General features: G+C 57.1%; 196 protein-coding genes, 2 tRNA genes and 6 pseudogenes (2 of these 204 only partly in view). 123 read left to right on the top strand and 81 right to left on the bottom strand.

Annotated features, from left to right (window positions below):
• The 3 genes in view from OGM81_04150 to OGM81_04160 are tightly spaced (each overlapping or abutting the next) and all read left to right on the top strand, a layout consistent with a single transcriptional unit that may run on beyond the window.
• Positions 1–154: the 3' portion of a radical SAM mobile pair system MarR family transcriptional regulator gene (locus tag OGM81_04150; GenBank protein ID UYJ44335.1), read on the top strand. It extends 284 nt beyond the left edge of the window; 154 of the gene's 438 nt are visible here — the last part of the coding sequence; its start codon lies off the left edge, out of view; its stop codon occupies positions 152–154.
• Entirely contained in the window at positions 151–840 is a 690-nt protein-coding gene (locus OGM81_04155) for a radical SAM mobile pair protein A (protein UYJ44967.1), read from the top strand. Before OGM81_04150 ends, OGM81_04155 begins: the two co-directional genes overlap by 4 nt.
• Complete coding sequence (locus OGM81_04160) at positions 828–1,736, top strand: radical SAM mobile pair protein B (protein UYJ44336.1); 909 nt, start codon at positions 828–830, stop codon at positions 1,734–1,736. The genes OGM81_04155 and OGM81_04160 overlap by 13 nt, the downstream gene beginning before the upstream one ends.
• A 358-nt stretch (positions 1,737–2,094) precedes the next feature.
• On the opposite strand, the gene OGM81_04165 is transcribed toward OGM81_04160, so the two are convergent.
• Positions 2,095–2,985: an N-acetylmuramoyl-L-alanine amidase gene (locus OGM81_04165; protein ID UYJ44337.1), complete on the bottom strand. Its 891-nt coding sequence runs from the start codon at positions 2,983–2,985 to the stop codon at positions 2,095–2,097.
• 280 nt (positions 2,986–3,265) lie between these two features.
• Here OGM81_04165 and OGM81_04170 point away from each other — a divergent pair, with 280 nt between their 5' ends.
• Positions 3,266–3,526 carry an AbrB/MazE/SpoVT family DNA-binding domain-containing protein gene (locus OGM81_04170; protein UYJ44338.1) on the top strand — a complete coding sequence of 87 codons (261 nt, stop codon included), beginning with the start codon at positions 3,266–3,268 and terminating at the stop codon, positions 3,524–3,526.
• A gap of 247 nt (positions 3,527–3,773) precedes the next feature.
• Here the strand turns inward: OGM81_04170 and OGM81_04175 are convergent, their stop codons facing one another.
• Positions 3,774–4,472: a helix-turn-helix transcriptional regulator gene (locus OGM81_04175; protein UYJ44339.1), complete on the bottom strand. Its 699-nt coding sequence runs from the start codon at positions 4,470–4,472 to the stop codon at positions 3,774–3,776.
• Positions 4,473–4,775: 303 nt separating this feature from the next.
• Here OGM81_04175 and OGM81_04180 point away from each other — a divergent pair, with 303 nt between their 5' ends.
• Positions 4,776–5,429, top strand: coding sequence for a histidine phosphatase family protein (locus tag OGM81_04180; GenBank protein UYJ44340.1), 654 nt, complete (start codon positions 4,776–4,778; stop codon positions 5,427–5,429).
• A gap of 148 nt (positions 5,430–5,577) precedes the next feature.
• On the opposite strand, the gene OGM81_04185 is transcribed toward OGM81_04180, so the two are convergent.
• The 3 genes from OGM81_04185 to OGM81_04195 form a co-directional block, all read right to left on the bottom strand.
• On the bottom strand, positions 5,578–6,960 hold the full coding sequence (locus tag OGM81_04185; protein UYJ44341.1) for a DUF3048 domain-containing protein: 1,383 nt from the start codon (positions 6,958–6,960) through the stop codon (positions 5,578–5,580).
• 149 nt (positions 6,961–7,109) lie between these two features.
• Entirely contained in the window at positions 7,110–8,570 is a 1,461-nt protein-coding gene (locus OGM81_04190) for a DUF3048 domain-containing protein (protein UYJ44342.1), read from the bottom strand.
• A 96-nt stretch (positions 8,571–8,666) separates the two neighbouring features.
• Positions 8,667–9,164, bottom strand: coding sequence for a hypothetical protein (locus tag OGM81_04195; protein UYJ44343.1), 498 nt, complete (start codon positions 9,162–9,164; stop codon positions 8,667–8,669).
• Positions 9,165–9,387: 223 nt separating this feature from the next.
• Between OGM81_04195 and OGM81_04200 the strand changes: the two genes are divergently transcribed.
• The 3 genes from OGM81_04200 to OGM81_04210 all read left to right on the top strand — a co-directional run bounded on the left by OGM81_04200 (position 9,388) and on the right by OGM81_04210 (position 13,623).
• On the top strand, positions 9,388–11,478 hold the full coding sequence (locus OGM81_04200; protein ID UYJ44344.1) for a glutamine synthetase III: 2,091 nt from the start codon (positions 9,388–9,390) through the stop codon (positions 11,476–11,478).
• A 230-nt stretch (positions 11,479–11,708) separates the two neighbouring features.
• Complete coding sequence (locus OGM81_04205; protein UYJ44345.1) at positions 11,709–13,019, top strand: glutamine synthetase family protein; 1,311 nt, start codon at positions 11,709–11,711, stop codon at positions 13,017–13,019.
• A 31-nt stretch (positions 13,020–13,050) separates the two neighbouring features.
• A complete protein-coding gene (locus tag OGM81_04210; GenBank protein UYJ44346.1) occupies positions 13,051–13,623 on the top strand; it encodes an ANTAR domain-containing protein in 573 nt (190 codons plus the stop codon).
• A gap of 171 nt (positions 13,624–13,794) precedes the next feature.
• On the opposite strand, the gene pulA is transcribed toward OGM81_04210, so the two are convergent.
• From pulA to OGM81_04225, 3 genes are all read right to left on the bottom strand, one after another.
• Positions 13,795–15,723: a type I pullulanase gene (gene pulA, locus OGM81_04215; GenBank protein UYJ44347.1), complete on the bottom strand. Its 1,929-nt coding sequence runs from the start codon at positions 15,721–15,723 to the stop codon at positions 13,795–13,797.
• Positions 15,724–16,199: 476 nt separating this feature from the next.
• Positions 16,200–17,513, bottom strand: a complete 1,314-nt coding sequence (locus OGM81_04220; protein UYJ44348.1) for an AAA family ATPase — start codon at positions 17,511–17,513, stop codon at positions 16,200–16,202.
• A gap of 173 nt (positions 17,514–17,686) precedes the next feature.
• Positions 17,687–18,544 carry an AraC family transcriptional regulator gene (locus OGM81_04225; protein ID UYJ44349.1) on the bottom strand — a complete coding sequence of 286 codons (858 nt, stop codon included), beginning with the start codon at positions 18,542–18,544 and terminating at the stop codon, positions 17,687–17,689.
• A 134-nt stretch (positions 18,545–18,678) separates the two neighbouring features.
• On the opposite strand from OGM81_04225, the gene glgP reads away from it, so the two are divergent.
• Positions 18,679–20,940: a glycogen/starch/alpha-glucan family phosphorylase gene (gene glgP / locus OGM81_04230; GenBank protein UYJ44350.1), complete on the top strand. Its 2,262-nt coding sequence runs from the start codon at positions 18,679–18,681 to the stop codon at positions 20,938–20,940.
• A gap of 731 nt (positions 20,941–21,671) precedes the next feature.
• Here the strand turns inward: glgP and OGM81_04235 are convergent.
• Positions 21,672–22,904 (bottom strand): DNA polymerase IV, encoded by a 1,233-nt coding sequence (locus OGM81_04235; protein ID UYJ44351.1) that lies wholly within the window; start codon positions 22,902–22,904, stop codon positions 21,672–21,674.
• A gap of 305 nt (positions 22,905–23,209) precedes the next feature.
• Here OGM81_04235 and argF (OGM81_04240) point away from each other — a divergent pair, with 305 nt between their 5' ends.
• The 13 genes and pseudogenes from argF (OGM81_04240) (at position 23,210) to OGM81_04300 (ending at position 37,149) form a co-directional block, all read left to right on the top strand.
• On the top strand, positions 23,210–24,196 hold the full coding sequence (argF, locus tag OGM81_04240; GenBank protein ID UYJ44352.1) for an ornithine carbamoyltransferase: 987 nt from the start codon (positions 23,210–23,212) through the stop codon (positions 24,194–24,196).
• A gap of 124 nt (positions 24,197–24,320) precedes the next feature.
• Entirely contained in the window at positions 24,321–24,671 is a 351-nt protein-coding gene (locus OGM81_04245; GenBank protein ID UYJ44353.1) for a helix-turn-helix domain containing protein, read from the top strand.
• A gap of 26 nt (positions 24,672–24,697) precedes the next feature.
• Positions 24,698–25,510 (top strand): IS3 family transposase, encoded by an 813-nt coding sequence (locus OGM81_04250; protein UYJ44968.1) that lies wholly within the window; start codon positions 24,698–24,700, stop codon positions 25,508–25,510.
• A 278-nt stretch (positions 25,511–25,788) separates the two neighbouring features.
• Complete coding sequence (locus OGM81_04255; protein UYJ44354.1) at positions 25,789–26,679, top strand: ribonuclease Z; 891 nt, start codon at positions 25,789–25,791, stop codon at positions 26,677–26,679.
• A gap of 1 nt (position 26,680) precedes the next feature.
• Positions 26,681–27,022, top strand: coding sequence for a NusG domain II-containing protein (locus OGM81_04260; GenBank protein ID UYJ44355.1), 342 nt, complete (start codon positions 26,681–26,683; stop codon positions 27,020–27,022).
• Positions 27,023–27,031: 9 nt separating this feature from the next.
• Positions 27,032–27,532: a GNAT family N-acetyltransferase gene (locus OGM81_04265; protein ID UYJ44356.1), complete on the top strand. Its 501-nt coding sequence runs from the start codon at positions 27,032–27,034 to the stop codon at positions 27,530–27,532.
• 656 nt (positions 27,533–28,188) lie between these two features.
• Complete coding sequence (locus OGM81_04270; GenBank protein ID UYJ44357.1) at positions 28,189–29,316, top strand: exonuclease SbcCD subunit D; 1,128 nt, start codon at positions 28,189–28,191, stop codon at positions 29,314–29,316.
• Positions 29,313–31,808: an SMC family ATPase gene (locus tag OGM81_04275; GenBank protein ID UYJ44358.1), complete on the top strand. Its 2,496-nt coding sequence runs from the start codon at positions 29,313–29,315 to the stop codon at positions 31,806–31,808. Before OGM81_04270 ends, OGM81_04275 begins: the two co-directional genes overlap by 4 nt.
• A gap of 1 nt (position 31,809) precedes the next feature.
• Positions 31,810–33,231, top strand: a complete 1,422-nt coding sequence (locus OGM81_04280; protein ID UYJ44359.1) for an aminotransferase class I/II-fold pyridoxal phosphate-dependent enzyme — start codon at positions 31,810–31,812, stop codon at positions 33,229–33,231.
• A gap of 133 nt (positions 33,232–33,364) precedes the next feature.
• Entirely contained in the window at positions 33,365–33,511 is a 147-nt protein-coding gene (gene scfA / locus OGM81_04285; GenBank protein ID UYJ44360.1) for a six-cysteine ranthipeptide SCIFF, read from the top strand.
• 241 nt (positions 33,512–33,752) lie between these two features.
• Positions 33,753–35,213 (top strand): thioether cross-link-forming SCIFF peptide maturase, encoded by a 1,461-nt coding sequence (gene scfB / locus OGM81_04290; protein ID UYJ44361.1) that lies wholly within the window; start codon positions 33,753–33,755, stop codon positions 35,211–35,213.
• 315 nt (positions 35,214–35,528) lie between these two features.
• Positions 35,529–35,807: pseudogene (locus OGM81_04295) on the top strand (aspartate aminotransferase).
• Between the two features lie 4 nt (positions 35,808–35,811).
• Positions 35,812–37,149, top strand: coding sequence for a sodium-dependent transporter (locus OGM81_04300; protein ID UYJ44362.1), 1,338 nt, complete (start codon positions 35,812–35,814; stop codon positions 37,147–37,149).
• A gap of 527 nt (positions 37,150–37,676) precedes the next feature.
• Here the strand turns inward: OGM81_04300 and galE are convergent.
• The 15 genes from galE to ruvC form a co-directional block, all read right to left on the bottom strand.
• The gene (galE, locus tag OGM81_04305; GenBank protein UYJ44363.1) at positions 37,677–38,702 is read right to left on the bottom strand and encodes a UDP-glucose 4-epimerase GalE; all 1,026 of its coding nucleotides are present in this window, start codon (positions 38,700–38,702) and stop codon (positions 37,677–37,679) included.
• A gap of 238 nt (positions 38,703–38,940) precedes the next feature.
• Positions 38,941–39,873: a helix-turn-helix transcriptional regulator gene (locus OGM81_04310; protein UYJ44364.1), complete on the bottom strand. Its 933-nt coding sequence runs from the start codon at positions 39,871–39,873 to the stop codon at positions 38,941–38,943.
• A gap of 22 nt (positions 39,874–39,895) precedes the next feature.
• On the bottom strand, positions 39,896–40,957 hold the full coding sequence (locus tag OGM81_04315) for a hypothetical protein (protein ID UYJ44365.1): 1,062 nt from the start codon (positions 40,955–40,957) through the stop codon (positions 39,896–39,898).
• A complete protein-coding gene (locus OGM81_04320; protein UYJ44366.1) occupies positions 40,957–43,266 on the bottom strand; it encodes an ATP-dependent Clp protease ATP-binding subunit in 2,310 nt (769 codons plus the stop codon). The genes OGM81_04315 and OGM81_04320 overlap by 1 nt, the downstream gene beginning before the upstream one ends.
• A gap of 124 nt (positions 43,267–43,390) precedes the next feature.
• Positions 43,391–44,053, bottom strand: a complete 663-nt coding sequence (locus OGM81_04325; protein ID UYJ44367.1) for a CvpA family protein — start codon at positions 44,051–44,053, stop codon at positions 43,391–43,393.
• A gap of 23 nt (positions 44,054–44,076) precedes the next feature.
• Entirely contained in the window at positions 44,077–45,438 is a 1,362-nt protein-coding gene (locus OGM81_04330) for a DUF5711 family protein (protein UYJ44368.1), read from the bottom strand.
• 263 nt (positions 45,439–45,701) lie between these two features.
• On the bottom strand, positions 45,702–46,460 hold the full coding sequence (gene truA, locus OGM81_04335; GenBank protein ID UYJ44369.1) for a tRNA pseudouridine(38-40) synthase TruA: 759 nt from the start codon (positions 46,458–46,460) through the stop codon (positions 45,702–45,704).
• A 113-nt stretch (positions 46,461–46,573) separates the two neighbouring features.
• On the bottom strand, positions 46,574–47,392 hold the full coding sequence (locus OGM81_04340; GenBank protein ID UYJ44370.1) for an energy-coupling factor transporter transmembrane protein EcfT: 819 nt from the start codon (positions 47,390–47,392) through the stop codon (positions 46,574–46,576).
• On the bottom strand, positions 47,393–48,268 hold the full coding sequence (locus OGM81_04345; GenBank protein UYJ44371.1) for an energy-coupling factor transporter ATPase: 876 nt from the start codon (positions 48,266–48,268) through the stop codon (positions 47,393–47,395).
• 77 nt (positions 48,269–48,345) lie between these two features.
• The gene (locus OGM81_04350) at positions 48,346–49,188 is read right to left on the bottom strand and encodes an energy-coupling factor transporter ATPase (GenBank protein ID UYJ44372.1); all 843 of its coding nucleotides are present in this window, start codon (positions 49,186–49,188) and stop codon (positions 48,346–48,348) included.
• Between the two features lie 3 nt (positions 49,189–49,191).
• Positions 49,192–50,055: a class I SAM-dependent methyltransferase gene (locus OGM81_04355; GenBank protein ID UYJ44373.1), complete on the bottom strand. Its 864-nt coding sequence runs from the start codon at positions 50,053–50,055 to the stop codon at positions 49,192–49,194.
• Between the two features lie 36 nt (positions 50,056–50,091).
• The gene (gene glmM, locus OGM81_04360) at positions 50,092–51,459 is read right to left on the bottom strand and encodes a phosphoglucosamine mutase (protein UYJ44374.1); all 1,368 of its coding nucleotides are present in this window, start codon (positions 51,457–51,459) and stop codon (positions 50,092–50,094) included.
• A 94-nt stretch (positions 51,460–51,553) separates the two neighbouring features.
• Positions 51,554–52,606, bottom strand: a complete 1,053-nt coding sequence (gene ruvB / locus OGM81_04365) for a Holliday junction branch migration DNA helicase RuvB (protein UYJ44375.1) — start codon at positions 52,604–52,606, stop codon at positions 51,554–51,556.
• 12 nt (positions 52,607–52,618) lie between these two features.
• Positions 52,619–53,221, bottom strand: a complete 603-nt coding sequence (ruvA, locus tag OGM81_04370; protein UYJ44376.1) for a Holliday junction branch migration protein RuvA — start codon at positions 53,219–53,221, stop codon at positions 52,619–52,621.
• 316 nt (positions 53,222–53,537) lie between these two features.
• Positions 53,538–54,035, bottom strand: coding sequence for a crossover junction endodeoxyribonuclease RuvC (gene ruvC / locus OGM81_04375; GenBank protein ID UYJ44377.1), 498 nt, complete (start codon positions 54,033–54,035; stop codon positions 53,538–53,540).
• Positions 54,036–54,246: 211 nt separating this feature from the next.
• On the opposite strand from ruvC, the gene OGM81_04380 reads away from it, so the two are divergent.
• A tRNA-Val gene (locus tag OGM81_04380) sits at positions 54,247–54,322 on the top strand.
• 193 nt (positions 54,323–54,515) lie between these two features.
• Here OGM81_04380 and OGM81_04385 read toward each other — a convergent pair.
• The 3 genes from OGM81_04385 to OGM81_04395 all read right to left on the bottom strand — a co-directional run bounded on the left by OGM81_04385 (position 54,516) and on the right by OGM81_04395 (position 60,069).
• Positions 54,516–56,864 carry a hypothetical protein gene (locus OGM81_04385; protein UYJ44378.1) on the bottom strand — a complete coding sequence of 783 codons (2,349 nt, stop codon included), beginning with the start codon at positions 56,862–56,864 and terminating at the stop codon, positions 54,516–54,518.
• Between the two features lie 14 nt (positions 56,865–56,878).
• Positions 56,879–58,621 (bottom strand): hypothetical protein, encoded by a 1,743-nt coding sequence (locus tag OGM81_04390; GenBank protein ID UYJ44379.1) that lies wholly within the window; start codon positions 58,619–58,621, stop codon positions 56,879–56,881.
• Between the two features lie 404 nt (positions 58,622–59,025).
• On the bottom strand, positions 59,026–60,069 hold the full coding sequence (locus tag OGM81_04395) for a PTS sugar transporter subunit IIC (protein UYJ44380.1): 1,044 nt from the start codon (positions 60,067–60,069) through the stop codon (positions 59,026–59,028).
• A gap of 167 nt (positions 60,070–60,236) precedes the next feature.
• Here OGM81_04395 and OGM81_04400 point away from each other — a divergent pair, with 167 nt between their 5' ends.
• Both OGM81_04400 and OGM81_04405 read left to right on the top strand, forming a co-directional pair.
• Positions 60,237–60,995 (top strand): esterase family protein, encoded by a 759-nt coding sequence (locus OGM81_04400; protein ID UYJ44381.1) that lies wholly within the window; start codon positions 60,237–60,239, stop codon positions 60,993–60,995.
• Positions 60,996–61,059: 64 nt separating this feature from the next.
• Positions 61,060–61,614, top strand: coding sequence for a DJ-1/PfpI family protein (locus OGM81_04405; GenBank protein UYJ44382.1), 555 nt, complete (start codon positions 61,060–61,062; stop codon positions 61,612–61,614).
• Between the two features lie 81 nt (positions 61,615–61,695).
• Here the strand turns inward: OGM81_04405 and OGM81_04410 are convergent.
• Both OGM81_04410 and OGM81_04415 read right to left on the bottom strand, forming a co-directional pair.
• Positions 61,696–62,645, bottom strand: a pseudogene (locus OGM81_04410) (IS3 family transposase).
• Positions 62,646–62,977: 332 nt separating this feature from the next.
• Positions 62,978–63,382: a methylglyoxal synthase gene (locus tag OGM81_04415; protein ID UYJ44383.1), complete on the bottom strand. Its 405-nt coding sequence runs from the start codon at positions 63,380–63,382 to the stop codon at positions 62,978–62,980.
• Between the two features lie 253 nt (positions 63,383–63,635).
• On the opposite strand from OGM81_04415, the gene OGM81_04420 reads away from it, so the two are divergent.
• The 6 genes from OGM81_04420 to OGM81_04445 all read left to right on the top strand — a co-directional run bounded on the left by OGM81_04420 (position 63,636) and on the right by OGM81_04445 (position 68,297).
• The gene (locus tag OGM81_04420; GenBank protein UYJ44384.1) at positions 63,636–64,229 is read left to right on the top strand and encodes an RICIN domain-containing protein; all 594 of its coding nucleotides are present in this window, start codon (positions 63,636–63,638) and stop codon (positions 64,227–64,229) included.
• Positions 64,230–65,106: 877 nt separating this feature from the next.
• A complete protein-coding gene (locus tag OGM81_04425) occupies positions 65,107–65,754 on the top strand; it encodes a Rhomboid family protein (protein UYJ44385.1) in 648 nt (215 codons plus the stop codon).
• Between the two features lie 45 nt (positions 65,755–65,799).
• Positions 65,800–66,123, top strand: a complete 324-nt coding sequence (locus OGM81_04430; protein UYJ44386.1) for a cyclic-di-AMP receptor — start codon at positions 65,800–65,802, stop codon at positions 66,121–66,123.
• Entirely contained in the window at positions 66,123–67,043 is a 921-nt protein-coding gene (locus OGM81_04435) for an AAA family ATPase (protein ID UYJ44969.1), read from the top strand. The genes OGM81_04430 and OGM81_04435 overlap by 1 nt, the downstream gene beginning before the upstream one ends.
• Before the next feature lie 51 nt (positions 67,044–67,094).
• Positions 67,095–67,934, top strand: coding sequence for a stage 0 sporulation family protein (locus OGM81_04440; GenBank protein ID UYJ44387.1), 840 nt, complete (start codon positions 67,095–67,097; stop codon positions 67,932–67,934).
• Positions 67,935–68,129: 195 nt separating this feature from the next.
• A complete protein-coding gene (locus OGM81_04445; GenBank protein UYJ44388.1) occupies positions 68,130–68,297 on the top strand; it encodes a 4Fe-4S binding protein in 168 nt (55 codons plus the stop codon).
• Positions 68,298–68,527: 230 nt separating this feature from the next.
• Here the strand turns inward: OGM81_04445 and OGM81_04450 are convergent, their stop codons facing one another.
• Positions 68,528–69,706 (bottom strand): AI-2E family transporter, encoded by a 1,179-nt coding sequence (locus OGM81_04450; protein ID UYJ44389.1) that lies wholly within the window; start codon positions 69,704–69,706, stop codon positions 68,528–68,530.
• An 87-nt stretch (positions 69,707–69,793) separates the two neighbouring features.
• Positions 69,794–70,960, bottom strand: coding sequence for an AI-2E family transporter (locus OGM81_04455; GenBank protein ID UYJ44390.1), 1,167 nt, complete (start codon positions 70,958–70,960; stop codon positions 69,794–69,796).
• A 150-nt stretch (positions 70,961–71,110) separates the two neighbouring features.
• Here OGM81_04455 and OGM81_04460 point away from each other — a divergent pair, with 150 nt between their 5' ends.
• The 3 genes from OGM81_04460 to OGM81_04470 all read left to right on the top strand — a co-directional run bounded on the left by OGM81_04460 (position 71,111) and on the right by OGM81_04470 (position 72,613).
• On the top strand, positions 71,111–71,764 hold the full coding sequence (locus tag OGM81_04460; GenBank protein ID UYJ44391.1) for an NAD(P)H-hydrate epimerase: 654 nt from the start codon (positions 71,111–71,113) through the stop codon (positions 71,762–71,764).
• Positions 71,765–71,770: 6 nt separating this feature from the next.
• Positions 71,771–72,283, top strand: coding sequence for a helix-turn-helix domain-containing protein (locus tag OGM81_04465; GenBank protein ID UYJ44392.1), 513 nt, complete (start codon positions 71,771–71,773; stop codon positions 72,281–72,283).
• Between the two features lie 105 nt (positions 72,284–72,388).
• A complete protein-coding gene (locus OGM81_04470) occupies positions 72,389–72,613 on the top strand; it encodes a hypothetical protein (protein UYJ44393.1) in 225 nt (74 codons plus the stop codon).
• Positions 72,614–72,868: 255 nt separating this feature from the next.
• Here the strand turns inward: OGM81_04470 and OGM81_04475 are convergent, their stop codons facing one another.
• Together OGM81_04475 and OGM81_04480 are read right to left on the bottom strand one after the other, a co-directional pair.
• Positions 72,869–73,801, bottom strand: coding sequence for a PfkB family carbohydrate kinase (locus OGM81_04475; GenBank protein UYJ44394.1), 933 nt, complete (start codon positions 73,799–73,801; stop codon positions 72,869–72,871).
• A 71-nt stretch (positions 73,802–73,872) separates the two neighbouring features.
• Complete coding sequence (locus OGM81_04480) at positions 73,873–75,027, bottom strand: aminotransferase class I/II-fold pyridoxal phosphate-dependent enzyme (GenBank protein UYJ44395.1); 1,155 nt, start codon at positions 75,025–75,027, stop codon at positions 73,873–73,875.
• Positions 75,028–75,421: 394 nt separating this feature from the next.
• Here OGM81_04480 and OGM81_04485 point away from each other — a divergent pair, with 394 nt between their 5' ends.
• The 4 genes from OGM81_04485 (at position 75,422) to OGM81_04500 (ending at position 79,933) form a co-directional block, all read left to right on the top strand.
• Positions 75,422–76,891, top strand: coding sequence for a PTS transporter subunit EIIC (locus tag OGM81_04485; GenBank protein ID UYJ44970.1), 1,470 nt, complete (start codon positions 75,422–75,424; stop codon positions 76,889–76,891).
• Positions 76,892–77,154: 263 nt separating this feature from the next.
• The gene (gene nagB, locus OGM81_04490) at positions 77,155–77,883 is read left to right on the top strand and encodes a glucosamine-6-phosphate deaminase (protein UYJ44396.1); all 729 of its coding nucleotides are present in this window, start codon (positions 77,155–77,157) and stop codon (positions 77,881–77,883) included.
• Positions 77,884–77,902: 19 nt separating this feature from the next.
• A complete protein-coding gene (gene nagA, locus OGM81_04495; protein ID UYJ44397.1) occupies positions 77,903–79,027 on the top strand; it encodes an N-acetylglucosamine-6-phosphate deacetylase in 1,125 nt (374 codons plus the stop codon).
• 111 nt (positions 79,028–79,138) lie between these two features.
• Positions 79,139–79,933 carry a DUF108 domain-containing protein gene (locus OGM81_04500; protein UYJ44398.1) on the top strand — a complete coding sequence of 265 codons (795 nt, stop codon included), beginning with the start codon at positions 79,139–79,141 and terminating at the stop codon, positions 79,931–79,933.
• A 274-nt stretch (positions 79,934–80,207) separates the two neighbouring features.
• Here the strand turns inward: OGM81_04500 and OGM81_04505 are convergent, their stop codons facing one another.
• Positions 80,208–80,657: an FAD-dependent oxidoreductase gene (locus tag OGM81_04505; protein UYJ44399.1), complete on the bottom strand. Its 450-nt coding sequence runs from the start codon at positions 80,655–80,657 to the stop codon at positions 80,208–80,210.
• 108 nt (positions 80,658–80,765) lie between these two features.
• Here OGM81_04505 and OGM81_04510 point away from each other — a divergent pair, with 108 nt between their 5' ends.
• The 3 genes from OGM81_04510 to OGM81_04520 all read left to right on the top strand — a co-directional run bounded on the left by OGM81_04510 (position 80,766) and on the right by OGM81_04520 (position 82,764).
• The gene (locus tag OGM81_04510) at positions 80,766–80,963 is read left to right on the top strand and encodes a hypothetical protein (protein ID UYJ44400.1); all 198 of its coding nucleotides are present in this window, start codon (positions 80,766–80,768) and stop codon (positions 80,961–80,963) included.
• Positions 80,964–81,057: 94 nt separating this feature from the next.
• Positions 81,058–81,519, top strand: coding sequence for a dihydrodipicolinate synthase family protein (locus OGM81_04515; protein UYJ44401.1), 462 nt, complete (start codon positions 81,058–81,060; stop codon positions 81,517–81,519).
• A 15-nt stretch (positions 81,520–81,534) separates the two neighbouring features.
• Positions 81,535–82,764: a glycerate kinase gene (locus OGM81_04520; GenBank protein UYJ44402.1), complete on the top strand. Its 1,230-nt coding sequence runs from the start codon at positions 81,535–81,537 to the stop codon at positions 82,762–82,764.
• A gap of 71 nt (positions 82,765–82,835) precedes the next feature.
• On the opposite strand, the gene OGM81_04525 is transcribed toward OGM81_04520, so the two are convergent.
• From OGM81_04525 to OGM81_04545, 5 genes are all read right to left on the bottom strand, one after another.
• Positions 82,836–83,702 carry an NAD(P)/FAD-dependent oxidoreductase gene (locus OGM81_04525; protein UYJ44403.1) on the bottom strand — a complete coding sequence of 289 codons (867 nt, stop codon included), beginning with the start codon at positions 83,700–83,702 and terminating at the stop codon, positions 82,836–82,838.
• Between the two features lie 58 nt (positions 83,703–83,760).
• Positions 83,761–84,132 carry a DUF1667 domain-containing protein gene (locus tag OGM81_04530; protein UYJ44404.1) on the bottom strand — a complete coding sequence of 124 codons (372 nt, stop codon included), beginning with the start codon at positions 84,130–84,132 and terminating at the stop codon, positions 83,761–83,763.
• 2 nt (positions 84,133–84,134) lie between these two features.
• Positions 84,135–85,391, bottom strand: a complete 1,257-nt coding sequence (locus tag OGM81_04535) for an FAD-dependent oxidoreductase (GenBank protein UYJ44405.1) — start codon at positions 85,389–85,391, stop codon at positions 84,135–84,137.
• A gap of 15 nt (positions 85,392–85,406) precedes the next feature.
• Positions 85,407–86,840, bottom strand: a complete 1,434-nt coding sequence (locus tag OGM81_04540) for an NAD(P)/FAD-dependent oxidoreductase (GenBank protein UYJ44406.1) — start codon at positions 86,838–86,840, stop codon at positions 85,407–85,409.
• 380 nt (positions 86,841–87,220) lie between these two features.
• Complete coding sequence (locus OGM81_04545) at positions 87,221–88,213, bottom strand: LacI family transcriptional regulator (GenBank protein ID UYJ44407.1); 993 nt, start codon at positions 88,211–88,213, stop codon at positions 87,221–87,223.
• A 373-nt stretch (positions 88,214–88,586) separates the two neighbouring features.
• On the opposite strand from OGM81_04545, the gene OGM81_04550 reads away from it, so the two are divergent.
• The 11 genes from OGM81_04550 (at position 88,587) to OGM81_04600 (ending at position 103,979) form a co-directional block, all read left to right on the top strand.
• A complete protein-coding gene (locus OGM81_04550) occupies positions 88,587–89,939 on the top strand; it encodes an MATE family efflux transporter (protein UYJ44408.1) in 1,353 nt (450 codons plus the stop codon).
• A 393-nt stretch (positions 89,940–90,332) separates the two neighbouring features.
• Positions 90,333–92,105, top strand: coding sequence for a hypothetical protein (locus OGM81_04555; protein UYJ44409.1), 1,773 nt, complete (start codon positions 90,333–90,335; stop codon positions 92,103–92,105).
• Between the two features lie 126 nt (positions 92,106–92,231).
• Positions 92,232–93,074 carry a sulfide/dihydroorotate dehydrogenase-like FAD/NAD-binding protein gene (locus tag OGM81_04560; protein UYJ44410.1) on the top strand — a complete coding sequence of 281 codons (843 nt, stop codon included), beginning with the start codon at positions 92,232–92,234 and terminating at the stop codon, positions 93,072–93,074.
• A gap of 2 nt (positions 93,075–93,076) precedes the next feature.
• Complete coding sequence (gltA, locus tag OGM81_04565; GenBank protein ID UYJ44411.1) at positions 93,077–94,474, top strand: NADPH-dependent glutamate synthase; 1,398 nt, start codon at positions 93,077–93,079, stop codon at positions 94,472–94,474.
• Between the two features lie 283 nt (positions 94,475–94,757).
• The gene (locus tag OGM81_04570) at positions 94,758–95,882 is read left to right on the top strand and encodes a metallophosphoesterase (protein UYJ44412.1); all 1,125 of its coding nucleotides are present in this window, start codon (positions 94,758–94,760) and stop codon (positions 95,880–95,882) included.
• A gap of 170 nt (positions 95,883–96,052) precedes the next feature.
• The gene (locus tag OGM81_04575; protein UYJ44413.1) at positions 96,053–97,045 is read left to right on the top strand and encodes a 2-hydroxyacid dehydrogenase; all 993 of its coding nucleotides are present in this window, start codon (positions 96,053–96,055) and stop codon (positions 97,043–97,045) included.
• Between the two features lie 92 nt (positions 97,046–97,137).
• Positions 97,138–97,629 carry a MarR family transcriptional regulator gene (locus tag OGM81_04580; GenBank protein UYJ44414.1) on the top strand — a complete coding sequence of 164 codons (492 nt, stop codon included), beginning with the start codon at positions 97,138–97,140 and terminating at the stop codon, positions 97,627–97,629.
• Positions 97,626–98,969 carry an MATE family efflux transporter gene (locus tag OGM81_04585; protein UYJ44415.1) on the top strand — a complete coding sequence of 448 codons (1,344 nt, stop codon included), beginning with the start codon at positions 97,626–97,628 and terminating at the stop codon, positions 98,967–98,969. Before OGM81_04580 ends, OGM81_04585 begins: the two co-directional genes overlap by 4 nt.
• Positions 98,970–99,148: 179 nt before the next feature.
• Entirely contained in the window at positions 99,149–99,847 is a 699-nt protein-coding gene (locus OGM81_04590) for an ABC transporter ATP-binding protein (protein UYJ44416.1), read from the top strand.
• 13 nt (positions 99,848–99,860) lie between these two features.
• Positions 99,861–102,188 carry an ABC transporter permease gene (locus OGM81_04595; GenBank protein UYJ44417.1) on the top strand — a complete coding sequence of 776 codons (2,328 nt, stop codon included), beginning with the start codon at positions 99,861–99,863 and terminating at the stop codon, positions 102,186–102,188.
• 6 nt (positions 102,189–102,194) lie between these two features.
• Positions 102,195–103,979: a hypothetical protein gene (locus OGM81_04600; GenBank protein UYJ44418.1), complete on the top strand. Its 1,785-nt coding sequence runs from the start codon at positions 102,195–102,197 to the stop codon at positions 103,977–103,979.
• Between the two features lie 216 nt (positions 103,980–104,195).
• On the opposite strand, the gene OGM81_04605 is transcribed toward OGM81_04600, so the two are convergent.
• The 8 genes from OGM81_04605 to OGM81_04640 form a co-directional block, all read right to left on the bottom strand.
• Positions 104,196–105,473 (bottom strand): L-serine ammonia-lyase, iron-sulfur-dependent, subunit alpha, encoded by a 1,278-nt coding sequence (locus tag OGM81_04605; protein ID UYJ44419.1) that lies wholly within the window; start codon positions 105,471–105,473, stop codon positions 104,196–104,198.
• Between the two features lie 6 nt (positions 105,474–105,479).
• Entirely contained in the window at positions 105,480–106,781 is a 1,302-nt protein-coding gene (locus OGM81_04610) for an amidohydrolase (protein ID UYJ44420.1), read from the bottom strand.
• Between the two features lie 8 nt (positions 106,782–106,789).
• On the bottom strand, positions 106,790–108,100 hold the full coding sequence (locus tag OGM81_04615) for an amidohydrolase (GenBank protein ID UYJ44421.1): 1,311 nt from the start codon (positions 108,098–108,100) through the stop codon (positions 106,790–106,792).
• A gap of 15 nt (positions 108,101–108,115) precedes the next feature.
• Positions 108,116–108,838, bottom strand: a complete 723-nt coding sequence (locus OGM81_04620) for an ABC transporter ATP-binding protein (protein ID UYJ44422.1) — start codon at positions 108,836–108,838, stop codon at positions 108,116–108,118.
• A 17-nt stretch (positions 108,839–108,855) separates the two neighbouring features.
• Complete coding sequence (locus tag OGM81_04625; GenBank protein ID UYJ44423.1) at positions 108,856–109,641, bottom strand: ABC transporter ATP-binding protein; 786 nt, start codon at positions 109,639–109,641, stop codon at positions 108,856–108,858.
• Between the two features lies 1 nt (position 109,642).
• Complete coding sequence (locus OGM81_04630; GenBank protein ID UYJ44424.1) at positions 109,643–110,671, bottom strand: branched-chain amino acid ABC transporter permease; 1,029 nt, start codon at positions 110,669–110,671, stop codon at positions 109,643–109,645.
• 3 nt (positions 110,672–110,674) lie between these two features.
• Entirely contained in the window at positions 110,675–111,574 is a 900-nt protein-coding gene (locus tag OGM81_04635; GenBank protein UYJ44425.1) for a branched-chain amino acid ABC transporter permease, read from the bottom strand.
• Between the two features lie 108 nt (positions 111,575–111,682).
• Complete coding sequence (locus OGM81_04640) at positions 111,683–112,939, bottom strand: ABC transporter substrate-binding protein (GenBank protein UYJ44426.1); 1,257 nt, start codon at positions 112,937–112,939, stop codon at positions 111,683–111,685.
• A 291-nt stretch (positions 112,940–113,230) separates the two neighbouring features.
• Between OGM81_04640 and OGM81_04645 the strand changes: the two genes are divergently transcribed.
• The 5 genes and pseudogenes from OGM81_04645 to OGM81_04665 all read left to right on the top strand — a co-directional run bounded on the left by OGM81_04645 (position 113,231) and on the right by OGM81_04665 (position 119,835).
• Positions 113,231–115,009, top strand: coding sequence for a histidine kinase (locus OGM81_04645; GenBank protein UYJ44427.1), 1,779 nt, complete (start codon positions 113,231–113,233; stop codon positions 115,007–115,009).
• Positions 115,010–115,015: 6 nt separating this feature from the next.
• A complete protein-coding gene (locus OGM81_04650; GenBank protein ID UYJ44428.1) occupies positions 115,016–116,116 on the top strand; it encodes a helix-turn-helix domain-containing protein in 1,101 nt (366 codons plus the stop codon).
• Between the two features lie 141 nt (positions 116,117–116,257).
• Positions 116,258–118,117 carry a sensor histidine kinase gene (locus OGM81_04655; GenBank protein ID UYJ44429.1) on the top strand — a complete coding sequence of 620 codons (1,860 nt, stop codon included), beginning with the start codon at positions 116,258–116,260 and terminating at the stop codon, positions 118,115–118,117.
• Positions 118,092–119,519, top strand: a complete 1,428-nt coding sequence (locus tag OGM81_04660) for a response regulator (GenBank protein UYJ44430.1) — start codon at positions 118,092–118,094, stop codon at positions 119,517–119,519. The genes OGM81_04655 and OGM81_04660 overlap by 26 nt, the downstream gene beginning before the upstream one ends.
• Positions 119,520–119,676: 157 nt before the next feature.
• Positions 119,677–119,835: pseudogene (locus tag OGM81_04665) on the top strand (XRE family transcriptional regulator).
• A gap of 43 nt (positions 119,836–119,878) precedes the next feature.
• On the opposite strand, the pseudogene OGM81_04670 reads toward OGM81_04665, so the two are convergent.
• Positions 119,879–120,655: pseudogene (locus OGM81_04670) on the bottom strand (PDDEXK nuclease domain-containing protein).
• 85 nt (positions 120,656–120,740) lie between these two features.
• On the opposite strand from OGM81_04670, the gene OGM81_04675 reads away from it, so the two are divergent.
• Complete coding sequence (locus tag OGM81_04675; GenBank protein ID UYJ44431.1) at positions 120,741–121,352, top strand: helix-turn-helix domain-containing protein; 612 nt, start codon at positions 120,741–120,743, stop codon at positions 121,350–121,352.
• A 251-nt stretch (positions 121,353–121,603) separates the two neighbouring features.
• On the opposite strand, the gene OGM81_04680 is transcribed toward OGM81_04675, so the two are convergent.
• The 3 genes from OGM81_04680 to OGM81_04690 form a co-directional block, all read right to left on the bottom strand.
• Complete coding sequence (locus tag OGM81_04680) at positions 121,604–122,173, bottom strand: hypothetical protein (protein UYJ44432.1); 570 nt, start codon at positions 122,171–122,173, stop codon at positions 121,604–121,606.
• A gap of 13 nt (positions 122,174–122,186) precedes the next feature.
• Entirely contained in the window at positions 122,187–123,161 is a 975-nt protein-coding gene (locus OGM81_04685) for a hypothetical protein (GenBank protein ID UYJ44433.1), read from the bottom strand.
• Positions 123,162–123,249: 88 nt separating this feature from the next.
• Complete coding sequence (locus OGM81_04690; protein ID UYJ44434.1) at positions 123,250–123,759, bottom strand: helix-turn-helix domain-containing protein; 510 nt, start codon at positions 123,757–123,759, stop codon at positions 123,250–123,252.
• Positions 123,760–123,927: 168 nt separating this feature from the next.
• Here OGM81_04690 and OGM81_04695 point away from each other — a divergent pair, with 168 nt between their 5' ends.
• From OGM81_04695 to OGM81_04720, 6 genes are all read left to right on the top strand, one after another.
• The gene (locus OGM81_04695) at positions 123,928–124,164 is read left to right on the top strand and encodes a helix-turn-helix domain-containing protein (GenBank protein UYJ44435.1); all 237 of its coding nucleotides are present in this window, start codon (positions 123,928–123,930) and stop codon (positions 124,162–124,164) included.
• A gap of 751 nt (positions 124,165–124,915) precedes the next feature.
• A complete protein-coding gene (locus OGM81_04700) occupies positions 124,916–126,100 on the top strand; it encodes a helicase RepA family protein (GenBank protein UYJ44436.1) in 1,185 nt (394 codons plus the stop codon).
• A complete protein-coding gene (locus OGM81_04705; GenBank protein ID UYJ44437.1) occupies positions 126,097–126,366 on the top strand; it encodes a hypothetical protein in 270 nt (89 codons plus the stop codon). The genes OGM81_04700 and OGM81_04705 overlap by 4 nt, the downstream gene beginning before the upstream one ends.
• Entirely contained in the window at positions 126,353–127,705 is a 1,353-nt protein-coding gene (locus OGM81_04710) for a relaxase/mobilization nuclease domain-containing protein (GenBank protein ID UYJ44438.1), read from the top strand. Before OGM81_04705 ends, OGM81_04710 begins: the two co-directional genes overlap by 14 nt.
• A 124-nt stretch (positions 127,706–127,829) precedes the next feature.
• A complete protein-coding gene (locus OGM81_04715) occupies positions 127,830–129,014 on the top strand; it encodes a site-specific integrase (GenBank protein UYJ44439.1) in 1,185 nt (394 codons plus the stop codon).
• Between the two features lie 784 nt (positions 129,015–129,798).
• Entirely contained in the window at positions 129,799–130,425 is a 627-nt protein-coding gene (locus OGM81_04720; protein ID UYJ44440.1) for a helix-turn-helix domain-containing protein, read from the top strand.
• Positions 130,426–130,626: 201 nt separating this feature from the next.
• On the opposite strand, the gene OGM81_04725 is transcribed toward OGM81_04720, so the two are convergent.
• Positions 130,627–131,772, bottom strand: a complete 1,146-nt coding sequence (locus OGM81_04725) for a HipA domain-containing protein (protein ID UYJ44441.1) — start codon at positions 131,770–131,772, stop codon at positions 130,627–130,629.
• 273 nt (positions 131,773–132,045) lie between these two features.
• On the opposite strand from OGM81_04725, the gene OGM81_04730 reads away from it, so the two are divergent.
• From OGM81_04730 to OGM81_04850, 25 genes are all read left to right on the top strand, one after another.
• The gene (locus tag OGM81_04730) at positions 132,046–132,993 is read left to right on the top strand and encodes a toprim domain-containing protein (GenBank protein ID UYJ44442.1); all 948 of its coding nucleotides are present in this window, start codon (positions 132,046–132,048) and stop codon (positions 132,991–132,993) included.
• Entirely contained in the window at positions 132,990–133,796 is an 807-nt protein-coding gene (locus OGM81_04735) for an AAA family ATPase (protein ID UYJ44443.1), read from the top strand. The genes OGM81_04730 and OGM81_04735 overlap by 4 nt, the downstream gene beginning before the upstream one ends.
• Positions 133,753–134,697, top strand: a complete 945-nt coding sequence (locus OGM81_04740; GenBank protein ID UYJ44444.1) for a ParB/RepB/Spo0J family partition protein — start codon at positions 133,753–133,755, stop codon at positions 134,695–134,697. The genes OGM81_04735 and OGM81_04740 overlap by 44 nt, the downstream gene beginning before the upstream one ends.
• Before the next feature lie 9 nt (positions 134,698–134,706).
• Positions 134,707–135,108, top strand: coding sequence for a DUF3846 domain-containing protein (locus tag OGM81_04745; GenBank protein UYJ44445.1), 402 nt, complete (start codon positions 134,707–134,709; stop codon positions 135,106–135,108).
• Positions 135,108–135,686: a YodL domain-containing protein gene (locus OGM81_04750; protein ID UYJ44446.1), complete on the top strand. Its 579-nt coding sequence runs from the start codon at positions 135,108–135,110 to the stop codon at positions 135,684–135,686. The genes OGM81_04745 and OGM81_04750 overlap by 1 nt, the downstream gene beginning before the upstream one ends.
• Before the next feature lie 815 nt (positions 135,687–136,501).
• Entirely contained in the window at positions 136,502–136,840 is a 339-nt protein-coding gene (locus OGM81_04755; GenBank protein UYJ44447.1) for a TnpV protein, read from the top strand.
• Complete coding sequence (locus OGM81_04760; protein UYJ44448.1) at positions 136,777–143,250, top strand: N-6 DNA methylase; 6,474 nt, start codon at positions 136,777–136,779, stop codon at positions 143,248–143,250. Before OGM81_04755 ends, OGM81_04760 begins: the two co-directional genes overlap by 64 nt.
• Positions 143,251–143,319: 69 nt before the next feature.
• A complete protein-coding gene (locus tag OGM81_04765) occupies positions 143,320–144,051 on the top strand; it encodes a CAP domain-containing protein (protein UYJ44449.1) in 732 nt (243 codons plus the stop codon).
• A gap of 64 nt (positions 144,052–144,115) precedes the next feature.
• Complete coding sequence (locus OGM81_04770) at positions 144,116–144,382, top strand: type II toxin-antitoxin system prevent-host-death family antitoxin (GenBank protein ID UYJ44450.1); 267 nt, start codon at positions 144,116–144,118, stop codon at positions 144,380–144,382.
• Positions 144,379–144,729: a type II toxin-antitoxin system RelE/ParE family toxin gene (locus tag OGM81_04775; protein UYJ44451.1), complete on the top strand. Its 351-nt coding sequence runs from the start codon at positions 144,379–144,381 to the stop codon at positions 144,727–144,729. The genes OGM81_04770 and OGM81_04775 overlap by 4 nt, the downstream gene beginning before the upstream one ends.
• Before the next feature lie 58 nt (positions 144,730–144,787).
• Entirely contained in the window at positions 144,788–145,201 is a 414-nt protein-coding gene (locus tag OGM81_04780) for a hypothetical protein (GenBank protein ID UYJ44452.1), read from the top strand.
• Entirely contained in the window at positions 145,198–145,944 is a 747-nt protein-coding gene (locus OGM81_04785) for a DUF3849 domain-containing protein (GenBank protein ID UYJ44453.1), read from the top strand. The genes OGM81_04780 and OGM81_04785 overlap by 4 nt, the downstream gene beginning before the upstream one ends.
• A gap of 67 nt (positions 145,945–146,011) precedes the next feature.
• Entirely contained in the window at positions 146,012–152,272 is a 6,261-nt protein-coding gene (locus OGM81_04790; GenBank protein ID UYJ44454.1) for a SpaA isopeptide-forming pilin-related protein, read from the top strand.
• 78 nt (positions 152,273–152,350) lie between these two features.
• Positions 152,351–153,109, top strand: coding sequence for a class B sortase (gene srtB / locus OGM81_04795; protein ID UYJ44455.1), 759 nt, complete (start codon positions 152,351–152,353; stop codon positions 153,107–153,109).
• A gap of 15 nt (positions 153,110–153,124) precedes the next feature.
• Positions 153,125–153,628 carry a recombinase family protein gene (locus OGM81_04800; GenBank protein UYJ44456.1) on the top strand — a complete coding sequence of 168 codons (504 nt, stop codon included), beginning with the start codon at positions 153,125–153,127 and terminating at the stop codon, positions 153,626–153,628.
• Between the two features lie 273 nt (positions 153,629–153,901).
• Positions 153,902–154,177: a MobC family plasmid mobilization relaxosome protein gene (locus OGM81_04805; protein UYJ44457.1), complete on the top strand. Its 276-nt coding sequence runs from the start codon at positions 153,902–153,904 to the stop codon at positions 154,175–154,177.
• Positions 154,177–155,574, top strand: coding sequence for a relaxase/mobilization nuclease domain-containing protein (locus OGM81_04810; protein UYJ44458.1), 1,398 nt, complete (start codon positions 154,177–154,179; stop codon positions 155,572–155,574). The genes OGM81_04805 and OGM81_04810 overlap by 1 nt, the downstream gene beginning before the upstream one ends.
• Positions 155,549–156,112, top strand: a complete 564-nt coding sequence (locus tag OGM81_04815) for a PcfB family protein (protein UYJ44459.1) — start codon at positions 155,549–155,551, stop codon at positions 156,110–156,112. Before OGM81_04810 ends, OGM81_04815 begins: the two co-directional genes overlap by 26 nt.
• The gene (locus OGM81_04820) at positions 156,113–156,934 is read left to right on the top strand and encodes a hypothetical protein (protein UYJ44460.1); all 822 of its coding nucleotides are present in this window, start codon (positions 156,113–156,115) and stop codon (positions 156,932–156,934) included.
• A 5-nt stretch (positions 156,935–156,939) separates the two neighbouring features.
• A complete protein-coding gene (locus OGM81_04825; GenBank protein ID UYJ44461.1) occupies positions 156,940–158,775 on the top strand; it encodes a type IV secretory system conjugative DNA transfer family protein in 1,836 nt (611 codons plus the stop codon).
• Positions 158,772–159,098 carry a TrbC/VirB2 family protein gene (locus OGM81_04830; GenBank protein UYJ44462.1) on the top strand — a complete coding sequence of 109 codons (327 nt, stop codon included), beginning with the start codon at positions 158,772–158,774 and terminating at the stop codon, positions 159,096–159,098. The genes OGM81_04825 and OGM81_04830 overlap by 4 nt, the downstream gene beginning before the upstream one ends.
• 103 nt (positions 159,099–159,201) lie before the next feature.
• Positions 159,202–160,665, top strand: a complete 1,464-nt coding sequence (locus OGM81_04835; GenBank protein ID UYJ44463.1) for an ATP-binding protein — start codon at positions 159,202–159,204, stop codon at positions 160,663–160,665.
• 116 nt (positions 160,666–160,781) lie between these two features.
• Positions 160,782–161,612, top strand: coding sequence for a hypothetical protein (locus OGM81_04840; protein UYJ44464.1), 831 nt, complete (start codon positions 160,782–160,784; stop codon positions 161,610–161,612).
• A 4-nt stretch (positions 161,613–161,616) separates the two neighbouring features.
• Positions 161,617–161,958, top strand: coding sequence for a PrgI family protein (locus OGM81_04845; GenBank protein UYJ44465.1), 342 nt, complete (start codon positions 161,617–161,619; stop codon positions 161,956–161,958).
• Positions 161,945–164,293 carry an ATP-binding protein gene (locus OGM81_04850; GenBank protein UYJ44466.1) on the top strand — a complete coding sequence of 783 codons (2,349 nt, stop codon included), beginning with the start codon at positions 161,945–161,947 and terminating at the stop codon, positions 164,291–164,293. The genes OGM81_04845 and OGM81_04850 overlap by 14 nt, the downstream gene beginning before the upstream one ends.
• 68 nt (positions 164,294–164,361) lie before the next feature.
• Here OGM81_04850 and OGM81_04855 read toward each other — a convergent pair whose 3' ends face one another.
• The 5 genes from OGM81_04855 to OGM81_04875 all read right to left on the bottom strand — a co-directional run bounded on the left by OGM81_04855 (position 164,362) and on the right by OGM81_04875 (position 166,888).
• Entirely contained in the window at positions 164,362–164,568 is a 207-nt protein-coding gene (locus OGM81_04855; GenBank protein UYJ44467.1) for a hypothetical protein, read from the bottom strand.
• Positions 164,569–164,651: 83 nt separating this feature from the next.
• On the bottom strand, positions 164,652–165,104 hold the full coding sequence (locus OGM81_04860) for a VOC family protein (protein UYJ44468.1): 453 nt from the start codon (positions 165,102–165,104) through the stop codon (positions 164,652–164,654).
• A gap of 31 nt (positions 165,105–165,135) precedes the next feature.
• On the bottom strand, positions 165,136–165,573 hold the full coding sequence (locus OGM81_04865) for an ASCH domain-containing protein (GenBank protein UYJ44469.1): 438 nt from the start codon (positions 165,571–165,573) through the stop codon (positions 165,136–165,138).
• A gap of 9 nt (positions 165,574–165,582) precedes the next feature.
• Positions 165,583–166,185, bottom strand: a complete 603-nt coding sequence (locus OGM81_04870) for an SOS response-associated peptidase (GenBank protein ID UYJ44470.1) — start codon at positions 166,183–166,185, stop codon at positions 165,583–165,585.
• 16 nt (positions 166,186–166,201) lie between these two features.
• A complete protein-coding gene (locus OGM81_04875) occupies positions 166,202–166,888 on the bottom strand; it encodes a helix-turn-helix domain-containing protein (protein ID UYJ44471.1) in 687 nt (228 codons plus the stop codon).
• Between the two features lie 146 nt (positions 166,889–167,034).
• On the opposite strand from OGM81_04875, the gene dinB reads away from it, so the two are divergent.
• From dinB to OGM81_04895, 4 genes are all read left to right on the top strand, one after another.
• Positions 167,035–168,288 carry a DNA polymerase IV gene (gene dinB, locus OGM81_04880; protein UYJ44472.1) on the top strand — a complete coding sequence of 418 codons (1,254 nt, stop codon included), beginning with the start codon at positions 167,035–167,037 and terminating at the stop codon, positions 168,286–168,288.
• 12 nt (positions 168,289–168,300) lie between these two features.
• Positions 168,301–168,573 (top strand): hypothetical protein, encoded by a 273-nt coding sequence (locus OGM81_04885; protein ID UYJ44473.1) that lies wholly within the window; start codon positions 168,301–168,303, stop codon positions 168,571–168,573.
• Between the two features lie 82 nt (positions 168,574–168,655).
• The gene (locus OGM81_04890) at positions 168,656–169,081 is read left to right on the top strand and encodes a DUF3846 domain-containing protein (protein UYJ44474.1); all 426 of its coding nucleotides are present in this window, start codon (positions 168,656–168,658) and stop codon (positions 169,079–169,081) included.
• 2 nt (positions 169,082–169,083) lie between these two features.
• A complete protein-coding gene (locus OGM81_04895; GenBank protein ID UYJ44475.1) occupies positions 169,084–170,715 on the top strand; it encodes a peptidoglycan DD-metalloendopeptidase family protein in 1,632 nt (543 codons plus the stop codon).
• 562 nt (positions 170,716–171,277) lie between these two features.
• On the opposite strand, the gene OGM81_04900 is transcribed toward OGM81_04895, so the two are convergent.
• The 3 genes from OGM81_04900 to OGM81_04910 all read right to left on the bottom strand — a co-directional run bounded on the left by OGM81_04900 (position 171,278) and on the right by OGM81_04910 (position 173,939).
• On the bottom strand, positions 171,278–171,649 hold the full coding sequence (locus OGM81_04900) for a hypothetical protein (GenBank protein UYJ44476.1): 372 nt from the start codon (positions 171,647–171,649) through the stop codon (positions 171,278–171,280).
• A 165-nt stretch (positions 171,650–171,814) separates the two neighbouring features.
• The gene (locus OGM81_04905) at positions 171,815–173,035 is read right to left on the bottom strand and encodes an NAD(P)-dependent oxidoreductase (GenBank protein ID UYJ44477.1); all 1,221 of its coding nucleotides are present in this window, start codon (positions 173,033–173,035) and stop codon (positions 171,815–171,817) included.
• 151 nt (positions 173,036–173,186) lie between these two features.
• The gene (locus OGM81_04910) at positions 173,187–173,939 is read right to left on the bottom strand and encodes an IclR family transcriptional regulator (GenBank protein ID UYJ44478.1); all 753 of its coding nucleotides are present in this window, start codon (positions 173,937–173,939) and stop codon (positions 173,187–173,189) included.
• A gap of 372 nt (positions 173,940–174,311) precedes the next feature.
• Between OGM81_04910 and OGM81_04915 the strand changes: the two genes are divergently transcribed.
• The 15 genes from OGM81_04915 (at position 174,312) to OGM81_04985 (ending at position 192,803) form a co-directional block, all read left to right on the top strand.
• Positions 174,312–175,706: an MATE family efflux transporter gene (locus OGM81_04915; GenBank protein ID UYJ44479.1), complete on the top strand. Its 1,395-nt coding sequence runs from the start codon at positions 174,312–174,314 to the stop codon at positions 175,704–175,706.
• Between the two features lie 213 nt (positions 175,707–175,919).
• Positions 175,920–176,885: an ABC transporter permease subunit gene (locus tag OGM81_04920; protein ID UYJ44480.1), complete on the top strand. Its 966-nt coding sequence runs from the start codon at positions 175,920–175,922 to the stop codon at positions 176,883–176,885.
• A 16-nt stretch (positions 176,886–176,901) separates the two neighbouring features.
• The gene (locus tag OGM81_04925) at positions 176,902–177,765 is read left to right on the top strand and encodes a carbohydrate ABC transporter permease (GenBank protein ID UYJ44481.1); all 864 of its coding nucleotides are present in this window, start codon (positions 176,902–176,904) and stop codon (positions 177,763–177,765) included.
• Positions 177,766–177,785: 20 nt separating this feature from the next.
• Positions 177,786–179,897 carry a hypothetical protein gene (locus tag OGM81_04930; GenBank protein ID UYJ44482.1) on the top strand — a complete coding sequence of 704 codons (2,112 nt, stop codon included), beginning with the start codon at positions 177,786–177,788 and terminating at the stop codon, positions 179,895–179,897.
• A 63-nt stretch (positions 179,898–179,960) separates the two neighbouring features.
• Positions 179,961–180,497, top strand: coding sequence for a hypothetical protein (locus tag OGM81_04935; GenBank protein UYJ44483.1), 537 nt, complete (start codon positions 179,961–179,963; stop codon positions 180,495–180,497).
• Position 180,498: 1 nt separating this feature from the next.
• Entirely contained in the window at positions 180,499–180,945 is a 447-nt protein-coding gene (locus OGM81_04940) for a hypothetical protein (GenBank protein ID UYJ44484.1), read from the top strand.
• Between the two features lie 17 nt (positions 180,946–180,962).
• Entirely contained in the window at positions 180,963–182,066 is a 1,104-nt protein-coding gene (locus OGM81_04945) for an ATP-binding cassette domain-containing protein (GenBank protein ID UYJ44485.1), read from the top strand.
• Positions 182,059–182,484 carry a hypothetical protein gene (locus OGM81_04950; GenBank protein UYJ44486.1) on the top strand — a complete coding sequence of 142 codons (426 nt, stop codon included), beginning with the start codon at positions 182,059–182,061 and terminating at the stop codon, positions 182,482–182,484. The genes OGM81_04945 and OGM81_04950 overlap by 8 nt, the downstream gene beginning before the upstream one ends.
• A 6-nt stretch (positions 182,485–182,490) precedes the next feature.
• The gene (locus tag OGM81_04955) at positions 182,491–183,006 is read left to right on the top strand and encodes a hypothetical protein (GenBank protein ID UYJ44487.1); all 516 of its coding nucleotides are present in this window, start codon (positions 182,491–182,493) and stop codon (positions 183,004–183,006) included.
• A gap of 16 nt (positions 183,007–183,022) precedes the next feature.
• Positions 183,023–184,999 carry a DUF4962 domain-containing protein gene (locus OGM81_04960; GenBank protein UYJ44488.1) on the top strand — a complete coding sequence of 659 codons (1,977 nt, stop codon included), beginning with the start codon at positions 183,023–183,025 and terminating at the stop codon, positions 184,997–184,999.
• A gap of 28 nt (positions 185,000–185,027) precedes the next feature.
• Entirely contained in the window at positions 185,028–186,914 is a 1,887-nt protein-coding gene (locus tag OGM81_04965; protein UYJ44489.1) for a heparinase II/III-family protein, read from the top strand.
• A gap of 28 nt (positions 186,915–186,942) precedes the next feature.
• Positions 186,943–187,680: an SDR family oxidoreductase gene (locus tag OGM81_04970; GenBank protein UYJ44490.1), complete on the top strand. Its 738-nt coding sequence runs from the start codon at positions 186,943–186,945 to the stop codon at positions 187,678–187,680.
• Positions 187,681–187,709: 29 nt separating this feature from the next.
• Positions 187,710–188,030 carry a cupin domain-containing protein gene (locus OGM81_04975; GenBank protein ID UYJ44491.1) on the top strand — a complete coding sequence of 107 codons (321 nt, stop codon included), beginning with the start codon at positions 187,710–187,712 and terminating at the stop codon, positions 188,028–188,030.
• 43 nt (positions 188,031–188,073) lie between these two features.
• Positions 188,074–188,811 carry an SDR family oxidoreductase gene (locus OGM81_04980; protein UYJ44492.1) on the top strand — a complete coding sequence of 246 codons (738 nt, stop codon included), beginning with the start codon at positions 188,074–188,076 and terminating at the stop codon, positions 188,809–188,811.
• A gap of 26 nt (positions 188,812–188,837) precedes the next feature.
• Positions 188,838–192,803, top strand: coding sequence for a polysaccharide lyase family 7 protein (locus OGM81_04985; GenBank protein UYJ44493.1), 3,966 nt, complete (start codon positions 188,838–188,840; stop codon positions 192,801–192,803).
• Positions 192,804–193,142: 339 nt separating this feature from the next.
• On the opposite strand, the gene OGM81_04990 is transcribed toward OGM81_04985, so the two are convergent.
• Both OGM81_04990 and OGM81_04995 read right to left on the bottom strand, forming a co-directional pair.
• Positions 193,143–193,403 (bottom strand): hypothetical protein, encoded by a 261-nt coding sequence (locus OGM81_04990; GenBank protein UYJ44494.1) that lies wholly within the window; start codon positions 193,401–193,403, stop codon positions 193,143–193,145.
• On the bottom strand, positions 193,400–193,747 hold the full coding sequence (locus OGM81_04995; protein ID UYJ44495.1) for a transposase: 348 nt from the start codon (positions 193,745–193,747) through the stop codon (positions 193,400–193,402). The genes OGM81_04990 and OGM81_04995 overlap by 4 nt, the downstream gene beginning before the upstream one ends.
• Before the next feature lie 175 nt (positions 193,748–193,922).
• Between OGM81_04995 and OGM81_05000 the strand changes: the two genes are divergently transcribed.
• The 4 genes from OGM81_05000 (at position 193,923) to OGM81_05015 (ending at position 196,659) form a co-directional block, all read left to right on the top strand.
• On the top strand, positions 193,923–194,348 hold the full coding sequence (locus OGM81_05000) for a sigma-70 family RNA polymerase sigma factor (protein UYJ44496.1): 426 nt from the start codon (positions 193,923–193,925) through the stop codon (positions 194,346–194,348).
• A 1-nt stretch (position 194,349) separates the two neighbouring features.
• Complete coding sequence (locus OGM81_05005; GenBank protein UYJ44497.1) at positions 194,350–194,535, top strand: helix-turn-helix domain-containing protein; 186 nt, start codon at positions 194,350–194,352, stop codon at positions 194,533–194,535.
• Positions 194,536–195,070: 535 nt separating this feature from the next.
• Positions 195,071–195,400, top strand: coding sequence for a helix-turn-helix domain-containing protein (locus OGM81_05010; protein UYJ44498.1), 330 nt, complete (start codon positions 195,071–195,073; stop codon positions 195,398–195,400).
• 77 nt (positions 195,401–195,477) lie between these two features.
• A complete protein-coding gene (locus tag OGM81_05015) occupies positions 195,478–196,659 on the top strand; it encodes a site-specific integrase (GenBank protein ID UYJ44499.1) in 1,182 nt (393 codons plus the stop codon).
• Between the two features lie 127 nt (positions 196,660–196,786).
• On the opposite strand, the gene OGM81_05020 is transcribed toward OGM81_05015, so the two are convergent.
• Both OGM81_05020 and OGM81_05025 read right to left on the bottom strand, forming a co-directional pair.
• Positions 196,787–196,878: transfer RNA gene (locus OGM81_05020), tRNA-Ser, on the bottom strand.
• 482 nt (positions 196,879–197,360) lie between these two features.
• Entirely contained in the window at positions 197,361–197,879 is a 519-nt protein-coding gene (locus OGM81_05025; protein ID UYJ44500.1) for a hypothetical protein, read from the bottom strand.
• A 165-nt stretch (positions 197,880–198,044) separates the two neighbouring features.
• Between OGM81_05025 and recQ the strand changes: the two genes are divergently transcribed.
• Entirely contained in the window at positions 198,045–199,913 is a 1,869-nt protein-coding gene (gene recQ / locus OGM81_05030) for a DNA helicase RecQ (GenBank protein ID UYJ44501.1), read from the top strand.
• Between the two features lie 420 nt (positions 199,914–200,333).
• On the opposite strand, the gene OGM81_05035 is transcribed toward recQ, so the two are convergent.
• The 3 genes from OGM81_05035 to hisB all read right to left on the bottom strand — a co-directional run bounded on the left by OGM81_05035 (position 200,334) and on the right by hisB (position 203,143).
• Positions 200,334–200,825, bottom strand: a complete 492-nt coding sequence (locus tag OGM81_05035) for a hypothetical protein (GenBank protein UYJ44502.1) — start codon at positions 200,823–200,825, stop codon at positions 200,334–200,336.
• Between the two features lie 399 nt (positions 200,826–201,224).
• The gene (locus tag OGM81_05040; GenBank protein ID UYJ44971.1) at positions 201,225–202,457 is read right to left on the bottom strand and encodes a serine hydroxymethyltransferase; all 1,233 of its coding nucleotides are present in this window, start codon (positions 202,455–202,457) and stop codon (positions 201,225–201,227) included.
• A gap of 98 nt (positions 202,458–202,555) precedes the next feature.
• Positions 202,556–203,143, bottom strand: coding sequence for an imidazoleglycerol-phosphate dehydratase HisB (hisB, locus tag OGM81_05045; GenBank protein UYJ44503.1), 588 nt, complete (start codon positions 203,141–203,143; stop codon positions 202,556–202,558).
• A 751-nt stretch (positions 203,144–203,894) separates the two neighbouring features.
• On the opposite strand from hisB, the pseudogene dnaK reads away from it, so the two are divergent.
• Positions 203,895–205,622: pseudogene (gene dnaK / locus OGM81_05050) on the top strand (molecular chaperone DnaK).
• A 117-nt stretch (positions 205,623–205,739) separates the two neighbouring features.
• Positions 205,740–206,702 (top strand): DUF1835 domain-containing protein, encoded by a 963-nt coding sequence (locus OGM81_05055; GenBank protein ID UYJ44504.1) that lies wholly within the window; start codon positions 205,740–205,742, stop codon positions 206,700–206,702.
• A gap of 192 nt (positions 206,703–206,894) precedes the next feature.
• On the opposite strand, the gene OGM81_05060 is transcribed toward OGM81_05055, so the two are convergent.
• Both OGM81_05060 and OGM81_05065 read right to left on the bottom strand, forming a co-directional pair.
• Entirely contained in the window at positions 206,895–207,251 is a 357-nt protein-coding gene (locus OGM81_05060) for an endonuclease domain-containing protein (protein ID UYJ44505.1), read from the bottom strand.
• Between the two features lie 125 nt (positions 207,252–207,376).
• Positions 207,377–207,694: a hypothetical protein gene (locus tag OGM81_05065; GenBank protein ID UYJ44506.1), complete on the bottom strand. Its 318-nt coding sequence runs from the start codon at positions 207,692–207,694 to the stop codon at positions 207,377–207,379.
• 248 nt (positions 207,695–207,942) lie between these two features.
• Here OGM81_05065 and OGM81_05070 point away from each other — a divergent pair, with 248 nt between their 5' ends.
• Positions 207,943–209,124, top strand: a complete 1,182-nt coding sequence (locus OGM81_05070) for an IS110 family transposase (protein UYJ44507.1) — start codon at positions 207,943–207,945, stop codon at positions 209,122–209,124.
• Between the two features lie 265 nt (positions 209,125–209,389).
• Here the strand turns inward: OGM81_05070 and OGM81_05075 are convergent, their stop codons facing one another.
• Entirely contained in the window at positions 209,390–211,636 is a 2,247-nt protein-coding gene (locus OGM81_05075; protein ID UYJ44508.1) for a hydratase, read from the bottom strand.
• Between the two features lie 32 nt (positions 211,637–211,668).
• Complete coding sequence (locus OGM81_05080) at positions 211,669–212,661, bottom strand: isocitrate/isopropylmalate dehydrogenase family protein (GenBank protein UYJ44509.1); 993 nt, start codon at positions 212,659–212,661, stop codon at positions 211,669–211,671.
• A 327-nt stretch (positions 212,662–212,988) separates the two neighbouring features.
• Here OGM81_05080 and OGM81_05085 point away from each other — a divergent pair, with 327 nt between their 5' ends.
• The gene (locus OGM81_05085; protein ID UYJ44510.1) at positions 212,989–214,362 is read left to right on the top strand and encodes a citrate synthase; all 1,374 of its coding nucleotides are present in this window, start codon (positions 212,989–212,991) and stop codon (positions 214,360–214,362) included.
• Positions 214,363–214,466: 104 nt separating this feature from the next.
• Here the strand turns inward: OGM81_05085 and OGM81_05090 are convergent.
• Both OGM81_05090 and OGM81_05095 read right to left on the bottom strand, forming a co-directional pair.
• Positions 214,467–214,616 (bottom strand): annotated as a pseudogene (locus OGM81_05090) (AzlD domain-containing protein).
• Between the two features lie 220 nt (positions 214,617–214,836).
• On the bottom strand, positions 214,837–215,739 hold the full coding sequence (locus OGM81_05095) for an AraC family transcriptional regulator (GenBank protein ID UYJ44511.1): 903 nt from the start codon (positions 215,737–215,739) through the stop codon (positions 214,837–214,839).
• Positions 215,740–215,859: 120 nt separating this feature from the next.
• Here OGM81_05095 and OGM81_05100 point away from each other — a divergent pair, with 120 nt between their 5' ends.
• The 4 genes from OGM81_05100 (at position 215,860) to OGM81_05115 (ending at position 220,952) form a co-directional block, all read left to right on the top strand.
• Positions 215,860–217,035 carry an MFS transporter gene (locus OGM81_05100; GenBank protein ID UYJ44512.1) on the top strand — a complete coding sequence of 392 codons (1,176 nt, stop codon included), beginning with the start codon at positions 215,860–215,862 and terminating at the stop codon, positions 217,033–217,035.
• A 125-nt stretch (positions 217,036–217,160) separates the two neighbouring features.
• Positions 217,161–218,273, top strand: coding sequence for a hypothetical protein (locus tag OGM81_05105; GenBank protein UYJ44513.1), 1,113 nt, complete (start codon positions 217,161–217,163; stop codon positions 218,271–218,273).
• A 231-nt stretch (positions 218,274–218,504) separates the two neighbouring features.
• The gene (locus OGM81_05110) at positions 218,505–219,962 is read left to right on the top strand and encodes an MBOAT family protein (protein ID UYJ44514.1); all 1,458 of its coding nucleotides are present in this window, start codon (positions 218,505–218,507) and stop codon (positions 219,960–219,962) included.
• A gap of 18 nt (positions 219,963–219,980) precedes the next feature.
• Positions 219,981–220,952, top strand: coding sequence for a hypothetical protein (locus tag OGM81_05115; protein ID UYJ44515.1), 972 nt, complete (start codon positions 219,981–219,983; stop codon positions 220,950–220,952).
• Positions 220,953–221,101: 149 nt separating this feature from the next.
• On the opposite strand, the gene OGM81_05120 is transcribed toward OGM81_05115, so the two are convergent.
• The 3 genes from OGM81_05120 to OGM81_05130 all read right to left on the bottom strand — a co-directional run bounded on the left by OGM81_05120 (position 221,102) and on the right by OGM81_05130 (position 224,329).
• On the bottom strand, positions 221,102–222,289 hold the full coding sequence (locus OGM81_05120; protein UYJ44516.1) for a DEAD/DEAH box helicase: 1,188 nt from the start codon (positions 222,287–222,289) through the stop codon (positions 221,102–221,104).
• 359 nt (positions 222,290–222,648) lie between these two features.
• Positions 222,649–223,638: an aldo/keto reductase gene (locus OGM81_05125; GenBank protein ID UYJ44517.1), complete on the bottom strand. Its 990-nt coding sequence runs from the start codon at positions 223,636–223,638 to the stop codon at positions 222,649–222,651.
• A 37-nt stretch (positions 223,639–223,675) separates the two neighbouring features.
• Positions 223,676–224,329: a YitT family protein gene (locus OGM81_05130; GenBank protein UYJ44518.1), complete on the bottom strand. Its 654-nt coding sequence runs from the start codon at positions 224,327–224,329 to the stop codon at positions 223,676–223,678.
• 203 nt (positions 224,330–224,532) lie between these two features.
• Between OGM81_05130 and OGM81_05135 the strand changes: the two genes are divergently transcribed.
• Positions 224,533–225,144, top strand: coding sequence for an ECF transporter S component (locus OGM81_05135; protein ID UYJ44519.1), 612 nt, complete (start codon positions 224,533–224,535; stop codon positions 225,142–225,144).
• A 156-nt stretch (positions 225,145–225,300) separates the two neighbouring features.
• The gene (locus tag OGM81_05140) at positions 225,301–225,825 is read left to right on the top strand and encodes an ECF transporter S component (protein UYJ44520.1); all 525 of its coding nucleotides are present in this window, start codon (positions 225,301–225,303) and stop codon (positions 225,823–225,825) included.
• A 358-nt stretch (positions 225,826–226,183) separates the two neighbouring features.
• Here the strand turns inward: OGM81_05140 and argF (OGM81_05145) are convergent, their stop codons facing one another.
• The 5 genes in view from argF (OGM81_05145) to argC are tightly spaced (at most 51 nt apart) and all read right to left on the bottom strand, a layout consistent with a single transcriptional unit that may run on beyond the window.
• Positions 226,184–227,095, bottom strand: coding sequence for an ornithine carbamoyltransferase (gene argF / locus OGM81_05145; GenBank protein UYJ44521.1), 912 nt, complete (start codon positions 227,093–227,095; stop codon positions 226,184–226,186).
• Positions 227,095–228,273, bottom strand: a complete 1,179-nt coding sequence (locus OGM81_05150) for an aspartate aminotransferase family protein (protein ID UYJ44522.1) — start codon at positions 228,271–228,273, stop codon at positions 227,095–227,097. Before OGM81_05150 ends, argF (OGM81_05145) begins: the two co-directional genes overlap by 1 nt.
• Positions 228,274–228,285: 12 nt before the next feature.
• On the bottom strand, positions 228,286–229,140 hold the full coding sequence (argB, locus tag OGM81_05155; GenBank protein ID UYJ44523.1) for an acetylglutamate kinase: 855 nt from the start codon (positions 229,138–229,140) through the stop codon (positions 228,286–228,288).
• A gap of 29 nt (positions 229,141–229,169) precedes the next feature.
• The gene (gene argJ, locus OGM81_05160) at positions 229,170–230,396 is read right to left on the bottom strand and encodes a bifunctional glutamate N-acetyltransferase/amino-acid acetyltransferase ArgJ (protein ID UYJ44524.1); all 1,227 of its coding nucleotides are present in this window, start codon (positions 230,394–230,396) and stop codon (positions 229,170–229,172) included.
• Between the two features lie 51 nt (positions 230,397–230,447).
• Positions 230,448–230,686 carry the 3' portion of an N-acetyl-gamma-glutamyl-phosphate reductase gene (argC, locus tag OGM81_05165; protein ID UYJ44525.1) on the bottom strand. Its footprint extends 703 nt past the window's final position, so 239 of the gene's 942 nt are visible here — the last part of the coding sequence; its start codon lies beyond the right edge, outside the window; it ends in the stop codon at positions 230,448–230,450.

Consider the following 230,686-nt stretch of genomic DNA (forward strand, 5'->3'; position numbering starts at 1 on the left):
TGAAAAAGCACATGCCTTAAAGGGCGAATACGATTCTGTATCTGATAAAATGGGCAGTATTTACTACAAAGGTTTTTCGGAGGAAGAAATTACCCAGTTTGAGGAATGCCTCGACCGCATCAGAAAGAATCTTGAGGAGTGGCAGAAATCATGAGTATTTGTATCAAAGATCAGATTCAAAACATGAATATCGTCATCGGATGTACAGTGGGGTGTGCATATTGCTATGCCCGCAATAATGTGAAACGCTGGCATATGATTGATGACTTTGCTGACCCTGAATTCTTTCCGGGTAAGCTCAAGATGATGGAAAAGAAACGTCCGCAGAACTTTCTTCTTACCGGTATGAGCGATCTTTCCGGCTGGAAGTCAGAATGGAGAGACGAGGTATTTGAAAAAATCCGTGAAAATCCACAGCATCAGTTCCTGTTCCTTACAAAGCGACCAGATCTGCTGGATTTTGATACAGATTTGGAAAACGCATGGTTTGGTGTTACGGTGACGAGGAAAGCCGAACTGTGGCGTATCGACGCCCTTCGGAAAAACATCAGAGCAAAACACTATCATGTTACCTTTGAGCCGCTATTCGACAATCCAGGTTCAGTTGATCTTTCCGGGATCAACTGGATCGTTGTCGGCACTATGACCGGGGCTCAGAGCAGGAAGATTCATACGGAGCCGGAATGGGCATGGTCTCTGACGGATCAGGCTCATATGCTTGACATTCCGGTATTTATGAAGGAAGATCTTGTCCCTATCATAGGGAATGAAAATATGATTCAGGAAATGCCGGATGAATTCAATAAAGTGTTGGAGGTACAGAGTTCATGGCAGAAGTAATAAATGGAATCCTCATTAATGAGGCGGAAACAAAGAACATCATGACCAAGTCCAGTCTGCCGGTAGGCGGTTACTCGGTCAATCCATATGTAGGCTGTACACACGCCTGCAAGTATTGCTATGCTTCTTTTATGAAGCGCTTTACCGGACACAAGGAGGAATGGGGCACTTTCCTTGATGTGAAGCATTGGCCGGAAATTAAGAATCCGAAGAAATATGCCGGACAGCGGGTGGTCATCGGTTCTGTGACAGATGGCTACAATCCACAGGAGGAGCAATTCGGGAATACCAGAAAACTTCTGGAGCAGCTGATCGGCAGTGACGCAGATATTCTGATCTGCACAAAGTCGGATCTTGTGGTACGAGATATTGATCTGCTGAAGAAGCTTGGACGAGTAACCGTTTCATGGTCGATCAACACACTAGATGAAAATTTCAAGAACGATATGGACTCTGCTTCTAGCATTGAGTGCCGTATTGCTGCTATGAAGCAGGTATATGAAGCAGGTATCCGTACAGTCTGTTTCGTATCCCCGGTATTCCCCGGTATCACGGACTTTGAAGCCATCTTTGAGCGGGTAAAGGATCAGTGCGATCTGTTCTGGCTCGAAAATCTCAATCTTCGAGGCGGTTTCAAAAAGACAATTATGGATTATATCGCCGAAAAATATCCTGATCTTGTACCGCTTTACGATGAGATCTATAACAAGCATAACCGCAGCTACTTTGAAGTGCTTGAAGTAAAAGCTGCGGAAATGGCTAAGAAGTATGATTGTCCCTTTGTGGATAATGAAATGCCTTATGGCAGAGTCCCGCAGGGACATCCGGTGATCGTAGATTATTTCTATCATGAGGAAATCCGAGGGACAGAGAATACAGGGAAAAGAAATCGTTAAACAGAAATTTTGTAAGAACTTTGAACGAGGGAGACTCCTTGTCCGAAGGGCAAGAAGGTGCAACCGCGAAGATTTAGAACAATTCCAGTTTGTATGGGTGACTGACCGTTTGAGATTTGGCGGTTGTTTGTGTTGGTTTGTAGGGAGGGGTCTTGATCCCTCCACGGGCGATAACGCAAGGCCCGTCCGGGGCGTCGAGGACGCCGTCCCCTACATCTAAATTTTATGTTTGCAACAAAAGACGCAACGTGTTGTAATGAAAAGTGCTTAGGAGGGGTCAAGCCCCCTCCCTACAGTGCCGATTTGCAAGGGCATTATAAAAGGGTGTCACCGCATGGTGGTGACACCCTTTTGCTGTTTATTCAAAAAAATCAATGATACACTGGTAATACAGTTCCGCCGCCTGTTCACAGGCGGAGTCGGTGCATAGGGCGGCGCGGTCGGATGCGTTGGTGATGAAGCCCTCCTCCACCAGCACGGCGGGGCAGCCGCAGTCCTCCAAAACCGTAAAGGTCGGGTCGGAACGCACTGTCGTGTCCGACGATTCCGCGACTACGCGGGTGTTGTTGGCGTCAAAATATAAGTACCGCACGCCGTCCCAGCCCCGCAGGGTCAGGCCCAGCTGGTCCCGGAAAGCCGCTGTCACAAGCCGGCCGAACCGCACGCTCTCGGCGTTGGCGGCCAGGGCGGGCGGCGCGGCGTAACATTCCAGCCCGTTGGTTGCGGCGCTGGCATCGCTGTTTAAATGGATGGACAGCAGCAGGTCGGCCCCGGCTGCTTTGGCTGCGGCGGCACGCTCGCTGGGCTTCAGGTAGGTGCTGCCGTCGGCGGTCAGCAGGGGCGCAAAGCGGCCATCCGCCGCCAGTTTCTCGTACAGCAGTTGGGCGGTGCACAGTGTGACGTCGCTCTCCCGCACGCCGTCGGCCTCACTGCCCCAGTCCTCGGCCCCGATGTTGGGGTTGATACCCCCGTGCCCGGGGTCGATGGCCACCACATACTGCCCCGGCGCGGCGGGCTGGGCGGTCGGCTCCGCTTGCGCGGGCGTATCAGCGGGCGCCGCAACGGGCTGCGGCTCGGCGCTGGCGTGCAGGGGGCTGCCGCCGTACAGCACTATCGCCACGGCCCCGGACACCAGCAGCACAGCCGCCGCATACAGCAGCCGCCGCACCATTTTGGCCCGGCGTTTGCGGCGGCAGCGGCGCTGCATTTCCCGCGTGGGCTGCCTGGTTCGTGCGGTTTTGGTTACCATACCGGATTCCCCCTTTTGCGTATAGGTGCATTGTACAGGGGGGATGTTACAGGGTTGTGTCAGTTTTGTAACAAGGCTGGCCCTTTTTGCGGAAACCGGCGGGAAATTGTCAGCCTGTGTCGAGCGATTGCCGGGAAAATTAAAATGGCAAATATTGACAGTTTTACCAATGTCTCGTATAATAACTACAGATTGTTGGGCCAGCCGTCACAGACCACCAGCAATGCCAAATATAATGCAAATTTTTTGGGGAATGTAAGAAAATAGAGGAGGAATCTTTATGATTTCTACAGGAATTATTCGCAGTATCGACAGTTTGGGACGCGTTGTGCTGCCTAAGGAACTGCGCCGCACCTTTGAGATCACCACCGATACGCCGCTGGAGATCATGACCGAGGGCGATGCCATCCTGCTGCGCAAGTACCGCCCCGCCGATGCCTGCGTCCTGTGCGGCCAGGTATCCCCCGGCTCGGTACAGCTGTACGGAAAAACCGTCTGCCCCGCCTGCCAGAGAGCATTGGCCGAAAAGGAGCAGGGATGACCTACTTTCTTTGCAAAGAAAGTAGGCAAAGAAACTTTCAATAGTTTTACACGCAAAGGGGATATAAGGAAAAGCCATTCACTCTTTTGTAGGGGGTGCTGCTTGCATCGCCCCGCAAGTGCTGCCATACCGGCGGGCCGATGACGAGCATCGGCCCCTACAATTTTCTTCCTGGCATAATACGTACAAAAACCGGGCAGGCCCTTTTGGTGTTGGGGTCTGCCCGGCTGCGTTTCTTATGGATGGCTCACTCCGCCGGGTGCAGCGCACGCATGGATTCCTCGGCGTTTTTCACCAGGTTCAACAGGCTTGTCGCGTGGCGGGGGTAGTCCTGGGTCAGGCGCTCGGTGCTTAACGAGAGCGTCGCCGGGTCCAGGCTGTCCTTGCCTCCGTCCTCGCCGGTCAGGGCGGCAGCCAGCTCGGCTTCGGCCACGTGCATGGCGGCGTCGGCATTGCCCTGCCACCGCGCCGCGCCGACACGGAACATGCCAACCGCATTTTTTGGCGATGCATCGTACAAGCGTCGGAACACTTTGTACACAGCCAGCATCAAATACTGGCTGATCTGGATGACCAGCTGCTTATCCTTGCTTTCCTGCAGCTTGTCGTACAAAATATCCAGCGAATTTTCGATGAGCTTTTTGTACATTGTGGGCAGCACACTGCCGCGGTAGACGCTGCCACTGGTGCTGGCGCCGGTTTCCGGCAGGTCGGCCACGCTGATGGTCTGGCCGCTGCGGTCGGCACTGCGGCCCAGCAGGTAATCGCAGCTGACGCCGTAATAATCAGCTACCTGTACCACAAATGCCAGGCTGCACTCCCGGATGCCTTTCTCGTAATGGGACAGCTGCGCCTGGCTGATGCCCAGGTCCGCCGCCGCCTGCTTTTGGGTGATGCCGCGTTCTTTGCGCAGCAGCGCAAGAATACGGTTGAACTCGCTTGCCATATAATTCCTCTTTCACACCGTCATTTCTCGGTGTACATACTACGTGATGTATATTATATCCGCAAAAAAACGCTTTGTAAACCCGTGTTTCGACGGTGTTTTCGGCCCGAAAACAGAGCAGGATTTTTATGTCCCCATAATTTGGGCCAGCCCCGCCCCGCCGGGTATAAATATTGTGGGCGAAAAAATACAGCCCGTTATATTCCGCCTATTTTGTAACTGAATTGTAACCATTTATCGTTGTCAAAAGCGCTATTTTGCGGTATCCTTTTATAATACAGATACAGAAAGTGAGATATTGCTTTGAAATATTACAAACTGCATTTAATCCGGCACGGCCTGACGGAGGGAAACCTGAAAGGCCTGTATATTGGCAGCGGCAGCGACCTGCCCCTGTGTGCGGAGGGCCGCGCCCAGCTGAAAACGCTGAAAAAGGATTTTGACTACCCGCAGGTGCCGCTGGTGTTTACCAGCCCGATGCTGCGCGCCACCCAGACGGCGGAGATCTTATTCCCCGGTGTGCGGCAGATCGAGCTGCACGATTTGCGGGAGATGGCCTTTGGCAAGTTTGAGGGCAAGCCCCTGCAGCAGTTGGTGAAGGACCCGGAGTTCGCCCAGTGGATGGACCCGACCAGCCGCACGGTGCCCCAGGGTGCCGAGGACCGGCAGATGTTCTTTAACCGCACCTCGGCCATGCTGATGAAGATGTTCGAGTACATGCTCAAGACCCACACCGAGGAGGCCGCCTGCGTGACCCACGGCGGTGTCATCATGAACATGCTGTCTCAGCACGCCCTGCCCTTCCGCAAGCCGGAGGAGTGGATGACCGACCCGGGCGCAGGTTACAGTGTGCGTCTGGACGCCGAAATGTGGATGCGCGACCACCTCGCTGAAGCCTACGACGTCGTCCCCCACGGCTATCTGGATGCGTTTGAGCAGCAAGAAGAGCAGGGCTAAGCAGCGAGAGCTCTCGTCCTTTTCTTATAAGAAAAGGACCAAAAGAATTTTTAATTAAAAATGCGTGGTACGGTCGCAGACCGTACCACGCATTTTTGTTTAGAATTTCTTTGGTTCTTTCTTTGTAAAGAAAGAACAAGAACCCCCGTTATTCAGCCTGTCCATCCTGTTGTTCACCCGCCGCCAGAATGGCGTTGAGGGCGTCGACGTTGGCCTGGGCGTTGTCGCGGGCGGTGATGAGGTCCTGGTTTTCCGGGTCGGCATCCAGGGCGGCCTGGGCTTCTTCCAGGGCAGCCTGGGCGTCCGGCAGTTCTGCCTGGGCGCGGGCCAGTTCGGTTTCAGCGCTGGCGGCTTCCTGGGCGGCGTTGTAGTCAGCCTCGGCGGCGGCAGCGGCTTCATCCGAGATGCCGCTTTCCAGCAGGGCCGGTTTGTCCGGCAGGGTCTGGGCGGAGCCATCGGCGGCGGTCAGGGAGATGCTCTGGCCGTAGTAGCCGCCCCAGATGGCGATGAAGCTCTTGCCCGGGCTGACCACCAGGGTCTCGCCCGCCTCGTTGGTGATGGCAAAGGGGCCGGTGGCATCCTCCTTGGTCCAGTTGATGCGCTCCCACGCGCCGCCGTGGAGGTACAGGCCGGTGCCTGCGGTCATATCGTACTGGCGGGTATAGCCGTCGTCCTTAATGCCGCTGGAGGCATAGAACACGAACACGTTGGTGAATCCCACCTGCTGGCCGTTGTCGGCATCCTGCACCGGGCTGCCGTCGCCGTTGGAGAGCGCGTACAGGCCCGTGCCGGTGTCATAGTTCAGGCAATCGGTGTCGTCCGGCGAGAAAGTGATGGTCAGGTTCATGCCGCTGCGGTCGGCAGGATCCACCGCCGGGCGCTCGCCAAACTGGAAAAGCGGCGTGTTATCGCCGTTCAGCGAAACACCGTAGCTGGCCAGGCCGCTGTTGATGAGCTCGGCGGTGGTGTACCAGCAGTTTTCCTCGGCGTAGCCAGCGTTCTGGCGGTCCTGGTCAAAGGCGAAGGCCGTCTTGCCGATGTGGTAGCCGTCCAGGTCCTGGTAGGCCAGGGTGTTGAGCAGGTTGCTGGCGTAGATGTTTTTATCGATGTGCACCGGCACGGCGTTGAGGGGCAGGGCCACCTGCAGCAGCAGGTCGCGGGCCGGGCCGACGGGGCCTGCTTTGGCGATGCTGTCCGGGTTGGCGTACAGCGCCATCAGGCTGGCTGTGGTGCCCTCGGTCACGCCCTCCACCAGCACGTCGGCAGAGGCAATGCCCCACTGCGGGGTGCTGCCGGTCATGTTGCGCAGGGTGACGGCCACCGGACGCTTGCCGGTATAGTCAGCGTCGGCCGCACCGGTAAGCGGGTTGGCCGCCGGGGGCGCGGGGGTCGGCTCCGGGGTAGCTTCCGGTTCGGAAGCAGCCGAATCCGACGATGCAGCGTCGGAAGATGCAGCATTATTGGCACAGCCGCCCAGCAGCAGCGATGCCAGCAGGGCAGCAGACAGGCTGAGTGCCTGGAATTTTCTCATATACTTTCCTCTCTGATGGTTTTAGTTTGTAGATGCTGAGAAAGCCTCCCTCCCAGAGGGGGCCTTTCGCAGCGTGCCTACAATACTTCAAAAAGGGACAGCGCTTCCCCGCCGCCTGGGCGGGCTGCGCTGTCCCTGGAGTGCGTGGGTTATTCGGCAGGGGTCTCTTCGCCGTCGGCGGAAGGCTCAACGTGCTCCTCGCCGCCGGTGGTATCCCCGGTGGTTTCTTCGCTGCCGGTGGTGTCCTCGGTGTTGCTCTCGCCGGAGGTGGTGTCCTCGGCCTCGCCGGCGCCGGTGGCGTTGTTGGTCAGGTCGTCGGTGGACATGCCCAGGGTGTCGCCGGCCTTGGCGTCATCCTCCACATAGCTGCGCTCGTAGGTCACGGTGGTGGCGCTGCTCAGGTCAACGCCGTCCAGCTTGCTGTGCACGAAGTTGCCGGCAAAGTCCACATCGGTCACGGCCACGTAGCTCTTGCCGGTGTTGATCTCCACAGGGGTGTCGCTGCACTGGCCGTCCTCGGTCAGGTAGTACAGGCGCAGGGCCTCCAGCGGGGTGCCCTTCTGCCAGTAGATCTTCTCGCACTTGCCGCCGTAGCAGTAGTAGCCGATGCCGCCCCAGGCGTACTCCGCATACTGCAGGTCCTTGGCCTCGTGGCCGGGGTAGGTGTGGATGTCGGTGTACAGCACGATGACGTTGGGGAAGGTCAGCACCTTGTTATCGGCGGCTTCATCCACGGTATCGCGCCACTGGCCGTCGGAGTAGTTCTGCTGCATCTTGTAGGTGTTGGAAGCAGAATCATAGATGAAGCGGGTCTTGTAGGACTGGCTGTGGACGATCTCGACATACTCGCCGTCACCGACCACGGGGCCGTACTTATCGCTGTAAGCGCTGTCGATGCTGTTGGACAGGTCGCGGGTGGTGCCCAGGCGGTAGTCCACAAAGTTGAAGAAGGTGGAGTTGTAGGTCTTGTTCATGTCCACCTTGTTGTTGTCGATGTACTCCTGGATGTTGTCGGAGTTGGTGTACATCGTGTGCTCCAGCGCCAGGGTGCCGTTGTTGTAGCTCTTGCCGGCCCAGTTGACGCGGCCGTAGTCGCGGTAGCCGTTGGCGCCGTCGTTGTTGTTCAGGTTGCCGTAGCTGAAGTCGATGGCATACTGCTGCATGACAACGGACTGGCCCTCGTGGATATACAGGGCCTGCCAGGGCAGGATGAGGCGGAAGAACTGGTCACGGCCGGAGCGGACAGGGCCGATCTCACCGATGGTCTTGTAGTCGGTGAACACAGGCATAAAGCGGGTGATGCCGCCCTCGACCTTGATCTCGAAGAGGATGTCCGCCTTGGACAGGCCGCGCTGGGGGCGGGCTGCCACGATGTTGTTGACCATCACGGAGGTGATGCGCTGGCCTTCGGGGTAATCAGCACCCTTGGGCTCGCCGGTCAGCACGTTGGCTTCGTAGGGCGGCAGGGTCGGCTCCGGGGTAGCCTCCGGCCCGGCAGAGGATGTTGCCGTGGAGGCGGGGGTGGAGATGGTGTCATCCGATTTTTTGCAGGCCGCCAGCAGCACGCACAGCGACAGCAGCGCCGTCAGGACTAAGAGCTTGCGTTTCATTCACAGTTCCCCTTTTCGGTTTTTTAGTTACTTATTATTGTATCCGTTTTGTTACCGTTTGTAAAGCCGGGCGGCAAGATTTTACAAATATAAGGTTCAACCGCCAAGCCGGGTCTGCTGCCAGTAGTCGCCCATGCTGCTGCCGGGCTTGCCAGTGCACTCGTCGCTGAGGTAGTCCCCCAGGCCGACGGCGGCGGGGTCCCAGGCGAGGGCCTGGGCCTCGGTCTTGTACTCCACCTCGGCATACCAGAACGCCGTGGGCAGGCCCTTGTCCACGCAGTTGACTTCCAGGGTCAGGCCGTCGGGCAGCCGATAGCTGCGGCGTTCCTTTTTAATAAGGGGCTTGCCGATGAGGTGCTCCAGTCTGGCGAACAGGTCTGCATCGATTTCGGTTTCAATTTCCTCGCGGCTTAAAGTGCCCGCACCCTTAAAGCAAAGCACCAGCGCGGTGCGGCCGCCCTGCAATGCCTCGCGGCGGATGCGCACCGTGGGGCGCACACTGATATAGCCCTGGTCCATCTGATAAGTCTCGGTCAGCGGGAAGCTTTTCTCATCCGGCCAGTTTGTGACCATCCATTTGCGTTCGATTTCCATGGGGACCCCTCCTTATTATAGTAAAAGTATACCACAATTCGTCCCCCGCGCACAGTTCACAAAACATCCAGTTTTCCACTTAAAGTCGTTCCTGTTTTCGTCACATCGCCAGTTGCAATTTAGCGATGCACAACGTATAATAAAGGCATAACAGCAAGGGCGCTGCGAATGTGTTTTCGCAGCGTCCTTTTTCTGTAATTAGGTACATAAAGGAGTAAGAAGTATGGCAGCAACCGTTATGGAACTTTACGGCAGCAAAGTTTTCAACGAGCATGAGATGCGTGAGCGTCTGCCCAGCTCTACCTACAAAAGCCTGAAGGCGACGATCGAGAAGGGCCAGCCCCTCGACCTGGAGGTCGCCAACGTCGTGGCCAGCGTGATGAAGCGCTGGGCGATCGAGCAGGGCGCCACCCATTACACCCACTGGTTCCAGCCGTTGACCGGCATCACCAGTGAGAAACACGACGGCTTTGTCAGCCCCCAGCCGGATGGCACCGCCATCATGGAGTTCTCCGGTAAGGAGCTCATCAAGGGCGAGCCGGATGCTTCCTCCTTCCCCTCCGGCGGCCTGCGCGCCACCGCTGAGGCCCGCGGCTACACCGCCTGGGACCCCACCAGCTACGCTTTCGTAAAGGACGACACGCTGTGCATCCCCACCGCGTTCTGCTCCTACACCGGCGAGGCACTGGACAAGAAGACCCCGCTGCTGCGCTCGATGCAGGCCATCTCCGACCAGGCCTGCCAGGTGCTGCATCTGTTCGGCAAGGACGTGCCCCGCGTGGCTACCACCGTCGGCCCCGAGCAGGAGTACTTCCTCATCAAGAAAGAGGACTACGACAAGCGCCTTGACCTGGTGCTGACCGGCCGCACGCTGTTCGGCTCTGCCCCGTCCAAGGGCCAGGAGCTGGAGGAGCACTACTTCGGCACCATCCGCCCCATCGTTTCCGAGTTCATGAAGGACCTGGACCAGGAGCTGTGGAAGCTGGGCGTGCCCGCCAAGACCAAGCACAACGAGGTCGCCCCCTGCCAGCATGAGCTGGCCCCCATCTACGACACCACCAATGTCGCCATCGACCACAACCTGCTGACGATGGAGATGATGAAGAAGATCGCCAGCAAGCACGGCCTGGTCTGCCTGCAGCACGAGAAGCCTTTTGAGGGCGTGAACGGCAGCGGCAAGCACAACAACTGGTCCATCAGCACCAAGAGCGAGAACCTGCTGGACCCCGGCGATACCCCGATGGAGAACCTGCAGTTCATGGTGTTCCTGTCCGCCGTTATCAAGGCGGTTGACGAGTACGCCGACCTGCTGCGCACCTCCGTCGCCACCCCGGGCAACGACCACCGCCTGGGCGCCAACGAGGCACCCCCGGCCATCATTTCCATCTTCGTGGGCGAGGAGCTGGAGGCTGTCATCGACGCCGTCTGCACCGATTCTCCCTACGCCGGTCCCGTCAAGATGAAGATGGACCTGGGCGTCGACGTCCTGCCCAAGTTCAGCAAGGACACCACCGACCGCAACCGTACCTCCCCCTTCGCCTTCACCGGCAACAAGTTTGAGTTCCGTATGCCCGGCTCGGCCGAGAACCTGTCCGACGCCAACACCATCCTGAACACCGCCGTTGCCAAGGCGCTGAAGGAGTTCGTGGCCGAGACTTCCGGCGCTGCCGACTTTGAGTGCGCAGCCGCTGCCTGGGTCAAGAAGACGCTGAACGCCCACCGCCGTGTGATCTTCAACGGCAACGGCTACAGCGAAGCCTGGGAAGCCGAGGCCGAGCGCCGCGGCCTGCCCAACCGCAAGTGCACCCCGGACGCCATGATCGCCCTGAAGGACGAGAAGAACATCGAACTGATGGAGGAATTCGGCGTCCTGACCAAGACCGAGATGCTCAGCCGCTACGAGGTTGAGATGGAGCACTACTCCAAGATCCTCAACATCGAGGCCCGCACCATGCTGAAGATCGCCAACAAGCAGCTGATCCCCGCCGCTTCCGCCTACATGGGCGAGCTGGCCAGCTCTGCCGCCGCCAAGGCCGCCGCTGTGGAGGGCATCTCCACCAAGGCCGAGAGCAAGGTGCTGGTCGCGCTTAGCAAATACACCGATGAGATGTCCGATGCCGCCGACGACCTGAAGGCCGTGACCGACAAGGTCAGCGACATGGACAACGAAGCCGCCAAGGCCCACGCCTTCCACGACGAGGTCATCCCCGCCATGGACCGTCTGCGTGCCGCCGCCGACCAGGCCGAAGAACTGGTCGACGAGGACTTCTGGCCGCTGCCGTGCTACTCTCGTATGTTGTTTTATACCGAGTAATACCTCGGTATAAAACAACAGGCCGGAGCGAAGAGCGAAGGCCGCTTCCTCTGCTGTCGGCCCGCGAACGCGGGTTTGCGGCGAAGCAGAGGATTCCTTAATCACGCCATTCTCCTTTTCCTATTTCTTACACCAGCTCGAAAGGCCCGCCCCAACCCGGTGGGCCTTTCGAGTATGTCCGCCTCTAATTGGCTCCCCTGGAGGGGAGCCTTTATCCAAGGAGGTTCCCCATGAAACGTACCGCACAAGACATCCTCAATTTTGTCGAGGATAACGACGTCAAGTTCGTCAAGCTGACGTTCTGCGACATCTTCGGCAACCAGAAAAACGTCTCGCTGTTTGCCAGCGAGCTGCCCCGCGCGTTCGAGCAGGGCATCAGCTTCGACGGCTCGTCCATCGCCGGGTTCATGAACATCGAGGAGAGCGACCTCATCCTCTGGCCCGACCCGGACACCGCCACCGTGCTGCCCTGGCGCCCCGCCGAGGGCCGCGTCATGCGCATGTACTGCGACATCACCCTGCCCGACGGCAAGCCCTTTGAGGGCAACTGCCGTGGCTACCTGCAAAGCGTGGTCAAGCGCGCCCGCGCCATGGGCCTGACCGTCAACGTGGGCTGCGAGTGCGAGTTTTATCTGTTCGAGACGGACGAAAACGGCAATCCTACGCATATTCCGCTGGACCACGGCGGCTATTTTGACATCCCGCCGCTGGACAAGGGCGAGAACCTGCGCCGCGACATCTGCCTGTCCATCGAGGAGATGGGCCTGCAGCCCGAGCACAGCCACCACGAAAGCGGTCCGGGCCAGAACGAGGTCTGCTTCCGCTATGCCCCGGCGCTGAAATCCGCCGATAATTTAAACACTTTTAAAAGTGCTGTCAAAGCCATTGCCGCCCGCAACGGCCTGTATGCCAGCTTTATGCCAAAGCCCCTGCACGACCAGAGCGGCAACGGCCTGCATGTAAATATGTCTCTTGTCCGGGACGGCAAAAACCTGTTTGAGGGCGACCTAACCCCCGACAGCGAGGCCGGGTATTTCGTGGCGGGCATCCTGGCCCACGCCCGGGAGCTGACAGCTTTCTGCAATCCGGTGCCCAATTCCTACGCCCGGCTGGGCGCCAACGAAGCCCCGCTGTATGTGAGCTGGAGCCGCCAGAACCGCAGCCAGCTGGTGCGCCTGCCCAGCGCCAGCGGCGACCTGTGCCGTGTGGAGCTGCGCGGGCCTGACCCTGCCGGCAACCCCTATCTCGTTATAGGGTTGATTTTGGCTGCCGGGTTGGACGGCATTGCGAACAAACTGCCCCTGCCGGAGCCGGTGAACCGCAACCTGTTCCACCCCAGCGCAGCCGTTGGTTTGGAGAGCCTGCCCCACAGTTTGCGGGAGGCCATCACCGTGGCGGCCCAGAGCGACTTTATCGCCGCCGAGCTGCCGCTGGCCCTGCAGAACAAATATTTTGAGTACCAGACCCAGCTTTGCCACGGCTACGAGAACGCCCCCGACCCCGCCGTTTGGGAACGCACCCATGGATTTTTGGTGATTTGACACCTATTTACACGGAAAGGGGGGCGTACCCATGCCACGAGCGCTGATCGTATCAGCGGGCAACAATGCTAACGAATACCTGGCCCGGCACATGGCTGATTTGGGCTACACCCGCCCCGCGATGGTTGCCAGCGGCGGCGAGGCGCGCCGCCAGATGGACGCCAAGGACTTTGAGGTCATCGTCATCAACACGCCATTGCCGGATGAGTTCGGCCATGAGCTGGGCACCGATGCCGTGACCAAGACCGACGCGGGCGTCATCCTGCTGACCAAGACCGCCACCGCCGACCAGATCGCCGACAAATTGCAGGAGTTCGGCGTGCTGGTGCTGGGTAAACCGTTCACCGGGGCGCAGTTCCGGCAGGCCGTGCAGCTGGCCGCCAGCAACTACAAGCGCCTGGCTGTGCTGCGGGCCGAAAACGCCAAGCTGCTGGATAAGATCGCGCAGCTGCGCCTGGTGGACCGTGCCAAGTGCTACCTGATTGAGAAAAAGCACTACACCGAGACCGAGGCCCATCGTCTGATCGAAAAAATGGCCATGGACACCCGCCGCCCCCGCGGCGAGATCGCCCAGGAAATTTTGGAAGAGGACGACGAGGAATAATTTCAAATAAAAAGGCTCCCCTGGAGGGGAGCTGTCACCGATAGGTGACTGAGGGGTGGCCCTTGTGCGGAGTAATTGCATCCACACAGCGTTGGCCAAAGTAGCCACCCCTCACCCGCTGGCGCGGGAGCTCCCCTCAAGGGGAGCCTTTATTTGCTGCTATTTTTTATGTCACTGTTCCAGCCTCAGCACCGTCACGCTCACCGGCGGCAGCTCCATGGCATCGCGATAGATCGGGCCAAAGGGGTTCGTACCGGCGTGCACGCCGTCGGCCAGCTTGCGCCAGCTGCCGATGGGCAGGCTGACCCACTGGTGGGTGCGCTCGGGGTTGTAGTAGACGACCACCACATCCTTGGGGTCGGGGCTTTCGGGGATGAACCCGATGAGCCACCCCTGCAGTGCCAGCACAAAGGGCTGCGGCTCGCCGTAGGCCCCGGCAATGCGGGCGCAGGTGCGGCGGATGGCCAGCATACCGCGATAAAATGCCGTTAATGCGGCAAATTCCGGGCGGTGCGCCCGCGTCCAGTCCAGCTTGTTGGTCTCCAGCGGGCCTTTGTAGCTGTTGTGGTCGCCGTGCTTGGTGCGGCCCCACTCCTCGCCCGCCTGCATAAAGGGCAGGCCCTGGCAGGTCAGGTAGATGCCCGCCGCCAGACGGTTCTGCGCCAGCAGCTCGGCATCGGGGGCGTCGTAGTCCCTGCGGCGGCCCACCGCCGCCAGCTTGTCCCACAGGGTCAGGTTGTCGTGGGCGGAGATGTACTGCACCACCTGCCCGGCCTGGCGGGGCCAGTAGCCGTGCTGGCCGCCGCGCCACGCGCCGATGCTGTGCAGCACCTCGTAACCGTGTTGGAGTGCGCCGTTCACGTAGCCGGCGTTGCCCGCGTCAAAGACATTGCCCTTGATGGAATCCCGCGTGTCATCGCAGAAAAAGCCGATGCGGTCGCTCAGCACGTCCAGGGCGCGCTTGTCCGCCGGGCGGGCGCCGCCCTCAAAGTTGGTACTGCCGCCCTGCCACGGCTCGCCGTAAAGCAAGATGTCCTGCCCGCCGGGCAAAGCATCCAGCGCGGCGCGGATGGCGTTCATCGTGCCGGCGTCTTCCAGCGCCATCAAATCAAAGCGGAAGCCGTCGATGTGGTAGGTCTGCGCCCAATAAAGTATCGAATCCACGATGTATTTCCGCACCATGGGCCGCTCGCTGGCCAGGTCGCAGCCGCAGCCGGAACCGTTGGTCATCTGGTCGTTGGGCCAGCGGCGGTTCCAGTAACCGGGCACGGTGCGCTCCAGGTTGCTGTCGCTGTGGTAGGTGTGGTTGTACACCACGTCCATCACCACGCCCAGCCCGGCGCGGTGCAGCGCGGCCACCATGGCGCGGCACTCCCGCACGCGCACCTCGCCGTGGAACGGGTCGGTGGCGAAGCTGCCCTCGGGCACATTGTAGTTTTGGGGGTCGTAGCCCCAGTTGTAGCCGCCGTCGGGGCGGGATTCGTCCACGGTCTCGTAGTCGAAAATGGGCTGCAGCTGCACGTGGCTGACGCCCAGATCTTTCAGGTAGTTCAGGCAGGTGGGGTGCATGCCGTCGCCGTCCAGCGTGGTGTCCCCGGGTACGAAGCCCATGAATTTGCCGCGGTATTCGGCGGGCACACCGCTGTGTTCGTCGGCGGAAAAGTCCGCCACGTGTACCTCCCACACGCTGCGGGCGTGGGGCGGGATGACCGGGCGCTTGTCCTCGGCCCAGCCCTCGGGGGCTGCGGCGTCCAGGTCCAGCACCATGGCGCGCTGCCCGTTGGCCCCGGCCGTGCGGGCGTAGGGGTCAACGGCATCGGCGGTGCGGCCGTCGTGGAATTGCAGGTGGTAGAGGTAGTAGGTGTTTTTCCAGTCGCCGGAAAGCGTCAGGCTCCACACGCCGTCCCGCTCCCACTGCAAATGATGTGCGCCCAGGTGGTGGGCGTTTGGCTCGGCGTCGGTGCCGGTGGCAAACAGCTCCACCGTGACGGCCGCCGCCGTGGGGGCCCACAGCTTAAAGGTGGTAGCCGCAGGCGTGTAGTTGGCACCCAGGTCGGTGCCGTTATAGTAAGGCAGTTCGCAGGCTTGCTGCCAATTCATGTGCAATCGCTCCTTAAGCTTGTGCAAGATGCTTTCATTATACCTGATTCCCCGCCCGTGCGCAACCGTTTCCGAGCGAAAGCGCTTACTTTTTGCCGTGTTTTGGGTGGCCTGGCGGTGGAAAGCGGAAAGCACTTTTACAGTTACAAGGTATTACCCTATACCTTGTAACTGTAAAAGTGCTTTCCGGCCTGCCCTTATATGTATCATTTCGTATTGCTGGATAGAGTGAGAAATGAGACATGAGAATTATACGCATCTATGTATTTATTATGTCTCAACTAAAATAAAGTGAGACATATTGCCAATAGAGAAACGACCGTATCTGCTATTTTTTACATAGCTGCAGGGGCGCACAAAGCGCCCGCCAAGTGCGCGGCTACGCAAACGCCCCTGCAAAATAAGTCTCATCTTATAAGCCATGAGACTTATTTATTTGTAATAAACATCATACCAACGTATTATATCAATATGTCTCATGTCTCAGCTTTCCCCTGCACCGGGGGTTGAGACATTTGAGACGCATCGGACAGGCTCCAATATTTTTCCCTGCCGCTGCGTTCTTCCTGTATCGGCAGGCCCTTGCGCGCACGGTAGACCGTTGCGCGGCTGATCCCCTGTTTCTCACAGGCCGCCAGCACATCGCTGCTTTGCATCGTTTTGTTCTCCATCAGCATCCGGCGCATCACCGCCTGGGCCCGCTCGCTGGGGCGGGCGGCGTGCTGGCGCTTTTCGTTGCTGTAGGTCAAAATCTGCGCGGCGGTCAGCTCACATTCCTCGTCGCTCCAATGCACCGCGCCGTCCTCACCGATGGTAAAAGCCAGGCTGGCCCCCGGCAGCCCCAGCGAGTTCTTCTCCTGGGCTACCACGCAGACGTCCGGCCGGGCGGGGTCGCGCCCCAAAAAGCAGACGCTGCGGGCCGCGTTGACGAAATCGCTGGAGCCGTTGATCAGCTCGCAGGGCCGCCCGTTAAAGCCCATCGGGGCTTTTTTGGTGTGGCAAATCAGCACCACGGCGGCGTTGGTGGCGTGCAGCAGCTTGTTCAGGTTATCCATCATGAAGCGCACATCGTCGGTACGGTTCATGTCCAGCTTTTTGCCCACGTAGCTTTGCACAGGGTCAAATACGATGAGGTCCGGCTTGCCATCGAAAATTTTGTGCATCTCAAACAGCCGCGGGTCGGTCAGGGTCAGCTGGCGGGCATCGGACCGCATGACCATGACCCTGTCCAGCCGGGCGTCCATGGCTTCTAGGCGGGGGCGCAGCACGATGCTTTCGTCGTTTTCGGTAGTGAAATAGTAGACGTTGCCGGGCTTGCCGCCGGGCATCAGGTCGCCGTTGGACACGTGACTGGCCAGCCAGAGTGCCAGCGTGGTTTTGCCCTGGCCCGCGTGCCCGGCCAGAATGGTGATCATGCCGCGGGGCAGGTAGGGTTCCGCGAGATACTCGGCCTCGCGGGGCTGCACGCTGGCGATGGTTTGCAGCGGGCTGCCCTGCAGTGCCACCCAGCGCGCCTTGTTGCGCACCGAGTCGCGGTTGAGCATCCACTCGACGTCCAACTCGCGGTTTCGCAGCATGTGCCAGTCCTCCATCTGCGCCGGCGTCGCGCCGCGCTGACGGGCCGTGACTTCCAGGCGCTCCAGGCGTTTCACGCGGATGTCGGCGTCCTGGCCCTCGGCGCAATAGGCATACCCCAGCGGCGACAACAGCGTCTCCACCTTCTCCCCCTCCAGAAACGCCGCAAAATCCCCCTCGGGAATCATTGCCGGGACAGTTTGGTTTTCTTCCATGTGATTTTTCCTTTCACTGCAGTTTTGGTGTGTACAACTTATAGTGGTATTATAGCGCAGCGCAACCGAAAAATCAAGGTGTATTTACAACTTTATATAGTTGTTTGGCAGTTGTTAAGATAAAAAAGGAGAGGGGCGAACGGTGGCAACCGCCGGGCGGCGCACGATTCCTATTATCTCCCGCGGTACTCCCGGGGTGTCAACCCAAACTTCCTCTTAAACATTCTATTAAAATAGGAAAGGTTTTCAAACCCGCAGCTTTCCGCAATCGCCAACACGGTATCATCCCCCGCGCGTAAGGCCGCCGCCGCCGCATTGAGCCGGTGCTCATTCAAAAACGCGGTAAAGCTCTGAGCCGTCATGGCCTTGAACCACCGCATAAAGTGGCTGGCACTGCACCCGCAGGCGGCGGCCGCGCGGTCGATGGAAATATCTTCCATGTAGTGCTCCTCCACCAGCTGCAAAGCCGCCTTTAACCGCCGGGTGTCGGCGTTGTCGACGGGGGGCAGGTCGCCTTCGCGGCCCACTAAAGCCGCCAAAAACAACAGCAGTTCGCCCTTTATGCACAGCTCGTAGCCAATGTCCTTTATCTTATTAAATTCCTCGGCTGCGCGCAGACAGTTTGCCGCCCAGTCATAACTCCAATCATCGGGCGTTAAACGCATGGGCAGGGCCAGGCGGCCGCTTTGCAGGGGCAGCAGATATTTTTCCGCCGCCACGTCGCCGCTGCCGCCCAGCAGCTCCAAATCGAAAATGATATTTTCGTACTCCATCCGCTCATTGTCCAGCTGGCGCAGGGCGTGCAGTACGCCGGGGGCAAACACATAGATGTCCCCCGCCGCGGCGGTGTAGCTGGTCAGACCCGCCTGCACGATGCCGCGTCCTTTTTTTACGAACACCAGCTCCATGCTGTCCTGCCAGTGCAGGGCCACCTGGGTAAAATCCTGCGGGATGGCGCAGGGATAGATGTTGAACGGGAACCACGCTGCGCCGTGCTTTTTGGTCTCCCGCAAAGTTGGTTGATTTTCCATATTTTCGCCCTCCATGATAGGATTGTACCATAAGTTGCAGGGATAACGCAAGAATCCGACCCTAAAAATGTGGTATACCTTAAGCATAGCAAACAAACAGAAAGCCAAACGCAAACCACATGGAGGGATACGTTATGAATATGACCGCTGCCATCGAAGCCCTGACCGGCAAAGCCCTGGCCGAAAGCACCGACCAGGAGATCTACCTCGCCCTGCTGGACATCGTCCGCGAGCAGAGCGCCGAAAAGGTCCGGCCCGTCACCGGCCGCAAGCTCTACTACATCAGCGCCGAGTTCCTGATCGGCAAGCTGCTGTCCAACAACCTGATCAACTTAGGGCTGTACGACGACGTCCGCGACGCTTTGGCCGCTGCGGGCAAGAATCTGTCCGACATTGAGGAGGTTGAGCCGGAGCCGAGCCTTGGCAACGGCGGTCTGGGCCGCCTGGCCGCCTGCTTCCTGGATTCGCTGGCCACCCTCAACCTGCCCGGCGACGGCGTGGGCCTGCGTTACCACTTCGGCCTGTTCCACCAGTCCTTCGCGAAGGGCGTGCAGAACGAGCTGCCCGACCCCTGGCTGACCAACCACAGCTGGGCCGAAAAGACCGACGTTACCTACCCGGTCGAGCTGGCCGGCAAGGAGTACACCGCCCGCCTGTACAAGCTGGCCGTCACCGGCTACCAGGGCCGCACCAACACCCTGAACCTGTTCGACCTGGACACCATCGATGAGACGATTGTCCATGACGGCATCCAGTTTGACAAGACCGACATCGACAAGAACCTGACGCTGTTCCTGTACCCCGATGACAGCGACGAGGCCGGCCGCCGCCTGCGCGTTTACCAGCAATACCTGATGGTCAGTGCCGGTGCCCAGCTCATCCTGGCCGAGTGCGCTGCCCGCGGCTGCAACTACCACGACCTGGCCGACTACGCCGCCATCCAGATCAACGACACCCATCCCAGCATGGTCATTCCCGAGCTGATCCGCCTGCTGGGCGAGAAGGGCATCGAATTTGACGAAGCTGTGGAAATTGTCACCAAGACCTGCGCCTACACCAACCACACCATCCTGGCCGAAGCCCTGGAGAAGTGGCCCCGCGCCTACCTGGATGCCGTGGTCCCGCAGCTAATGCCCATCATCGAGAAGCTGGACGAGCTGGCCCGCACCCGCACCGAGGACGAGAGCCTGGCCATCATCGACAAGGACGACCGCGTCCACATGGCCCACATGGACATCCACTTCACCCACTCCACCAACGGCGTGGCCTACCTGCACACCGAGATCCTGAAGAACTCCGAGCTGCACGGTTTCTACGAGCTGTACCCCGAGAAATTCAACAATAAGACAAACGGCATCACCTTCCGCCGCTGGCTGCTGGAGTGCGACCCCGCCCTGACCAGCCTGATCGAGGAGCTCATCGGCTCCGGCTTCCGCAAGGATGCCACTGAGCTGGAAAAGCTGCTGGCCTGCAAGGACGACGTGGACATGCTGCAGCGCTTCTCCAAGGTGAAGGCTGACAACAAGAAGGCGCTGGCCGACTGGCTGCAGCGCACCCAGGGCGTGACCGTCAACACCGACGCCATGTTCGACATCCAGTCCAAGCGCCTGCATGAGTACAAGCGCCAGCAGCTCAACCTGCTCTACCTCATCCACCAGTATTACGAGATCAAGGCCGGCCACACCCCGGCTACCCCGCTGGTCAGCATCTTCGGCGCCAAGGCCGCCCCGGCGTACATCATCGCCAAGGACATCATCCACGCCCTGCTGACCCTGTCCAAGGTCATCGCCGCTGACCCCGAGGTCAGCCCCTGGCTGCAGGTGGTGTTTGTGGAGAACTACAACGTCACCGCCGCCGAGAAGCTCATCCCCGCCTGTGACTTGTCCGAGCAGATCTCCCTGGCCTCCAAGGAGGCTTCCGGCACCGGCAACATGAAGTTCATGCTGAACGGCGCCCTGACCCTGGGCACCATGGACGGCGCCAACGTCGAGATCAGCCAGCAGGTGGGCAACGACAATATCTACATCTTCGGCCAGACCTCCGACCAGGTCATCCACCGTTACGAGGCCGCCGATTACTGCGCCGCCCAGTGGTACGAGGGCGACCCCAACATCCGCCGCGCCATCGACTTCCTGACCGGCCCCGAAATGCTGGCCGCCGGCAATGCCGAGAACCTGCAGCGCCTGCACGACGAGCTGATCCACAAGGATTGGTTCCAGACCCTGCCGGACTTCAACGCCTACGTGGTGCGCAAGGGCCAGGCACTGGCCGACTACGCCTACGACCCGCTGGGCTGGCGCCGCAAGTGCCTGATCAACATCGCCAAGGCGGGCATGTTCAGCAGCGACCGTACCATTGCCGAGTACGATGCCGACATCTGGCACCTGGGCAAGTAACTTAACCAATCTCCTCCTACTTTTTTCCTTATTCGGGGCACCCTGCCGGGAACGGCGGGGTGTTTCTTTTTTTGCTTTTTATTTTATGTTGCGGCTTGGTCAGGGCCACCACCCTGCGGTGGCCCTTCTTTATAACAGCATCCTGCTTTTTATGTGTTCCTTTTGGAGACCCAAAAGGAACCGAAAAAGTCCCCGCTACTTCCGATAGCGCGGGAGGCCCGGCCTAGGGGCTACTCGCCCCTAGGAACCCCAAAGCGGGGGTCGAGTGACGGAAAAGCTAAAACGTGCAGGAGTGCTGCACGTTTCTTAACGCTTTTCCGCCCCTCTCCGTCTGGCCCCTCCGGGGCCAATTTTACGGAAGTAGAGTGATTTAGGCCCCGGAGGGGTCAATGCGGGAAGAGGAAAAAATCCGTTAAGAAAAATGCAGCACTCCTGCACTTTTTAGGATTTTTTTCTCTGACCCTCCTCTTTGGGGTTCCAAGGGGCGAGTAGCCCCTTGGCCGGGGTTGCGGGGTCGCGCAGCGATCAAAGCCCCAGTGGGGCTTTGATCCGCACGAGCGGGCCAGCTCTGCTGGATGGCGGCCATCGTTTTGGCCGCCAAGCGCGCTGCCTCGGAACAGCGAGACTTTTTTCGTTTCCTTTTTTGGTCACAAAAAAGGAAAGTCTTGCGGGAGAATCCCATGATAAAAGGCCCTGCCGCAAGGTAGGCAGGGCCGGTCAGGCACAAACTATCAATCTTTATTTTTCGCCGCGCCAAGCGCTTTCGGCTTCTCTGCGTCGTCCATCAAAAGCTTGGCCCGGGTCACCACGGCGCCGCCAAATTTTTTCCGCAGGGCATCGGCGGTGCGGTCCAGCTTTTCCTGTTTGTCCAGCCGGGCGGTGTCGGTAAATAGATCCATCTGCTCAAAGTTGTCGGTGCTGGTTTTTTCGGCGCTGACGCCCACCAGCCGCACCGGCCGGGCAGGCCACATCTGGCGCATCAGCTCGACGGCCACGTGGTACAGCCGGTCGGTGGAGTTGGTCGGATTGGGCAGCGTGGTCTGGTGGCTGGTGCGGCGGAACGCGTTGTCCACCAGCTGCACCGTCACCACGCGGGCGGTCTTGCCGTCCCGCCGCAGCCGCCGCCCTACCGAGTCACACAACGCCAGCATCGTAGCGTCGGCCTGTTCGGGCTTCTCCAGATCTTTCGGCATCGTCACGCTGTTGCCGTAGCTGTTGTCCCTGGCGCGCTGCTTGGTCAGCGGGTCGGCCTCACGGCCGTTGGCGTAGTTCCACAGCGTGTCGCCCCGGGTGCCAAACAGCCGCACCGCCGTGTCGCGGTCCATGGCCGCCAGCTCACCGATGGTATACACGCCCCAGGCGTTCAGCCGCCGCGCTGCGCTGGGTCCCACGCCGAACAAATCCCCCACCGGCAGCGGCCACATCTTGGCGGGCACTTCCTCGGGGAAGAGCGTATGCACCTTGTCGGGCTTTTCAAAGTCTGAGGCCATCTTGGCCAGCAGGCGGTTGGGCGCTACGCCCACATTGACGGTGAACCCCAGCTCCCTATAAATGCGCTGGCGGATGGCGTGGGCCACAGTCAGCGGCGGGCCGAAGAGCTGCTCGGTGCCGGTCATGTCCAGGAAGGCTTCGTCGATGCTGTACTGCTCCACATCGGGCGTATAATCTTGCAAAATCGCGATCATCGCCTTGCTCTTCTGCACGTAAAAGTCGAAGTCCGGCGGCACCACCTTGATGCCCGGGTACTTGGTGCGGGCGGCAAACAGGCTTTCGCCGGTTTTGATGCCGTATTTCTTGGCGGGGCCGCTCTTGGCCAGCACGACGCCATGGCGCTGGGCTTCGTCGCCGCCCACCACCGCCGGGATGGTGCGCAGGTCCACGTCCTCGCCGTCCCGCAGATGCTTGATGGCCGACCACGACAAAAACGCCGAGTTGACATCCACATGGAAAAAGATTTTGGACATGGGCACCTCCTTTCCCGGTTATAAAAGGCTCCCCTTGAGGGGTAACTCCCCGCAGTGCGGGGAGATGTCGCGCAGCGACAGAGGGGCCCGGCCGCGTAAGCGGTGGCGGCGCAGCCGACTGAGGGGTGGCCCACGTGCCGCTCGTTGCTAAAGTAGCCACCCCTCACCCGCTTCGCGGGAGCTCCCCTCTAGGGGAGCCATCCTTTACTTTTTATTATACCACTTGCAACCCCACACGGAAAGTGGTATAATAGCATGTATAATTATTCAGTTATGCAGTATATATTTAAAGGAGGTTCCCCACCATGGACCTGATCGGACGCGACTTTTTAACGCTGCTGGACTTTACCCCGGCCGAGATCGGCAGCCTGCTGGACCTGGCTGCTGAGCTGAAAGCCAAAAAGAAGGCCGGCATCCCCCACGATACGCTGCGCGGCAAAAACGTGGCGCTCATTTTTGAGAAAACTTCCACCCGCACCCGCTGCAGCTTTGAGGTCGCCGCTCACGATCTGGGCATGGGCACCACCTACCTGGACCCCACCGGCAGCCAGATCGGCAAAAAGGAGTCCATCGCCGACACCGCCCAGGTGCTTTCCGGCATGTTTGAGGGCATCGAGTACCGCGGCTACGGCCAGGCCATCGTGGAGGAGCTGGCCAGGTATGCCAGCGTGCCCGTCTGGAACGGCCTGACCAACGAGTACCACCCCACCCAGATCCTGGCCGACTTCCTTACCCTGCGGGAGCATTTCGGCAAGCTGCAGGGCCTCAAGTTTGCCTACATGGGCGACGCCCGCTACAACATGGGCAACAGCCTGATGATCGGCTGCGCCAAGATGGGCCTGGATTTCGTGGCCTGCGCCCCCAAGGCTTACTGGCCTGACCCCGCCCTGGTGGAAAAGTGCAAAGAGTTTGCCGAGCGCAGCGGCGCCTCCATCACCCTGTCCGAGGACACCAACGCTGTGGCTGGTGCGGATGTCATCTACACCGACGTGTGGGTCAGCATGGGCGAGCCGGTGGAAGTCTGGGCCGAGCGCATCGAGGCCCTGTCCCCCTACCAGGTCAACGCCGAACTGATGGCCAAGGCCAAGCCCAGAGCCGTGTTCATGCACTGCCTGCCCGCCTACCACGACCACAAGACCGCCGTGGGCAAGGAGATGGGCGAGAAGTTCAACCGCGACGCCATGGAAGTGACCGACGAGGTCTTCAACGGCCCGCAGTCCATCGTCTTCCAGGAAGCCGAGAACCGCATGCACACCATCAAGGCCGTGATGGCGGCCACCCTGGGCGCGTAAGTTTTATATGTACAAATGGCTCCCCTCCAGGGGAGCCTTTTACAGCAAAATCCCCCTCACCAATGAACTGCACCCCATTTGTTAGACAGTATGGTATACTGTTTAGGAAATGGGGTGTTTTTGTATGCCAAAAGGAGTACCAAACAAACGATATACGCCGGAATTCAAGAGAATGGTTGTAGAAACCATGGAAAAAGAACATCTGAGTATCCATGCAACGATGCAGGAATTCGGAATTAACGACCATAAAATTATAGAGCGTTGGGAACGCATTTATCTGGAAGAAGGGCCGGAAGGCTTGACGGTTGAGCGACGGGGCCGCGGCAGCACTGGTCGGCCAAAGAAGCTGCCAAAAGAGGTAGAAGAAGAGCTGCTGGCCGAAGTGCAGCGACTGCGTGCGGAGAATGATTACCTAAAAAACTTGCAAGCCTTGGTTTTGGAAGACGAGCGACGCCAGCGCAGAAAACGCAGGTAGTTCAAAAGCTGAGGCAAAGACATTCTCTGGATATTCTTCTCTCAATCGCTCAACTACCCCGTGCCACTTTCTACTACCATCTGAAGCGGATGAACAGTGCAGATAAGTATAAAGCTGTCAAAGCGGAGATCACGGCCATCTACCACGAAAACAAAGGAAGATACGGCTATCGCCGCATTACAGCAGAACTTCACAAGCGCAATTTCCTCCTGAACCACAAGACTGTCCAGCGGCTTATGAAGGAGCTGGGCTTAGTTTGCCGTGTCAGGATGAAGAAGTATCGTTCTTACAAGGGTGAAGTTGGCAAAATCGCACCAAATCTGTTAAGCCGGGACTTCCGCGCCGAAAAGCCAAACCAGAAGTGGGTCACCGATGTGACAGAGTTCAGTTTGTTTGGAGAGAAACTGTATCTGTCTCCAATTCTGGATCTGCACAGCAGCGATCTGGTCAGCTATACCATATCGGATCGCCCTGTGCTCAGCATGGTGACAACCATGCTGAACGAGGCATTTGCAAAAATTCCAGACGGAACAAACCTCATTCTCCATTCTGATCAGGGCTGGCAGTACCAACATAAACAGTATCAACGGATGCTCCGAGAGAAAGGCATCCGGCAGAGCATGAGCCGGAAAGGCAACTGTCTGGACAACGCTGTGATAGAGAATTTCTTTGGCTTACTCAAAAGTGAACTGTTGTACTTACAAGAGTTTCAGTCCATGGAACACTTCAAGCAGGAACTCGTTGAATATCTGGATTACTACAACAACCGCAGGATCAAGGCAAAGCTAAAGGGCTTGCCGCCTGCAATTCACAGACAGCAAGCCCTTTCGGCTGCTTGAACAATTTTTGCTTCAAATTATTGTCTAACTTTTTGGGGGCACTTCATTTTTACGATTGTGCCTTTTTACCTTATTATAAATATAGTAAGTTTTGCCAAGATTTCGCCCAGCCACTTTGCAGCGCCCATTTTTGTGCTATAATAAGATGTTAAATTGTGTGGAATTGGCGATTGGACGGCTGCTCTTTTCTGTAGGGGCCGATGCTTGCATCGGCCCGCCGGGCCACGCAAACATTTGTAGGGGCGAGCATTGCTCGCCTGCAGAAAGGCGGTGCGAATATGATGCAGCTTACCCTATTGGGCACGGGCGGCACACAACCCCTGCCGGACCGGGCGCTGGCGTCCCTGGCTGTGACGGTGCAGGGCCATACCCTGCTGCTGGATTGCGGCGAGGGCACCCAGGTCAGCCTGCGGAAATACGGCGTGAGCTCCTACCGCATCGATGCCGTACTGCTGACCCATTACCACGGCGACCACATTTTGGGCCTGCCGGGCCTGCTGCAAACACTGGCCAGCCTGAACCGCACCGCACCGCTGACGATCTACGGCCCGCCGGGGCAGGAGAGTATTGCGGCGGCCATCATGGCCTTAGCCGGGCCGCTGCCCTACCCTGTCGCGTGGAAGATCGCCGAGGGCACATGCAAAGAAGCAGGCCTGACGGTCACGCCGTTCCCCCTCAAGCACCGCGTGCCCTGCTGCGGCTACCGGCTGCACCTGCCCCGGGCCGGGCGGTTCGACGCCGCACGGGCCAAGGCCGCGGGTATCCCGCTGAAATACTGGCGGGTGCTGCAGGCCGGGCAGAGCATCGGCGGCTTTGCGCCGGGCGACGTATTAGGCCCGCCCCGCCGGGGGCTGACCGTGGTGTACGCCACCGATACCCGCCCCTGCCCCGCCGTGCTGGAAGCTGCCCGGGGCGCGGACCTGCTGTGCATGGACTCGACCTACGCCGACGACACCGACCTGCCCAAGGCGAAACTCTACGGCCACGCTACCTGTCGGGAGACCGGTGCGCTGGCCGCCGAAGCCAAGGTCCGCCGCCTGTGGCTGACCCACTACAGCGCCGCTGTCACCGACCCTGCCCCCGGCCTGGCCGCCGCCCGGACCCAATACCCCGCAGCAGCAGCCGGGTATGACGGCCTGCAATTGGAACTGGAATTTGACGAGGGGTAATATGGGCAAATACAAAAAGGAACTGCTGTTCACCCTCGCCGTGCTGGCAGCGGCCGCGGGACTTTGGCTGGGCACTCACGCCGGGCGCGGTACCGGCAATGTTGCCGTGGTGCGCTACGGCGACCCCCAGGTGGAGCAGCGCATCGACTTATCCCAAAACGGCGATTACGACATCGATACCGGCACCTACACCGTCCACCTGCATGTGGAAAACGGCGGCATCGCCTTTGTGAACAGCCCCTGCCCCGACCACCTGTGCGAGGGGTTCGGCATTTTGCAAAACGCCGGTGACTGGGCGGCCTGCATGCCCGCCCGCACCAGCATCACCATAGAAGAAAAATAAGGAGCGTTTATGAATCCTACTTTTAAACAGGTCACCAAGACCCGCTACGTCCAACTGGTCGCCGAGCTGGCCCAGGAAATTTTTGTGCAGCACTACACCAAGCTGACCCCCAAGGTCGCCGCCGCCCTGGCCGATAAGTACCAGAGCGACATCCTGACCGATGACGAGATCCACAGCGGCGTCATCAACTATTTTCTCATCTACCTGGGCACCGAGCCGGTGGGCTACTTTGCCCTGGACCTGGGCCCCGCCGGCGCCATGTGCCTGAGCCGCCTGTTTATAAAAGAGAAAGCCCGCGGACAGGGCATCGGCCGCAGCATTGTAGCCTACGCCCAAAAGCTGGCCGAGGGCGACGGCCGCAGCCGCCTGTACCTGCGCATCTGGGCCCGTGACCTGAAAGCCGAGGGCTTCGCCAAAAAATGCCGCTTCCGCAAGGCCGAGACCGTGCCGATGGAGGTTTTGCCGGGCACAACGCTGGATATTACCACTTGGGAGAAGCTGTGGCGCTAACGCGCTCAAAGAAGGGGTTCGTCGCTTGTGGCTGCGCCACGCTCCTGCCGCTTGGCGGCCAAAACAATGGCCGCCAGCCAGCAGAGCTGGCACCGCTCGTTCGGTTGCAAGCCCCACTGGGGCTTGCATCGCTGACGCGACCCCGAACCCCTCCTTTGGATTCACCCCGTCGCAAAAAAGCACATTTTCGCGCCTAACGACACAAAAATGCACTTTTTTGCTCTAGGGCAATACCGCATAATTCTAAGTGCCGATACGGCGAGCGAGGTGCGGCAGATGCTAAGCCAAAAGCGCAGATAATACTTTGTGCTGCAAAGGTGAGCGCCGCCAGTGGCGGATGCAGCGAACCGAAGCAGGGGCAGCGGTCGCAGAGTGCGAGGGGCTTTTGCCCCGAAGCACGATGCGGGTACCGCAACCCGACATTATCGAGCATTTTGGCAACGCAGTTGCCGTGCCGCACACCGAGCCGCAGCGAGGCGCTTCGGAGCGCAACCGCCGCTTGCGGCGGCTCTTGGCGCGGAGATCCGCCGAAGCGGTGCTTAAGCCGGAAGGCGGGAATTGTGCGGTGTTGCCCTAAAGGTGTCAGCATCGTCGGCGCATGTTCGCCGATGCTGACGGTTTTCAAATTTTGCACCTACTACCTTGGAGACTTACCCATGAAATTTCTGCATCTGGCCGATCTGCACCTGGGCAAACGGGTCAACGGGTTCGACCTTCTGGAAGATCAGCGCTACATCCTGGAACAAATTTTAGCGCTGTGTGACAGCAATAAGGTGGACGCCGTGGTGCTGGCGGGCGATATTTACGACGCCCCCGTGCCCCCCGCCGCCGCCTGCACCCTGCTGGACTGGTTCCTGACCCAGCTGGCCGCCCGGCGCATCGCCGTGCTGACCGTGTCCGGCAACCATGACAGCGCCGAGCGGCTGGACTACGCCGCCGGGCTGCTGGCCAACCAGAACGTATACATCGCCGGGCAGTTCCGGGGCGCACCGCGGCAAATCGTCCTCAACGACCGCTTCGGCCCCGTGGAGTTCACGCTGCTGCCCTTCGTGCGCGCCGCCACCGTGCGCCATTACATGCCCGAGGCCGACCTGCCCGATTACGACAGCGCCGTCGCCGCCGCCCTGTCCGCCTGTGCGCCCAGCGCCGAGCGCCGCGTGCTGGTGGCCCATCAGATGGTAGTGGCCGGGCTTTGCCCGCCCCAGCTTTCCGGCAGCGAGACCGCGCCCCTCACCGTGGGAACCGTGGATTCCGTCGATGCTGCGCACTTTGCCGGGTTCAGCTATACCGCGCTGGGCCACATCCACCGCGCCCAGCGGGTGGGCAGTGACACCGTGCGCTACGCCGGTGCGCCGCTGTGCTACCATCTGGACGAGTGCGGCATGGAGAAATCCGCCACGCTGGTCCGCCTGGGCCGCCGGGGCGTGGACGGCATCGACACGCTGCCCCTGCACCCCCGCCGCGCCATGCGGCATATCGTCGGCCCGCTGGCCAAACTGGTGGAGCATCCCGCCGACACCGGCGATTACATCTGGGCCACCCTGACCGACCCCACGCCCCAGCCCGACGCCATGGCCATGCTGCGCGCCGCCTACCCCAACGCCATGCGGCTGGACTACCGCCCCCAGGGGGCCGAGATTTTGCCCGCCGACACTGCGCAATCGGTGCGGGGCAAGCCCTTTGCCTCGCTGTTTGAGGACTTTTTCACCCAGATGAACGGCCGCCCGCTGACCGTGGAGGAAGCCCGTGCCGTGAAAGCCCTGCGAGAGGAGGCCTCCAAATGAAACCCCTGCACCTGACCCTGAACGCCTTTGGCCCCTACGCCGGGCGCACCGACCTGGACCTGTCGGTCTTTGGCGGCAGCGGCCTGTTTCTGATCGGCGGCGACACCGGCGCGGGCAAGACCGCCCTGTTTGACGCAATCACCTTTGCCCTGTACGGCGAGACCACCGGCGAGAACCGCAAAACCACGATGCTGCGCAGTGATTTTGCCGCGCCCGAAGCCGAAACCTACGTGGAGCTGACCTTTACCCACCGGGGCCGCAGCTACACCGTGCGCCGCTGGCCGGACCAGCAGCGGGCCGCCAAGCGTGGCAGCGGCTTTGTGAAAAGCCCCGCCAAGGCGGAACTCATCCGTGAGCCGGACGAGCCGGTGAGCGGTGCCTCCGCCGTGACCGCCGCCATCACCAAGCTGCTGGGCATTGACGCCAGGCAGTTTGCCCAGGTGTCCATGCTGGCGCAGAACGACTTTACCAGGCTGCTCAATGCGCCATCCGCCGACCGCGCCGCCATTCTGCGCCAGATTTTTGACACTGCCGACCACCAGCGTTTAGGCCAGGCCGCCGTGCAGCATGCCCGCGAAGCCGAGGATGCCTGCCGCCGTCTGGATGACACCCTGCTTATGCAGATCGGCAGCCTGATGGGCAGCGGCGCCGACGAGGACACCGCCAGCCAGCTGGAAAAATTGCAGGCCGACCGCGACCCCTACGCCGCCGGTGCGGCCGCCGATCTGGGCAAGAGCCTGCTGGAATTTGACGAGGCCAACGAGAAGCGCCAGCAGAACATCGTGAACGACCTGGACGAGAAGATTGCCCGGGGCGACGCCGGTGTAAAAATTGCCGAGGAACGCGCTGCCCGCCGCCAGAAGCTGGCCGGGCTGATCGAAGAAGAAAAGCGCGCCGCCGAGGTGGAGCGCCAGATCAACGCCATGCTGGCCGAGCTGCAGACCCGCAGCGACGCACTGAAAAAGACCATCGCCGACACCGAGGCCACCCGCGCCGCCCTGGGCCAGAGCGACGCCGAGCAGCTGAAGATCGAGCACCGTATCGAGCTGGCCGAGGGTCTGACCGCCACCTGCGCCACCCTGCTGCAGGATCTGGACAAAGCCAAAGCTGCCAAGGCCGACGCCGAAGAAAAACAGCATGCCTACGCCGAAGCCCAGGCTGCTTTGGATGAGTTGGAGACCGCCCACATCGCCATGCAGCGCCAGCTGAACGCCAACCGCGCGGGTCTGCTGGCCCAAGAGCTGGTGGACGGCCAGCCCTGCCCGGTGTGCGGTGCAGTGCATCACCCGCACCCCGCCGCCCTGCCCCAGGACCACGTAACCGAAAAAGCGCTGGAGGACCACGAAAAGACCCTGACCGCCCAGCGCCGCAAAACCGCCGACGCCAGCCGCGCCGCCGGTGACGCTGCCGCCCATGCGGCGGAGTTGCGGGCCACCCTGCTGCGGGAGGCCGATGCCTTTTTTGCCCGCCGGGGTGCCCGATATGAGGGCAAGCCCGCCGCCGAGCTGACCCCCGACGAACTGTGGGACACCCTGCTGGCCCAGCAGAAGAGCCTGGCCGACGGCCTGGCCGGATTGCAGGCCGACCACAAAAAGTTCAAGCAGCAGGCCGACAAGGCCCGCGCCCTGGCGGACCAGCTGGACAACCTGAACCGCCAGCTGGCGGGCCTGGAAAAGCAGGCCTTTGCCGCCACCCGCAAGAGCGCCAACGCCAAGGCGGGCCACGCCGCTGCCGCCGCCCGCGTGCAGCAGATGCAGGAGACGATGCCCAAGCGGGAGGACCCCGACACCCTGCCCAAGCTGCAGGCCGCACTCTCCCGCCTGCGGGCGGACCGTGCCACCGCCATGGCTGCCCGGGACGCCGCCGTGCACCGCCTGCACACCAACCGCGCCGCGCTGGCCGGGCTGGACAAGACGATGCGCCAGAGCGCTGCCGCCCGGGACAAGCGCGCCATGTGGGACAACCTTTCCAAAACCATCAACGGCAATCTGGCCGGCAAGGTCAAGCTGCCCTTCGAACAGTACGTACAAGCGTTCTATTTTGACGGTGTTGTCGAGGCCGCCAACCTGCGCTTTACCCGCATGACCGACGGCCAGTACCGCCTGCTGCGCCGCAAAAGCGAGGCCGTGGGCGGCAAGACCGCCCTGGACCTGGACGTGTTCGACGCTTACACGGGCAAGACCCGCCCCGTGGGCAGCCTGTCCGGCGGCGAAAGCTTTATGGCCGCCCTCTGCCTGGCGCTGGGCATCAGCGATACCATCCAGCAGAACGCGGGCGGCGTGACCATTGAAACGCTTTTTATCGACGAGGGCTTCGGCTCGCTGGACGCCGACGCGCTGGAGAAAGCCGTGGATACGCTGGCCGGGCTGGCGGGCGGCGACAAGCTGATCGGTGTCATCTCCCATGTGGAAGCCTTACAGGACCGCCTGACCCGCCAGGTGCGCGTGACCAAGACCCGCGCCGGCAGCAAGGCCGAGATCGTGGTGGAGTGAGATGGCAGATTCGATTTTACAGCACCAGCTGGAAAAGCTGGCGGCGGACCGCTACCCCCTGCACATGCCGGGGCATAAGCGCCACCTGGCCCCCGCCCCCGGCCTGAGCTGCTATGCCTGGGACATAACCGAGATCGACGGGGCCGACGACCTGCACGAGGCCGACGGCATTTTAGCCGACGCCATGGCCCGCACAGCCGCGCTGTACGGTGCCCGCCGGTGCTGGTATCTGGTGGGCGGCAGCACCGTGGGCCTGCTGGCGGGCATCCGCACGCTGGCTCCCTTCGGCAGCGAGGTCATCGCGGCCCGCAACTGCCACAAGGCCGTGTACCATGCCATCGAGCTGGGGCGCCTGACTGCCCACTATCTGCCCCCGCCGGTGGATACCGCCTTTGGCGTGTACGGCAGTGTGCCGCCCGCCGCGGTGGAAGCGGCGCTGACCGCCCATCCGCAGGCAAAATGCGTAATTTTGACCAGCCCGACTTACGAGGGCGTTTTGAGCGATATTGCGTCCATTGCCGCCATTTGCCATGCTCACAATGTGCCGCTTTTGGTGGACGAAGCCCACGGGGCACACTACCTGCCCTTTGCCGCCCGGTACGGCTGGCAGGGCGGCGCGGTAGCCGCCGGAGCAGATTTGGTGGTGCAGAGCGCCCACAAAACCCTGCCCAGTCTGACCCAGACGGCCTTTTTGCAGCTGAACGGCGGCCTGGCCGACCCCGACGAGGTGGAGCGGCAGCTGGATGTGTTTGAGACAAGCTCCCCCAGCTACCCGCTGCTGGTCAGCCTGGACGGCTGCACCGACTGGCTGGCCGCCGACGGCCCCGCCGCCTTTGCCCGCTGGCGGGACCGGCTGGAGCGGTTTTCTGCCGCCGTGGCCGATCTGCACAATATAAAAGTCATGTGCTTTGGGCAGGATGCGCTGGCTGACCACCCGGATTTTTTTGCCCATGACAGCGGCAAAATTTTGCTGCAGATCGGGGCCGAGGGCGCGGCGTTTTTGCGGGCCAGCGGCTTTGAGCCGGAGATGGTCTGCGGCCCGAACGTGCTGGCCATGACCAGCCCCTGCGACAACACCCACGCGCTGGACCGCCTGGCCGAGGTGCTGCACCACTGGGATGATTCTCCATCCCGGATCGCCCCTGCGCCCCCCGCGCACCTGCTGCCCGCCCCGGGAAACACCGCGTGTACAATTGCCGAAGCCCTGCTGCGGCCTGCGCGGCAAATTCCAATGACGATCGCTGATGCCTGCGGGGAGACGGCGGCGGAGTATATCTGGGCCTACCCCCCGGGTGTGCCGCTGGTAGCCCCGGGCGAGACGATTACCCCGGAGTTTTTGGCGTCCTGCCGCGAGTTGGAGGCTGCCGGGACGAGGTTACACCACAGCAGATGCAAAGATGCAACGTGCATTGCTGTTTTGTAGGGGTCGATGCGAGCATTCGCCCCTACAATGCTACTGTAACTACTGTAACCATCCACCATTTTACCCTTGACAATCCATCCATTCCCGTGTACAATAAATATAATTCTAAAATGTATAAAGGGGTGACTGTTTTATGAAGCACATCCAGACTCTCGAGACCCGCGACATGGCTAAGAGCCTGCTGAACGGCGGCTGCGGCGAATGCCAGACTTCCTGCCAGAGCGCTTGCAAGACCAGCTGCGGCATTGCCAACCAGCCTTGCGAGAAGACCGACAAGTAATTGTATTGCTGGCTTTGATGCCGGGGTGCCAGATATGGCAGCCCGGCATTTTCTATGTACAGCGCGGCCGAAAAACGATGCACGGTGCAGGCATTTTATAGTACCCCTTTTCCCGTACTTCCCCCTCACCTCCCCCATCCCTTATTCTCGACCGCTTTTCTATACACTCTCGCTATTCGATTAAAAAATCTTTTGGTTACTTTTCTTATAAGAAAAGTAACATAACTTAAAGGAGCAGACAATGATTCATCAGTATAAACTCAGCGGCTACAACATTGTTTTGGACGTGTACAGCGGCAGCGTGCATGCCGTAGACGATGTTGCCTACGATGCCATCGCCCTGATCGACCAGGGGTTGACCCGCGAAGCCGCCACCGCCCAGCTGGAGCAGAAATACCGTGACCGCGCTGATGTCACCCCCGCCGACATCAGCGATTGCTTTGACGACATTGAGGAGCTGACCGCTGCCGGGCAGCTGTTTGCCCCCGACGCCTATGCCGACCATGCGTTCGACTTCAAGAACCGCTCCAACGTCGTCAAGGCGCTGTGCCTGCATGTGGCCCACACTTGCAACCTGAACTGCAGTTATTGCTTCGCCGCCCAGGGCAAGTTCCACGGTGAGGCCGGCCTGATGAGCTTTGAGACCGGCAAACGTGCGCTGGATTTCCTGATCGAGCACAGCGGCACCCGCCGCAACCTGGAAGTCGACTTCTTCGGCGGCGAACCGCTGATGAACTTTGAGGTGTGCAAGCAGCTGGTCGCCTATGCCCGCAGCATCGAGAAAGAGCACAACAAAAACTTCCGCTTTACCATGACCACCAACGGCATCGGCATCACCGATGAGGTCATCGACTGGTGCAACAAGGAATGTCACAACGTGGTGCTGTCTCTGGACGGCCGCAAGGAAGTCAACGACCGGTTCCGCGTGGACCTGGCCGGCAACGGCAGCTACGACCGCATCGTGCCCAAGTTCCAAAAACTGGTCAAGGCACGCGGCGGCCAGGGCTACTATATGCGCGGCACCTTTACGCATCACAACGTTGATTTTACCAAGGACCTGTTCCACATGGCCGACGACCTCGGCTTTACCGAGCTGTCCATGGAGCCGGTCGTAGCCGCGCCGGATTCCCCCGAGGCCCTGACCGAGGAGGATCTGCCCAAGCTGTTTGACCAGTACGAGCTGCTGGCCAACGACATGCTGCGCCGCCAGAAGGCCGGCAAGCCCATCACGTTCTACCATTATATCCTGGACCTGAAGCACGGCCCCTGCATCTACAAGCGCATCTCCGGCTGCGGTTCCGGCACCGAGTACATGGCCGTGACCCCCTGGGGCGACCTGTACCCCTGCCACCAGTTCGTGGGCGACCCCAACTACAAACTGGGCAACGTGTGGGACGGCGTGACCAACACCGCACTGCGGGATGAGTTCAAGCTATGCAACGTGTATGCCCGCCCGGATTGCAAGGATTGCTGGGCCCGCCTGTACTGCGCAGGCGGCTGCGCGGCCAACGCCCTGCACGCCACCGGCGACATCCACGGCACCTATGAGTACGGATGCAAGGTGTTCCGCAAGCGCATGGAGTGCGCCCTGATGATGCAGGTCGCCCAGCGCCTGGACCCCGAACTTGCCAAGAACGCCGTGAAATTTGAGAGCGACTGCGACGGCTGCGGTGAGGGAAATGACGGGGCCTGCGAGAAGTAATGTCGCTTTCTTGAAAGAAAGCGACGCAAAGAACTTTAAATAAAATCACACATACGTGTGATTTTGGAAAAAGCATTTATATATCCTGCCTTTAATGGCTACCCTTGAGGGGAGCCTTTCGGTATAGAACACCTCTACAAGTATATTTTCAACAATCTAACCGATTCTTGAGGTATCACTATGAAATACGATTTTACCACTGTGTACGACCGCCGCGGGATGGATGCGCTGGCGGTGGATGCCCTGGGCCAGCCGGGCGGCTTTGCGCCGGGCAAGCCTAAGGACGGCTTTTCCGTCATCCCCATGTGGGTCGCGGACATGAACTTTGCCTGCGACTTCATCACCCGGCATTTTCCGGGTGTGCAGGTTGCCAAACCTGAGGGCACCTACATGCTGTTTTTGGACTGCACCGACTGGTGCGCTGCCCATGACAAAACGCTGGAGGACGTGCTACACGCCGGCTGGGATGTGGGCGTGGCCTGGCAGGACGGCCGGATGTTCCACCACCCCTGCGCCATCCGCATGAATCTGGCCCTGATCCGCGCCCTGGTGGAGGAAGCTTTCAACCGCCTGAGCGCCTACGTATTTGTGTGAGACTATGGAAAATCGTGAACGTCTTGGCAGCCGCTTAGGCTTTATCATGCTGTCGGCCGGGTGTGCCATCGGCTGCGGCAATGTATGGAAGTTCCCCTGGATGTGCGGGCGCAACGGCGGCGGCAGCTTTATGCTGCTGTACATCCTCTGCCTGCTGGTGCTGGGCCTGCCCGTTATGGTGATGGAGTTTTCCGTGGGCCGCGCCGCCCAGGCTAGCCCCATCTATATGTACCAGCGGCTGGAAAAGCCCGGCCACAAGTGGGGCGTGTTCGGCGTGTTCAGCCTCATCGGCAACATTGCGTTGATGGCCTTTTACACGGTGGTCACGGGGTGGATCTTCTACTATTTTGTAAAATTTCTCACCGGCAGCAACGCCGATTTTGGCTTTGCCCAAATGATCGCAGACCCAAAGGTCAACGTAACCTATCTTTTTATCACAGTGCTGGTGGCATTTTTGATTTTAAGCTGCAACCTGCAGGGCGGGCTGGAGCAGGTGACCAAGGGCATGATGATCGCCCTGCTGGTGCTGATGCTGGTGCTGGCAGTCCACAGCCTGACCTTTGCCGGTGCGGCCGAAGGGCTGCGCTTTTACCTGGTGCCGGACTTTTCTGCTATCGACGGCTCGGTGGTGGTAGCCGCCATGAACCAGGCGTTTTTCTCGCTGTCCGTCGGCATGGGCGGCATGGCCATCTTCGGCAGTTACATCGGCAAAGACCACAGCCTGGTGGGCGAATCGCTGCATGTCATCTTTCTGGACACCTTTGTAGCAGTGCTGGCAGGCATCATCATCTTCCCGGCCTGCTTCACCTACGATCTGGAAGTCACTGCCGGGCCAAGCCTGCTGTTTGACACGATGGCCAGTGTTTTTACCCACATACCGGGCGGGCGCTGGTGGGGCGCACTGTTCTTTCTGTTTATGGTATTTGCGGCGCTTTCTACCGTGCTGGGCGTCTGCGAGAATATTTTAGCCATGATCCGGGAGCTGACCGGCTGGTCCCGCCCCAAGGGCTGCGCCGTCTGCGGCGTGGGTATTTTTGCCCTGGCGCTGACGACGGCCCTGGGCTACAGCGTACTGCACTTCCAGCCTTTCGCCCCCGGCACCGCCTGGCTGGACTTTTGGGATTTTGTTGTATCCAACAATGTGCTGCCGCTGGGCAGCCTGGTACTGGCATTGTTCTGCTGCAACCGTTTTGGTTGGGGATGGGACAATTTTGTTGCCGAAGCCAACACCGGCAAGGGCCTGAAAGTGCGCCCCTGGATGAAGCCCATCTTCCGCTATTTTGTACCTGCGGCGATCCTGTTCATCTATCTGTATGGGATGTTCACCTTTACCTGGCGGTAAAAACAGGGCAAATTGGCGCCGAATTTGCGGGGTCAAAATTGTGGCTCACTGCACCCGCGCAGAACACAATTCAGCACATTTTGAAATTTAAATCGCATTTTTCAGTTACTGTATAACAAATTAAGCTATAACAAAATTCAAAAACAGCGAACCTGCGCGTTTTATGTTCCTTCTGTTGTTGAGAGAACACATTTAGCACAGTTTTCGCTGTTTTTTGTTTTTTATGGGCATATCACCCACTAGATGTGGTAGTTATGGCACAAAAAAGTAAGGCTGAACAAAAGCATATAAACAAAAAGGACGCGCCTTTTTACGGGCGCGTCCTTGCGTGTTTTTTAAGGCAATACCGCACAATTCTAAGTGCCGATACGGCGAGCGAGGTGCGGCAGATGCTAAGCCAAAAGCGCAGATAATACTTTGTGTATTATCGAGCATTTTGGCAACGCAGATGCCGTGCCGCAGTCGCCGAAGCGGTGCTTAAGCCGTAAGGCGGGAATTGTGCGGTGTTGCCTTAAGTGCTGCCTGGGTTATTTGGCGGTCTTGTAGCCGTCGGGGTTGTGGCTCTGCCAGTTCCAGCTGTGGGCGCACATCTCCTCGATGCCGTACTGGGCCTCCCAGCCCAGCTCACGCTTGGCCTTGCTGGGATCACACCAGCACTCGGCAATGTCGCCGGGGCGGCGCGGGTCGATGACGTAGGGGAGTTCCTTGCCGCAGGCCTTGCTGAAGGCATGGATGACGTCCAGCACGCTGTAGCCGTGACCGGTGCCCAGGTTGCAGATGAACAGGCCGGGCTTTTCCTCCAGCTTCTTGATGGCAGCCACATGGCCGCGGGCCAGGTCGACAACGTGAATGTAGTCACGCACGCCGGTGCCGTCCGGGGTGGGATAATCGTTGCCAAAGACGTGGACCTTCTCCAGCTTGCCGACCGCCACCTTGGCAATGTAGGGCACCAGGTTGTTGGGGATGCCGTTGGGGTCCTCGCCGATGAGGCCCGACGGATGGGCGCCGATGGGGTTAAAGTAACGCAGCAGCGCAACATTCAGTTCAGGGTCAGCCTTGCAGCAGTCGGTCAGGATGCGCTCGGTAAAGACCTTAGTGGTGCCGTAGGGGTTGGTGGTGCCGCCCACGGGGAAATCCTCGCGGATGGGCACGCTGGCGGGGTCGCCGTAGACGGTAGCGGAGGAGGAGAAGATGATGTTATGGCAGTTGTGGCGGCGCATAACATCCAGAATATTCAGCGTGCAGGCCAGGTTGTTGGAATAGTACTCGATGGGCTTGGAGACGCTCTCGCCCACTGCCTTGTAAGCGGCAAACTGGATGACGCAGTCGATGTCCTCGTTCTCGGCGAAGATCTTTTCGACGGCGGCCTTGTCGGTCATGTCGGCCTCGACAAAGCGGAAGTCCTTGCCGGCGATCTTTTTCACGCGGGCCAGGGCCTCGGGGCAGGAGTTGTAGTAGTTATCGGCCACGACGATATCATACCCGGCGGCCAGAAGTTCCACGCAGGTGTGGCTGCCGATGTAACCGGCGCCACCGCTTACCAAAATTGCCATAACGATCGTCTCCTTATCACTTATGTTAGTGGGCAGTTCCGCATAATCGCAGCACCGCTCCGGCGGCTGCGGCGCACCATCTGCGGCGCAAAAATGCTCGGTAATACACAAAGTATTACCTGCGCTTTTTGCTTAGCAGCTGGCACGCCTCGCTCGCCGTATCGGCACTCCGAATTATGCGTCGCTGCCCATCTTGTTGCTTTTATGCGGGGCATGTTCCCCGCTTGTTACCCCTATTTTACTTTTTTGGCGGTGTTTCTGCAATAGAGGTTTTCGATTCGTCTTTGTCTTTTTGTTGCCTGTTTAGGCGGCGGGCCGGCAAACCCTGCTGCAGGCGGCGGTAGGCGCTGGGGGTGTTGCCGGTGGCCTCCTTGAATTTTTGGCTGAAGTAGGCCCCGCTGCGGTAGCCCATGCGCTCGGCCACCTCGCCGGGGGTATCGCCCCGGGCCAGCAGCTGAGCGGCGTAGTCCAGCCGCATGGCGGAGAATTCCTCCATAGCCGTATGCCGCAGCCGGGTGCGGAAGGCCGCCTGCAATTGCGGCCTGGTGCAGCCGATGGCCTCGCACACCTCGTCCACCCGCAGCTCCCGCTCCAGGTTTTTGGCAAAGTAGGTGCGGGCAGCGTCCACCAGGGCGGTCTGGCGGCGCTCCCGCCGCAGGCGCACGCCGGGCTTGCGGGCACGCTTGTACCGCCGGGCCAGCAAGATCAGCAGGTTTTCCAAATGGATGGCCAGCTGCTGCTGGGCTCCGTAGGGCTGTTCCTCTTTGGGGACCGTGGCCTGGCCCAGGGTGTCGGGTGGCTCAAAATATTCCGTTACAGCGTCCATCAACCAGTTTAAATCATGCTGTTCCTGGGGTTCGGCATGGAAAACGGCACCGCGAAAGCGGTCCATCCCGGCCTGGGTACACAAAAAATCCAGGCGCAGCACATCGGGCGGCACCTCGCCCACCGGGCGCATGCCAAAGGTCTCTGCCGGCTGGTGGAACAAAAGCCCGCCGGCCCGCAGCAGCACACGGCGGTCGTCGCAGCGTTCCTCAATGGTGCCGCTGCGCACGTAGACCAGCTGCCAGGCGTCGGTCCGGGCGGCGGGGATCACATCCTCGGGGCGGCGTTCTGCCGCCCAACCGGCGGTCACGCCGTCCACCCGCAGCGGAAAATCCTCGTTCGGCAAGGTATGCGCCCCCTTTCGCTGCTTACACCGCCACGGCGCCGGGCCATGCCTGGGCGCTGTCGGGTTCATCCCCGACTTCGCCCCCACCGTCAGCATCATTCCCGGTATCGGGTGTGCTGCCGCTGTCGGCCGGGTAGCGGAACACTCCCGGCGTTATGTTGGCCAACTTGGGGAACTGCTCCAGTTCGGGGCAGGTGTCGGTCAGGCCCAGGCAGTAGGCGGTCAGCGGGCTGATGGCCTTATGCACGCTGTCAAAGCTGCTGGTGCCGTCGTCATTGTAGGTGCTGTTCATGATCTCGTCGGGGTAAGTCTCCTCGACGTAGGCAATAAGCGCATCGTCCACAAAGTCATCGCTGCTGCCCTCGTACAGGTCCGGCGCGCCGAATAAATGCAAAATTTCGTGGGCATAGGTCGCCGGGGATTCGCTCTCGCCCTCCCCCGCATAGACATCGTACCGGTAGAGGCAGCTGTACTCGTGGTAAAAATTGCTGCCGTCGTCGGCGTAGTGGACCATCGTAAAGGACGCCCCGCTGACCGGCAGGAAATAGAGAAACGCCACCCGGTCGGTGCCGTAGGTCTTTTGCAGCGCGGCGGTGTCCAACGTGGCGCTGACGGCGTCCAGCTCGGTCAGCAGCGCGTCGCTCTCCTCGGAGCTCCGCCCGCCGCGGATGGCCGATTTGGGCGTGTAGGTGCGGCACAGCGGGCTGTTGACGGTGCCGTCGTCATAGTACAATTGCAACGTCCGGCCGTAGGTTTCGGCCTGTTCGTTCAGCCATTGCACGGCGGTGGCCAGGTATTGGCGTGTCTCGGCCTTGGCATCCTCGGTCCAGACACGACCGCCGGCGGCATCGTTTAAGTAAACGCTGACCAGCACGGTCGGCTCAGTCAGCAGCCCGGCGCTGCCGTACACCATCTGGCGGCGGCTCAAGCCGGAATCCGGCTGGGGCATGGCCGTGGGGGCCGGGGTCGGCGCGGGCATCTGCTGGGTCTGGGGGATGTTGGTCGTGATCTGCCACCGCACATAGGGCACACAGCCCGTCAGCAGCAGCACGGCCAGCAGCAGTGCAGCAAGTTTTGTACGCATCACAGCTCCAGTACGGGCTTGCCGTCCTTAGCCGTCAGCGTGACGGCGGCGAGCTGGCTGCCCAGGCGGCCGTCCACCAGTGCCTCGGAGATGGGGTCCTCCACTGCCTTGCGGATGGTGCGGCGCAGCTCGCGGGCGCCATAGCGGGTGGTGCTCTCGGCCACGATGGCGGCCAGCGCCTCAGGCGTGGTGTTCAGCGTGATGCTATGGGTGGCCAGGCCGGGCTTGTATTCATCCAGCATCAGCTGGGCGATGCGCTCCAGGTCGGACCCGGACAGCGGGCGGAAGGTGATGACCTCGTCCACGCGGCCCAGGAACTCGGGGCGCAGGAACTCCTGCAAAGCCTTCATGCACTTGTCGGCGCTGGCGGTCTCAGTGCGCTTGCCAAAGCCGGTAGCACCGCTCTGATCGGTGGAGCCAGCGTTGGAGGTCATGCAGATGACGGTGTTGGAGAAATCTACCACGCGGCCCTGGGCGTCGTTGATCTTGCCCTCGTCCAAAATCTGCAGCAGGATATTCATGACGTCAGGATGTGCTTTTTCAATTTCATCAAACAGCACAACGCTGTAGGGGTGGCGGCGGACCTTCTCGGTCAGCTGGCCAGCCTCATCGTATCCCACATAGCCCGGGGGCGAACCGATGAGGCGGGACACCGCGTACTTCTCCATATACTCGCTCATGTCGATGGAGATGAGCGGGTCGACGGTATCGAACAGCTGGTTGGCCAGCTGCTTGACCAGCTCGGTCTTGCCGACACCGGTAGGGCCGACGAAGATGAAGCTGGCGGGGCGGTGGCGACCGGACAGATCAGCCCGGGCGCGCTTGATGGCGCCGGCCACGGCGTGTACGGCCTGATCCTGGCCGATGATATGCTCTTTCAGGGCTTCTTCCAGGCCCTGCAGGCGGCCGTACTCGGTCTCTTTAATTTTGACGGCGGGGATACCGGTCCACAGCTCGATGACCTGGGCCACATCGTCCATCGTGACCTCAATTTCGGCCACCTTCAGCTGCAAGGCGGGCAGTTTTTGGCGCTGCTGGGCCAGCTCCGTCTTAACCGAAGCCAGGGCCTCGTAGTCGATGGCGGCATCCTGGCCGTTCTCCGGCTCGGGGTTCTCCAGCTCATGTTCGCGGCTTTCCAGCTCGGCTACACTGCGCTGGGTCTCCACCAACTCGGTAATTTCGGGGTGGCGCAGGTTGCAGCAGGCGCAGGCCTCGTCCAGCAGGTCGATGGCCTTATCAGGCAGGAAGCGGTCGGTGATGTACCGCTCCGACAGTTTGACCACGTTGGTGACCACGGGGTCCGGCACGCGGACGCAGTGGTGCTTCTCGTAGTAGATGCGGATGCCTTTCAGCACCTCGATGGTATCGGAGATGGAAGGCTCCTCGACTTTAACGGGTTGGAAACGGCGCTCCAGCGCAGTATCTTTCTCGATATACTTGCGGTACTCGGCAAAAGTGGTCGCACCGATGACCTGCACCTGCCCGCGGGAGAGGGCGGGCTTCATGATGTTGGCAGCGTTCATGGCGCCGTCAGAATCGCCCGCGCCCACGATGGAATGAATTTCATCGATGAACAGGATGATGTTGCCGGCGGCCTTGACCTCGCTGATAAGGCCCTTGACCCGCTGCTCGAACTGACCACGGAACTGGGTGCCCGCAATGAGGGCGGTCATATCCAGCAGGAAGATCTCCTTGTCCCGCAGGCGGGCGGGCACCTGGCCCTCGGCAATGCGCTGGGCGATGCCCTCGGCGATGGCAGTCTTGCCGACACCGGCCTCACCGATCAGGCAGGGGTTGTTCTTCTGGCGGCGGCACAAGATCTGGATGGTGCGGTAAATTTCGCGGTCGCGGCCGATGATGCGGTCCACCTTGCCGTCCCGGGCCTTCTGGGTCAGGTTCTCACAGTAGGTATCCAGGAACTTGCGCTTGGGGGCTTTGTCCTTTTTACCGTTTTTGCCTTTGGTCTTGTCGTCGCCGCTCTGGCGGGCTGCACCAAAGCCAAACGGGAACACCGGCGAACCACCGGGCACAAAATCGTCCTGACTGTCGCCCTCCTCGGGGGCGTCCTCACCTGCTGCGGTGGGCAGCATACCGGACTCGGCAGCCTCCTGCAGGAAGCTGCTCATGCGTTCTTCCATGTTCTCCAGATCCTGATCGGACATGCCGAACTGTTTCATCAGATCATCCACGGGTTGGATGTGCATCTCGCGGGCGCAGGTCAGGCAGTAGCCCTCCTGCACCGGCTTGCCGTTGTCCATCCGCTGGATGAACACCACGGCCGTGCGTTTTTTGCAGCGTACACAAACCATAATTTCTTCACCTCTATAGAAAACGCCCGGTATAGGCGCATAGTCTTGCAAATATTATGAAACGAAATGGGCTGTTTTGCAAGTTTTCGGGCGGAATGTTCAGAATTTATTCATTACATGCCCATCAAACAAAGGGGTTGATGCTGCCGAAAATGCCGTAGCCCACGCTTTGGCTGAGTATGTAGCCGTTCAGCCAGGAGAGCTTGCCCCCGGTAACGCCCACCAAAAACCACAGCGCCAGCGCCAGCAGCCAGCAATCCACCGCGCCGTTGGCCAGGCCCAGCACCAGACCCAGCAGGCGGTTGACGCTGCCCAGCAGCGGCACGCCGTTGAACCAGCGCAGCGCGCCCACCAGCAGGCGGAACACCCACCGCACCAGTACGCAGAGCACCACAAACAGCAGCACCTGCACAAAGGGCAGGATCAACGGCTGCAAAGCCTCGGCGATCTTGGCAGGCACGTCGCTGCCCGCATCGTTCAGCAGGTTCAGCAGGCTTTGCTGCATGGATTCCGGCAAAAAGCTGATGCCCTGCAAAGCCTCGGCAATGTTGCCGTTGGATTCACGCAGGGCCAGCTCTACCCGGTTGGCCACCGAAGCGCTTAAAAACTTTTCGTAGATCTGCGGGGCGGCGGTCTGGCTGGCCCAGACGGCGATGCCGACGCCAAACACAGCACCGATCAGCTCAGCCAAACTGGCCAGGAAGCCCTTATGCCAGCTGCACACAGCCACCACGGCAAACACGATGAGAAAGAGAAGGTCATAAACCAGAGAAATATTTTGCTGCATAGGAGATTTCGGGTCCTTTCGTATCAGGAATCATTTGTGTTATTGGCGTTATCCGGCGGGGTCAGCACCTCGGCGCGGCTGCCGGTAAACACCAGCAGTTCCGAGGCTTTGAGCACCTGGATGGGCCGGGCGGAGAAGTTATCCTGCACCCAGTTCTGCACGCCGTCAAAGCCGTAGCACTCGACAGCGTTGGGACACAGCAGGTAGACCGACGTGTCCGTGGCCTTGATGCCGTAGGCCTGGCGGGCGGGGATCTCGGCCAGAGGGGTCAGGTCGTTGTCCAGCGTGACCAGGCTGTTGCCGCCGCGGATGTTTAGCAGCAGGGCGGTCTGGCGCTGGCCGGGCGCAGCACTTTGCAGCGTAGCACCGCCGAAATCATAGCGAGCGGTCTCGGTGGCCGTGCGGGGGTCCAGCACCGCGATGTAGGTATCGAACACCGCCACCACCCGGCTCTCGCTTTGCCAATCCAGCGAGAGGAGCATGCTGCCCTGGCTGGCGGTGTAGGCCGGACCTTCGGAGTTGGAGGAGGTGCTCATAAAATACACCTTGCACCCCAGCTGGCCCTGCCGCGCCGCCAGCGTACCGGCGGCGAACTGGCGGTTATCCGGCGAGAAAGCTACGGCAATGGGGGTCCCCTCGTTCTGGGTCATCTCCCAGCTGTAGGTCTGGCGGAAAGAGGGGTCAAAAATTTGCAGCTGCGCGGCATACCGGCCCGACTCAGTGACAACGGCCAGCGTGTTATTGTTGGACATGGCACAGAGCAGGATGCTGTTATCAAAGGTTTTGGTGTACAGCGCCTTGGTGCGGCTGGAGACCTGCAGGTCGCTGCCCGCGCGGTTGTACACCACAAAGTGGGTGCCGCCCACGGCCATAACGGGCCGGGCATATCCGGGCTGAAAGCTGCGTACCTTAGCCCCGTAGGCCGAGTAGACGACCACGTCTTCGCTGTCCAGCTCCACAAAGCCGCCCGCCAGTTCGGCAATTTGGATCGGCTCACTGATGCCGGTATTGACCGGCCAGCCGCCGTCGCTGCGGTTGAAGTAGAGGGACAGGCTGTCCGCCGCATCGCCCAGCAGAGCGATGGACGCCGACATGGCACCGGTAAACACAAAGACGGCCGCTGCAATGCACAGGATCAGCACCGCCAGAACGGTATAGTGGCGGCGCTGACGCTGCTGGATCAGCGGCGTGAAGGACTTCACGTTGTCGGGTTGTTTTTCCGGCGTTGGGGGCGGGGTGGTACCGCGGCTGCGGCGCATCGGCTGGGGGGTGCGCAGGCCGATGTCCCCGCTGGTACCGGGGATGGGATAGGTGGAGGTATGCCCCCGCTCCCGCGCCAGCATCCGCTGGCGGCGCGCCTGGCGTTCCTTATCCGCTTTGCTCATGAGTGGGGGTCACCTTCTTTCGCTTATGGCAACACCGCACAATTCCCGCCTAACGGCTTAAGCACCGCTCCAGCGGATCTCCGCGCCAAGAGCCGCCGCAAGCGGCGGTTGCGCTCCGAAGCGCCTCGCTGCGGCTCGGTGTGCGGCACGGCATCTGCGTTGCCAAAATGCTCGATAATACACAAAGTATTATCTGCGCTTTTGGCTTAGCATCTGCCGCACCTCGCTCGCCGTATCGGCACTTAGAATTATGCGGTATTGCCTTATGATTTGGTCAGTTCCGGGTACGCCACATCCTCCAAAAACAGGCCTTTGGCGGGCAGGGTCTGCCCAGCCCGGCGGCGGTCGCGGCTGGCCAGCAGGGCGGGGATACTCTCCGGCGTGCGCTTGTGCAGGCCTGCTTCCACCAGTGTCCCGGCCAGAATACGCACCATGTTATACAGGTACCCATCCGCCGTGACGGTGATGGTCACCCTGTCCCCTGCCCGCTCCACAGTGCAGCGGGTAATGGTCCGCACTGTGTCACCATGGGCGGCCACGCTGGAGCCTGACGCACACAGCGCCAAAAAGTCGTGCGTGCCGACGAACCGTTCCGCCGCCGCCTGCATGGCGGCTACGTCCAGTTCCGGGCCGATCCGGCAGCAGGTATCAAAGGTAAAGGGGTCATCCACCCGGGCATTTAAAATATAGTAGCGGTAGGTCTTGGCGTGGGCGGCGTAGCGGGCGTGGAAGTTCTCGGCCACGGGCCAAATTTCCAGTGCGCGGATGTCCGGCGGCAGGTGGGCGTTGAACGCCTGCACCATCTTTTCCGCCGGGACCTTGCCAGTATAGCAGAAACTAAGCGCGAAACGCCGCGCATGAACGCCGGCATCGGTGCGGGAGCAGCCCTTTACATCGGGGCGGCAGCCCAGCACCCGCTGCATGGCGTCCTGCACAGCGGCGCAGACGGTCGGCGCATTGGGCTGCACCTGAAACCCGCCGTAATTCGTGCCTTTATAGGCGATCCATAAAAGGTAGGTCATACATTTACAAAACACATAGTAGGGGCAGGCATTGCTCGCCCGCAAAGTTTTTGACCGGATGAACGGCCACGGGCGAACCATGTCCGCCCCTACAGGGACTCTTCAAAAAATTATTACGCCAACCCCGGCACAAAGAAGCGGGTGGCGCAGATCACCAGCAGCGCTGCCGTGATGATAACGGCGCAGCGGGTATCCTCGGCCGTGAACTTCAGCTGCTTTAACCGGGTGCGGCCCTCGCCGCCGTGGTAGCAGCGGCACTCCATGGCCATGGCCAGCTCGTCCGCGCGGCGGAAGGCCGAGATGAACAGCGGGATCAGCACCGGCACCAGCGCCTTGATGCGCTGGGTGAAAGTGCCATTGTCGATCATGGCACCGCGGGCTTTCTGGGCGTTCATGATCTTCTCGGTCTCTTCGATCAAAGTCGGGATGAACCGCAGCGCAATGGTCATCATCATGGCCAGCTCATGCACCGGGAAATGAATTTTCGCCAGCGGGCGCAGCAGATTCTCAATCGCGTCCGTCAGCACGATGGGGCTGGTGGTGTAGGTCAAAAGGCTCGTACCTGCGATCAATGCGCAGACGCGCACCGTCAGCAGGATGGCATAGCGGATGCCCTCCCCGTAAATTTTCAACACCCAAATGTGGACAAGCGGTTCGCCCTCGCCGGTGACAAAAAACAGGTTGAGCACCGCCGTGAAAAGCACGATGGGCACAATAGGCTTTAGGCTCTTTAAAATCAGCTTGCCGGGGATTTTGGCCACCTTGTACAGCGCCGCCAGCAGGGCAATAGACAGCGCCAGGCCCAGGGGGTTAGGCGCCACAAACAGCACCACGATGTAGGCGATGGTGGCCACCAGCTTTAAGCGCGGGTCGCAGCGGTGCAGCACCGAGTTGCCCGGGAAATGCTGGCCGATGGTAATATCACGCAGCATTTACTGCACCCCCTTTGCCTGCCTGGCCGCCAGCGCCTTCTGGATGGTCTTGACAGCGTAGGGCATCGTGTAAACATCGGTGGGGATGTCCAGCCCCATCTGGCGCAGCTTGAGGAAGATCTGCGTGACCTGCGGCACCGAAAGCCCCAGCTCCAGCAGCTCCTGCGCGTGGCCGAACACTTTTTCCACCGTGTCGTACATGGCCAGCTTGGCGTGGCTCATTACCAGCACGCGGTTGGCGTACTTGGCGATATCCTCCATCGAGTGGCTGACCAGCAGTACCGTGATGCCGGTCTTTCCGTGGTAGTCGCGGATCTGGCTTAAAATCGTGTCGCGGCCCTCGGGGTCCAGACCGGCGGCGGGTTCATCCAGCACCAGCACGCGGGGGTGCATGGCCATAACGCCCGCAATCGCCACGCGGCGCTTCTGCCCGCCGGAAAGTTCAAACGGGCTTTTCTGCAGCAGCTCGTCCGACAGGCCGACGAAAGCAGCGGCCTCCTTCACGCGGCGGTCGATCTCGGCTTCGTCCAGCCCCATGTTGCGCGGGCCGTAGGCGATGTCCTTGGCGCAGGTCTCCTCAAACAGCTGGTACTCCGGGTACTGCATGACCAGGCCCACCTGGAAGCGGAACGCCCGCAGGTCGGCCCCCTGCTCCCACATATCCTTGCCGTCGATGAGGATACGGCCGGAGGTGGGGCGGTTCAGGCCATTGAAATGGCTGATGAGAGTGGATTTACCGCTGCCGGTGGAGCCGATGATGCCGACAAAGTCACCCTCCTCCACGCTGAACGATACGTCATCCAGCGCGGTGGTTTCGTCCGGCATGCCGGGATTGTAGACGTATTTCAGATGTTCTACATGAATGATCTCTGACACTGTTTATTCCTTTCCCGCAGAATACCGCCCGCGATGGGTGCCGTTTCTGCCTATGATGGGATTTTTCCTTGCGCAGCTTACTGCAGCAGCTTATACAGTTCCTCGGCGCAGCGGTCGGGGGTGATGACATTTTCCGGCATTGGAATACCGATTTTTACCAACTCGTCCCGCAGTTCTGCCGCCTGGGGCACATCCAGGTGGTAGCTGTGCAGCCGTTGGGTCTGGCTGAACACCTGCTCTGGCGTGCCTTCCATCACGATACGGCCCCGGCTCATGACCAGCACGCGGTTGGCCTGGGCGGCTTCCTCCATATAATGGGTGATGGAGACGATGGAGATGCCGGCTTCCCGCAGCTGATGAATGGTGCGCATGACCTGGCTGCGGCCGTGGGGGTCCAGCATGGCGGTGGCTTCGTCCAGCACCAGGCAGTCCGGCCGCATGGCGATCACGCCTGCAATGGCAACGCGCTGCTTCTGGCCGCCGGAAAGCTTGTAGGGGGCCGCCTCACGCTTTTCATAGATGCCTGCCAGTTTCATGGCTTCATCGATGCGGGTGCGGATCTCCTCGGCCGGAACGCCCAGGTTCTCCGGCGCAAAGGCCACATCTTCTTCCACAATGGTCGCCACGATCTGGTTGTCCGGGTTCTGGAACACCATGCCCACCTTCTGGCGGATGTCATAGAGGTGGTCCTCGCCCCGGGTATCCATGTTTTCCACCAGCACAGTGCCGGTCTCCGGCAGCAGGATGGCGTTGAAATGCTTGGCCAGTGTGCTTTTTCCGCAGCCGTTGGCACCCAGCACGGCTACAAACTCACCGCGGCGGACGTTCAGGCTCACGCCGTCCACAGCGTAGGTGGGTTGTTCGGGGTCATAGCGGAACTTGACGTCCTGTACGCGGATCATCGGTTCTTCCTTTGGCATAGTTTACTTCTCCCAAATAGCGGTGGCGCCGCAGGGCACCACACCGCCGGTAGCCGAGACCGGCAGGCCGATCTCATCGCAGTGAGTGTGCCCGCCCGCAGTGGGGCAAAGCGTCGTTTTAACGATGTATTCCATCACCGCAGGGCTGAGACCCTCGGTGTAGGAGTTGATGGCAAAGAACAGTGGATCGTCGCTGAGGACCTGCTCGGTCAGGGTGATGAGGTCGTAGACGTTGTCCTCCAGCTTCCAGATCTCACCGCCGGGGCCGCGGCCATAGCTGGGCGGGTCCATGATGACGGCGTCGTACTTGCTGCCGCGGCGGATCTCCCGCTGCACGAACTTGACACAGTCGTCCACGATCCAGCGGCAGGGGCGGTCGGCCAGATCACTGGCGGCGGCGTTTTCCCGCGCCCAGGCCACCATGCCTTTGCTGGCGTCCACATGGGTGACGCTGGCCCCTGCGGCCAGGCAGGCCAGCGTAGCGCCGCCGGTGTAGCCAAAGAGGTTCAGGACCCGGATGGGACGGCCGGCAGCCTTAATTTTTTCCTGATACCAGGCCCAGTTGACGGCCTGCTCCGGGAAAACGCCGGTGTGCTTAAAGCCGGTGGGGCTGACGATAAGGGTCAGCTCGCCCCAGTTGATCTGCCATTTCTGGGGCAGGCGCTTGTGGTAGTTCCACTGCCCGCCGCCCTTGGTCGAGCGGTAGTACACGGCATCGGCCCTGGCCCACAGGGGGCTGGTCTCGTCGTTTTTCCAGATGACCTGCGGGTCGGGGCGGATCAGCAAAGTCTGCCCCCACCGCTCCAGGCGGTTGTGGTTGGTGGCGTCCAACAGTTCATAATCCCGCCAGCTGTCGGCAGGGCGCATAGGCAATTCTCCTTTTATTCTATACGGTACAACGTCTTATTTATTCAAAATACGCTGTTTGATCATGTCGGCGATGCGGTCGGCGCTGGACTTGATGGCCTCCTGGTCCTCGCCCTCGACCATAACGCGGATCTTCGGCTCGGTGCCGGAAACACGGACGAGGACGCGGCCCATGCCCATCAGGTTCTGCTGCTGGCTCTCGATGAAGCCGGCGATATACTCATCCTCTTTGTAGGCTTCTTTCTGGGCCTTGTCGGCAGTCAGGTTGATGAGCACCTGGGGGAACTTGGTGTACACGGCGTTCAGGTCGCTCATCTTGGCGCCGTTTTCGGCCTTCTTGCGGGCCAGCACCTTCAGCAGCTTGCCGGCAGTCAGTTCGCCGTCGCCGGTGGTGGAGTGATGCAGAAAGATCACGTGACCGCTCTGCTCGCCGCCGATGGCATAGCCGCGGGCGCGCATCTCTTCCAGCACGTAGCGGTCGCCCACGGCAGTGCGGGCGGTCTCAATGCCTAAAGACTGCATGTATTTCATGAAGCCCAGGTTGGACATGACGGTGACGACGACGGTGTTGCCATCCAGGCGGCCGCGCTCCTTCATATCGGTGCCGACCAGTGCGATGATCTTGTCGCCGTCGATCTCGGCGCCGTTTTCGTCGCAGGCCAGGCAGCGGTCCGCGTCACCGTCAAAGGCGATGCCGCAATCGTAGCCGCCCTGCTTGACGGCCGCTTCCAGCGTTTCCAGATGGGTGGAGCCGCAGCCGTCGTTGACGGAAACGCCGTCCTGCTGGGTGCCGATGAAGCCGCACTCGCAGCCAAGGCGCGGGAACAATTCCTGCGCGACCCTGGCGGAGGCGCCGTTGGCGCAGTCGAACAGCACTTTCAGACCGGTGAGGTCGGCGTCGATATGCTCCTGCAGGAAGTCGACGTAATCCTTTACGCCGGTGCGGCACATCTTGATGCGGCCGATGTCCGCGCCCTCGGCCAGACGAATGTCCGTGCAGTTGTTGAAGACATGGGCTTCGATCTGGTTCTCGACCTCATCGGGCAGTTTGTAGCCGTCGCCCTTGAAGATCTTGATGCCGTTGAACTCCATCGGGTTGTGGGAGGCGGAGATCATGATGCCGGCGTCGGCATTGTATTTGCGGACCAGGTAGGCCACGCCGGGGGTGGGGATAACGCCCAGCAGCTCTACGTCAGCGCCGACACTGCACAGGCCGGCGGCCAGGGTGGATTCCAGCATATCGCCGGACACACGGGTATCTTTGCCGATCAGGATTTTGGGACGGTGGCCGTCCAGGCTGGTAAGCACGGCAGCGGTACCGCGGCCGATCTGAAGCGCCAGTTCGCAGGTGAGGTCCTTGCCCGCCACACCGCGGACACCATCAGTACCAAACAATTTACCCATTCTCGTCAGATCCTTTCCTATTGGTTGATTCGGTTGATTTATCATTCTATGCCGCTTGTCGGCATGGGGTCAGTGATTTTTCGCCCGAAGCACGTCAGAACATGCTCTGCTGTCCGTCATCCTCATCAAAACGGCGCGGTACAGCCATGTGCAGATGCTCATAGGCCAGGCGGGTCACGCAGCGGCCGCGGGGGGTGCGGGTCAGCATGCCCATCTGCATCAGGTACGGCTCACAGATATCTTCCAGCGTGACGCTCTCCTCACCCAATGCAGCGGCCAGCGTTTCGAGACCGACCGGGCCGCCGTTGTACATCTCGATGATGGCGCGCAGCAGGCTGCGATCGAGTTCGTCCAGACCCAGCTCGTCGATGTCCATCCACTTGCGGGCCGCAATGGCGGTCTCTTCGTCGATGGTGCCCTCGCTCTCCACCATGGCAAAGTCGCGGGCGCGTTTCAGCAGGCGGTTGGCGATACGCGGCGTGCCGCGGGCGCAGCGGGCCAGTTCCAGCGCACCTTCGTCGGTGATGGGCACGCCCAAAATACCCGCACTGCGGGTGATGATGCGCCCCAACTCCTGGGGGCTGTACAGCTCCAGCTTGAGCAGGATGCCGAAGCGATCACGCAGGGGGCCTGTCAGCTGACCGGCGCGGGTAGTCGCGCCCACCAGCGTGAACTTGGGCAGGTTGATGCGGATGCTTTGTGCGCTCGGCCCTTTGCCGATCATGATGTCCAGCGCGAAATCTTCCAGCGCCGGGTAAAGTACTTCCTCCACCTGGCGGGACAGACGGTGGATCTCATCGATAAAGAGGATGTCGCCCTCCTGCAAATTGGTCAGCAGTGCTGCCAGGTCGCCGGGCTTCTCGATGGCCGGGCCGGAGGTGATGCGGATCTGCACGCCCATCTCCTGCGCCACAATGCCTGCTAGCGTGGTTTTGCCCAGGCCGGGCGGGCCGTAGAGCAGGATGTGGTCCATCGGCTCGCCGCGCTGCTGCGCCGCCCGCAGATAGACTTTCAGGTTGCCTTTGGCTTTCTCCTGGCCGACGTAGTCATCCAGCGTTTTGGGACGCAGGCTGATCTCCTCGGCATCGGCGGGCATGGCGTCCGGGCTGACAAGGCGGGCGGGGTCTACCATATATTCCTGATTCATTGTTTACCCCTTTCAGCGTGCGCGGGACAGGCTGCGCAGCGCCACCTTGATAATATCCTGTACGGGCAGTGTCTCGTCCACGCGGGCCACCGCGGCGGCGGCATCGCTGGGGGTGTAGCCCAGGCTGACCAGCGCCGCCACAGCCTGCGCCGGGGCCGAGCTGGGCGCGGGCGTACCCATATCGCCGGAGAAGCCGTTGCCATTGGCCAGGCCCTTGCCCACTTTGTCTTTCAGTTCCAGGGCAATGCGCTGGGCCAGCTTTGGGCCAACGCCGCTGGCCTTGGTAAACGCCTTGTAGTCGCCGCTGGAGGCCGCCAGCGCGACCTTTTCCGGGGACATAATGGACAAGATGGACAGGCCCGCTTTGGGGCCGACGCCGGTAACGGCCGTCAGCATCTTGAAGCAGTCGCGCTGTTCCTCGTTGGCAAAGCCATAGAGGGAAACATCGTTCTCGGTCACGTTCATGATGGTATAGACCGTGCCCTCCTGCCCCGGGGCAGGCAGGGCCTCGCCGGTGGTAGCCGGGACCTGCACATAGTACCCCACACCCGCGCAGCTGATGACGACAGAATCCAGGGATTTTTTCAAAATTTTGCCAGTCAGACAATAGATCATGGTTGGCTTCCTTTTTTATAGTAATAATAACTTTAGGGCAATACCGCATAATTCTAAGTGCCGATACGGCGAGCGAGGTACGGCAGCTGCTAAGCCAAAAGCGCAGATAATACTTTGTGTATTATCGAGCATTTTGGCAACGCAGATGCCGTGCCGCGGCCGCCGGAACGGTGCTTAAGCCGTCAGGCGGGAATTGTGCGGTGTTGCCTTAGCTAAATGGTCGGTGTTTTTTTTGCAGGGACTATGCCCTGCCGCCCACCTTACGGTTTGCTATATTAAAAGTTTCTTTGCCTACTTTCTTTTCAAAGAAAGTAGGTTATCGTACCGGCGTACCCATCAGGCGGCTGCGGCTGCAATGGCAATGGGCGATGGCCATACCCAGGGCGTCGGCGGTGTCGTCGGGCTTGGGTATGGTCTCCAGGTGCAGCATCATGCGGGTCATCTCCTGGATCTGCTTTTTTACGGCCTTGCCGTAGCCGGTGATGGCCTGCTTGACCTGCATGGGCGTGTATTCATAGATCGGCACACCGCACTGGGCCGCCGCCAGCAGGATGACCCCGCGTGCCTCGGCCACGCCGATAACGGTGGTCTGGTTGTGCTGGTAGTAAAGCTTCTCGATGGAGAGGGCTTCGGGCTTGTAGCGTTTGCAGATGTCCAGCACGCCCTCGTAGATCTCGACCAGGCGCTGCTCAAAGGGGGTGTCTTTCTCGGTAACGACCGCCCCGTAGCCCACCGGCGCGAACCGGTTGCCCACATATTCCACAACGCCCCAGCCTACAATTGCGTAGCCGGGATCAATACCAAGGACTCGCAAGTCTCTACACCTCCCCACTTTAACTGGTATAGTATACCACAAAAAGGTGTGTGCGTCCACAGCGGCGGGGCGGTTTTTGGCCGCTTGAGGGGACGTTTTCGACTTTTTTCAGAAAAATTTCAAATTTCTTGAAAAAAGTGCTTGACTTTTCTCTTTGTGTCTGGTATTATAGCATACGTCGCCGGGAGACACGGCGCCGACAACAAAATATGGACGGTTAGCTCAGCTGGTAGAGCATCTGCTTGACGTGCAGGAGGTCACAGGTTCGAGTCCTGTACCGTCCACCAAAGAAAATACCGTAGATTCGTTAGAATCTACGGTATTTTCTTTTTCAAGTACACACTTTAGTACACACTTGCCTATTTTCTCTGCAAGCTATGTACCAAATCATTATACACTTCCGGCCGTGCTTCTTTCAGCGCATCCATAAAGGCACCCCCGCACATGGTGTATCCTTCCATGCGCGGGGGTACCTTGTATTTACTGTTTCTTTTTCCTCCGGCTTACGCCCCAGGCGATGCTGCCCAGGAGCGCCAGGGCGGAGACAAGTTCGAAGCCGCGCCAGTAGGCGGGGGCCTGGTAGGCGATCATGATCGTACCGGTGTAGCCCGCCGGGATGTTCAGGGTGATGCGGGCGTTCTCGCCGGTGCCGAGGGGGTATTCCTCGCCGGTAGCTTCGTCCACGGCATGGTAGTGGCCGTAGTTGAAAATAGGCACCGAGATGTCGGCGGCCTCGCCGTCATTTTCCACTTCCAGATAGGCCTTGCCGCCCCTCTTCTCGTAGGAGAGAAGCTGCATCTTATCGCTGCCCGGCTTGGGCTGTGCCCAGATGGTCTCGTAGGCGCTGGTACCGTCGATGAGGTACTCGCCCACACCGGTGGTAGGTGTCGGGTCCATCTTGCGGTAAGTATTATAGGCAACCTCCTGCTGGCCGGTCAGCATCTGGGTCTGCATTACGCCGGTCATCAACAGGGTGCATCCCACCAGCGACAGGGCCACACCCTTTGCCAGGCGGAGGTTCTTTTCCTTCAACAGCTGAACCGCCAGCACAACCGCCAGGCAAAGCAGTACCGTTGCCAGAGAAAGGAACCGCCACGGGTACTGGAACAGGCCAATCAGCTTGCCCACCGTGCGGCCCAGCCAGTTGTGGAAGCTGTCCCACGGGAACACATGCATGGACAGTACCGTTGCCAGCACCGCAAAGCCAAATGCTGCCTGCATGCGGTGCAGGGTATCTCTGTCGTGCCAGCTTTCCCGCCGCAGCAGGCAGTAAAGCACCAGCAGCAGCCCCACCACCAGTGGCAGGCCGAACGACAGCGTCATATCCGGGTTTGTGCCCGAATCCGCCCCACCGAATCCCGGCCCAAACGGGCTGAACAGCTGCACCAGATACGTTCCCTGGTTCTGGATCTTGCCGATCAGCGGGCCGTTGACCATCAAATTGATCTCGTGCGTCGAGATCAGGAACGGGAAGAAATACCAGGCGCTCAGCGCCACAGCCAGCAGCGCCGCCTTGACCCAGGCCAGCAGGCGGGCAGGGCGCAGGGTATCCCGCAGGCGCAGCAGGCAGAACACCACCAGCAGCAGCGCGATCAGCTCACAGCTGAGCAGATGGCACTGCACCAGCGCCGCCATGCCAAAGGCCATGGGCGCCCACTGGGCAAAGCGGGGCTTCTCGGTGGTATATATATTATACAGGCCCACCAGCACCAATGGCAGGAAAGTGATGGCCGTGTACTCGCCCACCGAGGCGCGGATGTAGGTGCAGACCAGGCGGTAGCAGGACAGCGTGTACAGGGCCGCGCCCAGCAGGCCCAGCTTGCGGCTGGCGGTAATTTTGCCAAAGCTGTAATAGGCAATGATGGCGGTGGACAGTGTCACCGCAAAGATGTACACCTGATAGCAGGTGCGCAGCGGTAGCCAGGCATTATACAGCAGGGCGGGCAGTGTCAGGAACAGTTCACAATAGCACAGCGAGTTGGCATAGCCGTAGCCGTTCAGGCTGTCAGTGGTCATGCGCACCGGGAACTGCCCGTAGGACAGCTCCGCCGCCATGGCCGTAATACGCTGCAGATGGTAGTCTATATCGTGCCCGAAGTAGAGATAGTTGCTGAACAGCGGCAGGCAGGCGGCCACCGTGATGCCCGCCAGGATCAGCGGCACCGCGTACTTGCGGCGGCGTGCCGGGGCGTTTTCATCCCTGCGGGCAAACAGTAGCAGCAGCACAAAATTCAGCACTGCCGCCAGCAGCACGAAGATGACCAGCCGGGTCAGGCGGTAGATGGGCTGCTCGGTCAGGGTAATGCCGTACAGGTAAAGCTGCCCTTCGCCGTAAGTCAGGGTCGCGGTCAGGTCCTGCATTCTGGCGCCGTAACCCACCCACAGGCGGGTGGTCACCGTTCGATGGCAGTCGTCCAGCGTTACGGTATCAGCTCTGACAGCCGATGGATTGCCCTTGCTGGAAAAAGACAGCGAGCCCGCACTGTGCAGTGCATTAAAGGTCGGTGTGTCCGGTGTCTCACAGGAGAAATACTGCACCGTCACCTCATACGCGCCGGAGCGCATCGCGCTGCCTGCCGTAGAAAAGCTGATGGCCTTATCCTCCGGCGGGGTGAAGTCCTCGCTGTTGTTCCAGATTTGCAGCGCCGTCCCGTCCTCGTTCACAGCGGCGATCTGCGGGTAGTCGTTGCTAAAATCCGCCGAGGTCAGCTGCAGTTTGTAGGGTGCGCCGAACAGCGATGCTGCCAGCGAGGCCAGCACAGCAGCCTCCAGCAGGAGCACCACGGCAAACCAGCGGTTGGCACGCAGCAGTTCATGCAGTTTTTTCATACAAAGGGGCCTCCTCAGCCGTCCCAGATCATGACTTTGGCGTTCAGGATGGAGGTGTCCTCCACCGTGGCGATGTACTCGCCCTTCTCATTGCGGGGGGTGCGGTCGCAGTCCAGCAGGCAGATCTGGCGGGGTTCCTCGGTGCCGTCGGCCAGGCGCACCTTGTACTTGATGACCGCATTGTCCGGCACCAGCGCACCCTGCACGTAGACCCGCATGCCGTCCATCACCTCGCCGGTGTCGTCGGTCAGGCGACCGCACCAGGCCAGGTCATAGCCGCCGTAGTTACGGTAGGTCTGGTAGGCGTAAAGCGTGCCGTGGCCGGAGGGCAGCTCGATGCCCGGCATCTGGGCGTGGAGTTCCCGCCCGGCAAAACGGCAGAAGAAATTCGTCTCGGCCTGGGTATTGGTGTCCCAGACGTTCTCATTGCAAAGGATCAGATCGTCGGCCGTGACCTCATCGGCCAGACCGGCGCGGATGGTATCGGCAAAGAAGTTGTAGGCTTTCAGGTTCTCAGCGTGGTGGGTGCGCAGGCAGCCGCGGGTAAACGCGCCGTTGGCGGCAATACCCGCCGCCAGCACCACTGCCAGCAAAGCGCGCAGCACGGCCGAGGGAACTTTCGGCAGACGGCAGCACAGTTTGGCCAGCGCCGCCACGCCTACCGCCAGCAGCAGGCCCAGGCCCACCGAACTGGCCGCCGCGGGGATGTAGCCCCACTTCCAGGTGATGGCCTCTGGCTGCTGGTAGCGGGCCGACAGGGCCAGCAGCGCCGCCGGGGCAGCCCACAGCCCCAGGCCCAGCAGGGCCAGGCCGCCCAGGGACTTGCCGCTGACCTTTTCCCTGGGAACGGCAAACAGCAGCGCCGCTACAGCCAGCAGCCCCAGCACAAAGGGCCAGAGCATGTCGCCCTTGCTGATGGTGCCGCAATCCTGCCCCTGCAGCCAGGGACCCAGAAACGGGATGGACGCGGCCATCTGCTGCACGGTCACACGGGCCACGTTGGGGATGTCCAGCGAAAGTTCATTGCCGGTGCCGCCGTGGCGGGAACTGGCAAAGTGGAAGCAAAACGCCACCGCCATGCCGCCCAGCACCGGGGCCGAGGCCCGCAGGCCGCCCCGCACACTGCGGGTGTACACCACCCACAGCAGCAGCGCCAGCACGGCGTAGACATAGCCGGTCTCGTAAGTGCCGCAGGCGATAAACGCCAGCACGGCCGCCGCCACGCCCCAGGCGCGATGGTGGGACTCGTGCAGGTAAAACAGGCACAGCCAACTGGCCGCCGCCCAAAGCAGCGTGCGCTGGGGCACGGCGTAGTAACTGTACATGCCCTCGTTAAAAATAGGAGCCGCCGCCAGCGCCAGACCAAAGGCGCCCAGAGCCAGGGCATTGCTGCGGCTGAGCTTTGCCGCCACGCGGCTAACCAGGAAAGCCGCCGCGCCCGTCATGGCAATGATGTACAACCGGTAGCTGGCCAGCGTGCGGTAAAACAGCAGCGCCACCGCGTTGGGGTAGTGGAACGGGAAGAACCGCACCTGCTTTAATAAAAAGAAGCTCAGCCGCTCCTTTAGATCCTGCAAGGCATACTGCCAGAAGGACATGCGGCCCATATCGTACAGCCATCCGTTCAGGGTCAGCTTGTCGTCGCCCTCGGCCGGTACGCTGATGGTCACCCGCAGGTACATAACAGCCGCCGCAAATACGGCCAGATACAGCACCGCCAGCGCCGCCCGCCGGACCGCTGTGTTTTGCTTTTTCATATCGTTCCTCCCCTTGCCGGGATATAGTCGTAGATAAGGGTATTATAGCATAGCCGGGCATTGCGTGCAATCTGCACGGATATAAAAAGCCCCGCACGCAGGCGGCGGGCCTGTATGCGGGGTTGGTATGCTTTTGTATGTATGGTAAACGCCGCCACACGCGGCGGGGGATTGGTTTGGCTGCGCCGGGCTGCTGCGGCGTGACCGGCGGGCGCAGGCAGGCGGCCGTACCAGTGGGCAGGTAGATTTTCTCCTTGTGTTTGCAAAAAGTATTTTACCACATTTTTTCGCGTTTTTTCATAGGCAGTTTTCCACAAAAACACCACGCCGCATGCATGGGCAAAATGCCTATACAAAGCAAAAAGAGGAGCACCGAAGTGCTCCCCGTTGCGAGTTATTGCAGTTTAGTCCAGCTTCATGTCGCCGTCTTTGATCCAGCCCCACTTGCGCAGGACCTCGCAGAAAACAACGCTCAGCACGGCGGGCAGGACGAAGCAGATCAGCACCAGGCCCACCCAATCAAAGGCGGTAACGGCCTTGCCGGCCTCGATCCAGCCGGTGTAGACGCCGATCTGGCCCACCAGGCCGCAGGTGCCCATGCCGCTGGAGACCGCCGGGCCGTTCATTTCCAGGCGGAACAGGCAGGTGGCGATGGGGCCGGTGATAGCCGCCGCCAGCGTCGGGGGGATCCAGATGCGGGGATTGCGCAGGATGTTGGGCATCTGCAGCATGCTGGTGCCCAGGCCCTGGCTGACCAGGCCGCCGACGCCGTTCTCGCGGTAGCTCATAAAGGCGAAGCCGATCATCTGGGCGCAGCAGCCAGCCACAGCCGCACCGCCTGCCAGGCCTGTCAGGCCCAGGGCCGCGCAGATGGCCGCACTGGAGATGGGCAGCGTCAGGGCCACGCCTACCAGCACGGAAACGACAATGCCCATCAGCAGGGGTTGCAACTCGGTGGCCCACATGATGACGTTGCCCACAGCGCTGGCGGCCGCACCGATGCTGGGGGCGCAGAAGGCGCTCAGGCCCACACCCACCAAAATGGTGACCGCCGGGGTGACGAGGATGTCGACCTTGGTCTCTTTGCTGACCAGCTTGCCGACCTCGGTGGCGATGATGGCGATGAGGTAGACGGCCAGGGGGCCGCCTGCACCGCCCAGTTCATTGGCCGCGCCGCCGACAGCGATCAGGCTGAACAGCACCAGCTGCGGGGCGTGCAGTGCGTAACCGATGGACGCCGCCATGGCCGGGCCAGCGATAGCCGCCGCATAGCCGCCCGCCGTGACCAGGAACGCAAGCCCCAGCTGCTGGCCCAGCGTCTTGATGATGGTGCCGATCAGCAGGCTGGCGAACAAGCCCTGGGCCATGGCGCCCATGGCGTCGATGCCGTAACGATGCGCCGAGATGACAACATCTTTGCGCTTAAAAAATGTGCTTACTGCCTCCATAGATACTTTTCCTCTTTCTGCTTGTTAAATTTTTGTACAAGGGTCAAGGTGATTATAATACAGCCGCCCCACAATTGCAACTCAAAGCGGGAAAAACGTTGACAATGATTGAAAACGCGGGGAAAATGCGATACAATGGCAACAATGACCTAAAAGGAGGTCCCATCATGGTTGAGACTTTTACCGTCCACATCACACCCTATGACCTGGACCGCAACACCTTTATCTATCTGCCGGATAATTGGCAGACCAGCGGCAGGCGCTATCCCGTCATCTACATGTTTGACGGCCACAACCTGTTTTTTGATTCCACCGCCACCTTTGGCACCTGCTGGGGGCTGAAAGACTATCTGGACGCCCACCCCAACGCCATTGTGGTCGCGCCCGAGTGCAACCACGAGGGAAACAAGCGCCTGGAAGAATACTGCCCCTACGACAGCGATTGGTTCGACGGCATCCACGGCACCGGCAAACAGTACATGGATTGGCTGGTGAACGAGCTGAAGCCCGCCATTGACGCCAAGTATCCCACCCTGCCCGACCGCGGGAACACAGCCATCGGAGGCTCCAGCATGGGCGGCCTGATGAGCCTGTACGCGATCACTGCTTATAATAAGGTATTCAGCAAAGCGGCATGCCTGTCGCCGTCGGTACGCATCTGCCTGCCGCAGGTCAAGGCCGAGCTGAAAAAGGCCAAGCTTGCCCCGGACACGCGGGTGTACCTCAGCTGGGGCGAAAAAGAGGGCAAAGGCAAGCACCAGCTGGCCCAGTACACCGCCAACGCCCTGGCCGTTACCCGCGGGTTAAGCGGCAAGGGTGCCGAGGTGTACCCTTATTTGCAGATGAATGGAAAGCATTGTGAAGCTGATTGGCGGAAACAACTGGGACGGTGCTTTAAGTTTTTGTTCGGATGGAAGGAGAGGTAAAGTTTTATTATTTCTGACGAGGCGGCAAACGAAAGCCGCAAACACAAAAAAGGAGGAACCCAAAATGTCAAAAGCCGTAATCTTCTTTGCCCAGGGGTTAGAGGAATGTGAAGCCCTGCTTTGCGTTGATATTCTCCGCCGTGCGGGGGTCGAAGTCACCATCGCCGCCGTGGGCGGGGAGCGCATCGTTACCAGCGCCCGCCAGGTCAACGTCGTGGCCGACGCCCTGGCTGAGGAGCTGGACTACGCCCAGTTCGACGCCTGCATCCTGCCGGGCGGCATCCCCGGCGTGCCCAACCTGAAAGCCGACGCCACCGTGCGTCAGGTCTGCACGGATTTCGCTGCCGCGGGCAAAAAGGTCTGTGCCATCTGCGCCGCGCCCACCGCGCTGGCCGCCTTCGGCGTGCTGCAGGGCAAAAAAGCCACCGTCTACCCCGGCATGGACGCCGACCTGACCGCCGCCGGGGCCGCCTACACCGGCCTGCCGCTGACCATCGACGGCAACATCATCACCGGCGAGGCCCTGGGCGCTGCCATCCCCTTTGCCTTGGCTATCGCCCGTGAGCTGGCCGGTGCTGACGCCGCCGCCCGCGTCAAGAAAGCCATCGTCTACCAATAATTCCACGACTATACGCAAAAAGTCCCCGGCGCATCTGAAGTGCCCCCAAAAAGTTAGACAATAATTTGAAGCAAAAATTGTTCAAGCAGCCGAAAGGGCTTGCTGTCTGTGAATTGCAGGCGGCAAGCCCTTTAGCTTTGCCTTGATCCTGCGGTTGTTGTAGTAATCCAGATATTCAACGAGTTCCTGCTTGAAGTGTTCCATGGACTGAAACTCTTGTAAGTACAACAGTTCACTTTTGAGTAAGCCAAAGAAATTCTCTATCACAGCGTTGTCCAGACAGTTGCCTTTCCGGCTCATGCTCTGCTGAACACCTTTCTTCTGGAGCATTCGCTGGTACTGCTTGTGCTGGTATTGCCAGCCCTGGTCAGAATGAAGGATCAACCCGGTTCCATCCGGTATCTTCTCAAAAGCCTTATTCAGCATAGTCGTAACCATACTCAGAACAGGACGGTCGGAGATGGTATAGCTGACCAGATCGCTGCTGCACAGATCAAGGATGGGCGAGAGATAGAGCTTCTCTCCAAACAAACTGAACTCTGTCACATCGGTGACCCACTTCTGGTTTGGCTTTTCGGCGCGGAAGTCCCGGTTTAACAGATTTGGCGCAATTTTGCCAACTTCACCCTTGTAAGAACGATACTTCTTCATCCTGACACGGCAAACCAAACCCAGCTCCTTCATAAGCCGCTGGACAGTCTTGTGGTTCAGGAGGAAATTGCGCTTGTGAAGTTCTGCTGTAATGCGGCGATAGCCGTATCTTCCTTTGTTTTCATGGTAAATGGCCGTGATCTCCGCTTTGACAGCTTTATACTTATCTGCACTGTTCATCCGCTTCAGATGGTAGTAGAAAGTGGCACGGGGAAGTTGAGCGATTGAGAGAAGAATATCCAGAGAATGTCTTTGCCTCAGCTTTTGAACTACCTGCGTTTTCTGCGCTGGCGTCGCTCGTCTTCCAAAACCAAGGCTTGCAAGTTTTTTAGGTAATCGTTCTCCGCACGCAGTCGCTGCACTTCGGCCAGCAGATCTTCTTCCGCCTCTTTTGGCAGCTTCTTTGGCCGGCCAGTGCTGCCGCGGCCCCGTCGCTCAACCGACAAGCCTTCCGGCCCTTCTTCCAAATAAATGCGTTCCCAACGCTCTATAATTTTATGGTCGTTAATTCCGAATTCCTGCATCGTTGCATGGATACTCAGATGTTTTTTTTCCATGGTTTCTACAACCATTCTCTTGAATTCCGGCGTATATCGTTTGTTTGGTACTCCTTTTGGCATACAAAAACACCCCATTTCCTAAACAGTATACCATACTGTCTAACAAATGGGGTGCTGTTCAATCACGCACCGGGGACTTACTTTTTATCAGCTTATTTGCGGCCGCGCTGGAGTTCGATCCAGGCAAGGTCGCCGCGCTCCAGGCCATGGATCAGCACCTCGGCCGTGGCGATGTTGGTCGCCACCGGGATGGTGTGCATGTCGCACAGGCGCAGCAGGGTCACATCGTTGGGCTCGCCGGGTTTGGCGCCCACAGGATCGCGGAAAAACAGCAGCATATCCACTTCGCCGCAGCCGATCATGGCCGCGATCTGCTCCGAGCCGCCGCGCCCGCCCGGATACAGGCAGCGCACCGGCAGGCCGGTGGCGTCGTGAACGATCTTACCGGTGACACCGGTGGCCACCAGCTCATTTTCCGACAGGATTCGGACATATGCAGTACAGAACTGCGCCATCAATTCCTTGCGGGAATCGTGGGCGATCAAGGCGATCCTCATTGCTGTTCCCTCCCTGGGAGTATGTAAGCGTTTACTATACGCTACGGCGTGTACGAATTATTTATTATAATAAGATACCTGTGCAAAAAAAGCAAGTCCCGCAGCCTAAAACCTGTTAAAAATTTGCACATCTTTTACCCAATCCGGCAATTTTCACAAACCAAGTTGTGAAAGTTTAGCTAAACCGCGCGGCGTAACCATGCTATAATGAGAAAAAGAAGCTGCACCCGCAGCTTGCAAAGGAGGAATCCCCATGAAGAAATCCGCCCAAACTGTCATCCGCCCGGATGCCTGCTATACCATCGCTGCTGCCAACGGCCGCGTGCTGGAGGTGGCTGATTTCAACACCGAGAACGGCGCTTCGGTGCGCCTGTGGAGCTACGAGGGCCAGCCCTGGCAGCAATGGTTTTTTGTAGAGGCCGGGGAAAATGAATATCGCATCAAGAACCGCTTTACCGGCAAGGTCATGGACCTGGCGCTTTCCGGCGTCGAGAACGGCACCTGGGTACACCAGTGGTCGGCCACGTCTGGCGCAGGCCAGCGCTGGCAAATCGTGGATGCCGGCGGCGGCAAGGTAAAACTGCGCAATGTGCTGGCCGATAAGGTCATCGACCTGGTGGGCATGCGCGTGGAAAACGGCACCCAGGCCCAGATCTGGCAGGATGTTTACGGTGAGAACCAGCTGTGGAAGCTGGATCCCGTGCCGGATCGTCTGCTGGAGCGCACCGCTGAGCCACCCAAGCCGACCCGTTCCGCCCCCAAGAAGGCCGTCGCCAAGACCACCCGCACCCAAACCGGCAAAAAGGCCGCCGGCAAGAGCGCACGACGCGGGAGTAAGAATAAGTAACGCCTTATTGGCTCTCTCCGGGAGAGCGCTGTCACCGCAGGCGACCGAGGGAAGGCGCATATAAAATAGCTGTCTCTCCCCCACCCACTCCGCGGGGGTCTCTCCCAGAGGTAATGTCACTTAGTCAGCACCAAAAAGAAATAGAAACCAGCCCGCAGGATTCCCCATCAAAGATTCCGCGGGCTGATTTATTTGTGTTTTCAAGAAAAATGACACTGGGAGAGATGAACCTCATAAGCAAGGCTTCAGCAATAGGTAAACTGATTTTACTTCGGAAGAATTCCATACAATGCGTCTATTGTCAAGTATTTAGGGCAATACCGCACAATTCTAAGTGCCGATGCGGCGAGCGAGAAGTACAAGCTGCTAAGCAAAAAGCGCAGATAATACTGGATGTATTATCGAGCATTTTTGCGACGCAGATTGTGCTTCGCAGCCGCAGCAGCGGTGCTTAAGCTGTAAAGCGGGAATTGTGCGGTGTTGCCTTAGAAGAAAAAATCCCTCTGCACTACTTCTTGCGTTGGTATAGAGGGATTCGTTTGTTTAACTAGGTGACCTTGGCCATTTTCGCTCCTCTTTTTTTATTTTACACTCTGTTCATGCCCTGTTCACGAAGTGTATATTCAGGGGCAGTTATCCACAGTGTATACGGGTTATCCACGTTGAAATTGTTGAAAACCCTGTTGAAAGTGTGGAAAACTTTCCCCCATTGCACGTGCCTATGGTCGAAAACCTTTGGAAAACCCCGTGGAAACACGAAACACCGCTGCGGAAAACTTTCGCCCCCGCCACCTTCCGACAAGAGAACTGTTGCACTTCCCCGTGGAAAATGCTACAATAAATTGGTATATCTTTAACTAACAGGAGGGCTTTGCCCATGAACAATTGGATCGACCGGCTGGAGCGCCGCTACAGCCGCTTTGCCATCCCCTATCTTGTCAATGGCCTTATGGTCGGCCAGCTGGCCGCGGGCCTCATCGTGCTGCTCATCAACTGGCAGTTCAGCGGGTTCATCTCCCTCAGCCGCAGCGCCGTGCTGCACGGGCAGATCTGGCGGCTCATCACGTTTTTGTTCCAGCCGGTGTGGCTGGGCGGCGCGCTGGGCATCCTGAATCTGGTGTTCTACTTCTGGATCGGCAACTCGCTCACCCGTGCCTGGGGCGATTTCCGCATGACGCTCTTCATCGCACTGGGCGTGCTGGGCGCCTGGATCAGCTGCTTTTTGGCGGGCGGCGCCTCGCCGGACGGCATCTTCCTGAGTATGATGTTCGCCTACACCTGGATGTGGCCGGAGCAGGGCGTGCTGCTGTTCGGCATCATCCCCTTTAAAATGAAGTACCTGGGCTGGTACGAGCTGTTCGTCTGGGTCGTGCAGTTCCTGATGGGCAGCCTGACCACCAAGATCAGCCTGGTGCTGAGCCTGCTGGGCTTCCTGGTGTTCTTTGGCCGCGAGGTGTTTGACTGGTGCCGCGATACCCTGACCGGCTACAAGCGCCGCCGCGACTGGGAAAACCGCAACCGTTGACCGTTTACGCACCCCGAGCGCAAAAAGATAAAAGGAGTAATTACCATGAAACTGATCACTGCGATCGTCAATAAAGAGGATTCCAAAAACGTCTGCAACCAGCTATTGAAAAACAAGTTCTACGTCACCCGCCTGGCCACCACCGGCGGTTTCCTGATGGCAGGCAACATGACCCTTCTCATCTGCACCGAGGATGAGAAGGTCGACGACTGCATCGGCATCATCTCCCAGTGCTGCAAGCAGCGCACCGAGATCGTGCCCGGCACCGCCACACTGGGTCTGGGCATCGAGAGCGCCCTGCCCATGGAAGTGACCGTGGGCGGCGCTACCGTCATGGTCACCAACGTGGAGCGTTTTGAAAAGCTGTGATGCTGGAACGCCTGGCCGGTAACACGGCCTTAAAGTCAGAGCTGGGCGCGGCCCTGGGCGCCGGGCGGCTGCCTCACGCCATTTTGCTGGTGGGCGAGCCGGGCTGCGGCGCGGGCTTTGCGGCCCGCTGCCTGGCGGCGGATTACCTCTACCCCCAGGGCGGCCCCCATGCCGAGGCCGTGCTGAAAAAAGAGGATACCGAGTGCCTGGTCCTGCAGGGCGAGGGCGCCAGCGGGCAGATTGCCGTTAAGCGGGTGCGGGAGATGCGCGAAGCCATTCAGCGCTCGGCGCTGTCCACCGATGCGGCGGGCCGCGTGCTGTTCATTTACGGTGCGCAGAACCTAAACGGTTCCTCGGCCAACGCGATGCTGAAAATTATTGAGGAACCGCCCGAGGGCGTGCTGTTTGTACTGACCGCCACCAGCGCTGCCACCGTGCTGCCCACCATCCGCAGCCGGTGTGCCGCCTATACCATCGCTCCGGTGCCCACCGACGAATGCGCCGCCCTACTGACCCGCGAGGGCCTGCCCGCCCGGCTGGCCCAGGAGCTGGCTTTTTTGTACGAGGGGCACATCGGCACGGCACTGCAGGCCTTCCGCAACGATACGTTCAAAGCCGCCCTGGGCCTTGCCAAGGAGCTGTGCAGCTACGCGGCCCAGAACGACACCTACCGCACCCTGGTGCTGGTGACCAAGTACGAGCGTGACCGCGAGAGCTTTCTGGCCTTGCTGTGGCAGCTGGATCAGCTGTGCAGTGCGGTGCTGCGCCGCCCCGCCTATGGGGCTGAGCAGTGCGGCGGCCTGACGCCGGACCGCGCCGCGCGGATCTTACAAGTCAGCGCTGCAACGCGCAAAACCGCAACAGGCAACGGCAACCTGCGCCTGGCGGTGGCGGTATTTGCCGCTGAGGCTGCCCGGTAAAACCATGTACCAACGGCATTTTTGCCTTACAAATAGATAAAGGAACTTCCCATGAAAGTAATTTCTGTAAAATTCAAGGAAAACGGCCGCTCCTATTATTTTGATCCCTGCGATTTCGAGATCAAAGAGGGCGACTACGTCATCGTTACCACGGCCCGCGGCACCGAGTGCGGCGAGGTCGTGCGCGCCTCCCACGAGGTGCCGGGCTTCTCCCGCGAGGTCAAGCCGGTCATCCGCGTGGCCGATGCGGTGGACATCCGCCGCATGCGCCAGAACCGCGCCGACGTGCAGCAGGCCTACACCATCTGCGAGCAGCGCATCGCCGCCCACGGCCTGAAAATGAAGCTGGTGGACGCAGAATATACGCTGGACCGCAGCAAACTGGTGTTCTACTTCACCGCTGACAACCGCGTGGACTTCCGCGAGCTGGTCAAGGACCTGGCCTCCCAGTTCCATACCCGCATCGAGCTGCGCCAGATCGGCGTGCGCGACGAAAGCAAAATGCTGGGCGGTTTGGGCCTGTGCGGCCAGCCGTTCTGCTGCAGCCGCTTTTTGAAAAACTTCCAGCCGGTGTCCATCAAGATGGCCAAGGAGCAGGGCCTGAGCCTGAACCCCTCCAAGATCAGTGGGTCGTGCGGACGCCTGATGTGCTGTTTGGCTTATGAACAAAAAAGCTACGAGTACCTGAATTCCATCACGCCGCAGGCGGGCAGCATTGTGCGCACGCCGGACGGTGAGGGAACGGTTATTGAAGTGAACGTTGTGGCGGGCACGCTGAAGGTTCGCTCCAACGTGGAAATCCTGGCACCGCGCATCTATAAACGGGAAGAATGCGTCTACCTGCGTGGCGGAAAACGGCCCCCCAAAGCCCCCGATAAAGAGGACGAATAAGGGACTATAAGCCTAGTTAGTTGCGACTTACCGTCGAAAATTTTCAATATATGGCACTTGCTAATTTTTTTGCAATGTGATACACTATGTATAACGCAGTAGGCAGAGCAAACCCGCTGTGTGCCATACCGGGGAGCAGCCGTGCAGGGCCGGTAAGGGTACAATACCATTCAGCACGGAGATAAGGAGTTCACGATGGCTCATACCGTTTCCAGCGAGTGCGTTGCTTGCGGTGCATGTGTTGATACCTGCCCCGTTGGTGCAATCAGCATGGAGGACAAGGCTGTTGTCGATGCAGCTTCCTGCGTCGATTGCGGTGCTTGCGAGGGCGTTTGCCCCACCGGCGCTATCCAGGCTGAATAAGCTATTTTGCGCTTAAAGCGTGACCTGTATCCGCAGGTTGCGCTTTTTTTGTTTGCTTTTTTATGTGGCGGCTTTCGTTCCGCGCCACCCTGCGGCGCTTCACACGTTTTAACGGCTTTCTTCCGTTATGTGTTCCTTTTGGAGACCCAAAAGGCAGGCCCAGGTAAGCCTGCCATTATAAAAGGCCCTGCCGCAAGGTAGGCAGGGCCGATAGGGCACATAATTAAAATTTATTCAAACACATTATCTTCCTCAGGAATTTCTTCGGCAACAGCGTTGCCCTCGGCATCGATTCCTCGGCGGTCCAGCATGGCGTGGATGAACTCCTGCGCCAAACCGTACAACGTGGCAAACACCGGCACGCCGATGACCATGCCGGGGATGCCCAGCAGATCCCCGCCCACTACGATGGAGAACAGCACCCACAAAGCCGAAATGCCGATGGACTGGCCCAGGATCTTCGGGCCGATAAAATTGCCGTCAAACTGCTGGATGATCAAAATCAGGATGCAGAAGATCAGCGCCTGGATGGGGTTGACCAGCAGCAGGATGAAGATGCTGGGCACCGCGCCAATGAACGGGCCGAACACCGGGATAATGTTGGTGATGCCGATGAACACGCTGATCAGCACAGCAAAGTCCAGCCGCAGCACCGTCATGCAGACAAAGGTAATAACGCCGATGATGGCGGAGTCGATGATCTTGCCGATGAAGAAACCGGTGAAGTTATCGTTGGCATAGTGGCAGATGCGCAGCGTCTGCTCGGCCGCACGGCGGGGCAGCAGCGCGTGGGTCACGGTGCGCAGCTGGTGCAGCAGGTGCTCCTTGTCTGCCAGCATGTAGATGCTGGATGCAATCGCCGTAAAGACATTGACGAAGTTGCCCGCCACATTGCCCATGGTGGACATGATCTGCGGCAGGGCCGTTTTGCCTAGGTTGTAGACCTCGTTGAGCATGGCCTCGGAATCATCCAGCATTTTAATGGCGCGGTCCAGATCCACACCGTAGCGCCCCTGGACGAACAGCAGCATTTCCTGAATGCCGTTGATATACTGCGGCACATTATTAAACAGCGTCATAATGCTGTTTACGATCTGCGGAATGACCAGCCAGGCCAGCAGCACGATCAACAGCACCGCCACCAGGTACGCCAGCAAAATGGCTACCCACCGCCAGCGCTTGGAATTTTTCAACAGTTTGGCGTGGAAAAACCGCACCATGGGGTCTAAAATGTAGGCGATTACGATACCCCCGAAGAAGGGGGACAAGATGCCCATCAGTGCGCCGAACCCGCCCAGGAAATAGCCCAGGTTGTTCAGCAGCAGGTAAAATGCAATACCGGCGCATACGATGGCTACCCAATCCAAGATGCTTTCCGGCTTTTTGTCAATAAAACGCTTTCCGCTCACAATTCCTTGCCTCTCTCAATCATTGCCCGTTTGGCTTATTCATTTTATTGTACTTGCATATAGGGGCATGGTGCAAGAGGCAAATTGTTAATTTTTTGCCTTTTTTGTAACAGTTTTTTCCTGCGGGGCGGGCGGTGGTTCCTCGGGCAGGCCGCGGGCCGTCAGCCCGGCGCCCACCGCCTGCCGTGCCAGCGCTGCCAAAACGGCCAGCGTGGGCACACCGGCTACCATGCCGGGGATGCCAAACAGCTCGCCGCCCACCACGATGGCCAGCAGCACCCCCAGTCCGGATAGCCCCGTGGCCCCGCCCAAAATGCGCGGCGCGATGAAGTTGCCGTCGATCTGCTGCACGGCCAGGATAATAATCAGGAACTCTGCCGCCTGCAGGGGCGACTCCAGCAGCAACAGCAGCACCCCCGGCACTGCGCCCAAAAACGGCCCCAGCACCGGCACGATGTTGGTCGCGCCCACCATCACGGCGATCAGCGGCGCGTAGTCCAGCCGCAAAAGCAGCATCAGGGCAAAGGTCTCGGTGCCCACCAGCAGTGCGTCCACCAGCTGCCCGCCGATGTACCCACTAAAAGTTCGGTCCGCCAGCTGAAACACCGCGACCAGCTGTCCCACCGTCCGGGACGGCAGGGCGGCCCGCAGGCAAAGGCGGACGCTGTGCAGCAGCTTTTCCTTACCCAGCAGCAGGTAGATGCTGGCGGCCAGCGCAATGCCCGCATCGGCCGCCGCCCCGGCCGTGTTGGAGGCTGCTTTGGCTGCAGCCTGCGCTGCCCGGCCCGACCACGCCGCGAACTCGCTTTGCAGCCGGGCGGTCAACTGCTGCAAAATCGCGTCCATCGTGGCGGTATCCACGCCAAAGGTGGCCTGTACCCAGGCCAGCAGACGGCGCAGTGTTTCCTCGTAGGCGGCCAGTTTGCCGAACAGCGAGGTCACGCTCTGCGCCAATTGCGGCAAGATCAGCCACAGCAGCAGCCCCGCCGCGCCAAACAACAGCGCGTAACTCACCGCCGCTCCGGCCCCGCGCCGCCCGCCAAACCACTTGGCCGCCAGCCATCGGGTGGGGATATCCAGCACGTAGGCCAGCACCAGCCCCCACAAAAACGGCCGCAGCATCGCGGCCAGCCGCCCCAGCGCCGCCGCCAGCGCGGGCAGCTGTGCTACCCCGCCAAAAATCAGTGCCGTACCAAGCGCCAGCCCCAGCCAATCCCCCACCGTGCGGGGCGTGCGGCCCAGCCAATGCTTCATAGTGTATCCTCCTGTGTTTTTCTTCTATCTGTTTTTCTTCTATCCTACCCGACCCGCCCCGTGGGAAAGCGCGAAACCAGGCCGGAATCCATTGAAACACCGCCCTTTTTATGCTATGATACAGGTACGACCCAAAAGGGAGGCATCACCATGACCCATACGACCGTGACCGCCGCCGAAATGAAGGCGCTGGAAAAAGCCGCTAACGACAACGGCCTTTTGTACATACAGATGATGGAAAACGCCGGCCGCGCCGCCTTTGCCCAGCTGCGCCGCCGCTTGCCCGGCCCCGCCCGGCTGCTGGTGGCGGCGGGCAGGGGCAACAATGGCGGGGACGGCTTCGTCATGGCCCGGGTGGCCGCCAAACAGGGCTGGCAGGTGCAGGTGCTGCTGGCTGAGGGCGAGCCGAAAACGCCCGATGCTATCACTAATTTTGGATCATTACGCGATCTGCCCGTAGAAATTCTGCACGATGCGGCATCTGCCGCCCCGGCGGATGCGGTGGTGGATGCGCTGTACGGCACGGGCTTCCATGGCACTTTGCGCCCGGCGGGCCGCACAGCCTGCGATTTAATGAATCGGCAGCACCAAAACGGTGCACTGCTGCTGGCGGTGGACCTGCCCAGCGGCATCAACGCCGATACCGGCGCGGTAGCCGAGGGTGCCGTGCGTGCAGACCTGACCGTGACCTTCCACCGCGCCAAACCGCTGCATTACATGCCGGGATCTGCCCATTATTGCGGCGAGGTGGTGGTGGCGGACATCGGCATCGGCGCTTACGCCGACGGCCAAAAAGAGGAGTAAAGCAACATGGGACGTTCATCCACGCGGGAAAACAAGACCCGCTACCAGTTGGCCCGGGAGGAACTGGGCCTTTCCCGCGAGAAAGCCAGCGAACTGCTGGAGACCATCGCGCCCGAGCGCATCGAAAAAATCGAGAGCGAGCGCAGCCTGCCCCGGCCGGACGAAGTGCTCATCATGGCGGAAAAGTATAAAACACCGTCGCTTTGCAACTATTTTTGCGCGCGGCAGTGCCCTATCGGCCAGCAGTACGTGCCCGAGATCCGCAGCAGTGAGCTTTCGGACATCGTGCTGAAAATGCTGGCCTCCCTCAACGCTATGGACCGCAAAAAGGAGCGGTTAATTGAAATTGCCGCCGACGGCACCATCAGCAAGGATGAGATCGACGACTTTGTGCGCATCCAGAAAGAGCTGGAGCGCATCTCGGTCACGGTGGAAACGCTGCAGCTTTGGGTGGAAAAGATGCTGGCCAACGGCAGGATCGACACTGAGGCCTATAATAAGGAGTCGGAAGCGCCGTAATTTCTCTCCACAGGGAAAAATAGCGCCGTTATTTTGCTGATTTTATCCTGTTTGTGCAATAAATAAGCGTGTATAATCGTATTCACAACAAAGGAGTGAATACATATGATTTCGTTAGCTGCCTTATTTCTGTTCGGTTGGTTCTTCTTCAAAAGCGTGGGGCTGGCGTTCCGGGTAGCCTGGTGCGCCGCCAAGGTGGTCGCAGCTGTGCTGTTCATGGTGGCTCTGCCGCTGATGGTGGTGGGCCTGCTCATTGGGAGCATCATCAAGCTGGCGCTGCCGCTGCTGCTCATCGCCGCCGCATTCTATTTGCTGAAAAGCTGCGCATAACCGCACAAAAGACACCGCTGTGTGGTCGTAAATGGCATACACGGCGGTATTTTTGCTTATACTGTATTAAGGCAACACCGCACAATTCCCGCCTGACGGCTTAAGCACCGCTCCGGCGGCTGCGGCACGGCATCTGCGTTGCCAAAATGCTCGATAATACACAAAGTATTATCTGCGCTTTTGGCTTAGCAGCTGCCGCACCTCGCTCGCCGTATCGGCACTTAGAATTATGCGGTATTGCCTTAAATTTTAGTTTTAGTCCACCACGGGGATGTTCAGCCCAAACTCCAGCGGGCGGAACCGGGGGCAGACATTCTCGGCCGTGCAGATGACCGAGGCCGCCAAACGGCTGCCGATCTCGCAGGCTTCCGGCAGTGTCTTGCCGTAGGTCAGGCCTATGACCGTACCGGCGAAGAAGGCGTCCCCCGCGCCGGTGGTGTCGATGACATCCACCTTTTTGGCGGGCACAACGCCGCTTTCGCCGTTGGATCGCGCATATACAGCGCCCTCGCCGCCCATGGTCACCACCATGCAGGGAATGTTGGCGCTGTGTACGTTAGCGGCCAGCGTGCGGCACATCTCCTCGGGGGCCATGTGGTCGTACTCGTCGGAGAAGAGCAGCCCGGCCTCCTGCTGGTTGCAGACGAAGCAGTCGATCTCCTGCAAAAAGGCGCGGCGTTCCATGGCGATGCTCATGTTGGAGATGGCGGCGTAGACCTTTTTGTTGTACTTTTTGGCGCAGCGCAAAATCTGCTTGACGGTGTCCTTTTCCAGATCCAGTTCAAAGGCGATGCCGTCGCAGTCGGCAAAAATTTCGTCGCCTTTTTCCTCCAGCAGCCTGGTCAGCGGGGTGGTGTCCGGCCGCTTGGAGATGGCGGCGCAGACGTCGCCGTCGTTGTCAAACACGGCCAGCCAGGTGCCCATGCCGTCGGGCACTTTCTCGATGTATTTGGTGTTCACCTTATGTTTGGCCAGCTTGTCGATAACGTCCTGGCCGGAGCCGGTGTCATCCACCAGGCTGACGAAAGTGGGGCGCAGCTCCACATTGGCAATATCCTCGGCCACATTGCGGCAGACGCCGCCGTGGACCTGCTCGACCCGGCCGGCGTTGCGCCCGCCCGGGATGTAGGTGGATAGCGGATAGCCTTTAATATCCACAAACACCGCACCGATGACTACGATACCCATACGAAAAAATCCTTTCCTATACCAAAAGATTGCCCATATTGTACCATGGTTCGGCAGGATGCGCAATTGTGTTACAACTTCTTCAACTTTTCCAGCCGATTCAGCGCTTCATGCAGCGTCTCATCCTTCTTCGCAAAATGGAAGCGGATCAAGTGGTTCACATCCTCGCGGAAGAAGCTGGAGCCGGGCACTGCGCCTACGCCCACATCCCGGGCCAGCATCTCGCAGAATTCCAGGTCGCTCTTGTAGCCGTAGCGGGAAATGTCCATCAGCACGTAGTACGCGCCCTGGGGCGTGGTGTGTTCCAGCCCGATGGCATCCAGGCCCTGCACAAACAAATCCCGCTTGTGGGTGTAGGTTTTCAGCAGTTCATCGTAATAGTCCCGGCCAAAGCGCAGGCCGGGGATGACAGCCTCCTGCAGGGGCGCGGCGGCGCCTACGGTCAAAAAGTCGTGGACCTTTTTGATGCGGTCGGTGATCTCGGCCGGGGCGATGGTGTAGCCCAGCCGCCAGCCGGTGATGGAGTAGGTTTTGGACAGCGACGAGCAGGAGATCGTGCGCTCCCACATACCGGGCAGGCTGGCAAAGTAGGTGTGGGTGTAAGGTGCGTAGACGATATGCTCATACACTTCGTCGGTGATGACGTAGGCGTCGTACTTTTTGGCCAGGTCCGCGATGGTTTCCAGCTCAGCACGAGTGAACACCTTGCCGCAGGGGTTGGACGGGTTGCACAGGATCAAAGCCTTGGGGTGCTGCTTGAAAGCAGCTTCCAGCTCGTCCACGTTAAAATCAAACGTGGGCGGGTGCAGCGGCACATAAATAGGCTCGGCCCCGGAAAGGATCGTGTCAGCACCGTAATTCTCGTAAAAAGGCGAAAACACGATGACCTTGTCGCCGGGGTTGGCCACCGCCATCATGGCGGCCATCATGGCCTCGGTGCTGCCACAGGTGGTCACGATCTCGCTGTTGGGGTCGATTTCACGGCCCATCAGGCGGCTTTGCTTTTCGGCCAGCGCCTCGCGGAAGTTCTGCGCGCCCCAGGTGATGGAATACTGGTGGAAATCCTCGTGGGCGACCTCGGCCAGGCGGTTCAAAATAGCCTGGGGCGGGTCAAAGTCCGGGAATCCCTGGGACAGGTTGACCGCGCCGTATTGGTTGGAGATGCGGGTCATCCGCCGGATGACCGAATCCGTAAAATGCGCTGTGCGCGTGGATAGTGGCTGCATAGGCTGCTCCTCCCTCTATACTCTACAAAATATATACCCATTATTATAGTAATCACGCGTCTTTATTGCAACCTGCCCCTCATCAACACCCCCGGCGGCCCTGCAAAATGCTTTAAAGAAATTTTCTCTTCGTCGCTTCGTCGCTGTAAAGCGAAAGAAATTTTCGCAAGCCGCGGGAATACGGCAATAAAAAGTTAAATATCTTACGATTTTTGGGCAATAATCCTCTCTTTGTTAACAAATTATCCAAATATGGTGTGAGTTTTTCGTCTTTTCGGCAATTTTAACAAAAGGGGTTTTCTTTTTTGTAAAAATGTGTTAACATATATTTAACAAAGTGGTCGGCTGGCGGAACCAGATCAGCCCCACTTAAATATTTTGGAGGAATGCTTTTATTATGAAGTATCTGCAAAAGCTCGGCAAAGCGTTAATGCTTCCCGTAGCTGCGTTGCCCGTCTGTGGTATCCTGATGGGCATTGGTTACGCACTCGCTCCCGCCGTTATGGGCGCTGAGGGTGCTACCTCCGGTGCTGCGTACACCGTTGGTTTCCTGCTGATCAAGGCCGGTGGCGCTTTGATCGACAACATGGCTTGGCTGTTCGCCATCGGCGCTGCTGTGGGTCTGTCTGATGACCACGACGGCACGGCCGGTCTGGCTGGCCTGGTCAGCTTCCTGATGATGCAGCAGCTGCTCAGCCCCGGCGTTGTCGGCGCTGTCCGTACCCTGGAAGAAGGCTCTGTCGATTACATTGCTTTCAGCAAGATCGCCGGCAACTCCTTCATCGGTATCCTGGCCGCCATCATCGGTGCTGCCTGCTACAACAAGTTCAAGAACACCCAGCTGCCTGACTGGCTGGCGTTCTTCAGCGGCAAGCGCAGCGTTGCTATCGTAACTGCCGTTGTTTCCATCGTCGTTTCTGTCATTCTGCTGTTCGTCTGGCCTGTCATCTTCGGCGTTCTGGTTGCTCTGGGCAACGGCATTGCCAAGATGGGCGGCGTTGGCGCCGGCATCTATGCTTTCCTGAACCGTCTGCTGATCCCCACCGGCCTGCATCACGCCCTGAACAACGTGTTCTGGTTTGATACCATCGGCCTGGGCGACCTGAGCCACTACTGGGCTGGCGACACCTCCGCTGATGTGGGCTGGAGCCTCGGCATGTACATGTCCGGCTTCTTCCCCTGCATGATGTTCGGTATTGCCGGTGCTGCTCTGGCCATGGTCCAGACTGCTAAGAACAAGAAGGCTGCTATCGGCCTGGTCGTTTCCGCTGCTATCTGCGCATTCGTCTGCGGCGTTACCGAGCCCTTCGAGTTCGGCTTCATGTTCCTCTGCTTCCCCCTGTACATCGTCTACGCCGTTCTGTACGGCATCTTCACCATCATCACCTACTACTCCGGCTTCCGCGCAGGCTTCTGCTTCTACGCCGGTGCTACTGACCTGGTCTTCTCCGCCAGCCTGCCCGCTGCCGCCAAGACTTGGATGATCATTCCTCTGGGCATTGCTGCCTTCGTCGTGTTCTATCTGGTGTTCCGCTTCGCCATCACCAAGTTCGACCTGAAGACCCCCGGCCGTGAGGACGAGGACGAGGAAGCCGCTGAGGCCAACATCACCCTGGCCAACAACGACTACACTGCCATCGCCAAGGGCGTTCTGGCTGCTGTCGGCGGCAAGGGCAACGTTGCCAACGTTGACTACTGCGCTACCCGCCTGCGCTTCGAAATCAAGGACCACACCGCCGTTGATGAGAAGGCTGTTAAGAAGGCTGGTGCCGCTGGTGTCATCCGTCCCAGCAAGACTGCCTGCCAGGTCGTTATCGGCCCCAAGGTTCAGTTTGTGTACGACGAACTGAAGAAAATGCTGTAAGCCTTGCGTGATCGCTTACGGTGCCCCTTGGTAAAGGTTCTGGTTCCCTTTATCTAAACCGCATATCTTCCGCCGGGGGCGGGCTGAACGCCTGCCCCCGGCGCTTTTTATGAAATGTTGCCTGGAGCTTGCACAAAATTGCTCGGATTTTGATATAAAATTCACATTTATCTGCTTTTTCTAAAACGGTATTGTGGTATAATACAAGGTAAGGAGAAACGGCGGCCCCACCGGCCCGCCCCAATAATTAGGAGGAAATCTCTATGAAAATCATCCGCGCGAAAGACTACTATGACATGTCCCGCAAGGCTGCCAACATCATCTCGGCTCAGGTCATCATGAAACCCAACTGCGTGCTGGGCCTGGCCACCGGCGGTACCCCCGTGGGTACCTATAAACAGCTGGTCGAGTGGTACAACAAGGGCGACCTGGACTTTTCCGAGGTCACCAGCGTCAACCTGGACGAGTACCGCGGCCTGCCCAAGGAGCATCCCGAAAGCTACTGGAGCTTCATGCACCGCAACCTGTTCGACCTGGTCAACATCCGCACCGAAGCCATCAACCTGCCCAACGGTACCAACATGGATGCCGAGGGCGAGTGCGCCCGCTATGACGCTGTCATCAAGAGCGTCGGCGGCGTCGACCTGCAGCTGCTGGGCATCGGCCACGACGGCCACATCGGTTTCAACGAGCCGGGCGAGGCCTTCGAGCTGGGCACCCACTGCGTCGACCTGAAGCCCGAGACCATCGAGGCCAACAAGCGCTTCTTTGACGGCAACGAGGACCTGGTCCCCAAACAGGCCTACACCATGGGCATCAAGACCATCATGCAGGCCCGCAAGGTGCTGATGGTCGTCAACGGCAAGGGCAAGGCTGAAATCGTGAAGAAAGCCTTCTTCGGCCCTGTCACTCCCGAAGTGCCCGCCAGCATCCTGCAGATGCACCCCGACTTTATCCTGGTCGGCGATGAGGAAGCATTCAGCCTGATCTGATGGCAGGAGGTTTTCCGCTATGATTATCAAAAATGCCAAAGTTTTTACGGATGGCTGCCGTTTTGTGGAAAAAGACCTGGTGATCCGCGATGGCCGCATCGTCTTCGGTGCCGCCCCGCAGGAGAACGAGGAAGTGCTGGACGCCAAGGGCAGCTACGCCCTGCCCGGCCTTGTGGATATCCACTTCCACGGTGCTGTCGGCCATGACTTCTGCGATGCCGACGAAGCAGGTCTGCAGGCCATTGCCGATTTCGAGGCCAGCAAAGGTGTGCTGGCCATCTGCCCCGCCACGATGACCTTCAGCGAAGAGATCCTGAACGGCATCATGGATGTGGCTGCGGCCCATAAAAATGAGCACGGCGCGGATCTGGTCGGCATCAACATGGAAGGTCCCTACATCAGCCCCAAAAAGGTGGGCGCCCAGAACCCCAAGTACGTGATGGCCGCCAACGCCGATATGTTCCGCCGACTGCAGGCCCGCAGCGGTGGGCTGATCAAGCTGGTGGACGTCGCCCCCGAGGAGCCGGGCAACATGGACTTCATCAAGGAATGTCACGATGAGGTGCGTATTTCCATTGCCCACACCTGCACCGACTATGACACCGCCAAAGAAGCCTTTGCCGCCGGTGCCACCCACATGACCCACCTGTACAACGCCATGCCGGGCATCACCCACCGCGCCCCCGGCCCCATTATCGCCGCGCTGGAGGAGGGTGCCGAGGTCGAGCTGATCACCGACAACGTGCACATCCACCCCGCCGTGGTGCGCTTTACCTTCAACACCTTCGGCGACGACCACGTGATTCTGATCGCTGATAGCATGATGGCCTGCGGTCTGCCCGACGGCCAGTACAGCCTGGGTGGTCAGGCCGTCACCGTGCACGGCCGCCGCGCCACCCTGACCGAGCAGGAGGGCACCATCGCCGGCAGCGCCACCTGCCTGTTTGACTGCATGAAGCGTGCGGTGCAGGAGATGGGCGTGCCGCTGGAAAGCGCCGTCCGCGCCGCCACCCTCAACCCCGCCCGCAGCATCGGTGTCGATGCCGACTATGGCAGCCTGGAAGCAGGCCGCTGGGGCAACGTGGTACTGGTGGACGACCAGCTGAACATCCAGACCGTGGTGCGCCACGGCCAGATTCTGTAACCGCTGTAAAAGCCGCAAAAAATAAACCGGGACGTTTTGCCGCGTCCCGGTTTTCTTTTTGCGCACCGTATGCTACAATGGGGGGCAACAAGCAAGAAGGAGTGTGCCCCTATGAAGAAAATTGCGATTTTGGGCTGCGGCCAGCTGGGCAGCATCGTGGCCGATGCCATTGCCAGCGGCCTGCTGCCGGATTATACCCTCTGTGCAGCGATGAGCCGCAAGCTGCCGGACGCCGAGGCCCTGTGCGCCAAAGCGGGCGGCGCGGCCTGCGTCACCTTGGACGAGGTGCTGGCCCAGAAACCGGATTACGTGGTGGAGACCGCTGCCGTGCAGGTGGCCAAAGAAAGCTGCCTGCCGGTGCTGGAAGCCGGGCTGGGCTTTATCCCCATCAGCATCGGCGCTTTTGCGGATGCCGATTTTTACGCCAAGGCCTGCGCCGCGGCCAAGGCCCACGGCGGGCGCATCTACCTGCCCCACGGCGCAGTGGGTGGCTTTGATGTGCTGCACACGGTGGCCCTGATGGCCAAGGCGAAGAACCAGCCCATCACCGCCGAGATCCACACCCACAAAGGCCCGGCGTCGCTGAAAAACACGCCGCTGTTCACCGAAGAGCTGATGACCACGCCAGAAAAGACGGTGCTGGCAGGCACCGCTGCCGAGGCCATCCAGGTATTGCCCACGAAGGTGAACGTGGCGGTCGCCGCCGCCCTGGCCAGCATCGGCCCCGACGCCATGGGTGCAAAAATTACCAGCGTGGAAGGCTTTGCCGGTGACGACCACTGCATCACCATGGAGACCGACGGCCTGAAAGTGACCTCCGACGTCTACAGCCGCACCGCCGAGATCGCCGGCTGGAGCATCGTCTCCCTTCTGCAAAACCTCGCCAGCCCTGTGGTGCTGTTTTGACCTACTTTCTTTGGAAAAGAAAGTAGGCAAAGAAACTTTCCATATAACACAACACAAAAGGGCGATGCCGGAGAACTGCATCGCCCTTTTGTAATGTCGTATTGAGGATAAACCGTAGAGCATTTTGGCCCCGAAGGGGCCAATAGGGAGAACGGGCTAAAGGCGTTAAGAAAATTGCAGCACTCCTACAATTTTTAGCTTTTAGCCCATTCGACCACCTCATATCGAGGTGTCCGCCGCAGGGCGGCGGAACACCGAAAGCGCAAACAAAAAATTATTTCTCGCGGCGTTTCGTCAAATATCCATCCATTTCTTCGGCAACCTGCTTGGAGTATTTAACAGCTTCCACAACGGTCCGGGCACCCAGCACCACATCACCGCTGGCAAAAATCCCCTCACGGGTGGTGTGGCCGTGCTCGTCGGTGGCAAGCAGACCGTGGCTGCTCATCTCCAGGCCGGTGGTGGTGCTGACGATGCGGTTCTGCGCGCCCTGGCTGATGGCAATGATGACGCTGGAGCAGGGGAAGAACTGCTCCTCGCTGGTGGAGGTAATGTTGCCTTCCTCGTCCATCTCCACTTTCTTGTAGTAAACGCCGTTGTCGGTAATGCGGGTGGGGCGCATGCCGTAGTAGAACTCCACGCCGTCGGCCTTGGCGTAGTCCACTTCACGCACGCTGGCGGCGGTCTGGTAGCGGCGGGCTTCGTTTACAACATGGATCGCCATTTCTTTTTCTCCTTCTTATCTCTTCCTATTTCCTCGCACATAAAAATCGACATTCCAGCGCGGGCTGTGCTATAATTTTGGTAAATAGACCGTTAGGGGGTACCCGTTATGGCAAAGGCCGCGGTGCTGCTGCCCCGGCAGGAAATGCAGCAAATGGCAGCAGGCTTGATTGCACAGTATCCGAATCTATCACCTTTCTGTATCGAGTATACCCATACCGACGCAGCTTGTCAACGCGCGATAAGGTTACAAAATGATGGCTGCGAGCTGATTTTGGCCCGCGGCCTGCAGGCGGCGCTGGTGTAGTCCGCACCAGGGCTGAAACGCTGGGCCGCTGAAAAGAGGGAACCGCTATGAACGCCGATTCATCAAGGGCGTCGTCGTCCCGATCCTGACCATTGTGGATGAGGACGAGAAAATCGATGAAGAAAAACAGCGTGCCCAGGTAGATTACGTCATCGTGGGCGGCGTCACCGGCATCCTGGCCTTTGGCTCCAACGGCGAGTTCTACATGCTGGAGGAGGATGAGATGGAGCACGGCCTGCGCATCATAGTGGACCGGACCGCCGGGCGTGTGCCGGTCTACTTCGGCATCGGGGCCACCAACGCCAAAAAATGCTGCCGCCTGGCCAAAATGGCCGTGGCAAACGGCACGGCGGCGGTCAGCGTGCTGCAGCCCATGTTCTTAAAGCCAACCCACGATGAGCTGTTTCTCCACTTTAAAACCATTGCCGGGAGTATTCCCGATACACCGGTATTGCTGTATAATAATCCCGGACAGGTCGGCTACACGCTGACTACCCCGGCGGGTGCCGCCCGGGACGGGTTTGTGCGTACCATGACCGCCGCCGGACTTTTATAAAAAGGAGTCTTTGCCATGAATACCACCCTGCGTGCCCAAGCTGAAACGATTGTAACTGCCAGCATTCACGCCGTGCTGCCGGATGAAGCGGTGCGCCGCGCACTGCAGGGCTTTGCCCCGGCGGGGCGGGTGTTTTTGGCAGCCGCGGGCAAGGCTGCCTGGCAGATGGCCCATGCCGCCGTAGAAGTGCTGGGCCGGCCGGACGGCGGCGTGGTCATTACCAAATACGGCCACGTGAAAGGCGAGATTCCCGGCGTGACTTGCTATGAAGCCGCCCACCCGGTGCCCGACGAAGCAGGCTTTGCCGCTACCGAAAAGGCGCTGGCGCTGGTGCATGGGCTGACCGCGCAGGATGCTGTGCTGTTTTTGCTCTCCGGCGGCGGCAGTGCCCTATTGGAAAAGCCGCTGATCCCTGGCGCGGAATTGCAGGACATCACGTCCCAGCTGCTGGCCAGCGGCGCGGATATTGTGGAGATGAACACCATCCGCAAGCGCCTGTCCGGCGTCAAGGGCGGGCGGTTCGCGCTGGCCTGCGCCCCTGCGCAGGTGTACAGCATCGTGCTCAGCGATATTTTGGGCGACCCGCTGGATATGATCGCCAGCGGCCCCGCCTGCCCGGACAGCTCCACCTGCGCCGAGGCCAAGGCTATCGCCGCACGGTATGGGTTAAAACTTTCCCCGGCGGCTGCGGCGCTTCTGGAGCAGGAAACACCCAAAGCGCTGGACAATGTGACCACCAAAATCACCGGCAGCGTGCGGGAACTGTGCGCCGCTGCGGCGGATGCCTGCCGCAAAGCGGGCTACACCCCCGTGCTGCTGACCGACCGGCTGAACTGCGAAGCCCGAGAGGCAGGGCGCTTTTTGGGCAGCATCGCCCAAAGCCACGCCGGGCAGGGGCAAAAGCTGGCCTTTCTGGCGGGCGGCGAAACCGTGGTACACCTGACGGGTCACGGCCTGGGCGGCCGCAACCAGGAATTGGCGCTGGCCGCCGCCCCTGCGCTGGCAGGGCTGAATGCCTGCGTTTTCTCGGTGGGCAGTGATGGCACCGACGGCCCCACCGATGCGGCGGGCGGCTACACGGACGGCGATACGGATGCCGCCCTGACAGCCCACGGCCTGACTGTACCCGCCGTGCTGGCAGATAACGACGCCTACCACGCCTTGCAGGCAGTGGGCGGGCTGCTAGTCACCGGCCCCACCGGCACCAATGTAAATGATGTAAGTGTGGTGCTGGTGCAGGGATAACCACACAAAACAAAACGTCCCCGGCGGTCCCATCGCGGACCACTGGGGGCGTTTTGCATTGTTTTGTAAGGTTACTTCTGCTCGGCCAGCCATTCCACCGCCGACAGGGCGGCAATGTTGCCCTGCCCGGCAGCCTTGATATACTGGTAGGGCTTGCCTGCCAGATCGCCGCAGGCGAAGCAGCCCGGCAGGTTGGTGCGCATCTGGGCGTCGACGGCTACATGGGGGCCGTCGGTGGCAAGGCCCGGTACCAGTTTGTCCGGCGCTACGGCATCCCGCAGCACAAACACACCGTCCACGGGGTGCAGATCTTTGTCGGTCTGCACGCCCTCGGCCCTCATCGTGCCGGGGATGGATAGCACCCTCTCCCGCACCACCGTTACGTTGGTGCCGACATTGACCTCGTGGGGTACGACCGGGAAATACAATACCCGGGCGCAGGTCTCGGCCAAAAAGTCGGCCTCGCGGCAGCTCTCGGCGTTGTAGCCCAGCACGGCCACTGCCTTGCCCTTGTAAAAGTGGGCGTCGCAGGTGGCGCAGTAGCTTACGCCGCGGCCCAGCAGCTCGTCCTCACCGGGGAAAGGTTTGCCCATCACGACGCCGCCCGCCAGAATGACTGACGAGGCCTCATACATAATATCCGGCGTCTGGATGCCGAAGTAGCTGCCCATGGCGTAGACGGTCGTGACCTGCTTCTCGGTGATCTCCACGCCCATCACGTCCAGATGATGCTTGAGTTTGTCGGCCAGGTCGGTACCGGTAATGTCCGGCAGACCGGGGTAGTTGCGGATGGTATGGGCCTTGGTCATCTTGGTCGTCAGCCCTTCGCTGCCAAACAGCAGCACCTGCTTGCCGCGCACGCGGGCGGTGATGGCCGCCGATACGCCGGCAGGCCCAGTACCGATAATGGCAATATCAGCGCGGGTGGTTTCGTTCATGGCAGTTCTCCTCTATGCTTTCTGTATACGCTTATACTTTCCCTATTCTACCACAAAATCAGGCGTGCGCAATATTTTTTGTAGCGATGATGTCCACGCCTGTGCCCGCCACATTTTCGGCCAAAACCTGACCAATGGTTATGGGGGCGGGGACTTCCACGTCTTTCAGCGCGCGGACCACATCAAAAATCTTGCCTTTGGGGATGTCACTGCGGGTCTTGCAGCTGACCATGGCCAGGGTGCCGCCGGTCACGCGGACGGTGCTGGTCACGATGCGGGTGGGGGCCGTGACCTCCTTGCGGGCGTAGGCATCGCCCCGGGGGCAGGTGTTGCCGGTGACGGAGACGACCGCGCCGTCCTCCATCGTAACGATCAGCGGGCAGCCCATGGGGCAGCCGATGCAGGTAAGTTCGATTTTTTTCGTTTCCATAATCAGGCCTCCTCCAGCGTAACAGTCAGGCACGAGGCGTCAGGATGGGCGCGCAGGTCGGCCCCTTTCAGGCGGACGGTCTCCATCTCGCCGGGGGCCAGCACGGGCCGCTTGCGGCTGAAAATGCAGGTATCGCCCAGATATACGGCGATCTTTTTGTTCTTGAACACACCGCCCACGCGGAAGCGGATGGTCACGGTATCGCCGACGCAGGCCGGGCGCACCGTGGCGGGCACGGTGTAGCGCACGCCGTTCTCGCAATGTACCGGGATGGCCGGGGCGTCCTGCTCGCCATTTTGCAAATAAGCGGCGGCCTGGGCACCGGCAGCGCCGGCTTCCTCGGAAACATAGTCCACCAGATCATGCACATGCAGCACATTGCCTGCGGCAAACACGCCGGGGATGCTGGTCTCCAGGCTTTCGTTGACCAGCGGCCCGCTGGTGATGGGACTTAACGCCACACCGGCGGCGCGGCTCAGCTCGTTTTCAGGCAGCAAACCGCAGGAGAGCAGCAGCGTGTCGCAATCGTAGTGTTCCTCGGTGCCGGGGACGGGCTTGCCGTTCTCCACGCGGGCCAGCGTGATGCCCTCGACCCGCTCCTTACCCTGGATGTCCACGACGGTGTGGCTCAGCTTCAGCGGGATGCCGAAGTCATCGAGACACTGCACGATGTTGCGCTTTAAGCCGCCGGAGTAGGGCATCAGTTCAGCCACCACCTGCACCTGGGCGCCTTCCAGCGTCATGCGGCGGGCCATGATCAGGCCGATATCACCGGAGCCAAGGATGACCACCTTGCGGCCGGGGAGATAGCCCTCCATGTTTACCAGCCGTTGGGCCGTACCGGCGGTGTAGATGCCGGCAGGACGGTAGCCGGGGATGTTTAAGGCGCCACGGGGACGCTCCCGGCAGCCCATGGCCAGAATGACGGCTTTCGGGTGCAGCTGGAACAGGCCGTCCGTTTTGTTCATGGCGGTCACGGTCTTGTCCGCTGCCAGGTCCAGCACCATGGTGTCGAGCTTGTAGGGAATCTGCAATTCCTCAGCCTGGGCGATGAACCGGGCCGCATACTCGGGACCGGTCAGTTCCTCTTTAAAGGTGTGCAGGCCAAAGCCGTTGTGGATGCACTGGTTCAAAATACCGCCCAGTTCGCTGTCGCGCTCTAAAATCAGCAGGTTTTCTACACCGGCCTTGCGGGCAGCCACAGCTGCCGCCAGCCCCGCGGGGCCGCCGCCGATGATGACGAGATCTACGTTGTTCATATCCAGCCCCTCCCTTTAAAACGTATCCTTGTTGGTGCCGACGATGATTTTAGATTTGCCGCCGGCCTTGGTAATTTCACTCTGAGGCACACCCAGCTCGCGGGCCAGAATTTCCATCACGCGGGGGCTGCAGAAGCCCGCCTGACAGCGGCCCATACCGGCACGGGTGCGGCGCTTTACGCCGTCCAGACTGCGGGCACCGGGCACGCGGTGGATGGCATCAATAATTTCGCCCTCGGTCACGCTCTCACAGCGGCAGATAATCTGCCCGTAGGCGGGGTTCTCTTTGATAAGGGCGGCGCGTTCTTCAAAAGGCAGCGTCTTGGGGTCCAGGATACCCTTGCGGGTGGGGTCAAACGTCGGATCGTCCTCCAGATGCAGGCTGTTTTTCACGATGTCGGCCACCATAGCGCCCACGGCGGGGGCGCTGGACAGGCCGGGGGACTCGATGGCAGCGCAATCCACAAAGCCGGAGGCAATCTCGCCAATGAAGAAATCGTGCCGCGGCTCGTGGGCGCGCAGGCCTGCAAAGCTGGTGATAGTCTGGCGCATGGGCAGGTCCTTCACCGCCAGGCCGGACTTCTCCCGCACTTCGTTCAGGCCTGCCGCCGTGGTGGCGGTGGCCTCTTTGTCATCCACATCAATGGCCGTGGGGCCGACCAGCAGGTTGCCGTGCACGGTGGGGGTGACCAGCACGCCCTTACCGTACTTGCCCGGCAGCTGGAAGATGGTGTGGTGCACATGCCCTGCCGCCGCGTGATCCAGCAGGAAGTAATCGCCGCGCCGGGCAATGATCTGCATCGGGTGGGCGGCATCCACGGCGTTGTGCAGCTCGTCCGCATGCACACCGGCGGCGTTCACCACCAGGCGCGTCTCAAAGCTGCCCTTGTCGGTCTCCACGCGCCAGCCGCCCTCGATGGGGGCAAAGCCGGTGACGGTGGTATCAAACTGGAACTTTACGCCATTTTTTGCGGCGTTCTCGGCAAAAGCATAGGTCAGGCCAAAGGGGCAGACGATGCCGCCGGTGGGTGCCCACAGGGCGGCCACCGCGTTATCGGAAACGTTCGGCTCCATCTTGACCAGCTCGTCGCGTTCGATAATGCGCAGGCCCTCTACGCCGTTGGCCACGCCGTTTTCGTACAGCTTTACCAGATTCGGGCGGTCCTGCTCGCTCAAACACACCACCAGGCTGCCGCACTGGTCGTAGGCAAAATCCAATTCTTTGGCAAGGGCAGGCATACGGCGGCTGCCCTCCACATTCAATTTGGCCATCAGGCTGCCGTGGGTGGCATCGTAGCCTGCATGGACAATGGCGCTGTTGGCCTTGGAGGTGCCGCAGCAGACATCCTCCTCCTTATCCAGCACCAGAATATCTGCTTTACAGCGCGATAATTCCCGCGCTGCGGCGCAGCCGGAAACGCCTGCACCTATAATCAGAACGTCCAACATACTTATTCTCTCCTTCTGGCGAAATCCATCCGGAAAATCACCTATAATACCAGTATAGCGTGCAGAAGTTTTGCCGTCAATAGCCTGTTTTTTGTTGTTTTTGTACAAAGAATACCCCATAAACCACACAAAGCAGCACCTGGTAGATCAGGCGCTGCCTTGCGGCTTTGAAGTAATAAAGGCAATACCGCATAATTCTAAGTGCCGATACGGCGAGCGAGGTGCGGCAGCTGCTAAGCCAAAAGCGCAGATAATACTTTGTGTATTATCGAGCATTTTGGCAACGCAGATGCCGTGCCGCAGCCGCCGGAGCGGTGCTTAAGCCGCTAGGCGGGAATTGTGCGGTGTTGCCTAAAGAAAATGTCTGCTTCGCCTGCGGCCTACAGCATCGGCGGGGTGGTATCCCGCAGAACCAACCGGCAGGGCAGGCAGATGGTCTTTTCCACATCGGATTCGTGGTTTAAAAGGCGGATCATCTGCTTGGCGGCCGCGCGGCCGGTCTCGTGCAGACTGTTGTCGATGGAGGTCAGCTGCGGGTAGCAGATGGTGCAGTAGACGCTGTTGTTGCAGCCAATGACGGCGACTTCGTCTGGGATGCGCTTGCCGGTGACCTGCAGCGCGTGCAGGCAGCCCACGGCGGTGGTATCCTCGGAAAAGACGATAGCATCGGTGTTTGGGTCCTGCTGCAGGATGCGTGTGGTCACGAACTGACCGCCCTCGATGGAACGTTCGGCCCGGTAGCAGCGCTCCGTCAAACCGTATTCCCGGATGGCACGGCGGTAGCCGTTCAGCTTGTGCTCCTCACTCTCGGTCTCGTCATCATTGACAAAGGCAATGTTGCGCCGCCCGGCCTGGGCCAGCCGCTTGACGGCGTGGTAGGTGCCGTCTTCCTCATCGGAAAGGACACCGTAGGCGTTGGGCAGCGGCAGAACCGCGTTGGCAAACAAAATCGGAATATTGGGAACATATTTGGCAATGTACTCGCGGCACTGTGGTGTCACGAATATGGAACCGACGAAGAATACGCCAATGATCTGCTGGGCGTTCAGCGTACGCAGATACTCGCCGGTGCGGGCGGGGGTGCCGCCCAGGTTGCACAGGATGGTGCTGTACCCGGCGGTGGCCATCGTGCGCTCGATCTCATAGGCGATGGCGGCGTGGTGTACATCACGGATGTCCATCGTCATAACGGCTACGCAGCGGCTTTGCCGGGTGGCCAGGCCTTTCGCTACCTGGCTGGGCTGGTAATCGCAGCTGTCCAGCACGGCCTGTACCTTGATGCGGGTGGCTTTGCCCACCTTGCCGCCGTTCATCACCCGGGAGACTGTGGCAATCGAGACCCCGGCTTCCCGGGCTATATCATAAATAGTCAAGAAATACCTCCTGTGGGATGCAACACTTTGTAAGTGCTTTCAACATATTCATCATAGCACGCCCCAAAAACCGATGCAATTCTCGGATTTGACAAGATAATAACAGGGTTTTCTAACAAAATGACGAGAATTTACGGCATCTGTTATTTCCTACACAAAATTTCGGCCAGGCTTGTGTCTTTTCTGCACAATTGCCCGCAAGCGATTACAATTTCCTTGAATCGTTAAATTTGGGAACAAGAGAGGGTAAAAAGCATTTTGGCGGGATATTTGTCTAAACCGGGCGCTTTTTTCTCTTGTATGGGCTGTGGCGGCGTGATACAATAAACTGGTCTTTGATTTTGCCCTTTTTGTATAAGGAGATGTACGCATTATGGCTACCGCGCAAAGCCGCGTTACCGATATGACCCGGGGCGACCCGGTACGGCTGCTGCTGAATTTTTCGGCACCGCTGTTTTTAAGCAACCTGCTGCAGCAGTTCTATAATCTGGCGGATACCGCTTTGGCCGGGCATATCCTGGGGGACGCTGCCCTGGCGGAAATCGGGGCTACGGCTGCCCTGTACGGCCTTATCATGAACTTCGCTTTCGGCATGAATAACGGTCTGGCGCTGACGGTCAGCCGCCTGTTTGGCGCAGGTGATGAAAAGGGCGTGCGCCGCGCCACGGCCTGGATGCTGGCGCTGGCCGGGGCTACGGCTGCTGTGCTGACGGTGGTTTTCGTTGGTGTGCGCCGTCCGCTGCTGGTGCTGCTGCAGGTGCCGGAAGCGTCGATAGATGGGGCCCTTGCCTACCTGACGCTGATTCTGCTGGGCATCCCGCTGACGATGGCTTATAATATGGAAGCCGCCCTGCTGCGGGCCATTGGCAACAGCCTGACGCCGCTGTACTTTTTGCTGTTCAGCACGGTGCTCAACATCGGGCTGGACATCGCCTTTATGGGCCCGCTGCAGTTGGGCGTGGGCGGCGCGGCGGCCGCCACCGTGGTAGCCCAGGGCATCAGTGCGGTGCTGTGCGGGTGGTACATCATCCGCAATTACCCGGCCCTGCATTTTACCCGCAACGCCTTTGCCAACGGCAAAAAATTTGCCGCCAATATGTTCTGGGCGGGCCTAAGCATGGGCCTGATGAGCGCCATCTACAACATCGGCAGTGTGGTACTGCAAAGCAGTATCAATGCGCTGGGCAGCACCTACATCGCGGCTCAGGTCGCCGCCCGCCGCTTTGCGGAACTGTTCTTCATTCCCGGCAGTGCCCTGGGCATCGCCGTAGCAACCTACAGCAGCCAGAACCTGGGCGCAGGCCGCCGCAGCCGCATCATGAAAGGCGTGACCACGGCGCTGGGCATCTACTTTGTGTGGTGGGTGTTCGTGATGTTGTTCGTGTTCTTCCTCAGCGATCCGGCGGTGCGGGCCATCACCGGCACCAACGACGAGGTCATCATCTCCAACGCGGTGCTGTACTTGAAGATCAGCGCCCCGGTCATCCCGCCCATGGCGGTGCTGGTCATCGTGCGGAACATGCTGCAGGGCATCCAGCACACCATCGAGCCGCTACTGGCCAGCGGACTGGAACTCATCGGCAAGGTCATCTTCGGCGTGTGGATCGTGCCCGCGGTGGGCTACACGGCGGTCTGCTTCTGTGAGCCGGTCACCTGGGTGATCTGCTTCGTGTTCATCCTGGGCGCGCTGTACCGCTGCCGGGGTGAGTTGAAGGACAAAGAATAAGTTCTATCATATACCGGGCATGGCCAATGGGCTGTGCCTGTTTTTTGTTTACAGGGGCGGTTGAATGCTTTATAATAAAGGCAATACCGCATAATTCTAAGTGCCGATACGGCGAGCGAGGTGCGGCAGATGTTAAGCCAAAAGCGCAGATAATACTTTGTGCTGCAAAGGTGAGCGCCGCCGGTGGCGGATACAGCGAACCGAAGCAGGGGCAGCGGTCGCAGAGTGCGAGGGGATTTTGTCCCCGAAGCACGATGCGGGTACCGCAACCCGACATTATCGAGCATTTTGGCAACGCAGTTGCCGTGCCGCAGCCGCCGGAGCGGTGCTTAAGCCGCTAGGCGGGAATTGTGCGGTGTTGCCTAAAGGAAAGCTGAATTTTCGGAGGTCCCCATGCCATCTACACATAAAAAGATCTCTCCCTGGGTCTGGGTCGCAGGGGTGTTTGTGGTGTGCGCCGTGGTGTACGGCACGCTCAGCAGCTACCCGCGGGAGCTGGCCGTCTATAGCGACGAGCTGCGCTACCTGGATGTCGCCCGCAGCTTGTGGCAGGGCCGCGGCCTGCGGGTGCGCAACATGCCCAGCGACTACCAGAAGATTTTGTACCCGCTTTTCATCCTGCCTGCTCTGGCGCTGAAAACCACCGCCGCACAAATTACAGCCATTGGCTGGCTGAACGCGGTGTATGCGTCCAGCGCGGTGTTCCCTGCCTACGCGCTCTGCCGCGCCACAGGGCAGAACCGCCGCCGCACGGTGTTCCTCGTGGGCGTGGTGGCGCTGCTGCCCACCATGTCGGCGGCGGTCACGTTCATGAGCGAGACGGTCTTTCTGCCGCTGTCTCTGTGGCAAATCTACTTTATGCTGCGGGCCATGCAGGCCGCGCCCAAGGCTCGGGTGGGCTGGTGCGCGGCGGCGGGCGTGTGGTGCTATCTGCTCTATCTAAACAAGGAAGTCGCCCTCTACTATCTCATCGCCTGGGTGTTGGTGCGGGCCTGGGCCCTCTGGCAAGCTCGCAGCACCTGGCGCAGCGAGCTTGCCTGCAACGCGGCGCTGTTCGGCAGCTTTGCCGTTTGCTTTGTGCTGGCTAAGCTCACCCTGTTCCGGGGGCTGGGCAACTCCTACAACCAGACCGGCTGGCTGACCGCCGAGCAGTGGGGCTTTCTGCCCTTTGCCATCGTCTGCGATGTGCTGTTCACCGTACTGGCCTTTGGCGTGTTTCCGGTGCTGCTGCCCGCCGCAGGGCTGCGCCGCCCGACCAAGGGCAGCGACCCGGTGCGCACCCAGCTGCCGCTGTTTCTGCTACTGTCGCTCTTCATCGGTGTGGGGGTCATCGCCTGGTCCATCACTGTGCGGGAGGACCTGCACTCCCCCTCGCCCCGGCAGCACATGCGGTATCTGGAGCCGCTGTTTATGCCGCTGCTGCTGGTCACGCTGAACACGTTGGACGAGCAGCTCTCCGCCGCCCGCCGCGGGGTGCTGGCTGCGCTGACCGCTGTGTGGGGCGTCGGCTTCATCGCCTTCTGCCGGGCCATCGGCGCGGGCGCGGGAGACAACACCCTGCTGCAGTGGTTTGACTTTGTGGCCGACCGCCTCGACCGTCTGCCGGTGCTGGGTCTCAACGGCTGGCTGCTGGTCTGGCGGTGCATTATTGTGGTTGGTGCGGCCGTCATCGGCGCGCTGCTGCTGCGCCGCAAGGCCCGGCGGGCCATGGCTGGCGCGGTGCTGGCCCTCTGTGTGTTGTGCTACGCAGGCGAGTGGCGCATCAACCGCTGGACCTACGGCATCGATGCCGAAACGATGCAGGCAGCCAGCGACCTGAACGACAGCCTGCACGAGCTGGACGGTACGGTGCTGTTTATCCCCTACGGCATCCGCCAGCGGAACAGCCAACTCATTGAAACTTACGTCGACCGCGATTTTTATATTGCGGAATATGAGACCCTGGTGCAGACCGGTCTGCTGGATGACGGTGTGCTGGACCTGACCACCGAAGCCCCCGCGCCGGAGTACCCCGGCCATGCCTACACCGATCTGGCCGAAGCTGATTGGCTGCTGGTATCTGACGATGTACCACTGGATACCACAAACCTCACCCCCTCTGGCATCGCCTGCCCGGCCGGGTATACCTTGTGGCAGAATCGCGCCCCCACCCAAGTGCAATTTTAAGAAAACTGTCAATTTTTACAATAAAACACGTCAATCTTTGCATAGGTTGCGGATTTGTTGACGCTTTACAATTTCACGAGAATACGTTACAATACAAACATACCACTAAGGTAAGGAGAGAGAGCTTTGTTTACTATCATGAAACGGAGAGAGCTGAACCCCACTGTTACCGAGCTTTGGATCAAAGCACCGTTGATCGCAAAGAAGGCAAAGGCCGGTCAGTTCATCATTGTTCGCGCGAAGGAAGATTCCGAGCGCATCCCCCTGACCATCGCCGGTTTCGACCGCGAGGCCGGTACGGTTTCCATCATTTTCCAGGTGGTGGGTGCCGGCACCATGCAGCTGAACGCGCTGAAAGAGGGCGAGGCTGTCCACGACTTCGTCGGCCCCTTGGGCAAAGCCACCGAGATCGAGGGCTTGAAGAATGTCTGCGTTGTCGGCGGCGGCGTCGGCTGTGCTATCGCACTGCCCATCGCCCAGGCACTGCATGCCCAGGGCACCAAGGTGACCGGCATTGTCGGTTTCCGCAACAAGGACCTGGTCATCCTGGAGGATGAGTTCCGCGCCTGCTGCGATGAGTTCATCATTATGACCGACGACGGTTCTTACGGCGATAAGGGTGTTGTTACCGCCCCGCTGGAGCAGAAGATCGTCGATGGCGCCAACTTTGATGAAGTCATCACCATCGGACCGCTGATTATGATGAAATTCGTCGTCAAGACCACCAAACCCCACAATGTCAAGACTGTTGTCTCCATGAACCCGATCATGGTCGACGGCACCGGCATGTGCGGCGGTTGCCGCCTGACCGTTGGCGGCCAGACCAAGTTTGCCTGTGTGGACGGCCCCGACTTTGACGGTTTTGAGGTCGACTTTGACGAAGCTATGCACCGCGGCACCATGTACAAGCCTTTTGAGGCCCACGCCCGCGAGGCCGAGTGCAATCTGCTGAAACAGGAGGTGCAGTAATTATGCCGAATATGGACCCGAAAAAGTGCCCCATGCCCAGCCAGGAGCCGAATGTCCGTAATAAAAACTTTAAAGAGGTCGCCCTCGGCTATACCGAGGAGATGGCCATTAACGAAGCCAAGCGCTGCCTGCAGTGCAAGAACCACCCCTGCCGCAGCGGCTGCCCTGTTGAGATCGATATTCCCGGCTTCATCAAGCACGTCGCCGAGGGTGATTTTGAGGCCGCCTATAACGTGATCGCCCAGTCCAGTGCGCTGCCCGCCGTCTGCGGCCGTGTCTGCCCGCAGGAGCATCAGTGCGAGGGCAAGTGCGTCCGCGGCATCAAGGGCGAATCCGTCGGCATCGGCCGTCTGGAGCGCTTTGTTGCGGACTGGTACCGCAACAACGTACATACCAAGCCTGTTGCCCCCGCCCCCAACGGCCACAAGGTGGCTGTCATCGGCGCTGGTCCCTCCGGCCTGACCGTCGCCGGCGACCTGGCCAAGCTGGGCTACAAGGTCACCGTTTACGAGGCCCTGCATGTGGCCGGCGGCGTTCTGATGTACGGCATCCCTGAGTTCCGTCTGCCCAAGGACATCGTCCAGCACGAGGTCGAGGGCCTGAAGGAGCTGGGCGTTGACATCGAGACCAACATGGTCGTCGGCAAGGTCCTGACCATCGACGAGCTGATGAACGACTACGGCTTCGAGGCTGTCTATGTTGCCTCCGGTGCCGGTCTGCCCCGCTTCATGGGCATTCCCGGCGAGAGCCTGAACGGCGTTTACTCCGCCAACGAGTACCTGACCCGCGTGAACCTGATGAAGGCTTACAAGGAAGGTTCCCGCACGCCCATCATGAAGTCCAAGTCTGTCGCCGTTGTTGGCGGCGGCAACGTTGCCATGGACGCCGCCCGCTGCGCCAAGCGCCTGGGCGCCGAGAATGTCTACATCGTCTACCGCCGCGGCATGGCTGAGCTGCCTGCCCGTAAGGAGGAGGTCGAGCACGCCGAGGAGGAAGGCATCATCTTTAAGACGCTGACCAACCCCACCGAGGTGCTGGGTGACGAGAACGGCTGGGTCAAGGGTATGACCTGCGTGGAGATGGAGCTGGGCGAGCCGGATGCTTCCGGCCGCCGCCGTCCCATCGTGAAAGAGGGCAGTGAGTTTGTCCTGGATGTGGACACCATGATCATGGCCCTGGGCACCAGCCCCAACCCGCTGATCCGCTCCACCACGCCGGGTCTGGACGCCGACAAGCACGGTTGCCTGATCACCAACGGCCCTGACGGCCTGACCAGCCGCCCGATGGTCTACGCTGGCGGCGATGCCGTTACCGGCGCTGCCACCGTCATCCTGGCCATGGGCGCCGGCAAGGAAGCCGCCCGTGCCATCGATGCCGCCATCATGGGCAAAGAGAAGTAATTTATAACACATAGGGTAAGGCCCCGTACTGTTAAAAGGTACGGGGCCTTACTTTCTTTTCAAAGAAAGTAAGCAAAGAAGCTTTCAATATTTCGTCACATTTGGCGGATATAATGGTATACTAATAAGTAGAGCATAAGGCTCCCCTTGAGGGGAGTTGTCACCGAAGGTGACTGAGGGGTGACCCGTGTGCCGCCCGCTGCTAAAGTCCCCCCCTCACCCGCTGCGCGCACGGGGAGCCTTTTGCCCCTACAATAGAAATACACAAAAGCTGGTATCCACCATGTATCATCCTTTCTTTCAATTCGTCCTGCCGCGTATTGGCCAGGCGGCGCTGGATGTGCTGCTGTATGTAAACTTTTTGCAGCTGCCGCCCTTGCAGCTGGTCAGCGCATGGCCGGTGCTGTATTACGGCCTACCGCTGCTGCTTATGCTGCTGCTGGCCTACATCAGCCGCGACCCGCTGGGCCTGGGCATCGTGTTCACCGGGCACCTGGTCACTTTTTACTGCATCGGTACCGGCATCGCGCTGCTCATGCGCCGGGTGGGTGGTACGCCGCAATTCGTTTGGCGCATTTTCTGGCTGGATGGCATAACGCCATGGCTGCTGACGGCTTTCATCATGTGGTGGGGCCGCCGCCGCGCCCTGAAACTGTGTACCACAAAATATAATATAACTACGCATAAAAAATTGCCCCATGGCGCTTTGCGCATCGTGCAGATCAGCGATGTCCACCCCCGCGCCTGCGCAGCCATGGATCACACCCGCATCCCCGAACTGCGGGAGAAAATTGCCGCCTGCCGCCCCGACCTGCTGGTGTTGACCGGCGATATTTTCGACGAATTCACCGAGCCGGAGGAACTGGAAGCATTCTGTAGCCTGTTCGGCGAGATCGACGCGCCTCTGGGCAAATACTACGTGCTGGGCAATCACGACCTGTTCCACCATTGGCGGGAGCCAAGCTTCGGCCGTGCGGACTTGGAGCAGGGCTTGGCCAAAGCGGGCGTGCGCCTGCTGGAAGATACCGGCGTTATGCTGCCCTGCGGCGTGCGCATCGTGGGCCGCAAAGACTATTTGTATACGAATGGCCAGCGTTTTACTGCCGCCCAGTTGATTCCCGGCGGGCCGGATGACCGCTATACTGTCTGGCTGGACCACGAGCCGCGGGACTTTAAGAATGCCGCAGCTGCCGGTGCGGATCTGATTTTAAGCGGCCACACTCACGGCGGGCAGGTCTGGCCTGCCGGTGCGGTGGGCATGGTCGCCAAAAACGAGCGCAACTACGGCCAAAAAAAGATCACCGATACCTGCACTGCCATCGTAAGCGGCGGCACCGGCACCTGGGGCTACAAATTCCGCACCCAGGGCCGCACGGAAATTGTTTGTGTTGAAATTAAGCAGGTGTGATAGTAAGCCCCCCTCTGCGAGGGGGCCCTTTTATTGTATCCCCTATTTATGCCATAAAGAACTTTTCGCTCCTCTCCCCCTTGCTCATGCAGTGATCTTAAAATTCTTTTGCGTACTTTTCTTATAAGAAAAGTACGACCTGCGCATACTTACCCCAGGGGGATTTTTCTATGAAAATTACATTTTATGGCACGAGAGACTATGACCATTTATACTTTGACGTACTGGCTGCCGATCCTGAATATGGGTGCGACATCCGCTTTTTGGCAGCTAATCTGGACAAGGACACCGCACCCTTGGCGGCCGGGGGCGAGGCGGTGTGCGCGTTCGTCAACGCCGACGGCTCGGCCCCGGTGCTGGAAACGCTGGCTGCCGTCGGGGTAAAACTGCTGCTGCTTCGCTGCGCCGGGTTCAATAACGTGGACCTGGACGCCGCCAAGCGCTGCGGCATCACAGTGCTGCGGGTGCCCGGTTACAGCCCCGAGGCCGTGGCCGAACACGCCATGGCGCTGGCCATGGCCGCCAACCGCCGCATCTGCAAAGCCTACATCAAGGTGCGCAACAATAACTTTGCGCTGGACGGCCTGCTGGGTCACACGCTGTACGGCTCCGCCGCCGGCATCGTGGGCACTGGGCGCATCGGCGCGGCCATGGCCCGCATCTGCTGCGGCTTCGGCATGACCGTGCTGGCCTATGACCAGTACCGCAACCCTGCGCTGGAGGGCCTGGTGCGGTACGTCGGGCTGGAGGAACTGCTGCGCACGGCGGACCTCGTCAGCCTGCACTGCCCGCTGACGCCGGAGACCCACCACATGATTGACGCCGATGCCATCAAAATGATGCGGGACAGCGCTATTTTAGTCAACACCAGCCGGGGCGGGCTGATCGATACTCACGCGCTGATCGATGCGCTGCGCCAGCGCAAATTTGCCGGGGTGGGGCTGGATGTCTACGAGACCGAGGACAACCAAATTTTTGAGGATTACTCCGACGACGTGCTGCGCAGTGTGGTCGTGCCGGTACTGCTCAGCTTTCCTAATGTGGTCATCACCAGCCACCAGGCTTTTTTTACCCGCACCGCCCTGCAAAGCATTGCCATAACTACGATGGAAAATGCCCGTGCCTTCGCCCGCGGCGAAAAGCTGGTAAACCTGGTGGAATAAAGCAAAATACCGCTTGACAGTAATCCGAAATCGGACTATAATAGCAGAGTCCGATTTCGGATTATTGCTGTTTTGAGAGGAGACAACCCGCCTTGGAAGAGAACGCTGCACTGTCTGCCAAAAGCCTGATTGAACAGGAAAACCGACAGTATAACGAAACAAACGCATTATATCACGCGGCGGCGGTGCAGTTCGGCCTGTCGGATACAGCATTCTGGATTCTGTATGCGCTGTACAGCAGTGCCGCCCCGCTTACACAGGTGCAGATGTGCGCCGAATGGTGCCTGCCCAAGCAGACCCTCAACTCGGCGGTGCGCAGCATGGTGGAACAGGGGCTGCTGGTGCTGACCCCGGCCCCCGGCGGCAAGCGTGCCAAGAACCTGAACCTGACCGAAGCGGGCCGCGCCTTGGCCGAAAAAACCATAGCGCGGGTTGTCCGGGCGGAGGCGGCAGCCATATGCCGCATGGGGCTGGAGCGCATGGAAACAGACCTTGCCATCCGGCAGGGATACCTGCAGAAATTGCGGGAAGAATTTACACAGTTAAAAGAAAAAACAGATGGACATAAAACGGAGAACCTATGAGCAAAGATCGTATCCAGTTATCTGACCATTTTACCACCGGCCGCCTGCTGCGTTTTGTGGCATCGCCCATTATCATGATGATCTTCACCTCGGTGTACTGCGTGGTGGATGGCTTTTTTGTCTCGAATTTTGCCGGTAAAACGGCATTTTCTGCTTTGAACCTGATCTACCCGTTCCTGCAGGCGTTTGGCTGCCTGGGCTTCATGGTAGGCACCGGCGGCAGCGCGCTGGTCGCCATGACACTGGGTACTGGCGATAAAAAGCAGGCGGACAACCTGTTCTCGATGCTGGCTGCCTCCACGATCGTGATGGGCATTGTCTCCACCATCATTGGCTGGTTCCTGTTGGAGCCTGCCGCCCAGCTGCTGGGCGCTACGCCGGAACTGCTGCCGAACTGCCTGACGTACGGCCGCATCCTGCTGCTGTTCCAGACAGCCTTTATGATGCAGTTCTTTTTCCAGAGCTTTTTCATCACCTCCGAAAAGCCGAAGCTGGGCCTGGCCTTCACTGTGCTGGCGGGCCTGACCAACATCGTACTGGACTTTCTGCTGGTGGGTGTGCTGCGCGGCGGCATCGTCGGCGCGGCGTCGGCTACCGTCATCAGCCAGATGGTGGGCGGCATCGGCCCTATGTTCTACTTTTTCAACCGCAAAAACTCCAGCCTGCTGCACTTTGTACGGCCCAAGTTCAGCGCCAAAGCGCTGGGCAAGGCCTGCGCCAACGGTTCCAGCGAGCTGATGACCAACTTGTCGGCCTCGCTGGTCAGTGCGCTGTACAACCTGCAGCTGATGAGGCTCATCGGCGCCGACGGCGTGGCGGCCTACGGCGTGTTGATGTACGTGGGCTTTATCTTTGCAGCGGTGTTCATCGGCTATGCCCAGGGCTGTGCGCCCATCATCAGCTACCATTATGGTGCTGAAAACCACGATGAATTGAAGAACTTGTTCCGCAAGAGCATTACGATGCTGGCGATTGCCGGTGTGGCGATGTTTGCCAGTGCCCAGCTGATGGCCACGCCTTTGGCGAAGATGTTCGTCGGCTACGACACCGGCCTGATGGAGCTGACCGAGCATGCGCTGAAGCTGTACGCGTTCTCCTTCCTGCTGTGCGGCTTCAACATTTTCTCCTCGGCGTTCTTTACGGCGTTGAACAACGGTGCCATCTCGGCGGCGATCTCCTTCCTGCGCACGCTGGTGTTTCAGGTGTTTGCGGTGCTGGTGCTGCCCATGGTGCTGGACATTGACGGCATCTGGTATGCCCTGGTTTTTGCCGAGGCTGCGGCGTTGCTCGTTTCGGCGGCGCTGCTGGTCAAGAACCGGAATCGGTATCATTACGCTTGATTTCTGCTTTTAATATGTGCCTTATCGGCCCTGCCCACCTTGCGGCAGGGCCTTTTATAATGGCATTTTGCCGCTAAAATGCACCGAAAACTTACGAAAATATTGACACATCGGGGCCTCCGTTTTATACTGTTAGCGTAGACTAATTACGATTGACTAACTAAAAGAGGAGCATCCCTGTGTTTCTTGAACTGAATCAGATCAAAAAGTCCTTTGGCAGCGGTGAAAACCGGGTCCAGGTGCTGAAAGGCATCGACCTGGCCGTGGAAAAAGGCGAATTCTGCGTGCTGCTGGGGCCGTCCGGCTCCGGCAAGTCCACGCTGCTCAACATCCTGGGCGGCATCGACCGCGCCGACTCCGGCGACATTCTCATCGACGGCGAGCGTATGGCCGATATGAACGAGAAGGCCCTGACCCTCTACCGCCGCCGCCATCTGGGCTACATTTTCCAGATGTACAACCTCATCCCTAATCTGACCGTGCGGGAAAACATCGAGGTGGGCGCTTACCTCTCCCGCCGCCCGCTGGATGTGGACGAGCTGCTCCACCTGCTGGGCCTGTGGGATCACCGCGGAAAACTGCCCAACCAGCTTTCCGGCGGTCAGCAGCAACGCACCTCCATTGGCCGTGCCATCGTTAAGAATCCGGACATCCTGCTTTGCGATGAGCCCACCGGCGCGCTGGATTACAAGACCAGCAAGGAGATACTGAAGCTCATAGAGACCGTCAACCAGAAGTACGGCAACACCGTCATCATGGTCACCCACAACGATGCCATCCGCCTGATGGCCGACCGCGTAGTGCGTCTGCGCGACGGTGCCATCCGCAGCAACGAGACCAATGCGGTCAAGGTCCCCGCGCAGGACCTGGAATGGTAAAGGGGGCTTGCGCGTGAAGGACCCTTTAAACAAACGCATTCTGCGCGAACTGCGCAGCGAGATGGGCAAGTACGCCGTCATCGCCATTCTGCTCATCGCCACCATCGGCTTTGTGTCGGGCTTCCTTGTGGCCGGCTCCAGCATGATCGCCGCCTACAACGAAGGCTTTGAGAAATACAATATCGAGGATGGCCACTTCCGCGTGGAAAAGCAGCTCAACCGCGCCCAGCTTAAGGCGATCACCGGCGCAGGTGTGACCCTGTACGACCTGCACTACCGTGAGACCGCCATGGAAAACGGCAGCACGCTGCGCATCTACCCGGACCGCACCCAGGTCAACACCGTCTGTCTGATGCAGGGTGCCATGCCTGCCGCCCCCGGTGAGATGGGCCTGGACCGCATGTATGCCGAGAACAACGGCATCGCGGTGGGCGATACCGTGACCGACACAAACGGCCAGACCTGGACCGTCACCGGCTATGTGGCCCTGCCGGATTACAGCTGCCTGTTTAAGGATAATACGGACACGATGTTCGACGCCATCAAGTTCGGTGTGGCCATCGTCACGCAGGAGGCGTTCGATGCCCTGCCAGAACAGCAGACCTGGAACTACGCCTGGCAGTACGACACCGCCCCGGCGGACGACCGCGCCGAGAAGGACGCAGCCACCGACTTTATGAAAGTCGTCAACAAAACGGCGTCCCTGCAGGATTTTGTGCCCGAGTATGAGAACCAGGCCATCATCTTTACCGGTGACGACCTGGGCAGCGACCGCGCCATGATTGCCGTGTTGCTCTACATCGTCATTGCCATTATGGCCTTTTTGTTTGCCGTTACTACGTCCAATACCATCGCCAAAGAGGCAGGCGTCATCGGCACGCTGCGGGCCTCCGGCTACAGCCGGGGCGAGCTGGTGCGCCACTACATGGCCATGCCGGTGGTGGTCACCCTTATCAGCGCGGCGGTGGGCAATGTACTGGGGTACACGGTGCTCAAAAACGTCTGCGTCGACATGTACTATGGCAGTTACAGCTTGCCCACCTATGTCACACGCTGGAACGCCGATGCGTTTTGGATGACGACAGTCATCCCGGTGGCGTTGATGATCTTCATCAACTGGCTGGTGCTTTCCCGCACGATGCGCATCTCGCCGCTGCAATTTTTGCGGCATGACCTCAGCCGTCACGCTAACCGCAAGCATGCCCTGCCCCTGCCGTCGGCACTGCCGTTTTTTGGGCGGTTCCGCACCCGCGTGATTTTGCAAAACCTGGGCAGTTATGTGGTGCTGTTTGTGGGCGTGCTGTTCGCCAATCTGCTGCTCAGTTTTGGCATGATCCTGCCCGATGCGCTGAACCATTACAGTGATACGATCGCGGACAACATGCTGAGCAACACCCAGACGATGCTGCAGATCCCCTACAGCGCCATGGACGAGGACCGCAAGCTGAATGCCCTGCTCTCGATGCTGCAGTTCCGCATGGAGACCGATACCGAGGAAAACAACGCCGAAAAGTTCAGCGCCTACAGCCTGCAGACCCTGGGCACCGACGAGGGCGGCGCGGCCAAAAGCGAGAGCGTGCTGCTGTACGGTGTAGAGCCGGACAGCCGTTACGTGCAGCTGCCGGGGGATGGCGTCTACCTGTCCTCGGCCTACGCCGACAAGTACGAACTGGGCGCAGGGGACACGATTACCCTGCGGGAAAAGTACGAAGATACGACCTATACATTTACGGTGGACGGCGTGTATGATTACATGGGTGCGCTGGCCGTCTTTATGCCCCGGGAAAAGCTGAACGAAGTGTTCGACCTGGGCGACGGCTACTACGGCGGCTATTTCTCCGACGCACCGCTGACCGAGATCAAGGATGAATACGTCGGCTCGGTCATCGACCTGGACCAGCTGACGAAAGTTTCCCGCCAGCTGATGGTCTCGATGGGGGCCTCCATGGGGCTGGTCAACGGCTTTGCCGTAATGATCTTCTTCGTGGTCGTCTACCTGCTAAGCAAGATGATCATCGAGAAGAACGCCCAATCCATCTCGATGACGAAAATTTTAGGCTACAACGGCAGCGAGATTGCCCGGCTGTATCTGCTGTCCACCACGGTGGTGGTCGTGCTGTGCTTGGTCATCAGCCTGCCGATCGAAGTATACGTGATGAAGTTCCTTTTCCGCGCTGTCATGATGGAAAGCATGACCGGCTGGATCGAGATGTGGGTCTCGCCCACGCTGTACCCGCGCATGCTGGCGGCGGGCCTGGTTACCTACGCGGTGGTGGCGGTACTGGAGTACCGCCGCATCATCCGCGTGCCAATGGACGAAGCGCTGAAGAATGTGGAGTGATGGGATATGAAAAAAACGATACCGATACTTTTGTCTGCGGCGCTGCTGCTTTCGGCCTGCGGCCAGGCGGCCGGCACGGCGGAAACCACCTCGGCGGACGCCCCTGCTGCCGTGACCGAGACGACGGCGCAGACCTCTGCCCCCAAGACCACGCCCGGCGGCGTGGATAAGGCCGAGACCGTCTACGCCAAGGCCGACGCCGACGGCACCGTGACCGAGACCACGGTGGAAGCTGTGCTGAAGGCCCGCGACGGCGCGACGATTGAAGATGTGGCCGCCCTGCGGGACATCATCAACAAAGAGGGTGATGAGGCGTACACCACCGGCGCCGACAACGCCCTGACCTGGGAGAACAGCGGTAATGCCATCACCTACGAGGGCAAGTCCGACGCTGCCCTGCCGGTGACCACCCGGGTGACCTACTACTTAAACGGCGTGGAAACCGCCCCCGCCGACCTGGCCGGGCAGAGCGGCCGGGTGCGCATCCGCTTTGACTACACCAACCACACCCGCGAGACCGTCACGGTGGATGGGCAGGAGTACACGGTCTGCGTACCGTTTACGGCCATCACAGCGGTGATTTTGGACGGGGACAAGTTCTCTAATATTGAGGCCGACAACGGCAAGGTTATGGAGCTGGACGGCACAACGGCCGTGCTGGGCACCGCGATGCCAGGCCTGGCGGACAACCTGCGCCTGACCGAGTTTGAGCCGCTGGAGGACACCGAGATCCCCGCTTATTTTGAAGTGAGCGCCGATGTGACCGACTTCTCGCTGGACTTTACGGCCACGATCCTGACTCCCTCGGCGCTGGATGATCTGGACACCGGCGACCTGTCCGACCTGGACGATTTGAGCGACACGCTGGACGACCTGACCGACGCCGCCGACGAACTGGCGGACGGTACCGGCGCTTTGGCCGACGGCGTGCAGGCACTGTATGATGGCTTCCACGAGTACGCCGACGGCGTGCAGGGCCTGAACGAGGGCGCCGAAGCCCTGGCCGACGGCCTGACCCAGTTGTATGACAGCGGCACGGCCCTGGTGGACGGTGCTAACGCCCTGCGGGACGGTTTGAGTGCGGTCAGCGGAGCCGTCGGTGGGATGACCTCCGGCGATACGGGCAGCAATGACGAGATGATGGCCCAGCTGAACGAGCAGCTGGCGCCGGTAATTTCCAATTATGGCACGACCGTGGTAACGGATACCGTGACCGATGCGGACCTGCTGGCCGCCCTGACGGCGGCTGGCCTTACCGGGGAGCAGCAGCAGGCCGTACTGGGCGCAGTAGGCGTGGCCATGGGCAAAGCGCTGCAAAACGACACCCCTGCCATGGTGCAGGGCGTGGCCGGTACGGTCTCCGGGGTCCTCATGGGCCAGCTTGGCAGCGGCATCAGCCAGCTGCAGACCGGCCTGGACCAGCTTGCCAGCGGCAGTGCCGAGCTGGCCCGCGGTGCCGACACCTACGTAAAAGCGGTTGGCCAGGTCAGCCAAGGGGCCGACGCCCTGGCCGAAGGCAGCGCCAAGCTGGACGACGCCAGCGACGCCATGTACGAGGGCCTGGCTGAACTCCACGATGGTGCAGCAGAACTCCACGACGGCGTGCAGGAGTTCAGCGATAAAAACACCGACGACCTTTCCGACGACCTGGGCGGCGGCCTGCGCAACGTAGTCCGCCGCCTGAAAGCCGTCCAGCAGGCGGGCAAAAACTACCAGACCTTCAGCGGCTTGCACAACGGAGATACTGGCAGCGTAAAGTTCATCGTGGAGACGTCGGAGATCAAGAAGTAAACAGGGTATAAAAAATAAAAGGGAAGAATCTGTGAGGAACAGGTCCTTCCCTTTTTGTAATGCGCATGCTTGACTTTCTGCACAAGGCTGCCGCCATCAAAGTCTTTGAGTTTGCAAACAGCTATGGCATCCGATGGCAGAGCTTTGTTCAAGCGTTCCAGGCTGCTGTGCAGTTCAGGAAGGCTCTACTGGTCAGACCGAGTTAATGGCAAAGTATCAGTTTTTCAGCATCAGGCGCAGGATCTCCAGGTCCGCTTCCCGCATGCCTTCCCGGGCGATGTGGCCCACGTCCTGGATCGTTTTTTCCACGCTGGCGGTGACGATGCCCTCGCCCTGTTCAAAGCGGTGGCCGTTCATGCTCATGCGTACGCTGAGCAGGCCGGTGTACACCGCCGCCGCGATCTTGGAGGCGCAGCTGGACTTGGCGCCATCGCACCACATGCCGCCCAGAGTGGCCAGAGTGTTGGTGATAACGCCGCAGATCTGCTCATAGCTGCCGCCCTGGAGCCAGCAGATGCCCACCGCTGCCGCGCAGGCAGCGCTGGTGGCACCGCAGTAGGCGGACAGGCTGCCGATGAACCGTTTCTGGTGAATGCTCATCAGGTTGGCGATGGCCAGGGCCCGCAGCAGGCTGTCGTGGTCCACCTGGTTTTCCTCGGCGTAGAGCAGCACCGGCATGGTGATGGTAAGCCCCTGGTTGCCACTGCCCGAGTTGATGACCACCGGCAGGGGGCAGCCGTTCATACGGGCATCACTGCCCGCGGCAGCCGCGGCGGCGGCCCGCATCTCAAAGGGGCCTTCCTGGAACATGCCCCGCAGGGTGGCGCCCACCTCGGCGCCGTAGTGCCCGGCCAGACCGGTGTCCGAGATGGCCCGGTTACAGGTGATCTGGTTTTCCAACACATCCCGGATGGTGTCCAGGTCCACCGTTTCGCCATAGGTAAGGATGTCCCGCACATTCAAAAGGCTTTTGTCCGGTGCAGGGGCGCACACCTGCCGGGCGCACTCCCCTTCCATCAGATTTTCGCCGTTGTGCTCCATGCGGGTCACATTGGTGTGGGTGGTACGGATCTCCACAAAGGCTTCGTCCGCCCCCGCCCGGGCCGTCACCTGGACTACCAGGTTGTCGGTGCCTTCGATAAGGCTGGTGGTGCAGATACCCGCTTCCAGCAGTTCCACCGCCCGGGCACGAGTGGCATCGGTGACGCTTTCCAGCACCGCCAGACGGCGGGTGGCATCGCCCCCGCAGACGCCCAGCAGGGCGGCGATCTCAATGCCGCGGCGTCCGCCGGAATTGGGGACCGTGACGCCCTTGACGTTCTTGACGATATTGCCGCTGCAGGCCAGCTGCAGGGTATCCGGCTCCCGGCCCAGGATCTGGCGGGCCAAAGCGCCCGCATAGGCGATGGCGATGGGCTCGGTACAGCCCATGGCGGTGATCAGTTCCCCCCGCAGCAGCTCGCCGTATACGGTATATACTTGTTCTTGTAGCATTTCCGTTTACTCCGCTTGTTCAAATTCCGCCCGGACCGCCGCCAGCAGCGTCGGTTCGGTGGCCAGCCGGGTGCCCATCAGGGCCAGGGTCTTGGCCGCGAACAGCATGCCCCGGTGGGCCGCCGGTTTGTCGGCCTGCACCGTGACCGCCCAACTGTGGTTGGGCGTTTTGCGACCGTAGCAGGCGGTGTTGATGTTGACCACCGGCACGATCTGGCTTACGTCCGCCACATCGCTGGAACCGTTGTCCTTCTTGATGGTGCCGTCCACCGGCAGGATGCTCTCGTCCAGTTCCCCTTCCACCCCGGGCAGGCCCACAGCCTGGGCCACCTGGCGGGCGTAGGCTTTTTCCTCTTCGGTAAAGCGGGGCGCGCCGATGGCTTCCATGCAGTCGTGGGCCAGGGCCGCCAGGGTGAAATTCAGCTTGCTGTCGTGGTTTTCACCCAGGATCTTCACTTCCACCGTGGTGTCGGTCATCAGACAGGCACCTTCGGCCACCCGGCGTACCCGGGCTTCCAGTTCCTTCATCTGGGCAAAGGTGTAGGCCCGCACCATATACCACAGCTGGGCGTAATCCGGCACGATATTGGGCCGCTCGCCCCCGTGGGTATAGCAATAGTGCATGTAGCAGTCTTTGTCCACATGTTCCCGCAGGTAGTTGACGCCGATGTTGGTAAGTTCGGCGGCATCCAGGGCGCTGCGCCCGTTTTCGGGGCAGTTGCAGGCGTGGGCCGCCCGCCCGTGGAAGGTGAAGGTCAGAGCCTCGGCGGCCTTGAACTTTACCTCGCCGGGGTCATTGTGGTCCAGGGGATGCCAGGCCAGGCAGACATCCACATCCCGGAAATAGCCGTTCTCGATCATGATGGTCTTGCCGGCCAGGGTCTCCTCGGCGGGGGTGCCGTAGACCACCACCGTGGCGGGCAGGCCTTCATCCACCAGCTGGGCCAGGGCGATGCCTGCGGCGGCGCTGCCCGCGCCCAGCAGGTTGTGGCCGCAGCCGTGGCCGGGACCGCCGTTGCCCTGCTGATAGGGTACATCGTCCTGCTGCAGGCTGGCCAGGGCGTCATATTCGCACATAAAGCCGATGCGCACCGGCCCGTTGCCATACACTGCCCGGAAGGCCGTGGGCTGGTCTTTCAGCCCCCGTTCCACCGTAAAGCCGTGCCGTTCCAACAGGTCCTCCAGCACGGCGGCGGAACGGTGTTCCTCGCCGCTGAGTTCCGCCATACCGTGGATGGTATCGGCACAGGCGGCAAATTCCGGGCCGTGTTCTTCCAGCCAGGTTTCGATCCGTTGCTGACAGGTCATAGCCAGTGTCACCTCTCCTTTTCAAATTCCGCCCGCACCGCGGCCAGGCTTTCGGGGTCCGACGCCAGCCGCGCCCCGGCCAGTGCCAGGGACGCCGCCGCGAACCGCATGCCCCGATGGGCCGACGGACGGCAGGCCTGGGCCGTTACCGCCCAGGTGTGCATGGGGGTGTTGGCCGCAAAGCAGGCGGCAAACATATTGATGGTGGGCACCACCTGGCTGACATCCGCCAGGTCGGTGGAACCGTTGTCGATCTTGATGGTGCGGTCCGCCGAAACGATGCGGGTGTCAAAATCGCCGGTAAAGCCGGGCACCCCCGCATGTTGGGCGATTTGCCGGGCGTAGGCGGTCTCTTCCTCGGTAAAGCAGGGCGCGCCCACCGCCTCCATGGCCTCCCACACGATGCGGCTGAGGGTAAAGTTCAGCCGGTTGTCGTGGGTATCGCCCAGAGTCTCAAATTCCACGGTGGTATCGGTCATCAGGCACGCCCCCTCTGCGATGCGCTTGACCCGTTGTTCCACCTCTTTCATCTGGGCATAGGTATAGGCCCGCACCATGTACCACAGCTTGGCGTAATCTGGCACGATGTTGGGCCGCTCGCCGCCGTTGAGGTAGCAGTAGTGCATATAGCAGTCCCGGTCCACATGTTCCCGCAGATAGTTGACGCCGATGTTGGTAAGTTCGGCGGCATCCAGGGCGCTACGCCCGTTTTCGGGGCAGTTGCAGGCGTGGGCCGCCCGCCCGTGGAAGGCCATGGTAAAGGCGGCGGCCGCCTTGTGCTTGATCTCGCCCGGTTCGCTGTGGTTGTGGGGGTGCCAGCCCAGCACCACATCCACATCCCGGAAACAGCCGTTGTTCACCATAATGGTCTTGCCGGCCAGGGTCTCCTCGGCGGGGGTGCCGTAGACTACCACGGTGGCGGGCAACTCCTGGTCTACCAGCCGGGCCAGAGCGATGCCCGCGGCGGCGCTGCCCGCCCCCAGCAGGTTGTGGCCGCAACCGTGGCCGGGGGTGCCGTTGCCCTGCTGGCAGGGCACATCGTCCTGCTGCAGACCGGCCAGAGCGTCGTACTCACACATAAAGCCGATGCGCACCGGCCCGCTGCCGTACACCGCCCGGAAGGCCGTGGGCAGGTCCTTGAGGCCCCGTTCCACCGCAAAGCCGTGGTGTTCCAGCAACTCTTCCAGGGCGGCGGCGGAACGGTGTTCCTCACCGCTCAGTTCCGCATAGCCGTGGATGGCATCGGCGCAGGCCGTGACCTCGCCGCCGATGGCGTCCAGCGTTTGCAAAATCGCCTGTTTGTACTGTGTTGCGTCCATGGTACGCCGCCTTTCTCAACCGCCCAGGTATGCCTTGCGGATGCTGTCGTCGCTGTGCAGTTCCTTGCCGGTGCCGCTCTTGACGATGACGCCGTTTTCCAGCAGATAGGCGCGGTCGGCGATCTGCAGGGCCATGTTGGCGTTCTGCTCGATGAGCAGTACCGTCTTGCCCTGTTTCTGGATGGTGCAGATCAGTTCAAAGATCTCCTCCACCACGATGGGCGCCAGGCCCAGGGAGGGTTCGTCCAGCATGATGAGTTCGGGGTCGTACATCAGGCCCCGGGCGATGGCCAGCATCTGCTGCTCGCCGCCGGACAGGGTGCCCGCGTGCTGGTTGATGCGTTCTTTCAGCCGGGGGAACAGGTCATACATCTGCTCCCGCCGCTCGTCGATGTACTTGCGGGAAACCTTGCGCAGGGCCATGGTGCCCAGGATCAGGTTTTCGCCCACGGTCATCTTGGGGAAAACGTGGCGTCCTTCGGGCACATGGCTGATGCCCAGCCGCACGATATCGGGGGCGTTCATGTGGGTGATGTCCTGCCCCTTGAAGGTGATGCGGCCGGAGGTCTTTTTGGTAATGTTGCTGATGGCGCTCAGGGTAGAGGTCTTGCCCGCACCGTTGGAACCGATCAGGCAGACGATCTCGTTGCGGTCCACTTCCAGGCTGATATCCCGGATGGCATGGACATGGCCGTAGTCCACCACCAGATTGTCGATCTTGAGCATCGTTTCGGACATTGTCGTTCTCTCCTCTCTCAGCGCTCGTTGGACTTCTGGATGGTACCCCGTCCAAAGTACGCTTCCTGCACCTTCTTGTCGTTTTTCACCACGTCAGGGGTGCCTTCGCAGATTTTTTCGCCGAAGCTGAGGACCATGATGTAATCGCACAGGTTCATGACGAACTTCATATCATGCTCGATGACCACGATGGTGTGGCCACTCTTGTTGATGCGCTGGATAAATTCCAGCAGGCTCCAGGTCTCGGCCGGGTTCATGCCGGCGGCCGGTTCGTCCAGCAGCAGGATCTTGGGGTTGGCGGCCAGCGCCCGGGCGATCTCCACCTTGCGCTGCAGGCCGTAGGGCAGGTTGCCCGCTTTCCAGTCCTTGTATTCGGTCAGGCCCACTTCCTCCAGCACCTTGGCGGCCTGCTGGGTGGCATATTCCTCGTCCTGGCGGTAGCGGGGGGTGTGCAGCAAGGCGTCCAGCACATTGGTCCTGGTATGGATGTGGCAGCCCACCTTCACGTTTTCCAGCACCGAAAGGTACTTGAACAGCTTGATGTTCTGGAAGGTACGCACGATGCCCAGCTTGGCCACTTCCTCGGGGGGGAGGTTGGTGATGTCCCGCCCGTCAAACAGGATCTGGCCGGAGGTCACCTTGTAAGTGCCGGAGCAGAGATTGAAAAAGGTGGTCTTGCCGGCGCCGTTGGGGCCGATGATGCCGAAGATCTGGCCCTGTTCAACCTTCATGTCCACGTTGTTGACGGCTTTCAGGCCGCCGAAGTATTTGCAGACGGCCTTGCTTTCCAGAATGACTGCCATATCACTGCGCCTCCTTTGACTGGGGCTTTTCCTTTTTGCGCAAGAACGCCGGCAGCGGGAGGGAGATATTGCCCGCGATGACGCTGTCCTTGGCGCCGAACAGGCCCTGGGGCCGTACCCACATCATCACGATGATGAGCAGGGCGTACATGACCATACGCCATTCGGAGGCGAAGCGAAAGCCCTCGGTGATGCCGTTGATGACGAACGCGCCCACGATGGGGCCCAGCAGGGTGCCGGAACCGCCCACCACGCACATGGACAGCACGCTGAAACCTTCGTCCAGGGTGAACATGTCGGGGCTGACGTAGCGGTAGTAGTGGGCCAGGAACACGCCCATGGTGCCGCAGATGATGGCACCAGTCATAAAGTTGATGCAGCGGTAGTGGGAAACCTTGACACCCAGGGAACGGGCGGCGTCCTGGTCCTCACGGATGGAGATCCAGGCACGGCCGATGCGGGAGTTGAGCAGCCGGTTGAGAATGAACACCACCAGCAGCAGCACCACCAGCGCCAGGTAGTAGAAGGGAGCGCCGGATTCCACCTTGAAGCCGAAGATGGTAATGGTGGGGATGCCTTTGATGCCCAGGGGGCCGTTGGTCAGGTCCTGCCAGTTGAGGGCGGTCAGGCGCATCATTTCCGAGAAGCCCAGGGTGATGATGGACAGGAACATGCCGTTGAGTTTGAGGGTGGGGATGGATACGATGAAACCGGCAATGGCGCACAGAACAATGGTGCACAGCAGGCTGGGCAGGAAAGTCATGCCCAGTTCGGTGCTCATCAGGGCGCCGCTGTAGGCGCCGATGCAGGTAAAGCCCACGATGCCCAGGCAGCTCTGGCCGGAATAGCCGTTGATGATGTTCAGGCCGCTGGCGATGGTGGCGTACACGATGATGCGGGCCAGAACGCCCCGGACGTAGTTGCTGGTGGTGAGCTGGGGCAGCAGGATCAGGAACAGGATGCCGAGGACGACCACCAGCTTTTTATGGCCGGTGTAGAAGTCTTTGGCCTTGGTAATGAGGTTGGTCATAGGTCATTTGCCTCCCTTCCGTTTGAAGCCCTTGGTAAAGTCGAACACGAACAGACCCTCGGGGCGGAACGACAGTGCGATGAACACCACCAGGAAGCCGATGATATCCCGGTAGCTGGAGGTGAACAGGGCGATGCCGAAGTTTTCCAGAATGCCGATGAGCAGGGCACCCAAAGCGGCGCCGGGGATGTTGGTCATGCCGCCCAGCACGCAGGCGGAAATGGCCTTGAGGCCGACCACGGTGCCGAACACGGTGGACACGTTGGTCAGGTAGGTGCCGTACAGCAGACCGGCGATGCCGCCCAGGCCGGTACCCACGATGTTGCCGATGAGGGTGACTTTCTTGACGTTGATGGCCACCAGGCTGGCCGCCATTTTATCCTGGCTGACGGCGCGGAGCATCAGGCCCACGCGGGTCTTGTACAAAAACAGGCTCAGGCCGATGGCCAGCACCACCACGATGGCGATTACCACCATGTGGATGGTGGTAATGTACAGATCGGTACCGAAGAGATAGAAGGGCTTGGTTTCAAAGGCGGGGGGCATGGCGTTGCCCTGGGAGCCGAAGGCGATCTGGGCCAGGTTCTTGATGAGCAGGGAGCAGCCCACCGTGCACAGCAGGGCGATGTTTTTAGGCGCGTCCAGGAAGCGCTCGTAGGCAACCTTGTGGATGAAGATACCGGCAATACCGGAAGATATGAAGGCTACCAACAAGCCCAGGAAGAAGTTGGGCGTAACATAGGTGTAGAACAGATAAGCGCTCATGGCGCCGATCATGACCATTTCGCCGTAGGCAAAGGTGATGAGCCCGACGACGCCGACGATCAGCGTATAACCAATGGCCATCAGGGCGTAGATGCTGCCCTGGGACAGGCCGTTGATAAGCTGCTGGAGCACATACATGGGAATACCTCCTTTGGGTAGGCTGCGATGCGGGGCAAAAAAAGAGGCCCCGTTCACCCCGAGAGAGGGAAAACGGGGCCTCCGTTTTACCGTGTCAGCACACAGCGATCATTCAAACTTGCTGCACTTGGAGTAGTCGCTGACTTTGGTCCACTTGCCGTCGACAATTTTCAGCAGGCAGTAGGCGCGGATAATGTCCTCATCCTCGGTGAACTCGTAGGGACCGGCCAGGAGCACATCGCCCCACAGAGCCTGCACGTCGGCGTCGGTGATGCCGGCCAGGGCATCGCGCACGGCCTGACGGTCGGTGGTGCCGGCTTTCTCAATGGCGGCGCAGAGCAGCAGCGCAGCGTCGTAGGACAGAGGGCCATGAGTGGTAGGATAGAACCCGGCGCCTTCGTAGAATTTAGTTGCGTAGTCCCACGCAATTTCATCTTCTTCGCTGAGGAAAAATCCAGCCGAAATCACTAAACCTTCTGCTGCTTCACCTGCAAGGAGAATCACCTGGTCGGAGTACATGGCGCCGGCGCCGATGACCGGGATATCCCAACCCATGGCCTCCAGCTGTTTCAGGATCAGGGCACCGTCGGCGGCCTGCGTTACCAACATCAGATACTCGGGGTTGGTCTGGCGGATCTTGGTCAGGATGGCGGTGAAATCCTTTTCTCCAGAAACAAAGCTCTCGTCATCGGTGATCTCGATGCCGTATTCCTCGCAGCCTTCCTTGGTGGACTCAAAGGCGGAAGCGCCCCAGTCATCGTTGACCCAGATGACGCCGATGGACTTGGCGTTCAGGTATTCATAGGCGCCGCGCTCCACCAGGTAGGGCTGCTCGGCTTCCATCTTGCCGGCCACCGTGAAAGCGTAGTCGCTCATGGGGGCGTACTGGTTGTTGGAAGCGCAGGGGGAAAGCTCCACCATGGTGTACTCCTCAAAAACAGGCGCACAGGCGATGGCTTCGGAACTGGTCATGGGGCCAAGCACGCCAACGATACTCTCATCATCGCCCATCTTCTTGGTCAGCTCCACCGCTTCCTTGGGTTCGCCTTTGGAGTCTTCCAGGACCAGCTCTACCTTCTTGCCCAGGACGCCGCCGTTCTCGTTGACCTTTTCGATGGCTAGCTCCCAGGAACGCCAGAAGCTCTCACCCATCTCGGCCTTGTCGCCGGTGACTGCCGTGATGCCGCCGATGCGGATGGTGTCACCGCTGGTCTCGGCGGAAGCGATCTCGGAACTGGCGTTGGCGGAAGATGTCTGCTCGGAACTGCTGGTGGTTGCCGAACCGCCGCAAGCGGCCAGCAGGGAGGTGCCCATGGCCAGAGCCAGACCCAATGCGATTGACTTTTTCATACTGCTTTTTTTCATACTGCTTTGCTCCTTTTTTCAAGTGTGTTTCTTCTCGTGCTGCCGTAAAGGCGCTGTGCACTTTCGTTGTCTTCAGTCTACCATTGTGCCGCTTTTTTTACAAGATAACAAAAATACGATATGGTGGACTATTTCTCTTTCTTCGCTATTTTTCATGTTCTTTTTCTTGTTTTTCTGTTTATTTTGATATTATTGCACAATTTTCTGTGTTTTTTTCGTTGCAACACCCCGCGAAGTATGTTACACTGGGTGGCGAACCTTGTTAGATTCGGACCTGAAGGAGGGGACGTCATGCGGCGCAAAATGCTGCTTTCTTATTTTTCCATCCTGCTGGCGTTCTGCGCTGTCATCTTTGTGTTTGTGCTGCGCACCGTTTACAGCATGGTTCAAGGCAACCTGATTGAAACCTCCTCCCAAATAATGCAGCGCTGGTCCACCGAGTTATCCGACGCCATGGGCTTTGCCCACAGCCACATACTGAATCTGGCCTCCAGCCAGCATTTGCAGGAACTGCTGGCCGCCTACGGCACCGGCGCCGCCCAGGGCGACGCCGAGCAGGCCCTGTTGCGGGACGAAGCCCTTACCTCTCTGCTGTCCTTCAACAGCGTGACCCTGGGCACCCTGCCCTTGCTGGTCGAGATCACCGCCCGCACCCCGGACGGGTCCTATCTGCCCGTATACGACACCCTGGGGCTGGAGGAATCCCCCGCTCCTTACGATCCCCGTTCGGAATGGATCCAGACCCTGGAGTCCCTGGACGGCCGTTTTTTGTGGGATACCTACTACGACGGCAACTATGAATACATCCGGGCCTCCAAGATCATCTACGACAACCGGGATTTTTCCAACATTCTGGGCACCATATCGGTGGAGTTCAACTATGAGCACCTGACCCAGAGCGTTCTGCACAATCTGCGCAACGAGGCAGGCATGGAAGCCGCCCTCTACAATATAGCCACCGAAGAGTTCATCGGGTATTATTCCATCCGGGGCCTGCCCGATACCGATACCCTGCGGCAGCTGAGCGCTTCGGGCGGCTTCTATATACAGCCAGACGGCGACGCCTGCCTGTTTGCCCGGCGGCTTTCCACCACCGACTACTATCTGGTGGGGCTGAAATCCCTGGAGGAAGTGCACACCACCTACCTGCAATCCTGCAGCATCCTGTTTTTGTCCGCCGGGGCGGCGCTGCTGGTGGGCATGCTGCTCACCTTTGTGGTCACCGGGTCGGTGATGCGCCCGGTGGTGCAGCTGTCCGAGACCATGAAAAACGTGAAAAACGGCGATCTGGACATCACCGTCCACACCCGGGAAAAGGGTGAGGTGGGGGAACTGTACGACAGTTTCAACTACATGATCCAGATGATCAACCAGCTGATCGAGGAAAATTACGTCACCCGCCTGAACCAGAAACAGAGCGAACTCAACGCCCTGCAAAGCCAGATCAACACCCACTTTTTGTACAACACGCTGGATTCCATCAACTGGCTGGCCAAGGACTACCATGTGGAACAGATCTCCCAGCTGGTGACCAGCCTGTCCACCCTGCTGCGCACCTCGCTGAACAACGGCCAGCCGGAACTGACGGTGGAACAGGAACTGACCCACATGCGCAGCTACCTGAACATCCAGAAAGTGCGGTTCTGCGGGCTGTTCCAGGTCCATGAGGAAGTGGACGAATCCCTTTTGCAGGACACCGTCATCAAGATGCTGCTGCAACCCTTGGTGGAAAACGCCATTCTGCACGCCTTCAACCGGTCCGACGCCCCGGCCGAGGGCAACCTGCTGCTGGTGCGGGTGTTTGCCCGGGCGGGGGACCTGGTGCTGGAAGTGGCCAACAACGCCCCCGATGACGCCCTGGCCCAGGTACAGCAGCGACTGCGGCAGGAGGCGGGCGCCCCCGCCCGCAGCTACGGCATCCAGAGCATCCGCACCCGGCTGGAGATCGCCTACGCCCGGGAAGCCGCCCTAGAATACCGGATGGAGGGGGGCTTCCTGACGGCGAGCATCCGCATTCCCCGCCGTTATACCGCCCCCGACCGCCTGACTACCCCCAGACTGAAGGAGTAAAGACCCATGCCCTATTCCGTTTTGATCGTGGACGATGAGATGCTCATCCGGGAAGGACTGCGCCGTCACCTGGACTGGGCCACCCTGGACATGGAGGTGATCGGGGTAGCCGACGGCGCCGAGAGCGCCCTGGAGATTGCCCGGCGCCGGGCGCCGGATATCCTGATCACCGACATCTGCATGCGTTCCAAGACCGGCTTTGACCTGATCGAGGACCTGTTGGAACTGGGGCTTTCTCCCCAGGTGATCCTGATTTCCAGCTACAACGATTTTTCCTACGCCCAGCGGGCGGTGCGCCTGAATGTGGTGCGGGAATATATCCTGAAACCGGTGGACACCGACGCCCTGACCGCCCTGCTGCACAAGCTGCGGGGCGAACTGGACCTGCGCCCTGCCCCCCGCAGGGCCGAGGAGGACGGCGGCGCCGACATCCCCGTGCACACCTACCGCAGCTTTTTGCAGGACCTGCGCAGCGGCGGCTATGACCGGCACCGCTTTGTGCACTGTGTCAAGCACGGGGAAACCCAGGAAGCCCTGGCCCAGTGGGCCTGCGTGGAGCAGGTGGTCCGGGCGGAACCCCACCACCTGGCCTCGGCCCAGCGGTTCTGCACCAATCTGCTGATGCTGCTCATCTCCGAGGGCATCCTTTCCGGCGAGGGGGAGGACCCGGTGCACGCCCTGCGCCGCTGCGCCGACACCGAGGCCATGTGCGCCTGCATGCGGGATACCGTGGCCGCGGAATGTGCCCACAAATGCGCCCAGGCACCGCTGGCCCAAAGCAAGCTCATTGCCGCCAGCCTGGACCTGATCGAAAAGCATTACCGGGACCCCCGGTTCAACCTGACAGCCCTGGCCGCCGAACTTTGCGTCACCCCCAACTATCTGTCCATTCGCTTCAAGGAGGAGATGGGCGTAGGGTTCATGAAATATCTGCTGGACCGCCAGATCGAGACCGCCAAGCGGCTGCTGGCCGACCCCCAGTACAAGGTGTACCAGGTGTCCGAGATGGTGGGGTTTCAGGACGAAAAGTATTTTTCCCGCCAGTTCAAGAAACTGGTGGGGGTCACCCCCAAAGAATACCGCAACGAGCATACCTCTCCCCTGTGAGGGCGGGCTTTGTCCGGGCGGGGCGCACCACACCGTGCGCCCCGCCCGGTTTTTCTGCCTCAATGGATGCGGGGGTGCTTTTCTTTGGACGGCGGGTCTGCTATACTGGGCTCAAAGTGCACAAAAGGGAGCTGAACGGCCGTGAAACTGAGCGACAGCCAATACCCGCTGAAAAAGGTCTTTTACCGCATGTTTTCGCTGCTGGTAGTGGTACCGCTGATTGTGGTGTTTGCCGCGGCGGCGGTGATCCTGTACCAGGTGATGCGCACCTCCGCGGTGGATACCATCTCGGCGTTTCAGGAAACGGTGGCCACCACCCTGAACACCGATATCAAATCCGCGTCGCTGCAGCTGTCCCATTTTGTCTATGTAAACGACGGCGAGTTCCTGGACGTGGCCAACCGGGTCTATTCCAGCAGCGGCAGCAGCCAGCAATATCTGGCCGCTAAAGAGCTGGAACTGAGTTTCAACATGGCCATGGTGCCGTCTCAGAACATTCTGGCCGGGCTCTTTTTCATGAAAGGCGGGGGTACCGTGCCGGTGAAGGAGTCCATCACCCTGCCGGACGACGCCCTGCGCGCCGAAGGCTGGTACCGCACCGCCCTGGACAATCCCAACCGGGTGACCATAGGCGGCTACGACACCAGCAAGACCGATCTGACCGCCAACGCCCAGAAAGGCGGTCAGCTGGTGCTGGTGACGGCCATGGCTCCCAACTATACCACCGACCGCAGCGGCCGCATCGAGATGGTGGCGTACTTTACCACCTCCCAGGTAAGTGAGGTGCCGCTGCGGTCTCGCTCCGACCCCGGCATGGGCACTACCCTGCTGCTGGACGAGGAAGGCCAGGTCCTGTTCGGGGATATGGGCCGGGAAGAACTGCTTGCCTGGTTTGGAGAGAACGGCGCGCAGCTACCCAACGGCACCTTCAACCGGCGGGCGGCCCTGGACCCCGACGGGCGGACCCGCAACTATCTGTTCATCCTGCGGCAGGTACCCTTTACGGGTTGGCGCATCGCCACCTTTGTGGACGAAGGGCTTATCATGGACCGCATCCTGGGTATCGGCGCACTGCTGGTGGGGGTGGTGTTCAGCCTGCTGCTGCTCTTCTTCCTGTTCTCCCGGTACTTCCTGGACGCCATCGTCATGCCGGTGCAGGAGCCGGCCGGGGCCATGGACCGGGTGGCCGCCAACGACCTGGCCGTACAGCTGCAGCCCTCGGGTCACCAGGAGCTGCAGCGGCTGACTTCCTCCTTCAACCAGATGGTCCTGAGCCTGAAAAACATGCTGGCCATCAACGAGGAAACCCAGAAGCGCAAGCATCAGGCCGAGATGCAGGTTCTGCAAAGTCAGATCAACCCCCATTTCATTGTGAACACCCTCAACTCCATCCGCTTCATGGCCCAGATGTCGGGGTACGACGGCACTCGCCGTATGGCCCAGGCGTTGGGCAATATCGTATCCTGCTCTTTCCGTAGCAGCACCAGCTTTTACACGGTGGACGAGGAATTGCAGATGCTGGACAGCTACCTGTACATCATGCGCATCCGCTATGCAGACGGCTTTGAGGTGCGCTACGATGTGGCCGAAGATTGCCGCAGCTGCCGCCTGCCCCGGTTGACCCTGCAGCCCATTGTGGAGAACGCCCTGGACCATGGCTTTGCGGACATGGGGGACGAGCTGGGCCAGCTGGTGATCCAGGCGGCCCGGCAGGGGGATTTCCTTTGCCTGGAAGTGGAGGACAACGGCTGCGGCATGACGCCGGAGCAGGTTGATGCGGTACTGCGGGGCCGTCCCCTGGGGGCGGATACCGGCCACGGCATCGGGCTGAAAAACGTGCTGGCACGGCTGCGGCTGCATTTTGGCGGCGAAAGCAACCTGTTGATAGAGAGTGTGCCCGGCCAGGGCACCCGGATAACGATCCGCCTACCCTGGCAGGCGGTAGCGCCCCAGACAACGAAGGAGGAACTGTCCCATGATCCGAACCCTGATTGCCGATGACGATGCCCTGCTGCGGGCGGCTTTGCGCACCATGGTGGACTGGGAAGCCTTGGGCTACACCCTGGTGTGGGACTGCACCAACGGGCTGCAGATGCTGGAACTGTTACAGCGCACCACCGTGGACCTGCTGATCACCGATATGAAAATGCCCCTGCTGGATGGGCTGGGGTTGATCCGCCGCCTGCGGCAAAGCGCCCTTTTGCCGGTGACGGTGGTACTTTCGGGCTATGACGAATACGAGCTGGTGCAGGAGGCCTTCCGCCTGGGAGCCCATGACTACCTGCTGAAAGGCAACCCGGACACCGCCAGCCTGACCGCCATGCTCACCGAGCTGCGCCGCCGCATCTTTGCCGACGGCGGCACCGCAGCGGCCCCCGCCGCCGGGCCCCAGCTGGCCCCGGGCAGTTACGGGGTGGCGGTATTTGCGGTGGACGACATGGCCCGGCAGTCCGACCGGTTCGGGGGCGACCTGAAAAACCGCCTGGACAAGCCCATGCTGGAACTGGTACGCCAGATCCCCCGGGTGGCAGGTCGGGCCACCCTGCGGGCTGCCGGACCCGGCCAGTACGAGCTGCTGTGGCAAGTTCGGGACAAAGCCCGCTACCACAACACTATGCTGTCGGTAGTGCAGCAGATCCAAGTGGTATGGCGGGATTACATGAACCTGAGCGTTTCAGCGGCGGTGAGCGACCTGGTCACCGAAGCAGGGGTGGCCGACGCCTGCGCCCTGTGCGGGGTGATGGTGCGGCTGGCGGTGCTGCAAGGACCGGGAGCGGTCTGCACCCAGAGCCGGTACGAACCCCTGGCCCGGGCCTGCCTGGACAGAGCCCCTGTGTGTGCGCCGTTGGTGAACGCCCTGGGCGCCCAGCGGGACGAGGACTATGAAGCGGAGAAGGAAGCCTTTTTCCGCACTCGGGAACCGCTGGACGGCCCGGCTCAGACCCAGCTGATGCTGGTGCTGCTGACCCAGATCACCGAGGCCCAGCGCAAATGCGGCCTGGACGCGGAGAACACCGCCGGTTGTGAAGCGGTGGTACAAGCCCTGGGTACCCCCTGGGAGCGCAGTGTCTGGCTGCGCAACCTGCTGCGCAAGGAGCAGGAACGGCTGCAGCACCGCAGCCGCAGCCAGACCCCGGACCCCATCCGCCGGGCCCAGATCTTTCTGGAGGACAACTTCACCGACCACAACCTGACCTTAAAGGCCGTGGCCGACCAGGTAGGCCTGAACGAGAAGTACCTGAGCACCCAGTTCACCCGCCGGTGCGGCTGCACCTTTATCAGCTACCTGAACAACCTGCGGCTGCGCTATGCCCAGGAACTGCTGGCCCGCACCGACCTGAAGATTTATGAGATCAGCGACCGGGTGGGATACAGCCGCTTTCCCAGACTGCTCCCTATCTGAAACACCGCGGTTGAAAAAACTTTTTTCAAAATTCATTATTTAATCGTCAATATATTGGCGATGCTGCAAAAACTGATATCACAATGCTGAACGCTCTACCGCAATTTATATTACAATATTTACATAGTATAGTATAAATGGGAAAGGGTGTACCTGCTTGCTACAGGTAGCCGAATATGAGAGTTTTGTCCGTAAGCGCATCACGCAGCTGCGCCATCGTCTTCATGTTTCTGAACATAAAATGAGCCTTGACCTTGGCAAAAGCGGCAGCTATATGCGCAGTATTTCAATCGGCAAGGCATTGCCCTCGATGCAGCCATCAAGGAAATTAGCAGCTCACGCAAAGCCAGATGACGCGCTTAGTCACCCTCATGGGAGTGCCAGCGCTTTAAGACTTCCTCCACCTGCTTGATAAGCTGCTCCTTATTCGGCATATACAGGACATACCGAGAAGCAAAAATTTGATTAGACAAGCCGCCCAGCGCATACTCAGCCGCTACACTGTCCTTATCGGTGCAGAGGATGATGCCGATGGGCGGATTGTCTTCCGGGTCGTTGACCTCTGCGGCATAGTAGTTCAGATACATATTGATCTGCCCGGCAGCTTCGGGCGTGAGTTTGGTGGTTTTCAACTCGATCAGCACATAGGCGTGCAAAATCTTGTTGTAGAACACCATGTCCACATAGTAGTGGGTGTTATTCACAGTGACCCGCTGCTGTGTGCCGACAAACATAAAGCCCCGACCGAGTTCCAGCAGGAAATCTTCGATTTGCCGCACCAGTGCCGCTTCCAAGTCGCTTTCAAGGAACGGCTTCTCCTCCGGCAGACCTAAAAATTCAAATACATACGGGTCTTTGATGATGTCCTCCGGCTTGGCGTAGTCCACGCCCTTTTCAGCCAGCGCCAAAACCTGCTCCTTGTTGGCATCACCGCGGGATAGGAGCAGACGCTCAAACAGAGAGCTATCAATCTGCCGCTTCATCTCACGGACAGACCATCCGGCGTTGACTGTTTCCTTTTCATAGAAGCTGCGCTTTTCCTTATCGGAGATGGACAGCAGCTCGCAGTAGTGCGACCAATTCAATTTTCCAGACACTGTCTGGAAAATTGGATAGCTGAGATAGAACTGCCGCATCTTGTGTGTAAATATTTTAATTTGTTGACATTTCCCCGAAATCACGATATAGTAATAGTAGAAAACGACTTGGGAGGGATACTGGATGCCGAGCGATTACCAAAAGCAAATAAAAGAAATTTTTGGCACAGCTGATTTGGATGAATTGCGAGAACTTGCAAAGATGCTGAAAATCAATCATCCAAATCCGCGCAATGCGGGCCGCAAGGCACAGCTGACCCCCGACCAGATCGTAGAGGTTTTGGAACTGCATAGAAAAGGCATCGGCAACACCGAGATTGCAAAACAGTTCGGCGTGTCGCGCCAGACCATATACAAGTATATCTATAACGCCGAGCATTTCAGCACGGACCCGGATTTTACCATGCGGATGAATTTCATGAACGGTAAGCAGCTATGTACGGTCATCGACATTGATTTCAAGCACGAAGTTGTCCGCATGAAGAACTACACCGACCGAATCCCTTTGCGGGCGTTTGGCATTGTAGAGAATCCGTCTTGGGCAGATTTCGAGGAATTTTTGAAAGAAAGATGCCTGCCTGCCAGCCGAGCCGGTCTGAAAGGCATTCTCCGAGAGATGGATGTTCCTTTCTTTGATCCGCTGCTGATTATTGAAAAGACCAATGGGCGTATGGCTGGGGACCACCAATGGGTGCAGATTATAAAAGCTGAATCCTCTTGTGCAACAGATAGATAGGCTATTCAGCCTTGCGTGTAAAACGGCATTTTTGATAGGCACTGCATCCCCAAAACTGACCGTATTTTCCATTGCGCAGAACCAATGGCTTACCACAGTATGGACACTTGGTCTGTAAATCCTCAATATGCTGTTGTTTTTCTTCTTGAGAAACCTCTGTGAACGGCTCCAGTAGCCCAACCACTTGTTCAATATCCTCGTGAGAATAAATAATCGGCGCGTCCTTCAAACGCCGCTTCAAAAAGTATAGTTTACCCTATTGTAAGTAATCGCGCTATTCGCTTGATTACAATCAAGCAATTCAAAAAAATCGAAAATGTTAAAGAGTATACTGTAACGCTGCCGATAAAATGTAGTATAGCAATACAGTTTCGCTGCAAAGCTCCATATAGAGGCACAAGTGCTAGTCCCATAAAAAGAACTACTAAATCCGTAATGGACAAGCAAGATAAATATAGTATGGTGTTGATTGTCTCATTGAACACTGTACCGTAAGCAGGATAACCCTTTTTCTTTTTCTCATTTCCACTGGCGATTGCACCTAATGTGGCAAATAATAACCCCAGCAAAATTGAAATTGCCGTACATACCGTTTCCAGAACACTCGTGCGAATTGGGGAAATTAACGTCAGACCAATTCCAAAGCTAATTGGTGTTGCCATAAAAATTACGCGATGGCGTAAAGAAGAAAGCATTTTCCAGTAATCACAGACAATTTCACGGATGTTCAGAAAAGAATTTTTCTTTCGCAAAGAATAGCGTATAATCAGTAAGAATGTGATTGCAAGAATCAAGGCACCACAAAAATGTGTTTCGCTCATAATAGCTCCTCCGTTAGCGTCTTGATATCACATGAATAGTCATATCCATTTTTTCAATGTATTCTGTCGCGCGTGCACATAAGTACGAAATGATGGTATTCTCGTCAGCATGACCGTTCTCTTTTTCGTATTGGCTGGGTATGTATTCAAGAATGCTCAGATTATCGTATTTATGCAGATTAACCGTTCTTTCTTTACCATCTCCGATGTCTATTGTTGCAGTAACATTGTCGTAAGATATGCCGTTTTCTAATTCAAAAATCGCAGACTTGTCTAAACCGAAATGAATTAAACGCTCAATAAAAGTATTGGCTGCTTTTCCGAGAAAGGAGGACAAGACTCGCTCTTCCTTGGCGTAAGAAATCCCGCTCAATTGGTCGCTGTTGTCTTCTGAGGTGCGATTACGGGTCAATTTCAACCGTTTGAGTGTACCTAAATCAAAAAAGGCGTTTAGAAATTCACTGGGAGATACATTGCACGTGTGAAAAGTTGCGTTCATTTTATCTTTCGCAAACTCGTTTATCATTTTACAGGTAATAGATTTGGCACCGTATATCCCCATGGATTGGAAAAGGATTAAGCCCTTGTTAATGGGTTCCGTTGACGTCTCTTTTTTGGGAATAGCAACAAATACAAAGAAAGGAACCATTCCTGCTTGATTCTTTTCAATTGAACCAACTCGTTCGTGAGATGTTGCATCGTATATGTCGCTTTCTATCCCATAATTCCCCGAATGTATGCAAGCAGCAATGTAAGAAAATTTTTCGGTTTCTCCGCGCCAATTGGGATTTGTTTCAATGTAATACAACTTCTTTTCGGATTCAAGCGTTTCCATTGTGCGGCGAACAGCAAAAAAGGCTTCAAAAAAATCTATTGCCTGGGAGTATTGCGTATCATTGTATTGAACAGGGGAGTTCAGCCCTAAATAACAGCTATTCTTGCCTGATTGGAAAAAGTAGAAGCTGGAAACATATAAACCCAAACTCATTTAAAAGACTCCTTTTTGTATGCGCAATCCTATGAGCAACTATGTTCTTTGTGACATAGGAAAAATGGTGTAGATAGAAAAACTGTTTTCATATGTGTAGATTATCACAATCAGGCCACATAATCTTCCACTCAAAATACTCAGCCTGCGTGATCTCTCCCGCATACAACTTCTTCTGAACCGCAGCCCAATCCTTCAGAAAATCATCCAGAATCGTATCATCGAACCACATCGCCACGGGGGAGCGCGGCGGCCAGCTATCGTTATCATCATAGCGCAGCGCAAGGTCTGGGTTGGCATTGTACCGCGCTGTGCCGCGCTCAGTTAGCACCAACTTGATAACGCCGGGCTGCTCCTCGTCCAGCCAGAAAAGCTGCTCCAGAATATCGTTTGCCGGACCGTTTCCGCCATCGGAAAGTGCCAACGGGGAAACACGCAAAGCCTCTGCTATTTGATTTAGCAGGGGCTTTTTTGGTACGCGGTAACCCATTTCGTATTGCGCAATGCGGTTTGCGCTGAGGTCGACCAACTCGCCCAACTCTTTCTGGGTCATGCGGCGGTGTTGGCGGATGCGCTTGATTTTCTCTCCGATGTTCATTTCAGTTCACTCTCTTTGCAGGATTTTCCTTATTGTACCACACCATAACATAAAAGCGCAAAAAAAAAGTAACAATTTTGCGAAAACTATTGACATTCGCATAAAAGCGCAGTATCCTATATTCACATCGCAAATATGCGAAAGTTGAAATTCAAGGATGGTGATCGAATGGATTGTAAAGAAATCAGAGAAATGTACAAGCTCATGTTTGCGGAGTACCCGGACATTGTAACGGTCAAGGATCTGCAAGCCATGCTGGGCATCAGCCGCCACGCGGCCTATGACCTGCTGGGAGAGGGCGAGATCAGCTGCATCCGGCTGGGAAACGCCTACAAAATCCCCAAAATCAATGTGATCAATTATGTTCTGAAAAGTCCGTGCGGTCAGACCCGTGTGAGCGCGTAGGAGAAAGCCTTGTTTTTGGCAAGAGCACCTCCCCGTCTTAAATAGATTCGGCACCTTGAAAACTGCATATCCGACAAGCAAGGTACATTCACCGCATTGCCGTCAACTTACGAGTACGGCAGCGCAGACAGAGTACGCGCCATGACTGCCACCGGGCACGAGCGATTCAGTCTCTGGTAAACACCCCGTGGCGGAGTGGAGCGCAATGACAGATGTGGTCGTAAAGATACTTCCGTCCAGTCACAGTTCACACAATAAGGGCGGCAGGCAGAGAACCTGGCTGGGGTAAAAATACCCATGATGCCGTTGCAGCCGAACGGTAGCCTTGCGAATCGTCCCCACAGCTGGGGCAAGGTGGGCAAATGCAGCTGTAAATCGAAATGTTATCCCGAAAGTGTACTGAACGGATTCACTTTTTCCAGCCCAGTAAAAGTAGTGAATCAGAACAGTATACTTTCGGAAAATTTATTGGGAGTGAATCAGATTTGATTCACAATTCAGAGGGAAAGGTGTAAAAGTGAATCAGTTCTGATTCACTTGCAGTAACTGCCCAAATCCGCCCGGTGTGGGGCGGATGCCCCGCGTCGCACACTGACGCGACATCACCCGCAAACCCGCCGTTTGGCGCGTTTGTGGGGCTGTGGGGCGGCGTGAGCCGTACAACTTAACACTGGAGAATAAAACTTACTACACACAAAACGACGATAGTATGAGATAATAGATATATACCAAAACAGAAAGGACGATGCGAATGAATCATGAAAAACTTCCAAAAACGATCTCCGCCGAAGAACTCCTCTCCACGCCGCTGCCGCCGGTCAAGTGGATCATCCCTGATTTGCTCCCAGCCGGTCTTGCACTGTTTGCCGGTCCCAGCAAAGCGGGCAAAAGTTGGCTGACCTTGTGGCTGTGCTTGCAGGTGGCGCAGGGAAAGCCTATGTGGGGACGCGAAATAGAGCCGCACACCGTTCTTTATCTCTCACTGGAGGACACCTTCAACCGCCTGCAAAAGCGCCTTCTCCAGCTTGTGGGCAGCGAAGAAGCCCCCGAACGGCTGGTCATGCAGACGGAATGCAGCAGCATCGGGCAGGGGCTGGAAGAACAGCTCACCAGCTTCATCTATCAGCACCCGGACACCGGACTGATTGTCATTGATACCTTGCAAAAGGTTCGTTCCAACGACCAGAACAACAGTATGTATGCCAGCGATTACAAGGAAATCAGCGCCTTGAAAGCATTGGCGGACAAGTATAACATCTGTATTTTGCTGATCCACCATCTGCGCAAACAAGCCGCAGACGACCCGTTCCAGCAGATTGCAGGTTCCAACGGTCTGATGGGTGCGTCCGATACCAGCTGGGTCATGCAGCGCAAACGCATGAGCCAGACCGCCAGCATTTTGGTGACCGGGCGCGACATGGACAACAAAACACTGCGTCTGCACGAAGAAAACTGCGTTTGGATGCTGGACGAGGAAGAAAGCACTGAACAAATTGCGGCGAAGGCGGTGCCGAGTTACCTTTGGAAAGTGGCTGATTACATTGACCGTGTTGGCATTTGGCAGGGTACGGCTACCGAATTGCTCTCTGCAGCCGATATTGAAGGCGTTTTGCCCCACCAGCTGACCCGGAAAATCGTGGAACACTTCGATACCGTATTCACGCCAAGAGGTATCCGCTATGAAACCCACCGCACCTCGCAGGCGCGGCAGATGAAGTTCTCCCATGACGGAAATGACGCAGATGACGCTAATGACGCTGAAATTGACATAACCCAGCTTTTCAAATGGGATATCTCACAAACAGCGTCATCAGCGTCATTAGCGTCACAAAGGTCGCGTAAGGGGAGCAAGCATGGGCAAAGTGTTGCCACAGGGCAACCCGCCGAAAAGCCTACGGGGACAGCCACGAACCCCTGTGAGGCTGCTGGCGCATGAGAAAGCGCAGTGTCGGGATCAATGTCCGCGTCAGCGTCACAGAGAAACGAAAAATGACGCTGATGGCTAAACGGTGCGGGCTGTCTCTCTCGGAATACTTACGCCAGCGGGCGCTGGGATATGAACCGGGCGGGCATCCGCTCAAGGAGGTATTTAATGTATTGGACAAACTGGATGAAATTGCAGAGAACTGTTCTGCACGGGAAGGGGCAGCCATCAACGCCCAGACCGACCGCATGAGGGATTTGCTCATTGGCAGTCACTAAGATCTGGACGATCAAGGACAGCTTACAGCGCGTCCTTGATTATGCCGCCAATCCGGACAAAACCGAATACGATGCCATTGCCCAAACGCTGCACTACGCAGAGAACGATGCCAAGACTAAGCTGAACGAGAGCGCCCAGCTCGTCACCGGCATCCATTGCAGGGCAGACCATGCGTGGGAGGATATGCGGGCTGTACAGGAGCGCTTTGGTAAAACAGACGGCGTGGTGGCGCTCCACGCCTACCAGAGCTTCCGCGAGGGGGAAGTCACCCCGGAGCAATGCCACGAGATCGGCGTGGCACTGGCCCGCAAGGTCTGGGGCAAGCGATTTCAGGTGCTGGTCGCTACCCATATGAATACGGATAACCTGCACAACCACTTCGTTATCAATTCCGTATCGTATGTGGACGGCAAGAAATACGAGCAACGCCGCAGCCAATACGCTGAGTTCCGGGCGGCATCCGACAAGCTGTGCCGGGAGTACGGCTTGTCAGTAGTGGAGCAGCCCAAGGCCAAGGAACCGACGCGGTACGCCTGGATGCGGGAAGCCATCGACCAAGCCTGTGAGGATGCCAGCACCGCCGAGGACTTTCACAGGGCGCTGTATCGGCAGGGGTACATTTTCGACAGTGACCCCAACCGAAAGTATGCAACGATTCGGGCGCGGGATGGAGGCCGTGCAGTGCGGCTTTATCGGCTGGGAGAAGAATACGATTTACCTGCCATAGACGACAGACTGCGGGGAAACTACTTGTTGTATGGACCAAGGCTGTATGAGGTGAAACACCCACCCCGCCAGTATACGCCGAAACGGTATCGCCCCAAGGATACCTATGCAGGAAAAAGCATCCTCCAAATTTTCCTCGAGGTGTTCTTTGATGAATCCCAAATGCATCGCTTGTATCTGTACTACTGTTATCAGCTGGGTATCCTGCCCAAGAAACAGCAACCGCGTATCAACCGCCCGGAATTAGAGCGCATTTGGAAAGATACCGAGAGAATCCTTGCAGAACACGCCTTTGTCTACGACCACAAGTTCCCCTCTTTGCAAGCAATCGTGGACTACCGCAAGGGCTTGTCCCAGCGAATGGAAACCCTTGCCGCGCAGCGGGCGGAAGTCGTCAAGCAGATGCGCCGAATGGATGCCCCGCCGGAACTTGCAGACCGCCGTACAATGCTTACCTGTAAGATTGCGGAACTCCGCAAAGAGGACAAAATCGCAGAGGGAGCCATCAAGCGTATTCAACGCACGCGCGAATCCAACCGTATTGACCGGGAAAACAGGATGCCGCAACATCCCGGACCACGCCGCCGCAGAAGGGAACGGGAGCGCGAATGATGTCAGTTTGCACCCAATGTGCAGGACGGTTCTTGTGCAATTCTGTGAATAGCTTTCCGGCGGGATTGCTGGTATCGTTGTACCGAACCCCAAATGCAGCAACTTGAAAAAAGGAGAGATGCCTATGGTAGCAGGACGCTTACAGGAGAAAAACGGATTTTATTACATAGTGCTGAGTTACACGGACTCGGCGGGCAAACGCCGTCAGCCGTGGATCGGCACAGGGCTGCCCGTCAAGGGCAACAAAAAACGTGCCGAAAAAATGCTGGCAGAAACGCGAAAGAGTTTTACGATTCCCAAAGGACAGGTGTCCGAACTCAGCCCGGATATGGCATTCAGCGACTATATGCGATATTGGCTGAAAATGATGCGAACCGCCGTAACGGAAACTACTTACTCGTCCTATTGCTTCAATGTGGAAAAGCACATCATTCCCTACTTTGAACCGCTGGGCGTAACGCTGGCAGGGTTACAGCCGCGCCAGATTCAGAGCTTTTATCTGCACGAAGCGGAAACGCTGAAAAACACCTCTATACTGCGATTCCACGCCAATCTTCACAAGGCGCTGAAATACGCCGTGCGCATCGACCTGATCACCAGCAACCCGGTGGACAAGGTGGACCGCCCCAAGCCGCAGGCGTTCATGGCAAGCTATTACAGCGCCGAGGAAATGGAAAAGCTCTTTGAAGTCGCCCAAGGGCATAAGTTGGAACTGATTATCCAGCTTGCAGCCTTTTACGGACTGCGCCGAGCCGAGGTGATGGGGCTGCGGTGGGAGGCCATCGACTTTGAAGCCAAGACGCTGACCATCCGCCACATCGTGACCAGCACCCGCATTGATGGCAAGAAGATTTTGGTAGAAGCTGACCGAGCCAAAACAAAATCCAGTCTGCGCACCTTGCCGCTGGTAGACCCGATTGCCGAACGCTTAAAAGCCGTCAAAGAGCAGCAGGAATACAACCAGAAAATCTGCGGCAACTGCTATAATCAAGAGTACCTTGGCTATGTATTTGTGGATGCAATGGGAAACCTGATCCAGCCGGATTCCGTGACGACGGGCTTTCCGCAGCTGCTGAAAGAAAATGGTCTGCGCAGGATCCGATTCCACGACTTGCGCCACTCCTGTGCCAGCCTATTGCTGAAAGAGGGCGTACCGATGAAGCAGATTCAAGAGTGGCTGGGTCACAGCGATATTTCTACTACGGCCAACATTTACGCACATCTGGATTCGCGGTCCAAAAACTTAAGTGCCCGAACGATGGCAAACACGCTGACACTGCCGAAAGCGCAGCCCATAAAGAAGTGGTAACATGAACAGAGGGCGGCACCTGAGAAATCGGGTGCCGTCTTTTTTGCTGTCAATTTGTACACAAGATGCAGGAAGAATCTTGTGTAGTTCTGTGAATAGCTATTTCCCGCGATTGCTGGTATGATTTGTACCGAACCCGAAAATCACTACTTGAAAATAAAGGGGAGATGTTTATAAGAAAAGCATCGGGATTTTGCAAAGCGGCAATAAAAAATCACTACCCAATGTGAAATTGAGTAGTGATACTTGGCGCAGACGGCGGGACGCAAAGCGCCGGGCATGGGCTGTTCGAATCCCACCTTGCAACCCTTGCATAGTTTGCCGCAAAAATAATAAGCAGCACCCCGCAAGGTGCTGCTCTTGGCGCAGACGGTGGGATTCGAACCCACGTGACATTGCTGTCAAATTGATTTCGAGTTTTTTGGTATATATCGCAACTGACGGTATTTGTCGGAAAAAAGCGGAAGTTGTCGGAAGATGATTCGACCGACCTACGACGAAAAATGTTGAAAAAGAAGTCCTTTTTAACGTCAGAACGTCGCAATTCGAACCCGTTTCGAAATGCCGAATTTTCGGGAAAAATGAGAGAAAAACAGGCATTTTTGGCACGTTGGAGAGATGTTGGAGAGAAAAACAGGAGAGAACAAAAAAGCTCAATTTTCCTTATTGTTATGGGCATTTACAAAAGTGTGTTGACTAAATTTTATGCAAATTCCCCCTTGCCTCAAAAATCAAACCGTCCCTGCCTGCTGTTGATGAGTTCGAATAATGGACGGTGATTCTAGTGGATTACAGTTACGACTTTGCAAAAATCAAGGCAAACTACCCTGAAAAAATCGGGCTGGAGCAGATGCGCGTCATCTGCCATATCAGCAAAAAGACGGCGCGTTACCTGCTGACAAGCGGGCTTGTTCCCTGCATAGATACCGGCAAGAAAACCCGCCAGTACATCATCAATACAAAAGATGTTATCACGTATCTTAAAAAGCGTCAATCCCAACCGGAAAAATTCTCGGCACCGACCGGGTATTACTCAGCGAGTTGGAACAAAGGCGGCAAGCCCAAAATGCTGACCTTACGGGAATGGGCAAATCTGGATACCGCCAAAAGCAGAAAGAAGTTTCAGGACTTTCTTACCCTGAAAACGCAGCCCTACAGCGATGTGCTGAGTGTTGCCGAAGCAAGCCGGCTTACCGGCTATCACCACAACACCCTGACGAATTGGTGCCATAACGGTTACATCCGATACTTTGAAATCAGTGGTGGGTATATGATTCCCAAATCTTGTCTGCTGAATTTTCTGCTTAGTCCTCATATTCTGGACAGCTATCGACCTTCTAAAAAGATGGTTGACCTTGCGAAAGAATTCAGCCGACAGGGCAAATCGACAAAAAAGCCCACCGCCAAATGAGTGCCATAGAGAAAAGCAGCGTCCCCCGAATGTAAAACGGAGGACGCTGTTTTTATAGCCCTATTTCAACTGCTGACAATTTGTCACCAGTTGGCGCATGACTGTCATCGGCATTAGGCAGCGACATATAGCTTCTGTAATTTTTAACTGCCTACAATTTGTAGTCATTTCACAAACCGTATGCTTTGGAGCTATTTCAGCTTATGCCCTATTAAATCGAAGCATTTGAATTCGACCACTAACAGCGGCGGCAATTTTCGCGGCTCGTCCATCATCAAACTGGGCGGCTGTTCGGAAGATTTCTTCTGCTTTATTGGAAAATCCATCAAGGCGCTCCAGCGGCAGATCCACATAAGGCGCAATCAGCTTTAGCTGGGATTGCTGTGAGGTTTCAAACGGTTTTGCGGGAACCATGGCTTCCGCATTGATCGCGCGGGTGAGGGTCATCTGCCAAAGGCTTGTGCCGCTGTCATAGATGGGCGCTGTTCCTTTCCATTCCAGCGTTTCGGAATCACGCAGGAAACCGAAATTGCCAAGATGGCGATCCGTGTTGGCTAAGATGAAATCGGCAGCCAGCATATTGCAGACCGCTTTCTTTGCATCAGAAATTCCGACGGTCCGGCAGCAGGCGTTGAAGTGTTCCCAATTGGAAACGCCCTGCGCTTGCGGCAGCAGCCGCATAAATTGGGCGGCGGTGACAAGCTCGGTGTGGTCATTGGTAAAGCACGCGCAGGCGGACATGACCTGCCCGCCCTGCTCTACGAGCCAGTAGGGGACGTGCGGCGTACCAAGCGCATCATACAGAGCCGTGGCAACAATTTCGTTGTAAGGCTCCTGCTTGTAAATGCCCGATCCTGCTTTTAAGAGGATTCGTTTTCCGTCCGCAATGCGCCAGCGCTTTTGTAAAAAGCCGTCTGAGGTATTGCAGGGGGAACACAAATCCGGCTGTGCCGAGAGAACCCCCTCGCCAAACAAAGCGCGTCCCACATCGTCAGAAAAGTCATTCCCGTAGAAATTTACATCGCGCCAGTTCTGTGGGGCATCGCAGGGCGTGACCCAATACTGGTCTGAAAGGCTCAGCCCGCTGCATTTGACAAGCAGAAGTTCGGCGTAAGGAATATGCAGCGTTTCCAAGGCGTGCTCCAGCCCGGAACGGCTTGCCGGGATACCGCGCCCTGCCCACCATTTGCGCAGGGACAGAACATCAAAGCTGCCATCGCTATGCTTTGCGCCAAGGGGAATCCTCTGCGCCGAAAGAACCTCCGCCACATCAATAATGTCGCCGGTCTTTTCCGCTATTTCAATAACAGCCACTTGATGATTGCGCTGCATCAGGAAAAATTGCACTCTGCTCACCTACCTTACCTTATAGAATGATTATACTCTATCCGGCTGGTCTTTGCAATCTGCGTTTTTGCCGCAGCGTCAATCCTTTTCTGTACACCAAGGGGGAAGTATATCTTTTTTTGGAAACGGGGTGCCGTCTGTGTTTTCCCCCACACCCCCTTTCAGCCAGCTGAAGTGACAAATAGCCAGCTAAAAACAAATAATCGTATCCTTGGCACCTTACCTATTTTGTAGGCAAGGTGCTTTTTTCATACAGAAACGGAGGTCACCCCCATGGGAAAATACCAAAAGAACATCGAAGCTGCCCGCCGAATTACCGTGATGCAGTATTTGGAAACCTATCACCCCGGCGAACTTGTGCGCAAAACGGATCGCGAGTACTGCACTCGGACGCACGATAGCCTGATCATCACGCCTGCCAATGGATTCTTCCACTGGTTTTCGCGTAATGTAGGCGGCAACAACGCCATTGATTATCTGACCAAGGTGGAGGGCATGGACTTTGTATCAGCGGTTCGTCTGCTGAACGAGATGGCACCGGTCGCTGTTTCTTTTCAACCGGCTAAGGCAGCGCCTGTAAAGCCGCACGAGCCTCGTCCATTTACACTTCCTACCCCGGATCGAAACGTCGAAGCCGTTGCTGCCTACCTGATGCACCGCGGTATCAGCCCTAAGGTCCTGCGCTACTGCGTGGGCAGCGGCATCCTGTACCAGACCACGCGCGGCAACTACCGCAACTGCGTTTTTGTGGGCAAGGATGAAGGCGGCGTTCCGCGTTCTGCTTTTCAGCGTGGCTGCCAAGGTACCTACCGCGGTGATGTCACCGGCAGCCAAAAGAAGTACGGATTTCTGATGCAAGCGGAAAACCCGGACTGCGATACCGTGGAGCTGTACGAAGCCCCGATTGATGCTATGTCCGGCGCGACCTTGCGGCAGTATACAGACATCGGAAAGTGGCGCAGTGTGCATTATCTGGCGCTGGGCGGGCTGAACTATCTGCCCATCGACTACTTTTTACAGCAGCACCCGCAGGTGAAAAATGTGGTGCTCTGCTTTGACCGTGATGAACCGGGGCTGCGCTTTACCGAAACGGTTGCCCAGCGCCTTGCCGAGCGCGGATTTAATGTGGAAAAGCGGCTGCCTGCCGTTGGCAAGGACTACAACGAAAGCCTTATCTGGTACAAGTCAAAGATTGAAAAACAGCGAGGTGAGCGTGTATGAGAACAATAGCGATTGCCAACCAAAAAGGCGGTGTGGGCAAAACCACGACCGCCGTAAACTTGGGCGTAGCGCTGGCGGATATGGGTTATAAAGTTCTTCTGGTAGACGCCGACCCGCAGGGTGACTTGAGCAGTTACCTTGGCTACACCGGCGCTGCCAACAGCGCCACAATCAGCGACCTGATGGAATCTGTTATTTCAGACGAACCGGCACCGGAGGTGGTGATGCACCATGAAGAACAAGTGGATTTTATTCCCTCGGACATTGGACTGTCGGATATGGAAGTTCGGCTGGTCAATGTAATGGCGCACGAGCGCATCATGGCACAGGCACTGGAGCCGTTCAAGGACAAATACGATTACTGCCTGATCGACTGTATGCCCTCGCTGGGTATCCTTACGGTGGCTTCGCTTGTGGCTGCTGACCGGGTGCTGATCCCTGTGCAGGCACAGCATTTTGCCTTGAAAGGCGTGGTGTCGCTGATCAAATCCATCAATCAAATCACGCGCCGCATCAAGCCGGAGCTTGAAATTGACGGCATTGTTCTGACCATGGTGGACCGGCGCACCAATCTGAGCAAAGATGTCTGTGCCGCTTTGCGGAATTCCTACGGATACGCACTAAAAATCTACCGCACGGAAATTCCCATTAGCACACGCACCGCGGAGAGTGCCTCCAGCGCCCACAGTGTGCTGAGCTACGATGCAAGCGGTGCAGCAAGCGTCGCCTATAAAACCTTGGCAAAGGAGGTCGTGGACAATGAGAGAGTACGGCAGCAATATCATACTCCCCTCACTCGATAATCTCTTTTCCAGCGAGCAGGAACGGCAGGATGCCAAGTTGGAGAAAATCCAGATTCTACCGCTGTCGGAGCTGCACCCCTTTGAGGGGCATCCGTTTCAGGTGCGCGATGATGAGGAAATGGACAAGATGGTGGACAGCGTCAAGGAGTATGGCGTGATGACTCCCGCCATCGTTCGCCCACGACGGGACGGCGGTTATGAAATTGTAGCCGGACACCGCCGCTGCCACGCCAGCCAACGCGCCGGAGTGGACACCATGCCTTGCATTGTGCGGGATATGGACGATGACACCGCCATTATTTTGATGGTGGATTCCAACTGCCAGCGCGAGCATATTCTGCCAAGCGAAAAGGCAAAGGCGTACCAGATGAAATTGGAGGCAATCAAAAGAAAAGGCGGCAGACCGTTAAAAATAAATTCTGGCCAACTTGGCCAGAATTTTTCGCAGCCATATTCCGTTGAAAAAGTTGCCGATGAAGCTGGAGAGAGTGTAAAGCAAGTTCAGCGTTTTATCCGCTTGAACAACCTCACCCCAGACTTGATGCAGCTTGTGGACAACGGCAGACTTAAGACCACCCCTGCTGTGGAGTTGAGCTATCTGACACCGGAGGAACAGGAAGAATTTCTCTCTTATATGGAAGAAGAAGGCTGCACGCCGTCTTTGTCCCAAGCGCAAAAACTCAAAGCTGCCAGCAAGGAAAGCGTCCTGACAAAAGACAAAATCCACGGGATTATGTCTGCCCGTTCTCCCAGTGTAAAGCCGCGCGAGCCGCAGCTCACGATAGCCGTTTCCAAGGTCGAGCGCTATTTCCCGAAGGGCTTTTCCTCCGAACAGATGGAAAGCACCATCCTGAAACTTTTGGAAAACTACTATCGCAAGCAGCAGGATTACAAGCGATGAGGTGGCGGTATGACAAGAGTTTTGGTCGTTGAACCGGGCTACTGCCCCTATCAGGCTGCCTTTGACAGCCCGCAGGCGGCGATTTCCGAAGTGATCGAGGGCGACAGTTTGCTGCTGAAACCGTTCGGCACATCGAAAATCGGCGTTGTGTGCAGTAAAAACCAAAGCCGGCTAAAATACAACAGACAGCTGGAAGATGGCTGTACCATACGCGGGCGATTTCTGGTTTGTGGACTCAGTGAGTCCAAAATGTTGGGGCTTTCCAAAGAACAGGCAGAGCGCTACAATCGGCTTCTGTTCTTCCCGCAGGTGGAAGATATGCTGTCCGGTGATTTGCCGATTGCCAAGGTGCGACCCCAAGACGAGCGCTACGGAAACAAATTGTCATTTTGGGAAAGGTTGGAACGATAATGCGCGAGAAAGAAGATAATATCATTGGCTATATCGAATATCTTAGTGATGATGGAAAAACAATCGGATATGTTACTCCCTTTACGGATGTAGACATATTTAGAAAGGAAATCTTGGAAGCAGCTGAGGTTGGTATGCCGATTACCCCGGTTGTGTTCCCGGATAAGTTGGACAAGCCATTGGGATTGCCGCGGGACATCTATTGGCCGGGCGGCTTTCGTAAAGAAAAGAGACAGACTTACCCTTATGAGATTTACCAAACCAATAACCGTAATTTCGTTTTCAGAAACTATGCTTATGCGAAAACCCGTATGAAGGCTACGGATTATAAACTTGTTTATAGTGGACAGATGGAACGCTGGGATGAGCCTGAAGATATTTATATAGCGCATAACCAAAGCAACCGTCCCAATGCTCAAAAGATGCGTTCTGTTTCTATCAGCGATATTATTGTGATCCACAACAGGAGCGAAACACAGGCTTTCTATGTAGATGAATATGGTTATCGTCAGGTTGATTATCTATTGCCGGAGTTAGAGAATTTGAAACAAGCCGAACCGGAACTTTATGAACGATGAGGAGTAGCAAATGGCAAAATACGAAAATATCCGTGCGCTTGCCAAAAAGCAACTGCAAGCCGTCACGGAGAGCAGCGACCGCTGGAAAGCATTTTTGCGGACAGCGGCCATTGCTTATAATTATAGTTTCCCGAACCAGCTTTTGATTCACGAGCAAAGCCCCACCGCCACAGCCGTGGCCGACATAGCCTACTGGAATAATAATGCGGGCCGCTGGGTCAAGCGCGGCGCACACGGTATCGCGGTATTTGACACTCGCGCCAATTCTTCCCGGCTGCGGTATCTGTTTGACATTTCCGATACCATCCCCCGTGCAGAGATTCCCGACGCGCTGCCGTGGGTCATTACAGACCAGAACTGGCGGCCTGTTTGGGATAAAATCGTAGCGGATAATCACGCTGACAGCATCCAGAGCGCCCTCCTCATGCTCTCTACATCCTGCGTTGCCCAGCGCAGCGCCATGTTCACAACCGCACTGGGAAATGCCATAGACGGCAGCAGCTTACAGTGGGCCAAGCCGGACGAACAGCGGCAGCAATTTTTACAGCTTATCACCCAAAGCTGTCTGTATATGGCCGCGCTGCGGTGCGGCGTGGATACTGCGCGGCTGGACCTGTCTGCCCTTGAATCCGTGAACCAGTTTGATACAAACCGCATTGCTCTGTGTTTGGGCAGCGCTTGCCAACAGGCGGCACGGCCTCTCATGCAGCAGATAGGAAGCATCACGAGAGAAATTGACAGTGTTGCACGCGCCGAAAAAGTCCGCTATTATGGTGACAAACAGGAAGAAACCAATAACACCAAGGAGGTCAACAATGGAGTACATGATGGTGAACGGCTACCAAATCCCGGCGCTGACGCTGAACGAGCCGCCGATGCCGGAAATCGGCAAGTACGGCAGCCTGCGGCGGAAATTCCTGCTGGAGTACGCCCCGATGATGTTCGACGAGATGATGCTGGAGGGAACGCTGTACCCGCATCTGGTGGAGATGGACAACGCAGTACACCGGCAAATCGAGCAGACGATGCAGACGCTGATGCAGCAGAGCACCGCCCCAAACCGGCAGACCGACCCTATGGGCTGGACGCAGTGGATGAACGCCTTGCAGAGCCAAGCCGAGGAACTGGCGATGCAGCAGATTTACAGCCTGTAATACAAGAACCCCAAGCGGAGAGCGATACCACGCCCTCCGCTTTTTCTGTACCCATTTCTGATTTGCCGCCGCTGAGCGATGAACTGATTCTAGGCTTACTGGCGAAAGAATCCTCCAGCCGTGCCGACAATGCGGCTATTCTGGAATATTTCAATGAGCATCCCGACCTTGCCGAGCGCAGCGCCTTTTGCAAGCACTGTTACAAGCAAATTTATACATATTTGTTCGTGGATGACAATACCGTGGGTTTTATCCGGCATGATATGTACCTTGAACTTTGGGAGGGCAACTATCTTACCAAAACAGCACAGGTCAATCTGACATGGGATGCTGTTGCCGCAAAGATTGCTGACCTCATCGAGCAAGGGCGTCTGATGGTTCCCATCAAGGCTACACCCGTGCAGCAGCAGATGGAGCAGCTTACTCTTACTCCCGAAGATTCTGAAAAGGCAGGACTGCCGAGCCATGAGCAGCAAGCAAAAAATATCGACCTTGCGGCAGAAGCCAAAAAGTGGAACAAGCCCATCATTGACGCATCCGGCAAGTACATTACGGAGCAGGACATTACCGATGCACTGTGCAAAGGCGGCGGGTTTGAAGATAGCAAATTTCGCATTCAGCAATATTTCTCTGCACAGGTACTTCCTATCGAGGAAGATCAAGCCCGCTGGCTGAAAAAAGAATACGGCATCGGCGGCGGTACATGGTTCTTCCGTGATGGTGGGCACGGCTTTCTTGACCACATGGGCAAAAATCTTGAAATCACCCGACGTACAGAGGACGGCGAGTATCGCCGCGTTTTGAAGTGGAAAGAGGTTGCCCAACGCCTGCGGCTTTTGGTTTACAACGACCAGTATCTGACCGATGCCGAAAAAGCTACCTATCAGGCATGGGCAGCAGAACAGCAAGCCGCTCGTGCAGCGAACGATGCCGCACTCGCCCATGCAAAACACGCCATCACGGATTTCTGCGAGAATGAGGGGCTAAACGAGCCGAATTTCTCCGACTTGACCCGCGTGGAGTTTGCTTACTCTACCACCGAGGACGATGAGCACGAGATCCAAGTGTATGCCAATCTTCTGCGGAACGAAATCCGCTATGAAGTTGACGGTAACATTGTCCATATCGACTACTTCCAAGATAACCACGAGCTTGCTGCGCAGGGCATTGAAAACAGCGCTTTCTCGGATTTTATCAATACCGCCGAAGCAGAGTTTGAAAAGCATCATCCGACTACAAGAAAAGTCGAAAAATCACCTGTAACTATCGGCAGCACGGTTTATCTGGAAGATGCCAGACCCTTTACCGTGGAGGAAATCGGCAGAGAAAACATTCATCTGCGGGATGAAAGTTTCCCGCTGGTAGGCCGTGCCGTCAGCCATGAAGAATTTGCGCGGCTGCTTGCGGCCAACCCCAAAAATGCAGCACTATCCGCCCCGGAAGTTCCAAGCCGCCAAGAGCAGCCGGAAGAAACTGCCGAACCCATCGTGGGCGAAGTCATCGAAGAACCCAACCCCTTTGTGGCGCAGGTTATGGCGGACGCAGAACGGCTTTCGGCAGAAGATGAACCTTACCACCGCGAACCCATTACCTATGAAGCCCCTTATCTGGATAACCTGCCGACAGCACAGCGAGAAAAGTTTGCAGCCAACATTGCCGCCATCCAAAAGCTGAAAAAAATTGAGCAGCGCGTAGCGAACGGCGGCAGCCCTGCTTTTGAGGATGAACAGAGAATTTTAGCACAGTACACGGGCTGGGGCGGGCTTTCGGATGCGTTCGACCCGAACAAAAGTGCATGGTCGAACGAGTACAGCCAGCTGAAAGCAGCATTGTCTGAATCTGAGTATGAAGCTGCCCGCAGCAGCACCCTGACGGCGTTTTATACCCCCGCCACCGTTATCCACCCCATCTACCGTGCACTGGAGCGCTTCGGCGTAAAGGGCGGCAAGATCCTAGAACCCAGCATGGGCACAGGCGCATTTCTCGCACACGGACATTTTGGCAGCAGTGATGCCAAATTCTACGGCGTAGAATTGGACAGCATCACAGGCCGCATCTCCAAGCAGCTATATCAAAAGGCTAATATCCAAGTGACTGGCTATGAAAATGCGCTTCTCCCCGACAACTATTTTGACTGCGTTATTGGCAATGTCCCTTTCGGCAATTTCCAAGTCAATGACCCGCAGTATAACCGGCTGCATTTTCCCATTCACGACTATTTCTTTGCCAAGAGCATCGACAAGTTGCGCACCGGCGGCATCATGGCGATCATCACCTCCAGCGGCACATTGGACAAAAAGGATGACCGCGCCCGCAAGTACATTGCCGAGCGCTGCGACCTTATCGGTGCGGTGCGCTTGCCCAACAATGCGTTCAAGGGCAGCGGAACTAAAATCATGACGGATGTAATTTTCCTGCAAAAGCGTGACACACTGCGCCAGCAGGACGAGCCTTGGCTGCACCTTGCAGAAGATGCCAACGGCATCACCATGAACCGCTACTTTGTGGAGCACCCCGAAATGATTTGCGGCAGAATGGAGATAGTCTCCGGTCCGTATGGCCCGACTTCCACCTGTCAGCCGATAGACCCCGATGCGGTGGACCGTTTCGGAAAGCCGTTGCTGGAAACGCAAATCGACACTGCCATGCAGCACTTGACCGCCACGCTGACAAAAGCCGAAATTTCCATACAGGAGGAAAGCGGCGAGGACACCAAGTACATTGATGCCGATCCCTTTGTGCGTAATTTCAGCTACACGGTAAAGGACGATAAAATCTATTACCGCGAAGGCGCAGTTATGCGGGAATGTAATCCCAACGCAGCATCTGCCGAGCGTATCCGCAAACTGGTGGAACTGCGCGATACCACCCGCGCTCTGATCGATGCGCAGTTGCAGGACTTGTCGGACGAGGAAATCCACCGTCTGCAAGCCCAGCTTAACCGCCAGTATGATGCCTTCCGCGCCAAGCACGGCCTAATCAACAGCCGCAGCGCGGAGTTGTCTTTCCGGGATGACAGCAGCTACTATTTGCTGTGTTCACTTGAAAATGTCGATGAAAAAGGAAACTTTATCAGCAAGTCGGATATGTTCACCAAAAGGACTATCCGCTCTGCACAGATACCAGACCACGCCGACACGGCATCGGACGCTCTGGCACTGAGCATCGGGGAACGTGCCAAGGTCGATATGCCTTACATGATGCACCTTACCGGGAAAGATGAAGCGACGCTTGCCAAGGAACTGGCGGGCGTTATTTTTGTAGAGCCTTTCCGCAAACAGGAGGACGGCAGCCCTGTTTACCTTATGGCGGATGAGTATTTATCCGGCAATGTACGCGAAAAGCTGCGTATTGCTCATGTTGCAGCCGACCAAGACCCGGCGTTCCGCATCAATGTAGAAGCGTTGGAACAGGTGCAGCCCAAGGACTTGACTGCGGGCGAGATAACGGTTCGGTTGGGTGTCACATGGATCGGGTCGGAAATCATCAAGCGGTTTGCCGATGAACTTTTTCAGTCAACCTACCGCGAACAGAAAATAGCTGTCCGTTACAATGAATATCTGAATAACTGGTATATTTCCAACAAGAGCCAGGGCAACGATAATATCCGCGTCACGAACACCTACGGCACAAAACGTATCAACGGCTATCATTTGTTGGAGAACGCACTCAATCTGCGCGCCACCAAAATTTACGATACAATCTATGACGAAAACGGCAAGGAGCAGCATAAACTCAATGGTCCTGCCACCGAAGAAGCACAGGCCAAGCAACGGATGATAGAAGATGCTTTTAAAGACTGGATTTTCAAGGACCGTGAGCGCCGGGAAAGCTTGGTGGCGCTGTACAATGAAAAGTTCAACTGCATCCGCCCCCGTGAGTACGACGGCAGCCACATCCAGTTTTTCGGTATGAACCCGGAAATCGCACTGCGGCCCCACCAGCGCAATGCCATTGCCCACATCCTGTACGGCCACAACACCTTGCTGGCCCATGTGGTTGGCGCGGGTAAAACTTACGAAATGGTTGCCGCCGCAATGGAAAAAAAGCGGCTGGGCCTGTGCAGTAAAACGCTTGTTGCCGTGCCAAATCATCTGACAGGCCAATTTGCCAGTGAAGCGCTGAAGCTATACCCCAATGCAAACATTTTGGTGACAACGCAGCGCGATTTTGAAAAGTCAAACCGTAAACGGTTTTGTGCCAAAATCGCCACCGGCAACTATGACATTGTGGTAATCGGTCACAGCCAGTTTGAAAAGATTCCACTTTCCGATGCCAGAAAAGCCGAGTTTATCCGCAAGCAAATTGACGAACTGGAGATGCAGTTGGAGAGCATGGACAACAGCGACAGCCGTCTGACCGTCAAGCAGTTGGAAAGTAAGAAAAAGCAGTTGAAAACCAAGCTGTCAAATTTGCTGGACGCCCCGAAGCGGGATGATGTGGTGACTTTTGAGGAACTGGGCGCAGACTCCCTCATGGTCGATGAAGCACACAATTTCAAGAACCTCATGACCGTTACAAAGATGCACAACATCGCGGGTATCAGCACTACCGAGAGCCAGAAGGCCAGTGACCTGTTTATGAAGTGCCAGTACCTTGATGAAATCACCGGAGCACGCGGCGTAACGTTTGCCACAGGCACCCCCATTTCCAACAGTATGACCGAGCTGTATACCATGCAGCGCTATTTGCAACAGTACACCTTGGAACGCAACGGCCTTGCAAACTTTGATAGTTGGGCGGCCACCTTTGGCGAAACCGTCACAGCCATCGAACTTGCGCCGGAGGGAACCGGCTACCGCACAAAAACACGCTTCGCTCGTTTTTTCAATCTGCCGGAACTTATGGCAATGTTCAAAGAATGCGCCGATATTCAAACAGCAGATATGCTGAAACTGCCTGTTCCTGCCCTTGTGGGCGGCAAGCCGACCAACATCCAGCTAAAGCCCTCCGAAATACAAAAGCAGATGGTGACAGAATTGGGCGAACGAGCCGACAAAATCCGCAATAAAATGGTAAAGCCCTATGAGGACAATATGCTGAAAATCACCAACGACGGACGCAAATTAGCTCTGGATCAGCGCTTGATCGACCCCGACTTGCCCGATGACCCTGACAGCAAGGTCAATATCTGTGTGGGCAAAATTTTTGAGATATGGGAGCATACCATGCCCCAACGCAGTGCGCAGCTTGTTTTCTGCGATCTGTCTACACCCAAAGCGGGCGTTTTCAATGTCTACGATGACATGAAAGCAAAGCTGATCGAGCGCGGAATCCCCGAAACAGAAATTGCCTTCATCCATGAAGCGAACACCGATGCCCGCAAGACGGAACTTTTCGGAAAAGTTCGCAGCGGTGCAGTTCGCGTGCTGATGGGCAGCACGGCCAAAATGGGAGCGGGCACCAATGTGCAACAGCGTCTTGTGGCGCTGCACCATCTGGATGTACCGTGGCGGCCATCTGATATTGAGCAGCGTGAGGGCAGAATATTACGACAGGGCAATGAAAATAAGGAGGTCTATGTTTTCCGTTATGTCACCGAAGGTACATTTGATGCCTACTCGTGGCAGCTTATCGAGAATAAGCAGAAATTCATCGGGCAAATCATGACCTCAAAATCTCCGGCTCGCAGCTGCGATGATATGGACGAGGCCGCGCTGTCCTATGCCGAGGTCAAGGCATTGGCAGCAGGCAATCCGCTTATCAAGGAAAAGATGGACTTGGACGTGCAGTTGACCCGTCTTAAAACACTGAAAGCTGCCCATGACAGCCAGCGTTATGAACTGGAAAATAAAATTGCCATCGGCTTCCCGGCTGAAATCCGAAAATGCAAAGAACAGATTGAAAATGCCACGGTAGACGCCGCCACCGTAAAGGAACACTCCGTAGTGGATGCGGACGGCAAAGATGTTTTCTGTATCCAGTTGGAAAAGAAAGTTTACTACGAAAAAGAACCTGCGGGGAAAGCCCTGTTAGGTCTGCTGGGCTTGGCACTGAATAGCGAAAAGCCCGTACCTATCGGGCATTTCAAGGGTATGGAACTGCAAATCCAACATCTGCCTTTTGGCAACGAGTACCATGCAAGATTGGCTGGCTCTGGTTCATATAGCACTCAGCTGGGAGCTGATGTGCTAGGCAATCTGACACGCCTTTCCAATTTGGCAAATGGTATTGAACCAAGCATTGAAAAGACCCGCAATATGCAAATCCAGTTGGAACAGCAGCTTGCCAGCGCCGAGGAAGAAGTCAAGCGGCCATTTCCACAGGCAACAGAACTGACTGAAAAGAGTAAGCGTCTTGCGGTGCTGGAGGGACTGCTGAACATGAACGACAAAGACATTGTGACCGACACCGAGCCGGAACAACAGTGTCAGACCGATAATCGACAGCGTGGACAGGGGGAGCGATAAATTCTATGATTAAAGGCAGAAAGACCAATCGTATACGCGACCACCCCAAGGATGAAAGGAGTAGTTTTTATGAAAAAATCTATTGTTGCATTGGGCATGGTATTGGCGCTGTCCGGGTGTGCAGCGGCAGCGGATGAAACTCTTGCGGCTGAACCGGCTGCACTGGTGGAAATCTCACCGGCCACCGAAGAAACTGCGCAGCTGGTGGAAGCTGCTGCAACTGCCGAACCTGCGCAGACAGCAACCCCTGAGCCGACACCCGAACCGACACCCGAACCGACACAGGCCCCCACGCCCGCGCCGACAGCAGAGCCTACGGCAGTCCCCACCGCAGAACCCACGCAAGCCCCGGTGGAGGAAACCGTAGCCGCCACTCCGGCACAGGTTAGTATGAGTTATGGTGCGGTGCCGTTCGACCTTGCAACCGGTACGGAGCAATGGTGGAGCATCGACAGCAGCGACAGCGCATACTGGGCCGTGCAGGAGAACATCAACGCCATCCGTGCGGCGGCGGGACTTTCCCCGCTGGCAATGGACGGCGGGCTGAGCGCGGCGGCAGATGCCCGCTGCGAGAGCTTTGTCGCGGGCGGTGTGTTCGACCACAGCGGCATGACCACCCGCAGTGAAATCTGCGCAGCCGGTCCTATCGGCTCGGCCAGCAGCGTATGCAGCTATTGGCAGAACAGTCCTGCCCACTATGCCAACATCACCAACGCCAGCTTTACGAGCATGGGTGTGGCCTGTTGGTTTTGCTCCACCGCCGAGGGGCAGTATACCTACTGGACTGTCACATTCAACTAAAACTCCTACTTGTTTTCATACACAAATTATGATATAATTTCTGTATGAAAGAGAGGTGCTATCTATGCCGAACATTCGTTCCAGCGCAGATTTGAGAAACAACTACAATGACATTTCCTCTTACTGCCATGCCTACAACGAGCCGGTCTTCATTACCAAAAACGGTAAGGGCGACCTTGCCGTTATGAGCATGGAAACCTACGAGGAAATGGCGGGCCGCATTGAACTGTACAGCAAGCTGCAAGAGGGCCTTGCCGACGTGGAAGCCGGGAACACGCGCCCCTTTGCCGATGTTATGGCTGATTTGCGCCACCGCAGGGAGCGCAGATGAAATACAACATTCATGTCACCCAAGCCGCCGAGCGCGATATGGCGAACGCCTACGACTATATCGACCTTGTACTGAAAAATCCAACTGCCGCCGACAAGCTGTTGGATGCGGCCGACGAAAAAATCGGAGCACTGGCAGAATTCCCGCACAAATTTGAAGTCGTTTCCGACAAACTGCTTTCCTTATGGGGAATCCGCTTCACCATCGTTATGAATTACCTTGCGTTTTACACGGTGGACGATGCCACGCAAACGGTGCATATCGTGCGGTTTCTCTACGGCAAAAGCAACTGGATCACCATTCTGAAAACAGATGCAGCAAACGGCAGTTTGCCGATGTTCTCATAACCGAATATTTTATCTGGGCGCTCACTTTTGTGGGCGCTTTTCTTTTTAGGAGGACGTTATGTCTTACGATGATATTATTGAAGTTTTGGCCGCTGCGCTGCTCGAAAAAGCAGAAACCGTAGGCTGTCTTGAAGTGCTGGACGGTTTCAGCCAGCGCCCAGACACAGAAATTGAAGTCAGCGCCCCAATCAGCGAGGAAATGCTGGCGTTGCCGCTGGACAAACAAGAGTGGCCGGAAGAGTGCACACCGATTTTGAAAGAAAGCAGTGCGGCCACGCTGGGCGAACTGGTAGAATATCTGAACCACTGCACAGCCACGGGGAAGAAGCTGAATGTTTCCGAAGATGCAGCGGCAGCCATGTTTCCGGCGCTTATCACATTCTGCTATGATACTGCGGATATGAACGGTAAACGCTTCTTTTGGGAATATATTCTTGAAAGCAATTCTCTTGTTTTTGAGGATGCCGAATGACCCCGCAGGAGCAGCTCTGCGAAAAAATGCGGGTGGAGCAGAGCGCCTATTGCCTATGGCTGACCGCACAGCCGCCAGAAGAAATTCTGAACCACGCCTACGAGTACAGCGTCCGTGAGGACATTATTCTGGCAACGGAAGAAATGAACCTCACCCCTGCACGGGTGCGGGCGCTGCTGAAATCTCCCGCGCCGCTGGCGGATGTGTATAAGGATTTTTCTAAGCTGGAAACCGATTATATGAGCATTGTGGCTCAGTGCGTGGAAGACCGTGCAGATGACTTGCTGAAAAAGGAGCAGCAGCAGAACCCACCCAAAGTATATCGACAGTCCGTCACTTATGCCCGCGAACACGGCGAATTGCAGCAGTACCATGCGTCTTGCCACTTGAATGAAAGGTGTCGGGACGAGATTGACGCAGCGCTTGCACAGCGCTTTGATGGTTTGCGGCTGGGCGCTGGCGCTGTTGAGCAGGTAGTGGCGGAATATGGTTTGGAGCGCACAAAATATGTGTTGGCAGCGGCCATTCAAACCCGTGATGGAGATGGTCGTATTTCTCGCACAAATAGAGAATGGGCAGATTCCATTCGCACGATCAAAGATATGGATCGCCGTGGACTTGACCGTTCCTGTTACTACGCTGACCTACAAGTGCATACCTGCCTATTGGACGGTTTTGTAAACCAAGTGCGAAAATTTGAAAAAGCCAAAGCCCAGCCCGCTCAGGATACCCCCGAAAGGTAACCGCAGCGTCTGCATTTTGCAGGCGCTTTTTTTCGTGAAAAAATCTCTGTTTTGAAAGGATTTCACAATGAAAGAAACACATTATAAATTAAAGCACCGCGTTACCGCGCTGTTTGCGGCGGCGGTAATGCTCTGCTCCATGCTGCCCGGTGCAGCGTTTGCGGAGGAACCCACACCGCAGCCCACCGAGGAAACCGTGCAGATGGAGCAGCAGACCGAGCCGTCTGAAACCGACAACGGGCAGGTCGACGAGAGCAGCCCCGACCCCGGTGCAGCTACTGCGGAAAGCGCGGCACCAACCACAGACGAGCCTGCTGAAGAAAAAGAGCCTTACACCTTTGCAGGTGATGTTTTGTATCAGGATATGCCGGACACCCCCACAGGCTCCTACCTTGGCAGCTACGGTTTGCCGGTGGCGACCGGTGAAACCAAAATCGGGCTTGGCGCGTGGGATGCCGATTTAGAACAAACCAATTATCTCAGCGCCGAGGCGCTGGACAGTGACAACCTGACGCTGGCAGCGCCCTTGCTGGAAGATACCGACTACGCCATTGTGCCGATTCTGGCACAGGTGGAGTACCCCACCGATGGCAGTTCCCTTGATCTGATTCTGCCAGACGGTGTGACCCTGCTGGACTACCACGGCGCACCCGTTGAAAACGCCCAAAGCCTATTGCATAGCGAATACAGCGAAACTTCTGCTGCTGTGCTGGGTGTATATGTACAGGCAGATGCAGATTTTACCGCGCAGCTGGTTTACACTGCGCCGGACGGCAGCGCCCTGACCAAAACCTTACAGGTGACCATCGACCGCAACGCCGCTGCCGAGTATCCCTTCCCTAACAGTGAAATTGCCGCCTTTGCCGAGCGTCCTACCCCTGCGGTGACCAGTGGCAAGATCACCAAGGTTGCCAAGGTCAACGGCACTTGGCTGATCTGGTTCAACGGCGAACCCGCCTACTGCTGCACCCACGGTGCCAACGGTCAGCCTGCGGGATGCCCGACATACACCTATGTGAACACTTCCACGGTTGGTGCAGACCAGTGCATCCCCGGCGACCACTACGGCAACCAGATTCGCATCTGGGGCGGCTTGAACCAGCTTTCTTTGGGCGATGCGGACGATCTGCCCGCTGTTTTTTCCGCTGACAAGGGTGAAGAAATCTCTCTTTTGAATTTCTGCGCATCAATTTATGACGATGTACAGATGTATATCATCGAGAACTTCCCCGAAAGCACTGCCGCGGAAATTTATCTTGCCTCTGCCGATGAGTTGCTGAACGGCGTGGAAACCTACGCCTCCGCCCGTGGGTACTACACCTACATCTATAATCCCGGTCGCGCAGGGTGGCAGACCGTTGCCCTGATCGGTCCTGAGATCGGTGAGGAGGAACCTGAGCCGGAACCTGTTGTGCAGGAATACTACGCCAGCTGGGAGGCACCGGCCCAGACTGCCAGCGGCAGTTTTGATTTTTCCTATGGAATCCGCACGGATAAGATCCAGCTGAAAACGCAGGAAAAGGTGGACGGCGCGACCATCGAGATCGAGCCCATCACCAAATCCGGCAGCATCGAGGGCGGCAGCTGGTCTATCAGTCCTGCCGGAAAGCAAACGGTGACCACCAGCGGTCATACCGCCGATGACAACTACCAGAAGAACGGTGGCGATGCAGGCGCAAGCTGGAGTCTGCACTATGCCGTTACCAAAACATCGGGCACTCGCAATGGACAGGTTGGTCCTTTCACCACGCAGGAGGCTGCTGATGCGGCCGCCAACAGTGCCCGCGACGCCGCCATTGCGGAATTGCAGGGTGAGGCACAAAATGCCGTGAACGCAGCAGTCAACAGCGCAAAAACCCAGTTGGGCAGTTTGCAGTTCCGATACGAAGAAATCGCCGTGCCCTACGGCTTTGAAAAGTACTGGGGCAGCAACGGCAGCTACCAGACTTTGACTGTGCCAGCTGACACCAACAACGAGTACCTGATGCGCAACACGGAATGGAGCCTGCAGGTCAATATCCGAAAAACCGACAGCGAAACCGGCAACCCGATTGCCGCCGACGCCTGTTATGAAATTTATCAGTGGGACAGTGTAAGTAATAAGTTTCTTGCAACAGGCGGCTACAACACTTACAGTGTGCAGCGCCAGGGCGACGGCAGCTATGCGGTCATCAACAGCGCCGCCTATGCCACCACGGATGCCATGCGCCACACGCTGTATTACACCCAGCGCAATCAGGGCAAGTTTATCCTTGTGGAAACCAAAGCCCCGACCAGCTATTTTGGTGACTGGACGGACATTGACCACCCCGGCACAGCGGGCACACCCTTGGGCAAGCGCGCCTATTACATCGAAATCACCGAAGCCAACGACAACGCGGTGCTTTGGCTGGACAATGCCGACTACAGCGCCGATATTCTGACAGCCGACAAGGGCGGCACTAAGCTGGTGACCAGCGGCGGCGTGGAAACCACCGTATCAATTTATAGCACCGCCAAAGATTCTACCCGCACTTATAACACCGACAACAGCGGCAAGGCTGCCAATGAGGACAGCTACACCACCACCGCCACGGACGGCGTGATGAAAAACGACCGCACGTTGGGTGAGATCAGCATTTCCAAGGTGGATTTGGATGCTGTGAAATATACAAATCACGGCAATGCCGCGCTGGACGGTGCCGTGTACGACCTCTACGCTGCCGAGGACATCACCCACCCGGACGGCGTGACCGGCGTTGTAGACTATTCCAAAATCGTGGATGCAGACGGCACTCCCCTCTGGCACACGACCATCCGTGACAACGGCGGGCAGTGGGTATCGGATTACCTGCCAATTCTCAAAAAAGACCATCTCGTAGCCAGCGCAAAAATCGAGGACGGCTGGCTGACCTTCGCAAACCTGTACCTCGGCAAATATTATGTAGTAGAGCGCTCCACCGGCACGGTCATTCCGCTGCGTGAGGGCGCTCTTGCTATATCCGGGACCTATCCCACCGTAGACAGCCGCACCAAAGCCGCCACCGGGCAGACCGCCGCGCTTGCCAAGAACGGCAGCGGCCAGTACACGGATTGGGTTTACAAGAACCAGTTTTCTACAGTCTCTAAAGGTAAAGCGTTGGATGGCTCTTGGACTTACGATGCCTATTACCTGTCCTTTGCAGACGGCTACCTCTGCGATGAACATAACTACTACATCACGCCAGCCTATTCTGATGAGGGTTGGTATGTAGAAAAGACCACCTTTGCCGACAATCGACAGGCAGCCGGTGAACAGATTGACAAGACCAGCTACAACGCCAATTACCACATCCATGCGGATAACGCTTTGGCCGAGAGCCAAGACCAAGTGGCAAAAGGCAATGTAGAAATCAGCAAAATCGTATCCTCCAGCGGCCAAAGCAATGGACTGGAACTGGAGGGCGCGGGCTTTACATTCTTCCTTGTGTCCGACCTGTCCAAACTGAAGCAGTTTGAGCAGACCCGCAGCGGCAGCTACACCCTGCAAAGCATTTTGGATGCCTACATTGATAAGACCTACGATAACGAGCATCCGAAGTGGGATTTTTCTGCGGAAACGCAGGCCATCGCAAAGACCTATGAGGTCAACGCTGACGAAATTGCCGCGTACAACAAAACGCTGACTGCCGCAGGAGAAAACAAAAACGGCAAGGGCAACGGCTGGCAACCCACCGGCAGCGCCAACGAATACCAGCTTGCCGAGATCTTCAGCAATGACACCGGGAATATTCGTGTGCAGGGCTTGCCCTATGGCACCTATCTGGTGGTCGAAACCACCGTTCCCAAGGATTTGTATCAGGCGGAACCGTACTTGGTGGTCATCGACAAAAACAGCCCGATGAGCGCAATGGCAACGCCCAAGGATAGCAAAATTGTCGGTTCGGATTCTTACCAGAAGTTCACGGTTCTGGACGAGCAAATCGAGGTTTACCTGCGCATTACCAAAATTGACGAGGAAACCGGCAAACCCGTGCTGCTGCCGGGTACGGCGTTCCAGATCTACTATCTGGACGATGACGGCAATTATCGCATGGAAAACGGCGCGCCCAAGCTGGTGCGCATGACTGACACCGTAAACGGGCATCTTACCAAGAATGTCACCACCTTCTACACCAACGCCGAGGGCATCCTGACCCTGCCCGAAAAACTGCCGCTGGGCGAATACCGCATTGTGGAAACCACCGCGCCCAACGGCTATTACAATGCATGGGCTGCCGATGCAAGCCACTACGTTGACTTCACCATTACCACCGATCGTATTTATCAGGCGACCGGCGATAAAAACGAAAACGGCATGGATACGCTGGTGATTGGTGAGAAGTATTCCAACCACGAAACCCTTGGCAAGCTGACCATTTGCAAGACCGGCGAGGTGCTGATGGGCTGGCAGTCTGAGCCGGGCAGCATTGATCCGTGGATGACGAGCGAAGCGGAAAGCGGCGACTTCACCTACGAAACCCGCCCGCTGGCCGGTGCCGAGTATACCATCACGGCAGCCGAGGACATCTACACGCAGGATCGCCAGCTGGATAACTACGGCAACCGCACCCTCTGGTATGCCAAGGGCGATGTGGTGGCAGTCGTAACCACAGGCGACGGCACTGCCGACACTGCCGTCTTTGCCCCTGCGCGCACCGCGGCGACCTATGATTTTCTGTCCGTCATCTACGACGGCACCATCGGTGAAGTCAGCGTGACCCTGCCGTTGGGCAGCTATCACATTGCGGAAACCAAGCCGCCGTATGGCTATGCAGGCACGGACGCCACCTTTGATGTGACCCTTGCGTGGGACAACCAGACGCAGGAAATTGTTGCGACTGACGCTGTTGAATTCCATAACGAGCGCGAAAAGGCCAAAGTCGGCATCTACAAAACCGATCTGGAAAGCGGCAAATACCTTGCCGGTGCCGTGTTCAACCTGTACACCGCCGATGACATTTACGATGCAGACGGCAGCCTTGTTTTTGCCGCCGGTGAGCTGGTGGCTACCAGCCCCGAAACCAATGCGGACGGCATCACCTACTTCGATTGCGATATTCCCATCCGCGGCGAGCAGTATGGCAGCAGCACCCACAAGGATGCCGCCACCAACAGCGGCAAGTATATCGTCAGGGAAATCCGCGCCCCGCTGGGTTACTATGTCAACGAAGAGCCGATGGAAGTCACCTTTACCTACGACGGCGAGGCGGTGCAGGTTTTGGAAAGCACCTGCACCAACAAACCCACCGAAATGTGGGTAAGCAAGCGCGATTTGACCAACGACGAGGAACTGCCCGGTGCCACTCTGACCATTCAGGATATGGACGGCAACATTGTGGAAAGCTGGGTGTCCACCGACACGCCCCACCGTGTGACGGGGCTGCACTTGGGCGATGCCTACACCCTGACCGAAACCCGCCCCGCCGATGGCTACGCGCTGGCAGATGAGATTACCTTCCGTCTGCTGCAAAAGGCGGACGAGGACGGTAACAACCTGCAGGAAGCCGAGGTCTATTACCTGACCACAAGAAACTTCCTGTTCTGGACTTGGGGTGACTGGAAGTTGTTGGACGATGCGACCGTGATTATGCGCGATGACACCATCAAGGCAGAATTCTCCAAGAAGGATCTGACCACAATGGAGGAGTTGCCCGGCGCGGAGCTGGTCATTACCGGCAAGGACGGCAAGGAAATCGACCGCTGGGTATCCACCGACAAACCTCACTGCATTGAGAAACTGCCCGCAGGCGATTATACGCTGACCGAAGTGAAAGCCCCTGACGCATACGCTTTTGCCGAAAGCGTACCGTTTACCGTGCTGCCCACCGGCGAGGTGCAGCAGTTTGAGATGCGGGACGATGTCATTAAGGTGGAAATCTCCAAGAAAGACCTGACCACAATGGAGGAATTACCCGGCGCGGAGCTGACCCTTACCGACAAGGACGGCAAGAAAATTGACCGCTGGGTATCTTCCGACAAGCCGCACTATATCGAAAAACTCCCTGCCGGTGAGTACACCCTGACCGAAATCACCGCCCCCAATGGATACGAAATTGCAGAGAATATTTCCTTTACGGTACTGCCCACCGGCGAGGTGCAGCGCGTAGTCATGAAGGACTCCCCCATCCCCGAACAGCCCGTGCAGCCGACACCGCCGAGTACCCCGACCCCCACACCGCTGATTCCCCAGACAGGCGATACTTTCCCGCTGGGGCTGCTTCTGGCGCTGGCGGGTCTTTCCTTGGCAGGGCTGGCGGCACTGATTTACAAGTGCGTCCACTGCAAAGCCGTTGCCGAGCATGACGAAACCGAGGACGGTGAACGTTAAGGAGCGTTTTTAACAATGACATATGTTTATGGTAACGGAGGTCCGCGAGGACCTCCTTCTTTTTATGAAAGGCAGACTATGAAACCAAAAATCACAATGTTTCTTTGCGGCGTGTCAGGTGCAGTTCTAATTGTCAGCGTTTCCTTGCTGACAGCATATTTTTGGAAATCGAAACAACAGGCGCACCTTTACAGCAACCTTGCCGCCGTAAGAGAGCAGGACACACAACCGGAAATTGCATCGCAATCCTCGGTACAACCAACCAGCCGAAACTTGTATTTGGAAAACGCCGATATGATCGGCTGGATTCAAATTGAAGGCACCAGCATCGACTATCCCGTGATGCAGACACCGGCAGACCCCAACTATTATCTGAAGCACGACTTTGAAAAGAACTACACGGACTACGGCTGCCCCTTTATACAGGCGAACTGCGATGCGCTTGCCCCGTCCGACAACCTGATTATTTACGGTCACAACATGAAAGACGGCTCGATGTTCGCAGACCTTGCCAAGTACCGCAGCAAGGATTTCTGGCAAGCACACAAAACCGTCCGGTTCGATACCGCACTGGGCAGCAGCGCCTATGAGATTTTTGCCGTGATTCACACGACCGTGCAGGCAGATTCTGCCGATGCGTTCCCGTTCTATCGGTTTGTGAACGCAGTAGCCCCGGAAGATTTTGCCGATTATGTGTCAGCCTGCCAATCGCGGGTGCTGTACGATACAGGCATTTCAGCTGAGTACGGCGACAAGCTGCTCACGCTTTCCACCTGCGACAACATCACCGATGACGGCAGATGGCTTGTGATTGCCAAACAAACCGAAACAGAATAGAGGAAACAAAAATCCATGAAAACAACAAAGGAACCCCAGCGCGCGTGGTTGTATGCGCGCGTCCCCGGCAACTATGTAGAAAGCAAAAACACCCTGAATGTTTTGATGCTGCAGGCGCAGCGCGATGGTGCCGAAGTGGTTGGCTGGGGATATGACATTCACCACGGCTGGCTGCGCCGCCCTGCTTACCGCAAGATGATGCGCGAGGCAAAGGCAGGACATATTGAGAGAATTTATATCTGCCGTATGAGCCAGATCAGCGGCGAAGAACGGCACTTGATTTCCTTTTTCAGGCGGCTAATGCGGTACAAGGTGAATGTCATTGCTACCGAGTACGCCCTGAATCTAAAGGTACCTGCCTACCACATGGGCACGGTAATTGATGAAATCTGCGCCCGCAAAGGGTGGGAGCGACCTTGGTTTGTTTCAGAAAGCTCGGAACGGCATTGCGTTAGCAACGCCGTGGCAAGCACGTCATTTGGTACACCAAACGACAACTTGTTAGGGGAGAACCCCTAAGACCCCTCTTTCTGCAATGGACTTAAAACGATAATTCTGGTGGAAATAATTCCCGCCACATAGGAGAACTGCTTGCTTTTTGCACGGCAGATGGCACAATAACACTGAAAATATATTCAGTGAAAACAAATTCAGCGTTATCCCGCCAAACATAACCTGTCTGTCTGCCGGGTTGGAATAAGAACTTTTTGCCGATTGCATTGTACGATGCAGTCGGTTTTTGTTGGGGAGGAATAGACAATCAGAGAACGAAACAATCGCATTACATTCCACATGAACGACAAGGAGCTGGAAGAACTGAACCGGAATGTTCAGTGCGCCGGTATTTGCAGAGAGAAATATATCCGCTGCGCGTTGATGGGCATTACCATTCACCCCCGCACACCGGACAGCTGCAAGGCGCTGGCAAGGCAGGTGGCGGCGGTCGGAAACAACCTGAACCAGTTAGCGCGCATTGCCAACTTCAACGGCAAGGCAGAGGACGCTTATCTGCAAGAGGCGCAGCAGATCATGACTCGCATCTGGCTGCTTATGAAGGAACAGTTATAATGGCGACAACAAAAATCCTGCCGGTGCGCAAGCGCCTGAAAGACTGCCTGGACTATGCTGCCAACCCGAAAAAGACCGAGATCTTTCGCGGCGATGCGCTCGACCGGCTGATGCACTACACCCAGAACGAGAACAAGACGGAACACCAGCTCTATGTCACCGGCTTTAACTGCGACCCGCAAAACGCCTGCCTGATTATGGAGGCAACCAAACGCCGCTGGCATAAGGAAGTAGGACACGGCAATGCCGGCTACCATATTATCCAGAGCTTTAAGCCCGGCGAAGCCAGCCCGGACCAGGTGCATCAAATCGGCTGCGAATTCGCCAGACGCTGTCTGGCGGATCGGTTTGAGTGTACGGTGTCCACCCATCTGGACAAGGGGCATCTGCATAACCATATTGTGGTCAATTCGGTTTCCTTTATGGACGGCAAAATGTTCCGCAACGATTTCAAAACCTACTATCAGGGCATACGGCAAATTTCCGATGACCTGTGCCGGCAAAACCGGTTGTCAGTCATAGAAACGGACGGGCGCGGCATCTCGTATGGCGAATGGCGCAACCGCCGCGAGGGCAAGCCGACACTGCGCGGTATGGTCAAAGCGGATGTGGAAATGGCGCTTGCCGAAAGCTCCGACTTTGACGATTTTGTCGGCAATCTGCAAAAGATGGGCTATGAGGTCAAGTACGGTTCCCGCGTCAAGCACATGGCGGTTCGGCACCAAGACAGTAAAAGGTTTGTGCGGCTGGACGGTGTAGCGCCGCAGTTCTCCGAATCGGAATTGAGAGAGTTTTTCACGCAACTAAAAAAACTTCCGCCCGAAATGCAGCAGGAATATCAGGCAGAAAACCAGCCTGTGCAGCAAGGTTGGCAGACGACACCGGCACTGCCGGTTGTGCGCCGCGTGCGCTGCCGCAGCAGACTGAACCGCCCGTATAAAAAGGTAGGCGGCATTATGGCTTGCTACTACCATTATTGCGCCTTGCTGCGCAGAAGCTACCGCGGCAAAAGCGGACGGCGCTGCTACTACCTGCTGCGCGAGGATTTCAGCAAATTCAACCGCTATCGGCGGCAATGCGATTTGCTGTGGGAGCAAAAAATCGAATCCACCGAGGAACTGCGGACCTACAAGGCAAGGCTGACCCACGAACTGGAGGTGCTTACCCAAAAACGAAAATATCTATACAACCACAAGGAAGCCCTGACGCCGGATGTCCGTAACAGGCGGCTGGAAGAATTGTCTGCCCGGATGCGAACCGTGCGCAGGGAGCTGAATACCTGCGCAGACATTGAAACCGATGCTGCCGCCTTGCAGCTGAAATGGCAGGAAGTGCGGCAGGCTGAAAAAGAAGAACGCGAGGTGAACGAAAATGAACAACGGCGGAGAAGCCGCTGACCAGATGGTGCGCGAGGCACTGCAATTTTCTGAGGTGGCTATCAAGCTGACAGCGCTGGGCTTTAAGAACTCACTGGCGATAGCGCTTGCCTACGCCAAGGAAAACCCCAAAGTGCGCGGCAAGACAAGTCTTGACCGCCTACTGCGCGAGGGCAAGGAGATGAAGATCATTCCTTTGCAGACCAAGGATCTTGCCCAGTTCAAGGCGTATGCCAAACAGTACGGCGTGCTGTTTGCGTCCATCAAGGACAAGAGCGCGCCGAGCGAGAAAATCGACATTATGTTTAAGGCAGAGGATGTATCCAAGCTGAACCGCATTTATGAACAGCTTGGGTATACCGTGCCCAAAAAGATTGCAACTGACCGAAAAAACGCAGAAACCCGCCGCCAGACGCCCGATCCGATGCTGACGCGCGGGAAGACGATGGAGGATATTGACCCCCGCCCCTCGTTCAAGACGGTGGCGGCACAGCTGCGCAAGGCAGCAGCCCGCAGTGCGGAACGCGCGGTCAATGCGACCCGAAAGGAGGAACGCTAAATGTATGAGCGTATGAACATTGAGGATTGGAAAGCCAAAAAGAAGAACGACCGCGATGCCGTGCTGGCCGACCAAAAGCAGGCGCTGCAGGAGGTTTTGCAGGACGGCGCGGATCTGACCGCCTACCTGCTGGGGCGCGGCAGGCTGGGCAGCGGGATTACCTCCGGCAATGCCGCACTGGTGCTGAAAGCCTGCCCGCAGGCGACTGCCGTGATGTCCTTTGACGGATGGAACCAATTTGGGCGCAGGGTCAGCAAGGGTGCCGTTGGCATTTCGCAGTTGGTGCGCTCCGACGGCTATTTTACGGTGGGCAAGGTGTATGACCGTTCCGCGACCTACGGCAACAAGCCCTGCCCAACGGTGGAGCTGCAGGGCGACCAGCTTGGCAAAGCCATTGCGGTATTGACCGCCTTGTCACCGGTGGATGTGCAGTTTGATGAGAAGCAACCCACCGGTTTTCTTGCTGACGAAAATCTCATTCTCTATCCAAGCGGTGCAAGTGATGAAGAAGTCCTTGCGCGTCTGCCCGCGGATATTGTTCTTGCCACGGCAGCGCAGTGCTATGCAGAGGTCGGTAATGAAGAATATCTGCACCAGATGGCGTTGGCTGTGTCTGTTGAAGTTTGTGGGCGGCTCGGTCTGGCACCACCCGCCGATGCCGCCGACAGGCTGAACGGCTTGCGGGCGCATATCCCTGCCGGGGAGGAGCGCCGCGCGTTGGAGGAAGTGCGCGAGATGGCCAAGGTGTTTGGCGATTCCGTCTGCAAGGAACTGGACTTGCAGCGCCCGCGCAGTGATTTGCAGCGCGCAGAGGAACGCTGACCGCCATGCGCCCGAATAAGGATCGACAGAACCTCTGGCTCTGGGTTGCCTTGCTGCTGCCGCTGCTCTGGCTGGCGGCAGGGCTGGCGCAGATTACCGAACAGGCGCACGGGCTGTCCGCTTTGGCGGCAGGGCTTACCGCGCTGTTGAACGACCCGCTGAACCTGCGTTGGTGCAGCAGCACCCCGAAATTTTTGCTGGCGGTTTTGGTGCTCTACCCGCTGGGGGTGTATTGCTATCTGCTCGACCAGGCGGATCGCCGCCCCGGCGAGGAACACGGCTCTGCCTATTGGGGCAACGCCAAAGAGTTGAACGAACGCTACCGCAACCGCAAGGACCCGTGGCAGGAAATCATTCTTTCCCAGAATGTCCGCCTCAGCAATGATTCCTATCAGCACCAGCGGAATCTGCACGTTGTTGTGATTGGCGGTTCCGGCAGCGGTAAGACCCGCTTCTTTGTAAAACCGAATGCCCTGCAATGCAGTGGCTCCTACTTCTTTTTGGACCCCAAGGGGGAGCTGACCTATTCCCTCGGCGGTGCTATGGAGAAAAACGGCGTCACCGTGACGGTCATTGACTTTGTGCATTTCCGCGGACATTACAATCCGGTAGCGTACCTGAAAACCGATGAGGACGCTATGAAACTTGCCTATGCGCTGGTGTTCAACACCAAAAAGAACCCGGCAGCCTCCGGCGGCGAAAACGAGTTCTGGGACAAGAGCGCTGTTATGTTTTTGGCATCGTTGATTTTGTATATTCTGTACGAATCCCCGCTGTATGAGCGCAATCTCAGCACGATGATGGATATGATTCTGGAATGTAAGGTCAGCGAGGACAGCTATGATGAAAACCGTATGGATATTCTGTTCGGTGAACTGGAACAGCGCGACCCGCATCACCCGGCTGTGCTGCAATACCGTTCGTTCAAGCTCGGCAGCGCGAAAACCCTGTCCAGCATTATGGTCACGGCGGTATCCAATCTGCATATGCTGCAATCGGCGGCGTTTGCCGAGATGATTGCCACCGATGAAATGTTCCTGCCGAAGTTGGGCGTGGAGAAACGCGCCATCTTCTGCGTTATCCCCGACAATGACGATACCTTTAACTTTATGGTTTCGATTCTGTACACCCAACTGTTTGACCAGCTGTTTCGCCTTGCTGATTCCACGCCGGAATTCCACGGCACACTGCCGGTTCATGTACGCCTGATGATGGACGAGTTTGCCAATGTCGCAACGCCGGAAAACTTTGTAAAGATCCTTGCCGTTGCGCGCAGCCGCAACATAAGCTGCGATATCATTCTGCAAAATATTTCCCAGATCAAAAGCAAATACAAGGACGACTGGGAAACGATCATCGGCAACTGTGACAGCTTAGTCTACCTTGGCGGCAACGATTACAGCACCTTTGAGTACATTTCCAAGCTGCTGGGCAAGCAGACCATCCGCACCAAGGGGCAGAGCATCGGCAAGGGCAGCCACGGGTCGTCCAGCGACAGCTATCAGGTCACAGGGCGCGAGCTGATGACCCCGGACGAGGTGCGCCGCATGAAACGCAGCGACTGCCTTGTAATGATCAGCGGCGAGGCACCGGTGAGGGACAAGAAATACAACCTTTTTGACCACCCAAACCTGAAATACACACCCGACTACCGCAGCCCGCGGGGACTGCTGCATCGCTTTGCAACCCCCATCCCCGCGCCGGAGGGCTACACGATGCCCCCGGATTATATGGCGCAGGCCGGCACGGTATCGCTTGCTTATGTGGCGGAGCTGACCTGCCCCGAAATTACCGAAGATCTATACGATGAATTACAAGAATGGGAGGAATCTCTATTATGACAATCAAAAAACCTGTATCCGCACCGGAAACCCAGCGCAAAATCAAGCGCAGTTACCTGACGGTTGCCACGGTTGCCGCCGCGGTAATCGTGATGGCGCTGCCTGTGTATGCGGACGACCCGCTGGCGACCATCAATGCACTGAGTGATTTTGTGTTCAGCGCCATTAAGGCGATTGGTGCCATTCTGCTGGGCTTCGGCATTGTGCAGATCGGTCTTGCCCTCAAAAGCCACGATGCCGGGCAGCGTGCGCAGGGCTTTATGACCTTTTTCGGAGGCGTAGTTATCTACTTTGCCAAGGATATTTTGGATATGATTCTGTAAGAAGAAGCACTACGCTCATTATACTTGATTATTTTCCCGGAAAATGCTATATTATATTGAGCAAGATTCCAATACTTTCAATCAGTATAATGAGGTGATGAGTGTGGCACTGGTGACAAATGAGCAGGTAATTAAAGCCCTCCGAAATTACAATCCTTGGTGGAGAAATCCAAGCGCTGCGAAAGAAGAAGATCGACCACAGCATCGTGTTGCCTATCATGAAACACTGCGAATTATGCAGCATAAGACGATTCGGCGTTTTGCTGTTCTTTCCGGCGCACGTCGCGTAGGTAAAACGACCATTCTTTATCAAATCATCAATCACCTGATTGATAACGGTGTGAATCCGCGAAATATCTTTTATGCAACCTTTGATAACCCCGTACTGAAAATGGCGGGAGTTGATATGGTTTTATCTGCTTACGATTCCATGTACCCGGTAGAGGGTGTGCGCTATGTTTTCTTTGACGAAATTCAGTACACCGAAAATTGGGAACTCTGGATGAAAGTGATTTATGACAGTCGTAAAGACATTCGGCTGGCGGCCACAGGTTCGGCAAGCCCTATTATTGAGGATGCGTCAACCGATAGCGGAACAGGTCGTTGGACAGTCATTAAAATTCCCACGCTTTCCTTTTATGAATACTGCCAGCTTTTGCAGTTGGATGATATGCCGTTACTGCCGGACCACTTAAAAATCACAGATATACCTAAAATGGAAAATGCCGAGGTCGCGGATTTGATGGCGCGCTTTGAACCGTTAGTTAAGCATTTCAACCGCTATCTTACCATCGGCGGATTTCCGGAACTGGCGCTGTCCGATGATGATCTTTATGCGCAGCGTATGCTGCGTGAGGATGTTGTGGATAAGGTAATAAAGCGCGATGTGCTTACCTTGTTCAAAGTTCGCAGTCCACTGTTAATGGAAAAGCTATTCCTATACTTGTGCATGAATTCAACAGAAATCTTTAGTGCTACGACTGCGGCTAAAGAGTTGGATAATATATCCCCGAACACCATTGAATCCTATGTGGATGCCCTTGTAAAATCCAACTTGATTTATATGGCATATCCAATCGCTGTCGGAAGCAAGTCGGTTCTGAAAGGGCGTCCTAAGATTTATATAGCGGATGCCGCCATTCGCAATGCGGTTCTGATGGTAGACGATGTTCTGTCCGATGAGCGTGAGTTGGGGCTTTTAATTGAAACCACTGTATATAAGCATCTGGTATCGTTTTATCAAGGGACAGGCGCACAGCTTGGCTATTATCGAAAGGCAAAAGAAAATCAAAAAGAGGTCGATGCCGTAATTGAACTCCCGCAGCAAAAAATTCTGTGCGAAGTCAAATACAAAAACAATTCGCATATACCGCAGACGGATGGCATTGTAGAATTGTGCAATGATCCTAAAGCTGGCATTACAGATGCCTTTGTCATCACGAAGCAGCTGGAGGACTTTGGCGTGACGCGCCATGAAACTTCTCCTAAAATCTATCGAATTCCCGCTATTGCATTTTTGTACCTTATTGGCAAGGAAGAATCCGATGGAATGAGTGGCAGACTTTAAACCCTGCATTTTCCTATTGCACCCAACCGCATAATGTGTGATGGTGGAAAAAACACAGCGACCGTTTTGCTTTTCAGCAAGACGGTCATTTCTTTTGCCGGAAAGAAGGTGAAACCTTGAATCAAAACTGGATCGTAGAAAATCTGAACAATGCCTTTTCCACTTGGAACGGAAAATTGACAGAGCTTTGGGGGCTGGTGACAACCAGCCCCCAATCTTTTAAGGGCGGGGCTGTATGGGGCGTGATGCAAAGTCTGCACAATGCGATGATCGGCATCGGCTATGCGCTGATCGTGCTGTTCTTTGCCATATCGCTGTTCAAAAACACTGCCAACTTCCATGAACTCAAACGCCCGGAGGCTGCCGTGCATTACCTCATTCGCTTTGTGGCAGCCAAAACCTTGGTGGGTTACGGCATGGACATCATGCTCAATATCTTTTCCATCTGCAATGGCGTGGTCAGTGATATGGCTGCCGGTATGGGCGGCATTTCGCAGGCTATGGTCGCACTGCCCGGTGAGGTGCAGTCTGCCATTGAAAATGTCGGCTTTTTAGCCAGCATCCCTTTGTGGCTCGTCACGATTCTGGGCAGTCTGTTCATCACGGTGCTGTCGTTCGTGATGATCCTCACCGTGTACGGGCGGTTCTTTCGCCTGTATATGTACACGGCGCTGGCTCCCTTGCCGCTGGCGAGCTTTGCCGGGGAAAGCACACAGTCGGTCGGCATTTCCTTTATCAAGAGTTATGTCGGCGTCTGCCTGGAGGGGGCAGTCATCGTGCTGGCGTGTGTCATCTATGCCGCTTTTGTCAGCACGCCCACGGTTTCGGGCGGCGAGGCTACCACGATGGTGTGGAGTTATCTGACCGAAATTATCTTCAATATGCTTGTGCTGGTCGGGCTGATCAAAGGCTCCGACCGCATAATCCACGAAATGATGGGGTTGTAAAAGTATGCAGATTCCGATCAATAAAGACATTCGGCGCTATCAGGAAGAAATTCTTATGGGGCTGACCCTGCGCCAGTTACTTTGTTCCGGCATCGCCATTGGGTTGGCGGTGCTGATTTATTTATGGACAAAACCGCTGTTGGGGCAGGAAACCGCCAGCTGGCTGTGTATCCTTGCCGCGGCACCCATTGCCGCCGCGGGATTTTTAAGCTATGACGGGCTACCGTTTGAAAAGTTTGTTATCATCGTGTTGGAAAGCGCGATTCTGTACAACGGTTGGCGGGTATGGAAAACCGAACTGCGCCCCAAACAAAAAGGAAAGGTGAAGAAGATTGCGTTTAAGTGAGTATGCGTCAACCCAAAGAACCTACGGCAGCCGCAAGGTGCCGCGCAGTGTGCAGCAGAGCATCCCCATCGACCGAATCTATGAGGACGGGACATGGCGCTGCGGCAATGTGTACAGCCAGATGTGGTCCATGCCGGACATCAACTTTACAATGAGCGATGAGGACAATAAAGCAAAAATCCTTAACCTGCTCGGCAAGGTGTATATGGGTGTGCCTTCTGACTGCTGGCTGAAAATCTGCATTGTCAGCCAGCGCATGGACGAGAAGTGCTTCCGCGAAAATGTTTTGCTGCACCGCAACCTTGACGGCTTGGATAAGTGGCGTGTAGAACGCAACCGCCGAATCCGACAATGCGTCCAAGACGCGGGCAATGTGGTGCAGCACAAGTATCTGATTCTATCCACCAACAAACAGAACGTTAACGATGCCCGCAGCCGTCTGCGGCAGGTGCAGGGCAACCTTCTGGCGGAGCTTTCCAATCTGGGCTGTACAATCAAACCTATGACAAACAATGAACGATTGGAGGTGCTGCACAACTTCTTTCGGCGCGGCGAGGAAGGGCGCTTTCAGTTCAGCTTTGATGACTACGGAAAATTGGGCAACGATTTCCGCAACACGATTGCACCCGATGCGATGCGCTTTACAACCCAACACGCGGAAATAGACGATGGATTTGCCAAGGCAATGGCGATTGCGCAGTATCCGCAGCAGCTGAGCGATAATTTTGTGGCGACGCTGCTCCAACAGGTGCCGTACATCGTTCTCAGCATTGATATTACACCGGTAGAAACCGAGGATGCAATGCGGGAAATCGAGGCTTCTCAAATGAAGATTGACTCCGAAAAGTACCGCGCAAACCGACGCAACGTAGAAAATCTCGACTTTATGGCAACCATCTCTCCTCGCAACCAACAGCAGGAAAAGTACACAGCAGAGATCCGCAATGCCATCTGTGAGGGCGACCAACAGGTATTTATGGTGCTTTTGAGTGTGGCGTTCTTTGCCGACACGCCGGACGAATTGCGGCAGGAAACCGATGCACTGCAATCGGCAGCTTCCAATTTCAACTGCCGCTTTACCGAGATGCGCTTTCAGCAGGAAAACTGCTTTAACACAGCTATGCCCTATGGGCTGCGCCGTGTGGAAAGCAGCCACATGATGCTGACCCGCAGCGTCACGGCGCTGGTGCCGTTTGTGGCGCAGGAAGTACAATCCCCGCAGGGTATCTTCTACGGCAGAAACGCAATTACCGGCAACCTGATCGTGGGCGACCGCACCAAGCTCATCAACGGCAATGCGATGGTGATTGCCACCTCCGGCAGCGGCAAATCCATGAGCGTGAAGATGGAAATTATAATGGAGTTTTTGCGCTGGCCGAACGCGCGGTTCATTCTGGTGGACCCGGAAAATGAATATGAGCTGCTGGTCAAGGCGCTGGGCGGCGAGGCGATCAAGGTGTCTGTGGACAGCCGGACATACTTTAATCCGCTGGATTATCATTACGACCCCAAGACCGATGTGCCGCCCGATGTTGCCAAAATTGAGTTTGTACTGTCGATGCTGGACAAGCTGATCGGCGAGAATGGGCATCTTCAGCCGGAGGACAGAAGCCTGATTGCTGCCAGCCTCAAAAACATTTATAAACCGCTGATTGCCTCCGGCTACACAGCGCCCTGCCCGACGCTCGGTGATTTGTATCGGGATTTGAACAAATCCAACCTGCGTCGCGCAAAGCAGCTGGCGTTGATGCTGGATGTATTCGCCAACGGCAGCTTGCAGGCGTTTTCCCACACCACCAATGTGGATATGAACAACCGCCTGATTTGCTTTAATATCCAAAGTCTGGGCGACCAGCTCCGCCCGATTGCCATGATGTCCCTGCTGGAGTTCATCAATATGCAGGTGATGACCAACCGCCGCAAGGACGCCACGGCGGCAACATGGATCTACTTTGATGAGATTCATGTGCTGTTAAAGGACCCGATGAGTTCCAATTTCCTGTATTCCTCTTGGAAAAGGTTCCGCAAGTACAATGCCTACGCCACCGGCATCTCGCAGGATATTCAGGATTATCTGGATAACCCCGTGGCGTATGCGCTGCTTTCCAACAGTGAGTTTGTCATTATGCTGCGGCAATCGAAAAGTCTGGAAGCCTTGGAACGCCTGTACGGGCTGTCCAAGCCGCAGCTGGAATTTCTGCGCAACGCCAGCGAGGGACACGGCATTATCAAGATGGGCAACAGCATGATACCGTTCTCCAATCTGGAACCCAAGGATACGGCGGTGTATAAGCTCATCACGACCAAACCGGGTGAGGCAACCGCAGAGAAATGATTTTGCATGAGAAATGATTTTGCATAAAGAAAAGGCGGGCCGAAGCCCGCCTTAGAATTAGTGGCAGTCTAGTGCTGCCAGATATTGTTTTCTAAATCACGCAGACGCGCTTTGTAGTCGTTAATAAGCGCCTGCGTGTTTTCTGTATCGGGGAAGCTGACAATATAGCCGTCCTCGGATTCGTGAAAGCCGACAATGCCCGCAAGCCCTGCCATCTCCGCAACCTTGACCAAGGTATGGTAATCATACTCACTGTTGTTTATGTGTAAAATCATGGGGTTCTCCTAACTGCCGTTATTTGTTGCGGATTTGTTCTACAAACTGGAAGTTGGCAATTTCCTATACCTATGATTTCTTATCAAAGAGGCTGCATCATTTCAAGGATAATGCCATCCGGGTCTCTGAAATAAAACGCTCTGCTTTCCCCAAATCCATCTGCCCTAAAGTCGAAATACTGCGGTTCAGACAAGCACTCCACATGATTTTCGATAAGGGTATTATAGACAGAATCAATGTCATCCGTATAGAAACATACTTCCGAGATGGATGTCGTAAACAAGTCGGATTGTTCTTTATGAATCTCGCTGTTTACGAACTGAATCAGCTCGACCGGTGGCGTTTCAATAGCCTTAGAACCGTTCAAATAAGCGACCCTTGCTTTGCAATTTGCTCTACGAAACATTTTATCGGTTTCTTTGCCTTCCATAAAAATTTCTCCTTGAAACGCAAGACCAAGGATGTCCCTGTAGAAAGCAACCGAGCGATCCAAATCAGAAACTGTTAATCCAACGTGATAAATTCTTCCAACCATATATATTCCTCCCAAGAAATTTCGATTTATCTCACTGCCCATCTGCGCGGTAAATCACATCAAAATACTCGCAGACGCACTTCATGCTTTCGTCAAAGTTCCTGCCGATTTCCTCACACGCTGCGGCAAACGCCTTGCGGTGGGCTTTCTTCCACGCGGCAAGGGTGCCGTCCCCCTCGGCGGCGGCACAGTCTGCCGTCACATCTTCAAACGGGACAACGTCCACCTTTGTGGTGCGGGTAATGCAGCGCGGCTGCATATCGCTGTCCAGCACGACCGTGTAATCACCCGTGCGCGGCAGCAGCTGCATCTGGGCTTCAAACAGGCTGAACAACCCTGTGTTGGCGCGTTTTTTGCCGCAAAGAATGTTGTCCAGAATTTCATCGGTGCCGTTGCTGTCATAAAAACAGACATTGTAGGCAGGAATCGACACCCCTGAATCCTTTACAAATTTCTCAATTTGATCCATAGAACCCTCTCACGCAAGATCATCAAAGCCTAACTGCCCATCACAGCTTGTACGCAGCAGCAGCGGCGGGCGGCTGCAAAGCAGCTCCAGCGCCGCACCGGCGTCCACCAACCACGGGCGCACCTGCTCGTGGGAGAGCAGCAGCGGCATACGGTCGTGGATGGGCGCTACCGAATCGTTGGGCTCGGTGGTCAGAATGATAAAGCAGTTCACACCACTTATATTATCATAAATGCCCGCCAAGTAAAGCGGCTGTCCCGGCATTTGAAAAAAATATTTGTGCTTGGCGGCGTCCCATTCATAAAAGCCGGTGGCGGGGATCACGCAGCGCTGGAAGGCAATACTGCGGCGAAACATCGGCTTTTCCGTCACCGTTTCGGCGCGGGCATTGATGATTTGCTGTCTGCCGCGAAAACCGGGCAACCCCCATTGCTGAAACTCGCCCACGATCTTCTCCCTGCGAGAAACCAGCACTGGTGCCACCTGCGAGGGGCAAATATCCCCTGCCATTGGGAAATTGAGTTCGTTTCCCTCGCTTCTGCGCTGTGCATCGCGCACGATCTGGCGAATCTCTTTATACTCATCGGCAGAAAACTGATACCGTCCACACATACGCGACGCTCCTTCCTTATCCTACTACAATACCGGCGATTCTGAACTCGTCCTCCTCCCGCACAGGGATGGGGACGTATTTTTTATTCAAGGAAATCAGCGCAACGCCGTTTTCGTCCTTGCGCAGCTTTTTGCAATAGCCTTGGTCGTTCAAGGTGCAAAGCACAATATCGCCGTTGTTGGCATCTTGTGCCGCTTTGGCCCACACGGTCTGCCCGTTCACAAAGCGCGGCTCCATACTGTCACCGGCGATGCGGACACCGAACTCCGCCTTGGCGGGTACGGATTCGTCCACTTCGGTCATCTCTTGGGCGTCATCGTCCAGCCACTGACCGGTACCGGCAGAGGCAGGCTGTAAATAAACCGGCAGCAAACGCAGTGTCGGCTCCGGTTTTTCGGTAAACTCTGCCGTGTGCAGCAGCATAAATCGGTATTCCCCCAGACGCTGCTGCCCCACCGGATTCAGTTTGGGCTCAGAGTCCAGATACAAGTCTGCCACATCCTCAAACCCCAAAGCCTTTGCCAGCGCCACACCCACGGTAACGCGGGGTTCACGCTCGCCGGCCTCCCACGAAATCAAGGAGCGTGTGGACACAGCCTTCTCGGCTTCGGGCAGGAACTGCTGCATTTTCTGTACGACCATCTCGCGGGTCATTTTCTGCGCCTCACGCGCGGCACGAATTCGCTTATTCCAGTTGCTCACGGTATATCACCTCAAACATATTGTACTGCCTTTTGTATGTAAAGTCAAGTGTACAATTACACGGATTTTCATTTGCAGTTTAGCAAATCACACTTGAAAGTGAAATATTGTGGTGTTACAATAGGCGTATAGGAGGTGGGAACGATATGGGACAGCGGCATATACTGCATTGCGATTGCAACTGCTTTTACGCAAGCGTTGAAATGCAGGAACACCCGGAACTGCGCGGGAAAAGCATTGCCGTATGCGGTGACCCGGAGGCGCGGCACGGTATCGTTCTCACCGCAAGCTATCCCGCCAAGCGGATGGGCGTGAAAACGGCAATGCCCATCTGGGAGGCAAAGCAGCATTGCCGGAATCTGATCGTGGTTCCCGCCAGCTATGGCAAATACCAGAAATACAGCAGCTATGTGCGCGAGATTTTCCGTGACTACACCGACCAAGTGGAGAGTTTTGGCTTGGACGAGGCGTGGCTGGATATTACGGGCAGTCTGGGTTTGTTTGGGGACCCTGTAAAAATTGCCAAAGAAATCAGCGACCGCATTAAACGGGAGTTGGGAATCACCGTTTCGATTGGCGTTTCTTTTAATAAAATCACCGCAAAACTCGGCAGCGATTATAAAAAGCCCGATGCCATAACGGTCATCGAGCCTGATAATTATAAGCAAATTGTCTACCCGCTGCCGGTGGGTGACCTTTTGTATGTGGGCAATGCCACACAGCGCAAGCTCGGCAGTTACGGCATCCGCACCATCGGTCAGCTTGCGGAAACGAACCCTGAAGTCCTCAAGGGCTGGTTTGGCGTGATGGGCTATACACTCTCGGCATTTGCGCGCGGATTGGACCAGACGCCGGTCGCCAAGCAGGATGCACATTCTGCCATTAAGAGTGTGGGCAACAGCGCCACCACACCGCGCGATTTGACCACAGATGAAGATGTGTGGCTGATGTTGGTGCTGCTCTCCGAAAGCGTTGCCATGCGTATGCGCGACCTCGGCAGTAAGTGCAATGTGGTGGAGATATATGTGCGCGATAATGAACTGTCTGGTTTTACACGCCGCCGAAAGCTGGACAACCCCACCAATGTAAGTATAGAAATTGCCCGCATCGCCTTTGAATTGTTCAAGCGCAATTATTCGTGGCCGAAGCCCCTGCGCGGCATTGGTGTGCGCGGTGCCGATCTGTGCCCCGCAGACTGCGCAGTGCAATTAGGCTTTTTCTCCAATGAGGAAAAGCGCGAGAAGCTGGAGCACATCGACAAAGCCGTGGACACTCTGCGCCAGCGGTACGGCTACCGCAGTGTGCAGAGGGCCGTAGTATACACAGACCCGGTGCTGGGCAGCATTAACGCCTACGATGACCATAATATTCACCCGGTTGGGTACTTTCATACAGCTTGAGGAGGCACCATAATGGTACAAAGAGAGAAGCGATATGTGGCAGTCGATGTACGCTTCAGCACCGAGGGACGATTGCGACCTCTGCAGATTATTTTTGATAAAGGGCAGGTCTACAAAATCGACAAGATCAAGGACATCTGCCGCCGCGCCGCCGATGTGGGCGGCGTTGGGGACCGCTACACCTGTATGATTCAAGGCAAAGAGCGCGAGTTATGGTTTGAAGATGGACGGTGGTTTGTGGCGGCGAAGGTGGCTACCAAGCAAGCGCCCCCGTCTAACGCATAAGGAGCCGGACACTTTATATTTGTCACCCCCGCTGTATCACCCGATACAGCGGTATTTTTATTGTCAAAAAGGAGATTTCTACATGGTAAACGAAAACAAAATCCGTATTCTGTATGTTCAGCCGGGCAAATATCCGGAGGAACGGTTTGTTGTGAATGAGCTGCACCCCCTTCAGCAACTTGTCGGCGGGGATATTCAAGCCGTATACCCGTGGTCAAAGGACAATGTGGCGCTTATCTGCAACGATTCGGGCAAGGTGGACGGTCTGCCGCTGAACCGTTGCATTGAGGACTACGATGTTATCGCGGGCAATTTCTTTATCTGCGGTTTTTCCGGGGAGGAATTTTGCAGCCTGACCGACAAGCAGCTTCGACACTACGAAAAGCTGTTTCGTGACCCAGAGTTGTTCTTGCAGACCCTCATTGGCATTATGCCGATGAAATGCACCCCTGACCAGTATAAACGCCTGATGCAGGAGCGCAGCGCCGCCAACCGTGGGGAGCGCTGACTATGGAGTATAAGCGCAAGCGGCTGATACGCGCGGCATTGCAAAAAGCTGAAGCCAAGCGAAAGCAGACAGTGCGGCAGGCGGAATCGGCAGCAGATACCGAGCAGCAGACGCCGGAAGAATACGCCCAGACGGTTGTTTCCGAAAAAGCCATACACACGGCGGAGAACCTGCAAAATGAGGCACTGGACACAGGACGAATCAGCTACCGTCAATTTCGGATTTTACAGGAAAAGCGCCAGCGTGTGCCAACCACACATGTTGCCCAGCCCGCTGAAACAGAAAATACCCCCTTGGCGCAGAGTGCCGACCAGCGAGAAACAGGCAAGCGCCAGCGCTTTCAGCAAAGGGCGCTGGATAAGCGGGAGATCAAAACGCCCGATTCCTACCGTGACAAAATGCAGGCGTTGAAACGCCAACACCTCACGCGCGAAACGGTGCGCCGCCATCTGGAAAAGCAGGCGGGCGGCACGGTGCTTGGCAGCGGCGTCAGACTGCCCGATACAGTCCCTGCTTTTTCCGGTGGTATCAGGCAAGCCGCCCTGGGCAGAGTCCGCACGTTGCTGCAAGCTGCTTGGCTGCGCTTGAAAGCGGTGCTGACGCGCACGATACGCCGCGCAGCCGGTTCGCTGATGGCGCTGCTTGGCGCAGGCGGCGTGGTGCTGTTGCTGGCGATGGTCATAGGCGCGGCTGCGGCGGTGATCGGCTCCCCGATGGGCATCTTGTTTGCCGATGAATCCGGCGACCCGAACAGCATCCGCATTGCCGAAATCGTTGCCGAAACCAATGCCGACTTCGGCACAGCGATCAACGACATTGTGTCGGCGCACCCGGAATGCAGCGAAACCACGATGGAATACGACTACGAGGACGGTCATACTTGGGCGAGCTACTGGCCCGAAGTGCTGGCCGTCTTTGCCGTGCAGAACAACCTGAACAACGACGGCGATGTGGTCGTCATAGACGAAGGCAAGAAGCGGTTGATTCAGGACACCTTTTGGGCGATGCACGAAATAAGCGCCGAGGTGGAGGAAGTAACCGCCACACCGGAACCGACCGAGGACGAACCCGACCCGGAGCCGGTCACGGAGTACATTCTGCACATCACGGTCAGCAGCAAATCGGTGGACGCGCTGGCAGATTTGTACCGCTTTACGCAAGACCAGCGGGACATTTTGCACCAGCTGCTATCCGAGGAAATGCGCCCCAGCCTGTTGGCACTTTGTGGCGGGACTGCTGTTGCCGATGGCGAATTGTGCTGGCCGCTGCCGGGGCACACCTATATATCCTGCCACTTCGGGGAAGTGGACGCCTTCGGCAATGCCGGGCATCGCGGCACGGACATTCCCGCGCCGGAGGGTACGCCTATCCTCGCTGCCCACAGCGGTACGGTACTGGTCAGTGGCTGGAACGACAGCTACGGCAATCAGGTGCTGCTGGATAACGGCGCTGGACTTTCCACGCGGTATGCCCATATGACAGCATCAGCCGTCACGGCGGGCGAAACCGTGACGGCTGGTCAAGTGATTGGTTATGTAGGCAGCACCGGCGACAGCACAGGCAACCACCTACATTTTGAGGTAATGCAGGATGGTGTGCGTGTGAATCCTATGGATATGGTTTCCGTGCGCTGATATAGGCCGGTACCCATTTTGTTTACTTGCGATTGGCTTTCCTGCGCAGTACGCTAATTACAGCCAGCGCGGAGCCGCTGACAGTCCTGTCTCCGCAACCACCAAAAACAGCGCTGAATCATTTGATTCAGCGCTGTTTTTTGCTTTGCAAAACTTGAATTTCCTGTCCCTTTACCCCAATTTTACCCCTGACAGCATCGTGCCGGCGTGTCTAAGAAAAGATCCCCCGCTTATAGCTCATGCTTTTGCAGGAAACGCGCAGCTTTTTTGGCGACCGATTTGCGCGAGCTGTCTAACTGGGTGTGCGCAAAACGCAGCATAGCCTCCCGGCTGTGTGACAGATCAAAATAGCGGTCGAAACAATCCAGAATATGGCCGCACATGACCTTACATTCCCTACCACATTAGGAATATGAAAACGTTGCAGAAAGAAAAATAACATAGACAAAGGCCGAGATCAATGTGCTCTAGTGGACATGGGTATATCGAATACGGCAGATACAAAAATGGCAAGACCGTTCAGCCAGATGCCCGCCTGGAAAATACTGCTGGGAACGCTGGCTCAAGTAAATACCTGTTCATTTACCTTACCAAAGCGGAACCGAATTCCCTCAATAGGAGTTACCACCCGCATTTGCCGCGATTTGGCGGCAAAAAAGAGATAATTGAAAAAATATCCCAGAGCATTACCGAGAAAAATCATCATTACAGAAAGACCATTGCTGAAAGCCTTGCCGGCAGCACCGGTAAAAGACCAAGCGCTGAATTGCGTCATGAATGCGGTGGAACCCACCATCCACCACAGCATTTTTCCTCCGCCTTTAAAATAGTCACTGGTATTGGAAGAAAAGGTTCGAAAAATCCATCCTATTACAATGAGAAAAACAAAATAAATACCAACAATCAGGATGTTCAGCCATTGGTTTGAAAGCATGGAGCAACTCCTTTCTCCTCGCATAAAGGGGGATGTTTTTCGGGTCATATGACCTTTTATAATCATAACATGGATGTGCTTGGATTGCAAGAAAAGGCAGTGCTGCAACGGAGTATGCTCCATACAAAAAGCCGACCGCTGCCAGCGGTCGGCTTTTTGTATGGGTCAGTCCTGAATGGAAGAAAGATACTCATCCATAACCTGAGCAACTTCCTTGGAATATTTTACAGCTTCCACTACGGTGCGCGCTCCTAATACCACATCACCGCTGGCAAAAATGCCAGGACGGGTGGTGTTCCCGTGAACATCGGTGAACAGAAGGCCATGCTCTGTGGTTTGCAGACCGGAGGTGGTGCTCACAATTTTGTTTTTGGGCCCCTGGCTTACGGCTATGATCACGCCGTCTGCATGGAACAGCATTGGTTCAGACAGGCGGCAGATATTTCCATCCTGGTCAAACTCTGCCTGTTTGAACCACACTCCGTCCCTGTCAATCGATTCTGTGCGTGCGCCATACAGGAATTCTACGCCATCCGCTACCGCATAATCCACTTCACGTTGGCTGGCGGCTGCTTTTGGACCGCGGCAAAGCACACTTACTTTTTTGGTGCCTTTTCGCAGCGCAGTACGTGCAACATCCATAGCGGAATTGCCTGCACCGATCACTGCCAGATGTTCGCCCAGATCATATACATCGGGATCAACGAGATAATCAATGGCAAAGTGGACGTGACCCAGGCTTTCCCCGGGGATTCCAAGTTTTTTGGGACGCCATACGCCGGTTCCGATAAAAATTGCCTGATAGCCATCTCTCTGCAGGTCATCCACCGTTAAGGCACCGCCTATGGAGGTGTTTGGCCGAATGTGAATGCCCATTTTCAGCAGCTGTGTTTTATAACGATCCAATATTGTTTTGGGAAGCCGGAATGCCGGAATGCCGTAACGAAGCACGCCGCCGATTCTTTCCCGACTTTCAAAGATTGTTACATCATGTCCTTTTTGAGCCAGAAGCACAGCGATGGTGATTCCGGCAGGACCGCTTCCGATGATAGCAGCCCGCTTTCCGGAAGAAGCCGGCAAAACGGGGGACAAGCGATCAAGATAAGCGTCGGAAATGTAATTTTCAATGCTGGATATGTGTACCGGCATTCCTTTTCGTCCCAGCACACAGTGGCCCTCGCATTGCTTTTCATGATCGCATACCAGAGAACAAACAATGCTGAGGGGGTTGTTCAGAAACAGCATTTCTCCCGCTGCCTCCAGTTGATTCTGTAAAAACAGCTGGATCATATCGGGAATAGGCGTATTGATGGGACAACCCTTTCTGCATTGAGGTACTTTGCAGTTCAAGCAGCGTCGGGCTTCGTTGACGACGTGTAAAGCCATTTAATTCACTCCTGTTCTTTTGTCTTAAAATGTTCCGGGGTTCGGCGTCTGTCTGGTTGAAAGAAAAATATATATAAAGTCAGCGCAGAGCACAAATGCCGCACCAAACATTTTCTGGAAACAAGAGAAATCTGTACACAACGAAATAGACTTAGCGCAATGTATAGTCGGCAGTTTTGGAAATTTCCGAGGCAGCCGCCTTCAGGTCGGCCACTATCTCCGAAGCGTCCTGGTCGCTCAGGGCGATATCTGACAAAGAAATGGACGCAATCACATTTCCTTTATGATCAAATACGGGAACGCCGTAACAGAAGGTAAACTCTCCCAGCTCCCGGTTTTCGGTCGCATACCCTTTTTGCCGGATCGAATCCAGCTCTTTTAAAAGGTCATCCTTGGAAACGATGGTGTATGGCGTGAAGGGAACAAATTTGATTTTGTCGATGATGGAAAGCTGCTCCTCCCTTGGCAGATAGGCAAGTATGACCTTGCCCAGAGAGGTGGCGTATACTGGTTTGCTGGAGCCGATGGCACAGGTAGCCAGACGCACATTGCGGCCTACATACTTGTAGAGATAAACCACCTGTGTGCCGTTCAAAACACCTACAAAGGCGGTTTTATTATATTTTTCCGCTAAAGCAGGCAGATAACTGCCGCATTGCTTTATCAGTGTCAGATCGCTGACATACTTCATGCCAAGGGAAAATGTTCGTATGTCGAGGCAGTATTTTTTGTCGTTGTTTTCCACAGTTTTGATGTATTGAAGTTCAAGCAGCGAATGAACAACGACAAAAGCGCTGCTTTTTGCCATATCCATTGCCTGCGCAATTTCCTGAAGAGTGATTCCGTTTTCACTATTTGCAATCAGTTCCAGGATGGCCAGCGTGCGTTCAACAGTTCTGTTCATATTTCAAAATCCCGTTTAAATTATAAAATGTAAAATTGTGAATACGGTTCATAAAAAGAGTAGCACATTCAGCTTCTGCTCGTCAAGTGTCTCGGAAAAATAAATAAGTTTGCTTGGAACAGAATTTTATTTGCAGCAGTTTCATGCACGAAAAATACAAAAATTTGAAAAAATAATGTGTAAAACGTGAACGATTACAAAAAAATGATGCAAAATATATAAAAAACGACGATAAAAATCGCATTGACAGGCCTTTGTGGGGTAGTGTATACTGTGTTTAGAAAAGCTATGAACTTAGTTCATAGCTATGAACCGGCTGGACCGGGAAGCAAAACCAGATAGGATAAACGCTGAGAAAGGTCTGGCGAAAAGATGGCGCTTACAGTTGCGGAAAAGGATCTGAAAAAAAGAGAATTGTTTCTGGAAGGAAATATACTCAAAGGGGTTTTGACGGTGTGTGTGCCCATGGCGGCGTTCCAGCTGTTAAACGAACTGTTCAGAGTTTTCGACCTGGCCATTACAGCCCGCATCAATCCGGAGTCGGTGGCGGCGGTTTCGTTTTTCAACCAGCTAAACAACTCGGTGACAGCCGTGGGAACAGGCCTTTCCATCGGAGCAGGAATCCTTATTGCCGGATTTTATGGCGCCGCCGATTATGAAAATGTCAAAAAAACGGTGAACACCACCTTTTTTCTCGCAGTAGGCGGCGCGTTGCTGCTGGCAATCTCGCTGATACTGTCTGGCAAATGGGTGCTCCGCTTGGCTAACACCCCCGAAGAACTGGTGGAGATTGGTTGGAATTATTACCGGGTGATCATGGTGAACCTGGTGTTTGTCTTCTTCAACAATGTGTATGTAGCGATCGAAAAGGCGCGCGGGAACGGCGGCAGGATATTGGGTGTGAATCTTCTGATGGCTGCGGCAAAATTCACTCTGTCGGGAGTGTTCGTTCTGATATTCCGCAAAGGTGTTGTGATGATCGCTTTTTCCACTTTGCTTTCCAACCTGCTTGTGACTTTGATCGGTATATACAGCCTGCGGGATCCAAAGGATGTATTCGGGATATCACTGGAATATATCCGAATGGACCGTCTGTTTATCAAAAAGCTGTTTGGTATTTCTCTCCCTGTGATGGCAGAAAAATTTGCTTTCAGTACCGGCAAGGTGGTAGTGAACTCGGTAGGAGTGGACTATGGTACCCAGACAGTAGGCGCTTTGGGAGTGTCCAACAGTATCAGCGCATTGTCTACGGTTCCGGCAGGAAGCATCGGTGACGGCGGTGCTTCCATTATCCGCCAGAATATCGGAAGCGGGAAGAAAGACCGTGCCCTGAAGGTGTTCAAAAGCGTATTTCTGGTGGACGTGGCTTGGGGAACATTGGGATTTTTACTTACATGGATATTTCTCAACCCGATTCTCTCGGTATTTTCGGGCGGAGATGCAGCGTTTGCCCAACTGATCCGACAGATTTTTTTGCTGGAGATGCTTTCCAATATTTTTCTTGCAGTACATGCGGCGATTATGGCGCTTTTGTATGCCTTCGGATATACCAAGCTGTCCTTTGGCATTAATTTTGCAAGGCTATTCATTTTCCGTCTTCCCATTTTGTTTGCCCTCAAGCAGTTTACGGCTCTGTCTGGCGGCACTGCCATGGGAATTGTAATGATGGTGAGCAACGGCCTTACAGGTTTGTTTGCCCTGCTGGTGGCGATGGTTGTACTCCGCAAGGAGTATGGGTCCGGTTGGATAAAACTTTTACTGCATTGAACCATCATCTGCGCGGTTTGCGCGGTGATGTTGAGATGACATATACGCTGAAATGGCGAAGCTGACGCAGCAAATCATTCAACCTTATCGTCGGCCTTTATCCGGAGGGTGGTGGAAATGCTTCAGAAAATATGTTCCGTGCCGGGCAGAGAAACGGAGGGATGGATATAGAACCTGTGTTCAGAGGAAAACAAAAGGAGGAATGTATAGCAAATGGTTCAAAACGAAATTAAAATGCGCAAACCCAAAAGCAGAGAACTAATCCATGCGCTGGTCCAGGATTGGCGTTTGTATGTTTTGCTGCTGCCTGTGGTGCTTTGGTTTGCACTGTGGGCGTATAAGCCTATGGGCGGGCTTCTGATAGCCTTCAAACGGTACGATTCTAGTCTGGGCATCTGGATGAGCGAGTTCAAAGGCATCGACAACTTCGTAAATCTGGTGGCCGGCGTCAACAAGGAACAGTTCTGGCAGGCCTTCCGCAATACCTTTGTGATCAACGCCTACAGCCTGGTTTTTGGATTTCCGGTACCAATCATTCTGGCGGTACTTTTTTCCGAGATCGGCAATGGCTTTGTCCGCAAGGCTACCCAGACCGCGACCTATCTGCCTCACTTCCTTTCCGAAGTAACCATTACCGGCATCACCATTATGTTGGTGTACAGCGGTGTTCATTCCACCGGTGTGCTGGCAGCCCTGTTTCAGAATATGGGATGGCTGGAGGAAGGGGTGTCTATGCTGTCCAAGGCCAACTATTTCCGGCCTCTGTACATAGCGGTGGGCATCTGGAAGGAAAGCGGATACAGCTCCATCGTGTATTTTGCGGCGATCATGGGCATATCGCCCACGCTGTATGAGGCCATGAAGGTGGACGGCGCCAACAAACTGCAGGAGCTGCGGTATGTCACTTTCCCGGGCATGGCCCCTACCCTGATCATCATGATCATCATGCGCATAGGCAATATGCTCTCCATCGGGTATGAACGGGTGCTGCTGATGTACAATTCCAACGTGTATGTGACGGCAGACGTTCTGTCCACCTTCGAACAGCGCATTGGTATTTTGTCGGCCAACTATGGCATGGGAGCTTCGGTAAGTCTGTTCAATTCACTGATTGCTTTTGCGCTGGTGATCGGAGCCAACTCCATAAGCCGCAACATATCCGATACTTCGCTGTGGTAAATAGGAGAATCTGATTATGGGATTACTGAACAAAAGTGAAAAGATATTCAAGGTGTGTTCCTATCTGCTGGTGATTGCCTTTGCCCTTGTCACGCTGTACCCCATTGTATACGCCTTCAGCGTGTCCATCAGCGGAAAGTTGGCCTACGAAAGCGGTCTGATCACCCTGCTGCCCAAGGAGATCACCCTGCAGGCCTATGAAATGGTCATCGAAAGTAAGGGATTTTGGATTGCCTATGCCAACACCCTATTTTACACGGTGATCGGCACCGCCTGGAGCATGGGTATTTCCCTCACCGGTGCCTATGCTTTGCAGAAGAAAAAGCTGAAATTCCGCCGCCAGTGGAACTTTTTGCTGGTGTTTACCATGTGGTTCAGCGCCGGTATGATCCCCCTGTATCTGAATTATAAGAGCATGCATGTGGATAACCGCTGGGGCATGGTGGTGGCTTTTGGCGTGCAGGCCTACAACATCATTCTGCTGCGCAACTATTTCAGCAGCATCCCCAAGGAGTTGGAGGAGGCCGCCATTGTGGACGGCGCCAACGAATTCCAGCTGTTTTACAAGATCTATGTGCCCATGTCCACGGCCAGCATTGCAACGGTGACGCTGTTTTACGCTATCAGCCGCTGGAACGGGTACTACTGGTCCCGGATGCTTCTCACCGACCCCTACCAGCAGCCGCTGCAGGTGTATCTGCGGCAGCTCATCGAAAACTACCAGAAGCTGTACGATGAATCGCCGGTGGTTCTGTCCTACTCGGCAGACAGCCTGGCGTATGCCATCATCATCTGCTCCATCATTCCGGTTTTGGCTATCTATCCTTACATCCAGAAGTATTTTGCAAAAGGCGTAAATATGGGCGGCGTGAAAGGATAATAAAAATTAAGGAGGATACAATGAAAATGCGAAAATTTGCCGGCTTTATGCTGGCGGGCACCATGTTGCTGTCCACCCTGTCCGGGTGCGGCTCCACCATCGTGGACCAGGCGGGAAGCGCCGGGGCTGAATCTGCGGCCAGCAGCGAACAGACCCAGTCCACCGAGGACAAGACCGACCTCACCGAAAAGGTAAGCCTCAAAATCAACTATGCGGCCGGCAACAAGTCCCGTACCATCACCTACAACCAGGAATCCCCCCTGACCCTGCCCGACGGCACCGTGTACACCGCCGGTATGCTCAAACCCATGTGGGACTATGTGGAAACGGCCCTTAACTGTGAACTCACCGATATCACAACCCAGGACCAGAAAGCCACTGAGATGATTGATATCGCCTCTACCACCAACTTCTCCGAGGCCAACATTTTTGGCGGTAACTCTATTGCTGACGATCTGATGTACTACGGCACCGAAGGCAAATTCGTCAATCTCAGCGACATGATGGCCCAGGGCTATATGCCCAACTTTAAGGCCTATCTGGATGCCAATCCCGATGTAAAAACCGCCATCACTGCATATGACGGCAACATCTACCACGCACCCTATATTGCAGAGTTGAACAACTTTGCCCGCAGCTTCAGCCTGCGGCAGTCTTGGGTGACTATGCTGCTGGATGATCCCAACGCGGCTTACGATACCAACGGCGAGTTTGAAGTCTACTACGATGGCTTCTATGTGGGCGACAACACCCGCGGAGGCGACAACGGCGGCACCGTGACTCCTAAAGAAGGCGTTGAAATCACGAAGAAAACTGATCAGAGCATCATTGAGATCCAGAACGAACTGGCTGTGAAGAATGGTGAGACCCTCACCAAGGCCATGGTGCAGTACATCAATGACAACTATGACTACGAAAAGCCCTCTGAGCTGTTTCTGGGTGAAAAGGCAGCCTATGACATCGACGAGCTCATTGCGCTGATGCGCTGCATCAAGGCCAATCCCACCTATCTGACACAGGGTAAGGCGGACACCGTGTGGCCCATGTTTACCCGCCAGTCTTCCTACCGGGAAGATCTGCTGCGTCTGTCCACCTATTTTGACGGTGTGAAGGCACACAGCGCCGACAGCTATACTTCCCGTTGGTATATCGATGAAACCGGTACCCTGCAGTATACCTACTCCACCGAGGGTATGTACGATGTGCTGTGCTACCTGTCGGATATGGAGGCCGAGGGCCTGATTTATTCCGATTGTTATGATCTGACCAACAAGACCAATTTCCGCAGCACCCTGTGGGGCACTGACGAGAGCGAAGCGCCCGCTTATGGCTTTATCACCTTTGACTGGCAGGCTTCTTCCACTGCTGATTCCCTTAACAAGGACATCGTGGTGGTGCTGCCCCCGGTGGCCAAGGTGAACGGCGTGTGGCAGTATTATATCGACAATGGCCGCGCCATCAAGCCTGATGGCTGGTCCATCTCTGTAGCCGGCTGCGCCACCGATGCTGAGCTGTACCGCTCCTGCGCTCTGCTGGACTACTTCTTCACCGAAGAAGGCTCCACCCTGCAGAACTACGGCCTGCCCATGTTCCTGAAGGAAAACGAGACCTATACCGGACCCGATGGCAAGGAATATCCCCAGTACACCGATTGGGTGATGGAGACCTGCGCTTCCGTGGCCAAGGGCGACCTTTCCACTTTCCTGCGCGACTGGCTGGGTTGCCTGATTCCCATCGGCTACCAGAAGGATATCGGCTTCGAATACCAGTATACCTCCGAGCGTGGATTTGAAGGCTGGGAGCTGCTGCAGAATTCCACCACACACTTTGCCACCTACGCGGGCGAAGGTATCAAGGGTGATAACCCCAACTATTACAAGATGGTTCCTCCTGTGTTCTCTTTGACGCTGCGTCAGAAGGAGGCTATTTCCGAAACCACTACCATGGGTATGGAAGATCTGAGCGAGGAGATGTTCAACATCGTGCGGTACAATGCCAAGGGGAATGCTCCGAACGGCATCTCCATTCCGGCCGATTACAACGAATATCTGGCTGCATTTGAAGCAAGAAACCTGGATGCGTATGTTACTGCCTATCAGCAGGCATATCAGGTGATGACCGCGGCCCAATAATTGTGCGCGTGCTGTTTCGGGGAGACCTCGGTCTCCCCGAAACAAACAATGGAGGGCTTGACTATGAAAAAAATATTTCGGGGACAGGTTATTCTGTCGGCCGTATACACAGTGACGGCCGTTGTGGTATTCCTGTACACCTTGGTATTCATGACCGAATACAACGACCTGTTTGGACTGAAAATGCCTCAAAACAAACAAATCGCCCAGTTTTACGAGGTGATCCTGCAGGGATTCAACCGGCAGATCCTGGTGTGGGCCATTGTGGGAATTATCGGTATTTTGATGATTGTTCTTTTGGAGATCCGCACAGCTGTGCCGGACCGCTTTGCGGCTGCTGTGATGACGGTGTATATGGGCTGCTGCTGCTTTGGCGCCGTGAACGCCATTCGCAACATTCTCGCCATCTGGGCGTATTACAAGGGACTGGATTTTCAGTATCTGTACGCTGACGGAATCACCGGGTATGAACTCAAATTTACTACGTTTCAGGTGGGTATCGGGATATATAGTGTGCAGATTATTGTCTGCGTAGCTTTTGCGGCGGTGCTGCTGCTCAGCCATATCCGATACAAAAAACTGCAGAAGGGAGGCGCCTGATATGAAGCCGGATATTTCGGAAAAAGAGAAAAAGGTATATGTTACCCTCTATAAAAAGGATGCGCCTTCCTACGCCATGATCTTGCTGGCCACCCTGTTGGAATTTGTGTATGTGGTGAGTATTCTGGACGTGATGCCGGTTACCTTTATGATGGGCGTTGCGGTGATCGTGAACATTTTCCTTTTGTTCTTGCTGTTTACCTGTGCGGTGAAGGTGAATGTGTACGAAATACCTTGGGCAGCAGTTAGTCTGATTGTGGGCGGTTATATGCTGCTTCGTCAGTTTGTGCTGGTACCCTTTGTGCTACAGCCTTATGACCGTGAGCAGATCATCCTGGTCGCCAACCTAGCGGGAGCGGCTTTGTTGTTTGCTGCTGGTGGCAACAGCCTGCGCAAAAGCTCCAAACGACGCCGGCTGCAGAAGCAGCTGGCACATCCGAACCAGTAAATGATGGAGGCATACAGATGGGAAAAATACAGTTTCAGAATGTAAACAAGGTGTATCCCAATGGGTTTCATGCCATCCATGATTTCAATCTGGATGTGGATGACGGCGAGTTTATCGTCTTTGTGGGACCATCCGGCTGTGGAAAATCCACCGTTCTGCGCATGCTGGCGGGCCTGGAGGAGATCACCTCCGGCAAGCTGCTGTTGGACGGCAAGGTGATCAACAACCGTCCTCCAGTGGAGCGGGATATTGCCATCGTATTTCAGGATTACGCGCTGTACGGCAATTTGTCGGTGTACGACAATGTGGGTATCAGCATGAAGGTGCAGCACCAGAAGGACACGGCCATCTATGACAAGGTCCAACAGGCGGCGGCAACGGTGGATATCCAGCAATATCTCAACCGGCTGCCGGGGCAGCTTTCTGGTGGACAGAAACAGCGGGTGGCTCTGGCACGTTCCATCATTCGTCATCCCAAGGCATTCCTGATGGATGAGCCGCTGTCCAATCTGGATGCAAAACTGCGCAACAGCACCCGCATCGAGATCGTAAAGCTGCAGAGAAGCCTAAAGGTGACTACTATTTACGTCACACATGACCAGACCGAGGCCATGACCATGGCTGACCGTATGGTGGTGATGAAGGAAGGTGTGGTGCAGCAGGTGGGTACGCCCCGGGAAATTTACGGACTGCCGGTGAATATGTTTGTGGCGGGATTTATCGGCTCGCCCCAGATCAATTTTATCCGCGGCAAGTTGGAAGGGGAAACCTTCGTGTGCGGTGAAAATCGGTTGCGTCTCGCCCCTTGGGCAGCCCACAAGCTGGAGGCCTGGAGCTCCAAGGAAGTGATCCTGGGTTTACATCCCGAGGTGTTCAGCCTTGCAGAAGAGGCCGGCGATGGTACTTTCAAGGCGGATTTTGTGGCTAAAGAATTTATGGGCAGCCATCTCATCATCCACGCGCAGATTCAGCAGCAGGATGTACAGTGCCGTATCGACGATACATCGGCCTGCTTTGGCGGCCGGCTGTATCTCAAGCCGGATATGTCCCGGGCGCATTTCTTCGATGCCGAAACGGGCGAAGCGATCTTACATATGGAAGCAGGTGACGACCATGCGTGAACTGAAAGAAAACATCCATATCCAGACAGTGGCCAAACTGCTCATTGCAGTGGCAGCGATTGCGCATCTGATTTTCACCTATGTGCACACCAGCGCTCTGCTGCTGCTGGAAAATCAGATATGCGGATTCATCATGTTTCTGTTTGTGCTGTTGGGGTTGGTTACTCTGTTTGAATCCACCCAAGTGCATGTGAGCCGTTCCTTTGCGGGATACGCTACTATCGCTCTGTGTGCGGCCACTGTGGGCATGGGGGCAGACTTGGTATCTATTTATCAAACAGCTATCCGTACCCAAAATTCGCTGGAACCAGCCATGGTATACAAGGCAGTATGGTTTAGCCTGGCACTTATGGCTATGTTCGCTCTGTCCGGTGTTCTGCTTTTGATCGACACATGCAGAAAGCATACGGAAAGGTAAGGAAAAATGGATAAAAAGCATACTCGTCGCAAAAAAATCTCAGACAATGCCAAAGCCACGCTGCTGCGCTGGTGGATTGTGGGCATGTGCTATTTTATGATTGGCTTCGGTACCCAGGCAGGGGGATACACCAGTCCCATCGACCTGATCTTTTTCCTGGGAGTGGGTATCGGCCTTGTTACCATTGTGGTGTACAATCCCATCGCGTACAATGTATTTGACATCGTGCGGGGCGGTGAGATTGTAAACCACAGGTACCGCAACAAAAAGGGCTGGCAGCGGGCTTTGCAGACACTGGGCGACTTGGGGTTGAGTATGCTGGTGGTGATTTTGGTATATCTCAGCTACCAAAATATCAACCTGTTTCTAGTCGGTTTGCTAGGGCTGTCCCCAGAAACGGTGGTGGTGGCTGGCGAACCCTTCGGATTTGCCACCCTTTATACTCTGTTTTACAGTGCCATCACCGGCCTGACAGACAAACTGCGGGCGATCCGCACCGGTTCTGCTGCGGTATGTAAGTAAAAAGAAGGTGAATCGATTGATATTTATCGGTGATTTGAAACCCTATTGCCTGCAGCTGGATACCAGTCGTGCTATGCAGTACAAGCGTCTGCTGGAACAGGCCGACCGATACAAGCAGATGGAGCTGCCTCTGGAACATCCTAAGGAAAGCACAACATATATGGGCATTGCAATTGCTAACCTGGCCCTGGCCTACCGACTCAGCGGCAGCGAACAGTATCTGCAGGATGCCAAGCGGTTTATGAACACGGTGCTGTCCTATGAAAAATGGGGAAATGCCCATCTGGTAAATGTAGATTTATCCGCGTCCTGGATATTGTTTGGCCTTTCTCTGGGGTACGACTGGTTGAAGCCCTATCTTTCCGAAGAGGAAAAGCAGCGGATCTTCTGTAAGATCCGTCACCATGCTAAGGTGATGTTCGACTATCGCCGTGATACCTACGGCAGCGGTTGGTCCACCAACTTTTACCAGAACCACAACTGGATCAACATGACGGGACTGGCTGCCGCCGGCTATGCCATGCAGGGACAGGCTGAGGAAGCCGATACATATATAAAGGAAGCCAAAGAGGACTTTGCCCGGGTGTTTGACTTGATGGCAGAGGACGGTTCCAACTACGAGGGCGTCACCTATTGGCGCTACGGCGGCATGTGGCTGTTTGTCTATGCTCATCTGCTGAAGGTGCAGGAAGGAATCGATTATTTCCAATCCAGCCCCTACTTGAAAAACACCTTTTATTATCGACTGTACCAGTGCAACGGTGATTTTACCCGGCAGATGAACTACGGCGACTGCCACGACCGTTACAGCAGCCATCCGGTCTGTGTTTACTACAAGGTAGCGGCGGAATACCGCAACGGCCATGCCCAGAAGTTGGGAAATATGGTGGTGAAGGAATTCCTTGCTCAGGAAGCTGCCAACAGCAAGGTGAAGCCCGGAATTCTGCCCGAAGCGATTTTCGAGTTTTTGTGGTACGACCCCTCGGTGGAAGAGCGGGAGTTTGACGATTTGCCCCTGGCTCGGTATTTTGAGGATTTGGGTCTGCTGGCTCTGCGCAGCAGTTGGCAGCGGGACGCCCGGGTGTTTTCCATCAAGTGCGGCGCGCCGGGAGGCGCCAAGCAATGGAGGGAAGGCTGGAAGATCCTGCAAGACGAGGGGATCGATCTGTTTTCTTTGTCTCACCATCACCCCGACAATTTGTCCTATATTTTTGCCAGCGGCGGCGAATATTTCACCTGTGAGGACGGTTACAACCGCAATCTGATGCCGGATAACCACAATGTCCTGCTGGTGGATGGTAGATATACCGACGCCCAGGACGTCAACGACGTCTATATGACCAGTGTGGAGCAGCGGCAGAAGGAAGAGGGAAAAGACTTTTCCCCCGAAAGCTACGGCGGTTTTGTTTCCTGCGTTAAGGTAGAGGGAAACCTGGCCGTTTACCGGGGCGAGACGGCAGGGGTGTATCCCCGCCATATGCAGATGCAGGAGGTAAGCCGGGTGCTGGTGACCGACGGTTTGGGCTTCTGGCTGTTTGCGGATATTTTCAACAGCCAAAAGAGCCATATCTATTCGGTCATTTGCAACACCGATCCGCTGCCCTGTCCCCAAGAAAAAGGATACCGGTATCCCATGGAGACAGGAGATATCCGATACCAGGTATTTTCCAGCGCACCGACAGAGACGCGGCAGTATGAACAGCAGGTGGTCAGTGTGATGACCACCCAGGAACAGGACAAGCTGTGCCGCACCTGCATCCATACCCTGTCTACCGATTCCCAGACCCCCCAGACCAGCCAAGTATTCTTTGAGTGTTTTACTTTTGCCGGCAGCGAGGCCAAGGTTTGCTGCCAGCAGGGAATGCTTCACCTGGAATGGAACGGCAACGTATACAAGCTGACGGTGGGGGAATACGATGCCGGCGTTGGCCGCAGTCCGGTGCGTCTGCGGGTGACCAGGGATGGAGCAGAAACGGCGGAGTATTCGCTGTAAACGCTGTGCAGAGAAAGAGGAACCAACTATGAACTATGTAAACGACCGGTTCTGTGAACTGGTACAACTGCCCCGCAACCGTCAGGCGATTCTGGCGATGAAGAAGGACGTAGATGACTTTCTGCCCTCCTTCTGCGATTCGCCCGCCAAGCTGAGCCGATGGGGGCACCACTATTTTTGTGATGACGATGGCGGCAGGCTGATTTTTGATTTGAATTCGCCCCACAGCCACCGGTGTGAGATCTGCGGAAAGGTATATTCCAACGATGTGCAGGATGGCGTGTGGGTCACCTTCTATCGCAACCGGGCTGTGGTTTTGGCTCTGGTTTCGGCTGCGGTATACAAGGCCACCGGTGAGACAAAATACCGGGACTACGCTTTGCAGGTGATCGATTTTTACGCGGCTCATTACCATGAGTTCGTGCTGCACAACAAGGAAAACAAGATTTTTGACAGCTACGAAACCATGAAGTGGGGATGCGGAAAAATGATGCCTCAGGGCCTGAATGAGGCCATCGTAGCTATCCGCTTTATCCAGACCATTGAGATTTTGCGCCCTGAACTGGAGCAGGAATGGCTGGAAAATGTGCACCGCAAGCTTTTCCGGGAGATGTTCCGGCTGCTGGCTCCCCAGGCGGTGGAGATCCACAATATCAGCTGCTGGTCGCTGGCTGCCATCGGTGTGATGGGTCTTGCCATGAAGGATCAGGAGATGATCGATTACGCCTTCACCAGCCCCTTTAATATCCGGCGTCAGCTGGCCGAGGGTGTGACTGCCGACGGCTTCTGGTACGAAGGCTCCATCCACTACAACTTCTTTTTGTTGGAGGGCGTTTCTTATCTGTTCCTCTTCAGCAAGATTTACGGGTATGATTTTGGCCAGGAGAGCACAGCGATTTTTGAACGGATGTTTGAGAAAGCCTACGAATACGCCTTTGACAACCTGTATCTGCCCAATCCCAACGACGGTTGGCCCAATTTGAATCTGCGCACATTCAGCTATGTGTATCACACCGCCGCCCGGGCCTTTGGCGAAAAGAGCAAGGTGGGCAATCTGCTAAAAATCATTGAGAACGACCCCAATCCTCGCACCACTCTGCCCCTTTCGGAGCCTTATTACTGCTGCGGGACAGTGTGTCTGGAACAGCTGCTGTTCAACATCGATTTTGATTACAGCGATTACCGGCCGGTGGCCCATGTCTCCAATACATTCCCCACCTCCAACTTTGCCATGCTGCGCAACAACAACTGGAATGTGTTTGTGAAATATGGCCTCAACGGCAAATCTCATGCCCATCCGGATATTATGAACATCGAGGTGATGTATAAAGATCAGCGCATTTCTCGGGATCTTTCCAATGCGGGTTACCAGTCCCGGCTGTGCAACGAGTGGCATCGAAAGACCTTGTCTCATAATACCGTATGCTGGAACGGCCAGGATATCACTTCGGTGCATCCGGGCAAGTGCCTGCACTTTGATGCAGACAGCTTTTCGGGTTTGGCATTGGATGTCTACGAGGGTATTGATTACCAGCGCAACCTGCACATTACCGAGGATTCCCTGGTGGATGAATTCCTGGTCCAGGGTAAGCCAGGGGTATACGATTATGTATTCCATCTGGAACCCCAGCTTCAGCTGGAATGTGAGATGCCGTTGGAGGATGCCAGTCTGGGCTTTTCGGAAAATGGCTACCAGCATGTGGAGGAAACCAAAAAGGTGCTGGTTTTGGGGGATAAAGCAGTTCTCTGGGCTGTCTTTGGCGAACTGCGGATGAAGATAGAACTGCAGCTGGAAAATGGACAGGAGCTGTTCCTCCTTAAAACCAAGGATAATCCTGTCAACCAGACTCGCCGTAGCATTCTTGTGCGGGCGAGGGGAGAAAAGGTACGTTACAGCATGCAGCTTACTGTTTGAAATCAAACCATATGGGAGGCAATTAAGTATGAAAACAGCATTGATTACCGGAGCCACCGGCGGCATCGGCGGCAAAACGGCCGAGGTACTGGGCCAGGCCGGGTATGAGGTGATTGTCACCGGCATCGACGAGGCAGGCCGGGACACGGTGATGAGCAATCTGGAAAGCAAGGGCATCAAGGCACATTTTTATAAATGCGACGCCACCAGCGAGGAGCAGGTGAACGAGACCTTTGCCAAGATCGCCGAGAAGTTTGATCATCTGGATCTGTTAGTGAACAACGTGGGCGGCCTGGGCGGCCGGCAGCGGGTTTCCGAGATGGAGACTGGCTTTATGCGCAAAGTAATGGCGCTGAATTTCGACAGCCTGTTTTTCAACACTCGTGCAGCGCTGCCGCTGCTGAAAAAAGGCACCAACCCCTCCATCATCAACTTCAGCACCATTGCAGTGACCAACGGAGGCGGTATCGGAGCTTCCATCTATGCGGCCTCCAAGGGAGCGGTGCAGAGCTATTCCCGTGCCCTGGCCAAGGACTTGGCCGAGTTCGGCATCCGGGTGAACATGGTTTCCCCCGGCACCATCGATACCCCCTTCCACGCTGCTACCGACCGCAAGCTGGTGGAGAGCTGGAAAGACAGCATCCTGATGAAGCGCCTGGGCGAGCCCCGGGAGGTGGCCGACGTCATCGAGTTCCTGGCTTCGGACAAGGCATCCTTCCTCACCGGTGAGGTGATTCAGATCAACGGCGGACAGGCCTTTATTTAAAATTCTGAAAGAATACAAGGAGAAAAAATATGGTATTGAAATATCAGGATATCCTTCCAACCCATCCGGCGCCGGGCATTACCCGCCGAATTCTGGCTCATGGCGGCCAGATGATGGGGGTGGAGGCAAGCTTTGAAAAAGGCGCGGTGGGCGAGGCTCATCGTCATCCCCACGAACAGGTGAGTTATATTCTGTCCGGCAGCTTTCAGTATGAGGTGGAGGGCAAAACCTATACCCTGCACAAGGGCGACAGCTACTATGTGGCCCCCAATGAGCTCCACGGAGCTACCGCTCTGGAGGATGCCGTGATTCTGGACATCTTCACCCCCCAGCGGGAGGATTTTCTGTAAAAAGTACTTTCAAATTATGCAGACCTAAGGCAAGGAGGACTATATGAAAACAGCATTGATTACCGGAGCCACCGGCGGCATCGGCGGCAAAACGGCCGAGGTACTGGGCCAGGCCGGGTATGAGGTGATTGTCACCGGCATCGACGAGGCAGGCCGGGACACGGTGATGAGCAATCTGGAAAGCAAGGGCATCAAGGCACATTTTTATAAATGCGACGCCACCAGCGAGGAGCAGGTGAACGAGACCTTTGCCAAGATCGCCGAGAAGTTTGATCATCTGGATCTGTTAGTGAACAACGTGGGCGGCCTGGGCGGCCGGCAGCGGGTTTCCGAGATGGAGACTGGCTTTATGCGCAAAGTAATGGCGCTGAATTTCGACAGCCTGTTTTTCAACACTCGTGCAGCGCTGCCGCTGCTGAAAAAAGGCACCAACCCCTCCATCATCAACTTCAGCACCATTGCAGTGACCAACGGAGGCGGTATCGGAGCTTCCATCTATGCGGCCTCCAAGGGAGCGGTGCAGAGCTATTCCCGTGCCCTGGCCAAGGACTTGGCCGAGTTCGGCATCCGGGTGAACATGGTTTCCCCCGGCACCATCGATACTCCCTTCCACGCTGCCACCGACCGCAAGCTGGTGGAGAGCTGGAAAGACAGCATCCTGATGAAGCGCCTGGGCGAGCCCCGGGAGGTGGCCGACGTCATCGAGTTCCTGGCTTCGGACAAGGCATCCTTCCTCACCGGCGAAGTGATCCAGATCAACGGCGGACAGGCCTTTATCTAGAAAAGTATAACAAAGGAGGAGTGTTGGTGAACCTGTATACGAAAATGAAAAAGGCCGCGGGTGCGGTACTGGCCGTGGCCATGGGAATGACCTGCATTCCCACGCCCCTGGCGGTGTATGCCCAGGAGCCGGAGGAGTACACGGTTATTTTGGATGAGAATTTTGAATCCGAACTGAGCGCCGGGGTCAAGCTGAGCGGTGGGGTTTCCGTGGTCGAGATGGATGGAAACCACGTGTTGGAATTCAAGGATACCAGCGACAGCGAAACCAGTAAGGCAAACATTGAAATCGGTAAACAGGCCGGGGAGATTGTGGTGGAGTACAAGCTGTATGTGGTTTCCGATGAGGGAAAGTCCACCATTGCCCTGACGGCGGGTTCCAAGGAGGAAAGCGGCAGCAGCAGCACCTCCAGCGCAGGGGAGTTTTTGCGGTTTAAAACCACCGGCAGCGATTCCCGCACCTACGAGTTCCGGGGAGGGGATTCCCAAAAAACTCCCTCTGTAAAAAATGGAGCTTATCTGTGTGGAAAATGGATCGAACTGAAATCGGTGATCGACACCGCAACAAAGACCTTTGACGTATATGCCGACGGGGAGTTGTTGGGAGAGAATATTGCCATGAGTTGTAAAACAGAAAACATCGTCATGGAAAGTCTGGACAACATTTCCTTTTTGACCGGCAGCATGGATAAGACCCACGCATACATCGACGATGTGCGGGTGAGCCTGAAAACAACGGACAGCGGAGAAGGAGACGGCGACGGTGAAGACGAAAAAACGCCGGGCGAGCTGGGCTGCATTGATTTCGTGGCCGGTGGCTGGAAATTGCAGCTGCCGGTAGAAAGCGATACCAAGCCCGGCTCGGTGCTGGAAAAATCGCCACAGGAACTGGCGGACGGCTACACCAGTGAGTTTTTCTTTGCGGCTACTGACGAAAACGGACAAGACGCCGTGGTGTTCCACTGCCCGGTACAGGGATTCAAAACCGGAAACACCACTTATGCCCGTTCCGAGATGCGGGAAATGCTGGACCCTAAGGACAAAACGGTGAACTGGACCTGGCAGGGCACCCATACCCTTGTGGCCGAGCAGAAGGTCACCCATGTACCGGCCAACGGCAAGGTGATCACCTCCCAGATCCACGGCATCGAGCAGAACGGTGACAACGCCAATCCTCTGGTGAAGGTGCTGTATGCCTACGATAAGGCCAAGGGAACCGGCAGTGTGATTGTGTATCTGAAAAACACCACCGAAAAAACCTCCGCCGATTTTGCTTATGCCTATCCCGAGGTGGCACTGGGCGAAAAATACCGCACCGAGATCCAAGTGGTGGATGGTACTGCCTATGTTACCATCGATACCGATGACAACGAACCTATGACTGTTTCCCACAATTTTGTGGCGGCGGACCCCCTTTGGAAGGATACCTGGTACTATTTCAAGTTGGGCAACTACATCCAGGATTCGGTAGATTCCAGTGAGGAAGCCTATTCCGATGTGTGGGTGTACAGCTCCGGTATTTCCCACAGCGAAACTGTGGAAAAGACCCCGGTGGAAAGCATCCGCATCGACAGCAGTGAAATTCAGCTGCAGCCGGGAGAGCGCACCAGCCTGAGCGTTACGGTGAAGCCCATCAAAGCCTACAACAAAGCGGTGACCTGGGATGTGCTGGAAGGCGCGGATGTTGTGGCCGTGGACGCCAAAGGTTATGTCACGGCCCTGAAGGAAGGTACCGCTGTGGTGCGGGCAACCAGTGTGGACAATTCCATCGCCACTTCTACCTGTCATGTCACGGTGCAGCAGGGGGAAGCCGTACAGGCGGAAAAACTGTACAGCTGTGATTTCGGCCGCGAAAGCGGGCTGGATTTGCATACAGCCTTCAACACTGAGTTTATGCAGGTGATTCCGGAATCGGCCGAGGGTACATCGGTGACCTTGGAGCAGGAATCCGAGGGGAACGTAATCCGGTTCCGGGACAATTCCAACAATGCCACCAGTAAAATTTCCTTTGTATTCCAGCCCCAGACCGACACCACCACGATATCTTTCCGGGTGCGGATCGATGCTTTGGGGGAACACAAGGCGGGAGATCTCACTTTTGGCTGTATGTATGCCGTGGCGGCCGGGTCGGACAGCTGGTATTCCAATACCACCGAGCTGTTCCGTGTCCGCAACGCCGCCAAGGGCGCCTTAGGCAATTTCTCCGATTTGACTTATGTCCTCACCAATGCCTATACCCCTATTTCTCTTAATGCGGACAAGGTGGTGGGCAACTACGGTGATTGGGTGGATGTGACCTACATCATCACCCCGAACAACGGCACCGCCAAGGCCAATACCACCGATGTGTACATGAACGGCTATCTGGTAGGCTCCGGCATTGCCAACCGCAACGCCATTGATTATGTGAACCGACTGGACATCCACAGCGGTACCGGCGATAAGATGGAGTTCAGCATCGACGATGTGAAGGTATACAAGGGCAGCAAGATCCCTGCAGAGGAAAATGTACCTACCCCCCAGAGCCTGCAGCTGCTCTATGTTCCTTCGGTCATGGGACTGCAGGATGCGGTGAAAGCCTATGTGCAGGTAGAGCCGGCAGGCAGCTATGACCAGGTTGGGTACCAAGTGGTATCCGGCAATGCCGTAATCGTGAGCCAGGATGGCTATATCACCGCCGTCCGGGAAGGTAAAGCGGTGGTTCGGGCTTACAGCCTGCGGGACGAGAAAGTGTTTGACGAAGCCGCCATCGAGGTGCGCGCCGAACAGGACATGGTCCGGGCTGAGTCTATGCAGCTGAAGCAGACGGCCATGAACCTCAGTCGGGGTAAAACCGCCGCCATCGAAGCTGAGGTATTGCCCGAAACCGCTTCGGAAAAAGGGGTGCGGTACGCCATCGTTTCCGGCCCTGAAATTGTCACCCTGCACCACGATGGCACCGTGACCGGCAAAGCGGTGGGCACCGCCAAGATCAGTGTCACCAGCCTGGATAACCCGGAACTGGTGCGCTATGTCACCGTTTCTGTCACCGCTGATTTTGAGCCCGGCCAGGTGATTTATCAGGATTCCTTTGATGGAAGTACACTGGACAGCAGCCATTGGTCGGTGTCCCTTGCCAAGGCCTATACCGCGGTGGATGTGAAGGACGGTGTAATGACGGTGGAGGACGGCAACGGTGCGGCGCAGCCCAAGGCGGTGCTCTCCTTTGATCCCGTGTCCGGTACATTTTCTATGCAGTTCCGCATTAAGGTGGAAAATGAGGCGGAAATCCAGGGCGGTGTTGCCGATACCAAGTACGAGAATCTCCGCATTGCTTTTGGAAACGGTACGATTACTTCCACCAGCAACGAAGCCTTCTGCATCCGCTCCAATGGCACGAATTTCACCTACAATGTCAGCGGCAGCAGTTACAGTCCCTTGACCGGCGAATACCATGTATCCGATTGGAACACCATAACCCTGGTGACCCATGTAAATGCCGACGGAACGGATACCACGGATGTATATGTGAACGGCCAGCTGCTGTTGCAGAATGCACAAAACAAGGTGGATTTTTCGGTGATCGATAAAATGTGTTTTGCGGCAGATACCGCCAAATACGCAAAATATTCCATCGACGATCTTGTGATCTGGGCAGGGGATTATGACGATGCTCCCACGGAGGAAGAAAAACCCACAGACCCGGATGACAGCAGTTCGAACAGTTCTGGAAGTTCCAGCTCCGACAATTCTGCCAGTTCGGATACTTCTAGCAGTTCCGGTAGTTCGGACAGCGGTAGCGGACAAAATCCGGATGCCTCGGACAAGCCCCGGCCCGACCGTGGACAGAGTGCATCTTCGCAGCAGCCCTCTGCGGGCAGCAGTACGCCGCAGACCGGTGATGCCGGGGAACCTGCGCTGTGGGGTGTGGTGATGCTGCTGAGCTTTGCAGCACTGGCCGTAACAGGTGTGATTGCAAAAAGAAAAGAAGGCCAAAGCAAGTCCGATAGATAAACGGGTTCTTGCTGTATAAGGAAATACCCAAAATAGCAGATACAAAAAACGGATGTTTTACCAGCCATAGGTTTGCCACAAGCAGCCTATGGCTGTTTTTTTCTGGATTGCTTTGTAATGAAATCAAGACTGTTTTGATCCGAAAGCTAAAAGCAGATTTATCCCACATACAGACTATCGGAAAAGTTGAAGGATGATTGTATATAATCGAGTAGGAGGCTCTCTCAACTCTAAAGAGCCGACCTCTCACACCACCGTGCGTACCGACCGGTACACGGCGGTTCAACCACATGATTTTGTCAAGATTAGTTGACACATTTTCCTCAAGGATTCTGTACTTTATGCCGCTTCTTTCAGTGAATCATAGTATTGCTGTCGTTTGACTATAGGGGGGAGCCCTCCATTGGCCGAGCAGATTCTTCGGTTATTCCAGTAGCTTATCTCCTTCATGGCATCCGCCAGTGGCTGATATTTCCATGGGCGGTCTTTGTTTGCAAGATACTGGTAAAATCCCTGTCTGCTGACATGAAGGATCCTGCAGAAAAAGGCGATATCCCCTTTTAATTCGCCGTCTTTCGTTTTTAATGCAATAAACTTCATTCTTTCGTTTTTGCTGACTTCAGACGGCTCGCGGCGAAAAAAGCGCTGGCTTCCTCCAGAAAGTCGTTTTCTTTCTTCAAACGTCGGTTTTCTTTCTCCAGTTCCTTTACCTGCTGGCGAAGCTTTAGGAGTTCCTCGTTAAGCGTCATAGCGCTTTGTGGGGTCTGTGAGCCAGCTCCAAGGTCAAGAGTGCCAAGACGGTTAGCCCGTACCCAGCTATACATGGTGTTCTTGGGGATCCCCTGTTCTTTGGCGGCCTTAGCTTGTCCGATTTCTTTGGCAAGTTTCACTGCCTGTACTTTGTATTCGTGGTCATATTGTCTGTTTTCTGCCGTTTTATTCACTCCTTATTCTCTTGATTATATCTCAAATCCTTGAAAATAGGGTGTCAAATTTTATTTATACCACATCATGCTTTTTTGTTACTTTATTGTTTTGGCGGCAGAGGACCGCCGTTTTCTGCCCGCGCCCCTCCGAGTTTTGAGGTCTATTCAATGAAACTCAAAATTCAGGAGGTTTATGATGGCAAAGAAAAAAGATTTCTACAATCAATCAATTTCTGGTGAGGATGTCGAACTGCTAGCACAATTCACCGGAAAACTGGACAAGGTTCTGCACAACAAGAGAGTTTCATATCTGCGGAAGAAGAACCAGAAGGAGACGAAGGAAGTTTCCTTTGAAGCAAATGCCTCTTACTTAGAGGGTGTATCCTGCAGAATTGAGGTATCTGTTGAAGAGTGCGTTGAAGAAAAGCTGATGTTGGAAGAGACTGACAAACATCTGCAGAATCTTCCTGTTAGAGAGTATGCGGTTATCACATGCCTCTACATCAACGAGATGAGCGTAAAGGAGACTGCCAAGGAGTTGGGCATCAAGCCCAACACGGTCAGCACGCATAAGAAAAATGCAACTGCACGGATTCGCAAAAAGATGGAGGACAAGTAATATGGGAATGTTTAAGAATATTCTGGTAAGGGCACACCATGGTGACAAAGAGGCCGTGGACAAACTCTATGAGCAGTATAAACCCCTGCTGCGGAAGTACAGCTTCGTGAACGGAGTTTTTGATGAGGATTTGCATCATATCCTTGTGATTGCATTTCTCGAAATGATTCGGACATTCAAGGTCTAATCTTTTCCTGACAAAAAGGATGCCGAACCCCATTGTTCCGCGTCCTTTTTGCTATAGGTTGTTCAACAACTCTCAAACAAGTTGTTTCGATTCTGTGCGCCGAAAATAAGTTTAGAAAAAATGCAAATTTTTTCTCGAATTTTGGCACCCTTTTGCGAGTATACAGTATAGAGGGACAAAATAAGCCCTCTTTCCCCCTTGGCACCTTGGCAACCGAATATCCGAATCACCGGCTACATACAACTGACCTTGCCGCAACCCAAGGAGCGTCGGCAGGTGCGTCCCGACTCTGACGCGATGAGGCTGCCTAACCGCAGCGGAGCGCCCCCAGAGGCGGGAGAGGTGGCGTGGAACACATACCTCAAGCGAAGGGTCAGCAATCATGATACACACCGTGGCGATGCTCTCAAGGCGTCGGCGGTACTGCCAACAATGTGGTACAGGAAGTGGGAGCTGTTTCCAGCAGCCGGGTCGGTGGTTCGCCCTTATATCCGGGAAGTAGTGTCGAATAGGGTATAAAATTTGATTCCAGATTATGGCGGCCACAAGTTTTCAACAAGTGACCGCCATGCTTGTGGAATTAAATCCGCAAATTTTCAAAAAAGAGGTGTTTTGTATAAGCAGCAAAGGATTTAACCAGCGCGATGCCTACCGTGTGATGCTGCGCAAGTATCCCGATGTGATGAACATTGAGCAGATGTGCGATGCCCTGCGAATCAGCACCAAAACGGGGTACAAGCTGCTGCACGAAGGCAAAATCCCGGCGATGAAAATCGGGCGCTCGTATCGCATCCCCAAAGCCCACCTGTTTATGTACCTTCAAATTTGCGGTCAACACTGTCGAGCAGAGAATCGACAGTGTTGATTGTTTTGCGCCGATGCGTTATGCTGTTCTTGTCAACAGCAGATCAGGGGCGACCCAAACCGAAGGAGGTATTTTTTATGGTCGCAGGGCATCTGCAAGAAAAAAATGGTATCTACTATGTGGTACTGACCTACAAAACTTATGACGGCAAACGCAAAACCAAATGGCAATCCACGGGCTTGCCCATCAAGGGCAACAAGCGGCGCGCCGAGGCGATGATGCGTGAGCTGCAAGACGACTTTGAGCCACCCGTTGACCCCAAAGGTCCGCCCAGCAAAGCTATGCTGTTTGCGGATTATCTGGTGCAATGGCTGGAAATCGCAAAGTCAACCGTCAAGCTGACAACCTACGCCAGCTACAAAGAACTGTCGAACAGCAGGATCATTCCTTACTTTAGAAATCTCGGCGTTACGCTGGGCGACCTGAAAGCGGTTCATATCCAAGCATTTTATCAGGAACAGTTGGAGCGTGTGAAGCCCAATACGGTCATTCACTATCATGCGGTTATCCACCGCGCCTTGAAATACGCAGTGAAAACAGACCTGATCGATGTGAACCCTGCCGACAAGGTAGACCGCCCAAAGAAAAACGAATTTACCGGGAACTTTTACAGCAAGGACGAAATGAACGCGCTGTTCGACGCTGTGCGCGGCAGTAAAATTGAGGTGGCAGTTATGTTGACCGCCTTTTATGGTCTGCGCCGCAGCGAGGTTGTAGGGCTGAAATGGGCTGCTGTGGACTTTGAGCAGAACACGATTGAAATCTGCCACACGGTCACAACGGTTCGGCTGGATGGAAAAGAAGTTCTTGTAGAATCCAATGGCACAAAAACCAAATCCAGCAAGCGCACCTTGCCGCTTGTACCGGTTTTCCGGGAACGGCTGCTGACCTTGCAGGAGGAACAGAAAGAAAACCGCAAGCTGTGCGGTAGGTGCTACAACAAAAAATACGCAGACTACATCTGCGTAGACGCAATGGGCAATCTGCTCAAGCCGGATTATCTCTCCAATTCGTTCCAGATTATCTTGCAAAATTATCATCTGCGGCGCATCCGCTTTCACGATTTGCGCCACTCTTGCGCCAGTTTGCTTTTGGCAAACGGTGTCCCGATGAAGATGATTCAGGAGTGGCTGGGACACAGCGATTTCTCTACCACCGCGAATATTTATTCGCATTTGGACTACGCTTCCAAGGTTTCTTCGGCAGAAGCGATGCTGAACGGGCTTGGAATGGGTTCAAATCCGGGAAATGACACTTAAAAAAATGTGATTTCTCTCCAAAACAGGGCGTTTTCTCTCCTGTAATGAAATTGCCAAACTCAAAAATTCCGTTTTTTGCATAAAAAAACGGTACAAAGCGCTCAAAAAAGCACGTTGTACCGTTGATTGGCGGAGCATCAGAGATTTGAACTCTGGCGGCGCTACAAACGCCCTATCGCATTTCGAGTGCGACCCCTTCGACCTCTTGGGTAATGCTCCCTATAGTAATCCCCCAAAATCTTCTCCGGAAAAAGGAGAGAAAAGTAGGAGAGAACAGCAAATATTTAATTGTAGAAAACAGTGTATTTTTGACGATGGGTCGTTAGAAAATCAATGACAACTTCCAAAATGCCTGCTTGATTTCGAGTCAATCTCGTTACGACCGCTTCGATACGTCTGCCTATTTAATTTTTACCGCACCGCCCCGCATAGCGTTTGGAAAAACGCGAGATTTCGATGCAAGATAACGATGAAAGGTTGGGTACGCGACACCCGATAAAGCTCGCCGTTATGAGATTTCCTGCGGACAAGGTGACCTGTTGGATGCAAACTTTCGAATCAATCTCGTTACGACTGCTTCGATACGTCTGCTTATTTGGTTTTGCTGCATGCTACATGGGCAATATGGTTTGCGCCTTATTACATCTTACACACAGCCACATAGCGCATTATAGTATACCAAACTTATCCCCTTTTGTCAATCAGAACAGCCGCTGCTTCTGCGTCGGGGTGGGGTCAAAGGGGGAATCCTCGTGGTGGCGGCGGATGAAGACCTGGCGGGTCTTTTCGGTGATGGACCGGCCGTTGTGCTTGGGCACCGTGTAGAACGTGCGGCTGATGTTATAGTATCCCCGCAGGTGCTGCACCAAAAACTGCGCCACAGCGGGCAGGCAGTCGGTGTCGTCGATGTCCTCATAATTATAGTCGCCGTACAAAAAGGTCACTTCGTCGCTGCCGGCGTGGAGAGTAATGCCTTTTTCATCCAGCACTACCTCGCTGATGACGCTTTGCAGCAACCCAGCGGTGCCGTTTTCGGCGGCCAGTTTGGCGGCGCGGGGGCGCTGCTCCAGCGGGACGCTTTGGGGGTCCAGCTTCTCGGTGCCGCGCTGGCCCACTTCCAGCAGGATGTCCCGCATCATACGGCTTTCCAGCAGGGGCTTGATGCGCTCCTTGGCGCGTGCCTGTTCTGTTTTATTTTGAATGGTAGAAATCAAACCCATGCCGCTGCGGCCTCCCAAACCAATTTCGATACACGGTTAGTATATCATATAATACGACTAACTGCCAGCTTTTTTTGCGCCCGGCGCCGAAATTTGCCATTTTACCGGGTAGCGTATATAATACATGTAGAATAATACCCACAAAAACCAAAAATCGAGGCAGTTATGACAGCGCAGGAAGCATTAAAAACCTATTTCGGCTACGATTCATTCCGTCCGGGGCAGGACACCGTGGTGTCGGCCCTTTTGTCCGGGCGGGACGCGCTGGCCATCATGCCCACGGGCGCGGGCAAGTCGCTGTGCTACCAGATCCCGGCACTGCTGCTGCCGGGGCTGACGCTGGTGATCTCGCCGCTGATCTCGCTGATGCAGGACCAGGTCAAGGGGCTGAGCGCGGCGGGCATCCCGGCGGCATACATCAACTCGGCCCTGACCGAAAACCAAATCGCTAAGGCGCTGCAGCTGGCAGCCCAAGGCAGCTACAAGATCATCTACGTCGCGCCGGAGCGGCTGGAAAGCCCCACCTTCCAAAGCTTTGCCGCATCGGCCGAAATCTCCATGCTGACGGTGGACGAGGCCCACTGCATCAGCCAGTGGGGGCAGGATTTCCGCCCCAGCTACCTGCGCATCCTGGACTTCATCGACAGCCTGCCCCGGCGGCCCATCGTCAGTGCGTTTACGGCCACCGCCACCCGCGAGGTCAAGGACGACATCGCCCAAACGCTGCGTCTGCGCGACCCGGAGATCGTCATTACCGGGTTTGACCGTCCCAACCTCTACTACCGGGTCGAGACCACCCGCCGCAAGGACGCCTTTGTGGCGGACTATGTGCGCAGCCACCCCGGCGAGAGCGGCATCATCTACTGCGCCACCCGCAAAAACGTCGATGCCGTGCAGGAAATGCTGCGAGGCGAGGACATTTCCGCCGCCCGCTACCACGCGGGCATGACCAACGAGGAACGCCGCCAGAGCCAGAACGACTTCATCTACGACGCCGCGCCGGTCATTGTGGCCACCAACGCCTTCGGTATGGGCATCGACAAATCCAACGTGCGGTACGTCATCCATTACAACATGCCCCAAAGCATGGAGAACTACTACCAGGAGGCAGGCCGTGCCGGGCGCGACGGGCTGCCGTCCCAGTGCATTTTGCTGTTCTCGCCACAGGACATCGTCATCAACCGCTTTCTGCTGGACCACAAGGAGAATGACGACCTGGACGACGAAGCCGCCGACCTGCTGCGGGCGCGGGATAACCAGCGCCTGCAGGCCATGGCCAACTACTGCCAAACCACCGGCTGCCTGCGCAACTACATCCTGCGCTATTTTGGCGAGGAACCCGCCGAACCCTGCGGCAGCTGCGGCAACTGCGACCGCGAGTTTGAGGAGGTGGACATGACCGCCCAGGCCAAGTGGATGATCAACTGCGTAGCCGAGACCCGCGGCCGCTATGGCAAGGGTGTGGTGCTGAACACCCTGCGCGGCGCCAACATGGCCCGCCTACGGGAGCTAGGCGCGATGGATTACCGCAGTTACGGCCAGCTGAAGGACTGCACGCGGGACGAACTGGACTGTCTGCTGGCCCAGCTGTTGGAGGAGGGCTACCTCGTCCAGACCGACGACCAGTACGCCGTGCTGCACATGGGCAACATTACGCCGCTGAAACAGGGGGCGCAGGTGGTGGTCAAGCTGCCGCCCAAGCCGGAACCTGCCGAAGCAGCGCCCAAAAAGCACAAGGTCGGCAAGGCGGCGCAGAAGGGCAAAGCCGCCCTGGCCGGCGACAGCGCCGATCTGTTCGAGCAGCTGCGCGCCCTGCGTATGCGGCTGGCCCAGGCCGAAAAGCTGCCGCCCTACCTGGTGTTTGGCGACAAGACCCTGGTGGACATGTGCGCCAAAGCGCCTCGCCAGCTGGAGGATATGAAAGAGATCTACGGCATGGGTGAGCGCAAGTTTGCCAAGTACGGCAAGCAATTTTTTGCTGCCATCGAGGATTACCGCCGCGAGCATCCAGAGGCGGAGTTTACGGGCGCCTGACAAAACTTAATTAAGGCAACACCGCACAATTCCCGCCTGACGGCTTAAGCACCGCTCTGGCGGATCTCCGCGCCAAGAGCCGCCGCAAGCGGCGGTTGCGCTCCGAAGCGCCTCGCTGCGGCTCGGTGTGCGGCACGGCATCTGCGTTGCCAAAATGCTCGATAATGCCGGGTTGCGGTACCCGCATCGTGCTTCGGGGACAAAAGCCCCTCGCACTCTGCGACCGCTGCCCCTGCTTCGGTTCGCTGTATCCGCCACCGGCGGCGCTCACCTTTGCAGCACAAAGTATTATCTGCGCTTTTGGCTTAGCATCTGCCGCACCTCGCTCGCCGTATCGGCACTTAGAATTATGCGGTATTGCCTTAAAAGAAAAACTGCCTGCTGCATAGTGCGGCAGGCGGTTGGTGTTTATGCGGGATGTTAGAAGATGCTCCCCGCCAGCACAGCGGCGCCGGCCACGGGCAGGGCGATGATGAAGTAGAGGACCGTACCGGCGGTGCGCTTGATGAGGACGGATTTCAGCGGCTTGATGTAGGGGATGCCCTCCATGCCGGGGATGGCCCATTCTTTGCCGTGGGCGACCCACACCAGGTCCATGCAGATGCCGTCGAACCAGTTCATCACGACGAGGAACAGCACCGCCTGCCAGTAGGCCGCTGTAAAGGTGGTCACACGGTTCCACACCGCAATAATAAGCACCAGCACCACCAGCATGATGATGCAGAACGGCACCATGAACCGCTTGCCGCGTTTCATCGTTTCGTCCTTGTCAGCCAGGCCGCGCCTGGCGGCTTCGTCGATAAAAGCCGGCGGGTAAAAATACAGGCAGTTCATGCCGTTGTCCTTCACGGCGGCCTTGACCATCAGGAAAAACAGCAGACAGTACAAAATCAGCTGGATTATAAGCAACATTTTCGGGGGCTCCTCTCGCAATCGGTTTGCATTGGCTAACCCAAGTATACTACACCCCCGTCCGAAAGACAAGCGCACGGATTTTGCGGTGGTTGTAGAACTGTTTCCAGGGGGTATATATACTGTAAAACTAGAGAAACACCCCGGTGTTTGTAGGTGTCCGCAACTGTTTTTACAGTTTTACAAACAGTTAAATATAACTTAGATATGTATTTTATATAACTGTTTATCTAGTTATTGAGTTTTAATAAAGGGGGTGGCTGTTTTGCCCAAAACCGCCGCCGCAAAAAAGATGCGCCCTGCCAGGCGGCAGAGCGCAAGAAAATGCGGTTTACTAACTGTAGGGGCGGATGCAAGTATCGCCCCCCCTGCAAAAACGGCAATTACTTATAACCGATATTACTCGTACAGTGGGAACTTCTTCACCAGCTCGGCTACGCGGGCGGTGACTTCGTCCTTCTTGCCCTCGAAATCGAAGATGCAATCCGCGATGCAATCCGCGATGATCTTCATCTCTGCGGGGCCCATGCCGCGGGTGGTCACGGCGGGGGTGCCCACGCGCACGCCGCTGGTCACAAACGGGCTGCGCTTCTCGCCGGGCACGGTGTTCTTGTTGGCGGTGATGTGCACCTCGTCCAGGTTATGCTCCAGCTCCTTGCCTGTGCAATCCACGTCGGTCAGGTCGATCAGCAGCAGGTGGTTGTCGGTGCCGCCGGAAACCAGCTTCACGCCGCGGGCGGTCAGCTCGTCGGCCATGGCCTTGGCGTTCTCCACGATCTTGGCGGCGTACTCCTTGAACTCAGGCTTCAGGGCCTCGCCAAAGCAGACAGCCTTTCCGGCGATGACATGCTCCAGCGGGCCGCCCTGGGTGCCGGGGAAGATGGCGGAGTTGATGCGCTTGATGAGGTACTCGTTGTTGGTCAAAATCAAACCGCCGCGGGGGCCGCGCAGGGTCTTGTGGGTGGTGGTGGTCACCACGTCAGCGTAGGGCACGGGGTTCTGGTGCTGGCCGCCGGCCACCAGACCGGCAATGTGGGCCATATCCACCATCAGCATGGCGCCGTAGCCGTGGGCGATCTCAGCCAGCTTCTCAAAGTCGATGGCGCGGGGATAGGCCGAAGCACCGGCCACGATGAGCTTGGGGCGCACCTTGGCCACCTGTTTGGCCAGGGCGGCGTAGTCGATGCGGCCATCCTCAGTGGAGACGCCGTAGGAGACGAAGTTGTAGTTTTTGCCGCTCATGTTCACGGGGGAGCCATGGGTCAGGTGGCCGCCCTGGGACAGGTCCATGCCCATGACGGTATCGCCCAGGTTCAGCAGCGCAAAGTAGACGGCCAGGTTGGCCTGTGCGCCGGAGTGGGGCTGCACGTTGGCGTACTTGGCACCAAACAGCTTGCAGGCGCGGTCGATGGCGATCTGCTCCACCTCATCCACAAACTGGCAGCCACCGTAGTAGCGGTGGCCGGGGTAGCCCTCGGCATACTTGTTGGTCAGCACACTGCCCATAGCTGCCATCACGGCGGGGGAAACAATGTTCTCGCTGGCGATCAGCTCAATGTTCTGGCGCTGACGGCCCAGCTCTCGGTCCATGGCCTCGCCCAGTTCGGGGTCAGCCTGCTTTACATAGCCAATGGTATCGATCATGTCCTTATACATACCCTTTACCTCCTGTTTTTCGGGCGGTCGCTTGCGGGCGGTGCTGCCCTTTCCCTCTCTATAATGAACAGACCTTACAGCGTGCCCTTGGTGGAAAGCACCCCGTCGATCCGTGCATCCTTGCGTGTGGCGGCGTCCAGCGCCTTGGCAAACGCCTTGAACATAGCCTCCAGCTTGTGGTGGTCGTTCTCACCGTACAGTACCTTTAAATGCAGGTTCATCATGGCTGCATAGCTGATGGCATAGAAAAACTCCCGCGCCATCTGCACATCCATGCCGCCGCAGCTCTGCCCGGCAAAGCTGGCATCATACACAAAGTAAGGGCGGCCGCCCAGGTCCACAGCGCACAGTGCCAGCGTCTCATCCATGGGCAGCAGGCAGCTGCCATAGCGCACCAGCCCGGCCTTGTCGCCCAGGGCTTCCTTGATGGCGGTGCCCAGGGCAATGCCCACATCCTCAATGGTGTGGTGGCAGTCGACCTCCAGATCGCCGCGGCACTGCACGGTCAGATCAAACAGGCCGTGGCGGGTAAACCCGTCCAGCATGTGGTCAAAAAAGCCGATGCCGGTGTGCAGGTCGGCTTTGCCGGTGCCGTCCAAGTCGATGGTCAGGGTGATTTGAGTCTCCCGCGTGTTGCGGGTCACAGTTGCGGTGCGTGCCATAGCGTTACCTCTTTACTCAACTAAAGTGTAAGATACTATTTACTATAACACGTCAAGTCCCCTGCGTCAACGGTGCAGGGCCGTTTTTGGCTTTGGATTCTTTTGCATTGCTGGCTAAAATCAAAAGGAACGCAGGGAAGCCTCCCTCTGGGAGGAAGAGAGCCTTTCCGAAGTCTCTCCCCCACCCGCTTTTGCGGGATTGCTTACGCAACCGGCCCCTCTGTCGCTGCGCGACATCTCCCCACGCCGTGGGGAGTCACCCTCGCAGAGGGGGCCAAAATCCAGGCACAATTTTAGGGCAATACCGCATAATTCTAAGTGCCGATACGGCGAGCGAGGTGCGGCAGATGCTAAGCCAAAAGCGCAGATAATACTTTGTGCTGCAAAGGTGAGCGCCGCCAGTGGCGGATGCAGCGAACCGAAGCAGGGGCAGCGGTCGCAGAGTGCGAGGGGCTTTTGCTCCCGATGCACGATGCGGGTACCGCAACCCGACATTATCGAGCATTTTGGCAACGCAGATGCCGTGCCGCACACCGAGCCGCAGCGAGGCGCTTCGGAGCGCAACCGCCGCTTGCGGCGGCTCTTGGCGCGGAGATCCGCCGGAGCGGTGCTTAAGCCGTTAGGCGGGAATTGTGCGGTGTTGCCTTAGAAACACTTGTAAAATTTATTTACGAAATCGCAACACATTTTGTCCTGCCTTGCGTTACAATAAAATCAGATTTCAACCTTTTAAGGAAGGGACAACACAACCATGGCAAAAATGATCGGGATCGATCTGGGCACTACCAACAGCTGCGCCGCGGTCATCGAGGGCGGTAAACCGGTGGTGATTCCCAATGCCGAGGGCCAGCGCACCACGCCGTCGGTGGTGGCATTCACCAAAGCGGGCGAGCGCCTGGTGGGCGAACCCGCCAAGCGCCAGGCCGTCACCAACGCGCCGCGCACCGTCACCAGCATCAAGCGCCAGATGGGCAGTGACAGCCGCGTGCCCATTGACGGCAAGTGCTATTCTCCCCAGGAGATCAGCGCCCTGATCCTGCAAAAACTCAAAGCGGACGCCGAGGCCTATCTTGGCGAGCCGGTCACCCAGGCCGTCATCACGGTGCCGGCCTACTTTAACGATGCCCAGCGCCAGGCCACCAAGGATGCCGGACGCATCGCCGGGCTGGAAGTCAAGCGCATCATCAACGAGCCGACCGCCGCGGCCCTGGCCTACGGCCTGGACAATGGCAAGGCCCAGACCGTCATGGTCTACGACCTGGGCGGCGGCACTTTTGACGTATCCCTGATCCAAATCGGCGATGGCATCGTGCAGGTGCTTTCCACCTGCGGCGATAACTACCTCGGCGGCGACGACTTCGATGCCCGCATCGTGAATTGGCTGGCGGACAACTTCAAGGCTGCCCACGGTGTGGACCTGACCACCGACCGCGTGGCCATGCAGCGCCTGCGGGAGGAAGCCGAAAAGGCGAAGAAAGAGCTTTCCACCGCCACCCAGACCGAGCTGAACCTGCCGTTCATCACCACCGGGCCGGAGGGCGCACTGCACCTGCAGGCCACCCTGACCCGCGCCAAGTTTGAGGAGCTGTGCGCCGACCTCATCGAGCGGACCTCCCTGCCCGTGCGCAACGCCCTGAGCGACGCCCACCTGACCGCCAGCGACCTGGACCAGGTGCTGCTGGTGGGCGGCTCTACCCGCATCCCGGCCGTGCAGGCCAAAGTTATGCGGATGACCGGGCTGGAACCGTCCAAATTCCTGAACCCCGACGAGTGCGTGGCCCTGGGCGCCGCCGTGCAGGCAGGCCGCCTGGGCGGCGAGGCGCTGACCGGCGCAGGCGAGGATCTGCTGCTGATGGACGTGACCCCGCTGACCCTCTCCATCGAGACGCTGGGCGGCGTAGCTACGCACTTGATCGAGCGCAACGCCACCATTCCCACCCGCTTCAGCAAGGTGTTCACCACGGCCGCGCCGTTCCAGAGCACCGTAGAAATCAAAGTATTGCAGGGCGAGCGGGAGTTTGCCAAGGACAATAAGCTGCTGGGTACCTTCACGCTGCGGGGCATCAAGCGTGCCTGGGCGGGCGTGCCCAAAATCGAGGTGACCTTTGACCTTGACGCCAACGGCATCGTCAAGGTCAGCGCCCGCGACATGGACACCGGCAAGGAGCAGGGCATTACGATCACCGGTTCCTCGAACCTGAGCGAGGACGAGATCCAGAAAGCCATGCGCAACGCCGCCGCTTTTGCGGGCCAGGACCAGGAACGCAAGGCTGCGCTGGAAGCCTTTAATGCGGCGGAAGCTGCGCTGTATCGCGTAAATACCGCCCTGGGCAGCAAGGCGGGCAAGGCCCTGGACCGGGATACCCGCAGCAAAATCAAGGACGCCGTGCGCGCACTGGAAAAGGAACTGCGCCATAAAAAGGCCGACAAGCTCACCACCGCTGATGTCCAGGCCCTCAACGCCGCCCGCGAAGCCCTCTCCGCGATTGCGACGCCGCTGGTGACCCAGTGGGAGAGCGAGAAAGGCTGAACGAAGATTTTATTCCTTCTTTGAAAAGAAGGAACCGAAGAAACTTTAAATATAAATAACAAAAATATGATCCAACTTTGTTTCGGCGATTCCATCAAAGGCACACTCACCTGCGCCCCGCATATCGGCAATACGATCGGCGGCGCCACAGCGGTGGTAATTTCAACGGATAAACCGCTGGATACCCCGCTGCAAAAGGCCGCCTTTGCCGTCTACCGCACCCTGGCCGCACCTTTTTATAAACGCCGCGCCCAAAAGCAGGAGGCCCGCCGCCGTGCCGAGGCCGTCCCTGTGGACTATGAATCCAACGACGTGATAGCCCTGCTGGGCGACCTGAACGAAGGCCCCATCGCGGGCGACCTGATGAGTGAAGCACGCAAAAAGGTCGTGCGGGCATGGCTCTGCTTCTCCCCGCACGGCGACACAGCCGGAACGGATGCCGACGTGGAGCCGTACTGGCAGGCCTGCCAAAAAGACCTGCAAACCCTGCTGACCCGCGCCCACACAGGCGAGCCGGTGCGCATCTGGTACGACCACACCCCTGCCAGCCTCTGCGGCCTGCACGCCTCTGCGGCCCTGCTGGAAGATGCCCCCTGCCAAATCACGGTGGTAGAGACCCCGGAGCTTGAGACAAAAAACGGCGTGACCCGCCGTGCCGCCCTGTGTGAGCGTGGCCCCACCGAGATAGGCGCACTGTTACGGTACGAGCGTCCCCTGCCAGACACCGACCGTCACGCCCTTGCCGCCCGCTGGCGCAGCCTGCAAGCGGAAAACGCTCCGCTTCGCGCCGAGCAAAACCACCGCTTGACCAGCGTCCCCGCCGGTTTCTACGATGCCATGATTTTAAGCGAAGCTCCTGCGAATGAAATTATGGTGGCACAACTCATCGGAAAAGTGCTGGCAGAATGCCGCCTGGGCATCAGCGACCAGCTCATCTACCGCCGCATCGAACACCTGAAACGATCCGGCAAATTCCTCTCCGTCCAACCCAGCCCCGCCCCCTACCAGGAAATCATCCGCAGGGCGTAACTTACCGCCAATTTTTTACACAAATACAAAAGCTCCCTGCTCTTTAGCGGGGCGTTCGTAAGACAGTTAACGGAGCGTATCGGTGCAGATTCGCTCCGTTTCTTTATGCTAATATGACATATGGCACAGTTGCCGGCAGCCCCCTTGGCTCTCCCTCTGGGAGAGCTGTCACCGAAGGTGACTGAGAGGGTCTTACAGGCGTTTTTGAATGGTGATATCAATTTGTGTGCACACGCCGCAAAAATCCATATCAACATCTCGGTTGGAAAAACGCAGAACCTCCAATCCAAGCGCTGTCAAAAATGCGGAACGCTCAGAATCATAGGCCATCCCCTGAGGCTCATAGTGTTGAGAACCATCCAATTCAATAACTAACTTGGCAGAAGCACAATAAAAGTCTACGATAAATCTCCCGATGATTCGCTGTTTATAAATTTTCACCGGATATTTGCGGAGGAAAAGATACCATAGCTTTCGTTCGTGGGGTGTCATCTCACTGCGTAACCGCCGGGCGTTTTCCAGTTGACTGTTGTCCTTTGGTATGGTCATGTTTTTCCCTCTCAGTCGGCTGCGCCGACAGCTCTCCCAAAGGGAGAGCTAGGTTCCGCGCGTAATGCACTACACCGAACGGTGTATAGAAGTGCGCCCTTGTTATCTGTTCGACAAACCGGAAGTTATCTTTTTCCTAATGGCAATGCTATTAAATTTCCCAATAATGCAATAACAGCATATCCAACTACATAAACCCATGCACTTGAGTTATAAAATATAAATATAGATGGCGCAAACATTATTGCTACAATCAAAATATACCAGAAGTTAAAACCATTCCTAATCCCATAAAAAACAGAGGTTATTAAACATATTAGAGGAATAATTACTAACATAACAATCATTGCACTTCCTGTGTCTTTTATAAACCAAGGAACGATATAAAAATCTATCAGCAACAGTAGGTAGAAAACCATGTTCTTTTTTAATTTATCCATCATATCATCATCCTTGTATTATAAAATAGTAGTTTTTAAAGTCCCTCTCCAAGGACTGTGCTACACTGTAAGGGATGCTGTAGATTGGTTATCAGCTCCTACCGCAAGACGGTTCTTGAAAGGCTCCAACCACAGCTCTTTACAGTATTGTTGATCAGTTAGATACCGCCAGACGGTTTATGTAGAACAAGGTTACAAGAGTAAAGTGTTCTGTGGAATCAGCATCAAATAAACACAGCGGAGGTATTCTCATGGTTTGCGTTGGAATTGACGTTGCAAAGGACAAGCACGATTGCTTCATCCTCAGTTCAGAGGGCGAAGTTCTAGCGGATGTATTCACCATCCAGAACAATGCAGAGGGCTTCAACACACTCTTGCAGACGATTAGTTGCTGTACCAACCCAAAGGATAAAATAAAAGTAGGACTTGAGGCTACCGGACACTACAGCTACAACATCCTCGGATTTCTGCTTGATAAAGGCCTGCCAACCTATGTCATCAATCCGCTGCACACCAACCTCTACCGGAAAAGCCTGAGCCTTCGCAAAACCAAGACTGACCGTGTCGATGCGCGAACCATTGCAGCTATGCTCTTGTCTGATGTGGACCTCAAGTCCTACACAGACACAGCATACCACAACGAGGAGTTAAAGTCACTCACAAGATACCGGTTTGACAAAGTCCGCGAGAGAGCGAAGCTGAAGCAGTCCGTTTCTCGGTTGGTCACAATTCTGTTCCCAGAGCTTGAAAAGTTGGTGCCGACATTGCACATGGCGTCAGTTTACGCACTTCTCAGCGAGTTTCCTGGCGCCAAACAGGTTGCCGAAGCGCACCTGACGCATTTGAAAGCCGTCTTACACGACGCCTCCAAAGGCCGCTACGGGCGAGACATGGCAGTAACACTTCGGGATGCCGCCAGATGTTCTGTCGGCTCTGTCATGCCGGCCAAGTCCCTAGAACTGCGGCATACGATTCGCCTGATCCGCGAACTGGATTCCGAAATTCAGGACATTGAAGCTGCCATCCAGACGATGATAGAGGAAATCGCTTCTCCCATTACTACCATTCCGGGCATCGGCGTTCGGATGGGCGCAATGATTCTGGCTGAGATTGGGGACTTCTCCCGGTTCGATTCACCGGACAAAATCCTTGCCTACGCCGGGATGTCGCCATCTACCTACCAATCTGGGCAGATGTCACTCACAGGCGCATATTCCCACATGGAAAAACGAGGTTCCCGATACCTGCGCTACGCTCTTTACAATGCCACGAAATACGTCTGCCATTGGGACCCAATCTTCTCTGCCTATCTTGCCAAGAAGCGGGCTGAGGGCAAGCACTACAATGTTGCGCTCTCCCATGCGGCCAAGAAGTTGGTTCGGTTGATTTATGCCTTAGAGAAGTCCAGGCTACCCTACAGCAGCGCTGCATAAGTCCTTTATTCTCATAGGCTCAAGCAGGCGTCCAACAGGGCGTCAGCTTTGTTATACTCTTTTTTGACCGCCTACATTTTCCTCACCTTTCCACTCATTTCGGCTTGACTTTTAATAGTTAGTCTTTCAAATTTCGATTTGCAGGTCTGTTCGGCTCCATATTATCATATGGCCGGATAAACTACAAGAACAGCCACAGCAGTGCAAGCTGCTGTGGCTGTTCGCTGCCTTACGAACACCGCCCATTCGGGCAGGGAGTTTTGTTTTAGTGGTTCTTATAATAATTGATCAGGCAGCCATCGGCCAAGATCTGTCTCTCGGCGTCGGTCATAGCGCCCAGGCGGACCCTGAACTCTACCAGGCCACCGTCGGGCTTGACGGCGATGGCCGTCATCTCATCGGCGGCTTCCAGCAGGGCCTTGCGGATGCCGGGCAGGTAGACATAGTCGCCGTTGTCCAGCACGTTGGGGGTGTCCAGCAGGAAGGGCAGCATGCCCCAGTTGATGCAGTTGGAGCGGTAGCGCTTGGTGGCGTACTCGCAGGCAAAGTTGGCGGCGCCGCCCAGCACGCGCTGGCAGCTGGCGGCCTGCTCACGGGCGGAGCCATCGCCGGGCTTGTTGGCGAAGATGGCCGAGCCAATATTGGTGTGGGCTGCGTCCGGGTGGTAGCCAAGCGCCTTGACCTGGGTGTAAACCACCGTAATTTCATCGGGCACTTCGCCCGCCAGGCGCTCGTTATCCAAAGCCTTCACGGCCTTAGCGTTAGGCACGTAGGCGGGGTCCTTGCGGGAGAGGGTGAACTCCGCCAAACGCAGCGGGTTAGAGCGGAAGGACGAAGTCTCGCCCGAGGGGATCAACTCGTCGGTGGTGGTGACGGGGTCGGTGATGTAGCTGACGATCTTGACCAGCAGGTCGTCGGACAGGGCGGGCTGCTCGGGCCAATCCTTGATGTTGGGGCCGAACTTCAGCTCGTAGTCCGGCTCCGGGCGACCCCAGCCATTGTAGACGCGCTTGTCGTAAACGCCCTGGTCAAAGTGGTAGTCCGGGGTGGTGTACTCCACGTCGGTCAGCTCGCTGGCGGCGGTCAGGTAGCCGCCGTTAGCGGCGGTGGCGGCGATGGACCGGGCGTCCATCAGGGCCACCGCGCTGATCTGCCCCTCGCCGGGCTTGGAGCCCTCGCGGTTAGGGAAGTTGCGAGTGGTGTGGCGGATGGAGAACTCGCCGTTGGCGGGGGTATCGCCTGCGCCGAAGCAGGGGCCGCAGAAGCACTCGCGGAAGATGCCGCCTGCGGAAACAATATCCGCTACCGTGCCGTTTTTGACCAGCTCCAGATAGGTGGGCATGCTGTCCGGGTAGACGCTGAATTTGAACTCACCGTTGCCGCAGCTCTTGCCGCGGATGATGTCCGCTACCGCGCAGATGTTTTCATAGGTGCCGCCGGAACAGCCAGCGACGACGCCCTGCTCCACGTAGATGCGGCCATCGGGGCAGATCTTGCCCACCAGGTCCATGTGGACCTTGCCGCCCAGCTGCTTGTTGGCCTGGTCCTCGGCCGCCTGCAGAATCTCTTTGGCGTTGGCTTTCAGCTCGCGGATGGGGTAGGCATAGCTGGGGTGCATCGGCAGCGCGATCATACACTCCACGGTGGAGAGGTCCAGCTCGATGCAGCCGTCATAGTAGGCCACGTCGGCGGGTTTCAGCTCTTTGTAGGCTTCGGGGCGATTGTGCTGCACGAAATATTCTTTCGTCACATCGTCGGTCTGCCAGATGGAGGACCAGCAGGTGGTCTCGGTGGTCATGACGTCGATGCCGTTGCGGTAGTCAGCCGACAGGTTGGCCACACCGGGGCCGACGAACTCCATGACCTTGTTTTTCACGTAGCCATTGGCGTAGGTGGCAGCCACCAGCGCCAGCGCCACATCGTGGGGGCCGACGCCGGGGTTGGGCTTGCCGGTCAGGTAGATGGCCACCACGCCGGGGTAGGCCATATCGTAGGTGCGGCCCACCAGCTGCTTGGCCAGCTCACCGCCTCCCTCGCCCACAGCCATGGTGCCTAGGGCGCCATAGCGGGTGTGGGAATCAGAGCCTAAGATCATGCGGCCGCAGCCGGACATCATTTCCCGGTTATAGCTGTGGATGACGGCCATGTTCGGCGGAACGTAGATGCCGCCGTATTTGTGGGCGGCGGAGAGGGCGAACTGGTGGTCGTCCTCGTTGATGGTGCCGCCGACGGCGCACAGGCTGTTGTGGCAGTTGGTCATGACGTAGGGCAGCGGGAATTCCTTCATGCCGGAGGCGCGGGCCGTCTGGATGATGCCGACATAGGTGATGTCGTGGCTGGTCATCGAGTCGAACTTCATGCGCAGGTCCTGCATGGAATCGCCGGTGTTATGTGCTTTTAAGATGCCGTAGGCGATGGTGCCCTGCTTGGCCTGCTCCTGCGTGAAGCCTGCCGGGGCTTCGGCCTGTGGCACGCCGTGGACGAGGTATACGCCGGTATCGTGCAGTTTCATAGGCTTCTCTCCTTGCCTTTCATTTTAAAAAATCACAGCCGGGCGATAACGGCCTGGGTAAATTCCTTGGTGCCGGCCGTGCCGCCGATGTCAGCGGTGATGACCTTGCCCTCGGCCACCTGGGCCTGGATGGCGGCGTTGAGCTTGTCGGCCTTGTCGGTCATACCCAGGTCGTTCAGCATCATGGCAAAGGCCATCAGGATGGCGCTGGGGTTGGCCTTGTCCTGGCCTGCAATGTCGGGGGCGGAGCCGTGGACAGCCTCATAAATGCGCGTTTTATCACCGATGTTGGCGCTGGGCGCAAAGCCCAGGCCACCCACCAGACCGGCGCACAGGTCGCTGATGATGTCACCGTAGAGGTTGGGGGCGACCAGCACGTCGAACTGCTCAGGGCGCTGCACCAGCTTCATGCACAGGGCATCGATGATGCAGTCGTTGGCCTCGATGTCGGGGTAATCCTCGGCCACTTCGCGGAAGGTGCGCAGGAACAGGCCGTCGGTCAGCTTCATGATGTTGGCTTTGTGCACAGCGGTGACCTTTTTGCGGCCGTTTTTCCGGGCGTAGTCAAAGGCAAAGCGGCAGATCTTCTCGCAGGCCGGGCGGGTGATGAGCTTGACGCCGTTGGCGATGTCGTCGGTGAGCATGTACTCGATGCCCTTATACAGGTCCTCGGTATTCTCGCGCACGATGACGAGGTCAACGTTCTCAAAACGGGTAGGTACGCCCGGCAGCGTGTGCACAGGGCGCAGGTTAGCGTAGGTGGCAAAGCGCTGGCGCAGCTGCACATTGATGCTGCGGAAGCCCTTGCCGATGGGCGTAGCCGTAGGGCCTTTCAGTGCCCAGCCGCACGCCTCGATGGCATCCAGCGTGCCGGGGGCGATCAGCTCGCCGCTGGCTTCGGCGTACTCGGCACCGGCCTCACACACCTGCCATTCAATGCCGGTGTTCAGTGCGGCCGAGACGGCACGCACGCTTTCGGCAATCTCGCGGCCAATTCCATCGCCTGGGATCAGTACTGCTTTCATAAAAATACGTTCCCCTTCCCTGTGCTTTTTGAAAGGCTCCCTGCACAAGGGGGCCTTACGCAGCGAAAATGCTGCAATATACTACAACTATATCTGCTTTGGGCCGGTTTGTCAACGCGGTTTTTTATACAAGCCGTGTCAAAACGCCCATCAGCTTAATAAAATAAAGTCGTACTTTGGCTATTGTGGTGATATTTTAAGTTTTTCTTGACGAAACTCCAAGGATGTTATATTATTGTAGCAATCACCCACGCGGTGGGTGCCTGCGGTGCAGGAATGGGAAATTTGTGTGCGTGTATAAATATGCAAGTGGAGAGGGGTCTGCCGATGTATTACCCGGACGTACCGGCACTGGAGCCGGAAGAACTGGAACTGCTCTGCCATGAATATGTAGAGCATAATGCCACGCTGGACCCGCATTTGGCGGACCAGATGGGCGTCAAGCGTGGCCTGCGCAACCTGGACGGCACCGGTGTGCTGGCCGGTATCACCAACGTGTCCAACGTTGTTGGCTATGACAAAAAGGAAGACGGCACCATCGTGCCCATCCCCGGCCGCCTGATCTACCGCGGCATCGATTTGGATGCCCTGGCCGCCGAGGCCGACGCCAACGACCGCTTTATGTTTGAGGAAGTGGTCTGGCTGCTGCTGTTCGGCTCTCTGCCCACACGGGACCAGTATGCCAAGTTCCGCAAACTGCTGGAGAACCACCGCGAACTGCCCCGCGGCTTTGCCGACGATATGATCTTGAACTCGCCTTCGCCCAACCTGATGAACAAGATGGCGCGAAGCGTGCTGGCCATGTACAGTTACGATGAACACGCCGAGGACCTGAGCCTGCCCAACATCCTGCGGCAGAGCATCAACCTGATCGCCGAGCTGCCCACCATGATGGTGAACGCTTACCAGATCAAGCGCCGCGTCTACGACCGCAACAGCATGTACTTCCACCTGCCCACCGAGGGACAGAGCACGGCCGAACATATCCTGTCCACCTACCGTGCCGACCAGAAGTTCACCCACGAGGAAGCCCGCCTGCTGGACCTGTGTCTGCTGGTGCATGCGGACCACGGCGGCGGTAACTGCTCGACCTTTACCTGCCGCGTGCTGTCCAGCTCCGGCACCGACACCTACGCGGCCATCTCGGCGGCCATCGGCGCGCTGAAAGGCCCCAAGCACGGCGGCGCCAACCTGAAGGTCATGCACCAGCTGGACTACATTTTGGAAAATGTGGAGGATCCCACCAACGACGACGAGGTGCGGGAGTTCCTGCGCAAGATCATCCGCAAAGAGCGCGGCGACGGCAGCGGCCTGATCTACGGCATGGGCCACGCCGTGTACACCCTGAGCGACCCGCGTGCCCAAATTTTGAAAACACACGCCAAGAGCCTGGCCTACAAAAAAGGCTACGACGAGGAGTACGAGATGCTGTGCAGCATCGAGCGCCTGGCCCCCCAGGTATTTGCCGAGGAAAAGCACGGCCCCAAAAAGGTCTGCGCCAACGTGGACCTGTTCAGCGGCCTGATCTACCGCATGCTGGGCATCAGCGAGGATCTGTTCACCCCGCTGTTCGCCATTGCCCGTGTACCCGGCTGGTGTGCCCACCGCGTGGAAGAGGTGGAGTTTGCCAACCGCATCATCCGCCCCGCGTACAAGTATGTCGGCCAGCCGCTGGATTACCTGCCGCTGGAAGAACGGTAATTTATACAAAAAAGCGAGTACCCGTTTTCTTTCGGGTACTCGCTTTTTATTGTTATTGCGCATGTTTGTAGGGGCGGATGCAAGCATCCGCCCCTACAGAACACTCACACAAACACCACCTGCACCAGCACCATATACAGTGCCGTCCCGGTGGCAATACTTAATAAGGTATTCTTTTTCCAGCAATGCAAACCCACCACCGCGGCGGCGGCGATCAGTTCCGGCAGGCCGTGGGTGGGGCCGAGTAAGTCCACGCCATACCCTTTGCTTTGCAGCAGCACGCCAAAACCCAGCCCCAGCACGAGGTAACCCGCCATAATGGGCAAGGTACGCGCAAACGCGTAGCGGAGTGTTTTCATCATTTTCCTCTTTAGCCTACTGAAGTGCTAGGTTAGTATAACATAGTTTTTGCACTTTAGCAAGTAAGGGACGCTTTGCCAATGCGCCAGGCGCGGGAGGATGCTTATTCCTTTTTTATTGCCCCGCTCTCAGCGTTCTGCGCCGAAACTCTGTCGGCCCGCATCCATACAACTGCCGGAAGGAACGAGCAAAATAGCTGGAATCCTCGAAGCCGCATTGGGCGGCGATGGCGGTCACCTGCAGGGTGGTGCCGCACAGCAGCTCGGCGGCGCGCTGCAGGCGCTGGCCGCGCAGGTACTGGTTGGGCGTGGTGCCGATCATATCATGGAAGCACCGCAGACACTCGCTGGGGCTGATGGACGCGCTGGCAGCGATCTGCTCCACGGTCAGGTCCTCGGCGTAGTGGGTCTGCACAAATTGCAGCATCGTTTTAATGCGGTCGGCGCTGCGCAGCGCCTTTTTGGGCACGGCGCGCGTGGCGGGGGCGCGGGTAACCAGCAGGTACATCATCTCGGAAAGCGCAGCCCGCGTCTTGAACTCGTACCCCGGTATCTCGTTGACCACGGCACGGAACGCCCGCTCCATGCAGTCCATGGCTTCCCGCTGCCAATCCACGCTGCGGCGCAGCACGGCGCAGGGGCGGCTGGGGTCGGTCAGCAGCGGCTGCAGATATTTTTGCCAAAACACGCTGTCCGGGCTGCCGCCCACCAGCCGGGGATGGAATACCACGCTGTGCAGCCGGCAGCGCCCGACGGCCAGCGGCCAGTCGGCATGCAGCACCCCGGCATTGATGAATAAGCCGTCCCCCTCGGCCAGCGTGTACTTTTCCCCGGCTGCAGCGGCCAGCACGCCGCCCTCGCTGGCAATCAGCAGTTCCAGCTCCTCATGCCAGTGCCAGGGTACGGGGGCAGCTTCCAGATCGTCGTGGTAGCAGGCGATGGGAAACGCCGCGGTGCCGTGGACGGTCAGTTCCCGCCCAGCGGAATCGGTCTCGGTATTGCAGGCGGACAAGGCCATGGCAAATCCTCCTTTTTGGCGAAATAATCCTGCCTATTTGGCGAAATAATACGATACATCCGTCAACTTTGATGATATAATCATAGGGCAAGTAAAAACGCCTGTCAAGGAGAAAATTTTATGGTATCCCTGCTTTTACCCGTAATTTATTTAGCTTTTATCAGCCTGGGCCTGCCGGATGCCCTGCTGGGTGCGGCCTGGCCCAGCATGTACCTGGGCTTGGGCGCGGGCCTGTCCTGGGCGGGCATGATCTCCATGATCATCTCCGCCGGTACAGTAGTGTCCAGCCTGGCCAGCGACGCCCTTACCGCCCGGCTTGGCCCCGGCAGGGTCACGGCCATCAGCGTGGGCACGACGGCCGCAGCGCTGTTTGGCTTTTCCACCTGCACGGCGTTCTGGCAGCTTTGTCTGTGGGCCGTGCCCTACGGCCTGGGCGCGGGCAGCGTGGATGCCGCCCTCAACAACTACGTTGCCCTGCATTACGAGAGCCGCCACATGAGCTGGCTGCACTGCATGTGGGGCCTGGGCGCCAGCGGCGGGCCGGTCATTATGGGCTGGGCGCTGGCCCACAGCGGTTGGCAGAGCGGCTACCGCATTATTTCTGTGCTGCAGGTGGTGCTGACGGCCATCATCATTTTCAGCCTGCCGCTGTGGAAAAAACCGGGCGAGGAGACCGGCGAGGAAATCGCCCGCGAGCACCGCACCCTGCCCCAGCTGATGCGGGTGCCCGGCGTGCCCGAGGTCATGGCGATGTTCGCCTGCTACTCGGTGGTCGAGACTACGGCAGGCATGTGGGCGTCCAGCTATTGCACGCTTCAGCGCGGTATCGACGCTGGTACTGCCGCCAGCTGGGCCAGCCTGTTTTACGTGGGCATCACGGTGGGGCGGTTTTTAAGCGGTTTTATCGCTATGAAACTCAACGACCATCAGCTGATCAACCTGGGGTTTGTGCTGGTGGCGCTGGGCATCTTGCCCATTCTGCTGCCGCTGGGCAGCGCTGCGCTGGTGACTGGGCTGGTTACGGTGGGCCTGGGCTGTGCGCCTATTTATCCCAGCATTATCCACGAAACTCCGTTGAATTTCGGCCGCAACTTAAGCATGGCCCTGACCGGCGTGCAGATGGCCGCCGCCTATGTAGGCAATGTGGTGTTCCCGCCGCTGTTCGGGCTGCTGGCGCAGTATATCAGCATCAGCCTGTACCCATGGTATCTGCTGGCCGCACTGGTGCTGATGGCCGTTATGTCCCGCGCCTTGCACCGCAAGACTGCCGCCAAACGTGCCGCCAACGGATATTGAAAAATTTCGATTTTTTGCCAGAGGAAATGCCAGATTTCGCGTTTCTTCTGGCTTTTTTTCGTTTACATCTGTGTTTACATCTACTATAATATAAAATGTAAATTTTTATGCTAGGAGGTGCCCCTATGGAAAAGTGCAGCTTATGCGGCGGCAAAATCGTGAACCATCGGTGCGTGGATTGCGGTATGCCGTACCCGGAAAAACCGCACTACACCCTGCGCAGTGAAACCGCCCACACCCATAACGTCAACGGCGAGGAAGTGCTGCACCGCGTGCGCAGCGCCGCAGGCAAGGACCCCGTCTATACCTGCGATGCCGAGGACGAGCAGGACCGCATCGACCTGGAAGGCGCACGCCCCCACCTGCATGCCCCGGCCCGGCAGCTGAACCAGACGCGCCGTCCGGCCCGGGACAAGCGGCGCGGCGGCTGGCTGGTCACGCTCATCATCTTTGGTCTGGCGCTGCTGCCTATGCTGTTCAACCTGTCCGAGCGAGTATTTTACAGTTTGGCGGACCTGGGCGGACACAGCAGCTATGCGGAAACCGAAGCGCCCGAAGCAAGCCTCAATGCCGAAGCCCCCGCCGTGGATATGACCGGCGTCAACCCCTACGAGGGGATGGACTGGGGCCTGCCCACTGCGGGCGGCGGCTTTGGCTGCATTCTGGAGCCGGGTTACTACACTATCGGCCAGCAGATCCCCGAGGGCGTTTACACCATCACCCCCGATGACGGCAGCTCGCTGACGATGACCCACGACGACGAAGCCCACGACCGCTGGTACCAGACCACCATGCTCAGCTGCCCCGAAGGCGGGGAGCCCGAACTGGTGCTGACCAACGTGCAGCTGGCGGCAGGCGGCACCCTGTGGGTGGAGGGCAGCGGCACCCTGACGCTGGAAAGCGGCAACGCCCAGCTGGACACCCAGGCTGAACCCCAGGGAAACCCGGCGGGCGAGTCTTTCGAGCTGTGCGCCTGGGGAGATGACATTCAAGCCTACACTGTGGGGCAGGAGATCCCGGCGGGTGTGTATGACGTGAACTGGAACCAGGGCAGCGGCTTCCTGGGCTGGGATACACAAGGCTCGTACCACCTGACCTATTACGGCGGGGACGGGTTCAACGGCACGGTCGTTTTCCACAGCCTGCCCTTGACCGAGGGCGACACCCTGACGCTGGAATGCTATTCCAACGAGGATTGCATCCTTTGGCTGACCCCGGTTGCGGAAATTTACGGGTAAAAAATCAGCATGCCGCTGCAAATGGCCCCCTCTGCGGGGGTAACTCCCCGCACCGTGGGGAGATGTCGCGCAGCGACAGAGGGACCGGTTGCGTAAGCAATCCCGCGAAGCGGGTGGATGAGAGGCAAACAAATTAGCAGCAGCTAAACAGATGGTTTCTCCCTCAGTCTGCGCTTCGCGCAGCCAGCTCCCTCCCAAAGGGAGCCAAAAAAGGTTACTTGAGGAGTATCTATGGTTTTCAATTCGGCACAATTTTTGTTGTTTCTGCCGCTGGCGGCGCTGGGGTATTTTGCGGTGCCCCAAAAGGCCCGGCGGCCCTGGCTGCTGCTGGCCTGCTACTTCTTCTATTTCTGCTGGAACCCGGCCCATGTCCCGGTACTGGCGTTCGTCACCGCCGTGGGCTATCTCGGCGGTCGCCTGCTGGAGGGCAAGCCCCGCAACGGTGTGCTGGCGGCGGGCATCCTGCTGGCCCTGGCCCCGCTGATCGGGTTCAAATATCTGGGCTTTCTCACCAAATCCGTGCTGTCGGTGCTGGCGCATCTGGGCGTGCAGATCGCTCCGCCTGCGTTCGACTTCCTGCTGCCCATGGGTATCTCCTTTTACACGCTGCAAACTGTGGGCTACCTGGTGGATACCTACCGGGGCGAAAAGGCCGAGCATAATCTGCTGGATTTTGCGTTGTTTGTCGGTTTCTTCCCGCAGATGGTCTCCGGCCCCATCAGCCGGGGCAACAGGCTTTTGCCCCAGCTTTCGGCGGCCAAGCGCCCCGCCTTTAACGACCTGCGGGACGGTGTGCTACTGCTGATCTGGGGTTACTTCCTTAAAATCGTGGTGGCGGACCGCGCCGCGCTGTTTGTGGCGGCAGTCTATGCACCGGAAAGCGAGTACGAGGGCTGGTTCTACATCGTGGCCACGCTGCTGTTCTGCCTGCAGCTCTACGGCGATTTCGGCGGCTGCTCGGTCATGGCTATGGGCACGGCCAAGATCTTGGGCATCGACCTCATCGACAACTTCAATGCGCCCTATTTTTCGCAATCTATCGCTGAATTCTGGCGGCGGTGGCATATTTCGCTGTCCACCTGGTTTCGGGATTATCTCTACATCCCCCTGGGCGGCAACCGCAAGGGCACGCTGCGCAAATATTTAAACGTGCTGGTCACCTTTGCCGTCAGCGGCCTGTGGCACGGTGCCCAGTGGAACTATATGGCCTGGGGCCTGCTGAACGGTCTGTACCAGGTCATCGGCGCGGCGCTGATGCCGCTGCGCACGGCAGTGGTGCGCGCGCTGCACATCGACCCCAAGTCCCGCCCCCACAAGCTGCTGCGGGTGGTGGTCACTTTTGTGCTGTTCAGCTCCACGATGGTGTTCTTCCGCGCTTACCGCCTGATGGATGCGGTGCGCATCTTCATCAGCATGCTGACCGTACATAACTTTGAGATCTTCACCGATGGTTCGATCTTTGCCTGCGGCATCGACGCCTTTAACTTTGCGCTGCTGGGCATCTATGTGCTGGTCATCTTTGCCGCCGATGTCTGCAAGTACAGGCGGATAAAAGTGCGCTCTGTCATCGAAAAGCAGCACTGGCTCTGTCAGGTGGCCGTGGTGGCGCTGGGCGTGCTGACGGTGCTGCTGCTGGGTGTTTACGGCCCCGGCTTCGAGGCATCCAATTTCATCTATTCGCAGTTTTAAGGGAGGGGAGCAGAAAGTATGGCTAAAAAATTGGCAGCGATCCTGCTCTGCGTGGTGCTCATCTTCGTCGGTGTGCTGGCGCTGGGGCATCTGACCCGGCCCCTGGGCGACGATGTGGCCATCGCCAACGTGGAAAACTTCCACAAACTGCCGGAAAATTCCATCGACGTCATCGTTTACGGTTCCAGCCATGCCTGGCGCAACGTGAACGCCGACGAGATGTACGACAAGTACGGCATCGGCGCCTACAATTACGCCGCCAATTGGCAGCACCTGGACACCACCTGGCTGTTTGTCCACGACTCGCTGGCGACCCAGACGCCCAAGGTGGCGCTGATCGAGGGCATGCACATCAACAGCAACGAGTTTGACACCGACATGGACGGCGAGATCTACTACACAACGCCCATCCCGGAGTCGAAATACAAGCGTGCCTACCTGAAAATGTGCTTTGAAAATCATATAGAGCGGTACATTTCCTACTATTTCCCGCTGGTGGCCTATCATGAAAATAAAAACGCCCTGACGGCGGTAAGCTTCGGCAGGACGTCTAACAGTATCGATTTTATGGACACGATGGGCTTCTACCCCCGTGACGGCGTGTTCGTGGCCGACGTCAAGGACTGGACCGAGATGGAAGACTGGGTCATCGGAGACCGCTCTCTGGAGCTGATGGACGACATGGTGGCGGCCCTGCAGGAAAAAGGCTGCCAGGTGGTGTTCTGGGTGGCCCCCTGGTCCACCGAGGAGTACCAGTATTTCAACGTGCTGCAGGAATATTGCGAGGAGCACAACTGCGGCTACCTCAACATGTTTGAGCACATGGAGGACGCCGGCATCAGCGCCGAGACGGATTTCTGCGACCCGCACCACCTGAACGTAAGCGGCGCCACCAAAATGGCGGACTACCTGGGCGCCTATTTAAAGGAAAACTACGACCTGACCGATTGGCGGGAGGTACCCGGCAATTTGTGGGAGAATCATAGCTAACGCTGCGGTTTGTTTTGTTGGTTTTAATATGCAGCCTGACCGGCCCTGCCTACCTTGCGGCAGGGCCTTTTTCAACGGCAAGATGCCGTAATAAAAAAGAGGGACCGCATGGTGGTCCCCCTTGGCAGCATGAACTTATAAATCAAAAATTAAAAGTAGCATTTAATCTGGAACTTATCTGCCGGGGCAGCCTCCTCAACCACCAACTTCTCATGGTTGAAATCAAACTTCACGCTCTTGCAGTCGTCGGTGTTGCGGGTCAGGCGCAGCAGCTGGTCTACGCGCTTCTGCTCGTCTTTGGTGTAGAACAGGTAGCTTGCGCCCTGCTTGCGGGCGCGGCCCGTGCGGCCAATGCGGTGGGTGTAGTGCTCGTTTTCCTCAGGCACGTCGTAGTTGATGACGGCGTCCACGTCCGAAACATCAATGCCACGGGCGGCCACGTCGGTGGCCACCAGCACGCTGATCTCACCGGCCTTGAACCGCGTCATAATGCGGTTGCGCTCTGCCTGGGACAGGTCGCCGTGCAGGCAGTCCACGTTAAAGTTCAGGCGCGCCAGCTGGTTGGCCAGCATGCCGGTGTTGTACTTGGTGTTGCAGAAGATCATCACCCGCTTGTACCCCTCGCTGATGATGATCTGCGCGGCGTCGGCCAGCTTGTCGCGGCCGGTGGTCAGCAGTTTATATTGGGCAATTTTCGGGCTGGAATCTTCCACCGGCTGCACGCTGACCTCGGCGGCGTTGTGCTGGTACAGCCAGCCGATGTCCAGCACCTCGCGGCTGATGGTGGCCGAGAACATCGAAAGGCTCTTGCGGTTCTTCATTGTGTCGATGATCTGCTTGACATCCTTGTAGAAGCCCATGTTCAGCATCTCGTCGGCCTCGTCCAGCACGATGGTCTCCACGTGGGAAACATCGATGGCGTGGTGGCGATAGTGGTCCATCAGGCGGCCGGGGGTGGCGACTACGATCTGGCAGCCCGCTTTCAGCTGGCGCTGCTGCTTGTCCAGCCCGGCGCCGCCGTATACGCAGACGATCTTGATGTCCGGCAGGAATTGCGCCAGATTTTGCAGGTCCTGGGCGATCTGCTGGGCCAGCTCGCGGGTGGGGCTCAGGATGACAGCCTGGGGCTTCAGGCTGGCGGGGTCCACCTTGGACAGGATGGGGATGCCGAATGCCACGGTTTTGCCGGTGCCGGTGGGGGCCTTGGCAATCATATCGTGGCCATCCAGCATCAGCGGGATGGCCTTCTCCTGGATCTCAGTCATTTCGGTAAAGCCCATGGCCTGCGTAGCCTGCAGGATCTCGGGCGCAACGCGGGTAAGTTCCGTAAACTGCATGTTTGTACTGCCTTTCGTCTGTTTTACACTTATTTTTTATTATAACAGGCTTTGCAATGCGCTGCAAGATGGGGACACGCAAAAAGGCCTCCGCCGGGAGCAATGTCACTCAGTTAAACAAACAAATCCCTCTATACCAACGCAAGAAGTGGTATAGAGGGATTTGTTCTTCTAAATATTTGACAACAGACGCAGAATGGGCGGCTTCTTTGCAAAGCTCACCATGTACAACTTCTGTCAAATGATTGCCCAGCCCGCAGAATCTTTGGTGGGTAATTCTGCGGGTTGGTTTCTGTTTCTTTTTGGCGCCAATTAAGCGGCATTGGCCGAAGCTGCGCTTTTTTGTTGCCTTATGCTTTTTACACGCTCAGCCGGTCGATCTCCGCCAGCTCCTCGGCGGTAAAGCCGGTGTTTTCCACGGCCTTGATGTTGTCCAAGATCTGGCTCGGGCGGGAGGCGCCGATCAGCACGCTGGTGATTTCCTCTTTTGCCAGCAGCCAGGCCAGCGCCATCTCGGCCAACGTCTGGCCGCGGGCAGCGGCCAGGTCGTTCAGCTTGGCAATGCGGCCCAGCAGTTCGGGCGTCAGGTCGCTTTCCTTTAAAAAGCGGCCGTCGGTATGCACGCGGCTGTCAGCCGGGATGCCATGCAGGTAGCGGTCGGTCAGGCGGCCCTGGGCCAGCGGGCTAAAGGTGATGATGCCCTTGCCCAGCTTGGCGGCAGTCTCTTTCAGGCCGTTTTTCTCCACCGTGCGGTCCAGGATGGAGTAGCGGTTCTGGTTGATGACAAACGGCACATGCAGCTCGTCCAGAATGGCGGCGGCCTTTTCCAGCGTTGGGCCGTCATAATTAGACAAGCCTGCATACAGTGCCTTGCCGCTGCGCACGGCCTGGGCCAGTGCGCCCATCGTCTCCTCCAACGGGGTCTTTGGGTCCATGCGGTGGTGGTAGAAAATGTCCACGTAGTCCAGCCCCATGCGGCGCAGGCTTTGATCCAGGCTGGCCAGCAGGTACTTGCGGCTGCCCCAATCGCCGTAGGGGCCGTCCCACATCGTGTATCCCGCCTTGGTGGAGATGATCAACTCGTCGCGGTAGGGCATCAGGTCGTCCCGCAAAATTTTGCCAAAGTTGGTCTCGGCCGCGCCCGGTTCCGGGCCGTAGTTGTTGGCCAGGTCAAAGAGGGTGATGCCGTGGTCAAAGGCGGTACGGCAGAGCGCCCGCATGTTCTCGTAGGGCGCAGTATCGCCAAAATTGTGCCACAACCCCAGCGAGACGGCAGGCAGCAGCAGTCCACTGCTGCCGCAGCGGCGGTAGGGCAGGACAGTGTAACGGCTTTGGTCAGCTTGATACATGGTAGAGGACCTCCCTAAATCAATTTATGGTATACCACTATTCAATCTCTTTTGCGGCGTCATTGCCATGGATTTTTTCATCATGGCCTAACCCCTGCACCCAATCGATGAGCAGGCTGGAGACCGTTACCGTCACCAGCGAAAACGCAATGCGCCGCGCCGGGATGTAAGAGAGCGATGCGCCCAGCACGACCAGATCGGTAAACAGGTACGACCGCGCCAGCTTCCACCCGGTCAGTTGGTGGATGACCAGCGCCAGGGCATCGTCGCCGCCGCTGGAGCCGCCCTGCCGCACGATGATCCCCACGCCGATGCCCACAAACACACCGCCCAGCAGCGCCGCTGCCAGCGGCCAGGGCGTCATGTCGGGCAGCATGGGCGGGAAACTCTCCCACAGGCGGTAGAACCCGGCCAGACTCACGCTGGCCACGGCGGCGGTCAGGATGAAATCCAGCCCCAGGAACTTGAACGCCAGCGCATAACAAATAAAATCCAGCAGCGGCGAGGCGATAGATGCCGGGATGCCCAGCCAGTGGTTCATCAGCAGCACCAGGCCGATGACGCCGCCCTCGGTAATGGCGGCGCGCTGGTGGATGTTGTGGATGCCGAAGGACAAAATGGCCGTGCCCAGCACCAGCCAGAACAGCCGTTTCAGCGTGAAAGCGGAAACAATTTTTTTGAATGACTGCATAGTCACCTCACATACAAAGTGCCACCAGTATAACATAGCAGCCTAAAAAAGTCAAAAAGCGGTCAAAAATTTATCAGGCTGCCCCCAAAACCCTTGTAAACGAAGGACTTTTGCGGTATACTGTTGCACGGCGGGCCGCCCGGCCCGTACATTTGCGCTGTACTCCCGAGATGTAGGAGACGGCAGCAGGAGGAAAATTGAATATGAAAAACCGTACCAACGTCCGTTGGCTGACCCAGCTTGCACTGCTGGCGGCCATTTTGCTGGTGATGAACTACACCCCGCTGGGCTATCTGCAGCTCGGGCCGCTGTCGGCTTCGCTGCTGACAGTACCGGTGGCCATCGGCGCTATGACGATGGGCCCCCTGGCCGGTGCCATCCTGGGTGGAATTTTTGGTGCCACCAGCTTTATCCAGATGGTCGAGGGCAAAAGCGCCATGGGCGCTGCGCTGTTCAGCGTCAACCCCTTCGGCGCCTTCGTGGTCAGCTTTGTAGCCCGTGTGCTGGAAGGCCTGTGCGCTGCGCTGATCTTCAACGCCCTGCGCAAGGCCATGCCGAAAAAGGAAAAGCTCTGCTGCGTCATTGGTGCCATCTGCACCCCGGTGCTGAACACTGTGTTCTTCATGGGCTTCCTGGTACTGTTCTTTTATAACTGCGATTACGTGCAGAACCTGGCTCAGACCCTGGGCGCTACCAACGCCTTTATGTTCATTGTGCTGCTGGTGGGCGTGCAGGCCGTCATCGAGTGGCTGATCTGCGGCGTGGTGGCCAGTGCCGTCACCCTGCCGGTGCGCAAGTATCTGAAACTGAACTAAGAACCTATCCCAAGGCATCCCCAAAAACGGAGGTGCCTTTTTTGCACGCAATTCGCCAAACTGGTCCTATAAAAAAGATATAATTTGGCGCTTTGATGGTGCCAGTAAAAGGCGTATGATGTGCCTATACCACAAAACGAGAGGGGATATAGGAAAATGAACGGATACAACCTGATCAAAAAGAAGCCTGTACTGTGGCTAACGATGGTAGCGGTGCTGATGGCCATGAATGTGGTACTCAGCTCCTTCAGCATCCCGGTGCCGGGCGGGCATCTCTACCTGAACGACATCGTCATCTGCACGGCGGCCATCCTGCTGGACCCGCTGGGCGCGTTTATCGTGGGCGGTGTCGGCGCGTTCCTGGGGGATTTCTTCTTCTACCCTGCGCCGATGTTCGTCTCACTGGCGTCCCATGGTCTGGAGGCTGTCGTTGTTTCGCTATGCGCCCACAACCTGTTCAAAGAGAAAAAGGCCCTGGGCGCGGGCATCGGCGTGGTGCTGGGGGCTATTATCATGGTCATTGGCTACACGCTGGGCCGTGCCTTTGTCTACAGCACGCCGGAGTACGCCATCATCAAGCTGCCGTTTGAAATTTTGCAGGCTGGCATCGGCGCTGTGATGGGCATGGTCCTCTGCTTCTCCCGCAACCTCGCCCAGCGCTTTGAAAAGATTTGCGCGTAACTTTCTTAGGGCAATACCGCACAATTCCCGCCTGACGGCTTAAGCACCGCTCCGGCGGCTGCGGCACGGCATCTGCGTTGCCAAAATGCTCGATAATACACAAAGTATTATCTGCGCTTTTGGCTTAGCAGCTGCCGCACCTCGCTCGCCGTATCGGCACTTAGAATTATGCGGTATTGCCTTAGGAAAAGAAAGTTACCAAAGAAACTTTAATTTGGCTCGCCGTAAAGAAGATATAAGGAAAATATAAAACGGCCCTGCCGGTGGTTTTCCACTTGGCAGGGCCGTTTTGTTGATAACTTATTTATTTTTATTGAAAGTTTCTTTGCTTCTTTCTTTTCAAAGAAAGAAGATCAGCTTATTTCCCGGCCAGTAAAATCGCCAGCACAGCCTTCTCTACGTAGATGCGGTTCTCGGCTTCGTCGAAAATTTCGTTGGCGTGGGCTTCCAGAACTTCGGCGGTGATCTCCTCGCCGCGGTGGGCGGGCAGCGGATGCTGGATCATGCAGTCCGGCTTGGCCAGCGCCATGCGGGCGGCATCCAGCGTAAACCCGTGGAAATCCCGGCGGCGCTGCTCCACCTCGCGCTCCATGCCCATACTGACCCACACATCGGTGAACAGCACATCGGCATCGCGGGCAGCCTCGTCCGGGTCGGTGACCAGCTTGAACTTATCACCGTAGGTTTTCGCCAGCATCAGCACATCGGCGGCGGGGCGGTAGTGGGGCGGGCAGGCCACCGTCACCGTCATGCCCACGGCCAGGCAGCCCACGATCATGCTGTTAGCCATGTTGTAGCCATCACCGATGAACCCGGCGCGCAGCCCGGCCAGCCTGCCCTTGCGTTCCCGCACGGTCATCAGGTCGGTCAAGACTTGCAGCGGGTGGGCGTAATCCGTCATGCCGGAGATCACCGGCACGCCGCTGTACTGGGCCATGGCGTCCAGCGTGGTCTGCTTGTAGGTACGGCAGACGATGGCATCATAGTACCGGCCCAGGGCGCGGGCGGTGTCCTGCACAGGCTCGCCGCGGGCGGTCTGCAGGTCGTTGGCGCTCAGGTAGGTGCCCAGGCCGCCCATCTGGTAGATACCCACCTCTAAACTGGTGCGGGTGCGGGTGGAATTTTTGGCAAAGATCAGCGCCACCGCCTTGCCCTGCAGGTCCTTGGGGTCGACGCCCTGTTTGTGCAGGCGCTTGTACTCGTCGGCTACATCCAGAATGTGCAGGATCTCTTTGGGGGTCAAGGCGCTCAATTTCAACAGATGTTTCATCAGAACTTCTCCAGAACAGTACGCAGGGTGTCCAGCGCGGTGTCAACATCGGTCTCGGTCAAAATCAGCGGCGGCAGCAGGCGCAGGCGGGTCTTGGCCGTCAGCACCAGCAGGCCCTCTTTCTCGCAGGCGGCGCGGACATCGGCGGCCTTGATGCCGTCCTCAAAGGCGATGCCCACCATCAGGCCCAGGCCGCTGACCTCGGTAACATGGGGCAGGGTCTTGAGGCCTGTGCGCAGGCGGGCGGCCTGGGTCAGCACGTTATCCATAAAGGCTTCGTCCATGGCATCCAGCACAGCCAGCGCACCGGCGCAGACCACCGGGTTGCCGCCGAAAGTGGAACCGTGGGTGCCGGGGCCCATATGCTCGGCAACCTTGGCGGTCATCAGCACGGCGCCGATGGGCAGGCCGCCGCCCAGGCCCTTGGCCAGTGTGACGATGTCCGGGTGCAGGTCAAAATGCTCACAGGCCAGGAACTTGCCGGTGCGGCCTACGCCGGTCTGTACCTCGTCCACGATGAGCACCAGGTCGCGCTTTTTGCAGAACTCGGCCACCTTGGCCACGTAGTCGGCATCCATCGCCACCACGCCGCCTTCTCCCTGGACCAACTCCAGCATGACGGCGCAGACGGTGTCGTCGGCAGCATCCCGCAGGGCGGAAAAATCACCGGCGGGTACATAGGCAAAGTTGCCGGGGAACGGTCCGAAATACTGGTGGAACACATCCTGGCCGGTGGCGGTCAGGGTGGCCAGCGTGCGGCCGTGGAAAGAGTTTACCAGCGTGATGACCTTGTTGCGGGCAGCACCATAAGTATCAGTAGAATATTTGCGGGCGGCCTTGATGGCGCCCTCGTTGGCCTCGGCACCGGAGTTGCCAAAGAAAACGGCATCCATGCCGGTGCGGCAGCACAGCTTTTTAGCCAGCTTGCCGCAGGGGGCCGTGTAGTACAGGTTGGAGGTGTGCTGCAGGGTGGCGGCCTGGTCGCAGACGGCCTGCACCCAAGCGGGGTGACAGTAGCCCAGCGAGTTGACGCCGATGCCGGAGGTGAAATCCAGATAGCGCTTGCCCTCGGGGTCGGCGGCGGTCATGCCGTGGCCCTCGGCCAGCACGACCCGGCTGCGGGCGTAGGTGTGCAGAACGTACTTGTTATCGCGTTTGATGACTTTTTCGGTTTGCATGGCGTACCCTCCTTAATGGTTGCCGCGGCGGTAGAACATGGTACCGGCGCCGCGGTCACTGAACATTTCCAGCAGGATGGAATGGGGCACACGGCCGTCGATGATAACGGCCTCGTGTACGCCTTCATAAATGGCGTCGGCCATACCTTCGATCTTGGGCAGCATGCCGCCGGCAATGACACCGGCCGCCTTGTAGCCCTCGATCTCGGAGACTTCGACCTCGGGGATCAGGGTGGATTCATCGTTCTTGTCATAGAGCAGACCGACAATATCCGTCATGCTGACGAGTTTTTCTGCATGCAGGGCAATGGCGATCTCCGCCGCAGCCGTGTCGGCGTTGATGTTGTAGGGGATGCCGTTGTCGTCCATGCCGACAGTGGCAATGACCGGGATGAAGCTGTCGGCCAGCAGATGCTCGATCAGCGTGGTATCCACCTTTTCGATCTCGCCCACATAGCCCAGGTCCACATCGGACTTGCGGCTGCAGGTGATGGTGTGGCCGTCCATGCCGCACAGGCCGACACCGCGGCCTTTCAGCAGGGCGACGAGGTCCTTGTTGACCTGGCCCGCCAGCACCTGCTGTACGATGCCCATGGTCTCCTCATCGGTGTAGCGCAGGCCGCCCACAAACTTGGACTCCTTTCCCACGCGGGCCAGCATCTTGTTGATGGCCGGGCCGCCGCCGTGGACCAGCACCACCCGCACGCCCAGCAGGGTCAGGGTGACCAGGTCGTTCATGACGGCCAGTTTCAGCTCATCGTTGACCATAGCGTTGCCGCCGTACTTGATGACAAGCGTTTTGCCGTGGTATTTTTGGATATAGGGCGTAGCTTCGCTGAAAAGCAGCGCCATCTCTTCATTTTTCATTGCACATTCTCCCCTGTCCCCGGCCTGTATCAGGTGCGGTAGTCGCCGTTGATCTTTACGTAATCGTAGGTCAGGTCGCAGCCCCAGGCCTTAGCGGTAAAGTCGCCGCAGCCCAGGTCGACCAGGATCTGGATCTCGTCCTCTTTCAGCACTTTGGCGGCCTCGTCCTCGCTGTAGGGGTGGTAGGCGGCGTTCTCGCAGACAAAGACCTCACCGGCCTTGCTCTTGAGGCGAACGGCCGTCTTGCTGATGTCGAAGTCGCCGGGGGTGTAGCCGATGGCGCAGAGCACACGGCCCCAGTTGGCATCCTCGCCAAACATGGCAGCCTTGAACAGGGCGGAGTGGATGACGCTCTTGGAGACAGCGCGGGCGGTCAGCAGATCGGGCGCGCCGGTCACGATGCACTCCAGCAGCTTGGTAGCGCCTTCGCCGTCACCGGCCAGTTCACGGCTGAGTTGCTCGGCTACCTGGGTCAGGGCTGCAATAAAGGTGTCATAGTCAGCGGTGCCAGGCTGGACCTCGGCGCCGGACAGGCCGCTGGCCAGCAGCAGCACGGTGTCGTTGGTGGAGGTGTCGCCGTCCACAGAGATCTGGTTGAAGGTGGCGGGCACCACGCTGGACAGGGCAGCCTGCAGCACAGCGGGCTCGACCTTGGCGTCGGTGGTGATGAAGAGCAGCATGGTGGCCATGTTGGGGTGGATCATGCCGGAGCCCTTGGCGATGGCGCCCATGCGGCAGGTCTTGCCGCCGATGGTGAATTCGATGGACACCTCTTTAGAATGGGTGTCGGTGGTCATAATGGCGGTGGCAGCGTCGTGGCTGCCAGCCTCGGTGGCGGCCAGCTTGGCGGCGGCCTCAGGGATGCCCTTGGCGAACGGCTCAATGCTCATGGCCTGGCCGATGACGCCGGTGGAGGAGGGCAGCACGTCGTCGGCGCTGATGCCCAGCTCCTTGGCGACGATCTCGCAGGTCTCCTTGGCCAATTCAATGCCGTTGGGGGCGCAGGTATTAGCGTTGCCGCTGTTGACCACGATAGCCTGGGCGTAGCCGTCCTTCAGATGCTCGCGATCCACCGTGATGGGCGCACCGTAGACCTTGTTGGTGGTGTAGCAGCCGGCACCGGCGCAGCGGACGTCCGCCTTGATAAGTGCCAGGTCCAGCTTGGAATGGTTATGCCGGATGCCGCAATGCACACCGGCGGCGGAGAACCCGGCGGGTGCACAGATGCCGCCGGGGATCATCTTGAAGTTTTCCATAATTGTCTCCCTCTAATTCTCTAATTACCCTTTTCGTTTACCCTATTCTTTTTACAGTGCCAGACCGGCGGTCTCGTCCAGGCCCAGCATCAGGTTCATACATTGCACAGCCGCGCCCGAGGAGCCTTTGCCCAGGTTGTCGAACAGGCTGATGAGCTCCATCTGGGTGCCATCGGGGTTCGCCAGGCAGAAGATCTCCAGCCGGTCCAGCCCGGCCAACTTATTGGCAGCCAGGAAGCCGCCGTCGGTACCCTCGTTCAGTGGATGGACCGAGATCATCTTTTGCCCTG

Source organism: Oscillospiraceae bacterium (genome assembly GCA_025758045.1).
In the GTDB taxonomy this organism is placed as follows: Bacteria; Bacillota; Clostridia; order Oscillospirales; family Ruminococcaceae; genus Gemmiger.

Excerpts from the sequence above, each read along its gene's own strand:
- OGM81_04155 (UYJ44967.1), top strand. The coding sequence starts at position 151 with ATGAGTATTTGTATCAAAGATCAGATTCAAAACATGAATATCGTCATC.
- OGM81_04160 (UYJ44336.1), top strand. The coding sequence starts at position 828 with ATGGCAGAAGTAATAAATGGAATCCTCATTAATGAGGCGGAAACAAAG.
- OGM81_04165 (UYJ44337.1), bottom strand. The coding sequence starts at position 2,985 with ATGGTAACCAAAACCGCACGAACCAGGCAGCCCACGCGGGAAATGCAG.
- OGM81_04170 (UYJ44338.1), top strand. The coding sequence starts at position 3,266 with ATGATTTCTACAGGAATTATTCGCAGTATCGACAGTTTGGGACGCGTT.
- OGM81_04175 (UYJ44339.1), bottom strand. The coding sequence starts at position 4,472 with ATGGCAAGCGAGTTCAACCGTATTCTTGCGCTGCTGCGCAAAGAACGC.
- OGM81_04185 (UYJ44341.1), bottom strand. The coding sequence starts at position 6,960 with ATGAGAAAATTCCAGGCACTCAGCCTGTCTGCTGCCCTGCTGGCATCG.
- OGM81_04190 (UYJ44342.1), bottom strand. The coding sequence starts at position 8,570 with ATGAAACGCAAGCTCTTAGTCCTGACGGCGCTGCTGTCGCTGTGCGTG.
- OGM81_04195 (UYJ44343.1), bottom strand. The coding sequence starts at position 9,164 with ATGGAAATCGAACGCAAATGGATGGTCACAAACTGGCCGGATGAGAAA.
- OGM81_04200 (UYJ44344.1), top strand. The coding sequence starts at position 9,388 with ATGGCAGCAACCGTTATGGAACTTTACGGCAGCAAAGTTTTCAACGAG.
- OGM81_04205 (UYJ44345.1), top strand. The coding sequence starts at position 11,709 with ATGAAACGTACCGCACAAGACATCCTCAATTTTGTCGAGGATAACGAC.
- OGM81_04210 (UYJ44346.1), top strand. The coding sequence starts at position 13,051 with ATGCCACGAGCGCTGATCGTATCAGCGGGCAACAATGCTAACGAATAC.
- pulA (UYJ44347.1), bottom strand. The coding sequence starts at position 15,723 with ATGAATTGGCAGCAAGCCTGCGAACTGCCTTACTATAACGGCACCGAC.
- OGM81_04220 (UYJ44348.1), bottom strand. The coding sequence starts at position 17,513 with ATGGAAGAAAACCAAACTGTCCCGGCAATGATTCCCGAGGGGGATTTT.
- OGM81_04225 (UYJ44349.1), bottom strand. The coding sequence starts at position 18,544 with ATGGAAAATCAACCAACTTTGCGGGAGACCAAAAAGCACGGCGCAGCG.
- glgP (UYJ44350.1), top strand. The coding sequence starts at position 18,679 with ATGAATATGACCGCTGCCATCGAAGCCCTGACCGGCAAAGCCCTGGCC.
- OGM81_04235 (UYJ44351.1), bottom strand. The coding sequence starts at position 22,904 with ATGTCCAAAATCTTTTTCCATGTGGATGTCAACTCGGCGTTTTTGTCG.
- argF (UYJ44352.1), top strand. The coding sequence starts at position 23,210 with ATGGACCTGATCGGACGCGACTTTTTAACGCTGCTGGACTTTACCCCG.
- OGM81_04245 (UYJ44353.1), top strand. The coding sequence starts at position 24,321 with ATGCCAAAAGGAGTACCAAACAAACGATATACGCCGGAATTCAAGAGA.
- OGM81_04255 (UYJ44354.1), top strand. The coding sequence starts at position 25,789 with ATGATGCAGCTTACCCTATTGGGCACGGGCGGCACACAACCCCTGCCG.
- OGM81_04260 (UYJ44355.1), top strand. The coding sequence starts at position 26,681 with ATGGGCAAATACAAAAAGGAACTGCTGTTCACCCTCGCCGTGCTGGCA.
- OGM81_04265 (UYJ44356.1), top strand. The coding sequence starts at position 27,032 with ATGAATCCTACTTTTAAACAGGTCACCAAGACCCGCTACGTCCAACTG.
- OGM81_04270 (UYJ44357.1), top strand. The coding sequence starts at position 28,189 with ATGAAATTTCTGCATCTGGCCGATCTGCACCTGGGCAAACGGGTCAAC.
- OGM81_04275 (UYJ44358.1), top strand. The coding sequence starts at position 29,313 with ATGAAACCCCTGCACCTGACCCTGAACGCCTTTGGCCCCTACGCCGGG.
- OGM81_04280 (UYJ44359.1), top strand. The coding sequence starts at position 31,810 with ATGGCAGATTCGATTTTACAGCACCAGCTGGAAAAGCTGGCGGCGGAC.
- scfA (UYJ44360.1), top strand. The coding sequence starts at position 33,365 with ATGAAGCACATCCAGACTCTCGAGACCCGCGACATGGCTAAGAGCCTG.
- scfB (UYJ44361.1), top strand. The coding sequence starts at position 33,753 with ATGATTCATCAGTATAAACTCAGCGGCTACAACATTGTTTTGGACGTG.
- OGM81_04300 (UYJ44362.1), top strand. The coding sequence starts at position 35,812 with ATGGAAAATCGTGAACGTCTTGGCAGCCGCTTAGGCTTTATCATGCTG.
- galE (UYJ44363.1), bottom strand. The coding sequence starts at position 38,702 with ATGGCAATTTTGGTAAGCGGTGGCGCCGGTTACATCGGCAGCCACACC.
- OGM81_04315 (UYJ44365.1), bottom strand. The coding sequence starts at position 40,957 with ATGCGTACAAAACTTGCTGCACTGCTGCTGGCCGTGCTGCTGCTGACG.
- OGM81_04320 (UYJ44366.1), bottom strand. The coding sequence starts at position 43,266 with ATGGTTTGTGTACGCTGCAAAAAACGCACGGCCGTGGTGTTCATCCAG.
- OGM81_04325 (UYJ44367.1), bottom strand. The coding sequence starts at position 44,053 with ATGCAGCAAAATATTTCTCTGGTTTATGACCTTCTCTTTCTCATCGTG.
- OGM81_04330 (UYJ44368.1), bottom strand. The coding sequence starts at position 45,438 with ATGAGCAAAGCGGATAAGGAACGCCAGGCGCGCCGCCAGCGGATGCTG.
- truA (UYJ44369.1), bottom strand. The coding sequence starts at position 46,460 with ATGACCTACCTTTTATGGATCGCCTATAAAGGCACGAATTACGGCGGG.
- OGM81_04340 (UYJ44370.1), bottom strand. The coding sequence starts at position 47,392 with ATGCTGCGTGATATTACCATCGGCCAGCATTTCCCGGGCAACTCGGTG.
- OGM81_04350 (UYJ44372.1), bottom strand. The coding sequence starts at position 49,188 with ATGCCAAAGGAAGAACCGATGATCCGCGTACAGGACGTCAAGTTCCGC.
- OGM81_04355 (UYJ44373.1), bottom strand. The coding sequence starts at position 50,055 with ATGCGCCCTGCCGACAGCTGGCGGGATTATGAACTGTTGGACGCCACC.
- glmM (UYJ44374.1), bottom strand. The coding sequence starts at position 51,459 with ATGGGTAAATTGTTTGGTACTGATGGTGTCCGCGGTGTGGCGGGCAAG.
- ruvB (UYJ44375.1), bottom strand. The coding sequence starts at position 52,606 with ATGAATCAGGAATATATGGTAGACCCCGCCCGCCTTGTCAGCCCGGAC.
- ruvA (UYJ44376.1), bottom strand. The coding sequence starts at position 53,221 with ATGATCTATTGTCTGACTGGCAAAATTTTGAAAAAATCCCTGGATTCT.
- OGM81_04385 (UYJ44378.1), bottom strand. The coding sequence starts at position 56,864 with ATGAAAAAACTGCATGAACTGCTGCGTGCCAACCGCTGGTTTGCCGTG.
- OGM81_04390 (UYJ44379.1), bottom strand. The coding sequence starts at position 58,621 with ATGAAAAAGCAAAACACAGCGGTCCGGCGGGCGGCGCTGGCGGTGCTG.
- OGM81_04395 (UYJ44380.1), bottom strand. The coding sequence starts at position 60,069 with ATGGAGGCAGTAAGCACATTTTTTAAGCGCAAAGATGTTGTCATCTCG.
- OGM81_04400 (UYJ44381.1), top strand. The coding sequence starts at position 60,237 with ATGGTTGAGACTTTTACCGTCCACATCACACCCTATGACCTGGACCGC.
- OGM81_04405 (UYJ44382.1), top strand. The coding sequence starts at position 61,060 with ATGTCAAAAGCCGTAATCTTCTTTGCCCAGGGGTTAGAGGAATGTGAA.
- OGM81_04415 (UYJ44383.1), bottom strand. The coding sequence starts at position 63,382 with ATGAGGATCGCCTTGATCGCCCACGATTCCCGCAAGGAATTGATGGCG.
- OGM81_04420 (UYJ44384.1), top strand. The coding sequence starts at position 63,636 with ATGAAGAAATCCGCCCAAACTGTCATCCGCCCGGATGCCTGCTATACC.
- OGM81_04425 (UYJ44385.1), top strand. The coding sequence starts at position 65,107 with ATGAACAATTGGATCGACCGGCTGGAGCGCCGCTACAGCCGCTTTGCC.
- OGM81_04430 (UYJ44386.1), top strand. The coding sequence starts at position 65,800 with ATGAAACTGATCACTGCGATCGTCAATAAAGAGGATTCCAAAAACGTC.
- OGM81_04435 (UYJ44969.1), top strand. The coding sequence starts at position 66,123 with ATGCTGGAACGCCTGGCCGGTAACACGGCCTTAAAGTCAGAGCTGGGC.
- OGM81_04440 (UYJ44387.1), top strand. The coding sequence starts at position 67,095 with ATGAAAGTAATTTCTGTAAAATTCAAGGAAAACGGCCGCTCCTATTAT.
- OGM81_04445 (UYJ44388.1), top strand. The coding sequence starts at position 68,130 with ATGGCTCATACCGTTTCCAGCGAGTGCGTTGCTTGCGGTGCATGTGTT.
- OGM81_04455 (UYJ44390.1), bottom strand. The coding sequence starts at position 70,960 with ATGAAGCATTGGCTGGGCCGCACGCCCCGCACGGTGGGGGATTGGCTG.
- OGM81_04460 (UYJ44391.1), top strand. The coding sequence starts at position 71,111 with ATGACCCATACGACCGTGACCGCCGCCGAAATGAAGGCGCTGGAAAAA.
- OGM81_04465 (UYJ44392.1), top strand. The coding sequence starts at position 71,771 with ATGGGACGTTCATCCACGCGGGAAAACAAGACCCGCTACCAGTTGGCC.
- OGM81_04470 (UYJ44393.1), top strand. The coding sequence starts at position 72,389 with ATGATTTCGTTAGCTGCCTTATTTCTGTTCGGTTGGTTCTTCTTCAAA.
- OGM81_04475 (UYJ44394.1), bottom strand. The coding sequence starts at position 73,801 with ATGGGTATCGTAGTCATCGGTGCGGTGTTTGTGGATATTAAAGGCTAT.
- OGM81_04480 (UYJ44395.1), bottom strand. The coding sequence starts at position 75,027 with ATGCAGCCACTATCCACGCGCACAGCGCATTTTACGGATTCGGTCATC.
- nagB (UYJ44396.1), top strand. The coding sequence starts at position 77,155 with ATGAAAATCATCCGCGCGAAAGACTACTATGACATGTCCCGCAAGGCT.
- nagA (UYJ44397.1), top strand. The coding sequence starts at position 77,903 with ATGATTATCAAAAATGCCAAAGTTTTTACGGATGGCTGCCGTTTTGTG.
- OGM81_04500 (UYJ44398.1), top strand. The coding sequence starts at position 79,139 with ATGAAGAAAATTGCGATTTTGGGCTGCGGCCAGCTGGGCAGCATCGTG.
- OGM81_04505 (UYJ44399.1), bottom strand. The coding sequence starts at position 80,657 with ATGGCGATCCATGTTGTAAACGAAGCCCGCCGCTACCAGACCGCCGCC.
- OGM81_04510 (UYJ44400.1), top strand. The coding sequence starts at position 80,766 with ATGGCAAAGGCCGCGGTGCTGCTGCCCCGGCAGGAAATGCAGCAAATG.
- OGM81_04520 (UYJ44402.1), top strand. The coding sequence starts at position 81,535 with ATGAATACCACCCTGCGTGCCCAAGCTGAAACGATTGTAACTGCCAGC.
- OGM81_04525 (UYJ44403.1), bottom strand. The coding sequence starts at position 83,702 with ATGAACGAAACCACCCGCGCTGATATTGCCATTATCGGTACTGGGCCT.
- OGM81_04530 (UYJ44404.1), bottom strand. The coding sequence starts at position 84,132 with ATGGAAACGAAAAAAATCGAACTTACCTGCATCGGCTGCCCCATGGGC.
- OGM81_04535 (UYJ44405.1), bottom strand. The coding sequence starts at position 85,391 with ATGAACAACGTAGATCTCGTCATCATCGGCGGCGGCCCCGCGGGGCTG.
- OGM81_04540 (UYJ44406.1), bottom strand. The coding sequence starts at position 86,840 with ATGTTGGACGTTCTGATTATAGGTGCAGGCGTTTCCGGCTGCGCCGCA.
- OGM81_04550 (UYJ44408.1), top strand. The coding sequence starts at position 88,587 with ATGGCTACCGCGCAAAGCCGCGTTACCGATATGACCCGGGGCGACCCG.
- OGM81_04555 (UYJ44409.1), top strand. The coding sequence starts at position 90,333 with ATGCCATCTACACATAAAAAGATCTCTCCCTGGGTCTGGGTCGCAGGG.
- gltA (UYJ44411.1), top strand. The coding sequence starts at position 93,077 with ATGCCGAATATGGACCCGAAAAAGTGCCCCATGCCCAGCCAGGAGCCG.
- OGM81_04570 (UYJ44412.1), top strand. The coding sequence starts at position 94,758 with ATGTATCATCCTTTCTTTCAATTCGTCCTGCCGCGTATTGGCCAGGCG.
- OGM81_04575 (UYJ44413.1), top strand. The coding sequence starts at position 96,053 with ATGAAAATTACATTTTATGGCACGAGAGACTATGACCATTTATACTTT.
- OGM81_04585 (UYJ44415.1), top strand. The coding sequence starts at position 97,626 with ATGAGCAAAGATCGTATCCAGTTATCTGACCATTTTACCACCGGCCGC.
- OGM81_04600 (UYJ44418.1), top strand. The coding sequence starts at position 102,195 with ATGAAAAAAACGATACCGATACTTTTGTCTGCGGCGCTGCTGCTTTCG.
- OGM81_04605 (UYJ44419.1), bottom strand. The coding sequence starts at position 105,473 with ATGCTACAAGAACAAGTATATACCGTATACGGCGAGCTGCTGCGGGGG.
- OGM81_04610 (UYJ44420.1), bottom strand. The coding sequence starts at position 106,781 with ATGACCTGTCAGCAACGGATCGAAACCTGGCTGGAAGAACACGGCCCG.
- OGM81_04615 (UYJ44421.1), bottom strand. The coding sequence starts at position 108,100 with ATGGACGCAACACAGTACAAACAGGCGATTTTGCAAACGCTGGACGCC.
- OGM81_04620 (UYJ44422.1), bottom strand. The coding sequence starts at position 108,838 with ATGTCCGAAACGATGCTCAAGATCGACAATCTGGTGGTGGACTACGGC.
- OGM81_04625 (UYJ44423.1), bottom strand. The coding sequence starts at position 109,641 with ATGGCAGTCATTCTGGAAAGCAAGGCCGTCTGCAAATACTTCGGCGGC.
- OGM81_04630 (UYJ44424.1), bottom strand. The coding sequence starts at position 110,671 with ATGACCAACCTCATTACCAAGGCCAAAGACTTCTACACCGGCCATAAA.
- OGM81_04635 (UYJ44425.1), bottom strand. The coding sequence starts at position 111,574 with ATGTATGTGCTCCAGCAGCTTATCAACGGCCTGTCCCAGGGCAGCATC.
- OGM81_04640 (UYJ44426.1), bottom strand. The coding sequence starts at position 112,939 with ATGAAAAAAAGCAGTATGAAAAAGTCAATCGCATTGGGTCTGGCTCTG.
- OGM81_04645 (UYJ44427.1), top strand. The coding sequence starts at position 113,231 with ATGCGGCGCAAAATGCTGCTTTCTTATTTTTCCATCCTGCTGGCGTTC.
- OGM81_04650 (UYJ44428.1), top strand. The coding sequence starts at position 115,016 with ATGCCCTATTCCGTTTTGATCGTGGACGATGAGATGCTCATCCGGGAA.
- OGM81_04660 (UYJ44430.1), top strand. The coding sequence starts at position 118,092 with ATGATCCGAACCCTGATTGCCGATGACGATGCCCTGCTGCGGGCGGCT.
- OGM81_04675 (UYJ44431.1), top strand. The coding sequence starts at position 120,741 with ATGCCGAGCGATTACCAAAAGCAAATAAAAGAAATTTTTGGCACAGCT.
- OGM81_04680 (UYJ44432.1), bottom strand. The coding sequence starts at position 122,173 with ATGAGCGAAACACATTTTTGTGGTGCCTTGATTCTTGCAATCACATTC.
- OGM81_04685 (UYJ44433.1), bottom strand. The coding sequence starts at position 123,161 with ATGAGTTTGGGTTTATATGTTTCCAGCTTCTACTTTTTCCAATCAGGC.
- OGM81_04690 (UYJ44434.1), bottom strand. The coding sequence starts at position 123,759 with ATGAACATCGGAGAGAAAATCAAGCGCATCCGCCAACACCGCCGCATG.
- OGM81_04695 (UYJ44435.1), top strand. The coding sequence starts at position 123,928 with ATGGATTGTAAAGAAATCAGAGAAATGTACAAGCTCATGTTTGCGGAG.
- OGM81_04700 (UYJ44436.1), top strand. The coding sequence starts at position 124,916 with ATGAATCATGAAAAACTTCCAAAAACGATCTCCGCCGAAGAACTCCTC.
- OGM81_04705 (UYJ44437.1), top strand. The coding sequence starts at position 126,097 with ATGAGAAAGCGCAGTGTCGGGATCAATGTCCGCGTCAGCGTCACAGAG.
- OGM81_04715 (UYJ44439.1), top strand. The coding sequence starts at position 127,830 with ATGGTAGCAGGACGCTTACAGGAGAAAAACGGATTTTATTACATAGTG.
- OGM81_04730 (UYJ44442.1), top strand. The coding sequence starts at position 132,046 with ATGGGAAAATACCAAAAGAACATCGAAGCTGCCCGCCGAATTACCGTG.
- OGM81_04735 (UYJ44443.1), top strand. The coding sequence starts at position 132,990 with ATGAGAACAATAGCGATTGCCAACCAAAAAGGCGGTGTGGGCAAAACC.
- OGM81_04740 (UYJ44444.1), top strand. The coding sequence starts at position 133,753 with ATGAGAGAGTACGGCAGCAATATCATACTCCCCTCACTCGATAATCTC.
- OGM81_04745 (UYJ44445.1), top strand. The coding sequence starts at position 134,707 with ATGACAAGAGTTTTGGTCGTTGAACCGGGCTACTGCCCCTATCAGGCT.
- OGM81_04750 (UYJ44446.1), top strand. The coding sequence starts at position 135,108 with ATGCGCGAGAAAGAAGATAATATCATTGGCTATATCGAATATCTTAGT.
- OGM81_04755 (UYJ44447.1), top strand. The coding sequence starts at position 136,502 with ATGGAGTACATGATGGTGAACGGCTACCAAATCCCGGCGCTGACGCTG.
- OGM81_04765 (UYJ44449.1), top strand. The coding sequence starts at position 143,320 with ATGAAAAAATCTATTGTTGCATTGGGCATGGTATTGGCGCTGTCCGGG.
- OGM81_04770 (UYJ44450.1), top strand. The coding sequence starts at position 144,116 with ATGCCGAACATTCGTTCCAGCGCAGATTTGAGAAACAACTACAATGAC.
- OGM81_04775 (UYJ44451.1), top strand. The coding sequence starts at position 144,379 with ATGAAATACAACATTCATGTCACCCAAGCCGCCGAGCGCGATATGGCG.
- OGM81_04780 (UYJ44452.1), top strand. The coding sequence starts at position 144,788 with ATGTCTTACGATGATATTATTGAAGTTTTGGCCGCTGCGCTGCTCGAA.
- OGM81_04785 (UYJ44453.1), top strand. The coding sequence starts at position 145,198 with ATGACCCCGCAGGAGCAGCTCTGCGAAAAAATGCGGGTGGAGCAGAGC.
- OGM81_04790 (UYJ44454.1), top strand. The coding sequence starts at position 146,012 with ATGAAAGAAACACATTATAAATTAAAGCACCGCGTTACCGCGCTGTTT.
- srtB (UYJ44455.1), top strand. The coding sequence starts at position 152,351 with ATGAAACCAAAAATCACAATGTTTCTTTGCGGCGTGTCAGGTGCAGTT.
- OGM81_04800 (UYJ44456.1), top strand. The coding sequence starts at position 153,125 with ATGAAAACAACAAAGGAACCCCAGCGCGCGTGGTTGTATGCGCGCGTC.
- OGM81_04805 (UYJ44457.1), top strand. The coding sequence starts at position 153,902 with ATGAACGACAAGGAGCTGGAAGAACTGAACCGGAATGTTCAGTGCGCC.
- OGM81_04810 (UYJ44458.1), top strand. The coding sequence starts at position 154,177 with ATGGCGACAACAAAAATCCTGCCGGTGCGCAAGCGCCTGAAAGACTGC.
- OGM81_04815 (UYJ44459.1), top strand. The coding sequence starts at position 155,549 with ATGAACAACGGCGGAGAAGCCGCTGACCAGATGGTGCGCGAGGCACTG.
- OGM81_04820 (UYJ44460.1), top strand. The coding sequence starts at position 156,113 with ATGTATGAGCGTATGAACATTGAGGATTGGAAAGCCAAAAAGAAGAAC.
- OGM81_04825 (UYJ44461.1), top strand. The coding sequence starts at position 156,940 with ATGCGCCCGAATAAGGATCGACAGAACCTCTGGCTCTGGGTTGCCTTG.
- OGM81_04830 (UYJ44462.1), top strand. The coding sequence starts at position 158,772 with ATGACAATCAAAAAACCTGTATCCGCACCGGAAACCCAGCGCAAAATC.
- OGM81_04845 (UYJ44465.1), top strand. The coding sequence starts at position 161,617 with ATGCAGATTCCGATCAATAAAGACATTCGGCGCTATCAGGAAGAAATT.
- OGM81_04855 (UYJ44467.1), bottom strand. The coding sequence starts at position 164,568 with ATGATTTTACACATAAACAACAGTGAGTATGATTACCATACCTTGGTC.
- OGM81_04860 (UYJ44468.1), bottom strand. The coding sequence starts at position 165,104 with ATGGTTGGAAGAATTTATCACGTTGGATTAACAGTTTCTGATTTGGAT.
- OGM81_04865 (UYJ44469.1), bottom strand. The coding sequence starts at position 165,573 with ATGGATCAAATTGAGAAATTTGTAAAGGATTCAGGGGTGTCGATTCCT.
- OGM81_04870 (UYJ44470.1), bottom strand. The coding sequence starts at position 166,185 with ATGTGTGGACGGTATCAGTTTTCTGCCGATGAGTATAAAGAGATTCGC.
- dinB (UYJ44472.1), top strand. The coding sequence starts at position 167,035 with ATGGGACAGCGGCATATACTGCATTGCGATTGCAACTGCTTTTACGCA.
- OGM81_04885 (UYJ44473.1), top strand. The coding sequence starts at position 168,301 with ATGGTACAAAGAGAGAAGCGATATGTGGCAGTCGATGTACGCTTCAGC.
- OGM81_04890 (UYJ44474.1), top strand. The coding sequence starts at position 168,656 with ATGGTAAACGAAAACAAAATCCGTATTCTGTATGTTCAGCCGGGCAAA.
- OGM81_04895 (UYJ44475.1), top strand. The coding sequence starts at position 169,084 with ATGGAGTATAAGCGCAAGCGGCTGATACGCGCGGCATTGCAAAAAGCT.
- OGM81_04900 (UYJ44476.1), bottom strand. The coding sequence starts at position 171,649 with ATGCTTTCAAACCAATGGCTGAACATCCTGATTGTTGGTATTTATTTT.
- OGM81_04905 (UYJ44477.1), bottom strand. The coding sequence starts at position 173,035 with ATGGCTTTACACGTCGTCAACGAAGCCCGACGCTGCTTGAACTGCAAA.
- OGM81_04910 (UYJ44478.1), bottom strand. The coding sequence starts at position 173,939 with ATGAACAGAACTGTTGAACGCACGCTGGCCATCCTGGAACTGATTGCA.
- OGM81_04915 (UYJ44479.1), top strand. The coding sequence starts at position 174,312 with ATGGCGCTTACAGTTGCGGAAAAGGATCTGAAAAAAAGAGAATTGTTT.
- OGM81_04920 (UYJ44480.1), top strand. The coding sequence starts at position 175,920 with ATGGTTCAAAACGAAATTAAAATGCGCAAACCCAAAAGCAGAGAACTA.
- OGM81_04925 (UYJ44481.1), top strand. The coding sequence starts at position 176,902 with ATGGGATTACTGAACAAAAGTGAAAAGATATTCAAGGTGTGTTCCTAT.
- OGM81_04930 (UYJ44482.1), top strand. The coding sequence starts at position 177,786 with ATGAAAATGCGAAAATTTGCCGGCTTTATGCTGGCGGGCACCATGTTG.
- OGM81_04935 (UYJ44483.1), top strand. The coding sequence starts at position 179,961 with ATGAAAAAAATATTTCGGGGACAGGTTATTCTGTCGGCCGTATACACA.
- OGM81_04940 (UYJ44484.1), top strand. The coding sequence starts at position 180,499 with ATGAAGCCGGATATTTCGGAAAAAGAGAAAAAGGTATATGTTACCCTC.
- OGM81_04945 (UYJ44485.1), top strand. The coding sequence starts at position 180,963 with ATGGGAAAAATACAGTTTCAGAATGTAAACAAGGTGTATCCCAATGGG.
- OGM81_04950 (UYJ44486.1), top strand. The coding sequence starts at position 182,059 with ATGCGTGAACTGAAAGAAAACATCCATATCCAGACAGTGGCCAAACTG.
- OGM81_04955 (UYJ44487.1), top strand. The coding sequence starts at position 182,491 with ATGGATAAAAAGCATACTCGTCGCAAAAAAATCTCAGACAATGCCAAA.
- OGM81_04965 (UYJ44489.1), top strand. The coding sequence starts at position 185,028 with ATGAACTATGTAAACGACCGGTTCTGTGAACTGGTACAACTGCCCCGC.
- OGM81_04970 (UYJ44490.1), top strand. The coding sequence starts at position 186,943 with ATGAAAACAGCATTGATTACCGGAGCCACCGGCGGCATCGGCGGCAAA.
- OGM81_04975 (UYJ44491.1), top strand. The coding sequence starts at position 187,710 with ATGGTATTGAAATATCAGGATATCCTTCCAACCCATCCGGCGCCGGGC.
- OGM81_04980 (UYJ44492.1), top strand. The coding sequence starts at position 188,074 with ATGAAAACAGCATTGATTACCGGAGCCACCGGCGGCATCGGCGGCAAA.
- OGM81_04990 (UYJ44494.1), bottom strand. The coding sequence starts at position 193,403 with ATGAAGTTTATTGCATTAAAAACGAAAGACGGCGAATTAAAAGGGGAT.
- OGM81_05000 (UYJ44496.1), top strand. The coding sequence starts at position 193,923 with ATGATGGCAAAGAAAAAAGATTTCTACAATCAATCAATTTCTGGTGAG.
- OGM81_05005 (UYJ44497.1), top strand. The coding sequence starts at position 194,350 with ATGGGAATGTTTAAGAATATTCTGGTAAGGGCACACCATGGTGACAAA.
- OGM81_05010 (UYJ44498.1), top strand. The coding sequence starts at position 195,071 with ATGGCGGCCACAAGTTTTCAACAAGTGACCGCCATGCTTGTGGAATTA.
- OGM81_05015 (UYJ44499.1), top strand. The coding sequence starts at position 195,478 with ATGGTCGCAGGGCATCTGCAAGAAAAAAATGGTATCTACTATGTGGTA.
- OGM81_05025 (UYJ44500.1), bottom strand. The coding sequence starts at position 197,879 with ATGGGTTTGATTTCTACCATTCAAAATAAAACAGAACAGGCACGCGCC.
- recQ (UYJ44501.1), top strand. The coding sequence starts at position 198,045 with ATGACAGCGCAGGAAGCATTAAAAACCTATTTCGGCTACGATTCATTC.
- OGM81_05035 (UYJ44502.1), bottom strand. The coding sequence starts at position 200,825 with ATGTTGCTTATAATCCAGCTGATTTTGTACTGTCTGCTGTTTTTCCTG.
- hisB (UYJ44503.1), bottom strand. The coding sequence starts at position 203,143 with ATGGCACGCACCGCAACTGTGACCCGCAACACGCGGGAGACTCAAATC.
- OGM81_05055 (UYJ44504.1), top strand. The coding sequence starts at position 205,740 with ATGATCCAACTTTGTTTCGGCGATTCCATCAAAGGCACACTCACCTGC.
- OGM81_05060 (UYJ44505.1), bottom strand. The coding sequence starts at position 207,251 with ATGACCATACCAAAGGACAACAGTCAACTGGAAAACGCCCGGCGGTTA.
- OGM81_05065 (UYJ44506.1), bottom strand. The coding sequence starts at position 207,694 with ATGATGGATAAATTAAAAAAGAACATGGTTTTCTACCTACTGTTGCTG.
- OGM81_05070 (UYJ44507.1), top strand. The coding sequence starts at position 207,943 with ATGGTTTGCGTTGGAATTGACGTTGCAAAGGACAAGCACGATTGCTTC.
- OGM81_05075 (UYJ44508.1), bottom strand. The coding sequence starts at position 211,636 with ATGAAACTGCACGATACCGGCGTATACCTCGTCCACGGCGTGCCACAG.
- OGM81_05080 (UYJ44509.1), bottom strand. The coding sequence starts at position 212,661 with ATGAAAGCAGTACTGATCCCAGGCGATGGAATTGGCCGCGAGATTGCC.
- OGM81_05085 (UYJ44510.1), top strand. The coding sequence starts at position 212,989 with ATGTATTACCCGGACGTACCGGCACTGGAGCCGGAAGAACTGGAACTG.
- OGM81_05095 (UYJ44511.1), bottom strand. The coding sequence starts at position 215,739 with ATGGCCTTGTCCGCCTGCAATACCGAGACCGATTCCGCTGGGCGGGAA.
- OGM81_05100 (UYJ44512.1), top strand. The coding sequence starts at position 215,860 with ATGGTATCCCTGCTTTTACCCGTAATTTATTTAGCTTTTATCAGCCTG.
- OGM81_05105 (UYJ44513.1), top strand. The coding sequence starts at position 217,161 with ATGGAAAAGTGCAGCTTATGCGGCGGCAAAATCGTGAACCATCGGTGC.
- OGM81_05110 (UYJ44514.1), top strand. The coding sequence starts at position 218,505 with ATGGTTTTCAATTCGGCACAATTTTTGTTGTTTCTGCCGCTGGCGGCG.
- OGM81_05115 (UYJ44515.1), top strand. The coding sequence starts at position 219,981 with ATGGCTAAAAAATTGGCAGCGATCCTGCTCTGCGTGGTGCTCATCTTC.
- OGM81_05120 (UYJ44516.1), bottom strand. The coding sequence starts at position 222,289 with ATGCAGTTTACGGAACTTACCCGCGTTGCGCCCGAGATCCTGCAGGCT.
- OGM81_05125 (UYJ44517.1), bottom strand. The coding sequence starts at position 223,638 with ATGTATCAAGCTGACCAAAGCCGTTACACTGTCCTGCCCTACCGCCGC.
- OGM81_05130 (UYJ44518.1), bottom strand. The coding sequence starts at position 224,329 with ATGCAGTCATTCAAAAAAATTGTTTCCGCTTTCACGCTGAAACGGCTG.
- OGM81_05135 (UYJ44519.1), top strand. The coding sequence starts at position 224,533 with ATGAAAAACCGTACCAACGTCCGTTGGCTGACCCAGCTTGCACTGCTG.
- OGM81_05140 (UYJ44520.1), top strand. The coding sequence starts at position 225,301 with ATGAACGGATACAACCTGATCAAAAAGAAGCCTGTACTGTGGCTAACG.
- argF (UYJ44521.1), bottom strand. The coding sequence starts at position 227,095 with ATGAAACATCTGTTGAAATTGAGCGCCTTGACCCCCAAAGAGATCCTG.
- OGM81_05150 (UYJ44522.1), bottom strand. The coding sequence starts at position 228,273 with ATGCAAACCGAAAAAGTCATCAAACGCGATAACAAGTACGTTCTGCAC.
- argB (UYJ44523.1), bottom strand. The coding sequence starts at position 229,140 with ATGAAAAATGAAGAGATGGCGCTGCTTTTCAGCGAAGCTACGCCCTAT.
- argJ (UYJ44524.1), bottom strand. The coding sequence starts at position 230,396 with ATGGAAAACTTCAAGATGATCCCCGGCGGCATCTGTGCACCCGCCGGG.